Origin of the sequence: Georgenia sp. EYE_87 (assembly GCF_023148685.1) — a bacterium.
Taxonomy (GTDB): Bacteria; Actinomycetota; Actinomycetes; order Actinomycetales; family Actinomycetaceae; genus Georgenia.
In genome coordinates, this window is sequence record NZ_JAHXNL010000001.1 from 115,122 (window position 1) to 342,902 (window position 227,781).

Consider the following 227,781-nt stretch of genomic DNA (forward strand, 5'->3'; position numbering starts at 1 on the left):
CGCACGCGCCCGCCGAGGTGTGGGCGAGGCAACAGGTGGCACCCGGGACCTGCGGGGGGTGCGCCGGGACCGCCAGGCCCTAGGCTGGGGCCCATGCGTAGAGCGAAGATCGTGTGCACGATTGGCCCAGCCACAGCCTCCGCCGAGAAGGTCCAGGAACTCGTCGACGCCGGCATGGACGTCGCCCGGATCAACCGGTCCCACGGCTCCGTCGAGGAGCACAAGGCGGTGTACGACAACGTCCGCGCCGCGGCGCAGGCCTCGGGCCGCGCCGTCGCCGTGCTCGTGGACCTCCAGGGTCCGAAGATCCGGCTGGGCAACTTCGCCAACGGCCAGGAGAACCTCCGCGAGGGGGACACCTTCACCATCACCACCGAGGACGTGCCCGGCACCGCCGAGCTCGCCTCCACCACCTACCAGGGTCTGCCCGGCGACTGCACGCCCGGCGACCGCATCCTCATCGACGACGGCAAGGTCGCGGTCCGCGTCCTGGAGGTCGACGGCCCGCGCGTGATCACCCGTGTCGAGGTCGCCGGCCCGGTCTCCAACCACAAGGGCCTGAACCTCCCGGGCGTCGCGGTCTCCGTGCCCGCGCTCTCGGACAAGGACAAGGAGGACCTGCGCTGGGGCCTCGAGGTCGGCGCCGACCTCATCGCCCTGAGCTTCGTCCGCTCCGCCGCGGACGTCGACGACGTGCACGCGATCATGGACGAGGTCGGCCGCCGCGTGCCGGTCGTCGCCAAGATCGAGAAGCCGCAAGCCGTGGAGAACCTCGTCGAGATCGTCGACGCCTTCGACGCCATCATGGTCGCCCGCGGCGACCTCGGCGTGGAGCTGCCCCTCGAGCAGGTCCCCCTGGTGCAGAAGCGCGCCATCGAGCTCGCCCGCCGCAGCGCCAAGCCGGTCATCGTCGCCACCCAGATGCTCGAGTCCATGGTGACCAACCCGCGCCCGACCCGGGCGGAGGCCTCCGACGTCGCCAACGCCATCCTCGACGGCGCCGACGCGGTCATGCTCTCCGGCGAGACCTCCGTGGGCGACTTCCCGATCGAGACGGTGCGCACGATGGCCCGGATCGTGGAGAACACCGAGGAGAACGGCGGCGAGCGGATCGCCCCGCTCGGCTCCAGCCCGCACACCCGCGGCGGCGTCATCACCAAGGCCGCCGCCGACATCGGCGAGATGCTCGAGGTCAAGTACCTCGTCACCTTCACCCAGTCGGGCGACTCCGCCCGCCGCATGTCCCGCCTCCGCTCGCCGATCCCGCTGCTGGCGTTCACCCCGGACACGGACACCCGCAACCGGCTCGCGGTGAGCTGGGGCGTCCAGACCTACACGGTGCCCGCCGTCAGCCACACCGACGACATGGTCAACCAGGTGGACCAGATCCTGCAGACCACCGGCCTGGCCGACGAGGGCGACCGCGTCGTCATCGTCGCCGGCATGCCGCCCGGGCAGGTCGGGTCGACCAACTCGATCCGCGTGCACAAGATCGGTGAGACCTACACCAAGGGTCCCAAGGCCTGAGCAGTGCACCCGGCCCCGCCCCGGCACCAGCCGGGGGCGGGGCCGGCGTGCGTCCCGGCCGACCACGGCGACGCGCTAACCTGGGCGCCGCCGTCGTCACGCTCCTGTGGTGGAACTGGCAGACACACCGCACTCAAAATGCGGCGCCGAAAGGTGTGCGGGTTCGAGTCCCGCCAGGAGCACCGGTCCGCGGCACGGCCGTGAAGCGCGTCACGTGGGGGCTGCCGGGTGCTGCTCGGGCGGCGTGGTCGCTATAGGCTTGCGGCCGTGACGACGAACGAGAATGACGCCGCGACCAGCGCCGACGCGGCCGACGAGACCTTGACGGCCGAAGCCCCCCTCGACCTGCCCGGTCCCGAGGCCGGAGAGGCCGAGGAGACCGGCATCCGCCGCCGGGTCGTCGTCGCGGAGGACGAGACCCTCATCCGTCTCGACATCGTCGAGTCGCTCACGGAGGCGGGCTTCGACGTCGTGGGCGAGGCGGCGAACGGCGAGCAGGCCGTCGCCCTGGCCACCGAGCTCGAGCCCGACGTGGTCGTCATGGACGTGAAGATGCCGGTGATGGACGGCATCACCGCCGCCGAGCGCATCATCTCCGCCCGCACCTGCGCCGTCGTCATGCTCACCGCGTTCTCGCAGAGGGAGCTCGTCGAGCGCGCCCGCGACGCCGGGGCCATGGCCTACGTGGTCAAGCCCTTCACGCCCGCCGACCTCCTGCCTGCGGTCGAGATCGCCATCTCCCGCCACCAGGAGATCCTCTCGCTCGAGAGCGAGGTCGCCTCGCTGGCGGAGCAGTTCGAGACCCGCAAGCGCGTCGACCGCGCCAAGGGCCTCCTCATGACCAAGATGGGGCTCAGCGAGCCCGAGGCGTTCCGCTGGATCCAGAAGACGTCGATGGACCGGCGCCTGACGATGCGCGAGGTCGCCGACGCCGTCATCGAGCAGGTCGGCGGCAAGAAGTAGGCAGCCCGTCCACACGGCCCGGCTCCCCACGCAGGGAGCCGGGCCGTCGCCGTCGTGCCCCGGTCCGCCTGGCGCCCGCTGTCCGCCGTTACACAATCGTGACCCTTCTGTAACGCGGTTGACGAAGGTCGTCCAGACACGGCGGAGCGCGGTGAATAGGTTGACGCGCACAGGACCCGCGCGGTCATGGCCGGTCGAGGCGTGACGCACCGAAGGAGCCGACATGAGTCGCATGTTCACCGCTCGTTCCCTGGGCCTCGTCGCCGCGCTGTCGATGACCCTCGCAGCCTGCGACGGAGCCGACGGCGACGACGTCGGCACGGGGGACGGGGCCACCGAGGCCGCCGCCCAGCCGCTGAGGATCGGCACCCTGCTCCCGATGACCGGGTCGCTCTCCCAGCTGGGCCCGCCGACGAGCGCCGGCGTGGACCTGGCGGTGCGGGAGATCAACGAGGCCGGCGGCGTGCTCGGGATGGACGTGGAAGTCTCGCACAAGGACTCCGCGGACGCCGACGACGCCCGGGTGGCCACCGAGTCGGTGGCCGAGCTGATCGACGAGAAGGTCTCGGTGGTCGTCGGAGCCGCCTCCGCGCAGGTGACGCTCGACGTCATGGACGACGTCACGGGTGCGGAGATCGTGCAGATCTCGCCGGCGAGCACCCCGGTGCTCCCCGGCTCCTCCGACTTCTTCTTCCGGACCGCACCCCCGGACGCGGTCCAGGGCGACGTTCTGGGCAGACTGATCATCAGCGACGGTCATGCCAGCGTGGCGCTCCTGGTGCTGGACGAGGACTACGGCACGGGCCTGCGCGACGTCGTCCGACGGGTGGTGGAGCAGGCCGGCGGGATGGTCACCTACGGCATCCCCGGGGAGGAGTTCGACGCCACGGAGCAGAACTTCACCACGATCGTCGACAACGCGCTGGCGACCCGGCCCGACGCCGTCGCGATCATCGCCCTCGCCGCCCAGACCACGCCGATCGTGGCGGAGCTGGTCGCCCAGGGCTTCGACCTGTCGCGAACCTACTTCGTCGACCGCAACCTGCAGGACTTCGGGGACCAGCTCGGCCCCGGGACGCTCGAGGGCGCCCAGGGCACCCGGCCCGGGGTGCCCCCGAGCGAGGAGTTCCGGGCCCGGCTGCTCGAGGTCGACCCGGGGCTGCAGAGCTTCGACCACGCCGCGGAGTCCTACGACGCCACGATGCTCGCGGCGCTGGCCGCCGTCCGGGGCGGGGGCACGGACGGACCGACGATCCAGGCGAACATGGCCGCCGTCTCGGGCACCGGCGGCGGGACCGAGTGCACCGGCTTCGTCGAGTGCGCGGAGCTCCTGGGCAGCGACGAGGGCATCGTCTACCAGGCGGCGTCCGGCGCGGGGCCCTTCGACGCGGCGAACGCCCCCTCGGCCGCGAACATCGGCATCTACCTGTTCGACGGGGCGAACAACCCGTCCTTCCAGCGCGCGGAGGCGGGCGGCGCCTCCTGAGACCGGGTGAGTTGGCCGGCGGGCGGCGGGGGTCCGTGCGTGTCCGGTCAGGGGCCAGGGGTGGCCGGTCCGGCCCCGTCCCGGTCGAGGATCATGCAGCTGAGCCGGGCGGTGCACACCCGTCGTCCGGCGTCGTCGACGACCGCGACGTCGAAGGTGGCGGTGCGCCGGCCGCGGTGCAGCGCCGTCGTCGTGGCGGTGACGTGCCCCTCCCGCGCCGGGCGGTGGTGGGTGGCGCTGAGCTCGGTGCCCACGGCGACGCGGCCGGGCCCGGCGTGGATCGTCGCGGCGAAGGAGCCCACCGTCTCGGCCAGAGCCGCGGTGGCGCCGCCGTGCAGCATGCCGTGCGGCTGGGTGTTCCCGGCCACCGGCATCCGCGCCACCACGTGCTCCGGGCCGGCGGCCAGCAGCTCGATGCCCAGACGCTCGATCAGGGTGCCGGGGAAGGTCGCCCGCAGGGCGGGGACGAGATCGTCCGTGTCAGTCATGACGCCTAGGGTGGCACCCGTGACTGACACCCAGCGCCCGCGTCTCCTGCTCGTCGACGGTCATTCGATGGCCTTCCGTGCCTTCTACGCCCTGCCGGCGGAGAACTTCTCGACCTCCACGGGGCAGCACACCAACGCGGTCTACGGGTTCCTCTCGATGCTCATCAAGCTGCTCGACGAGGAGAAGCCCACCCACCTCGCCGTGGCGTTCGACCTCTCCGACGTGACCTTCCGCACAGAGGAGTACGCCGAGTACAAGGGCAACCGGGACGCGGCCCCCGAACCCTTCAAGGGGCAGGTGCCGCTCATCCGCGAGGTCATGGCGGCCATGAACGTGCCCGTCCTGGAGAAGTCGGGCTTCGAGGCCGACGACGTCCTGGCGACCCTCGCGCGGTCGGGCGAGGGGGCGGGGATGGAGGTGCTGCTCATCTCCGGCGACCGCGACACGTTCCAGCTCGTCAGCGAGGACGTCACCGTCCTGTACCCCGTCCGGGGCGTCTCGACCCTGACGCGGATGACCCCGGACGCGGTGCTGGAGAAGTACGGGGTCGGCCCGGAGCGGTACCCCGACCTCGCCGCGCTGGTGGGGGAGACGAGCGACAACCTGCCCGGGGTGCCGGGGGTGGGGCCGAAGACGGCCGCGAAGTGGGTCAACCTCTACGACGGCCTCGACAACGTCATCGGCCGGGCCGACGAGATCGGCGGCAAGGCCGGCCAGAGCCTGCGCGACCACCTCGACCAGGTGATCCGCAACCGCCGGCTCAACCAGCTGGTGACCGAGGTCGAGCTGCCGCTCGGGGTGGACGACCTCGCGCGCCGGCCCTTCGACCGGGAGGCGGTCCACCAGCTCTTCGACACGCTCGAGTTCGACGTCCTGCGTGACCGGCTCTTCGCCACGCTGCCCGACAAGGACGAGTCGGCACCGGCCGAGACGCTCGACATCGACGTCGTCGCGGTTCAGGACCTCCCCGGCGGGCTGGCGCCATGGCTGGCCGAGCGGCGCGAGCAGCTCCTCGGCCTCGACGTCACGGGCACGTCCGCGCAGGGCGCGGGCGACGCCTGGGCCCTCGCGCTGGCCGACGACAGCGGCCACGCCGTCACGATCGACCTCTCCGAGCTCCCGCCCGAGGAGGAGAGCGTCCTCGCCGCCTGGCTCGCCGCCGCCGCGCGGGCCAAGGCGGTGCACGAGGCCAAGCGTGCCTGGCACGCCCTCGGGGGACGCGGGCTGACGCTCGCCGGCGTCACGTTCGACACCGCGCTGGCCGGCTACCTCACCCACCCCGACCAGCGCCGCTACGCGCTGGCCGACCTGACGGTGCGGTACCTGCGCCGGGAGCTGCGCGAGGACGAGGCCGAGGGCGGGCAGGCGATGCTCGCCCTCGACGGCGGCACGGCGGACCGGCTGGCGGGGCTCCGCGCGGGCGCCGTCGTCGAGCTCGCGGGGGTGCTCGGTAGCGAGCTGGCCGACCGCGGCGCCGCGCAGCTGCTCTCCGACCTCGAGCTGCCCGTCCAGCGGGTGCTGCAGGACATGGAGCGCGTGGGTATCGCGGCGGACGCGGAGAACTTCGAGTCGCTGCGCCGGGACTTCGACCACGAGGTGGAGCGGGCCGCCGCTATGGCGTACGAGGCCATCGGCCACGAGGTCAACCTCTCCAGCCCGAAGCAGCTCCAGGAGGTGCTCTTCACCGAGCTGGAGATGCCGAGGACGAAGAAGACCAAGACCGGCTACACCACCGACGCCGACTCGCTGGCCGACCTGTACGCCAAGACGGAGCACCCGTTCCTCGAGCACCTGCTCGCGCACCGCGACCAGATCCGGCTGCGGCAGACGGCGGAGGGACTGCTGCGCTCGATCTCGCCCGACGGGCGGATCCACACCACCTTCCACCAGACCATCGCCGCGACCGGCCGGCTCAGCTCGACCGACCCGAACCTGCAGAACATCCCGGTGCGCACCGAGGACGGTCTGCGCATCCGGGAGGGCTTCGTGGTGGGGGAGGGCTACGAGGAGCTCCTGACCGCGGACTACTCCCAGATCGAGATGCGGATCATGGCGCACCTGTCGGGCGACGCCGGCCTGATCGACGCGTTCAACTCCGGCGAGGACCTGCACTCCTACGTCGGCAGCCGCGTGTTCGACGTGCCGACCGACGAGGTCACGGCCGCCCAGCGCAGCAAGATCAAGGCGATGAGCTACGGCCTGGCGTACGGGCTGAGCGCGTTCGGGCTCTCCCGCCAACTGCGGATCGAGGTCTCCGAGGCCCGCACCCTCATGGAGGGCTACTTCGAGCGGTTCGGCGGCGTGCGCGACTACCTCACCGGCGTCGTCGACCAGGCCCGCCGGACCGGCTACACCGAGACCATCATGGGGCGGCGCCGGTACCTGCCGGACCTGACCAGCGACAACCGCCAGCGCCGCGACATGGCCGAGCGGATGGCGCTCAACGCGCCCATCCAGGGATCGGCGGCCGACATCATCAAGGTCGCCATGGTGGGCACGCGCAGGGCGCTGGACACCGCCGGGCTGCGCTCGCGGCTCCTGCTCCAGGTCCACGACGAGCTCGTGCTCGAGGTGGCGCCGGGGGAGGCCGAGGAGGTCGAGGCGCTGGTCCGGCGCGAGATGGCCGGGGCGGCGGAGCTGTCCGTGCCGCTCGACGTCTCGGTGGGCACGGGCCGGTCCTGGCGCGACGCCGCACACTGATCCCGAGGCCGCTCCTCGGCCACCCTGACGGCCCTCCCGCCCGTCGTCTCAGCCGAGGAGCAGCTGCGGCCCCGTGGCGAGCAGGAAGCTCGTGCCGTTGAGCCCGATGTGCACGGCGATCCCGACGCGGACGTCGCGCGTCCGCCAGACGGCGTACACCATCGGCGCGAGGATGACGACGAGCGAGAAGAAGTCCCACGGCTTCCACAGGTGGTACAGAGCGAACAGGGCGACGTTGACCAGTGGCGCCCAGGCGCCCAGGCGGGCGAGCCGGGGGAGCAGGTAGCCGCGGAAGTACAGCTCCTCCACCAGCGGGGCCACGAGCACGAGGACGAGGAAGAACCCCACCGCGGTGAGGAAGCGGGCCGGGGCACCGCTGGTCTCGCCGACGTCGGGTGGCACGGGCGCCAGCGCCCACCCGGGCATCCAGGCGAAGGCCGACTCCTTGATCCCGTCCCTGACGCTCGCCATCACGATCGAGGCGGCCAGGCCCCAGACCACGAGGCCGAGGCACAGCAACGTCCGGCGCCAGGTGAACGGGCCGGGACGGAGGGGGAGCACCGCGGAGATGTCCCGGCGGCCGGTGGCGCGGTGCGCCTGGCGCAGCAGGAAGCCCAGCTCCAGCGCCGTGACCCCGACGATCCCGGCGACGATCCCCGCGGCGATCGGCGGGTAGCCCGCACGGACCATCAGCGGCCCGAGCAGGTAGAAGAGCGCCGCGGTGACGATTCCTGGGGCCAGGTGCAGGGCCAGGAGCACGGGCAACGAGTGCTCGTCGGTGCGGGCGGTCGCGGGGCGCGTCATCGGTGGGCGGCGGAGGAGGGGCTGCTCCCGACGGCGGCTCTCCGGCGGTCGGTGGCGGACCAGGCGATCCACCCGCCCGCGACGGCGACGAGCGCGGCGCCGACGAGCACCGTGGGCGGGGTGCTGCCCGTGCTGACCGCGGCCACCACGATGCCCAGCGGGTACATCAGGACCGCTGCGGCGAGCCAGAGGACACCGGCCCACCGGGGCAGCGTCCGGGAGCGCCAGACCGCCGCCCCGAGGAGCACGTTCCCCACGAACGACAGGACGACCGACGTCAGACCGACGAGGGCGAAGGCGTCGCTGGCGTAGCTGTCGGGCAGCTCGTCGTACCCCTCCACGCCGGCCAGGTGGGCCTGGCCCTCCTGCGGCGAGGCGAACGCCGACACCCCGCCGGCGAACAGGAACAGCGACGTGCCGAGGACGGTGGTCGTCATGGCGGTCAGTGCGAGGCTGCCGGCCCGGCCGCCGGCGAGGTAGGCCCCGAGCGCGAAGGTGCCGAAGATCGCCAGGATCAGGCCGAGGCCGCTGCCGAGGACGTGGGTGAGGACGTACTCGGGCGTCGTGACGAAGCGAGCCCACGCGTCGTACTGACTGTCCGGGTCGGGCTGCGGCTCGCGCGCGGACCACAGCGTGAGCAGGCCGTAGAGGGGCAGTCCGAGCAGCCCCGCCCGGATCCACAGCTGACTTCGTCGCCGACCGTCCATGGTCGCCTCCGCCGGGAGAACGCCGTCGGGCCCGTACGAGCCGCCGGGCTCCGGATGTGGTGCCGTTCCGGGAGAGTGTGCGCCCCGCGGGACCCGACGGGCAACGGGCACTCCGGACGATCGACCGGCGGGCCCTCTAGGGCCGGCGGGTGACGAAGATGGCCGTCCCGGGCAGGAGCGCCCCGCGCTCGGGCCCCCACCCGCCCCAGACATTGTCGTTGCCGGTCGGCCACTCGGGCTCCACGAGGTCCTCGAGCACCAGTCCGGCCCCGACGACGTCGCGGACGTGATCGCCCAGCGTGCGGTGGTACTCGGCGTAGAGGGGACGGCCGGCGTCGTCGGTCTCGACGTACGGCGAGCGGTCGAAGTACGACCGGGTTACGCGCAGGCCGCGGGCGGTCGGGTCGTCGGGGAACGCCCATCGGACGGGGTGCGACACGGAGAAGACCCAGCGACCACCGGGGCGGAGCACCCGCACCACCTCGCGGTGCACGCGGTTCGGGTCGGGCACGAACGGCAGGGCGCCGAAGGCGGTGAAGACCGCGTCGAAGCTCGCGTCCGCGAACGGCAGTGCCCGCGCGTCCGCGAGCACCGTGGGCACGGTGATCCCGGTCGCCGCGTCGAGCTCGCGGCCCCGGGCGAGCATGCCGGCCGCGACGTCCGTCGCGACCGCGTCGACGCCCTGGCCGACCAGCCAGCGCGAGCACTGGGCCGCGCCGCACCCGACCTCGAGCACGCGGGCACCCCGCAGGTCCCCGACCGGGCCGAGCAGGTGCGCGTCGGTCTCGCGCAGCCCCTCCGGGCACCAGCAGAAGTCCGCCGGCCCGAGGAACTCCCCGTGCTCGGCCAGGTAGCCGGCGGACTCCTCGCTCCACCAGGCGGCGTTGGCCCGCGCGGCGGCCTCGCCGTCGACGGGTCCGTAGCCGGCGCGGGCCGGGACGTGCTGCGGGGACATGTCACCAGTGTGCACACCCGGCCGGGGGCCGCCTGCCGGCGAGTTGGCGACGTCCGTCGGCAGGTGCCCGGGAGCGGGGAGGCCGACGCCCCGCCGGGCCTGCCCCGGACCCGGGAGACCTGCGGCCCGCCGGGCCCAGCCCGGACCCGGGGGGTGAGGCACGTCACGAGGGGGGCGGCGTGGTTGCCCGGCCGCACCCGGCGTCGGTAGGATCAACCTTTGGTGCAGTTGTGCCTATGCGGCTGCTCCTGCGTCACCTTTCAGAACAATCCTGTCCGCACTACTTCCTGTCCGCATCGGAGTCCACAGCTCAATGACCACCACTACGCCCACGCAGCCGACGTCCCCCCAGGTTGCCGTCAACGACATCGGTTCTGAGGAAGACTTCCTCGCCGCGATTGACGCGACCATCAAGTACTTCAACGACGGGGACATCGTCGAGGGCACCATCGTCAAGGTCGACCGGGACGAGGTACTCCTCGACATCGGTTACAAGACCGAGGGCGTCATCCTCTCCCGCGAGCTGTCCATCAAGCACGACGTGGACCCGGACGAGGTCGTCTCCGTCGGGGACAAGATCGAGGCGCTCGTCCTCCAGAAGGAGGACAAGGAGGGCCGGCTGCTCCTGTCGAAGAAGCGCGCCCAGTACGAGCGCGCCTGGAGCACGATCGAGAAGATCAAGGAGGAGGACGGCGTCGTCACCGGCACCGTCATCGAGGTCGTCAAGGGCGGCCTGATCCTCGACATCGGCCTGCGCGGCTTCCTCCCGGCCTCCCTCGTCGAGATGCGCCGCGTCCGCGACCTCCAGCCCTACGTGGGCAAGGAGCTCGAGGCGAAGATCATCGAGCTGGACAAGAACCGCAACAACGTGGTGCTCTCCCGTCGCGCCTGGCTCGAGCAGACGCAGTCCGAGGTGCGCTCGCACTTCCTGCAGACCCTGCAGAAGGGCCAGGTCCGCCCCGGTGTGGTCTCCTCCATCGTCAACTTCGGCGCCTTCGTCGACCTCGGTGGTGTGGACGGTCTCGTGCACGTCTCCGAGCTGTCCTGGAAGCACATCGACCACCCGAACGAGATCGTCGAGGTCGGCCAGGAGGTCACCGTCGAGGTTCTCGACGTCGACATGGACCGCGAGCGGGTCTCCCTGTCGCTCAAGGCGACGCAGGAGGACCCGTGGCAGGCCTTCGCCCGCACGCACGCCATCGGCCAGGTCGTGCCCGGCAAGGTCACCAAGCTCGTCCCGTTCGGCGCGTTCGTGCGCGTCGAGGACGGCATCGAGGGCCTCGTCCACATCTCCGAGCTGGCGCAGCGCCACGTCGAGGTGCCGGAGCAGGTCGCCAAGGTCGGTGACGACGTCTTCGTCAAGGTCATCGACATCGACCTCGACCGCCGTCGCATCTCGCTGTCCCTGAAGCAGGCCAACGAGGGCGTCGACCCGACCAGCGACGACTTCGACCCGTCGATGTACGGCATGGCCGCCGAGTACGACGAGCAGGGCAACTACAAGTACCCCGAGGGCTTCGACCCGGAGACGAACGAGTGGCTCGAGGGTTACGAGGCCCAGCGCGAGGCGTGGGAGAACGAGTACGCCCAGGCGCAGGCTCGCTGGGAGGCCCATAAGAAGCAGGTCGCGGCCGCTCAGGAGGCTGACACCGAGGCCGTCGAGACCGGGACGCCGGGTGCCGGCGCCGCCGGCCCGACCTCCTACAGCTCGGCCCCGGCCGAGGCGGCGGGCACCCTGGCGTCCGACGAGGCCCTGGCCGCCCTGCGCGAGAAGCTCACCGGTCACTGACCGCCTCCCGCCGCAGGCGGGGGAGAGCAGACGACGAGGCCCGTCGCCCCTCGGGGGCGACGGGCCTCGTCGTGTCAGTGGGCCTCAGGCAGTCAGCGGGGCCTCGGACCAGCGAGCCTGCGGCCGGCGAGCCTCAGGTCGCCGAGCCTCAGGTCGCCGAGCCTCAGACCAGCGAGGCCGTCATGGTGATCTCGGTCCCGGCCAGCGCCTTGCTGACCGGGCAGCCCTCCTTGGAGGCCTGGGCGATGCGCTGGAAGTCCTCCTCCGAGATGCCTTCGACCTGGGCCCTGACGGTGAGGTGGACGCCCGAGATGTGAGCGCCCCCGTCGGTGGAGAAGGTGACCTCGGCGGTGGTGTCGAGCTGGGTCGGCGGCGTCCCGTTCTGGTCGAGGTCGTTGGAGAACGCCATGGAGAAGCAGCTCGCGTGCGCGGCAGCGATGAGCTCCTCGGGGTTGGTCCGCGAACGGTCCTCCTCCGTGCGGGCCTTCCACGTCACGTCGAAGGTGCCGAGCCCCGAGCTGTCCATCGTCGTCGTTCCCGAGCCCTGGAACAGGTTGCCCTTCCAGCTGGTGCTGGCTTTGCTGCTGAGTGCCATGCGACTTCCTCCTCTGCTCGCCCGGGAACCGGGCGTCGTGGGTTTCCCGCCATCCTGCCAGCGGTCACCAGCCCGCGCGAGGCCCGCGCCACCGCGCCTGCCGCCGCTAGGGTTCCGGGTATGAGCCAGCCCGACGGGTCGCCGGCCCACTTCCTCGGCGGCGGGGACGTGCCCGCGCTGCCCGTCCCGCTGCTCGGTCGGACGGGGTCCGGCTGATGCTCACCGTCGGCCTCACCGGGGGGATCGGCTCGGGAAAGTCGACCGCGTCGGCCGAGCTGGCCCGGCTCGGCGCCGTCGTCATCGACGCGGACCGGATCGCGCGCGCCGTCGTCGAGCCGGGCACGCCGGGCCTCGCCGCGGTGGTGGACGAGTTCGGCGACGGTGTCCTGGCGCCCGACGGCTCCCTGGACCGTGCCGCGCTCGCCGCGCGCGTGTTCGGCGACCCGGCGGCGCTGGCGCGGCTCGGTGCCATCACCCACCCGCTCGTCGCCGAGGAGAGCCGCCGCCTGCAGGCTGCCGCGCCCGGCGACGCCGTCGTGGTCCACGACGTCCCGCTCATCGTGGAGAACGGCCTGGCCGACCGGTACGACCTCGTGGTGGTCGTCGGCGCGGACGAGGACACCCGGGTCCGACGGCTGACGGCGCACCGCGGCATGTCGGAGGAGGACGCCCGCGCCAGGATCCGGTCCCAGGCCGACGACGCCGCCCGTCGCGCCGTCGCGGACGTCTGGCTCGACAATTCTGGGACCCCCGAGGAGCTCCGCGACGCCGTCGGTCGGCTGTGGCGGGAGCGGCTGGTGCCCGAGCGCGACCGGCGCGCGCGCACCGCCGGGTCGGGCCCCCGTCGTCGCAGCCGCGGAGGTCGACCGAGCCGGTAGGGCGGCATGCGTCCTCAGGAGTCCCGGTGCCCGGGAGAGCCCGCGGGAGCACCCACGAGGTGCGGGTCGGCCGGCCGGCGCTCGATGCCGGCGGCGGCGTAGGCGTCGGCCTCGTCGAGGGTCTCGTGCTCCATCAGGGCGGCGACGATGGCCTCGTGCCGGTCGCGGTTCTCGCGGAGGAGACGACGCGCCTCCGCGTAGCAGTCGTCGACCAGGGCGCGGACCTCGGCGTCGACGGCCTCGAGGAGAGCCTCCGAGGCGCCGTTCTGGCGGGCGTCGCCGTCGCTCGGGTAGACCTGGACCGGTCCGATCTTCTCCGACATGCCCCACCGGCCCACCATCTGGCGGGCGATGGCGGTGACGGTCTGCAGGTCGGACTCGGCGCCGGTGGTGATGACGCCGAAGACCTCCTGCTCGGCGGCCATGCCGCCGAGGGCGCCGATGATGCGGCCGCGCAGGTAGTCGACGTCGTAGCCGTACCGGTCGGTCTCGGGGGTGGACAGGGTCACGCCCAGGGCGCGGCCGCGGGGGATTTCGAGATCTTCCGGACGGGGTCGGCGCCGGGGCGGAGCATGCCGAGGAGGGCGTGACCGGCCTCGTGGTAGGCGGTGCGCAGGCGTTCCTCCTCGGGCATGACGACGGCGCGCTCGGAGCCCAGCTGGACCTTCTCGAGGGCGTCCGCGAAGTCCTTGGCGAAGATCTGGTCCTGGCCCCGCTTGGCGGCGAGCAGCGCGGCCTCGTTGGCCAGGTTCGCGAGGTCCGCACCGGTCATGCCGGGGGTGGACCGCGCCGCGGCGGCGAGGTCGACGTCGGCCGCGAGCGGCTTGCCCCGGGTGTGCACCGCGAGGATCTGCTCCCGGCCGGCCTGGTCGGGCGGGGAGACGGTGATCTTGCGGTCGAAGCGGCCCGGCCGGGTCAGGGCGTCGTCCAGGACGTCCGCGCGGTTGGTCGCCGCGAGGACGACGACGCCCTCCGTGCCGTCGAAGCCGTCCATCTCCGTGAGGATCTGGTTGAGGGTCTGCTCGCGCTCGTCGTTGCCGCCCACCGAGCGGGCGCCGGAGCGGGAGCGGCCGATGGTGTCGATCTCGTCGATGAAGACGATGGCCGGAGCCACCTTGCGGGCCTCGGCGAACAGGTCGCGCACCCGCTGGGCGCCGACGCCGACGATCATCTCGATGAACTCGGACGCGGAGGCGGAGAAGAAGGGCACCTCGGCCTCGCCCGCGGTCGCCCGGGCGAGGAGGGTCTTTCCGGTGCCCGGGCCGCCCTCGAGGAGAACGCCCTTCGGGACCTTGGCGCCGAGCCGGGTGTACTTCTCGGGGTGCTTCAGGAAGTCCACGATCTCGGCTACCTCGGCCTCGACCTCGTCGATGCCCGCCACGTCGTCAAAGTTGACCCGAACCTTCTCCGGGTCCACCGGCTTGGCCCTCTTCTGGCTCATCATGCCGCCGAGCATCCCGCCGCCCGCCCTGCGGGCCCGGCGGAAGAGCCAGACGTAGAACCCCACGAGAAGTGCGAGCGGGAGCAGCGAGATCAGGAGGTTCGGCAGGATCCCGCGCTCCTGCGTGATCGGGGTGGCCCGGACGACGGCGTCGCTCGTCTCGAGCTCGGCGAGCAGGTCGTCCTGGGCGAAGGTGGGCCGTTCGGTGACGAACTGGGTGTACGTGCCGCCGTCCCCGGCCGGGGCCGGGGAGGCACCCTCGGGCAGCTCCGCCGGCTCGGCCAGCGTGCCCTCGATGCTCTGGCCGCGGGAGAAGACCTCCTCGACGTTGCCCTCCTCCACCTGCTGCCGGAACTCGGTGTACGAGATCGTGGCGACCTGGGAGCTGGCGAGGTCCTGGACCGTGGTCAGGCCGAAGAGCACCAGCCAGCCCATGAGGAGCCAGGTGACGATCCGGCCCCACCTCGGCGGCTCCGGGGCGCCGCCCTGCGGCGGCACACCCTCCGTGCGCCAGGGCTGGCCTGTCGGCGCCTGCGTCGGCTGCTCGGCGCGTCGGGCGTCGCGGGAGTCGGGCACGCGTGTCCTCCGGGTCTATTCGTTGGTGGGTGCCAACTAACTGTAGGCGCGGAAGCCCGTGAGTGTCCACAGATTGGTTGGTGTAACCTCACCAATTGTGGTGAAAGACACGGGGAACAGCGACGGGACCTCCGAGAGGGACGACCGCGCCGACGAGGCGGGGGTCGGCCCGCGGGCCGATGGCGGCGCGAGGAGTGACACCGGCACTTCGGCGGCCGACGTCGGCACTTCGGCGGCCGACGCCCGCATTTCGGCGGCCGACGTGGGCGCCCGCCTGCAGCGCGCCTTCTGGCTGCTGCTGCGCTGGGGCAGCCGTGCGAGCGTTCGCGACCAGTTCCTCAGCTCCGAGCTCGGACGGTCGCTCACGCCGACCGACGTCTGGATCGTGGAGGTCCTGGGCGAGCGGGGACCGATGCGGCTGACGGCCCTGGCTGCGTGGCAGGGCGTCGACAAGTCGACCGTGACGCCGCAGGTGCGGCGGCTCGAGCGCGCGGGCCTGGTCGTGCGGACGGCAGACCCGCAGGACGGCCGGGCGGTGCTGCTCTCTCTGTCCGATGAGGGGCTGGCCGTGCGGGACCGGTTCCGCCGGGCCGGCGCAGCCGTCCTGGAGGACCGGCTGTCCTCGTGGGGCGAGGAGGACCGACGGGTGCTGGCCGACCTGCTCGGCCGGTTCGTCGCGGGCCTCGACGTCGGCCAGCCCGTGAGCGGGTCGCCACCGTCGGGGAGGTCCGCGACGTCGGCCGGGTCGGCGCCGTCGGCGCAACCCTCGGCCCCGGAGTCGCCGCAGCCCTGACCCCCCCGGCGTGATGTCGGTGCCCCGACGTACGGTTGACCCATGCGTCCCGTGACCGACCTGCAGCGCACCGTCGCCCCGTTCGAGGTGGTCTCCGACTACACGCCGTCGGGCGACCAGCCGACGGCGATCGCCGAGCTCACCGAGCGCCTCAGGGCCGGCGAGAAGGACATCGTCCTCCTCGGCGCCACCGGCACCGGAAAGTCGGCCACGACCGCGTGGCTCATCGAGCAGGTCCAGCGACCCACCCTGGTGATGGCGCCGAACAAGACGCTCGCCGCCCAGCTGGCCACCGAGTTCCGGGAGCTGCTGCCCAACAACGCCGTCGAGTACTTCGTCTCGTACTACGACTACTACCAGCCCGAGGCGTACGTGCCGCAGACGGACACGTACATCGAGAAGGACTCCTCGATCAACGACGAGGTCGAGCGGCTCCGGCACAGCGCCACCAACTCGCTGCTGACACGGCGCGACGTCATCGTGGTCGCGTCGGTGTCCTGCATCTACGGCCTCGGCACCCCGCAGGAGTACGTCGACCGCATGGTCCAGCTCAAGGTGGGCGACACGGTCGAGCGCGACGACCTGCTGCGCCAGTTCGTGATGATGCAGTACGTGCGCAACGACATGGCGTTCACCCGCGGCACCTTCCGGGTGCGCGGAGACACCATCGAGATCATCCCCGTCTACGAGGAGCTCGCCATCCGCATCGAGCTGTTCGGCGACGAGATCGACGGCCTGAGCACCCTGCACCCGCTCACCGGCGAGGTCGTGCGCTCGGAGGAGGCGGTCCACCTCTTCCCCGCCACCCACTACGTCGCCGGACCTGAGCGGATGGAACGGGCGATCGCCGGCATCGAGGCCGAGCTCGCCGAGCGTCTGGAGGAGCTCGAGCGGCAGAACAAGCTGCTCGAGGCCCAGCGGCTGCGCATGCGCACCACCTACGACATCGAGATGATGCGCCAGATCGGCACCTGCTCGGGCATCGAGAACTACTCCCGGCACATCGACGGGCGCGCCGCCGGGACGGCGCCGAACACCCTCCTCGACTACTTCCCCGAGGACTTCCTGCTCGTCATCGACGAGTCGCACGTGACCGTGCCGCAGATCGGTGCCATGTACGAGGGCGACATGTCCCGCAAGCGCACGCTGGTGGACTTCGGCTTCCGCCTGCCGTCGGCGATGGACAACCGGCCGCTGCGCTGGGAGGAGTTCCTCGAGCGCATCGGCCAGACCGTGTACCTCTCCGCCACCCCCGGGCCCTACGAGCTCAGCCAGTCCGACGGCGTCGTCGAGCAGATCATCCGCCCCACCGGACTGGTCGACCCCGAGGTGGTGGTCAAGCCGACCAAGGGCCAGATCGACGACCTCCTCGGCGAGATCCGCGAGCGGGTCGACAAGGACGAGCGGGTGCTCGTGACCACCTTGACCAAGAAGATGGCCGAGGACCTCACCGAGTACCTCCTCGAGCGCGGCGTCCAGGTGCGCTACCTGCACTCCGACGTCGACACCCTCCGCCGCGTCGAGCTGCTGCGGGAGCTCCGGCTCGGGCAGTTCGACGTCCTGGTCGGCATCAACCTCCTCCGCGAGGGCCTCGACCTGCCGGAGGTCTCCCTCGTCGCCATCCTGGACGCCGACAAGGAGGGCTTCCTGCGCTCGTCGACGTCCCTCATCCAGACCATCGGCCGTGCCGCCCGCAACGTCTCCGGCCAGGTGCACATGTACGCCGACCGGATCACCGACTCCATGGCGCACGCCATCGAGGAGACGACCCGCCGCCGCGAGAAGCAGGTGGCGTACAACGAGGCCAACGGGATCGAGCCGACGGCGCTGCGCAAGCGGATCGCCGACGTCACCGACATGCTGGCGCGCGAGGACCTCGACACGGCCGAGCTCCTCGAGGGCGGCTACCGCGGCGCCGGCAAGGGGCCCGGCGGGAAGGACCGCCGCAAGGCGGGGGAGTCGGTCCGCGAGAAGCTGGCCGGGGCCGCGGCGAGCGACCTCGCCGAGCTCATCCAGGAGCTGTCCGCGCAGATGCACGCGGCGGCGGAGGAGCTCCAGTTCGAGCTCGCCGCCCGCCTGCGGGACGAGATCGCGGACCTGAAGAAGGAGCTGCGGCAGATGACGGCCGCCAACGCCTGACCGCCCGCCGTGCCCGTGCGGCGGGCCCGTACCGCGGCGCTCGTTCCGCGGCACCGGCCCACGGGATCGGGCCCGACATGTCCGGGTCTGTGACGTCGGTCGTCGCCGGCCGCGACGGTCGCGCTCGGGTTTGGCGTGACGTATCGTTGCCGCTGCGGAGGGGAGTATTCCCCGAACAGTGATGCCGTCATCACGGTGGGCGACGTCGTCCGCTCGGTGTCACTGGCCCGGACCACGACGGTCGTCCCAGCCTCGGCAGCATCGGGGCCGGGGACAGCCCGGACCAGGCGGAAGAGACCTCCGGTACCCGTCCCTACGTACCGGAGGCACTGTGGAAGTCCACGCCCTTGGTTGGATCGCGCTCGCTGCGATCATCGTCGTCATGATCGTGGTCGACATCGTCGGCCACGTCCGGAACCCGCACGCGCCCTCCATGAAGGAGGCGGCCTGGTGGTCGGTGGCCTACGTGGCCATGGCCATCATCTTCGGCTTCATCGTCTGGGGCGTCTACGGCACCCAGTACGGCACGGAGTACTTCGCCGGGTACGTCACGGAGAAATCGCTCTCCGTCGACAACCTGTTCGTCTTCGTCATCATCATCGCGGCCTTCAAGATCCCCCGGAAGTACCAGCAGGAGGTCCTGCTGGCCGGCATCATCATCGCGATCGTCCTGCGCGGCGTCTTCATCGCCCTCGGCGTGGCCGTGATCGAGAACTTCTCCTGGGTGTTCTACCTCTTCGGCGCGTTCCTCATCTACACGGCCATCGCGCAGGCGCGTCAGGGTGTCGAGGACCCCGACGAGCACGAGGAGTACCACGAGAACGGGTTCGTCCGCCTCGTCCGGCGCTTCGTGCCGGTGACCCCGGGCTTCGTCGGCGGCAAGCTGGTCCACCGCCACCACGGCAGGACGATGATCACGCCGATGCTGCTCGCCATCATCGCGATCGGCAGCGCGGACATCCTCTTCGCCGTCGACTCCATCCCCGCCATCTTCGGCCTCACCAAGGAGCCGTACCTCGTCTTCGCGGCGAACGCCTTCTCGCTCCTCGGTCTGCGCCAGCTCTACTTCCTGATCGACGGCCTGCTCGACAAGCTCGTCTACCTCCACTACGGCCTCGCGGCGATCCTCGGCTTCATCGGGGTCAAGCTGGTCATCCACGCCCTGCACGAGAACGAGCTCTCGTTCATCAACGGCGGTGAGCACTGGACCGCGATCCCCGAGCCGTCGATCGTGGTGTCCCTGCTCTGGATCGTGGGCGTGCTCGTCATCACCGTCGTGGCCAGCCTGCGCAAGAACAAGAAGGACGCGCGCATCGCTGCCGCCGAGGCGGCGCTGCTCCACGCCGGCGAGCGGGAGGACGAGCGCCGTCCGACCATCCCGCCGGGCGAGCCCGCGAAGCGCAGCTCCGACGACTGACGCCGGCGTCAACGGCCGCGCAGGCCGCGGCCCCGCCGGCACCGCCCGGCCCCGGACGGGGGCCGGGCGGTCGCGCGTCCGGCGGTAGCATGCCCCGATGCGTGCGAGCGACGACGACGGAGGCGCCGCCGTCGGCACCCCCGCCGGCGGCGACGCGGGCGCGGAGACGGACGGGGCGGGTCGCTCGCCGGAGATCATCCGCTCCCTGGCGCGGGGCCTGTCGGTCGTCCGGGCGTTCGACGCGGCGCACCCGCGCCTGACGCTGAGCGAGGTCGCCGTACGCGCCCGCATGCCGCGGGCCGGTGCGCGGCGCGCGCTCCACACCCTGGTCGAGCTGGGTTACGCCACCCGGTCCGGCCGCGAGTTCACGCTGCGGCCCAAGCTGCTCGAGCTCGGGTTCGAGCAGCTCTCCGGCCTCTCGCTCGCCGATGTCGTCACCCCGCACCTGCAGGCGCTCTCCGCGCGGCTCGACGAGTCCGTCTCGGCCTCGGTGCTCGACGCCGGCCAGATCGTCTACGTCGCGCGCGTCGCCACCCGCCGGGTGATGCGCGTCCAGATCCGGGTGGGCGCGCGCTTCCCGGCGGAGTCGACCGCCATGGGCCGCGTGCTCCTCGCGGCCCGTTCGCCCGAGTGGATCGAGGGCTTCGTGGAGTCGGTGCGGGTGGAGCGGCGGTCCCCGTACACCACCACGGACACCGCGCGGCTGCGGGCGATCCTCTCCCGGACCCGGGCGCAGGGCTGGGCGCTGGTCGACCAGGAGCTCGAGGAGGGGCTGCGGTCGGTGGCGGTGCCCGTGCACGACGGCGAGGGCAACGTGATCGCCGCGGTCAACGTCGCCACCACGGTCATCCACGACGAGCCGGCCGCGTTCCTCGAGCGGGTCCTGCCCTCCCTGCGGCGGACGGCCGCCGCGATCGACGCCGACCTCGTCCCCCTCGGGCACGTCGACTCGTGAGAGTCCCGGGTCGGTAGCCTGGCAGGGCCGGGAGGCCGGCACCCCAGCTGAAGGAGAACGATGCACGACGACGCGCGACCGACCCTCGCCCACGCCGTCGACGGCCCCGAGGACGCCCCGGTGGTCGTCCTGGGGTCCTCGCTCGGCACGGACCGCCACATGTGGGACGCCCAGGTGCCGGTGCTGGCCCGGCGGTACCGCGTGGTCCGGTACGAGCTGCGCGGGCACGGCCGCTCCGCGTCGCCGCGCGCCGAGGGCCCGGTCACCATCGCCGACCTCGGCTCCGACGTCCTGCGCCTCATGGACCAGCTCGGCATCGCCTCCGCCCACCACGTCGGGCTCTCGATCGGCGGGATGGTCGCGCTGTGGCTCGCCGAGCGGCACCCCGAGCGCGTCGAGCGCCTCGCCGTCGTGTGCTCCGCGCCGTACCTGCCGCCCGCCGAGGGCTGGCTGACCCGGGCCGCGACCGTACGCCGCGAGGGCATGGGCGCGGTGGTGGACGCCGTCATGTCGCGCTGGTTCACCGAGACGTACGACGACGAGGAGCGCCGCGCCGCCCTGCGCGCCTCGTTCCTCGCCGTCGACCCGGAGGGCTACGCGCAGTGCTGCGAGGCGATCGCGGGCATGGACCTGCGGCCCGAGCTGCCCAACGTCTCCGCCCCCGTGCTGCTCGTGGCGGGCGACCGCGACGCGGCCACGCCGCCGGAGCTGTCCGCCGCGACCGCGGAGACCCTGCGGGCCGCCGGGGCGGAGGTCCGGTTCGAGGTGGTCCCCGACGCCGCGCACATCAGCGCCGTCCAGCAGGCGCCAGCCGTCACCCGGCTGATCCTCGAGCACCTCGACGCCCAGGACCCCGTGCGAGCGGCCGGCACGCGCGTGCGCCGGGACGTGCTGGGCGACGCCCACGTGGACCGGGCGCAGGAGCGCACCACGCCCTTCACCGCCGACTTCCAGGACCTCATCACCCGCTACGCCTGGGGCGACGTCTGGACCCGGCCCGGGATCGACCGGCGCATGCGCAGCGCGATCACCCTGGCGGTGCTCGCCACGCTCGGGCACGACGGCGAGTTCGCCATGCACGTGCGGGCCGCGCTGCGCAACGGCCTGACCGTCGACGAGATCCGCGAGGTGCTGCTGCACATCTCGGTCTACGCGGGGGTGCCGGTCTCCAACCACGCCTTCGCCCTGGCGCAGCAGGTGCTCGACGACGTCGAGCGGGAGCGCCCGTGAGCGACGAGGGTGAGCCGGAGGGCCTGCAGTCCCTCGCCCGGGGGCTCGGCGTCCTGCGGGTCCTCGCGGCCGCGGACGGCCCGCTCACCCTCGCCGAGGTGGCGCACGCCGCGGCGCTGAACCGGGCGGTGGCGCGCCGGGTGCTGCTCACCCTCGTCGACGTCGGCTACGTGCTCGCGCGCGGGCGCGAGTTCAGCCTGCGGCCGCGCGTGCTGGAGCTGGGGGAGGCGTACCGCGCGAGCCTGCGCCTGCCCGCCCTCGCGCTGCCCGCCATGCGACGGCTCTCCGCCGCCACCGGCCAGTCCATCTCGCTCGGCGTCCTCGACGGAGCCGAGGTCGTCTACGTCCAGCGGGTCGTAGGGGCCCGGATCGTGGACGTGGTCCTCGACGTCGGCACCCGGGTGCCCGCGCACGCCACCGCGATCGGCCGGGTGCTGCTCGCGGACCTCGGGCCCGACGAGCGCGCGGCCGTCCTCGGGGCGGGCCCGCTCGGGGCCCTCACGCCGACCACCGTGACCGACCCCGCCCGGCTGGGCGAGGTGCTCGACCGGGTGCGTGCGCAGGGCTACGCCCACATCGACGAGGAGTTCGAGCCCGGGCTGACCACGCTCGCCGCGCCCGTGGTGGACGACGGCGTGGTCGTGGCCGCGGTGAACCTCCCGCTGAGCACGGCGTCCCTCCCGCCCGGGGGCGTGGGACCGGACCTCGTCGGGGCGGTCGTCGCCGCGGGGCGGGAGATCAGCGCCGCCGTCGCCGAGGCGGCCGGCCGGGCTGGTGCACCGCCCGGCCGCGGCTGATCCGCCGGAGGGGCTGTCCCGGAGGGCTGCCTCAGGCCTCCAGCACGACGGCGAGCCCCTGGCCCACCCCGATGCAGATCGCGGCCACGCCGATGCCGCCGCCGCGCGCCCTGAGCGCGTGGGCGAGGTGGCCGACGATGCGGCCGCCGGACGCGCCGAGCGGGTGCCCGATCGCGATCGCGCCGCCGTCGACGTTGACCTTCTCGGGATCGAGGTCGGGCCAGAGCTTGAGGCAGGCGAGCGACTGGGAGGCGAACGCCTCGTTGAGCTCGACGAGGTCGACGTCCTCCCACGTCTTCCCGGCCCGCCTCAGCGCGATGTTGGCCGCCTCGACCGGCCCGACGCCGAAGATCTGCGGCTCGAGGGCGGAGACGCCGCGCGAGACCACCCGGGCGAGCGGCTCGCCGTCGAAGTCCTCGCCCGCCAGGAGGACGGCGGAGGCGCCGTCGGTCAGCGGGGAGGCGTTGCCGGCCGTGACGGAGCCCTTGTCGGGCGACCGGAAGGCCGGCTTGAGCCGGGCCAGGGACTCCAGCGAGCTGTCCCGGCGGATGTTCTCGTCGCGGTCGAGCTCGACGCCGGGGACGGTCACGAGCTCGGCGTCGTAGCGGCCCTCGTCCCAGGCCTGCGTCGCCAGCTGGTGGCTGCGCAGCGCGAACGCGTCCTGCTCCTCGCGGGAGATCTGGTGCTGGTCGGCGAGGATCTCGGCGCCCTCGCCGAGGGCGACGGTCCACTCCTTCGGCATCCTCGGGTTGACCAGGCGCCAGCCGATGGTGGTCGACGCGAGGGTCTGGTCGCCGGCGGGGAACGCGCGCTCGGGCTTGAGCAGCACCAGCGGCGCTCGGGACATCGACTCGGTGCCGCCCGCCAGGATGACGTCCGCGTCGCCGGTCTCGATGGCCCGCGAGCCCTGGATGACCGCCTCGACGCCGGAGCCGCACAGGCGGTTGACGGTGACGCCGGGCACCGTGACGGGCAGCCCGGCCAGGAGCGTGGACATGCGGGCGACGTCGCGGTTCTCCTCGCCGGCGCCGTTGGCGTTGCCGAAGATGACGTCGTCGATGCGGGCGGGGTCCAGCGTGGGGTTGCGCTCGACCACGGCCTTGATGACCGTCGCGCCGAGGTCGTCGGGGCGGACGCCGGCGAGGGCCTTGCCGTAGCGGCCGAAGGGGGTGCGGACGGCGTCGTAGATGAAGGCGGACATGGTTCTCCTCAGCGGGCGGGGACGGTGCCGGGCACGGTGGCGTCGACCAGCGGCAGACCGGTGGTCTCACGAAGCGACCCGACGGTGGCGTCGCCGTAGGTCTCGGTGACGGCCACGCCGTCGTCGGTGATGTCGAAGACCGCGAGGTCGGTGTAGACGCGTGAGACGCAGCCGACGCCCGTCAGGGGGTAGGTGCACGCCTCGACCAGCTTCGAGTGCCCGTCGCGAGTGAGCAGCTCCATCATCACGAAGGTCTGCTTGGCGCCGATCGCCAGGTCCATCGCGCCGCCGACAGCGGGGATGGCGCCCGGCTTGCCCGTGTGCCAGTTGGCCAGGTCGCCGGATGCGGAGACCTGGAACGCGCCGAGCACGCACAGGTCGAGGTGCCCGCCGCGCATCATGGCGAAGGAGTCGGCGTGGTGGAAGTACGAGGCGCCCGGCAGCTCGGTGACGGGGATCTTGCCGGCGTTGATGAGGTCGAGGTCGACCTCGTCACCGCTGGCCTCGGGCCCCATCCCCAGCATGCCGTTCTCGGTGTGCAGGGTGACGTGGCGCTCCGGCTCGAGGTAGTCCGAGACCTTGGTGGGCATGCCGATGCCGAGGTTGACGTAGGCGCCCTCCGGGATGTCCTGCGCCACGCGCGCGGCGATCTGGTCGCGCGTCAGGGGCTCGCTCACTGTCCCTCCTCGGGGTCGGGCCTGACCGGGTCCACGCGGACCACGCGGTCGACGTAGATGCCCGGGGTGACGACCACCTCGGGGTCGATCGCGCCGGTCTCGACGATCTCGTTGACCTGGACGATGGTGGTGCGGGCGGCGGCCGCCATGACGGGACCGAAGTTGCGGGCGGTCTTGCGGTAGACGAGGTTGCCGACGCCGTCCGCGCGCAGGGCCTTGACGAGCGCGAAGTCGGCGCGGATCGGGTACTCGAGGACGTAGTCGCGCCCGTCGATGCGCCGCGTCTCCTTGCCCTCTGCGAGGAGGGTGCCGTAGCCGGTCGGCGTGAAGAACGCGCCGATGCCGGCGCCCGCGGCCCGGATCCGCTCGGCGAGGTTCCCCTGGGGGACCACCTCGAGCTCGATCTCGCCGGCGCGGTACTTCTCGTCGAAGTGCCACGAGTCCTTCTGCCGCGGGAAGGAGCAGATGATCTTCCGCACGCGCCCCAGCGCGACGAGCTGCGCGAGTCCGACGTCGCCGTTGCCGGCGTTGTTGTTGATGACTGTCAGGTCGCTCGCGCCCTGGTCGATGAGAGCGTCGATCAGCTCGACCGGCTGGCCCGCGGGACCGAACCCGCCGATCATGACGGTCGCCCCGTCGCTGATGCCCTCCACCGCCTCGTGGAGATTCTCGGTGATCCGCAGCATCGCCGCCGCTCACACTCCTTGTTGTTCGGTATACGCACAGGTGCGCGCACTTAGAACTATCATCCGCGTCATGGTCGCGCGGGTCAAGGTCGGACACCGCCACAGGCCGAAGTTGCGGCACGCGGGTCCCTCCGCCAACTTATAGGTCTGACGTCTCAATCGGAGCAGTGATTGCTCCTTGTACGGATCAATGTCCGGTCATACGCTGACCGGGCACGGCGACGAGGCTGAGGAGGCGACGGACGGATGGAGCTGCGGCACCTGCGGTACTTCGTGGCCGTGGCCGACCACCGGCACTTCGGCCAGGCGGCCGAGCACCTCCACATCTCCCAGCCGCCGCTGTCCCACCAGATCCGCCAGCTCGAGCGCGAGCTCGGCACCGTGCTGCTGACCCGCACCACGCGGCGCGTGGAGCTGACCGAGGCGGGCCGGGCGTTCTACGACGACGCGGTCAGGATCCTCGCCGACGTCGACGCGGCCGCCGCCCGCGTCCGGACCCTCGCCGAGGGGTGGACCGGCCGGCTGCGGGTGGGCTTCACCGGCTCGGCCTCCTACCGCCAGCTGCCGCAGGTGGCGCGCCTGCAGCGGGTCCACCTGCCCGACATCGAGCTCCAGCTGTTCTCCGAGATGCTCACCCCCGCCCAGGAGCAGGCGCTCGTGGAGCAGCGTCTCGACATCGGCGTGCTCCGCCCGCCGGTGGGGACGCCCGGCCTCGCCACGCGGACGATCGCCGTCGAGCAGCTCACCCTGGCCGTGCCCGCGGGCCACCGCCTCGCCACCGCCCCGGCGCCCCGCCTCGCCGACCTGACCGGCGAGGTCCTCCTGACCTACCCCGGCCGGGCCCGCTCCGTGGTGCGTGCCGCCGTCGAGCAGGAGCTGCGCCGTGCCAGCGCGGTCGTGGCCCGCACGCAGGAGGTGGAGCAGACGTCGTCGATGATGGCGCTCGTCGGCGCCGGCCTCGGCGTGGCCCTCGTCCCCGACTCGGCCCGCGCGCTCCGCCTGGACGGCGTCGTCCACCGCGAGATCGCCGGCGCCCCCAGCGTCGAGCTCGCGCTGGCCTGGCGGGAGGACGACACGTCGGCCGCCACCCGCCGCTTCGTCCGCATGCTCGTCGACCACCTCCCGACCGCACCGAGCGAGGCCGCATGAAGATCACCCGTGTCGAGGCCGTCCCGTTCTCGATCCCGTACGTCAAGCCGCTCCACTTCGCCAGCGGCGAGGTCTCCGCGGCGGAGCACGTGCTCGTGCGTGTCCACACGGACGACGGCGTCGTCGGCGCGGCCGAGGCGCCGCCCCGCCCGTTCACCTACGGGGAGACGCAGGCGTCCATCGTGGCCGTCGTGACGTCGATCTTCGCCCCGGCGATCCTCGGGCTGTCCCTCCTCGAGCGCGAGCGGATCCACGCCCGGATGAGCCGCACCGTGGGCAACCCGACCGCCAAGGCGGCCGTGGACATGGCGGTGTGGGACGCGCTCGGCCAGAGCCTCGGCCACAACGTCAGCGACCTGCTGGGCGGCTGGACCGACCACATGCGGGTGTCCCACATGCTCGGCTTCGACACCCCGGAGCGCATGGTCGAGGAGGCCACGCGCATGCGGGAGGAGCACGGCATCACCACGTTCAAGGTGAAGGTGGGCCGCCGGCCCTTCTCCCTCGACGTCGACGTGTGCCGGGCGCTGCGCGCCGAGATGGGTGACGACGTCGAGCTCTACGTGGACGGCAACCGCGGCTGGACCGCCGAGGAGTCGGCGCGCGCGATGCGGGCCATGGCGGACCTCGACCTGCTCTTCGCCGAGGAGCTCAGCCCTGCCGACGACGTGCTCGGGCGTCGCTGGTTCGTGCGCCGGAGCGAGGTGCCCGTGGTGGCCGACGAGTCGGCGACCCGGCCGGGCGAGGTCACCCGGGAGCTGCTCGGGGGCTCCGCCGACGCGATCAGCATCAAGACGGCGCGCAGCGGCTTCACGGAGGCCCGCCGCGTGCTCTTCGAGTGCGAGGGCCTCGGGGTGCCCGTCATCATGGGCAACCAGATCGACGGCCAGCTCGGGTCCGCCTGCTCCGTCGTCTTCGGCAGCGCCTTCGAGGCGACGTCGCGGCGCGCGGGCGAGCTGTCCAACTTCCTCGACATGAGCGACGACCTGCTCACCGAGCCCCTCGTCATCGCCGACGGACGCCTGCGGACCCCGGACGGCCCCGGCCTCGGCGTGCGGGTGGACGAGGACAAGCTCACCCGCTACCGCCAGGACGGCTGACGCCGACACCGACGCCGCACCACCCCGCCGGACCCACCCCCGTACGACCACGGACGACGAAGTACCGACAACGAAGGAGCCCCTGATGGACCAGCAGCAGACCACCGCCCCCGCCGCCGCAGCCTCTGGCAGCAAGGCCACCGACAAGTTCCTCCACAAGGAGGTCAGCGCTGAGACCTCGCCCGAGCGGCTCTCGGCCATCATCAACGACGTGCTCGCCGGCCTCTTCGAGGTCATCCGCAAGCACGAGATCACCTACGCCGAGTACGACGCGCTCAAGGCGTGGCTCATCAAGGTGGGGGAGGACGGCGAGTGGCCGCTGTGGCTCGACGTGTTCGTCGAGCACGAGGTCGAGGCCGTGGTGAACAAGAACCGCCAGGGCACCGCCGGGTCGATCGAGGGCCCGTACTACGTTCCGGGCGCCCCGGAGCTGCCCGCCGAGTGCACGATGCCGATGCGCGAGGACGAGGACGGCACCCGGCTGCTCTTCCAGGGGCAGGTGCGCGCCGTGGACGGCACCCCGCTGGGCGGGGCGAGGATCGAGCTCTGGCACGCCGACGAGGACGGCTACTACTCGCAGTTCGCGGAGGGCCTCGACATCCCGGAGTGGAACCTGCGCGGGACGATCATCACCGACGACGAGGGCCGGTTCCGCATCTCCACCGTCCAGCCCGCGCCGTACGCGATCCCGACCGACGGCGCCACGGGGCAGATGACCCTCGCCGCCGGCTGGAGCCCGTTCCGGCCCGCGCACCTGCACCTGAAGGTCTCGCACCCGGGCTACCAGCTCATCACCAGCCAGCTCTACTTCGAGGGCGGGGAGTACACGGACAACGACATCGCCCAGGCCACCAAGCCCGAGCTCATGCTCCGGCCGACGCCCCGCACCGACGGGGGCGAGGGCAACGAGGTCACCTACGACTTCGTGCTCGACCCCGCCTGAGCGACCCTCGACGCACGCACGGCGCCGCGCCCCACGGGGGCGGCGCCGTCGTCGTACCCGTCGGGTCGTCGGGCCGGGCCGTCGTCGCGCCGCCCGGATCGTCGTCGCGGCCGGGTCCTACGCCGCGCGCCGGGCGAGGTGGCGGGCGAGGACCGCGCAGACGACGAGCTGCAGCTGGTGGAAGACGATCACCGGCACGGCCACCGTCGCGGCGGTCGCCGCAGGGAAGAGCACCGCCGCCATCGGCAGCCCGGTGGCCAGCGACTTCTTCGAGCCGCACATGAGCAGGGCGACGCGGTCGGGCAGGTCCATGCCGAGGGCGCGGCCGCCCCACCACGTGGCCGCGAGCATGATCGCCAGCAGGACGGCGCACAGGCCGAGCAGCGCCACCACCATCGTCCAGGAGACCGCGTCCCACACGCCCGAGGCGGTCGCGGCGGTGATCGCCCCGAGGACGACGATCAGGATGGTGCCGCGGTCCACGCCCAGCGTCAGCCAGCGGCGTGCGCGCACCCAGCCTCCGGCGAACGGCTGGAGGAGCTGGCCGACGACGAACGGCAGCAGCAGCTGTAGCAGCACGTCGCGCACGCCGCCCAGCCCGACGACGCCGGAGCGGTCCATCAGGACGAGCACCAGCAGCGGCGTGAGCACCATGCCGAGGACGTTCGAGACCGTCGCCGCGCAGATGGCCCCGGCGACGTTCCCCCGGGCGATCGAGGTGAACGAGACCGAGGACTGCACCGTCGACGGCAGCAGCGTGACGTAGAGCAGCCCGGTGGCGAGCGCCGACCCGACGAGCGAGCCGGTGAGGGCGTGCAGGGCCAGCCCGAGGAGCGGGAAGAGCACGTAGGTGGACGCGAGGATCGCCCCCTGCAGGCGCACGTTGCGCAGGCCGGCGAGGACCTCGCGCGTGGACAGCCGCATGCCGTAGACGAGGAAGAGCACCGTGACCGCGACGTCGCCCGCCACCGAGATCGCGTGCCGCAGCGGCGCGGGCACGGGAACCACCAGGCCGACCACCATCGTGATGATCAGCGCGACGACGAACGGGTCGACCCAGGTGCGAAGCACCCGGCCCATCAGCCGAGCGAACCGACGACCGGGCTCCAGGCGCGGGCGGTGCGCCGCACGATGAGGTGGGCGCGGTGGAACGGGTCGGAGTCGAGCAGGTGGATCGCGGCGTCGTGGTTGTCCGCCCGCACCAGCAGGAGCGCACCGGGGGCGGCGGCGTCCTGCCACGGCCCGGACGCGAGGAGGGAGCCCGCCTCGTGCAGCCCACCGAGGAACGCACGGTGCTGCGGTCGGAGCGTCTCCAGGTCCTTCGTCCGGTTCTGGTCGTAGACGTACTCGACGGCGAAGAGGGTCATGCCCGTCAGAGTAGCGATAGTCGGGGGGCCCGCGGGCCGGTGCGTCGCACCGGCCCGCGGGGGTGGTTCAGCTGAGGAACCCGAGCACCGCGGCGGTGACCTCCGCCGTCGCCTCCAGGTTGGAGATGTGGGCGGCGTCGACCTCGACGTACCGCGCGCCCGGCACGCCCTCGGCGATCGCCCGCGTGGCGGCGGGCGGGGTGGGCAGGTCGCCGCTGGCGCCGATGACGAGTGTCGGCGCCGCGATCGCGCCGATCCGCCCGCGCAGGTCCGTCTCCGCCAGCACGTGGCAGGTGGCTGCGTAGCCGGCGTCGTCGGTGGCGAGCAGCATCGCCTTGAGCCGGTCCGCGAGCTCGGGGTGCTCCTCGGCGTAGCCCGGGGTCAGCCACTTCTCCACGACGGTGTCCGCGATGGCGCCCAGCCCGGCGGACTCCACGAGGGCCGCCCGGTCGAGCCACGCCTGCGGCTCGCCGATCTTGGCGGCGGTGTTGGCGACGACGAGGCGGTCGACGCGCTCGGGGTGCTCGACGGCGAGGTACTGGCCGGTCAGGCCGCCGACGGAGATGCCCACGACGTGCGCCCGGCCGACCTCCAGGTGGTCGAGGAGGGCGACGACGTCGCCGGCCAGGTCGCTCATCGTGTACGGGCCGGCGGGGGCGGAGGACCGTCCGTGGCCGCGACTGTCGTAGCGCACGACGTGGAAGCGCTCGGCCAGTGCGCCGACCTGCGGCTCCCACAGGTCGAGGTTGGTGCCGAGGGAGTTGGACAGCACGATCGTCGGGTTGGCGGCGTCGCCGTCGACCTCGTACCGGATCGTGACGCCGGGGGTGGTTGCGGTGGGCATGGGACTCCTACAGGTAGTTCTGGCCGGCCAGGTAGGCCTTGCGCCACCTGGTCACGACCACGCGGTCGAAGAGGTCGGCCCGGGTGAACGGGTCCTGCGCGATCAGCTGCTCGGCCTCCTCGCGGCTGTCGACGTCGAGAAGGTAGATCCCGCCCGAGGCGGTCCCGCCGTCGTCGGAGAGCTTCGCCCCGCAGGCGAGGAGCAGCTCGGCGTTCTCGGCGAGGAACTGCAGGTGCTCGTCGCGCACCTGCAGGCGGAGGTCGTGGTGGTCCGGCTTGTCGTAGGTCTCGACGAGGTACGGCACGGCGCTACCGGATGGACGAGCCGTGCTTGGCCAGGGGGGTGACCTTGATGGTCATCCACCTGTACAGCGGCAGGCCGGAGAGGATCTCGTGGAGCCGGTCGTGGTTCTCGACGTCGAAGATCGAGTAGTTCGCGTACTCGCCGACGACGCGCCAGATCTCCGCCCACTCGCCCGAGCGCTGGAGCTCCTGGGAGTAGGCCTTCTCGCGGGCGATCGTCTCCTGCGCGACGTCGGCGGGGACGGTGTCCGGGATGTCGACGACCATGTGGACGAGGTACAGCATGTTGCCTCCTTGGGCGGTGGGGGATCGGTGGGGCGGCGGTCAGCCGAGGAAGCCCCAGAGCAGCGTCGCGCCGCAGTACAGGACGCCGACGTAGAACATCATGATGACCGTGTAGCCCATGATGTCCTTGAGCTTCAGCCCGGACAGCGCCAGGGCCGGCAGGATCCAGAACGGCTGCACGAGGTCGTTCCAGGCGTTGCCGAGCTGGACGGACATGGCGGTCTGGGCGTAGGACGCGTCGAGGGCGGTCGCCGCCTCCATCATGAACGGCCCCTGGATGATCCAGTGCCCGCCGGCGGACGGCGCGAAGAAGTTGATGACGAAGCTGGAGACGATGCCCCAGAACGGCAGGGTCTCGGCGTCGGAGACGTTGACGAAGAGCTCGGAGATGGTCACCACGAGGCCCGAGGCCGCCATGATCCCGAGGATCCCCGCGTAGAACGGGAACTGCAGGACGATCCCGGAGGCCGTCTTGATGCCCTCGCCGAACTTCGCGACGTACCTCGCCGGCGTCCCCATGAGGATGATGCCGAGGAACAGCACGATGAAGTTGATGATGTTGATGTTCAGCGCGCGGCCGTCCGCGAAGTAGAGGACGACGAAGACAATGCCCAGGACGCCGATCGCGAGCGCGAGGATCCTCGAGTTGTTCAGCTTCGCGGCGACCGTGTTCTCCAGGTCCACGTCCGTCCGCACGGCGGCGGCGACGCCGGAGGCGACCCGCTCGCGGTCGATCTCCTTGACGGGCTGGCCGGGCCGGGGGTGCAGCCACGCGTTCAGCAGGGGCAGCGTGGTGACCGTGACGAGGGCGAGGATGAGCATCGGCGCGGAGAAGATGGTCTCCGACAGCGGGACGACGCCCATCTGGTCCACCAGCGGGTGCTCCTCGGCGGCGATGGTCACCGGGATGGTCGCCGAGAGGCCCAGGCCGTACAGGGTGAACCCGGAGTAGGCAGACGCGATGATCAGCGGGTGGTGCACGCCGGGCACGCCCAGCGCGAGCTTCTTGGCGACAACACCGCCGATCATGAGGCCGAAGCCCCAGTTGATGTAGGAGCCGACGGCGCCGACGAGGGTGGCGACGATGATCGCCTGCCGCGGGGTCCTCACCCTCGCCACGATGCGGTCGAGCATCCGGTCGGTGACGGGCGCCGAGGCCAGCACGTACCCGGCGACGAGGATGACGGCCATCTGCGTGGTGAAGGCCAGGAGGTCCCAGAACCCCGTGCCCCACGCGTCGGCCATGTCGAGGAAGCTCTGCCCCTCGATCGTCACGGCCATGAGAAGCGTGAGGAGGGTCAGCCCGATCGCGAAGACGAACGGGTCGGGCAGGTACTTGCGCATGAGCTCCGTGAAGAAGCCCGTGACGGACGACATGACGGTGCGGCGTTGCCGGTCCTGCGTGACGGGGGCACCTTCGGTGGCGACCTTCGACATCGTGGTAGGTCCTCTCGGGGGCGCGCCGAGCTCTGCGGGCGCGATGACGGGTCCGCGACGACGTTCGGCCATCGAACGTTCATCGACTAGGCGAACGAATATCGCCTGCGTGAGTCGTCCGCGTCACACCGTCTCAGCATGCGGGCGGGCGGCGGTCCGGGCCCGCTACCAGCCGCGCGACCGCCACTCGGCGAGGTGAGGTCGCTCTCGCCCGAGCGTGGTGTCGTCGCCGTGCCCGGGGTAGACCCGTGCGTCGTCGGGGAACCGGGCGAAGACGCGCGCCTCGACGTCGTCCAGCAGCGTGGTGAAGTCCCCGGGCGCCCACGTCCTGCCGACGCCGCCCGGGAAGAGGGAGTCCCCGGTGAACAGGTGGACCCGCCCGGGCCGGGGCGCGTCCTCTTCCTCGCGCAGGACGAGCGCGACGGAGCCGGGGGTGTGGCCGCGCAGTCCGATCACCTCGAGCCGCACGCCGCCGGCGGTGACGACGTCCCCGTGGGCGAGCGGGCGCGTGACGGGCACCGGCAGCTCGGCCGCGTCCTCGGCGCCGGCCAGGACGGCGGCGCCGGTCGCCTCGACGACGGCGGGCAGGGCCCGGTGGTGGTCCCAGTGGCGGTGGGTGGTGACGACGGCGTCGAGCCGGCCGGAGCCCTCGGCGACCAGGGCGAGGAGCCGGGTGGCGTCGTCGGCGGCGTCGACGAGTACCTGGCCCCCGTCGTCGGCCGTGAGCAGGTAGGCGTTGTTGTCCTGCTCCGACACCGAGGCCTTCCGCACGGTCACCCGCCCCAGGCGGTGGACCGCGGCGGGCCCGCCGGGCTCCACGTGGGCGTGGCGGAGGTCGTCGCCCTCACGGGCGTCCGCGGGGGAGGGGTGCTCAGGCATGGGGCTCTCCGTGGGGCAGGTTCGACCGGTGGGCGCTCGGGGTCCGCTCGTGGTGGCGCGTGACGTGGGCGTGCTCGCCGGCCCGGCGGGGGGCGTGCTCGTGCAGCGGCGCCTGCGCCCCGAGCGGGGTGGGGCTCGCGGCAGCGACGTGCAGGGAGTGGGCCGCCCGCACGAGCGCGAGGTGGGAGAACGCCTGCGGGAAGTTGCCGGTGAACCGGCGGTTCACCGGGTCGTACTCCTCGGCGAGCAGGCCGACGTCGTTCATCGCTCCCACGAGCTCGTCCATGTGGCGGCGGGCCGTCGCGACGTCGCCCGTGCGCGCGAGGGCGTCGACGAGCCAGAAGCAGCAGGCGAGGAACGGGTGCTCGTCCCCGGCCAGGCCGTCCACGCCGGTCTCGGTGCGGTACCGGCGGACCCACGGCCCGTCCGCCAGCTCCTCGCGGACGCGCGCGACGGTGCCCAGGATCCGCGGGTCGTCGGGCGGGAGGAAGCCCACCTGGACGAGCTGGAGCAGCGAGGCGTCGGTGGTCCTCGCGCCGTAGTACTGGACGAACGAGTTCAGCTCGGCGTCGAACCCGTGCTCGAGGACGTCGGCCCGGATCTGCCGGCGCGCCTCGCGCCACCGCTGCACCGGTCCGCCGAGGCCCTGGTGCTCCGCGGCCCGGACCGCGCAGTCCAGCGCCGCCCAGCACATGACCTTCGAGTGCGTGAAGTGGCGCAGCGGGCCGCGGATCTCCCAGATGCCGTGGTCGGGCGTCCGCCAGCGGTCGAGCATCCCGTTGACCAGGACCCGCTGCAGGGCCCACGCGTCGTGGTCGACCCGCATGCCGGAGCGGCGGGCCAGGTCGAGGGCGAGCATGACCTCGCCCAGCACGTCGTTCTGGTGCTGGTCGACGGCACCGTTGCCGATGCGGACCGGTGCCGAGCCGGCATACCCGGCGAGGTGGTCGAGGGTGCGCTCGGGCAGGTCCCGGGAGCCGTCGAGCCGGTACATGATCTGCAGGTTCTCGGGATCTCCGGCGGCCGCCCGGAGCAGCCACTGGCGCCACTCCTCGGCCTCCTCGCGGTAGCCGACCTCGATCATGGACTCCAGCGTGAGCGCGGCGTCGCGCAGCCACGAGTACCGGTAGTCCCAGTTGCGCCCGCCGCCGATCTCCTCGGGCAGCGACGTGGTCGCCGCCGCGGCGATGCCGCCGGTCGGCTCCTGGGTGAGCAGGCGGAGCACGAGGAGCGAGCGGACCACCTGCTCGCGGTACCGCCCCTGGTAGGTGGTCAGGCGGGCCCAGTCCGCCCAGATCGTCTCGGTCTCCGCCAGCATGGCCGCCGTGTCCGGCATGAGGGCGACCGGCTCCCACGACTTCTGCCAGGTCATCACCAGCGTGACGGCCTCGCCGGCGGCCACTGTGAACCGGTCGACGTGCCTGCCGCGGTGCCCGCGGGGGAGCCGGTCTCCGGAGAGCGTGAGCGAGTCCGGACCCGCGACGGCATGGATGACCTCGCGCCCGTCGGCCGCACGCTCGCGATGGATCCACGGCTTCGTGCGGCCGTAGCCGAACCGGACGACCCACTCGTGCTCGAAGGTCACCGTCCCGGTCACGCCCTCGACGCGGCGGATGAGGTCGGACCGGCCGTCCGCGAGCGGCATGGCGTCGACCACCCGCGCCGTGCCGGTGGGCGTGGTCCAGGTGGTCTCGAGGACGAAGCTGTCCCCGCGGTACCTGCGGCTGACCGTGACCTCGCCCGCGCCGTCGGCCGCGCCGCCCCGGCGGCCCTCGCGCTCGTCGTCGCCGTCGCCGTCGCCATCGTCGTCGTCGACGACGGCGGCCAGGAGCCACCGGCCGTTCTCCGGAGTGCCGAGGAGAGCGGCGAAGAAGGCGGGGGAGTCCAGCCACGGGAGGCAGAGCCAGTCGACCGAGCCGTGGCGGGAGACGAGCGCGACGGAGTGCGCGTCACCCAGCGCCGCGTAATCGCCGATCGGGGTGGGCCCGGGTCGCGGGGGCGTCGCCTGGGGGCTGGGGCTGGTCACCGTCCCGATGCTTCCAGGGCGGCGCGGGCGGGGCCAGAGGAGGCGGCGGCTTCTTCCGGCCTGCGGTGCGGGAGGCGCCCACGCTCCGTCGGTGCTTGACGGCGGCGAGACCTGACCGACGCCGTGCATCCGCACCGAGCAGCCTGCTGGTGGCAACTAATGTTGACGGAGGGTGATCGTCAACTTATGCTGACGTGATGAGCGAGGAGAGCGAGCTTGTCGACAGCGGCACGAGCAAGGACCCGGCGACGGGGCTGCGAGCCGTCGCCGCTCTCCGCCGGCTCGTCGAGCAGCTGGAGGACCTGCAGGTGCGCAACGCGCGCCAGCACGGCTGGTCCTGGGCGGACATCGCCGCGGTCCTCGGGGTCTCGAAACAGGCCGTCCACAAGAAGCACGCCGGGCGCGTCGGGTCCGGCGAGAGCCGGAGGCAGTGATGTTCGAGCGATTCACCGACGCGGCGCGCACCGCCGTCGTCCAGGCCCAGGAGGAGGCTCGACGGCTGGGCCACGACCGGATCACCCCCGACCACCTCCTGCTCGGCGTGCTCGCCGACCCGGAGGGACTCGGAGGGCGCGTGCTGCGCCAGCTCGGGCTGGCGCACGACGCGCTCGCCCGCGAGACCCAGGCACTCGGTTCGGGAGACGCTGAGGCGCTGCGCGACATCGGTATCGACCTCGACGCCGTTCGCCGGCACGCCGAGGAGGCCTTCGGTCCCGGAGCTCTGGACCAGCAGCCCCGCCGTCGCCGCGGCTTCTTCCGCAGGACGGTCGGCCACATCCCCTTCACGGCAGCCGCGAAGAAGGCGCTGGAGCAGTCGCTGCGCCAGGCGCTCGCGCTGGACCACCACTACATCGGCACCGAGCACCTCGTCCTGGGTCTCGTCGCCGATGACACCGCACCCGCAGCCCGCACGCTTGACCGGCTCGGCATCGCCCCTGGCCGCGTCCGCGATCGGCTGCGCGAGGAGCTCGGCAAGGCCGCCTAGCCGCGAGCACTGCAAGAGCTGCCTGGTTGCAGACACAACCCGGGTATGCACCAGAACACCCCGGATCCGAGACGCAGCAGGCTCGTCGCCGCCGCGGTTGCGCTCGCGCCCGTCCTCGTCGCCTGTGGCGGGGTCGGTGCCCGGCCCGGCGGCGCGGGGGACAGCCTGGACGCCGAGCTCGCGGGCAGCCTGTCGGCCGAGGACGCTGCGGCGGCGGCCGACGGCGTCAACGACTTCGGCTTCGTCCTGCACACCGCCGTCGCGCAGGACGGCGACAACACGGTCACCTCGCCGCTGTCGGCCTCGGTGCTGCTCGCGATGGTGGCCGCCGGCGCCGACGGGGAGAACGCCGAGGAGATGATCGAGCTGCTGCGCCTCGACGGCCCGCGGGACACACGGAACGCGGCCCTGCTCGCCGATCTGGTCGACACCGATGACGTCACCCTGTCGATCGCGAACTCGCTGTGGGCTGCGGAGGGCTATCCGTTCGAGGACGACTACGTCGCGTTCGTGCAGGACACCTACGGGGCGACGCTCGACGAGGTCGACCTCGGCTCGCAGGACGCCGCCGACGCGATCGACGCTTGGGTCGGCGAACGCACCGAGGGGCTGATCGACGAGATCGCCAAGGACCTCGAGCTGCCCGACCCGCAGGCGGTGCTGGTGCTGCTCAACACGGTGTACTTCCTCGGCACCTGGACCACCACGTTCGACGAGGACGACACCCGCGAGGCGCCGTTCACCCTGGTCGGCGGCGACGAGGTGGACGTGCCCACCATGCACCGCACGGCCGCCGCGGTGGAGACCTCCTTCGGTGACGGCTTCCAGATGCTCCGCCTGCCCTACGGCGAGGAGGAGCGCTTCGGCATGGAGGTGCTGCTCCCCGACGAGGACGTGGCCCTCGACGAGCTTCTCGACGACCTCGACGCCGACGCCTGGCGCGACGCGGTCGACCGCCTCGAGACGGTCACCCTCTCCGAGATCGCGCTGCCGCGCTTCGAGCTCGAGTGGGACGCCAACCTCAACAAGGTTCTGCAGTCGCTCGGCATGGTCTCAGCTTTCGACGGAGGCGACTTCACCCCGATGTCGGCGAGCAACCCGTTCCTCGACACCGTCGTGCAGAAGACCTACATCCGGGTCGACGAGCAGGGCACCGAGGCCGCGGCAGTCACGGGCGGAGTCATGGCCGAATCCGCAGGACCGCCGCCGTTCCGGGTCGACCGGCCCTTCGCGTTCACCGTCAGTGACCGCGAGACCGGCGTCGTGCTCTTCCTCGGCAGCGTTCACGACCCCCGCGGCTGACCCGCCCGCAGGCTCGGTTGTGCGTCGCAAAGAACGATGCGCGGCGAGCATGGGTCCGAATCTGCACCGCGACAAGGAGCCGAGGTGATGACGGAGTACACCTCATCTCGTTCCCGAGTGGCGCCATGGTCCTGCCCGAGGGGGATCTGCAGGCAGTGTCGGACGCGGCGCACGGAGCTGCCCACTCACGAGGCGGCGTAGGTTCGGGGCGCGAAGTCGCGGCCGCCTGCCGCTGGGCGCAGGCGGTGCGTGCGTTCCAGCACGACCCGGCCAGCTGACGGGCGCAGGACCGCGGTTTGCGGAGCTGAGCATCACTCGGCGGGTCGGGACGTCGGGGCATCGTCGACACCGTGCGGCCGGGGCCGCCCGATCTCCGCGTGCCACGACCTTCTGACATTGCGCGGCATCAGCGGGTGTCGGCAGGCGCGACGCTGATAACTTCCCGGGCATGAGGGCACCGAGGTGGCTGCCGCAGACAATCGGCATCACCGTGCTCGCCGCCTCCCTGGCCGTGGCCTTCCTGCCGGGCAAGCAGGTGTCCGCGGCCGGCGATCACGGACCGGCCAGCCTCCCGGCCCGACTGGCCGACTACTCCTACCTCACCGGTGACGTGTCGGCCTCGCCGCCCGGCCGCGCGGTGGTTCTCTTCCAGCACGGCTTCGGCGTAGAGCTCATGGACTTCCCTCAGGCGGTCATGCTCGGCGCCGACGGCGACGTCTACCGTCGAGTGGGCGTGGCGGAGGACCGGGCCGGTCCCGAGACCCAGGGCGACCCGGCGCCCATGGCGCTGGCCCCGGACGGGACGCGGATCGCCGTCGGCGACTACGACACGACCGCCCCCGACGTGGCCGTGCTGGACCTGAGCACCGGACGGGTCGAGGTGCATCCGGTGCCCGGCGGGCACAGTGCCATCCCCCTTGCCTGGTCGCCGGACTCGACGCTCCTCGCCTACCTGAGCACCGCGGAGCCGACCAACCCTCACTCCGGTACAGCGACCACCGGCGACATCGGCGTGCTGGACGTGCGGACCGGCACTGCCGACATCCTGCCCGGCCGTCCGAACGTGCGGGAAGCCGCGTTCTCCCCGGACGGCACAGAGATGGCGATCCACCGCATCGAGTCCGACGGCGCCTCCCTGGAGATGCTCGGGTACCCACAGCTGGGAGGCGGCGCGGTCGACATTGTGGGGCTGGACGGCACGGTCCGCCGGCAGATCGTCCTCCCCTCCGACCAGTACCTCTCGGGACCGAACGCCTGGTCGCCCGACGGAGCTCTGCTGGCGACCCGTAGGCCGGCGACGGAGTGCATGCTCGCGACCGGCAGGTGGGACGAGGCCGAGTGGCGGAGCTGTCTGGAGGAGCACGAGGGCACCTTCTTCGTCGACGCCTCGGGACGCGGGGACGCGGTGCCGCCACCTCTCCCGACCGGGCTGGTCGGCGGGCACGGGGTGGTGGGCTGGACCGACGCCGACGAGGTGCTTGTCCTCGACGACTATCCGGCTCCCGGTGCCTCGGACGACGACACCGAGCTGTACTGGCTGACCGCGGTGCCCCTGGACGGCGGCGAGCCGCGCCGGCTGAGCGCGGTGCCGGGCGGCGGGAACTTCGGGGTGGGCAGCTTCGAGCTCGCGGCAGCGCTGCTGCCGGACCTGGAGGTCCGCGAGGCGGGCGAGGCGGATCGGGGCCGGTGGCCGGCGTGGTTGCGCCTCGGGGCCGCTGTGCTGTGCGCCGGTGCCGCGCTGCTCGGGACCCATGTCGTCGTCCGACGGGTCAACCGGCCGGGCACGAGCTGAGGACCGGGCTGACCGCTCCGGGTCCAGGACTGCCTCACGCCCCAGCGGTCACCGTGTGGCCTTGGGCTGCCCGCTCCCCGGCGTGCGTCCGGGCTGGTGGTGCGCTGTGCTTGTCCGATGAGCGAGTCGCTCGTCTTCGGCGCGATCGCCTCCAGCGCGCTCGTCCTCGGATCTCTCCTCGGCGTGCGGTTCGAGCTGCCCAAGAGGGTCCTGGCGGTGCTCCTGTCGTTCGCGGCCGGCTCGCTGATCACCGCCCTGACCTTCGAGCTCTTCGAGGACGCGCACGAGCGTGGCGGCATCTGGCGGGCGGCGGTCGGCCTGTTCGTCGGCGCGGTCGTCTTCACGCTCCTCAGCGCCCTGCTCGACCGCTGGGCGCAGGCGCGTCCCGCCGCCGAGGCTGCACCGGCGGACGAGTACCGCGGCAGCGCGAAGCTCGACACCGACGCCGCCGCAACCGAGAAGGCGCCGGCCGCCGCCTCAGCCCGTGGCGCGGCCGGTCTCGCTCTGCTCGCCGCGGTCACCCTGGACGGCGTGCCGGAGAACCTGGCGCTCGGGGTCTCTCTCGGCGAGGGCACGGGCGGCCTGGCGCTGCTGGCCGCGATCTTCGTCTCCAACTTCCCGGAGTCGCTGGTCGGCGCGGCGTCCATGCGTTCGCAGGGCATGCCGCCCTGGCGGGTGGTGGCCCTGTGGCTCGTGTGCGCCGTGCTGCTCGTCGCCGCCGTCGTGGTGGGCGCCGGCCCGCTGTCCGGCAGCGCCGAGGAGACCATCTCGCTGCCGCTCGCGTTCGCCGCCGGGGCGGTCATCGCCTCGCTGGCGGACACGCTGATGCCCGAGGCCTACGAGCACGGCGGACCGGCGGTGGCGCTGAGCACCGCGGCGGGCTTCGTGCTCGCGTACGTCCTCTCGCTCCAGTAGGTCCTCACACCTTCGACAGGGGACCGTCCTGCCTCGTCGGGCGGGACCACCAGGTGACGTCGAACACACGTGCGGCGCGGATGTCAGCGCGGGCGCTTATCATCGCCGGGTGAGTGATCAGCTTCTTGTGCGCGGCGCGCGCGAGCACAACCTCCGCAACGTCAGTCTCGAGCTCCCGCGCGACCGGCTGATCGTCTTCACCGGTCTGTCCGGGTCCGGAAAGTCCTCGCTGGCCTTCGACACCATCTTCGCGGAGGGGCAGCGGCGTTACGTGGAGTCGCTGAGCTCCTACGCCCGGCAGTTCCTCGGTCAGATGGACAAGCCGGACGTCGACTTCATCGAGGGCCTCTCGCCGGCCGTCTCGATCGACCAGAAGTCCACCAACCGCAACCCGCGCTCCACCGTCGGCACCATCACCGAGGTCCACGACTACCTCCGCCTGCTCTTCGCCCGCGCCGGCACGCAGTTCTGCCCGGTCTGCGGCGAGCGGGTGACCGCGCAGACCCCGCAGCAGATCGTCGACCGGCTCCGCGAGCTGCCCGAGGGCACCCGGTTCCAGGTGCTCGCGCCGATGATCCGGGGGCGCAAGGGGGAGTACTCCGAGCTCTTCCGCGACCTGCAGTCCCAGGGCTTCGCCCGCGCCCGGGTGGACGGGGCCGTCGTGCCGCTGGCCGAGCCTCCCGTGCTCGACAAGAAGCTCAAGCACGACGTCGACGTGGTGGTCGACCGCCTCGTCATCCGCGACAACGTCCGCCAGCGGCTGACCGACTCCGTCGAGACGGCCCTGCGGCTCGCCGACGGCCTCGTGGTCGTCGAGCTGGTGGACCTCGACAAGGACGACCCGGCCCGCGAGCAGCGGTTCTCCGAGAAGCGGGCGTGCCCCAACGACCACGCCCTGACGCTCGAGGAGATCGAGCCGCGGACGTTCTCCTTCAACGCCCCCTACGGCGCGTGCCCGGAGTGCACCGGGATCGGCTCGCGCCTCGAGGTCGACCCCGAGCTCGTGGTGCCGGACGAGGAGCTCAGCCTCGCCGACGGAGCGGTCGCGCCGTGGGCGGCGCAGGGCGAGTACTTCCTGCGCCAGCTGCGCGCCCTGGGCGAGCAGCTCGAGTTCTCCGTCGACGTGCCGTGGCGGCAGCTGCCGAAGCGCGCGAAGCAGGCGGTGCTCCACGGCAACGACTACGAGGTCAAGGTGCGGTACCGCAACCGGTGGGGCCGGGAGCGCGCCTACACCACCGGCTTCGAGGGGGCCGTCGACTTCATCAAGCGCAAGCACGACGAGACCGAGTCCGAGTGGTCGCGCGAGCGGTACGAGGGCTACATGCGGGAGACCCCGTGCCCGGTCTGCCAGGGCGCGCGCCTCAAGCCCGAGGTCCTCTCCGTGCGGCTCGGCGACCTCAACATCGCCCAGCTCAGCGACCTGTCCATCGCCGACGCCAAGGTCTACCTCGACGGGCTCACGCTCGGGACGCGCGAGGCGGCGATCGCGGGCCAGGTGCTCCGGGAGATCCACGTCCGCCTGCAGTTCCTGCTCGACGTGGGCCTGAGCTACCTCAGCCTCGCCCGTCCCGCGGCCACGCTCTCCGGCGGCGAGGCCCAGCGGATCCGGCTGGCCACGCAGATCGGCTCCGGGCTGGTAGGTGTGCTGTACGTGCTCGACGAGCCGAGCATCGGGCTGCACCAGCGGGACAACCGCCGGCTCATCGAGACCCTGACCCGGCTGCGCGACCTGGGCAACACCCTCATCGTCGTCGAGCACGACGAGGACACGATCCGCGTGGCCGACTGGATCGTCGACATCGGCCCCGGCGCCGGCGAGCACGGCGGCCACGTGGTCCACTCGGGCGACCTGGAGGGGCTCCTCGCCACCGAGGAATCCGTCACCGGCGCGTACCTCTCCGGGCGACGCTCCATCTCGATGCCCGCCAAGCGGCGGAAGGTCGACAAGAAGCGCCAGATCACTGTGGTCGGGGCGCGGGAGAACAACCTGCAGAACGTCAGCGTCTCCTTCCCCCTCGGCACGTTCGTGGCGGTCACCGGCGTTTCCGGCTCCGGGAAGTCGACCCTCGTCAACTCGATCCTCTACCGCGTGCTGGCGGCCGAGCTCAACCGCGCCCGCAACGTGCCCGGCCGGCACACCCGCGTCACCGGGCTGGACGACCTCGACAAGGTCGTGCACGTCGACCAGTCGCCCATCGGGCGCACGCCGCGGTCGAACCCTGCCACCTACACCGGCGTCTGGGACAACATCCGCAAGCTCTTCGCGGAGACCACCGAGTCGAAGGTGCGCGGGTACGGCCCGGGCCGCTTCTCGTTCAACGTCAAGGGCGGGCGCTGCGAGTCCTGCAAGGGCGACGGCACCATCAAGATCGAGATGAACTTCCTGCCGGACGTCTACGTCCCGTGCGAGGTGTGCCAGGGCGCGCGGTACAACCGCGAGACGCTCGAGGTCCACTACAAGGGCAAGACGGTCGCCGAGGTGCTGGACATGCCGATCGCGGAGGCGGTCGAGTTCTTCGGCGCGGTCCAGAAGATCAGGCGCTACCTCCAGACCCTGGTGGACGTGGGCCTCGGCTACGTCCGGCTCGGACAGCCCGCCACCACCCTCTCCGGGGGCGAGGCCCAGCGTGTGAAGCTCGCGGCCGAGCTGCAGAAGCGCTCGAGCGGGCGCACCGTCTACGTGCTCGACGAGCCGACCACCGGCCTGCACTTCGAGGACATCCGCAAGCTGCTCCTCGTCCTGCAGGGACTCGTGGACAAGGGCAACACCGTCATCGTCATCGAGCACAACCTCGACGTCATCAAGAACGCCGACTGGGTCATCGACATGGGGCCCGAGGGCGGCTCCGGGGGTGGCACGGTGGTGGCCGCGGGCACTCCGGAGCAGGTCGCCGAGGTCGAGGCGTCCCACACCGGCCAGTTCCTGCGGGAGGCGCTCCACGGAGGCCTGGTCCGCGCCTCCTCCTGACCCCGGGCCCGGCCGCTCCTGACCCCCGGCGCGGCCGCTCCTGAGCCACACGGCCCGGCTCCGCCGTCGTCCCCACGTCTCGTCGTTCCGGGACGACGGCGGACCGTCCCGGGGTGGGGCGTCGGCGAGTCTGCCCACGCCGCACCTGTTGTCGCTAACGTGGGGACATGGGAGCACTCCAGACGTACAACGTCACCGTCGACTGGACCGGGGCCGACGAGCGTGGCACGGCGAGCTACGCCAGCTACTCGCGTGACCACGAGGTGCGGGTGGAGGGCAAGCCCACGCTGCTGGCGACGTCGGACCTCAAGGTCCGCACCGACGTCAGCCGGTACCGGGCGGAGGAGCTGTTCGTCGGCTCGCTGTCCCAGGCCCAGATGCTCTGGTTCCTGCGCACCGCGGCCAAGCACGACGTCGTCGTCCTCGGCTACGCGGACAAGGCCACCGGCACCCAGCGCGTCGAGGGCGCCGGGTCCGGCCCGTTCGTCGAGGTCGTGCTCCGGCCGAACGTCACCTACGCCGACCCGATGAGCGAGGAGGCGGCGGCGCGCCTGCACCACGAGGCCCGCGAGTACAACCACCTTGCCCGCTCGGTGGGGTTCCCGGTGCTCGTGGAGCCGGTCGCGGTGCCGGTGCCCACGGCCTGATCCCCGCGCGTCCCGCGGGCGCGGGCCGTCGCGCATCGGTGTCCCCGCGCTGACGTAGGCTCGAACGCATGGCCGACCCGTCCACGTACCGCCCCCGACCCGGGGAGGTGCCCGACCAGCCGGGCGTGTACCGCTTCAAGGATCCCTACGGGCGCGTCATCTACGTCGGCAAGGCCAAGAGCCTGCGCAGCCGGCTGAGCAGCTACTTCCAGGACCTCTCCGCGCTGCACCCGCGCACCCAGCAGATGGTCACCACGGCGGCGTCGGTGGAGTGGACGGTCGTCGGCACCGAGGTCGAGTCCCTGGCGCTCGAGTACGCCTGGATCAAGGAGTTCGACCCGCGGTTCAACGTCAAGTACCGCGACGACAAGTCCTACCCGTTCCTCGCCGTCACCATGGGCGAGGAGGTCCCACGCGTGCAGGTCATGCGCGGCGCCAAGCGCGCGGGCACCCGGTACTTCGGGCCTTACACGCACGCCTGGGCCATCCGGGACACCGTCGACCAGCTCCTACGCGTCTTCCCCGTCCGCACCTGCTCGGCGGGCGTGTACCGGCGCGCGCAGTCCTCGGGCCGCCCGTGCCTGCTGGGGTACATCGACAAGTGCTCCGCGCCGTGCGTCGGGCGGATCTCCGTGGAGGACCACCGCGAGCTGGCCGAGGAGTTCTGCCGGTTCATGGAGGGCGAGACCGGGCCCCACCTGCGGCGGATCGAGCGGGAGATGAGGGAGGCGTCCGCCGAGCTGGACTTCGAGCGCGCCGCCCGCCTGCGCGATGACGCGGGCGCCCTGCGCCGCGTCGTCGAGAAGAACGCCGTCGTCCTGCCCGACGGCACCGACGCCGACATCTTCGGCCTGGCCGCCGACGAGCTGGAGGCCAGCATCCAGGTCTTCCACGTCCGCGGCGGGCGCATCCGCGGCCAGCGGGGCTGGGTCGTGGAGCGGGTCGAGGACGTCGACGACGCCGGCCTGGTCGAGCACCTGCTGCAGCAGGTCTACGGCGACGCCCGCCCGGAGGTCGCGCCCCACGACGAGCGCTCCGTGGGCAAGGCGCGCAAGCGCCGCACCGACGGGCAGGCGACCAGCCCCGACGACGTCCGGCACACCCCGACCACGGCGGTCCCCCGCGAGATCCTCGTGCCCGTCCTGCCGACCGACGTCGAGGGCATGACCGCCTGGCTCTCCGGTCTGCGCGGCGCGAAGGTGCGGGTGCGCGTGCCCCAGCGCGGTGACAAGAAGAACCTCGCGGAGACCGTCCGCACCAACGCGGAGCAGGCGCTGAACCTGCACAAGAGCCGCCGGGCCGGTGACCTCACCAGCCGGTCGAAGGCGCTGTCCGAGCTGCAGGACGCGCTCGGGCTGGCCCAGCCGCCGCTGCGCATCGAGTGCTACGACATCTCGCACACCCAGGGCGCCCACCAGGTCGGCTCGATGGTCGTCTTCGAGGACGGGCTCGCCAAGAAGTCTGAGTACCGCCACTTCATCGTGCGCGGGGAGGACGGCCAGGGCGCCCGGGACGACACCGCCGCCATGGACGAGGTGCTCCGCCGCCGGTTCCGCCGGTACGTCGCCGAGCGTGACGCTGAGGAGCAGGCCCGCGACGGCGGACCCGCCGACCCCGCCGCGCTCGCCGTGGGCGCGGCCCTGGCCGGGGACGACCCCGACCGGCCCGAGACCGTCGACCTCGACAACCTCGACGACGACGGCGTCCCGCTCCGCTCCGGTCCGGTGGACCCCACCACCGGCCGCGCCCGGAAGTTCGCGTACCCGCCGAACCTCGTCGTCGTCGACGGCGGGCCGCCCCAGGTCGCGGCCGCCCAGCGGGTGCTCGACGAGCTCGGCGTGGACGAGGTGGCACTGGTCGGCCTGGCCAAGCGTCTCGAGGAGGTCTGGCTGCCGGGCGACGACTTCCCGGTGGTGCTGCCGCGTACCTCGCCGGCGCTGTACCTGCTGCAGCACCTGCGCGACGAGTCGCACCGCTTCGCCATCACCCACCACCGCTCGCGGCGGGCGAAGGCGATGACCAGGTCCGTCCTCGACGACGTCCCGGGCCTCGGGCCCACCCGTCAGCGTGCGCTGCTGAAGGCCTTCGGCTCGGTGAAGAACATCCGCGCGGCCACCGTCGAGGAGGTGGCGGCCGTGAAGGGCATCGGCCCGCACACCGCGAGGGCGGTCCTCACGGCCCTCGGCGCCCCGCCCGGCAGCCCCGCGTCGCCCGCGGGGGAGGTGCCCGCCGACGCCACCTCGCCCGCCGAGGTCACCGCGGGGGACGGCGCACCGGCGGACCGTCGACACCTGGCATCCTGAGGGCATGGAGACACCGGGGAACGAGGAGCGCAGGCCGCCGACGGTGCCGGAGGGGATCCCCCTCCTCGACGAGGAGGCCAGGCTCCCGCAGAACGAGCGGCCCGAGCTCCTGATCATCACGGGGATGTCCGGCGCGGGCCGCTCCCGCACGGCGGCGGCCCTGGAGGACCTCGACTGGTACGTCGTCGACAACCTGCCGCCGCGGATGCTCGCCGCGCTCGCCCGGATGATGACGCCGGCGGAGGGCGGCGTGCACCGCCTCGCCGCGGTGGTCGACGTCCGCTCGCGCGAGTTCTTCGCCGAGCTGGTGACCGTCCTGGACCAGCTGCGCCTGCAGGGGACCGACTACCGGATCGTCTTCCTCGACGCCGACGACGACGTCCTCGTGCGCCGCTACGAGTCCGTGCGCCGCCCCCACCCGCTGCAGGGCGACGGGCGCCTGCTCGACGGCATCACGGAGGAGCGGCAGCTGCTCGCGCACCTCCGCCGCCGCGCCGACGTCCTCATCGACACCACCGACCTCTCGGTCCACGACCTCGCGCGCAAGGTCCGTGAGGTCGTGGCGGGGGAGTCGGACCGGCCGCTCCGCCTGACCGTGGTCTCCTTCGGCTTCAAGTACGGCCTGCCTCTGGACGCCGACCACGTGGTCGACGTCCGGTTCCTGACCAACCCGTACTGGGTCTCGGAGCTGCGCCACCTCACCGGGACCGACGAGCCGGTGCGCGACTACGTCCTCGGCCAGGACGGCGCCACCGAGTTCGCGGACCGGTACGTCGACGCGCTGGCCCCGGTCCTCGACGGCTACATCGACGAGCTGAAGCCGTTCGTCACCATCGCCGTGGGCTGCACGGGCGGGAAGCACCGCTCCGTCGCCATGGCCGAGGCGATCGCACAGCGGCTGCGCGAGCGGGGGCAGTCGGTCCGGACCCTGCACCGGGATCTGGGGCGGGAATGAGCCTCATCCCCGACGGCGGCACCCCGCCGCCCAGCCTGCAGCCCGGCGCGCGCGGGCCCGCCGTCGTCGCCCTCGGCGGCGGCCACGGCCTCGCCGCGACCCTCGGCGCGCTGCGTCACCTCTCGCAGAACCTCACCGCCGTCGTCACCGTGGCGGACGACGGCGGATCCTCCGGCCGCCTGCGCCACGAGCTCGGCGTCCTCCCGCCCGGCGACCTGCGCATGGCGCTCTCGGCGCTGTGCGACGACGGGGAGTGGGGCCTGACCTGGCGCGACGTCCTGCAGCACAGGTTCGTCTCCGACGGCCCGCTCAACAACCACGCCGTCGGCAACCTGCTCATCGTCGCGCTGTGGGAGCTTCTCGGGAACGAGGTCGCCGGCCTGGACCTGGTCGGGCGCCTTCTCGGCGTGCACGGCCGGGTGGTGCCGATGGCCGCCGTCCCGCTCGAGATCGAGGCCGAGGTGAAGTCGGGCGAGGGCACGCGGACCGTCTGCGGCCAGTACAACGTGGCCGTGACGCCCGGCCGGGTCGAGCGCATCCGGCTGGTGCCCGACGCCCCGCCGGCGTGCCCCGAGGCGGTCGCGGCGGTGCGGGCCGCCGACTGGGTGGTCCTGGGGCCGGGGTCCTGGTACACCTCGGTCATCCCGCACCTGCTCGTGCCCGAGCTCGCCGAGGCGCTGCACACCACCCCGGCCCGGCGCGCGCTGACGGTGAACCTGTCCGCGCAGGTGGGGGAGACCGACGGCATGTCCGCGGCAGACCACGTCCGCAGCCTCCACGAGCTCACGCCCGGGCTGCGCCTCGACGTCGTCCTGGCGGACCCCACCGCCGTCGAGGACCTGGACGACCTCACCGACGCGGCCCGCGCCTGCGGGGCCGAGGTGCTGCTCCGGCAGATCGGTGTGGGGGACGGCACAGCACGTCACGATCCGCTCCGGCTGGCCGCGGCGTACCGTGACGCGTTCGAAGGAGTGCTGGGGGACGTCCACCGCTCCCGGCAGGAAAGCGCGGGGGAATGAGTGCGAAGATGGCCGGCATGTCGTTGACCTCTGCCGTGAAGGACGAGCTTGCCCGGGTACGGGTGGACAAGATGTCGGCCCGCAAGGCCGAGGTGGCCGCGACCCTGCGTTTCGCGGGCGGGCTGCACATCATCTCCGGGCGCATCGTGGTCGAGGCCGAGCTGGACGCCGGGATCGCCGCCCGCCGCCTCCGCCAGACGATGCAGGAGGTCTACGGGCACCACTCCGACATCATCGTCGTCTCGGGCGGCGGCCTGCGCCGGGGCAACCGGTACGTGGTGCGCGTGGTCCGCGACGGCGAGTCCCTCGCCCGGCAGACCGGTCTGCTGGACAACCGTGGCCGGCCCGTCCGCGGGCTGCCGCCGCAGGTCGTCTCCGCCGGCGTCGCCGAGGCGACGGCGGCCTGGCGCGGCGCGTTCCTCGCGCACGGCTCGCTCACCGAGCCGGGCCGGTCCAGCTCGCTCGAGATCACCTGCCCCGGCCCGGAGGCCGCGCTCGCCCTGGTCGGCGCCGCCCGCCGCATGAACGTCGCGGCCAAGGCCCGCGAGGTCCGCGGGATCGACCGCGTCGTGATCCGCGACGGCGACGCCATCTCCGCGATGCTCACCCGAATGGGCGCCCACGACGCGGTGCTGGTCTGGGAGGAGCGGCGCATGCGCCGGGAGGTGCGGGGGACCGCGAACCGGCTCGCGAACTTCGACGACGCCAACCTGCGGCGCTCCGCCCGCGCCGCCGTCGCCGCCGGGGCCCGGGTGGAGCGAGCCTTCGAGATTCTCGGCGACGACATCCCCGAGCACCTCGTCGAGGCGGGGCGGCTGCGCCTGGCGCACAAGCAGGCGAGCCTGGAGGAGCTGGGCCAGCTCTCGGACCCGCCGCTGACGAAGGACGCCGTGGCCGGCCGGATCCGGCGCCTGCTCGCGATGGCCGACAAGCGCGCGCACGAGCAGGGCATCCCCGACACCGAGGCCACGCTGACCCCGGAGATGCTCGACCTCTGACGGTCGCGCGAGGCGTCCGGCCGTCCCAGGTTCCGTCGTCGTCCGGTATGCACCCGACGCCGGCCTCGCCCGGTGTGAGTGCCCTCACAGGGTCCCGGCGGACCATGGTCCCCGGGCGTTTTGTCCCTCCGTGGGTAGACTCGACGGTGCTGGTCGAGGTGCTCACCGCGCTTCTCGCGTGGAGGCGGCGCCCCGGCCGGGAGCACCCTCAGCGGTGCTGAACGAATCCGGACAATGCGTGCGCCGAGCGGCGCACTCCAGGAGGACACTGTGACCATCCGCGTCGGCATCAACGGCTTCGGCCGTATCGGACGTAACTTCACCCGCGCCGTGCTCGAGTCGGGCGCTGACATCCAGATCGTGGGCGTCAACGACCTGACCGACAACAAGACCCTCGCGCACCTGCTGAAGTACGACTCCGTCTTCGGCGTTCTCAAGGAGAACGTGTCGTACACGGAGGACAGCATCACCGTGGGCAACCAGACCTTCAAGGCGCTGGAGGAGAAGGACCCGGCCGCGCTGCCGTGGGGCGAGCTCGGCGCTGACATCGTCATCGAGTCCACCGGTCGCTTCACCGACGCCACCAAGGCGAAGGCCCACATCGACGCCGGCGCCAAGAAGGTCATCATCTCCGCGCCCGGCAAGAACGAGGACGCCACCTTCGTCATCGGCGTGAACCACACCGACTACGACCCGGCGAACCACCACGTCATCTCGAACGCGTCCTGCACCACGAACTGCCTGGCTCCGATGGCCAAGGTGCTCGACGAGCAGTTCGGCATCGTGCGCGGCCTCATGACCACGGTCCACGCCTACACGGCCGACCAGAACCTGCAGGACGGCCCGCACAAGGACCTGCGCCGCGCCCGCGCCGCCGCCCTGAGCATCATCCCGACCTCGACCGGTGCGGCCAAGGCCGTCTCCCTGGTGCTCCCGCAGCTCAAGGGCAAGCTGGACGGCTACGCCCTGCGCGTGCCGACCCCGACCGGCTCGGCCACCGACCTCACCTTCACCGCTGGCCGCGAGGTCACGGTCGACGAGGTCAACAACGCCATCAAGAAGGCCTCCGAGAACGAGCTGAAGGGTGTCCTCGAGTACACCGAGGACCCGATCGTCTCCAGCGACATCGTCGGCAACCCGCACACGAGCATCTTCGACGCCGGTCTGACCAAGGTCATCGGCGACCAGGTGAAGGTCGTCTCCTGGTACGACAACGAGTACGGCTACTCCAACTCCCTGGTGAAGCTGGCCGAGTACGTGGGCGCGCGTCTCTGACCCCGTAGCTCAGCAGCAGTGACGGACGTCCGCGTGCGCAGCATCCGCTCGCGCACGCGGACGTCCGCGCGTCGGGGCACGTACGGCCCCACCGCGCCCACGACGACGTAGACGACGTAAGGAGCATCTTCGTGAAGACCATCGAGGACCTCGGGGAGCTGCGCGGCAAGCGCGTGCTCGTCCGTTCCGACTTCAACGTCCCGCTGGACGGGACGACCATCACCGACGACGGGCGCATCCGGGCGGCGCTGCCGACGCTGCAGGCGCTGCTGGCACAGGGCGCTCGCGTGGTCATCACCGCGCACCTGGGCCGCCCCAAGGGCGCGCCGGACCCCAAGTACTCCCTCGCCCCCGTCGCCGAGCGCCTCGGCGAGCTGCTGGACGCGAAGGTGACCCTCGCGAAGGACACCGTCGGCGAGGACGCCAGGTCCGTCGTCGCCGGCCTGGCCGACGGCGAGGTCGCCCTGCTGGAGAACGTGCGCTTCGACGCCCGCGAGACCTCCAAGGACGACGCCGAGCGCGGCGCGTTCGCCGACGAGCTCGCAGCGCTGGCCGACGCGTTCGTCTCCGACGGCTTCGGCGTGGTGCACCGCAAGCAGGCGTCCGTCTACGACGTCGCGCAGCGCCTCCCGCACGCCGCCGGCAAGCTCGTCTTCAAGGAGATCGAGTCCCTCAGCCGCGCGACCGAGAACCCCGAGCGGCCCTACGTCGTCGTCCTGGGCGGATCCAAGGTCTCCGACAAGCTCGGCGTCATCGCGAACCTGCTCGGCAAGGCCGACCGCCTGCTGATCGGCGGCGGCATGGTCTTCACGTTCCTGGCCGCCAAGGGCCACGGCGTCGGCTCGTCCCTCCTCGAGGAGGACCAGATCGACACCGTCAGGGGCTACCTCGCCGAGGCGGAGGAGAAGGGCGTCGAGATCGTCCTGCCCACCGACATCGTCGTCGCGCCCGAGTTCAAGGCGGACTCGCCCGCGACCACCGTGGCCGCCGACGCCATCCCCGCCGACCAGATGGGCCTGGACATCGGCCCCGAGTCGCAGCAGGCGTTCGCCGCGAAGATCGCGGACGCGAGGACGATCGTGTGGAACGGCCCGATGGGCGTCTTCGAGTTCGAGGCGTTCGCGGCCGGCACGAAGGCCGTGGCGCAGGCCATGTCCGACGCGGAGGGCTTCACCATCGTCGGCGGCGGCGACTCCGCCGCGGCCGTGCGCACGCTCGGCTTCGACGAGGCCACCTTCTCCCACATCTCCACGGGCGGCGGCGCGTCCCTGGAGTACCTCGAGGGCAAGACCCTCCCCGGCATCGCCGTACTGGAGGACTGAATGGCCAACGCACGCACCCCGCTGATGGCGGGCAACTGGAAGATGAACCTCGACCACCACGAGGCCATCTCCCTGGTCCAGAAGCTCGCCTGGACGCTCAAGGACGCCAAGCACGACTACGCCTCGGTCGAGGTCGTCGTGGTCCCGCCGTTCACGGACCTGCGGTCCGTGCAGACCCTGGTCGACGGCGACAAGCTCGACATCCGTTACGGCGCCCAGGACATCTCGGCCCACGAGTCCGGCGCGTACACCGGTGAGATCTCCGCCGCCATGCTCGCCAAGCTCGGCGTGAGCTACGCCGTCGTCGGGCACTCCGAGCGCCGGCAGTACCACGCGGAGGACGACGCGCTCGTCGGCGCCAAGGCGAAGGCGGCGCTCGGCGCCTCGATCACCCCGATCATCTGCGTCGGGGAGGGGCTCGAGGTCCGCAAGGCCGGCGAGCACGTGCGCTACACGCTGGCGCAGGTCGACGGCGCCTACGACGGGATCACCGCCGAGCAGGCCGCGAGGACCGTCATCGCGTACGAGCCCGTCTGGGCGATCGGGACCGGCGAGGTCGCGACCCCGGAGGACGCGCAGGAGGTGTGCGGCGCCATCCGCGGCCGCCTGGCCGAGCTGTACGACGACTCCGTCGCGCAGAGCGTCCGGGTGCTGTACGGCGGTTCCGTGAAGTCCTCGAACGTCGCGTCGATCATGGCCAAGGAGGACGTCGACGGCGCCCTCGTGGGCGGCGCGAGCCTGAAGGCCGAGGAGTTCGCGGCCATCGTCCGCTACCAGGACCACCAGGTCGGCCTGTAGGAACTGCACCCGACCGCCGACGTGGCCGCGCGCCAGCACTGCTGGCGCGTGGCCGCTGTCCGCACACGACAAGCACCGCTGACGCCCGGCCCCTGTCCGCACACGGAGGGCACCGCTGACGCCCGGCCCCTGTCCGCACACGGAGGGCACCGGCATGCGCAGCCACGTCCGCGCGCGGGACGGCCCCTCGGACGTTCTCGATCGCTTATCCTTGACGCGGCGCCGAGGCGCTCACCGCACGACACGACGAACGGACAAACACCTTGGACGCACTGCGGATCGCCCTGCAGGTGATGCTGGTCATCACCAGCATCTTCCTGATTCTGACCGTCCTCATGCACAAGGGAAAGGGCGGCGGTCTCTCCGACATGTTCGGCGGCGGCCTCTCGAGCTCTGTGGGCTCCTCCGGGGTCGCCGAGCGGAACCTGAACCGGATCACGGTCGGCGTCGCGGTGGTCTGGGGGATCACGGTCATGGTGATCGGTTTGATCCAGAAGTTCGAGTTCTGAGGAGATCGTCGTGGCTGGTGGAAGTGCTATCCGCGGCTCGCGCGTCGGTGCGGGCCCCATGGGGGAGACCGAACGCGGCGAGGCCGCGCCCCGCGTCTGGGTGAGCTACTGGTGCTCGAACGGCCATGAGGTGCGGCCGAGCTTCGCCAAGGAGCCCGACATCGTCATCCCGGAGACGTGGGACTGCCCTCGCTGCGGTCTGCCCGCGGGGCAGGACAAGGAGAACCCGCCGCTGCCGCCCAAGAACGAGCCGTACAAGACGCACCTCGCCTACGTGAAGGAGCGGCGGTCCGACGAGGACGGCGCCGCCCTCCTGGACGAGGCCCTCGCCGCCCTCCGCGAGCGTCGCGGCGGCTGAGCCCGCCCGAGGACCGACACGAACAACGCCCCTTCGACCCGTCAGGGTCGGAGGGGCGTTGTTCGTCGCGAGGGGTCGGGATGGTGGCGGCAGCAGCTGTGGGCCGTGTCGCCGATCGGTGCCGGGAGGTGTCGCGGCGCTTCGCGTGGGGGATCGGCGACGTGTCAGAAGGGTGGGTCGTCGTCGGGGCCGGCGCGCGGCGCGCTCGTGGTCCCGTTGCCTGTGGTGGTCCAGGGGGCGGGGGGTGCGGGGTAGGCGCCGGCTGGGGGATCGGGGGCGCGGCGGTAGCGGTGGCCGGTGCGGGCGGCGGTCCAGGTGACGGTGCCGTCGGGGTGGAGACGGACGTGCCAGTGCTTGGTGGTCTTGAGGTTGTGGTGGCGCCGGCACAAGGGGTGGAGGTTGCACTTGCGGGTCTGGACGATCAGGTGCGCGACGGCCGGGTCGTAGGCGATGGCGTGGTCGAGGTCGCAGACGGTGGCCGGGCGGGCGCAGCCGGGGAAGGTGCAGGTGATGTGGCGGGCCTGGACGGTGCGGGTCAGGTCGGCGCCGGGGCGGTAGCGGGTGGTGCCGAGGTCGGCGAAGGCGCCGTGGGCGTCGGTGAGCAGGGCGCGCCAGGTTCCGTCCTGGGCGAGCTGGCGGGCGAGGTCGGCGGGGATGGGGCCGTAGCCGCCGAGGTGGGCGGGGCGCTGGTCCAGGCCCAGGAGGGTGCCGGCGCCGACGGTGACCTGCACGGCGGCGTGGCGGGCGCGGTTGCCCAGGGGGTGGCCGGCGAGGTCGACGCCGCGGTCCAGGACGGTGGAGAAGAGGTCGACGAAGGCGTCGGCGCGGACCTGGTCCATGGTGCGGGGGTCCGCGGCGCGGTCGTCGAGGTCGGCCAGGGTGGCGTGGGCGAGGGCGTCGAGGGCGTGCTTGACGTGCTGGGCGTGGTCGGCGCGCAGGTAAGCGGTGACCCAGGTCATCGCGTCCGGGGCCGGGGTGATGGTGACGTGCCGGGCGGCGTGCTCCTTGGCGTGGCGCTGGGCGGCGGCGGCGGGGTTGAGGGTCAGGGCGGCTTTGCGCAGCCGGGTGCGCAGTTGGGGGCCGGTGAGGCGGTGGGCGTCGGGGAGCAGGGCGGTGACCACGCGGCGGTGCTCGGCGGTGCTCAGGCCGGGCTCGGTGGTGGTCAGGATGGTGGCCTTGCGGGTGTCGAGACGCCCGGTGCTCAGGGCGTCGGCGACCTCGGGGTAGGTGTCCAGGGCGGCGGCGAGGCCGACCTTGATCGCCCCGACGGTGGGGGTGGAGCCGAGCCGGGCGCCGATCTCCGCGGCGGCGGTGGTGGCGGCGCGGTCGCTGAGGCCGCGCCGGTCGGTCAGCTCGCGGACGAACCGGGCCTGGGCCGCGGCGGCCCAGGAGGTGATCCGCTCGAGTCCGGCGATCGCCTCGACCACGGCGGCCTCGCCCAGGGCGCCGGGGGACAGGCCGGCGAGCACGGCGGCCAGGGCGGGCCCGCCGGGGAGGGCCTCCAGGGCCGAGGCGGCCGCGGCGTCGACCTCGTGGCCGCCGGCGCGGACGTCCTGCCCCGCGGTGAGCGCGGCCAGCACCGTCGCGCCGTCCACCGCCCCGCCCTCGGGGGTCGGCGCCGCCCCCACCGGCACCGCCGCGTGCGCGGGCACCCCCGCGGGCGTCGGCCTCGCGGGCCCGTCCGACGCGGCCGGAGCGGGGACGTCGGCGGAGGGGTCGGGGCGGGGACCGGACCTCGCGGCGGAGTCGGAGGCGTCGGGGCGATGGTCGGACGTGGCGGCGGCGTCGCGGCGGTGCCCCGACGCCGTGGCGGAGGGGCGGCGCCGGCGTGGGTGCCTGCCGGTGGCGGCGTCACGCCCGGCGTGGGGCCGGCGCAGCGTGGCCTGCAGCCGGGGCGTGAGCAGGACGGTGACCCCGTCCTGGCCCGTGCCCGTGCGCAGCGAGGACCCCGGGGCGGTCGCGGACCGCGCCGCCCGGGTCGCGACCCTGAGCAGCGTCTCCAACGCGGACACGCCCGGGCCGGCGGCCGCCACGCCGCCGTCCCGGTCACGCCCGTCCTCGAACATGTGTACCACCATAAGGCAGGCCACCGACATCGGCCCGGAGCGAACCCGCACCTGTGGACGAGGAGGCAGGAGCGAGGCTCGCTCGGCTCCGCTCAGAGCCCACGAGTGAGCGAGCGAGACGGGCGCTAGGCCGTCGCCAGCTCCTTGAGCCCCTTGGTGAGCACGCGCCCGTACGTGAGGTCCGGGTCCAGGCGCCGGAGCTCCTCGATGAGGGTGTTCTCGGTGTCGCGCTTGGGCAGGTTGACGTGCTGGTCCGGCCGGCCCGGGCGGCTCAGCACGGCCACCGTCGACCCCTGCGGCCGGACGATGCTGATGGCCCCGGAGGCCCGCTCGAGCACCACCGACTCGATGGCGTCGTGCGCCTCGGGGACCACGGTCACCGGGCAGCCGAGCGAGACGCGCAGCCACGCCGCGAGCAGCTCGACCGACGGATGGTCTGCCGCCCCGGACACCCGGGCGCTGAGCACCGGCTCGGCCGGCGGCTCGTCCAGCGCCGCCGCGAGCAGCGCGCGCCACAGGGTCAGCCCGCCCCAGGCAAGGTCGGTGTCGCCCGGCGCGTACCCCTCGGCGAGGGAACGGATCGTCTCCACCGGCTGCGAGCACCGCACGGACTCGGTGATCCGGCGCTGCGCCATCGCGCCGATCGGGTCGCCGGACGGGTTCGCGGGCGGCGTCGAGGGCCACCACGCCACGATGGGCGCGTCCGGCAGCAGCAGGGGCATGACCAGGGTGTCCCGCGTCTTGCCCGCCCCGCCGCGCGGACGCAGCACCACGACCTCGGACGCGCCGGCGTGGCCGCCCACCCGGATCTCGGCGTCGAGCCCGGCCGGCTTGTCGAGGTCGTCGGGCAGCAGGACGATCACCCGCATCGGGTGCTCGTGGGACGCCCCGTTGGCCGTGCGGATCGCCCGCTCGGAGGAGGCCTCGTCGTCGGGCAGGATCACCAGGGTCAGGACCCGCCCGAGGGCGACGGCGCCGCCCTCGTCCCGCAGGGAGACGAGGCGGGAACCGACCTCGGCGGCGCTGGTGTTGCGCAGGGTGACGATCATCGCTTGCTCCTTGTCAGGGCCGGCTCAGGGCCGGCGCCAGGTGCGTCCGTCGCGCGCCAGCATGGCGTCGGCGGAGGAGGGGCCCCACGAGCCCGGCGCGTACGGCTCCGGCTGACCGCGCCGCGACCAGTGCTCCAGGATCGGGTCGAGGATCTGCCAGGACAGCTCGACCTCCTTCTGGCGCGGGAAGAGCGGCGGGTCGCCGAGCAGGACGTCGAGGATGAGGCGCTCGTACGCCTCGGGGGAGTCCTGCGTGAACGCGTGCCCGTAACCGAAGTCCATCGTGACGTCGCGGACCTCCATGGCGGTCCCCGGCACCTTCGCTCCGAACCGGATCGTCACGCCCTCGTCGGGCTGGACCCGGATGACCAGCGCGTTGGCGCCGAGCTCCTGGGTGGAGGTGAGGTCGAACGGCAGGTGCGGAGCCCGCTTGAAGACGACGGCGATCTCCGTCACCCGCCGGCCCAGACGCTTGCCGGCGCGCAGGTAGAACGGGACCCCCGCCCACCGGCGCGTGTCGATGTCGAGCCGCACCGCCGCGTAGGACTCGGTCTCCGAGGTCGGCGGGATGCCGTCCTCCTCGAGGTAGCCGCGCACCTCCTCGCCGCCCTGCCACCCGCCGGCGTACTGCCCGCGGGCGGTGTGGGAGTCGAGGTCCTCGGGGATCTGCACCGCCGAGAGGATCTTCTCCTTCTCCGCGCGCAGCGCGTCCGCCTCGAAGGAGACCGGCTCCTCCATGGCGGTGAGGGCGAGGAGCTGCAGCAGGTGGTTCTGGATGACGTCGCGGGCCGCGCCGATGCCGTCGTAGTACCCGGCGCGGGAGCCGATGCCGATCGACTCGGCCATCGTGATCTGCACGTGGTCGACGTAGTTGGCGTTCCAGATCGGCTCGAAGAGCTGGTTGGCGAAGCGCAGCGCCAGGATGTTCTGGACCGTCTCCTTGCCGAGGTAGTGGTCGATCCGGAACACCGAGTCCGGCGGGAAGACCTCGGAGACGACGGCGTCGAGCTCGCGCGCCGAGGTCAGGTCATGCCCGAACGGCTTCTCGATGACGACGCGGCGCCAGCTGTCCGGCTCCGACCCCGACAGCCCGGACCGGGCCAGCTGGCGCAGCACCAGCGGGAAGGCGTTGGGCGGCACCGACAGGTAGAACGCGTGGTTGCCGCCGGTGCCCTGCTCGGTGTCCAGGGCGGTGACGGTCCGCGCCAGCTCGTCGAACGCGGCGTCGTCGTCGAACTCACCCTGCACGAACCGGAAGCCCGTGGAGAGCTGCTTCCAGGTGCGCTCGTCGAAGGGGGTGCGGGCGTGCTCGCGCACGGCGTCGTGCACAACCTGGGCGAAGTCCTCGTCGCTCCAGGACCGCCGGCCGAAACCGGTCAGCGCGAACGACGGCGGAAGCAGGCCGCGGTTGGCGAGGTCGTAGACCGCGGGCATGAGCTTCTTCTTCGCCAGGTCACCGGTGACGCCGAAGATGACCAGGCCCGACGGTCCGGCGATACGGGGCAGCCGCCGGTCGAGCGGGTCGCGGAGCGGGTTGGTCATGACACAGGGCCCGCGAGCACACCGGCCAGCCAGGCCAGCGCGTCGCGGTTGGTCACGTGCAGGCGCAGCACGGGCCGGCCCGTCTCGGCCAGCACACGTGCGTCCCCCGCCGCCTGCGCGGAGATGAGCGTGGCGAAGTCGAAGTCCCGCCCCGGGATCTGCACGGCGGCCGTCGGGGTCCCGGTGATCTGCAGGAAGACCCCGTTGGCCGGGCCGCCCTTGTGGTACTGCCCCGTCGAGTGGAGGAACCGCGGTCCCCACCCGAAGGTGACCGGGCGGCCGGTGCGCCGGGCGAGGCCGTCGCGCACGCCGTCGAGGATCTGGCCGGCACGGCCCTCGCGGTCGAGGTACGCCATCACGGCGAGATACCCGTCCTCCCCGAGCTGGGACAGAAGGCGCTCCACCGCCTCGTCGACGGAGGTGACGCCGTCGAGCAGGCCGGCGGAGGCGCGCACCTCGATGCCGGAGTCGGCGAACACGGGCGGCTGCGGCGCTGGGGTGGAGTCGAGCAGGCCGCGCGCGGCGTTCTTCGCGGACTCGACGTTGGGCTGGTCGAAGGGGTTGATCCCCAGCAGCCGGCCGGCCACGGCGACGGCGTGCTCCCACAGGAGCATGGTGCCGCCGAGCGTGCCGGAGACGGTCACCTCGGTGCGGGAGGCGTCCTCCTCCGAGGTGTCCTCGCCGTCGTCCGTCAGCGGGGTGAGGATGACGGGCAGGACGTCGCCCGCGACGTCGGTGAGCTCGGGGGCCCGCGGCCCGACGACGACCGGCAGCAGGCCGGTGCCCTCCTTGCCCGTGGACTCCGCGACCAGCTGCTCCGCCCAGTCGCCGAAGTGGAAGAGCCCGGACCCGGCGTCGCGGATGACGATCTTGTCGCGCAGCGGCTCGGTGCCCGCCAGCGCGGCGCCCAGCACCAGGGCGGGGTTCGCCTCGGAGTCCTCGGCGAAGAACTCCGCCACGGCATCGGCCTCGTCGAGGAGCTCCTCGACGTCGACCCCCGCCAGCGCGGCCGGCACCAGGCCGAAGGCGGTCAGCGCGGAGAAGCGCCCGCCGACGGTCGGGTCAGCCTCGAAGACGGCGCGGTAGCCGGCCTTCGTCGCGGCGTCCTGCAGCGGGGAGCCCGGGTCGGTGACGACGACGATGCGGCTGGCCGCGTCGATGCCGGCGGAGGTGAACGCCGCCTCGAAGGTGCGGCGCTGCGAGTCGGTCTCCACGGTCGAGCCGGACTTCGAGGAGACGACGACGACGGTCGACCGCAGATCGCCCTCGAGCGCCCGGTGGACCTGGTCGGGGTGGGTCGAGTCCAGCACCACGAGCTGCTCGCCGGACGTGCCGGCGATGACCTCGGGGGCCAGGGAGGACCCGCCCATGCCGCAGAGGACCACGCGGTCGACGCCCTCCGCCACCAGCTCCTCACGGAGCTTGCGCAGCGGCTCGAGCAGCGGCCGGGACGTCTCGTGCAGCCGGGTCCACCCCAGGCGGACCGACGCCTCGGGCTCCGCGGCCTCGCCCCACAGCGTGGGGTCCTGGGCGGAGAGCCGGCTGGCGACCTTGTCCTCGACCAGCCTGGGGAGGTGGGCGCTGACGGCGCGCGCGGCGTCGCCCGTCGCGCTCACCTCGATGAGCGCACCCTCCTCGGGGCCGGCCCAGGCGATCGTGGCGGCCGACGCGCTCACTTGGCGGCCTCCTGCGTGGCGGTGCGGCCCTGGAGCGCGGCCTCGACGGTCTCGAGGAGCTCCGTCCAGCTCGTCTCGAACTTCTCCACGCCCTCGGCCTCGAGCACCTCGGTGACGTCGGTGTAGGACACGCCGACGCGCTCGAGCTCGTCGAGGATCTGCCGCGACTCGGCGTAGGTGCCGTGCACGGTGTCCCCGCGCAGGTCGGCGTGGTCGGCCGCGGCCCGCATGGTCTTCTCGGGCATGGTGTTGACGACGCCGCCGACGACGAGCTCGTCCACGTACATCGTGTCCGGGTAGGTGGGGTCCTTCACGCCGGTGGACGCCCACAGCGGTCGCTGCGGGTGCGCACCCGCCGCCGCGAGCTCCTCCCAGCGCGGCGTGGAGAAGATCTCCTCGTACGCCTCGAAGGCGAGCCGGGCGTTGGCGATGCCGGCCTTGCCCTTCAGGGCCTTCGCCTCGTCGGTGCCGATGGCGTCGAGGCGCTTGTCAAACTCCGAGTCCACGCGGGAGACGAAGAACGAGGCCACCGACCGGATCGTGCTCAGGTCGATGCCGGCGGCGTGGGCGCGCTCGAGGCCGTCGAGGTACGCGGCGGCCACCGCGCGGTAGCGGTCGAGGGAGAAGATCAGCGTCACGTTCACACTGATGCCCTCGCTGATCGCCTGCGTGATGGCAGGCAGGCCCTCCATGGTGGCCGGGATCTTCACGAAGAGGTTCGGACGGTCCACGGTCTGCCACAGCACCCGGGCCTGCTCGATCGTCCTGTCGGTGTCCTTGGCCAGGCGCGGGTCCACCTCGATGGACACGCGCCCGTCCTCCCCGCCGGTGGCGTCGTAGACGTCACGCAGCAGGTCGCAGGCATGGCGCACGTCGTCGGTCGTGACGGCGATGACCGCCTCGTCCACGCTGATCCCCTGCTCGGAGAGGGTGGCCATCTGCTCGTCGTAGGCCGAGCCCTGGGAGAGGGCGCCGGCGAAGATCGTGGGGTTGGTGGTCACGCCCACCACGTGCTGCTCGTCGACCAGGGTCCGCAGACCCCCGCCGGTCAGACGCTCGCGCGAGAGGTCGTCGAGCCAGACGGAGACGCCGAGCTCGCTGAGCTTGCCGAGCCGGTCGGTGCTGCTGTCACTCATTGCTGCTCCTCGTTCGTGGAAGGTGCGGTGGGCGTGACCGGCGGTCACTTGGGAAGGTCGCCGGTGCCCGCCTGCGTCGGGACCTGCTCCGCCTGCGGCGCGGCGTCGCCCTGCGCGGCGGCGATGGACTCCTTCGCCGCGGCTGCGACGGCCTCGGCCGTGATGCCGAACTTCTCGTAGATGACCTTGTAGTCGGCGGACGCGCCGTAGTGCTCGAGCGAGACGGCCCGGCCGGCGTCGCCGAGGAGGTGGTGCCAGCTCATCGCGATCCCGGCCTCGACGGAGACCCGGGCGCGCACCGAGGAGGGGAGCACCTGCTCACGGTAGGCCTCGTCCTGCTCGGCGAACCACTCCTGGCTCGGCACGGAGACCACCCGCGCGGCGATGCCCTCGGCGGCGAGCTGCTCGCGGGCCGCCAGGGCCAGCTGCACCTCGGAGCCGGTGCCCATGAGGATGACGTCCGGCTCGCCGCCGGTCGCCTCGGCCAGGACGTAGGCGCCGCGGAGGGTGCCCTCGGCGCTGGCGAGCTGCTCGCCGTCGGCCGCGCCGTCGCCACGCTCGGGGTTCGGCACGTCCTGACGGGTCAGGATGATGCCGGCGGGGCGGTCGGTGCGCTCGAGGATGCCGCGCCAGGCGTAGACCGTCTCGGCGCCGTCGGCCGGGCGGACGACGTCGAGACCGGGGATGGCGCGCAGGGCGCTGAGGTGCTCCACGGGCTGGTGCGTCGGGCCGTCCTCGCCGAGACCGATGGAGTCGTGCGTCCACACGAAGGTCGCCGGGGCGCCCATGAGTGCCGCGAGCCGCACCGCGGGGCGCATGTAGTCGGAGAAGGTGAGGAAGGTGCCGCCGTACGGGCGGGTGAGGCCGTGGAGCGTGATGCCGTTGAGGATCGCGCCCATGGCGTGCTCGCGGATGCCGAAGTGGAGCGTGCGGCCGTACTCGTGGCCGGGGAACATCTTGGTGGAGCGCTCCACTGGGTGGAAGGACGGCTCGCCCTTCATGGTGGTGTTGTTCGACCCGGCGAGGTCGGCGGAGCCGCCCCACAGCTCGGGCAGGGCGCCGGCCAGGCCGGAGAGCACCTCGCCGGAGGCCTTGCGGGTGGAGACCGCCTTGCCGCCCTCGAAGACGGGCAGGGCGTCGGCCCAGCCCTCGGGCAGCTCGCGGTTGCGCAGCCGGTCCAGCAGCGCGGCGGCCTCGGGGCTGGCGGTGCGCCAGGCCTGGTAGGCGCCGTCCCACTGCTCGTGCGCGGCGGCCGCGCGGGAGGCGGCGTTGGAGCGGGTGTGCTCCAGGACCTCCGGGGCCACCTCGAAGTCCTTCTCCGCGTCGAACCCGAGGACGCCCTTGAGTGCCTTGACCTCGTCGGCGCCGAGGGCCGAGCCGTGGATTGCGCCGGTGTTCTGCTTGGTGGGGGAGGGCCAGCCGATGATGGTCCGCAGGGAGATGATCGACGGGCGCCTGGTCTCCGCCGTCGCCGCCTGGATCGCGGAGTAGAGGGCGTCGACGTCCTCCTGGTACTCCGTGCCGCCCTGGGTCCAGTCGACCCGCTGCGTGTGCCAGCCGTAGGCCTCGTAGCGGGCGAGGACGTCCTCGGTGAAGGCGATGTTGGTGTCGTCCTCGATCGAGATGTGGTTGTCGTCGTAGATGACCACGAGGTTGCCGAGCTGCTGGGTGCCGGCGAGCGAGGAGGCCTCGGACGTCACGCCCTCCTGCAGGTCGCCGTCGGAGGCGATGACGAAGACGTGGTGGTCGAACGGGCTCGCGCCGGGGGCGGCGTCGGGGTCGAGCAGGCCGCGCTCCTTGCGGGTGGCGTACGCCATGCCGACGGCGGAGGCGAGGCCCTGGCCGAGCGGGCCGGTGGTGATCTCGACACCCTTGGTGTGGCGGTACTCCGGGTGGCCCGGCGTCTTCGAGCCCCAGGTGCGCAGCGCCTGGAGATCCTCGATCTCGAGGCCCATGCCGGCCAGGTACAGCTGGATGTACTGGGTCAGCGAGGAGTGACCGGCCGAGAGCACGAACCGGTCACGGCCGAGCCACTGGTCGTCCGCGGGGTCGAGCCGCATGACCTTCTGGAACAGCAGGTACGCGGCCGGGGCCAGCGACATCGCCGTGCCGGGGTGCCCGTTGCCGACCTTCTGGACGGCGTCGGCGGCGAGCACGCGGGCGGTGTCGACCGCCCGCTGGTCGAGCTCGGACCACTCGAGCGCGGTGGCGTCTGTCGTTACGTTCACGAATCCTCGTTTCCGTCCCGGTGGGACCCGGGACCTCGTCGGACGGTGGCTCCGCTCGTCCGGCAGACGGCAGGCATCACGATCTGTACCCCGGCGACTTTACCGGGGTGCGGGGCGTGAGGCCCTGGGTGGCCATCCGTTGCCCCGCGCGCGGACAGGCGCGTGAGATACGCCACCCGTCGGCGCACTCCGCCGTCGCCGGCGTGACCGCCCAGACATGCCAGGATGGCCGGTTTCCGGACCGGTCCACGTACCATGGGGGCCGGAGGACGGGCGGCACACGCCCGCCGTCAGGAGCCGGTGCGCCCACCGGCGGAGCAGGAGCGAGAGATCCGCGTGCACAGTGCCCAGCCAGCCGCGAGCGACCCCGTGGCCCCCGCCACCCCCGCCGGGGCCGGTTCGCCGGCGGGCCCGCTGCACCCGGCGGCCGGGCGGCGGTCGCGCTGGCGGGCGTACCTCGCCCTGACGAAGCCCCGGATCATCGAGCTGCTGCTGGTCACCACGGTGCCGACGATGATCCTCGCCGCCGACGGCTGGCCGGGCACGTGGCTGCTGGTCGCGACGCTCGTCGGGGGCTCCTTCGCGGCCGGCTCGGCCAACGCGTTCAACATGTTCCTCGACCGCGACATCGACCGGCTGATGAACCGCACCAAGCAGCGGCCCCTGGTGACCGGGGAGCTCAGCGACCGCCAGGCCCTCGTCTTCGCGACCGCCCTCGGCGCGATCTCGATCGCGTGGTTCGCCGCGCTGGTCAACTGGGCGTCCGCGTGGCTGGCGCTGGCCGCGATCCTCCTCTACGTGGTCTTCTACACGATCCTGCTCAAGCGCCGGACCTCCCAGAACATCGTCTGGGGCGGGGTGGCCGGCTGCATGCCGGTGCTCATCGGCTGGGCCGCCGTGACCGGCACCGTGGCGTGGGCGCCGGTGGTGCTCTTCCTCGTCATCTTCTTCTGGACACCCCCGCACTACTGGCCACTGTCCATGAAGTTCCGCAAGGACTACGCGCGGGCCGGGGTCCCGATGCTGCCCGTGGTCGCCGACGACGTGCGCGTGGCCCGCCAGATCCTGATCTACACGGTCGCGATGATCGCCTGCACGCTCGCCCTGATCCCCGTGGGGGGGATGGGCTGGCTGTACACCGTGACGGCGCTGGCCGCCGGGGCGTGGTTCCTCGCCTCGTGCGTCAGGCTCTACCGCCGTGCGCTGCACCCCGAGCGGGGCAAGCTCGCCGCGATGAAGGTGTTCCACGGCTCCATCACCTACCTGTCCGTGGTGTTCCTCGCCGTGGCGGTCGACCCGTTCCTGCCGTTCTGACGCCGCGGCGATGACGTCGGGGCTCGAACGCGCGCGGGCGGAGTACCTCGCCCATCTTGCGGTCGAGCGCGGCGTCAGCGACCACACCCTCACCGCCTACACCCGGGACCTCGAGCGGTACTGCGAGTTCCTCGCCACGCGCGGCCGGGAGGGCCTGGACGAGGTGGGCGAGGGCGACGTCGTCGCCTACCTCGAGGCCATCCGCACCGGGGAGGACGGCGGATCCGTGCTCGCGCCGTCGTCGGCCGCCCGGGCGGTCACCGCCGTGCGGGGGTGGCACCGCTTCGCCCACGCCGAGGGGACGACGGCGCAGGACCCGAGCGCCGCCGTGCGGCCGCCGTCGAGCTCGCGCCGCCTGCCGAAGGCGATCCCGGTGGACCGGGTCGAGGCGCTGCTGGAGGCGGCGTCGCTGGGGGAGGGGCCGGTCCCGCTGCGGGACCGGGCGCTGCTCGAGGTGCTCTACGGCACCGGCGCGCGGATCAGCGAGGCCGTCGGCCTCGCGGTCGACGACCTGGACCTCGACGGCGACGTCGCCGCCGTGCGCCTGTTCGGCAAGGGCCGCCGGGAGCGCGTGGTGCCGGTGGGCAGCTACGCGGTGGAGGCGCTGGAGGCCTACCTGGTGCGCGGGCGGCCGGAGCTCGCGCGGGCGGGCCGCGGCAACGCCGCCGTGTTCCTCAACACCCGGGGCAACCCGCTGAGCCGCCAGAGCGCGTGGGCCGTGCTGCAGACCGCCGCGGGTCGCGCGGGGCTCACCGAGCACATCTCGCCGCACACGCTGCGGCACTCCTTCGCCACCCACCTGCTCGCCGGCGGTGCGGACGTGCGCGTGGTGCAGGAGCTGCTCGGCCACGCGTCCGTGACCACGACGCAGATCTACACGCAGGTCACCGCGCAGACCATGCGCGAGGTGTACGCCGCCGCGCACCCCCGCGCGCTGGGCTGACACGCGGCCCTGCGGCGGGCTCACCGCCCGGCGCGCGCCGGCTGCCCCCGCGCTCCGTGCGCCGTGCTACTGCCGGGCCGTCCCTTCGGTGTCCTCCAGTCCGGGCGCGATCGGCGACTCGTCGTGCTCGTAGACGTCGGGGATGCCGTCGGCGTCGGCGTCGAGGCGCTCCTCGGCCTCGAGGGCGCGATAACGCTTGTTGCGGGCGACCAGGATGACGGAGGCGAGCAGGGCGGCCAGGACCGAGGCCGCCAGGATGCCGACCTTGGCGTGGTCGTTGCTTTCCCCGCCGACCGTGAAGCTGAGGTCCGCGATGAGCAGGGAGACGGTGAAGCCGATGCCCGCCAGCAGCGCGATGCCGGTCAGGTCCACCCAGCGGAGCGATCTGTCCAGCTCGACGGGCGTGAGCCTGGTGAGCAGCCAGGTTGTGCCGACGATGCCGATCGGCTTGCCGACCACCAGACCGAGCACGATGCCGATGGTCAGCGGGTCCCGGGCCGCCGAGGCGAGGCCCTCGGCGCCCCCGACGGCGACGCCGGCGGAGAAGAACGCGAACACGGGGACCGCGAAGCCGGTGGAGAGCGGGCGGAAGCGGTGCTCGAAAATCTCGGACAGGCCGGGGCCGGCGGTCGGACCGCCGCTCGCCTGGCTCCGGATCACCGGGACGGCGAAGCCGAGCAGCACCCCGGCGATGGTGGCGTGGATGCCGGAGGCGTGCACCAGGGCCCAGGCGACGAACCCGATCGGCAGCAGGATGAACCACGCGGCGGCGGGCCTGAGCCCGAAGAAGCGGCGGTACTTCTGCGCGAGGAACGTGTACGCGGCCAGCGGCACGACCGCCCAGAGCAGGGGCGTGAGCTGGAGATCGTCGGTGTAGAACACCGCGATGATGGTGATCGCGATGAGGTCGTCGATCACGGCCAGCGTGAGCAGGAAGATGCGCAGAGAGCTTGGCAGGTGCGAGCCGACGATCGCGAGCACGGCCACCGCGAACGCGATGTCCGTCGCCGTGGGGATGGCCCACCCTCCGAGGTTGTCGGGGTGGGAGGCGTTGACGCCCGCGTAGATCAGGGCGGGGACGATCACGCCGCCGACGGCGGCGGCGATGGGGACGACGGCGCGTCCGGGGCTGCGCAGGTCGCCGGCCACGATCTCCCGCTTGAGCTCGAGCCCCACGAGGAAGAAGAAGATCCCGAGCAGGCCGTCCGCGGCCCAGGCCCCGAGGCTGAGGTTGAGGTGCCAGGGCTCGTAGCCGAGGCGGACGTCCCGCAGGGCGAAGTAGCTCTCGGCCGCGGGCGAGTTCGCCCACACGATCGCGATCGTCGCGGCGACGACGAGGATGATCCCCCCGACGGTCTCCTTGCGGAGGATCTCGCCGATGCGCAGCGCCTCGCCGTAGCTGCCGTGGCCGACGGCGGGGCGTCTGGGCGTGGGACGGGACGGATCACTCATGGCGGCTCCTGGTTCTGCGGTCGACGACGTGACAATGCCGACCAGGCTTCCCGGCTCACCGAGGTCCCACGCTATCGGTGGTGACCGCGGGCTGCGACCGGGGCCGCCCCGGGCGCTCGTGGCGGTCCTCGGCGCCGGGACGAACGCAGGTGGCAGTGAGATGACGCCACGCCCCGCGTGATGTTGGGGCGCCCGCGCCGCGTCGACTAGCGTGGCGAGGGTGAGTAGCGAGCAGCCAGGCCTGATCCCGGAGGGCGCCGTGGGCACCATGCCCGACGCCGACGCCGACTTCCCGGTCCCCGCCCCGCTCGACGGTCACGGGCCGGCCCGCGTCATCGCCATGTGCAACCAGAAGGGCGGCGTCGGCAAGACCACCACCACGATCAACCTCGGTGCGGCGCTGGCCGAGTACGGCCGCCGTGTGCTCATCGTCGACTTCGACCCCCAGGGCGCCGCCTCGGCCGGCCTCGGCATCAACGCCCACGAGCTCGACCGCACCATCTACAACCTGATGATGGAGCCGCGCGCCGACGTGCGGGAGATCATCGAGCACACCGACGTCGAGGGCCTCGACGTCGTGCCGGCGAACATCGACCTCTCCGCCGCCGAGGTGCAGCTGGTCTCCGAGGTCGCCCGCGAGCAGGCCCTCGCCCGCGTGCTGCGCCCGGTGCTCGACGACTACGACGTCATCCTCATCGACTGCCAGCCCTCGCTCGGCCTGCTCACCGTCAACGCGCTGACCGCGGCCCACGGCGTCCTCATCCCGCTCGAGGCCGAGTTCTTCGCACTGCGCGGCGTCGCACTGCTGGTGGAGAGCATCGAGCGCGTGCAGGACCGCATCAACCCGCGGCTGCGGATCGACGGCATCCTCGCCACCATGGTCGACCTGCGCACGCTGCACTCGCGCGAGGTCATCGACCGCGTCCGCGAGGCGTTCGGGGACAAGGTCTACAACACGATGATCTCCCGCACCGTGAAGTTTCCCGACGCCTCGGTGGCGACCGAGCCCATCACCACCTACGCCCCGACCCACCCCGGGGCGGAGGCGTACCGGCGCCTGGCTCGCGAGCTCGTCGCGCGCGGCGACTCGGCCTGACCGCCACCATGCCGCCCGTCGACCCGGCGGCGCCCGAGGGCACGCCCGTCGACGCGGCGCCCGTCGCCGGGCCGGCCGTGGCCCCGAGCCCCGTCGTCGACGCGGCGCCCGCCGTCACCCGGGCCGGCGCGGGCACGTTCGCGGTCACCCTCGCCAACTTCGAGGGCCCGTTCGACCTGCTGCTCTCCCTGATCGCCAAGCACCGGCTGGACATCACCGAGGTCGCCCTGGCCGAGGTCACGGACGAGTTCATCGCCCACATCTCCGCCCACGCCGACTGGGACCTGGGCCAGGCGAGCGAGTTCCTCGTCATCGCCGCCACCCTCCTGGACCTCAAGGCCGCCCGCCTGCTGCCACGCGGGGCCGTCGAGGACGACGACGACCTCGAGCTCCTCGAGGCCCGGGACCTGCTCTTCGCGCGCCTCCTGCAGTACCGCGCGTTCAAGGAGGTCGCCGCCTACCTCGGCCACGAGTGGGACACCAACGGCCGCTCCTACCCCCGCAGCGTCCCGCTCGAGCCCCAGTTCGCGGCGCTGCTGCCCGAGCTCGTCATCCAGGTCGGCCCGGACGAGCTCGCGCGGCTCGCCGCCGGGGCCCTGGCGCCCCGGCCGGGGGCGCCGACGGTGGAGCTGTCCCACCTGCACAACCCGGTCGTGCCCGTGCGCGAGCAGGCCACGATCATCGTCGACCGGCTGCGGCGGGTGCGCAGCGCCACCTTCCGCGCCCTGACCGAGGACGCCGCGAGCACCGCCGTCGTCGTCTCGCGGTTCCTGGCCCTCCTCGAACTCTTCCGGGAGGGGGCCGTCTCCTTCGAGCAGGCCGAGGCGCTCGGCGAGCTCACCGTGCGCTGGTCCGGCACGGAGGAGGGGGACATCGCCGTCGGGGACGACTTCGACGACCCGCCTGAGGTGCCGGACGACGACGCGGCACGTGAGAAGTCCCACGGCACGGACCCGGACCCGGGCGGACCGCCAGCGAGCGAGGAGAACCAGTGAGCGAGCACGAGCCGGGGGAGACGCGCTACGAGCCGGTCCCCGACGACGCCCTGCCCGAGCAGCACCTCACCGCCCTCGAGGCGGTGCTCATGGTGGTCGACGAGCCGGTCCCGGCCGCCGATCTCGCCAGCGTCATGGGGCTGCCCACCGGCCAGGTCGCCGAGCTGCTCACGGAGCTGGCCGCCGAGTACCGGGGCGAGCGGGGCGGGCGCCGCCGCGGGTTCGACCTGCGCGAGGTCGGCGGCGGCTGGCGGATATTCTCCGCCCCGGCCCACGCCGACGTCGTCGGCCGGTTCGTCCTGGACGGGCAGACCGCCAGGCTGACGCAGGCCTCTCTCGAGACCCTCGCCGTGATCGCGTACCGCCAGCCCGTCACGCGCGGCCGCATCTCCGCCATTCGTGGCGTGAACGTGGACGGCGTGGTGCGTACGCTGCTGGCGAGGGGCCTGGTCGAGGAGGCCGGGCACGACGAGGAGGGCGGTGCCATGCGGTACCGGACCTCCGCATACTTCCTCGAGCGGATGGGGCTGACCTCCCTGGAGGACCTGCCCCCGCTCGCCCCCTACCTGCCCGACATGGGCAGCCTTGACGACGTCGACGGAGAGTTCAGATGACAGACCAGCACGTGCCCGAGGGCGTCCGCCTGCAGAAGGTCCTGGCGGGTGCGGGCCTCGGGTCCCGGCGCGCGTGCGAGGACATCATCGCCGCCGGCCGGGTGACCGTGAACGGTCACCAGGTCCGCGAGCTCGGTACTCGCGTCGACCCGCGCACGGCCGTGATCCACGTCGACGGGCTGCGCGTCCAGCTGGACGACTCCGTCGTCACGCTCGCGCTGAACAAGCCCGAGGGCGTGGTCTCCACGATGGACGACGAGCACGGCCGCCCCTCCCTCGCCCAGTACGTCGCCGACCGGCCCGAGCGGCTCTTCCACGTCGGCCGCCTCGACGCCGAGACCTCCGGCCTGCTCCTGCTGACCAACGACGGCGAGCTCGCCCACCGCCTCACCCACCCCTCCTACGAGGTCCTCAAGACCTACCTGGCCACCGTCGAGGGTCGCGTGTCCCGCGGGCTCGTCAAGCAGCTCCAGGCCGGCGTCGAGCTCGAGGACGGGCCCGTCCGGGTGGACTCCTTCACCGTCAAGGAGGTCCTCCCGGACCAGTCGCTGGTCGAGGTGGTGCTCCACGAGGGGCGCAACCACATCGTCCGGCGGCTCATGGCCGAGGTCGGCCACCCGGTCATCAAGCTGACCCGCACCCGGATCGGGCCCATCGTCCTGGGAAACCTCCGGCCGGGCAGCACGCGGGTGATCGGCGGCGCCGAGCTCGGCTCGCTGATGAAGGCCGTCGACATGTAGGTGCCGCCCTCGGCGGGGCGCACCGATCCGACCGGGCGCACCGATCCGACCGGGCGCACCGATCCGACCGGGCGCACCGATCCGACCGGGCGCACCGCTGTGAGCGGGCGCACCCGCGCCCGGTCCGGGGCGCCGCCCGCGGTGGCGGTACCCTCGCCTGGTGCCTGAGAACGCCCACACCAGCCCCGTCGCGACGACGGGACCGGTGAAGGTCGTCGGCACCGGGCTGCTGGGCGCGAGCCTCGGCCTGGCGCTGCGCGCGGCCGGCGTCCCCGTCCAGCTCGCCGACGCCTCGCCCACCGCGCTCGCCCTTGCCCGCGACGTCGGGGCCGGCACGCCCGCCGCCGACGGCGACCCCGAGCCGACCCTCATCGTCGTCGCGACCCCGCCCGACGTCGCCGCCGAGACGGTCGTCGCGGAGCTGGCCCGCCACCCGCGGGCCGTGGTGACCGACGTCGCCAGCGTCAAGGCCGTCATCGCCGAGGAGGTCGCCCGGGACGCGGGCGCCCACGTCGACCGCTACGTCGGCTCCCACCCCATGGCCGGCCGGGAGCGCTCCGGCGCCGCCGCCGCCGACGCCGACCTCTTCGTCGGCCGCCCGTGGGTGGTCGTCCCCGGCCCGCACGCCTCGCCCGCCGCGGTGCTCGCCGTGCGGTCCCTGGCCACCGACGTCGGCGCCAGCCCGGTCACCCTCGGGGCGCAGGAGCACGACGACGCCGTCGCCCTGGTCTCCCACCTGCCCCAGCTCGCGGCTTCCCTGGTGGCCGCCCGCCTGCGTGAGGCGCCCGAGGCGGCGCTGGGCCTGGCCGGCCAGGGGCTGCGCGACGTCACCCGCATCGCCGCCTCCGACCCGCAGCTCTGGGCCGCCATCCTGGTCGGCAACGCCGGCCCGGTCGCCCGCGCCCTCCGCGAGGTGCGCGAGGACCTCGACTCCGTCGTCGCCGCCCTCGACCGCGCCGCCCAGGACGGCCCCCTCGCCCCCGGCTCGACCGGTCCGCTCGCCCACGTCGTCGCGGCGGGCCGCACCGGTGTCGGGCGGATCCCGGGCAAGCACGGCGGCGCCCCGCGGCGTTACGGCGAGGTCACCGTCCTCATCCCCGACGAGCCGGGCGAGCTCGGCAGGCTGTTCAGCGAGGTCGGCGAGGCCGGGGTCAACATCGAGGACCTCCAGCTCGAGCACTCCGCGGGGCAGGCGGTGGGCCTGGCGATCCTGTCGGTGCTGCCGTCCGCGGTGGAGCCGCTGGAGGAGGAGCTCGACCGGCGCGGCTGGCGCGTGGTGGCCCGGTGAGCACGCGGCAAGGATCCGGAACGACGACGCACGGCGCCGAGGCGCGGCAGGAGGACAGCGTGGAGCAGGGCAGGCAGGACCGCGGGATCGTGGTCGCGATCGACGGGCCGTCGGGCTCCGGGAAGTCCACCGTCTCCCGCCGCCTCGCGCGCGAGCTCGGCCTGGCCTACCTGGACACCGGCGCGATGTACCGGGCCGCCACGTGGTGGTGCGGGCGCAGCGGGGTCGACCTCGACGACGTCCCCGCGGTCGCGGCCGCCGTGCGCGCGATGCCGCTGACGATGGTCACCGACCCCCGCGACCCGCGCGTGGTGTGCGACGGCGTCGACATCACCGACGCCATCCGCGAGGCGGCGCTGACCGCCGTCGTCTCCAAGGTCGCCACGAACCTCGACGTGCGCGCCGAGCTCAAGCGGCTCCAGCGCGCGATCATCGAGGACGCCGCGGCAGGGGCGGAGCACCGGGCGCCGCGGGGGATCGTGGCCGAGGGCCGCGACATCACCACCGTCGTGGCGCCCGACGCGGACGTCCGTATCCTCCTCCTCGCCGACGAGCAGGCCCGCCTCGCCCGGCGCGCGAAGGAGCGCCACGGAACCGCCGACGCTGGGACCATCGAGGCCACCCGTGACGAGGTGCTGCGCCGGGACGCCGACGACTCCACCGTCTCCACGTTCCTGACCGCCGCCGACGGCGTCGTGACCGTGGACTCCTCGGCGTACGGGGTCGACGAGACGTTCGCCGCCGTGCTCGCCGTGGTCACCGAGGCCGAGGAGGCACGCCGGTGACCGGCACGACGGGGCGGCGGAAGACTCCCAGCCGCGGCCAGCGGGTGCGCCCCGAGGACATCTATCGCTGGGGGCCGATCTGGGCCCGCCAGGTGGGCCGGTTCCTCAACCACGTCTGGTGGGACACCACGGTGCACGGTGCCGAGCGCGTGCCCGCCGAGGGCCCGGTCATCATCGCCTCCAACCACGTCGGCATCGTCGACGGCCCCGTGGTGTTCGGGGCGGTGCCGCGCGGCTCGCACTTCCTCGTCAAGCAGGAGTTCTTCGACTCGAGGATCGGCTTCCTCATGACCTGGGCCGGGCAGATCCCGGTGGACCGGGCGTCCGGGCGGGCGGCCCTGGCCGTCGGGAAGTCCATGCTCGAGGAGGGCCGCGTGGTCGGCATCTTCCCCGAGGGCACCCGCGGCACCGGTGACGCCAGCTCCGTGCGCGCCGGCGTGGCCTGGCTCGCCGTCAACACCGGCGCCCCCGTGGTCCCGGCGGCCTGCCTGGGCACCCGTCTGCCCGGCGACAGGCGAGGTCACGTGCCCGGGCCGCGCTCGAAGCTGCACGTGGTGTTCGGCGACCCCCTCACGCTCGACATGCCGGAGGGCACCAGCCGGCGCGACCGGATGAACGGCGCCATGGATCGCATCGGCACGGGCCTGGCGGCCCACGTGCGTGACGCCGTCGCCCTCACCGGCGTCCCGCTGCCCGACTCCGACGCAGACCCGCTCACCGACGGTCCGATCAGCCCGGACGCGCCTGGTCGTGACGCCCGCGACGGCAGGGGAGAATGACCCCATGAGCACCGACCCCGCGCGCGAGTCCGCCGCACGACCGGAGGCAGGCGTCGAGGACCTGCCGACCTCCGGCGCCGACCGCGCCGCCGAGCTCTTTCCCGAGCTCCCCGACCCCGAGGCCTCCTCTCCCGAGGCCCCCACCACGGACAGCGCCGAGGACGAGCGCCGCGCCGAGGCGCTGCGCGCCGGCCTCGCCGACTACGTGCTCGAGGACGAGGACCTCGCGGTCCTGGAGGCCGGCGAGGCCGCCCCCGAGCGGACGCCGCAGGCCGGGCTGCCCGTGCTCGCCATCGTCGGCCGGCCGAACGTCGGCAAGTCGACCCTCGTCAACCGGATCCTGGGCCGCCGCGAGGCCGTCGTCCAGGACACCCCCGGGGTGACGCGCGACCGCGTCAGCTACCCCGCCGAGTGGGCGGGCCGGAACTTCACGCTCGTCGACACCGGCGGGTGGGAGGTCGACGTCGCCGGGATCGACGCCTCGGTGGCGCAGCAGGCCGAGGTCGCCATCGCCATGGCGGACGCGGTGATGTTCGTCGTCGACGCCACCGTCGGCCCCACCGACACCGACGAGCAGGTGGTGCGGCTGCTGCGGCGCTCCGGCAAGCCCGTGGTGCTCGTGGCCAACAAGGTGGACTCGCCGGTGCAGGAGGCCGACGCGGCCACGCTGTGGTCGCTGGGACTGGGGGAGCCGCACCCCGTCTCCGCCCTGCACGGCCGCGGCTCCGGCGACGTCCTCGACGTCGCCATGAAGGTCCTGCCCGAGGTCTCCGCCGTCGCCGGGAAGCTGCCCGTGGGCGGGCCGCGTCGGGTGGCGCTCGTGGGCCGGCCCAACGTCGGGAAGTCCTCGCTGCTGAACACCCTGGCCGGCGCGGAGCGCGTCGTCGTGCACGAGGTGGCCGGCACCACCCGGGACCCGGTCGATGAGCTCATCGAGCTCGACGGCAAGCCGTGGTGGTTCGTCGACACCGCGGGCATCCGCCGGCGCGTCCACCAGACCTCCGGCGCCGACTTCTACGCGTCACTGCGCACCCAGGCGGCGCTGGAGAAGGCGGAGGTCGCCGTCGTGCTGATCGACGCGTCAGTGCCGATGACCGAGCAGGACACGCGCGTCATCCAGCAGGTCATCGACTCCGGGCGCGCCCTGGTCATCGCGTACAACAAGTGGGACCTCATGGACGAGGACCGCCGGCCCTATCTGGAGCGGGAGATCGACCTCGACCTCGTGCAGGTCCAGTGGGCGCCGCGGGTGAACGTCTCGGCGAAGACCGGCTGGCACACCAACCGGCTCTCCAAGGCGCTCGAGACGTCGCTGGCCTCCTGGGACACGCGCATCCCCACGGGGCGGCTCAACGCGTTCCTCGGCGAGCTCACCGCCGGTCATCCGCACCCGGTGCGCGGCGGGAAGCAGCCGCGGATCCTCTTCGCCACCCAGGCGTCGAACCGGCCGCCCCGGTTCGTCATCTTCGCCACCGGGTTCATCGAGGCGGGCTACCGCCGCTTCATCGAGAACCGGCTGCGGGAGCACTTCGGCTTCACCGGGTCCCCGATCGAGATCTCCGTGCGGGTGCGGGAGAAGCGGCGGCGCTGATGGGAGCAGGCTCGGGGGCGGCCCGGTCCGACGAGGCGCGGCCCGCACCGCGTCAGCAGCGGCCGCAACGGCTGCTGCGCTGGGGCCTGCCCCGCGACCCGCGCGCGTCCGAGCACGTGCTCGGCTTCGCCGTCACGACCGTCCTGACCATCGCGGTCACCCGCGGCGTCCTGCAGCTGACCGGCTTCCCCCAGGTGGGCGGCGACTCCCTGCACGTCGCGCATGTGCTGTGGGGCGGGCTGCTCATGGGTGTGGCGGTCGTGCTCGCGCTGTCCTTCGCCGGGCCGGTGGTGCGCCCGCTGGTCGCGTTCGTCGGCGGGATCGGGTTCGGGCTGTTCATCGACGAGGTGGGCAAGTTCCTCACCCACGACAACGACTACTTCTTCACCCCCGCGCCGATGATCATGTACGTGACGCTCGTGCTGGTCATGCTCGCGGCGGACGCCCTGCACGGGCGCCGGGCCCACCACCCGACCGAGTACCTCGCGGCCGCCGCCGACCACGCCGTCGCCGGCCTGGCCGGCGGGCTCAGCGAGGAGCGCCGCGCCGTCGCCGAGGACCTCCTCGCCCAGGGTCGCGAGGCGACCGGGGCGGCGGAGACCGCGGCCCTTCTGCGGGCGGTCCCCGACGACGACGTCGAGGCGCCCGACCCGCTCGACGCCACGGCCCGTCGCCTGCGGACGCTCTTCCGTGCCGTCGTGACCCGGGAGTGGGCGACCCGGACGACGACGGCGCTGCTCGCAGTCGTCGCGGCCGGCACGGTGATCACCGTGGTCGCGACGTGGGGGGAGGACCCGGGGTGGGCGGAGATCGGCGCGGTCGCGTCCGTCGGCCTGTCACTGGTGGCGGTCGTGCGCGGCTGGACGCTCCTCCGCGCCGACCGCTACCGGGCGTTCCAGTGGCTGCGGCGAGCGGTGCTCGTCAACCTGCTGCTCACCCAGGTGGCGCTGTTCCGTATCGAGCCGTGGGCGGCCACGCTGGGGCTGTTCCTCGCGCTGCTGACGCTCGGCGTCATCGCCTCCGAGAAGCACCGTCTCGAGCGGCTGCACCAGGCCGAGGTCTGAGCAGAACAGCTCCGCTCGCCGGCCTCCGGACTCGGGAGTCAGGCCGGGTGTGACGGCAGGTCTGCCGGCGGCGCGAGGGGCCCCCCGCTCTGCGCGAGCCGCTGGAGCTTCGCAGCCTGGGCCTTCGTGGGCGTGCGCCGCAACCCGCAGAACGTGCAGTCGATGACGTGCTTCGTCGAGACCGGGAAGAGCGGGACGAAGAAGAGCGAGAACTTGTTGACGATGCGGTGGAGGCGGTGCGCGGCGGGGTTGTGGCACTGCGGGCACACCAGGGTCATGGTCGCCAGCAGGGTCGTGGAGCCCCTGACGCCGAGGATGATCATGGCGTCAGCCTAGGGCTGCCCGAGCGTCAGCCCCGGGGCGGCCGCATGCCCGGCGGCATGAATCGGGTATGGGCGTCGGGAGCGGTGCCCGGGCCAACGCCGTGCTGGGACCGGCGCGGCTCCAGTATCGCGGGCGGACGAGCTGGTTGGCGAGGGCAGGTATGCCCAGCACGCCGAAGAAATCGATCGTGAGGACGGCGACGAGCCGCTTGCCTTCCGCCGCCATCCAGATGCCGGCGGCAGTGAGGCGAGGCAGCCGAGCAGCCCCCAGAGGTTGTTGGCCAGCTTCGTCCGCAGCCGCACCTGGCCGGAGGTGAAGAGCTCGCGGTCCCCCCGTTCAAAGTCGGATATGGGCTCCCGCACGTCTCGTCCGTCGTCGTGACCCCGGCAGCGTAGCGGGGGGAATGGATGTACCGGACGGTCAGCGTCTGGCGGGGAGCGGAGTGTCGCGAGTCACAACGGCGGGCGGTCCGGCGGATTCGGAACCGGGCTCAGGGCTGGGGTAGCATCGTTCAGTCCCGACCGGCCAGGAGCTGGTGGGAGACGGGCTGTGGCGCAGCTTGGTAGCGCACTTGACTGGGGGTCAAGGGGTCGCAGGTTCAAATCCTGTCAGCCCGACCGAACGGGCCTCTCACCTGCACAGACAGGTGAGAGGCCTTCGTCATTCCCTCCGCTCGGTGGCAACGCCAAGGTGGCGAGCGCGGTGGCTAGGCGCGCTTACGCGCGGCCCGGGTGGGGTCGAGACCATCGGACCTCTCGGTGCTCGGCTGTAGTTCCCGAAGAGCGAGCTTCGTGCCGGAGTGCGTTATGCCCCTCGGTCCTCGGGTTGTCGACCAGTCTTGCCCAGGTTTCCGGCGTGTACCCGATTTTCGAGTTACCGCTCACCGCTCAGGTTCGGCGCCGCATCCTGCCCGCCATCGCTGTCGAGCACGAGGGTGGACGGTGGTTCCTCCATCGGCTGGGACAGATCCACGCCGTGGGCCGCACTGGCGTTCTCCACGAACCACTTGGTGAACTCGTCGTCCTTGCTCAGCAGCTTCCCGAACGAGGTCATGGGATCATCGCCCTCGAGCGTCACGATGACCAGCTCGCCCATGGGAGTCGCCTGCAAGAAGGTGCGCTCATGCACGCCTGCGGCTCGACGGGAGGCAGCGAACTCTGCATGACGCGCACCCCTGAGCTCATCTATCCAAGCACGCCAGCGCGCGCTCTGACCGGGAGCAAGCGGGAAAACCATAGCCATGAGTGCCATGTGAACCTCGATGTTCGTGGGGCGACGTCATTCGGGGGTAGTGCCTGACGACGGATCAAGACTGCGCCGGTGCCGGTGCGAAGTACAGACCCCTCTGATGGAGGAGGGGGCTTGGTCTAACTTCACCGGGACGGAAGGGCCAATCCAGGGCGGTGGCCACCGACTGGACTTCTGGTCATCATGCCGCTGTGGCCAGATCAAGCAGGCCGTAAGCACCTCCGAACCATGGCTTCGCCAAGGGCTCTGGGCAGCGGTCGGGCTGGCGGGAAGACCCAAGACGGCGGCCCGCAAGTCCCCGAGGCGGACGCCCCGAGCGTCGGCTCTCCGGGAACCGTTAACCCTGCTTGCTCCGAGGCGATCGGGCGGCGGAGGAGCCGCTCCTCTCACAGTCGCCGACCCCTGTCGCCTGATCAAGTGAGTCGATAGTGGGCAGCGGGTTTGGCTCCCGGGAGGCAGGGGGCACCGCCGTCAGCGACATGAGCCACGCACCCGCTGCACACTGGGGACGCCTCGCTGCAGGATCGCGTAGTCGTAGGGAGCTCTCATGACTGACGTTGAACGATTGAAGTATCTCAAGGTTGCGCTTCGTGCCGTCGGTGCCTTCTCGATCTTCGGCTTCTACCCGCTCTCCCGCATCTGGCCCTCCGGCTGGGTTTGGCACAGCGGACAGTCTGAGTATCTGCAGATGATCATCGCGATCTACGCGACCATGGGTGTATTCCTCATCATCGCTGCGCGTGATCCCCACCAGCATGTGGGTTTGGTGTCGTTCGGGATCTGGTCGAGCATCGTCCACGGCAGCGTGATGGCGGTTCTGGCCGTGGTCGATCCTCAGCATGTTGGTCACCTGTACGGCGACGTGCTCGCGCTGTTCCTCGCTGCGGCCGTGTTGGCCTTCCTGGCTCCTCGAGCATTTTGGCTGCCCTTTGCGCGAACTGTTGAGGCCGGCGTGCCACCGCCCACGACCTGACCCCAGGGCCAGGCCAAACAAGAGCAGGGCCGTTGGTTTCGACGGGTCATGCCGAAACCCACGGCCGCGACCGGCGGCGGGGCGCCTGTTTCTGGAGATCAAGGGGTCGCGGGTTCAAGTCCCGCTAACCCGAGGTAAAGGCGATGGTCAGAGGCCTGTTTCGAGATATCGGGCGCGCCTCGTGCTCTTGCTAGCCGGTCCCGGTTGCGGTCGCACCATCCAGCAGTTCGGGTCCAGAGAAAACGGCAGGTGCAGGCCCCGAACTGCACGAAGATGCTGATGACGGGTGCAGATGCACTGCTGCGAACCTAGGGTGGCAGGATGCCGCTCGATCACCTCGGCATCAACATCCCTGTCGTGGCGCCCGCCCGCGAGTATTACGACGCGCTCATGCCGCTGGTCGGCTTCACGCCGTTTCTCGCCGGAGAAGACTGGTTCTCCTACGCCCCGGTCAACGGGCAGGGGACCCAGCTGTTCTTCTACACCGCCCAGCAGGAGGGGTCCTACTCCCGGCACCGGCCAGGCCTGCAGCACCTGTGCTTCCTCGTCGAGTCCCGGCGGGAGGTCGAGGCCGCGTACGCGTGGGCGAGCGACCGGGGTGACGAGGTCCTGCACGAACCGCGGACCTTCTCGGAGTACCACCCGGATCATTACGCCACGTACTGGCTCGATCCCCATGGCTTCAAGCTCGAGGTGGTGTCCTTCCAGCACGGCGGCTGACGGCGGAACGGTGCTGCCGGGAGGGCCGACGGGAAGTGACGTCAGCCGCCACCACATCGACTCGCCAGGCGGGCCGGGGCGTCGTCAGGCGGGCTGCCGGCGGCTCAGCCACTCGTGGACGGCTACGGCGGTCTCGGCGGGCTTCAGGAGCGGGAAGTAGTGGCCGACGTCGGCGACGGTGTACGCCGTCGTCCTGGGCAGCTGCTCCTGGAGATAGGCACGGCTCTCGTCGAAGGCCGCTCCGCTGTCCGTGCTTCCGATCCAGACGATCGGCGCGTCGGGTTCGGGCACCGGAACCGGCTCCGCCAGCCAGGCGCCCATCGCTGGCCAGTCCACCTGGAGGAAGGTGGCGAGGTCCGTGACGGCGAGCTCCCGCGCGCCCCTCGGCAGGGCGCGCTCGACCGACTCCCGTGCGTTCTCCACGCGTGACGTGGCCGCGTAGAAGGCCGACACCGCGCCGTACCTGTCGCCGTTCCTGTACCGCTCGACGATGGCGGGCATCGCGACCTCGGCGACCGTCCGCATGATCTCCTGCCCCTCGGTGCTCCGGACCACCTGCCCGAACAACGGCTCGAGCAGGAGGGCCGAGAGAACACGATCGGGTGCCCGGCACGCGAGCTCCAACGCGATGTACCCACCGAGGGAGTGCCCGGCGACATGTGCGTTGTCGACGCCCAGCGCATCGAGGACCGCAAGGACGTCGGGCACCTGCCCGGGGATGTCGGTCGCTTCGGCCGGCAGCCCGCGGCCGCCGTGCCCGCGGCGGCCGTAGTGGATCACCTGGTGGTCGCCGCGGCTCGTCAGCTCGTGCGCGAGGGGCACGAGGAAGTCGCGCATCACCGCGCCGTGGACGAGGACGACCGGTGTGCCCTCGCCGATCACCCACACGTCGAGCTCGTCGCCGTCGGACACCCGGACCCTGGCGGTGGGGTCGGGCATCAGCCGTCCGCCCGCGGTCTGTGTCATGGCACTCATCTCGTCGCTCCCTCGGTCGGTGCGCGCCCGTGCGGTGCGCCCACACCGGGACGCTAGGCGCCGCGCCCGGTTCGGCTCATCGGTGCGACTGACCAACTTGGCGCCTCCCGGCTACGCGGTTGTGCGTAGCTGGTGGGGACGCTCACCTCGAGGCGGTGACGCCGCGGTCGAGCGCGTAGCGGGCGGCCTGGGTGCGGGAGATGACGCCGATCTTGTGGAAGATGTTCGTCAGGTGGCGCGCGACGGTGCGGTCGCTGATGACTAGGGTCTCGGCGATCTCCCGGTTGGAGCGTCCGTCGGCGACCAGCGCGAGCACCTCGCACTCGCGCCGGGTCAGCCCGTCCGGTGAGTCCGGGGCCGGCCGGAACGCGCCGAGCCGGTCGAACACCGCGTGGGCGCGGTCGAGCTCCGCGGCGGCCGACACCTCGTCACCGAGCGCGCGGTAGGCATCGGCGAGCCGCACGCAGGTCCGGGCCGCGTCGTAGGCGGCACCCAGGTCGTGCCAGCGGCGGCAGGCGTCGCGGAGCACCGGCAGCGCCTCGTCGGCGCGGCTCTCGGCCAGCAGGACTGCGCCGCGCGCGGCGCACGCCATCGCCTCCAGTCCCGAGGTGGCGTACGTCGTTGCCGTCGCGGCAAGCTCGGAGGCGGCCGCGGCCGCCTCCTCCGGCCGTCCGGCGCTGAGTGCGATGTCCACGGCCGCCGCGCAGATCGGGGCCCGCCGCAGCGGGTCGTCACCTGCCGCAATCAGGGCGGAGCGCACCGAGGTCGCCGCCCCGGCCGCGTCGCCCTGCTGGATCCGCAGCAGGGCCCGGCCGGGTTGCGGGTCCCGGCCACGGGCGTGCGCCTCGTTGTACGCGTCAGCGGCGCGTGGGTCCCCGCGAAGCCGCCGTACCTCGGCAACGACGTACCAGGCCTCGGCGGCGTAGTCGACCCGGTGCCGGTCGAAGTCCTCCGCGACCCTCAGCGCACCGCCCTCGGCCTCGTCCCACTCGCCGCGCAGCAGACGCAGCTGGGCGCGGTGCACCGCACAGAGCCCCTCGAAGAACACCGCTGCGGGGAGGGTGGCCAGCCACTGCTCGGTCAGCTCGGTCCAGCGGACCATCCGGCGTACGTCCGCGATCCGGTGGCAGGCCGCGACGGTGTGGCAGTAGAGGACCCCCGAGAGGAAGGGGTCGATCCGGCCGTTCTGGACGCCGACCATCGCCGCGTCGAGCAACGGCAGCCCGTCGGCGACGTGGCCGGACTGGATCAGTGCCCGGGCCTCGCTCTGGAGAGCGAGCGCCAGCAGCCCGGCGTCGCCGTACCGGTGCCCCATCTCCTGCCCCCGACGCGCAGCGTCGAGCGCCGCGGCGGGCCGACCGGCCAGAAGATTCCCCTCCACCTCCGTGAACAGCATGAGATGTCCGTGCACCGGACCTTCCGGGAGCCCCGCCACCAGGCGACCGGCCCGACCCAGCCATCCCCTGGCCTGTTCCTCCTCGCCACGAGCCAGGTGGCAGACCCCCAGCGAGAAGGCAGTCATCGCGGCCTCGGCCGGTCGGGCCTCGGCCTCGAAGGCGTCGCACGCGGCGGCGCCGAGCCGCAGCTTGTCCTCGATGCGACCCACCCACCACAGGGCGTCGGCGTAGGCCGCGAGGTCGTCGGCGGTGAAGTGTGCGGGGTGGGCGGCGCCGAAGTGCGTGACCGCGGTGGGCCAGTCGCGCGTGGCGTAGGCCCTCCGCGCGAGCGTCAGGGTGTTCCCACGATCGTCCACCCGCTGCCCTCCGGTGCCCAGGATATCGGTGCGCGCCGGCGAGGCACGAGCGAGAAGGTAACCTGCCCACGAAGTGCTGCCAGCAGTGACAGCCCCCTGCACGTGCCACATTCCGGTCGGCCCGTTCGGCCGGCATGCGATCAGTTGAGGGTGACCGGAGCCCGGTTGCCATCCCGGCAGGGCTATCTCGCGGGGCGGAAGGAGAGGTTCGTGGAAGAGTGGGCCACCCAGGACGAGCTCGGCAAGCAGCTCGGCATCGATGCTCAGTCGGTCGGCGACCTTCTCGTGGCCGCTGGCCTGAAGCTAGGCCGGCAGGCGACGGACGACGCACTGCACCGCGGGCTCGCGTCCCCCGGGACGACGTCCCTCGGACGCCCGTTCGTGCGGTGGCGGGCGGACGAGGTCCTGCCTCTCATCGAGCCGCTCGCGCTGCGAATGGCGGCGGCGCCGGCGAGGAGCGAGCCCACGGCAGGGACGCGACGGCGGGCCGCTCCGAAGCCACGTGTGCGCGTGCCCGGCACGACGTTCGACGTCGTGGTCGCGCTGCACGCCGTCGCCGATCCGAACCCCGGTCCGACGGGGTGGGCGTACGTGAATCAGGAGACCTGGGAAGCGACCTCGGGCGGTCTGCCGAACGGGACGGACAGCGAGGGTGAACTGGTCGCCGCTCTGTACGTGCTGGACCACTCGGCACCTGGTGCCCACCTGCTGGTGCGGTCGGCCTCCGAGTACCTCGTGAAGACGGCAACGGTGTGGGGGCCGAACTGGCAGCGCAACGGCTGGCGAAAGCGCGACGGCGAGCGCCCGGAGAACCTGGAGCTGATCGAGCCGCTCCTGACGAAGATCGGGAAGCGGGTCGGCCGCGTCAGGTTCGGGTTGGCCGATATCGCCGACGAGTTCATCGTCGCGGCTGCCCAGCGGGCCCGGGAGGCTGCCCGCGAGATCACCCCGTAGGAGACGGCGTGGGTCAACCGGCGGCTCATGGAGCGCACCGGCCCCTCGCATGACGTTCTTGGCCGTCGCGCTGGCCGAGTGTCGCACGCCAGACTCTCGCGGCCGCCGACGGCACCACCGAGGCGCAGCGCCTACCCTGCCGCGAAGGCCTGGAAGAAGATCGGGAAGGTCCCGAGAACTCCGAGGGCGATCAGGATCAGAGAGGCGGTCAGCGCCTTGCGTGTCTCGATCGCCTTCCCGCGGTACATCAGGTGCAGCACGGCCCACGCGATGAGCCAGACGATGACGGCGCCGATGGTCTTGCCCGACAGGGGGCCGACCGGGTCGTAGAGGTTGAGCAGATTCTTGAAGCCCTCGCTCGCCTCGGCCAGGGTCGTGAGGACGCCGAGTGCGAACGCGCCGACGCCGCCAGCGAGGATCGCTGCCGAGACGGGCCCCTCGGGCTTCTCGGCGTGCTCGACCTCCGGGCTGACCGATGCTCCGGTGGTCTCCAGGTTCGATGCCATGTCTGTCTCCTACAGGAGGGGGGCGGCCTTGGTGATCAGGGCGCCGAAGAGCCCTGCGATCGCCGCGAAGACGAAGGCCAGCACGAAGAGCAAGATGGTTGTCCTGCGAACCCGGTCATGGCGAATGAGACTGGTTCCGTAGTAGATGACGATGAACGCCACGACGGTGGCCAGGATGGGGCTGATCCAGGCCACGTGCTCCTTCCACTCCATGCCGAAGTGGTGCCACTCCTCTGTCGCCGGGTCCGCCAGCAACGTGGATCGGGGACTTTCGGGGATGTCCTCCCGGTACCACGGGTAGACGATCCAGGTGCCGGTCAGCACCGTTCCCCAGGCGGCGACCGCCATCGCGACGACCCCGATCCTCAGACGACGCGCCCGGTCCCGGATGCCCTCCGGTCGCAGGAGCTGGGGTCGCAGGCTGTAGAGGCCTTCGAGCCCGCCCGCGAATCCCAGCAGGAACAGGGCGCCGAGGAGCATTCCGTGGATCAGGGTCCAGAGCTCACGATCGGTCAGACTCATCGCGCCACCGACCTCGGGAGGCGATTGAGGCGTGGGAGATGCGCCTCTTGCCTCGGACTATAGACCTCGCAGATCGGCGGGCACAGAGGCAGCGGGGGCAACGGGCCGTTGACCGGCTCCTTCGGCGGGGTGAGCATGAGCACGTGGTGGAGGTGCTGGACGCCGACTACCTCGTGGTCGGCGCAGGGGCATCGGGGATGGCGTTCACGGACGCACTGATCGCCCACGCGGACGTCGGCGTGGTCATGGTCGACCGGCGGTACGGCGCCGGCGGGCACTGGCTGGACGCGTACCCCTTCGTGCGCCTCCACCAGGCCTCCTCGTTCTACGGGGTGGCCTCGACGCTGCTCGGCGACGGGCGGCTCCAGCAGGACGGGCCGGAGGCCGGCCTGCACGAGCGGGCCGCGGCACCGGAGATCTGCGCGTACTACGACCGGGTCCTGCGGGAGCGGTTGCTTCGCTCCGGCAAGGTGGCGTTCTACCCGAGCTGCGAGTACCTCGGCGAGGGGAGGTTCGTCTCGCGGCTGTCCGGGAGGCGCTACGAGGTCGGGGGCCGGCGGCGCGTCGTCGACGCCCGCTACCTCTCACCTGAGGTACCGGCGACGACGCCTGCGCCGTTCGGCGCCGCGGACGACGTGCGCGTCGTGCCCGTGGGCGACCTGGTGAAGGTGGCCGGTGCGCCCTCGGAGTACGTGATCGCCGGCTCGGGCAAGACAGCCACCGACGCCTGCGTCTGGCTGCTCGACAACGGCGTCGACCCCGGCGACATCTGCTGGGTGCGTCCGCGCGACCCGTGGATGCTCGACAGGGCGGCGGTCCAGCCGGACCCGGTCGTGTTCTACGGCACGGCGGCCGACATCATGCAGGCGGCTGAGGCCGCGACATCCCCGGACGAGGTGTTCCTCCTGCTCGAGGACGCCGGCGTGATGCTGCGGATCGACCGGTCCGTGGTCCCCACGATGGCGAAGGTCCCCACGCTCGCCCGCTGGGAGCTCGAGAGGCTGCGCACGATCGACCGGGTCGTCAGGCTCGGCCACCTCCGGCACGTCGAGCGCGGCCGCCTGGTGCTCGACGACGGCTACGTCGCCGTCGCCCCGGACGCCCTCGTGGTCCACTGCGCCGCCTCGGGGCTGCGGTACCCGCCGCTGGTGCCGGTCTGGGGCCGCGAGACGATCACCGTGCAACCGATCCAGCTCGGGTTCGCCTGCTTCGGCGCTGCGCTGGCGGGTTACGTCGAAGCGACGCTGGACGACGACGACGTCAAGAACCGGCTGTGCCCACCCTCGCCGTTCTCCGACACGCCGGCCGACTGGGCGCGGCAGCAGGTCCTCGGCGCGCGGGCGTCCTTGACCGCGGAGCCTCGGATCAGGGACTGGGCCGAGGCGGTCCCCCTCAACCCGGCGCGCACGCCGCCGGAGCTGGCCGGCTCCGCCGCCGTCGCCGCCGCCAAGAACCGGTTCCGGCAGCACGTGGGGCCGGGGATGGCCAAGCTGGCGCAGCTCGCCGGAATGTCGTAGCTGCCCCCCAGGGGCGGTTCGAGGCGGGTGAGGAGGTGAGGGGCGGGTGAGGGGCGCATTTCGTCACGGACATATCGGACAGGGCCCTTGACGGCGCCTCACGCGCACGGTTCATTGACGATGCAGGGCGCCGACCGACCCGAGGAAGTGTCACGATGTCCGATGCTCCAAGCAGCGCTGGTGACCGACGCACGTCTCGGCCGGCGACCGACGACGGCCGTGCATCGGCCGTACCGGACCTCGGCACGGCCCTGAGCAGGCGGACCGTCCTGCGCGCGGGGGGCGCCGGCATGGGGCTGTTCCTCCTGGGGTCGGTAGGCGGTCGCGCGGTGGCCGTCCAGGTGCCGGCGACGGCGCTGCCCGGCGGCACCCGCGACCCGGCCGGCATCCCCAAGTTCGTCACCCCGCTCCTCGTCCCACCCGTGATGCCGCGCACCGGGACCGTGACCACCCGGGCCGGGAAGAACCTCGACCACTACGTCATCGCGGTGCGCCAGTTCGACCAGCAGATCCTGCCGGCCGGGCTGCCGGCGACCACGGTGTGGGGGTACGGACCGGTCGACCCCCAGAACAAGGGCCTGGACATCCACAACGCCCCCAGCCTCACCTTCGAGGCCCGGTACGGCGAGCCGCTCCGGGTGACGTGGGTCAACGATCTGGTCGACGAGGCCGGCGGCTACCTCCCGCACCTGCTCCCCGTCGACCCCACCCTGCACTGGGCCAACCCGCCGGGCGGCACCGACGGCCGCGACTCCCGCCCGACCTTCACCGACACCCCCGAGGCGTACGAGGGCCCCGTCCCGATCGTCACGCACGTCCACGGTGCGGTGGGCGTCGGCGACGAGTCCGACGGCTACACCGAGGCCTGGTTCCTGCCCGACGCCGACGACATCGGCCCGGACCTCGCCCGCGAGGGCACCTGGTACGACTTCTTCGCCGCCAAGGCCGAGGCACTCCAGGGCTCCGGCTGGGCCCCGGGCTCAGCCACCTTCGAGTACCCCAACGCCCAGCGCGCGTCGACGCTGTGGTACCACGACCACACCCTGGGCATGACCCGCCTCAACGTGTATGCCGGTCCGGCCGGTTTCTACATCGTCAGGGGCGGCCCGGAGGGCGACGACGCCGTCCTCGACAGCCGCACCGGACGGCGCGCCGAGCTGCCCGGGCCCGCCCCCGAGCGCAACGACCGCTTCCCGGCCACGAAGAGGTACCTCGAGATCCCGCTGGCCATCCAGGACCGCTCGTTCAACGAGGACGGTTCCCTGTTCTATCCCGACACCCGGGAGTTCTTCGACGGCGTGCCGGGCCCCTACCTCCCGGAGACCGACGTCTCGCCCATCTGGAACCCCGAGTTCTTCGGCAACACCCTCATGGTGAACGGCAGCACCTGGCCCTACCTCGACGTCGAGCAGCGCCGGTACCGGTTCCGCCTCCTCAACGGCTGCAACTCCCGCTTCCTCATCCTCGACTTCTCCGGCATCCCCGGGGTGAGCGTGTGGCAGATCGGCTCCGAGGGCGGTTTCCTCGGCGCTCCGGTGGAGATCACGAGCGAGGCGAACCGGTCACGGATCCTCCTGGCCCCGGCCGAGCGGGCCGACGTCGTCGTCGACTTCTCCGCCGTGGCGCCCGGCTCCCACCTGCTGCGCAACCTCGGCCCGGACGAGCCGTTCGGCGGCGGCGAGCCGGTCCTCGAACCGACGGACGACGACGACGGCTTCCCCGCCGCGGACCCGGACACGACCGGCCAGGTCATGCTGTTCAGGGTGACGCCCGCCCAGGGCCCGGACCGGACCACGCCACCCGAGTTCCTCGCCCTGCCGTCGATCGCCCCGCTCGGCGGCGGGAGCGTCCGCCGGCTGGCACTGATCGAGATGATGTCCGAGCACTTCGAGGACGCGCCGTCCGCGGCGCTGCTCGGGCAGGTCCTCGAGGACGGCCGCTGGGTGGCCCACGAGTGGGAGGACGCGGTCACCGAGAACCCCCAGCTCGGCGCGACCGAGACCTGGGAGTTCTACAACACGACCGGGGACGCCCATCCGATCCACGTGCACGAGGTCCACTTCCAGGTGGTCGACCGTGAGCCGATCGTGATCGACGAGGAGGCCGGCACGGTCCACATCGCGGAGGACTCCGAGGCGCGGCCGCCCGACCCGGGCGAGGACGGCTGGAAGGACACGGTGATCGCCTATCCCGGGGAGGTCACCCGGGTGCGGATGCGGTTCGACGGCGCGGGCCAGTTCGTCTGGCACTGCCACATCGTCGAGCACGAGGACAACGAGATGATGCGGCCCTACCGGATCGGTCCGCTCCAGAAGGGGCAGCCGGCCGACGGCGGGGACCGCGGGGGCCACTGAACCCGCGCGGTCCCAGGTGCGTCAGCTCGTGGAGTCCTGGCGGATCTCGACGCGCCGGATCCTCCCGGAGATCGTTCACCAGCGGCCGGCGTACTCGGCCTCGGCGGCCTCGACCTGGTCGACGATGTCGCCCTCATTCGTGCAGACCACGGCGCTCGCCTCCGCCTCCTCCGGGCGGAACACCAGGTCGTGCTTCTTGAGCTGGTTGGTAGCGGGCACCGCCACGGCACCGATCTTGTGCAGCGCCATGATCGCGTACCAGAACTGGTAGTGCCGCTTCATGACGAGCAGCACCACGTCACCGCGGCGGATCACGCGGGAGAGGAAACACGACGCCGCCCGGTCGCTCAGGTCCTTCATCTCCCCGAAGGTCAACGTGCGGAGGCCGCGGTCGTCGTCGCACCAGCGCAGCGCCCGGCGGTCCGGGGTCTCGGTGCCCAGCCGGTCGAGGACGTCGTAGGCGAAGTTGAACTCCCGCGGGCAGTGCAGCTCGAACGTCCGGGGGTGGCCGTCGTCGCCGAGGTCCTCGGTGAGGTAGTCGGTGTGCAGGTCGAGCATAGGGATTCTCCCTCCGGGCGCCGCCGGTCGGCGGCGCACCGGCGGCGCGGCACGGGCTCTCGGGCGGGAGGGCCCGGCCCGAGCGGCGCGTGTCGCGCGGCGGCATGTGAGCGCCGCACGGGGACGTCCCGGAGATTCCTTTCAGGCGCGGGCGGCCACCGCGCGGGACCTACGGTGCAGTCGCACCCTCAGCCGAAGTAGCTCTCACAGGCGACGAGGTCGTTGTCGGCGTCGAGCCGGTGCACGTCCCCGTAGCCGGCCGCCCTCCAGTGGTCGAAGGTTGCCTGCGCCTCTGCCCAGGAAGAGAACTGCGGACAGTCCAGGTCCGGGGTGCGCGGCCGGACGAGCGAGGAGTCCGGTGCCGGTGCGGGCTGCGGCGCGGGCTTCGGTGCAGGCTTCGGTGCGCCCCGGCGCACGCCCAGAGTGTCTGCCGCGTCCCCGTTCCAGTCGCCGACCAGGGTGGTGTCAGTCACCCGGCCGTAGGCGATGGTCCGGTCGGCCTGCCCGCCCGAGAAGTCGTCGGAGACGTAATACGTGCTGCCGCGGCGCACGGTGGGGGTGTCGACGCCGTCCCCGTTCCAGTCACCGATGAACACGGCGTCGGTGGCTCGGCCGTAGACCACGGTCCGGTCCGCGTTGCCGCCGGCAAGGCTGTTCTTGAAGTAGTACGTGCTGCCCCGACGGACCCCGAGGGTGTCCCTGCCGTCGCCGTCCCAGTCGCCGACCACGACCGTGTCGCCGGCCCGTCCGTACACGAGGACCTGGTCGGCTGCACCCCCGGCGAGGCTGTTCTTGATGTGGTAGACGTTGCCGCGGCGCACGGCGGGGGTGTCGACGCCGTCGTCGTCCCAGTCGCCCATCAGCACCGTGTCGCCGGCCCGGCCGTACACGACGACGTTGTCGGCGCTGCCGCCGCTCTGGCGGTTGGTGAAGTAGTAGGTGCTGCCGCGTCGGACGGCGAGAGTGTCGACGTTGTCGGCGTTCCAGTCGCCCACGTACACGCGGTCGTCGGTGCGTCCGTACACGAAGACCCGGTTCGCGCTGCCGCTCCAGGAGTCGTTCAGGTAGTACTCGTTCCCGTATCCGCCGATCTCGGCGCCCTTGGCCGACGCAGGCTGCGCACCCGCCGCAGCGACCGCCGCCACGACGGCACCCGTCACCAAGGCACGCCTGAGGTTCTTCGCTCGCATGTCTTCTCTCCCACGCGCACCCTCGCGCGCCCATGTCTGAGCCAGCATCGACGCCAGCCTCGTTCCAGGAGGCTATGCCCGCACCGCGAGAGTTCGTGCTGGAACGGAGGCCTTTTCGAGCGTGAGAGAGCTCGGGCCCCGGTCGCTGACGGGGACCCCTCCGGACTCACTCGATGTGTACGGACTCCCTCTCCGTCGCGCGGCCAGGGCTCGTGGCCCACCACTCCTTCACCGCTGCCCAGACGACGGCGGTGATGGGCACCGACAGCAGGGCACCGACGATGCCGGAGAGGATCGTCCCTGCGGTGAGGGCGAACAGGATCACCAGCGGGTGCAGCGAGAGGGTCCTGCCGATGACGACCGGGGCCAGGAAGTCGCCCTCGAGCTGGTTCACCGCTACGACCACCGCGACGACGATCAGCGCAGCCACCGGGCCGTTGGCCACCAGCGCGATCAGTGCCGCGAGCACGCCGGCCAGCGTGGCCCCGATGAGCGGGATGAACGCCCCCAGGAAGACGATCGTCGCCAGCGGCAGCACCAGGGGCACACCGATGATCAGCAGCGCGACGCCGATGACGACCGCGTCAACGGTGGCGACGATCGCCGTCCCGCGTACGTAACCGCCCAGGACGTCGACGGAGCGCCGGCCCATGCGCCAGGTGCGCTCCTGGGTGGTGCGGTCGAGCGGCTGGACGAGGAACGAGAAGATCCGGCGCCCGTCCTTCAAGAGGAAGAACAGGACGACGAGGCCGAGCAGCAGGCCCGCCACGACCTCGAACGCGGCGGTCGCGCCGGCCACCGCGCCGCCCTGGACCTGGTCGCTGGTGAGGAAGTCGATCACGGCCTGCCGGGCGGCGCTGATCTGCTCGTCGGTGATGCCGAGGGGCCCCTCGGTCAGGTACGCCTGGAGCTCGTCGAGGCCTTCGGTCGCACCCTGGACGAGCTGGTCCGACTCGTCGCGGATCTCGCGGCCGACCAGCCAGAGCACCACGCTGAGCCCGCCGACGCCGGCGATGAGGGTGGTCCAGGTGGCCAGGGCGTTCGGCCAGCCCTTGCGGCGGAGGAACCGGACGGCCGGGCTGAGCGCCGCGGCCAGGACGATGGCGATCAGGAGCGGGATGACGAGCAGCTTCAGCTGCCGGAGCGCGATGACCGCGCAGGTGAGCACCGCGAGGATCAGCAGCACCTGCGCGCTGCGGATCGCGGCCCGCCCCAGGCTGTCCGTCCACGGGCTGCGCCGGGCACGTTGCCACCCGGCGGGCGGCACGGCGGCGGACCGCGGGAGCGGGGCTCCGGCGTCGTCCGGGCGTGCCCCGCGCGCCGGGTTGCCGCGAGCCGCGGTCCTGTCTCGGTCGCCGCCGATTCGCCATCGCATCTGCACAAGATTGCATGCGGGCCGCGCACGGGCACGCGGTGCGCGGCTTGGCCCTCGCCCGGTGCACGTACGCCGGGGCGCCGCGGCTCACCGCCGCGGCGCCCCGGAGCTTCGTCAGCCGAGCAGGTCGAACAGCGAGATGGAGCCCACCCCGAAGATCGCGACGGCGGAGATCACCAGCAGGACCATGAACCCGGGGCCGTCCTTGACCCGCGGATCCGTCTGCGTGCGGGAGAGGTGCAGGGTGGCCACGGCGACGCCCATGAGGAACAGGGCGTTGAGGATCCCGGCGATGATGACGAGCGCCAACGGGGAGTTGGCGAGAACACCCAGCGTGCCCCACGTGATCGGCAGGACGATCATGATCACGCGCATCCACCGGTCGCGTACGACCATGTCCCTCCAGTCGAAGGCGCCGAAGACCGACAGGGTGTTCGCCACCTGGCGGCCCAGGCTGGGGACGTTGGCGAGGATGGTCTTGAACAGCGCCACCCCGGCGCCGACGAGGAACAGCGTGCCGCCCCACCGGCCGACCGTGGAGGAGAAGATGCCCGAGATGACCTCCATCACCTGGGTGCCCTCGGGCTGGAGACCCTGCGGGTGCAGGACCGCGGCACCGAGCATGTAGAAGGCGGCGGTGGAGAGGGTGTAGACGCCCCACGACACCCACGCGTCGAGCTTCATCACCTTGATCCAGCCGCGCGCGCGGCCGACCCAGCTCTCCGAGCCGTCGTTCGGCCCGGTCCAGGCGGCGTAGCCCTTCTCGACCACCCAGTAGGTGTAGGCGGTGATCTCGCCGGCGCCGACGCCGGTCATGCCGAACATGGACAGCGCGACGCCCATGGCGCCCGCCGCGACCTGGAAGCGCAGACCGTCCGCGAGGTCGGCGCCGCTCCAGGCGAACTCGGTGTACTGGACGAGGAACACCACGGCGACCGCGAACAGCGTGACGAGCATGACCATCCACGTGGAGATGTTCTCGACGATCTCGTAGCGGTTCGCGAGGTGGATGCCGATCGCGACGACCACGAGGATCGCGACCCAGCTGCCGATCGAGACGATCGCGAACGGGTCGCCCCCGATGGGGAGCAGCATGGAGAACGCCAGTGCGGCACCGCTGATGACGCCGGCCTGGCCGATCAGGAACTGCAGGAACATGAGCAGCACGAGCCAGGCCATCCAGCCGCGGCCCAGGAACTTCGGCGGCACGTCGGCGTAGCCGGTGATGGCCGGCTTGCCGGTCGAGATCGACCAGCGGGCCAGCTCGACCTGGACCCACACCTTGACGAACGTGGAGACCAGGATGAGCCAGAACAGCATGAAGCCGACCCTGGCTCCGAGCGCGGTGGCGGTGAGCAGCTCGCCGGAGCCGACGACGGCGGCGCTGGTGATCATGCCGGGGCCGAGGAACTTCAGGCGGCCCCGCAACGTCGTCGGGGGTGCCTGGACGTTGGCCGGATCCAGCACGTAGGGATCCAGGCTCCTGTCCAGGCTCGTCGTGCGTTCGGCGGTCTGTGTGGTCATCGTCGGCCTCTCGGTCGTCGCTCGGCGCGGGAGCGTGTCAGCTGTCCGGGCCGCTCACCATCGCGGGGCGACGGAGCCCCGGGGGAACGGCCCGGTGAGGATAGGCAGTGGCGCGGGTCACCTGACGAAACGTTGCCGCTTGTTGCCGCCCGACCCCGACCGGAACGTGCGGTGAGGCAGGGCGGACCTTCGTCCCGCCCCAGGGCGGCACATATCGGACATCCTTCTTGGGACAGTCCCGCAACCGCCCGACGAAGGGTTCTTTCGATGAGCACCACCAGCGCCCGGCCCCCACGTACCCGGGAGCGCGACGCCGCCCGCGAGAAGGCGCTGGCGCTGCGCGCCGAGCACGAGCGGCAGGCACGCCGCAACCGTCGGCTTCTCGTCGGCGGCGTGCTCGCGTTCATCGTGGTCGTCGCCGTGGCGGTGACCGCGATCGTCGTCCAGGGCAGCAAGAGCCTGCTCGCGAGCGTCGCCGAGCTACCGGCCCACGTCACCGAGGAGGGCGCCGTCACGATCGGCGCCGACCTCGTCGCCGGCGGGACGAACGCCGACGCGCCGGTCGTCGACGTCTACTTCGACTACACCTGCAGCTACTGCGGGCAGTTCGAGGAGATCAACGCCGACGACCTCGAGGAGGCCGCCCGCGCGGGTGACGTGACGCTGGCCCTGCACCCGGTGTCGATCCTCGACCGGTCCGGCGACTTCTCGGCCTTCTCGGGCCGTGCGGCCGAGGCCGCGGTGGTGGTCGCCGACGGCGCCCCCGAGGCTTTCCTGGACTTCCACGACGCGATGTTCGCCCTGTGGGGCGACGCCGTGGCGGCCGGTGCCGCCGAGGGCGGGGACGGCGCCGGCGAGCCGACGGACGACGACATCGCGGCCGCGGCTCTCGCGGCGGGCGTCCCCCAGGACGTGGTCGACCGATTCACCGAGGACCGCTACACCGAGTGGGTCGACGCGAACACGGCTCAGTTCGCCCGCGACGGCTTCACCGGGACCCCGACCGTGCTGGTGGACGGCGAGCCGTTCCAGGGCTGGCAGGAGCCGGACGCCCTGCTGGCCGCGGCCCAGGACTAGCGGCCGCGGCAGGCAGACCCTCCGGACCGGAAGGCGGACCCGGCGGACCCTCGGTCCGTCGGGTCCGCTATGTTCGCCGTCACACCGTGCCGTCACCCGCCGCGCCGAGCGCGCCGACCCGCTGGAGCAACGATGCCCGTGCTGACCGACCTCGTCGCCGCCCTGTCCGCCGGTTCCGTCCGGGTCGTCGACCTGACGGCGCCCCTCGCCGACACCACCCCGGTGCTGGAGCTGCCCGAGAACTTCGGCCAGACCGCCCAATTCCAGCTCGAGGAGATCAGCCGGTACGACGACCGCGGACCGGCCTGGTACTGGAACAACTTCCGCACCGGCGAGCACACCGGCACCCACTTCGACGCGCCCAGCCACTGGGTCACCGGCCAGGGCAAGGACCACGTCGACGCCGTCCCGCCGCGCGCCTTCGTCGCTCCCGCGGTGGTCCTGGACGTCACCGACCGCGTCGCCGAGAACCCTGACTTCCTTATCGAGGTGGCGGACGTCGAGGCCTTCGTCGCCGAGCACGGCCCGCTGCCCGAGGGCGGCTGGCTGCTGTGCCGCACCGGCTGGTCCGCCCGGGTGACGCAGGAGGAGATGATCAACAACACCGAGACCGGTCCGACCAGCCCCGGCCTGTCCGCCGAGTGCGCGCGCTGGGTGGCGGAGGCCTCCCCGCTGCAGGGCATCGGCGTGGAGACCGTCGGGACCGACGCCGGAGCCGCACACTCCTTCGAACCCGCCTTCCCGTGCCACTCCTTCCTGCTCGGCGCCGGCAAGTACGGCCTCGCGCAGCTGCAGAACCTCGACCAGCTCCCGCCCACCGGTGCGGTCGTGGTCGCGACGCCGCTGAGGATCGTGGGCGGGTCCGGCTCGCCGGTGCGGGCGGTCGCGCTGGTCGAGGACTGACGTGCGGGTCAGCGAGGCGGTCGGGCGGGCCCTGGTCGACGTCGGCGTCGACCACGTCTTCGGCGTCGTCGGCTCCGGCAACTTCCACCTCACCAACGCGATGGTGGCCGCGGGCGCCACGTTCGTGCCCGCCCGGCACGAGGGCGGCGCCGCCACCATGGCCGACGCGTTCGCCCGCACCGCCGGCCGCCCCGCCGCCCTGAGCGTGCACCAGGGCTGCGGGCTGACCAACGCGATGACCGGCATCGCCGAGGCCGCCAAGAGCCGCACGCCCCTGGTGGTGCTGGCGCCGGAGGCCACCTCGCCCACCTCGAACTTCGCCGTCGACCAGGACGCCCTGGCCCGCGCCGTCGGCGCGGTCCCGGTCCGGCTCACCGCGGCCGGCTCCGCCGCCGAAGAGACGGCCAGCGCCGTCGCCACGGCCCTGCACGGGCGGCGGACCGTGGTCCTCAATCTGCCGCTGGACCTCCTGGGGGCCGAAGCCCCGGAGCGGACGCCCGTCCGCCTGCCCGCCGCGCCGCCGCCCGTGGAGCCGGCGGCGGACCACGTCGCGCGGCTCGCCGCGCTCCTGCGCGGGGCCGAGCGCCCGGTCTTCGTCGCCGGCCGCGGCGCACGCACGCCGGCCGCGCGCGACGCGCTTGCCGCCCTGGGGCAGAGGTGCGGGGCGCTGCTGGCCACCTCCGCCGTCGCCAAGGGCCTCTTCCACGACGAGGCGTACTCCCTCGACGTCGCCGGGGGCTTCTCCTCGCCGCTCGCCGCGGAGCTGATCCGCGGCGCCGACCTCGTGGTCGGCTGGGGCTGCGCGCTGAACATGTGGACCATGCGCCACGGCGCCCTGATCGGGCCGGGCGCGGCCGTCGTCCAGGTCGACGACACCGCCGAGGCGCTCGGCGCCCACCGCTCGCTGACCCTGGGGGTGCTCGGCGACGTCGCCGGCACCGCGGCGGCGGTGCTGGCCGAGCTGGGCACCGCCGCCCCGGACGGCGCGGCCCCGGCGGGGTATCGCACCGCGGCCGTGCGCGAGGCGCTGACCGACCGGCTGCCCTGGCGCACGGTGCCGTACGAGGACCGCGGCGGCACGGACGCGGCGGGGGAGCGGCGGATCGACCCGCGCACCCTCACCGCGGCGCTGGACGACCTGCTGCCGGCCGAGCGGGTCGTCGCCGTCGACTCGGGGAACTTCATGGGCTACCCGAGCATGTACCTCTCGGTGCCGGACGAGGAGGGCTTCTGCTTCACCCAGGCGTTCCAGTCCGTCGGCCTGGGCCTGGCCTCGGCGGTGGGCGCGGCCCTGGCCCGGCCGGACCGGCTGCCCGTCGCGGCCCTGGGCGACGGCGGGGCGCTCATGGGCGCGGCCGAGCTGGACACGGTGCGCCGGCTCGGGCTGCCCATGGTCGTGGTCGTCTACAACGACGACGCCTACGGCGCGGAGGTGCACCACTTCGGCCCGGACGGCGACGACCTCGGCATCGTCACCTTCCCGCCGACGGACATCGCCGCGGTCGGCCGCGGGTACGGGTTCACGGCCGTGACCGTGCGCGGACCGGAGGATCTCGGGGGCGTCGAGGCCTGGCTGGCGGGCCCGCGGGAGACCCCGCTGCTCGTCGACGCCAAGGTGCGCGCCGACGAGCCGGCCTGGTGGCTGGCGGAGGCCTTCGGGCACTGAGCCGGGACTCCGCCGCGACCGAGCCTCAGATCTCGGGGCCGTTCACCGTGGGCGGGCACGCCTCGAGCATGTGCTCCTCGCGGGTGAAGAACGCGACCTCGGGGTACGCCGCCCTGATCCTGCCGATGTCGACCGGGGCGCCCTCGACCGGCGTGAACCCGTCGACTGGCACGCGGCCGGAGGCTTCGCGGGGAGCGTGCCGGCCGGGCGCCGGCGCGCCGGGGCCTTGCGGGACCTCGGCCTCTCGGGACGCGTTCGCGCCCCGTGCCGTGCCCGGCACCAGGAGCGCGAGGATCCGGGCCTTCTCCGCGCGGAACCCCGCGGTGCCGAGGACCACCCGGCCGTACCCCTCGATCACCCCGGAGATCCGGCGGGACGTCGAGTACGGGTCCTCGCGGTAGTACGCGTAGAACCCGCAGGTGCAGCCCTGGAGGCCGTGCCCGGTGCCGATCTCGCGCCCGGACGCGGCCCGCACGGTGATCCGCCCGTCCGGCAGCCGGACGACGACGCCGCCGTCGTGGAGGCACGACGCGCGGTTCTCGCCCGGGTGCCAGACCTGGCTGTAGTACAGCCCGGTGAGCAGGCCGCCGGCGGTCACGCCGAAGGACCGGCGACCCCGGACCGAGCCCAGCACGAGGGCGGGTCCCCCGAACTCCTCGGGCTCCATCGTCAGGCCGGGACCTCGTCGGGTGCCGGCAGTGGCTCCGGGACCGGGACCTCCTTGGGCAGGGGCTCGAGCTCGATCTCCTCCTCCTCCTCGCCGATGTCGCCCAGCCGCGGGTTCTCAGCCATGACCGCTCTCCTCCCGTCTCCGCCCGGCAGCGTCGTTGCGCCGGGCGCGGCCCCGAGCAGCCGCAGCCGCGGCGGCGCGAGACGCGTGGTGCGCCGATCATGTGGCCGATCTCTGACTTTGACAACCCCGGCGCGCGAGCGGGGAGCGGACGCGCGGGAAGTCGCCGGCCGGGAGAGGGTGGGTACGAGCCGGTACGAGCCGGTACGAGGGAGGGACGGCCGTGGACGACCCCTACGACCTTGAGCGTTTCGTCACCGCCCAGGACGACGGCGGAACCTACGACCGCGCGCTCGCGGAGCTGCGCCGGGGCCGGAAGACGAGCCACTGGATGTGGTTCGTCCTGCCGCAGATCGCCGGCCTCGGGCACAGCCCGATGGCCCGGGCGTACGCCATCTCCTCGCTGGACGAGGCGCGCGCCTACCTGGCCCACCCGGTGCTCGGCCCGCGGCTGCGCGAGTGCGCCGAGGTGGTCGCCGCGTCCGACGCGCCCACCGCGCAGGCGCTCCTCGGGGGCGTCGACGCCGTCAAGCTGCGCTCGTCGATGACGTTGTTCGCCCGCGCCGACCCGGACGAGCCGGCCTTCCGGCGCGTGCTCGAGCGGTACTTCGACGGCCTCGAGGACGAACGCACGCTCGAGCTGCTGTGACGCGGGGCGGTGCCGCCCCGGCGCCTACACTCGAGGCGCTATGCAGTGCTCCTACTTCGACGCGGTCGCGTGCCGCTCGTGCACGCTCATGGGTCAGGCCTACCCCAGCCAGCTGGCGGCCAAGCAGCGGCACTGCGCGCACCTCCTCGAGCCGTACCCGGACCTGGAGTGGCTGCCCACCGTGGCCAGCCGGGAGTCCGGGTACCGCAACAAGGCGAAGATGGTCGTGTCCGGCACGGTCGAGGAGCCGCTGCTCGGCATCCTCGACGCCGCCGGCGAGGGCATCGACCTGACCAGCTGCGGGATCACCGGCGAGGAGCTGCGGGACGCCTTCCCGGTGCTGGCCGCGCTCGTCACCCGGGCCCGGCTCACGCCGTACGACGTGCCCCGGCGCCGCGGCGAGCTCAAGTACGTGCTGCTGACCGTCTCGCCCGACGGTGAGCTGATGCTCCGGCTCGTGCTGCGGTCGACGGAGTCCCTGGTGCGGATCCGCAAGCACCTGCCCTGGCTGCTCGACGTGCTGCCCGCGCTGCGGGTGGTCTCCGTCAACCTCCAGCCCGAGCACAAGGCGGTGCTCGAGGGGGACGAGGAGATCGTCCTGACCGAGCAGGCCACGCTGCGCATGGCGGTCAACGACGTCGTCCTCCACCTGCGGCCGCAGAGCTTCTTCCAGACCAACACCGACATCGCGGCCGCCCTGTACCGGCAGGGGCGGGAGTGGGTGGAGGAGGTGGACCCCGCCTCGGTGTGGGACCTGTACTGCGGGGTCGGCGGCTTCGCCCTGCACAGCGCGGGCGAGGGCCGGGCGGTCACCGGCATCGAGATCAGCCCGGAGGCGATCGCCAGCGCCGAGGCCAGCCGCGACGAGGCCGGGCTGCCCGGCGTCCGGTTCGCCGCCGGGGACGCCACGGCGTTCGCGCTGGCGGCGCCCGCCCCGCCCGAGCTCGTCATCGTCAACCCGCCCCGGCGCGGCATCGGCCCCGACCTGGCCGCGTGGCTGGAGTCCTCGGGCGTGCACCGGGTCGTCTACTCCAGCTGCCGGGCGCAATCCTTGGCGAAGGACCTCGCCGCGATGCCCTCGCTGCGCCCCCGGCGCGCGCGGGTGCTCGACATGTTCCCGCAGACCACCCACTACGAGGTCATGGTCCTCCTCGAGCGGGCCTGACGCTGGACCTCGCCGCGCGACGACGCGCACCATGGGAGGAGCCGCGACGCAGCGGCGAGGGGTGGGGCGATGGCACCCGCACGTCTGGCGGGCGCGGCGGCCGCGGCCGCCGCGGCGGTGCTCGTCGCGTGCTCGGCCACCGTCCCCGGCACGGACCTCGGCGACGGCGACCCACCTGCGCCGTCGCCCCTCCCGGGCGGGGGGCTCGGCCCCACGCTGGTCGACGTGCTCGACCGAGACCCGGCCGGCTACGGGTTCGAGCACGTGCGGGCGTTCCTGGTGGTCCAGGACGGTCGGCCGGTGTTCGAGCGCTACCGGGACAGCACGCCGGAGACCACCCACGACGTCCACTCGGTGACCGCGAGCATCATGTCCGTCCTGGTCGGCATCGCGATCGAGGAGGGGCACCTGGCCGGGGTCCACCCGACCCTCGGCGAGCTGCTCCCGGACCACGCGGCCCAGATGCCCGACGGCGTCAGCTCCGTGACGCTGGAGCACCTCCTGACCATGACCGGCGGTCTGCCGGCCGCCCCGTTCGACGCCGGGGGCCCGGGCGACGTGGTCGGCGGGGTGCTGGCCGACGGGCTGCGGTTCGCGCCGGGGGAGCGGTTCGTCCACTCCGACCGCGGCGCCCACCTCGTCTCCGCCGTCCTGGCCGAGGCCACGGGCACCAGCGTGCTCGCGTTCGCCCGCGAGCGTCTCTTCGACCCCCTCGAGATCGTCACCGAGCCGGCGGCGGAGCCGGTCGCCGTCGCCGGGAACCAGGCCGCGTACGACCGCGCGGCGTTCGCCTGGCCGGTGGACGCGCAGGGGCGCCACCTCGGCGCGTCCCACCTCAAGCTCACCGCGTCGGACCTGGTGCGGATCGGCCGGCTCATGGCCGAGGGAGGCCGCCGGGAAGGCCGCCAGCTCGTCCCGGAGTGGTGGGTCGCCGCGTCGACGAACCTCCAGGCCGAGCCGGCCGGCTCGGTCCGGGTGACCGAGGGGTACGGCTACCTGTGGTGGGTCACGACGGCGGACGGGCGGGACGCCTTCGCCGCCCTCGGGCACGGCGGCCAGCTCGTCGAGGTGGTCCCGGAGCTCGAGCTCGTCGTCGTGGCCCTCAGCGCCGTCCCGGCGCAGACCTCCGAGGTCCTCGACGCCGCCGCCCTCCTGGCTCTCGTGGACGAGGTGGTCGCGCCCGGGCTCGCGCCCTGAGCCGGAACCTCGTCAGACGTGCCGAAACCCCTGACGCGTCGGGCCCGCCGGGCGAAGACTGGGACGATGGACCCCGGCCGCGACGACGCCCTGGATCATGCGCACGAGCACGCCCGCCGCTGGCTGGAGAGCCTGCCGGACCGGCCCGTCGCACCCCGTGCCGGCGCGGACGCGGTGGCCGACGCGCTCGGCCGCGAGCTGCCCGACGGCCCGAGCGACCCGGCGCAGGTGGTGGACCTGCTCGCGCGGGCGTGCGAGCCCGGGCTCACCGCGATGCCGTCCGGGCGGTTCTTCGGCTTCGTCATCGGCGGGACGCACCCGGCGGGGCTGGCCGCGGACTGGCTGGTCAGCGCCTGGGACCAGAACGCCTGCCTGCGCCAGGTGACGCCCGCCGCCGCGGCGGTGGAGGAGGTGGCCGGCAGCTGGCTGCTCGACCTGCTGGGACTGCCCGCCGGCAGCGCGGTCGGCTTCGTCACCGGAGCGACGACGGCGAACGTCACCGGTCTCCTCGCGGCCCGGGACGCGCTGCTGCGCCGGGCCGGCTGGGACAGCGCGCGGGGCCTGCACGGCGGTCCGGCCGTCCGCGTCCTCGGCGGCGCCGAGCGGCACGCCTCGGTCGATCTCGCGCTGCGCTACATCGGCCTGGGCACGCCGGAGGCGGTGGGCGTGGACCGGCAGGGCCGGATGCGGCCTGACCTGCTGCGCCAGGCGCTCGCCGCGCGGCCCGGGCGGGCGGCGATCGTGGTCCTGCAGGCCGGGAACATCCACTCCGGCGACAGCGACCCGTTCGAGGAGTGCATCGCCGTCGCGCACGAGGCCGGCGCGTGGGTGCACGTCGACGGCGCGTTCGGGCTGTGGGCGGCCGCGGCGCCGCGCCGGCGGCACCTCACCGCCGGCGTCGCGGCGGCGGACTCGTGGGCCACCGACGCGCACAAGACCCTGAACGTGCCGTACGACAGCGGGCTGGCCATCGTGCGCGACGCGGACGCGATGCGCGCCGCCATGGCGGGGCACGGCGCCTACCTGGTCGAGGACGTGGCGGGCGACCCCCAGGAGCGGGTGCCCGAGCTGTCCCGGCGGGCCCGCGGCGTGCCCGTGTGGGCCGTGCTGCGCGCGCTCGGACGCGCCGGGGTCGCCGACCTCGTGGAGCGGCTGTGCACCCACGCCCGCACGTTCGCCGACGGCGCCGCCGAGCTCGACGGGGTCGAGGTGCTCAACGATGTGGTCCTCACGCAGGTCTCCCTCGCCGTCGGCGACGAGGAGCGCACCCGCCGGGTGGTCGAGCACCTGCTGCAGGACGGGACCACGTGGATGACCGGTTCGCGCTGGCACGACCGCGCGATCGTCCGCGTCTCGGTCAGCAACTTCTCCACCACCGAGGACGACGTCGCCCGCGGCCTCGACGCCCTCGCCCGCGCGCTGGCCGCGAGCCGGTAGCCCGGGCACCGGCGTCACGGGCCGGGCGGCCGACAGGGCAGACTGCACCCGTGCCCGACCCGATCGCCCGCCTGCTCGCCGACCCGCCCGACCTGCCGGTGCGTGAGGCGCTGCCCGCCGTCGTGACGGCCGTCCGCGACCACGGCACCGCCGTCGTGCAGGCCCCGCCCGGCACCGGCAAGACCACCCTGGTCCCGCCCGCCCTCGCCGCCGCGGTCGAGGGCACCGTCGTCGTCACCCAGCCGCGCCGGCTCGCCGCGCGGGCGGCCGCCCGGCGGCTGGCGTCCCTGATCGGCGAGCCGGTGGGCCGCACCGTCGGCCACACCGTCCGCGGGGACCGGCGCACGAGCGGCGCCACCCGGGTGGAGGTCGTCACCACGGGGGTCCTGCTGCGCCGCCTGCAGCGGGACCCCGAGCTCCCCGGGGTCGGCGCCGTCGTGCTGGACGAGGTGCACGAGCGCCACCTCGACGCCGACCTGACGCTGGCCCTGCTCGTGGACGTGCGCGCCAACCTGCGCGAGGACCTGCCGGTGGTCGCCATGTCCGCGACCGTGGAGGCGGGGCGCACCGCCGGCCTCCTGGGCGGCGGCGCGGCCGCCCCGGTGGTGGAGGTGGCGGGCAGCCTGCACCCGGTTGAGACGATCTGGTGCCCGGCGCCGGCGCGCGCGGCGCGGACGGACGAGCGCGGCGTCACCCCGGCCTTCCTCGACCACGTGGCGGCGACCGTGCGGCGGGCCCTGGCGGAGCGGGCCGGCGACGTGCTCGTCTTCCTGCCCGGCGCCGGCGAGGTCGACGGGGTCGCCCGCCGGCTCGCCGGGGTCGACGCCGACGTGCGCCCCCTGCACGGCCGGCTCCCGCACCGCGAGCAGGACCGGGCGCTGACCGAGGGCTCGCGCCGCCGCGTCGTGGTCTCCACCGCCGTCGCCGAGTCCTCCCTCACCGTGCCCGGCGTGCGCGTCGTCGTCGACGCCGGGCTCTCGCGCGAGCCCCGCACCGACCACCGCCGCGGCCTGGCCGGACTGGTGACGGTGTCCGTGAGCCGCGCCGCCGCCGAGCAGCGGGCCGGGCGCGCGGGCCGGGAGGGCCCGGGCGCCGTGTACCGGTGCTGGACCGAGCACGACCACGCCCGCCTGCGCGCCCACCCCCGCCCCGAGATCACCACGGCGGATCTGACCGCCTTCGCCCTCGAGCTCGCCTGCTGGGGCGCGCCCGGCGGCGAGGGGCTGGCCCTGCTGGACCCGCCGCCGGAGGCGGCCATGGCCGCGGCGCGCGCCACGCTGGAGCAGCTGGGCGCGGTCACGCCCGACGGCGGCGTCACCGGCCGCGGCCGGGCCATCGCGGGGGTCGCCGCGGACCCGCGGCTCGCCCGCGCCCTGATCGACGGCGCGCCCGTGGTCGGGGCGCGCCGTGCCGCGGAGATCGTCGCGCTGCTCGACGAGGACGTCCCAGTCCCCGGCGGGGACCTCGTCGCCGGCCTGCGCGCCGTGCGCCGCGGCGGGGCGCCCGCGTGGGAGGCGCAGGCCCGCCGGCTGCGCGAGTCCGTGCCTACCGGCGGCCCGGCCGCCGGTCGCCCGGCCGGGCGCCCCGGCGCGCAGCTGACCGACGACGTCGCGGTCGGACTGGTCGTCGCCCTGGCCCACCCGGACCGGATCGCGCGCCGCCGCCCGGGCGGGTCCGCCTACCTCATGGCCTCCGGAACCGGGGCGACGCTGCCGCCCGGCTCCGCGCTGGCCGGGATGCCCTGGCTGGCGGTGGCCGACGCCGACCGCGGCGCGGGCCGGCGCGACGCCACGGTCCGCTCCGCCGCGCCGCTGGACGAGGATCTCGCCCTCGAGGCCGCGCCGCCGCTGCTGCGGGAGGAGGAGTCGGTCGTCTGGGAGCAGGGCCAGGTGCTCGCCCGGCGCCGCACGTGGCTCGGCGCGATCGAGGTCTCCTCCGCCGTCGTCCCGGACCCGCCCGCCGCAGCGGTGGTCGCCGCCGTGCGCGACGGCCTGGCCCGCGACGGCCTGGGCGTGCTGGCGTGGTCGGCCGCCGCGACCAGCCTCCGGCGCCGGCTCGCATTCCTCCACGCCGCCCTCGGCGGCCCGTGGCCGGACGTCTCCGACGAGGCCCTGCTCGCCGACGTCGACGCCTGGCTGGGGCCCGACCTGGCGCGGGTGCGGACGGCGCGGGACCTCGGGCGGATCGACGTCCTGACCGCGCTGCGGCGGCTGCTGCCGTGGCCGGACGCCGCCCGCCTCGACGAGCTCGCGCCGGAGAAGGTGCGGGTGCCGTCCGGCTCGGAGATCCGCGTCGACTACGACGGCGACCGCGCCGTGCTCGCGGTACGCGTCCAGGAGGTGTTCGGCTGGCGGGGCGCCCCGCGCCTCGCGGGCGGCCGGGTCCCGCTCGTCCTCGAGCTGCTGTCCCCGGCGCGGCGGCCCGCGGCGGTCACCGCGGACCTGGCGACCTTCTGGGCGCAGGGGTACCCGCAGGTACGGGCCGAGCTGCGCGGGCGTTACCCCAAGCACGCGTGGCCGGAGGACCCGGCCACGGCGGAGCCCGCGCGCGGAGTGCGGCGGCCGGCCCGCTGAGGCGAGGCCGTAGCGGCCGGGCTACTCCGGGGCGACCTCGCGCACCACGTGGCGCGGCGACGGCGCCTCCGGCTCCTTCCCGCAGCTGCTCGGCCGGTGCGCGCCCCGCCCGGGGACCGTCTCGACCTCGGCGCGCCAGGCACGGCCCCCGACGGACCAGCGCGTCGACGTCCGCGTCCCGTCCTCCGCGGCGTCCACCAGCGTCACCGTGGCGGCGCGGTCCTCGCCCGCGGCCCGCCGCACGGCGACCTCGGCGGCCTGGGCGGCAGGGGCCAGCCCGGCCCGTCCGCGCAGCGCGTCGGGAAGCAGCCGCCCGCCGGCGTGGGCGTCCACGAGCTCGCGGCCACGGGTCGCGGGGAGGCGCCCGTAGACCAGCCCCTCGGGCAGCACCAGGGTGTTCGGCGCGAACCGGTGCCCACCGACGTGGCTGACCTCCCACGTCCGCGCGGGCTCGAGGGCGGCCAGCGCGGTGACGAGCGGGCGGCCGAGCTCGCCGCAGCAGGCGTCGCGCCGGGCGTGCGTGCACACGAGGTACTGGGTCTCCAGCGGCTCCCACCCGTCGGGCACGACCCCGGACCGCAGGGTGTCGAGGAGCGCGGGAAGCTTCCACCCGAACAGGCGGGAGACGGCGCCGACGGTGGTGCGGGCGCCGTGCGCGGCGGTGCCGTCGAGGGCGACCAGCATCACCGTCGGCCGGCGTGGGATCCCGTGGCGGGCGCCGGGGCGGCGCACGAGCAGCGTGGTCACCCCGAGCGGGCCGAGGACGGTGGACAGGCGCGCGCCGAGGGGCACGGCGGTGCCGTCCGGGTCGGAGAAGGGGGCGTCGCGCAGCACCTTGGTGCCCCACGGGCCACCGTGCTCGAGGACGAGGTAGCCGGTGACCGTCGACGCGGTGCCGTGGAGGTCCTCGTCGGCCTCGAGGCTCAGCCGGCTGCACGCGAGCGGGCGGGGGCTGGTCACCTCGGCGGTCGTCACAGCGCCGAGTCTAGGGGTGGGCCTCGCGGCCTACGGGCGGGCGACGGGCCGGTCGCCGTCCTCCTCCGGGCCCGGCCCGGCGTCGGCGGGGGCCGCCCGGTCGGGGCGAAGTGTCGCCACCGCCGGTCCCGCGGCCGGGTCCGACCGGTCGCCCCGGGCGGGACGCGCCGGTGTCGCCGCGGGGACCACGCCCTGGGGGCCGCTGTCGGTTGTCGGCGGTGGCGCGCCGTCGTCCGACCCGGCCGCGCCGTCCTGCCGGGCCGCGCCGTCGTCCGACCGGGCCCCGCCGTCGTCCGACCGGGCCCCGCCGTCGTCCGACCGGGCCGCGCCGCCGTCCCGGCGGTCCGACTCGAGAAAGACGTTGAGCCAGCCGGCGCGGGGCTCGGTGGTGATGAGCAGGCTCTGGAAGAACAGCGTCAGCGGCACGGCCAGGATCGCGCCCAGGGGGCCGACCACGAAGGACCAGAACACCAGGGAGAGGAACGTGACGGTCGGGTTCAGCCCCACGGCGTCCCCGACGAACTTGGGCTGGATCAGCGACTGCAGCGTGAAGTTGATGACGGAGTAGACGACGATCACCCAGACCATCGTGGCCACGTCGCCCTCCAGCAGCGCGAGCAGCGCGGGCGGCACCAGGCCGATGACGAAGCCGATGTTCGGGATGTAGTTGGTGACGAAGGCGAGGATGCCCCAGGTGAGGGCGAGCGGGACGCCCAGGAGGGCGAGGGCGACCACGTCGAGGGCGGCCACGACGAGACCGAAGACGGTGGAGACCACCCAGTAGGTCCGCACGCGTCGGGCGAAGTCGGACAGCGCCGCCGCCACTCGTGGGCGGGCGGCCCGCAGCCGGTCGGAGCGGTTGCGCACGGCCGATAGGTCGAGGGACAGGAAGAACATCACCATGACCACGAGCAGCACCTGCGAGGAGGCGGCGCCCAGGTAGTCGAGGAGGTCCCCGGCGAGCGCGACGAGGTCCACACCGGCGAGGACGTCCCCGACGCGGGTCGCGTCGACCCCGAGCGTGGCCAGCCAGGCGAGCGCGCGCTCGTACAGGGCCGGGAAGTCGTCGGCGTAGCGGGGGAGCGCGCCGGAGAGCTGGACGACGGCGAAACCGGTCGCCAGGACGAGCACCAGGAGCAGCGCGTACAGGCCGAGGAGCACGACGCCCGACGCGACGAGCGGGTGCCAGCCGCGGGCCACCAGCCGCCGCTGGAGCGGGTGGGCGGCCAGGACAAGGGTCAGGGCCAGGAAGGCGGGGGCGAAGATGCCCGAGACGGCGTGGAGGCCGGCGGCGGCCACCACCAGCGCGGCGGCGACGACGGCGAGCACCAGTCCCGCACCCGGGCGGACCCCCGCGGCCCGGCCGGGCGGCTCGGTGCTGGTCATCGTGCCCCTTTCCGGACCCTGCTGGCGTGCACATGATCGCACGCGGCGGCCGCCCCACCGTGGGGCGTCCGGGGCGTCGGCGAGCGGTCCGGCCCACCGGCCGGCACCTCGGACGCGCCGGCGTCACACCCGCGGACGGAGGGAGCGTGCCCGCCCCATCGCCCCCAGCCGGTCGCCCCAGGCACGCAGCTGCTCGACGCCGCTGGCCGGCCACAGCACGGCCCCCAGCCGGGCCCGCCAGGACCGCGTCGCGCGCACCCGGCGGGTGACGTCGCGGACGTCGCGGGCCATGGTGCCCGGGTCCGCGCCCCCGGGCGCGTAGCGGGCGCGCTCGAGGCGGGCGGCGGCGCGGGCCAGCGCGTCCGCGGCGTCGCCGGAGAGCCCCGCGGCGCTCCGGTAGTGCTCGGCCGCCTGGCGGGGGGTGGCCCCGACCGGGGCCGGCAGGCCGAGGTCCGAGAGGGTCGCGGCGAGCAGCTGCCACTCGGCCTCGACGTGGGAGGAGTCGTCGCGCGCGCGCCGGCGTCCCGCCTCGCGGCGCCACCGCCCGGCGAGCGGGACGATCAGCACCGCGGCGGCCACGACCGCCAGGATCCCGGTCGCCCGCCCGAGCGCCCGCACGGTCCCTTCCATCCAGTTCGACGCCGGGGCCCCCGGGCCGTCGACGGCGCCGCCGGGGTCCATGACCGGGCGCTCCCCGGTGGGCGGGGTCGCCGGCCCGGCGGTGGGGACCGGGGCGCCGACGTCGGACTGCGTGAGGTAGACCGGGGCGGCGCCGGAACGGCCCGCGGGGGTCGGCTCGAAGCGCGTCCACCCGAGCCCGGCGATGTACAGCTCGGGCCAGGCGTGCGCGTCGGCGGCCACGACGGTGTACGACCCGTCGAGCTCGCGCTCGCCCGGCAGGAAGCCGACCGCCAGCCGGGCGGGGATCCCCGCCTCCCGGGCCAGCAGCACCATCGCGGACGCGAACTGGGTGCAGTACCCGAGCCGGGTGGTGAGGAAGTGGGTGACCGGGTCGAGGGGGCGCCCGTCGGGGCCCTGCACCGGTTCGGCGAGGGTGAGGGAGTAGGTGAAGTCCGGCCCGCGCAGGTAGGACTGGATGGCGCGGGCGATCCGGAGCTGGTTGGTCTCCTCGGCGGCCACGTCGGCCAGGACCTCGCGCAGGGCGGGCGCGGCGGCCGGGTCGACCTGCAGCAGCTCCGGTGCCACCGCCTCGCGCAGCGGCGGGTCGCCCGCACCGGCCGGGAGCGTGCCGGTGATCTGAGGGGAGACGGCCTCGTAGCTGGAGGGCCGCGCGGCGACCGACACGGTCCCGGTGCGCGGGTCCGTCCGGGCGGCGATGTCCCCGAAGTCCGCCGACGCCAGCGGGTAGGGCAGGGCCACCTGCGGGGCGTCGAGGTTGTTGTCGACGACGGTGAGCTCGAGGTCCTCCATCGCCACCACGACGGGCTCCGAGGGGACCAGCGGGGGAGCGGGCGGGCCGCCCTGGCCGGCCACCGGCCACCACCGCCCGTTGGCGTACCGGCTCGTCACCAGCACCCGCAGCGGGGTGGGGCGGGCGCCGTCGGCCCGGTAGCGCAGGACGGGCCGGTCGCTGCGGTCGGCGAGGTCGGCCGAGAGATCCAGGGTGTCGGTGAACGTCACGCCGCCCGCCGCCCGGCCCGGTGCGGTGCCCAGGCCCTGGATCAGCGCCGTCGGCGCCAGGTGGGGGAGCGAGCCCGGGAGCACCACCGCGAGGGCGACCGTGACGGCACCGAGCGAGGCCGCCCAGGCGCGGTGACGGCGCCCGGTGCGGCCGGCGTCGTCCTCCCCGTCGGCCGGCACCGGCACCGTCCGGGACCAGCTGTGGTGGTTGGGCCAGGTGCGCACGGCCGTGATGCTCTGGCGTGCCACGAGCGCCAGCCAGACCGCCGCCGTCGTGAGGAAGTAGCGCGGGGAGAGGGGCTGGCCGGTGCCCGAGGCCGTGACGGCGAGGACCACGAGGAGGGGCAGCCCGGCCAGGGCGGGCGAGCGCAGCGTCACGCCGATCAGGTCGACAGCGAGGCCGACGGCCACCATCGACCCGGCGACCACCAGCAGCAGGCCGGGGCTGCCCGGCGCGGGGACGGACTCGACCCGGATGGCCTCGGATCCCTGCCGGACCAGCGCCGCCGCGTCCGTCAGCGCCGAGCCGAGCGGGAGCCCCGCCCAGTGGTTCCCCGGCACGAAGACCCAGCTCAGGACCGTCCACCCGGCGCCGGCCTGGGCGAGGAGGACCAGCGGGGCCGGGAGCCGGACCGCCCGGCCGGCGACGCCGACGGCGGTGACCGCGAGGAGGCCGAGGATCATCGGCCCCACCCAGGCGCGGCCCTGCACGAGCGGGCCCACCGCCCAGCTGGCCACCAGGGTCGCGAGCAGCGCCAGGAGGGCGTCGGCCCAGCGGCTGCGGGCGATCATCGGACTACCTGCCGGGCCGCCGTGGCCCGCCGCCAGGCCGTGGCGACGTCGGTGCCCGCCGTGACCACGTGGGTCCGCCAGCCCGCCGCCCGTGCGACGTCGGCGACCCGTTCCGCGCCGCCGTCGCCCAGGGCCCCGGCGAACCCCGGCGCGTCGAGGACGAGCATGACCCCGGTGGTGCCGGCCGGGCGGGCACGGGCGTACGGGTGGAAGGCGGCCGGGTCGCCGTCGGAGACGACGGCGACCACCACCCCGGCGGCGAGGGACCGGGCCGTCCGCAGCACCGGCCCGAGGTCCGCGGCCTCGGGGAGGGCCAGCGAGAGGTAGCGCAGCACGGTGCCGAGCGACAGGACCGAGCCCGCCCGGCCCTCGCGGACGGTCTCGGTGGAGACCAGGTGAAGGGCGTAGCCGCGGCCCGCCAGGTGCACGGCGGCGGAGGCGAGGGCGCTGACCGCCCACTCGAAGGAGCTGGCCTCGCCGGCGCCGCGGTGGGCCAGGCGCCGCGAGTCCAGCACCAGCACGGCCCGGCGCCGTGCCGGCTGCTCCTCCTGGCGGACCATGAGCTCGGAGCGGTGGGCGGTGGCGGGCCAGTGGATGCGGCGCAGGTCGTCGCCGTGGTGGTAGGTCCGGGTGCTCACGTCGTCCTCGCCCTGCGTGGCCACCATGTGCGGCACCGGCCAGTCGCCGGCGCCGCCCTGGCGGCGCACCCCGGCCCCGCCGAGCGCGACGATGCGCGGCAGCACGACCACCTCGCCGGACGCGCGCAGCTCCACGCGGCTGCTCGCCATGCCGAACGGGTCGGTCAGCGTGAGCACCAGCGGGCCCGGCCGGAAGATGCCGCGCATCTGCGCGTGCACGCCGTAGGTGACGGTGCGCCGCTCGCCGGGGGCCATCCGCGGCAGCACGAAGCGGGCGGGCTCGCCGAGCGCCGGATCCAGCCGCTCCTGCGCCAGGTGCGGCAGCGTCGCGTGGCGGCCCACGTTGTGCAGCGCCAGCTCGACGTGCCCCTCCTCACCGCGCTGGAGCTGCGCCGGCACCACGGTGCGCCGCAGCTCCAGGCGGGGCGCGCGGCGCCAGATCGACGCGGCCGCCAGCAGGGGCAGGAGCGCGAGCAGGGCGCCGATGCGGGTGACGTCCGGGAAGCCGAGCAGCGTGGCGCCGATGACCACCACGACGCCCGCGGCGAGGAACGCGCGGCCGCGGGTGGTCAGGCGCGGGGGCTTCATCGCGGTGCGGCGGGTACCCGGACGGCCGCGACGATCGAGCTGAGCACGTCCGCGGCGCTGGCCCCGCCCAGCTCGGCCTCGGCGGTGAGGATCACGCGGTGCGCGAGCACCGGCGCGAGGAGGTGCTGGACGTCGTCGGGCAGGACGTGGTCGCGGCCGGCCAACGCGGCGTGCGCGCGGGCGGCACGCAGCAGCTGCAGCCCGGCGCGCGGGGAGGCCCCGAGCCGGAGGTAGCGGCTGGTGCGGGTGGCGGTGACGAGGTCGACCACGTACTGGTGGACGGCGGGCGCGGTGTGCAGGCGCTCGACGGTGCGCACGAGGTCGGCGATCGTCGCGGCGTCGGTGACCGGGCGCAGCGCGGCCAGCGGCGAGCCCGAGCCGTGCGAGGCGAGCATGCGCAGCTCGGCGGCGGGGTCCGGGTAGCCCATCGAGATCCTGGCCATGAACCGGTCCCGCTGCGCCTCGGGCAGCGGATAGGTGCCCTCCATCTCGAAGGGGTTCTGGGTGGCCATGACGATGAAGGGTTCCGGGAGGGGGTAGGTGCGCCCGTCCACGGTGACCTGCCGCTCCTCCATCGCCTCGAGAAGCGCCGACTGGGTCTTGGGGGAGGCACGGTTGATCTCGTCCCCGACCACGACGTTGGCGAAGACGGCCCCGGGCCGGAACTCGAACGCGTGGGTGTCCTGGTTGAACACGCTCACGCCGGTGATGTCGCTCGGCAGCAGGTCCGGGGTGAACTGGATGCGCCGCACCGTGGAGTCGACCGTCCGGGCCAGCGCCTTGGCGAGCATCGTCTTGCCGACCCCGGGCACGTCCTCGATGAGCAGGTGGCCGCCCGCCAGGAGCACGGTCAGGGCGGTGCGCACCACCTCGTCCTTGCCCTCGATCACGCTCGTCATGGCGCGCTGTGCGGCCGCCGTCACGGCGTGCAGGCGCTCGAGGTCGACGTCGACGTCGGCCACCACCGGGTCCATGCACCGATCGTGCCCCATCGCGAGCTCCCGTGGGAACGGTTGGGCCGCCGCAACCGCGCCCCGGAGGGCGGGCCGGGAGCGTACGGTCGCGGCATGGACTTCCGCCTCGAGCTCGTCCAGGTCCCCGTCTCCGACGTCGACCGCGCCCTCGACTTCTACGTCAACCGGGCGGGCTTCGCGCTCGACCACGACCACGACGTCGGCGGCGGGGTCCGCTTCGTCCAGCTCACCCCGCCCGGCTCCCCGGCCTCGATCGCCATCGGCGAGGGCCTGAGCGGCATGCGGCCCGGGTCCGTCGAGGGCCTGCAGCTGGTGGTCACGGACATCGAGGCCGCCCGGGACGAGCTGGCCGGGCGCGGCGTGGCGGTCTCCGAGATCGCGGACTTCCCGTGGGGGCGGTTCGTGTTCTTCTCCGACCCGGACGGCAACGGCTGGGCCGTGCAGCAGATCGTCTGAGCCCGCGTGCCCGGGTACCGTTGACCTGCGCCGAGACGCGCGGATCGCAGGAGCCAGCGATGAGGGTGGAGCAGCTCGACCGGGGACGCCGGGCCTACGCGCGCCGCGAGTGGAGCCAGGCCTACGCCAGCATCGTGGCCGCGGGCACCGAGACGACCCTCCCGGCCGAGGACCTCTTCCGCCTGGCCACCTCCGCGATGCTCCTGGGCCGCGACGACGAGGCCGACGACCTGCTCGCCGCCGCCTTTCGCGTCTTCCTCGACGGCGCCCGGCCCGACCGGGCCGCCCGGTGCGCGTTCTGGGCGGGCATGTCGCTGCTCAACCGCGGCCAGGCGGCACGGGGGGCCGGCTGGCTCGCCCGTGCGCAGCGGCTCGTCGACGCCGGGGCGGGCGAGGTGGAGCGGGCCTACCTCTCGGTGGCCGTCGCCCGGCAGGCCATGCTCACCGCCGGTGCCGGTGCCGGCGCAGGGGATGACGCCGGCGAGCTGGCCGCGGCGGCGCTGGAGACCGGCGAGCGGGCCGGCGACCACGACCTGACCGCGCTCGCGCGCGTCACGCTCGGGACGTGGGACGTGATGTGCGGGCGCACCGCCCGCGGCCTGGCCACCCTGGACGAGGCGATGGTGGACGTGACGACGGGCGGGGTCTCCGCCGTCCCGGCCGGGATCGCGTACTGCGCCGTCATCGAGATCTGCACGGCCAGCATGGACCTGCCCCGGGCGCGGGAGTGGACCACGGCGCTGACACGCTGGTGCGACTCCCAGCCCGATCTCGTCCTCTTCCGGGGCCAGTGCCTCGTGAACCGCGCCCGGCTCATGCGGCTGCGGGGCAGCTGGGACGCAGCCGTGGCCGAGGCCGGGCGCGCCGTGACGCGGCTCAGCGACCCCGCCGGGCAGCCCGGTGCCGGCGAGGCGTGGTACGAGCTCGGCGAGGTGCTCCGGCTGCGCGGCGAGCTGGACGAGGCGGAGACCGCCTACCGCAGCGCGGACGAGCACGGGTTCGAGCCGCAGCCCGGGCTGGCGCTCCTGCGCCTCTCCCAGGGCAGGACGGAGGACGCGGCCGCCGCGGTCCGTCGCGTCCGGGCGGAGGCCGGCTCCCGCGCGGCGGTGCCCCTGCTCGCCGCGGCCGTCGAGGTCCTCCTCGCCGCCGGTGACCTTGACGGTGCCCGCCGCGCCGCGGCCGAGCTCGCCCCGGCCCGTCCCGGCACCGGCGGCGTGCCCACCGCCCTGGCCGACCGGGCCGCCGGCGAGGTCCTGCTCGCCGAGGGGCGTGCGCGCCCCGCCCTGGAGCCGCTCCGGCGCGCCTGGGCCGCCTGGGTCCGCCTCGACGTCCCCTACGAGATCGCCCGTACCCGGGTGCTGCTCGCCCGCGCCGGGTGCGCCGTCGGGGACGAGGACGGGGCCCGGCTCGAGCTGGAGTCCGCGTGCCGGGCCTTCGAGCGTCTCGGCGCGGCGCCGGACCTGGCGGCCGCCCGGGCGGATCTCGGTCGGCTGGCCCCGGGCGTGGCACGGCTGGTGGGCCTGACCGACCGGGAGGTCGAGGTGCTCCGGCTCGTCGCGACCGGCCGGACCAACCGGGCGATCGCCGCGGAGCTGTTCCTGAGCGAGAGGACGGTCGCCCGCCACCTGTCCAACATCTTTGACAAGCTCGACCTGCCCTCCCGGGCCGCGGCCACCGCCTACGCGTACGAGCACGGGCTGGTGAGGGCCTGACGTCGGGCGGAGGCCGCCCGTCCTCGGCGCGGACCGCGACGTCACGAAGGTTGCCCGGCGCCCGCACGCTCCGGTCAGCGGACCCCGCGCCCCACGAACCGGGGCGTGCGTGCGGCGTAGTCGAGGTAGGCGCGCCCGAACCGCTCGGCCAGGGCGCGCTCCTCGAGCCGCGACTTCGCCGCCAGCACCACCGTCAGCGCCGCTGACGCGACCAGCGGCCCGCCGCGGCGGCGCAGCACCGCCACGCCCCACGTCCCGGCGGTCAGGCCCACGTAGATCGGGTTGCGGGTCCACCCGTAGACCCCGGTGGTCACGAGCCGCGCACCGGCCGGCGGGCGCACCCGGGGGGTGAGACGGGTGTGCGGGGCGGCGCCGGCGAGCGCGAGGGCGCCGCCGGAGACGACGAGGGCTCCCGCGGCCGCCGTCGCCGCGGCCGGTAGGCTCCAGCGCCCGTGGCCCGGCCACAGCACGCCGGTCAGCGCGGCCGCCTGGGCGGCGACGAGCAGGTCGGCGCGGTCCATCCCCGGCACCCGCCTCAGGCCTGTACGGAGAGCAGGGTGGCGCCGTCGTCCGTGATGGTCCACCCCGGGTTGTGCGCCACCTCCCACGCGTGGCCGTCCGGGTCGGTGAAGACGCCCGAGTAGCCGCCCCACTCGGTCGGTGCGCCGGGGCGGCGCACCTGCCCGCCGGCCCGCTCCGCCTCCGCGAGCACGGCGTCCACCTCGTCCGGGCTGCGCACGTTGTGGGCGAGGGTGATCCCGCCCCAGCCGCCGGAGTCGCTCACGGCCGTGTCAACGGCCAGCTCGGCCCGGCTCCACAGCGCGACCACCAGCCCTCCCGCCTGGTAGAAGACCACCTCACCCAGGTCCTGCGTCGGCGACCAGCCGACGCCCGAGTAGAAGGCGCGGGACCGGTCGAGGTCGGCGACCCCGAGGGTGACCAGGCTCACTCGCTGCTCCATGCCCGGAGGGTAGCCCAGGGCTCCGGGGCCGGGCGGGCCGGCGTCCCCGCCACGATCACGCGTGCGGGCCCACGTCCACCTTCCCGAGCGTGAGGGTGGCCGTGCCCTCGAGCACGTGGCCGATGCGGTCGACCTGCTCCTCGAGCTGCCGCTCCCGGCTCGGGCCGAGAGGGCGCAGCGGCTCGACGGTGACCGCCAGGCGGCGCCCGGACCGGCGCAGGTGCCAGACGCCGGCGACCACGCCGTCGACGAGGAGGACGGGGTAGTTGCCCGCCTGGCCCCGGTTGAGGGCCCGGTCCGCGGCCGGGCCGGGGAAGAGCAGGTCGCGCGGGTGGGACCCGACGACGTAGGCGTCGAAGTAGGGCAGCAGACGAACGCCGGGTGGCGCCCCGGCGACGGTGCGGCGGGCCGGTGCGACGCGCTCGTCGGCGAGCTGCCAGAGGGGGCCGGCGCCCTCGACCGTGACGGGCTCGAGCTCCGCACGCTGCCTGCTGACGACGTCGGCGGCCCATGCCGGCGGCGCCGCGAGCCAGCGGGCGAGATGGTCGGACGAGGCGGGCCCGTAGGCGTGGAGGTAGGAGCGGACGAGGAACCGGAGCGCCGTCTCCTCGTCCGCGGGCGCGGAGCCGGGCAGCGCCCGCACCGGGTGCGTGTACGTCGCACGCCGCCCCCGGTCGGGCCCGAAGACGACGGTGCCGCGGTGCGCCGCGGCACCCAGCGCCTGTCGCCAGCGCGGCCACCAGCCGCCGAAGGCCGGCAGCACCGGGTCCGCGGCCCACGCCCCGGTCCGTCCCACCACGGCCGCGCCGAGCTCCTCGGCGGTCAGCGGCTCGCCACGCAGCGCGTCGGCGATCGCCGCGAGCACGGCCTCGGCCTGGACGGGGGTGAGGCGCGCCTCGTCGGACGTGCCCGCGCCGGCGCGGGGGACGGCGGACAGGGCCGCGGTCCATAGCGGCAGGTCCTCGGCGGCGAGCAGGTGCACGGTGCCGCGCGGACCGAAGGTCTTGACGAGCGTGCCGTCCTCCCACAGGGCCCGGCGCACGTCCGAGCGGGTCGCCCCGGTCAGCCGCAGCCCCAGCGAGAGCTCCGCGGCGGACATGACCTGGGCGTGGACGCCGCACACCGCCCGTGCCACCGCGGCGGGCCCCTCGGCGGCGGGAGCGACGAGGTGGTGGCGGGCCGTGCGGCGGGCGAGGACCTCAGCGGCCGTGAGGTCGACGGTCACCGGTCCGGTCGGCGGCGCAGCTGCTTGGTGGAGCTGCGCCGCTGCTTGGCCTCGGTACGGCGCCGCACCGCGCCCCGGGACGGGCGCGTGGGTCGGCGGGGACGGGGCGGCGGCGCGAGCGCCTCCTGGAGCTGCTCGACGAGCCGCTCCAGGGCGGCCCTCCGGTTCTGCAGCTGCGAGCGGTGCTCCGCGGCGACGACGGTCAGCACGCCAGCGTTGAGGCGGCCGCCGAGCCGGTCGAGGACGCGGCTCCGTTGGACGTCGGAGAGGGCGGGGGAGCGTGCCACGTCGAACGACAGCTCGACCCTCGAGTCGGTGGTGTTCACGCCCTGACCGCCGGGGCCCGAGGCGCGCGAGAAGCGCCACCGCAGCTCGGCCGGGTCGAGCTGGACGGTGGAGGTGACGCGGACGGGATCGCTCACGCGTCGGCATCCTCCGCCCGGGCAGCGCGGCGCCCGAAGACCAGCGGCGCCACCAGCCACCCGAGGATGATGACCACCAGCACGGCGCCCGCGACCCCGATCGCGGTCGACCGGGCCCCGACGACGTCGAAGATGAGCAGCACGGTGCCGACCACCACCAGGGCGAGCGAGGCGAGCCCGGCGAGCGCGATCGTGTGGCCGGTCCGCACCGTCGTCCTCTTGAGGCGGCGCCCGAAGAGCAGCCGGTGCAGGCTGACCGGGGCGATGACCAGGACGGTGGTGAGGGCCGCGAGCAGGACCAGGGTGAGGTACATGCCGACCTGGACGTCGTCGAGGTCGGCGAAGCGCGGCTGGAACGGCAGGGTGAGCAGGAAGCCCGTGAGCAGCTGGACGCCGGTCTGGGTCACGCGCAGCTCCTGCAGGAGCTCGTTCCAGTTGCGGTCGGCACGTTCGTCGGGCGTCTCGTGGCGGCCCTTGCTCGTCCCGGCCGTCCGATGATCGGCGTCCACCCGTCCCCTCCTCGGTCCTCGACCGCTCCAGCGTAGGACCGGCCGCGTCCGCGAGCGCGGCGGCGTGCCGCGCGGGTCACGCCCGCCCGGCGGCCGGCACCCGCACCACCACGACCGCCGGGGCGCGGTGCAGCACCCCGCGGGCGACCGACCCCAGGCGCACCGCCCGGAGGCCGCGCCTGCCCCGGCTGCCGACCACGACGACGCAGGCCTGGGCCGCGACCGTGACGAGGGCCTCGACCGGGTGCTGACGCGGGAAGAGCGGTTCCACCGGGACGCCGGGGTAGCGTCGCTCCCACGCCGCGAGCTCCGAACGGAAGCGGCCCTGGGTCGTCCTGGTGGCCTCCTGCAGCAGCGTCAGCACGCGGTCGTCGGCGTACGCGGGCGGCACTGACTCGTGCTCGACCGCCAGGACGGCCAGCAGGCCGGTGCCGCGGCGCAGCGCCTCCTCGAAGGCGTACTCCAGCACCTCGGGGGCGTCGCCGGACGGGTCGACGCCGACCGCGACCGGTCCGCCGTCCTCGGGCGCCTGCTCGCGGACCACCAGCACGGGGCCGTGCGCGTGCGCCGCCACCTTCTGCGACACCGACCCGAGCAGCTGGCCGGCGACCCGTCCGAGCCCGCGGGCGCCGATGACCACGATGGCGGCCCGCTCCGAGGCCTCCACCAGGACGACGGCGGGGTCGTCGACGACCACCTGCCCGGTCACGGTCACCCCGCCGTGCTCGGCACGGACCTGGTCGACGGCGTCGGCGACGACCCGTTCGGCCACGGACATGGCCCCGGTCTCCGGGGCGAACTCCCACCCGTGGGCCTGGCTGAGCCATGGGAACGCGTGGACGACGTGCAGCACGGTCCTCCGCCGCCCGGCCTCCCGGGCGGCGAGCTCGAGCGCGCGCGCGGCGCGGGCGGAGCCGTCGACGCCGACCACGACCGCGCCCTCGGGAACGTCCAGTGCGTCCATGGCCCGAGTCTGCCGCCGCCGCCAGGGCGACACGCCGGACTTCGGGCCCCGGCCCCGTGCGCCGGCGGGGCGGCGGCACCGGGGTGGCTAACCTGCCCTGGTGACCACCACCGCGAACCTCACCCGCGCGGAGGCCGCCGAGCGGTCCGACCGCCTCACCGTCCGCGACTACCGCGTCGAGCTCGACCTCGGTGGCGCCCGCGACCTCCGGCGTGCCACCTTCGGCTCCACGACGACCGTCCGGTTCGCGTCGAGCGGGTCCACGACCTTCCTGGACTTCCTCGGCGAAGTGCGCTCCGTCGTCGTCAACGGGCGCGAGCTCGACGCCGCCGCGTGCTACGACGGCGCCCGCATCACGCTGGACGGGCTGGCTGCCGAGAACGAGGTCACGGTCGTCGCGGAGGCGGCGTACTCGCGCTCCGGGGAGGGGCTGCACCGGTTCGTCGACCCCGCCGACGGCGAGACCTACCTCTACACCCAGTACGAGCCGGCGGACTCCCGGCGCGTCATGGCCGTGTTCGAGCAGCCGGACCTCAAGGCGTCCTTCAGCTTCACCGTCGTCGCGCCAACCGGGTGGCGGGTCCTGTCCAACCAGCCCGCGGCCCGGTCGGAGGACCGCGGCGACGGCACCGTGCGCACCTCGTTCGGTCCGACCCCGCCGGTGTCGAGCTACCTCACCGCCGTGGTCGCCGGGCCCTACCACCGGGTGGACGGGCACTGGTCGGGCGTGCTCGCCGACGGCGGCACCCTCGACATCGAGCTCGGGGTGCTGTGCCGGGCCTCGCTGGCCGAGCACCTGGACGCGGAGGAGATCCTGACGGTGACGCGCCAGGGTCTGGACTTCTTCCACCAGCACTTCGGGACCCCGTACCCCTGGGGCAAGTACGACCAGGTCTTCGTCCCCGAGTACAACCTGGGCGCGATGGAGAACCCCGGCTGCGTCACCTTCACCGAGTCCTACGTGTTCCGCTCGGCCGCCACCCGCGCCCAGCACCAGGGCCGCGCCAACACGATCCTGCACGAGATGGCCCACATGTGGTTCGGCGACCTCGTCACCCCGCGGTGGTGGGACGACCTGTGGCTCAAGGAGTCCTTCGCCGACTACATGGGCGCGCACGCCTCCGTCGCCGCCACCGAGTTCACCGGCGCCTGGGTCTCCTTCGCCAACCGGCGCAAGGCCTGGGCCTACACCCAGGACCAGCTGCCCACCACCCACCCCGTGGTCGCGGACATCCCGGACCTGGAGGCGGCGAAGCAGAACTTCGACGGCATCACCTACGCCAAGGGTGCGGCCGTGCTGAAGCAGCTGGTCGCCTACGTGGGCACCGACGCGTTCTTCGCCGGCGCGCGCCGGTACTTCGCCGAGCACGCCTACGGCTCGACGACCCTGCCCGACCTCCTCGCCGCGCTCGAGGCCACCTCGGGCCGCGAGCTGGGGGAGTGGAGCAGGCTCTGGCTGCAGACGGCCGGCACCCCCACCCTGCGCGCGGAGCTCACGACCGGGGGCGAACGGATCGTCTCGCTGGACGTCCACCAGAGCGGCACCGACCCACGAACCGGCCAGGCGGTGCTCCGCCCGCACCGGCTCGCCGTCGGTCTCTACGACCTGACGGAGCCCGACGGCGCGGTCGCCCTGACCCGCACCCACCGGTTCGAGGTCGACCTCACGGGCGAGAGCGCGGGGGTGCCCGGTGCGGCCGGCCTGCCCCGCCCGGCGCTGGTGCTGGTCAACGACGACGACCTCACGTACGGCAAGGTCCGGCTCGACGCCGACTCCCTCGCCACGGTCCGCGAGCACCTCGGGGACCTGCGCGAGCCCCTGGCCCGCTCGCTCGTCTGGGCCGCCCTGTGGAACGCCACCCGCGACGCGCTCCTCCCCGCCGGCGACTACCTCGACCTGGTCCTGCGGCACGGTCCGGCCGAGACCGACAGCGCCGTCCTCGGCGGCCTCACGGTCAACGCCAGCACCGCCGTCGAGCTCTACGCCCCGCCCGCCCTGCGCGACGAGCTCCGGGTACGCCTCGGGCAGGGCTCGTTCGGCCACCTGCGCGACGCCGAGCCGGGTTCCGACGGCCAACTCGTCTGGGCCCGCTCGCTCGCGCGGGTGGCCGCCACCACGCCGGCCGCCGCGCCGCGGCTGCGCGGGCTCCTCAACGGTTCGGAGGCGGTGCCCGGCCTGCCCCTGGACCCCGAGCTGCGCTGGGCGCTGTGGCAGGCGCTCGCCGCCCTCGGCGCGGCCAGCCTCGACGAGCTCGACGAGGAGCTCGCCCACGACCGCACCGCCGACGGCGCCACCCAGCACCTCGCGGCCGTCACCAGCCTGCCCGACGCCGACGTCAAGGCGGCGTCGTGGGAGACGCTGATGACCCCGGGGGCGCTGAGCAACGACCATGTGGACGCCACGCTGACCGGGTTCACCCAGCCGTGGCACCGCGAGCTGACCGCACCCTTCACCGAGCGGTACTTCGACGCCCTCCGCCAGATCTGGGAGCGGCACAGCATCGAGATCGCGAGCCGGCTCGTCCGGCGCCTCTACCCGGGCCACCAGGACGCCGTGGCGGGCCGGGCCCCCCAGGACGACCCGGTCGTGCTGCGCACCACCGCGTGGCTGGAGGAGAACGCCGACGCCCCCGCAGCCCTGCGCCGGCTGGTCGTCGAGGCCCGCGACCAGCTGCTGCGGTCCCTGCGCGCCCAGGAGGCCGCGCGGCCCTGACGCGCCGCCCGACCGAAGGAGAACCCGTGGCCCTCACCCGAACCCTGCTCGTCGTGCTCGCCGGGGACGCCGGCTCGCGGCTCGAGTCGCTGACCGCCCGGCGGGCGAAGCCTGCGCTGCCATACGGCGGGACGCACCGGCTCATCGACTTCACGCTCAGCCACGCCGCCAACAGCGGCATCTCGGACGTCTGGGTGGTCGAGCAGCACCACCCGCTCTCGGTCACCGAGCACCTCGCCGGCGGGCGCCCGTGGGACCTGGACCGCACGCGCGGCGGGCTGCTGGTGCTCGGGCCGGAGCCGGGCGAGCCGGTCGCCGGGACCGCGGACGCGCTGTGGCGGCGGGCCGGCGCGATCCGGGCCCACGAGCCCGAGGTCGTGCTGCTCGCCCCGGCGAGTGCGGTCTACCGCATGGACTTCACCGACGTCGTCGCCCGGCACCTGAGCGCCGGGGCGGCCCTGACGATGGTGACGACCCGCCGCGACGGCGACCTGCCCCTCCGCGGCGTCGTCCAGGTGCAGGAGGGACGGGTCACGGACTACGCGAGCCGGCCGGAGCACCCCCGCGGCGACCTCGTCGCCACCGGGGTGGTCGCGTTCGACCCGGCGGCCCTGCTCGCCGGGCTCGAGGACGTGCGGTCGGCCCGCGGCGCCGACGGCCTCGGCGACCTCGGCGACCACCTGCTCCCTGCGATGGTGGGACGCGGCGCAGCCGTCGAGCAGCGCCACCAGGGCTACTGGGCCGAGGTGGGCACCGTGGAGGAGTACTGGAAGGTCCACATGGATCTGCTCGACCGCCCGCCGTTCGACCTGGACGACCCAGCGTGGCCCGTCACCACCCGCGTCCGCCGTCACGGCGCCGCGCGGGTGCCCGGCGCCGGGCACGTCGAGGACGCGCTGCTCGGGCCCGGCGCCCTCGTCGAGGGCACCGTGCGGCGCAGCGTGCTCGGCGCCGGCGTGCGGGTGGCGGCCGGTGCGGAGGTGGTGGACTCGGTCCTGCTCGACGACGTCCGCGTGGGGCCGGGCGCCGTCGTGCGCCGGTCGGTGGTCGACGAGGGGGCGCGGGTGCGCGGCCGCGCCGAGGTCGGGGGAGCCGCGGAGGGCGACCGTGTCGCGCTGGTCGCGGCCCACGCCGTCGTCCACCCCCGCAAGCGGGTGCCGGCGGGCGGGCGGTACCCGGAGTGACGCGCCCCGCCGGCTGCCGGGCGTGAGCGGCGCCGCGGCGTAGGGTTGACGGTCGCCGGGCACGTGCCCGCCCGCAGGAGGAGAGACGTTTGCCTAAGAAGTGGTCCACCCAGACCGAGCTCGGGAAGCTGTTCGGGCTCACCGCCCGGCAGATCGGCACGCACCTGAGCGAGCTCGGGCTCAAGGACGGCAGCGGCGCCACGGAGAAGGCGCTGGCCGGCGGGCTGGCTGCCGAGCGCACCCTGAAGGACGGCACCCCGTTCTTCGTCTGGCACGGCGAGCAGGTGCCCGTGCTGCTGCGCGAGAAGGGTCTCACCCCGGCCGAGCCGGGCGCGCCGGCGCGCACCGGCAAGACCGCGGTCGCCGTCGACGAGCCGCCGCGCCCCACCGACGGCTACGACAAGGTGATCGCCACCGACGGGTCGGCGCTCGGCAACCCCGGCCCGACCGGCTGGGCGTGGGTGGACCAGACCACGGGCGAGACCGGCTCCGGCGGGCTGCCGCACGGCACCAACAACATCGGCGAGCTCCTCGCGCTGCGCGAGGGGCTGCGCCACGCCGGACCGGACGGGGCCCTGCTGGTCCGGGCGGACTCCCAGTACGTCATCAACATCGCCACCAAGTGGGCCAAGGGCTGGCGCCGGCGCGGGTGGCGCAAGGGGGACGGCAAGGTCCCGGAGAACCTCGAGCTGGTCAAGGAGATCCTCGAGCTGCTCGAGGCGCGCCGGGGCCGCACCGACTTCGAGTGGGTCCGCGGGCACACCGGCGACGTGCACAACGAGCGGGCCGACGAGCTCGCCGTCGCGGCCGCGAAGGCCGCCACGACAGGCGGCGCGCCGGTGGGAGCCTCCTCGACCGCGGCCTCCTCGACCTCGGAGCCCTCGGGTGGCGTCGCCTCCGCCGGCGCGACCGCGGCGGGCGGGCCGGACGCCGTCGTGCCGGACACGGAGGAGCCGGTCACGCTCTGGTGACCGGCCACCCCGGCTGAGCGAAGCAGGACCTCGCTGCCCGGCTGCACCGGCGCGGGCAGGACCTCCCCGCCCGGCTACATCAGCGAGGGCATGACCTCGCGCTCGAAGAGCTCGATGGAGTCGGTGGTGTACGCGGCGTCCGCGAAGTAGAAGATGCCGTAGGACATGCCCTGCGCCTTCAGCGCGGACAACTTCTCGACCACCTGCTCGGGAGTGCCATGGGCGGGCATGCCGCGGAAGCCGCGGAGCTGCTTCTCCACGTGGTCCTCGTCCATGTGCGGGCTCAGCCTCGCCACCAGCTCGTCGGTGCGCTCGCGCACCTCGGCCTCCGTGGAGCCGATCAGGACGTTGTAGTTGGCCGATCGCGTGATCTGGTCGAAGTCCGTCCCGACCGCGGCGCAGTGCTCGCGCAGGATGGCGCTCTTGCGGGCGAAGCCCTCGGGCGTGCCGTCGAAGTTGGTGTAACGGGCGTGCTGCGCGGCGATCCGGAGCGTGACCTTCTCGCCGCCGCCGGCGATCCACAGCGGGACCCCGCCCGGCTGGAGCGGCAGCGGACGGCAGATCGCGCCGTCGACGTCGTAGTGCTCGCCGTGGAACGTCGCGACCCCCTGGCGCCACGCCTGCTCGAAGATCTGCACGCCCTCCTCGAGCATCTTCAGCCGCACGCCAGCCCGGGGGAAGCCGTAGCCGTAGGCGCGCCACTCGTGCTCGTACCAGCCGGCGCCGATGCCCATCTCCAGGCGTCCGCCGCTGATGTGGTCGATCGTCGCCGCCACCTTGGCCAGGTACATCGGGTTGCGGTACGCCATGCACGTGCACATCTGGCCCAGCCGCACGCGGTCGGTGCTCGCCGCGAGCCCCGCCATGAGGGACCACGCCTCGTGGGTCGCCTCCTCGCTCGGGACCGGCGTGGTGTGGAAGTGGTCGTAGACCCACACGGACTCCCACAGCTCGCCCGCGTCCGCGCGGCGGGCCAGCGAGACCATGGTCGGCCAGTGCTGGGAGTCGTCGATGCCCGCCAGGTCGAAGCGCCAGCCCTGCGGGAGGAAGAGTCCGAATCTCATGGGCGACAGCGTATGGCGCGCCCGGCGAGGCGGCGCGCCGCGCCGGCTCGGGCGGGCCGCTGGCCCGGGAGTCCGGGCGGGCGCTTCAGCCCGGCAGCCGCGGCCCGTCACTCGCGTGCCGGAGCGGACCGGCCGTGCGGGCGGCGATCCGGCGCCGCACCGCGAGCACGAGCAGGACCACGACGACGACGACGAGGAGCGCCACCAGCGCGGGCAGCAGCACCGAGACCAGCACCAGGGCAACGGAGGAGACGTCCTCCGCGGCGGAGACGACGGGCGCGCCGGCGCCCGCGGTCACGGTGTTGACCGCCGGACGGGCCACGGCCTTGGTGGTGTGGGTGGTGAGCGCGAGCAGCACGCCCAGCACTATCGGTACCCACTGCCAGTCCTGCAGCAGTGAGCCGGGATCGGCGACCGCGGCGGTCTCCGAGGCGGAACCGGCGGCGAAGACGATGCCGCCGGCGGCGGGCCGCACCGCCGTCTGCAGCACGTCGTTGACCGAGTCGACCACCGGGATCTTGTCCGCGACGACCTCGACGGCCAGCAGGACGCCGAGCACGACCAGGGCCGGGGTGCTCTCCAGCCAGCCCCAGCCCGCCGGGAGGGCCAGCAGGTCGGTGTAGCGGGAGAGCAGGCCCAGCCCGATCAGCGGGACGTACGCGTTGAGGCCGGCGGCCATCGCCATCCCGGACCCCGTGAGCAGCTCCAGCACGCGAGCAGGGTCCCACGGCGGGGTGTGCGGCGCTCGGCGCAACGCGCGCGCCGACAACCGCCCCCGGTGACAGCGGCGCCGCATAGGCTGGGGCGGTGAGCACGAGGACGCCCCAGAGCCAGGCGGGCAGAGAGGTCGCCGACCGGGTCTGGACCGTCCCGAACGTGATCTCCGCAGTGCGCCTGCTGCTCGTGCCCGTGTTCGGGGTCCTCATCCTCAACGAGCAGGACGTCGCCGCGCTCGTCGTGCTGGTGGTCGCCGGCGCGAGCGACTGGTTCGACGGCGTGATCGCCCGGCGGTTCAACCAGACGAGCCGTCTGGGGCAGCTCCTCGACCCCGCCGCCGACCGTCTCTACATCTTCGTGACTCTCGTGGGCCTCGCCTGGCGCGATCTCGTGCCGTGGTGGCTGGTGATCGTCATCGTCGCCCGGGACGTCGTGCTGGCGGGTCTGCTGCCGATCCTCACCCGGCACGGCTACGGTCCGCTGCCCGTCCACCTCGCCGGCAAGGCCGGGACCTTCGCGCTGATGTACGCCTTCCCGCTCCTCCTGCTCGCCGGCGTCCCCGGGACGGTGGGGGTGCTGGCCTGGACCTTCGGGTGGGCCAGCGCCTGGTGGGGCGTCGGGCTGTACTGGTTCGCCGCCCTGCTCTACGTGGAGCAGGTGGTCCGCATCGTGCGCCAGGACCGCGGTCGCACCCGCCCATGAGCCACACCCACCCCCGCGACGACGCCGGCGCGCCGGGCGCGGCCGGGACGGGTACGGCCACCAGGCGACCCGACGAGTCGATGTCGCTCCTCCGCGAGCTGCTCGAGAACCCGCTCGACGCCGGGTACCGCGAGCTCGCCTCCCGGCCCGCCGGGCCGGACCGGAAGGTTCCCGGGTGGCGCCGGGGGGTCGTGCTCGTGCTGTGCGCCGTCATCGGCATGGGCGGCGTCTGGGCCGCGCGCGAGCTGCGGGGGCCGCAGTCGGGGATGCTCCCGGCCCGCGCCCTCCTCGTCGAGCAGATCAACGAGCGGGCGGCGGAGGGGGAGGAGCTGCGCGCGGCCAACGCGGAGCGCAACGCGGAGATCACCGCCCTGCGGGACGCGGCCCTCTCGGGCGCCGACGCGGACCTGCTGGCCAGGGTGACGGCACTGGGTGCGGCGTCCGGGCAGGTGGGCGTGCGCGGGCCCGGGATCGTCGTCGAGCTGGAGGACTCCGACGCGGCGCGCCTCGGCGTCGCCGGCGCGGAGGACGAGCGGGTCACCGACGTCGACCTGCAGGTGCTCGTGAACTCGCTGTGGGCGTCTGGGGCCGAGGCGATCTCCGTCGACGGGCACCGGCTCGGCTCGACCAGCGCGATCCGGACGGCGGGGGAGGCCATCCTCGTGAACCTCGACCCGGTGGTCTCGCCGTACGAGGTGGAGGTGGTCGGCGACCCGACCGAGCTGCAGACCCGGCTCGCCCGCAGCCCCGCGAGCACCCACCTGGGCGTGCTGCGGAGCAGCTACGGCATCCGCGTGGACATCAGGGCCGCCGACGAGCTCGAGCTCGAGGCGCTGCCCCAGCTCACCCCGCGCCTGGCGGAGCCGCTCACGTCCGAGGACGGCGGCGCGGGCGTTTCGAACCCGGCGCAGGATGTGAAACCCTCGGGTGACGGCACGGGGGCCGCCCGGGGACGGGCGTCGGAGGGGGAGGTGGGCTGAGTGCTCGCTCTGCTCGGACTCGCACTGGGGGTCGTCGCCGGCGTCCTGCTCGACCCCACGGTGCCGAGCTTCTTCCAGCCCTATCTGCCGATCGCCGTCATCGCCGCGCTCGATGCGCTCTTCGGGGGCCTGCGCGCCCGCTTCGACGGCGTGTTCAACGAGCGCGTCTTCGTCGTCTCCTTCGTCTTCAACGTGCTCGTCGCCGCGTTCATCGTCTGGCTCGGGGACCAGCTGGGCGTCGGGACGCAGCTGAGCACCGCCGTCGTCGTGGTGCTCGGCATCCGCATCTTCTCCAACGTCGCGGCGATCCGCCGGCACGTCTTCCGCGCATGAGCTCTGCGCGTCCGGACCAGACCTCGGCAGGCGACAGGCAGGCCGAGCGTGACGACCCGCCCACGACCCCCGACGCGGCGGAGCGCCCGACCCACGAGCGGTGGCGGTCCCTGCTGGTGCCCCGTCTCACCCTGGGGCACGTCGCCGTCGCGCTGCTCTGCGCGGGCCTCGGCTTCGCCGTCGTCGCCCAGGTCCGCCAGACGCAGGAGGACGTGCTGTCGGGCATGCGGCAGGACGATCTGGTCAGGCTCCTCGACGAGCTCACCCAGCGCAACGCCGACCTCTCCGAGGAGCAGGAGGAGCTGCGCCGCGACCTCGCCGAGCTCCGCTCGAGCACGACGTCCCGCGAGGCCGCGCAGGAGGCGGCGGAGATCCAGGCCCGCACCCGGGGCGTCCTGGCGGGCACGCTCCCCGTGCACGGGCCCGGCATCCGGGTGGAGATCGAGGACCCGGGCGGCGGTGTGCGCGCGCAGGTGTTCGTGACCATCCTGGAGGAGCTGCGCAACGCCGGCGTCGAGTCGGTCGAGCTGTCCGGTCAGCGCCTGACCGCCAGCAGCTGGATCCTCGACGGGCCGGAGGGCGGGCTCGTGGTGGACGGCGTCGTGGTCGAGAGTCCGTACGAGTGGCTCGCCATCGGCGATCCGGCGACCCTCTCGGTGGCGCTCGACATCCCGGGCGGCGCCCTCGCCTCCGTGCGCAACGCCGGCGGCGAGGTGACCGTGACGGAGGACGAGGACATCGAGATCACGGCGACGAAGCAGCTGACCGAGCCCGAGCACGCCACCCCCGTGCCGCCCGAGGAGGCGGACGGATGAGCGGCTCGTCCGACAACCACCGGCCGTTGACCCCTATTGTTGCTCCTAGGACGGCGGCCGAGAGCCGGACGACGACGATGCAGGAGGTAGCCCTATGACCACCCCGCAGCGACCGGACCGCCCGGGAGAGGGCGGCGAGGGCGAACGCCACGACGTGACCAGCACGGCCCGGTTCGGTGCCATCGGTGCCGAGACCGAGAGCGAGCTGACGTTCCAGGGGCTCAGCAGCGACGACGCGGCGGCCGTCGAGGCGCTCCCGCCCGCCTCCGCGCTCCTCATCGTCCAGCGCGGCCCCAACGCCGGTGCCCGGTTCCTTCTCGACGCCGAACGCACCACCGCCGGCCGTCACCCGAGCTCGGACATCTTCCTCGACGACGTGACCGTGTCGCGCAAGCACGCCGAGTTCCTCACCGAGGACGGCGGCTTCTCCGTGCGCGACGTGGGCAGCCTCAACGGGACCTACGTCAACCGTGAGCGCATCGACACCGCGCGCCTGCGGGCGGGCGACGAGGTGCAGATCGGCAAGTACCGCCTGACCTACCACCCCAGCCCCAACCGCGGCGCCGCCCCGGCAGGTGCTGGCCAGCGGTGAGCCCTGCAGCACGACGTCGGCCTGACGCCGCGCACGCGGCCGCGCCACCGGCGAGGTCGAGGAACGAGGCGCCGCTCAGCTGGCCCCAGGAGGTCTCGCACGAGCCGTCGATGAGCATCGGCGCCGTCCTTGCCGTGCTCAAGCCGGAGTTCCCGGCCGTGACCATCTCGAAGCTGCGGTTCCTCGAGGAGCAGGGCCTCGTGACCCCGCGCCGGACCGGGTCCGGCTACCGGATGTACTCTCGGGCCGACGCCGAGCGGATCCGGTTCGCCCTCACGGCGCAGCGCGACAGCTACCTGCCGCTGCGGGTGATCCGGGAGCAGCTGGCCGACCTGGACGCCGGGCGCGAGGTCGAGCAGTCCGCGCACGCCCGGGTCGTCACGCGCGACGGCGAGCTCGTGCGTCCCGCCACGGGCGCGCGGGTGAGCGCCAAGGAGATCTGCGAGCTCACCGGTGCGACCGAGGCCGAGCTCGACGAGATGGCACAGGCCGGGCTGGTCCTGGCCGACACGCGAGGGCGGTTCCCGGGCCGCTCCGTCCAGGTGGTCCAGGCCGTCCTGGCGCTCGGGCGCCACGGCATCAGCGCCCGTCACCTGCGCACGGTCCGCACGAGCGCGGAGCGGGAGGCCGACGTCATCGACCAGGTCGTCGCCCCGACGCGCGCGCAGCGCTCGGGCGCGGCGCGGGAGCGCAGCGCGGCCCAGGCGGGCGAGCTCGCCGAGCTGTACGTGACGCTGCACGCGGAGCTCCTCCGCTCCGCCGTGGACCGGCTCGGCTGAGACACGCCGGATTGGTCGGACCGGTCGTATTCCGTGAGCGAGGTGCCCCCGCGGGACGTACCGTTGCGGCATGCGCGAGATGGTGGTGCTCGGCGTGAGGGTGAGCGTTCCCGGGAACGAGGTCGTCGTGGTGCTGGGCGAGCCCGGCGGCACCCGCGTGCTGCCCATCGTCATCGGACCGCGCGAGGGCGCGGCGATCGCGTCGGCGCAGGCCGGCCTGGTCCCGCCGCGCCCGCTCACGCACGACCTGCTCGTCTCCATCCTCGACCACCTCGGGGTCGGGGTGAAGGAGGTGCGCGTGACGCAGGTGGTGCACGGGATCTTCCACGCCGAGCTCGTGCTGAGCGGCGGTCAGGTCATCGACGCGCGGCCCTCGGACGGGATCGCGATCGCGCTGCGTGCCCACTGCCCGGTGCTGTGCGACGAGACGCTGCTCACGCTGGCCGGTGTGCCGATGGAGGAGGCCGGTCTCGACGAGGCGGACGAGGAGGCTGTGCACGGGACGGCGCAGGCCACCCCGGAGGTCATGGAGGAGTTCCGGACCTTCCTGGAGGGGGTCGAGCCGGAGGACTTCGCGACCGGCCCGCAGGGCACCAGGAGCGCGGGCTCGCCGGACGAGCCGGACGAGCGCTGAGGCTGCCGCCTCCGCGGTCCCACACCGCCTTCCCTCGGTCCGCACCGCCAGGCGCTCCGGTGCGGCGGCGCCCGGGGAAGCGGTGCCGACCCTCAACCTCCGGTCGAGAGTGAGACACGCGCGGATGACACGCCGCATCCGTTTGCGGTGCGCCTCGTTGACCAGGTACCGGCGCGGCCATAGCGTGGCACCATCATGAGGAACGAGCGGTATCCTCGGACGGAAGCGGCGAGAGCGGCAGTTCGAGGGATCGCGGACGAACGGAGAACCCTGTGAGCGGCACTGATGCGACGGCCGGCGCCGTCCCCGGCGTCCCCCAGCGGGCCCAGGGCATGCTCTTCGGTGACACGCTGCCAGACCTGGACCAGGACACCGGCTACCGCGGTCCGACCGCCTGCCGGGCCGCCGGCATCACGTACCGCCAGCTCGACTACTGGGCGCGCACGGGGCTCGTGGAGCCGAGCATCCGGGGCGCGAAGGGCTCCGGCAGCCAGCGCCTCTACAGCTTCCGCGACATCCTCGTCCTGAAGGTGGTCAAGCGTCTGCTCGACACCGGGGTCTCGCTCCAGCAGATCCGCAGCGCCATTCAGGCCCTGCACGAGCGCGGCGTCGAGGACCTCGCCCAGATCACGCTCATGAGCGACGGCGCCTCGGTCTACGAGTGCACGTCCGCCGACGAGGTGATCGATCTCGTGCAGGGCGGCCAGGGGGTCTTCGGCATCGCCGTCGGCCGGGTCTGGCGCGAGGTCGAGGGCGACCTTGCCCAGCTCCCCACCGAGCGGGCGCACGAGGAGGAGGACCTCACCGTGGAGGACGAGCTCGCCCGGCGGCGAGCCGCCCGCAACGCCGGCTGACCCGCCCGCCCTGGACGCCCCGACCCCGCGGTCGGGGGCGTTGCTGTGCCTGCCGCCGGAGCCTCCGCCGCTCGAGGACGTCGTGGACGACCAGGTTGACCCGCGAGAGCACACTGCGCCCTGGCCCCGCGTGGCCCTGAGCCCCTAGGCGTCCGGGCAGTCCGTCGCCGTGGCGCCGCCGTCCGGCGCGCCCCCTGCCGCCACCCACGTCCTCCACAGAGCGCGCGACCTGCCGCTCTCGTCGTCCCAAGCCTCGGCGCAGTCGGCCGAGTAGAGACCGGCCACGTCGACCAGGCCGTCCGAGCTCTCGAGCCGGAGGTCGAGGAACAGGTCCGCGCCCGCCGGCACGACGCTCCGCGCGGCGTGGTGCCCCACGCTCATGACGACGTCGTCGCCCGCGCGGCTCTCCAGCTCCCCCTCCGGCGTCGACCACAGCGCGTGCGGGGCGACCGTCACGTCGACCGAGATGTACCAGCCGGTGAGGTCGGCGCCGAACCCGCTGACGTTCACGTGGACGTCCGAGCCGCCGGACCAGCCCGCGGGCACCGGCCGGCGGAGGTAGGCGTCGGCCAGGGCGACGAGCTCGGCCGGCGCATCCGCCGGGACCCGGAGCGAGCGGGAGTCGGTCGGCCGGTCCGGGTCGTGGTCGCCGTAGGACCTGACCGCGAGGTCCGTCCGTTGCCGGGTGTCGGGCAGCTGCGTCGCCAGGGCCTCGCGGACCCGGTTCAGGGCCCGGCCGGGCGCACCCGGGCCGAGCGCGACGTCGATCGAGCGGCGGTACCGGGCGTCGACCGCGCTGTCGGAGACGGTGATACTCGCCCCCTCGAACCCGTGCTGCTCGAGGACGGCCATCGCCCGGGTCTCGTCGGACAGGGCGCCGAGCATCGTGGCCGGGCCGTGCGCGTACAGGTCCAGGCGTCGGTCCTCCTCGCCCCAGCCGAGGGAGACGATGAGGTCGGTGTCCCGGTACCCGGAGCCCTCCACCAGCTCCCGGGTGGCGTCGATGACCGGGGCGGTCGCGAGGGCATGGGTACCGGCGTCGAGATAGAGGTCGATGCTCAGGTACTCGTGGTCGCCGGGGCTGTGCCGCACGCGGGACTGGGCGACGCCGGGCACGGCCGCGAGCTGCTCCTGCAGCTCCGCGGTGGTGGCGTCCTCGGTCGGGAGGGCGCTCGGCTCGCACGCCGTCAGCCCGGCGGCCGCGGTGAGCGCGGCGGCGAGCGCGACGGCCGCGCGGGAACCAAGCACGTGGGAAGGGTATCCGGATGACTCTGCACGGAAGGTGACGGCGGGGGCCCGCCGGCGTCGGGCCCGCCCGGGATGGTCGACGGCGGATCCGCCGACGCCGGCGCACTCCGTGATCGCCGAGGGCGGACCCGCCGCCGGCATGCCGGGGGACCCGGCGGTGTTGAACGGACATGACGGATCCGCTCGACGCCTACTCCGAGGTGGTGACCACGGTGGCCGCCGCCCTCCAGCCGAAGGTGCTGACGGTGCTGGTCCGCAGCCGACGGGGGAGCGCCACCGGCTCCGCGGTGGCCTTCACGGACGACGGTCTGCTGCTGACGAGCGCGCACGTCGTCGAGGGCGTCACCGGGGGAGGGGTGGTCGCCGCCGACGGCGAGGAGGCCCCCTTCGACGTCCTCGGCGCGGACCGGCTCTCCGAGCTGGCGGTGCTGCGGACCCGGCCCGGCCTCGCCAGCCCCGCGGAGCTCGGCGACGCCGACACGCTGCGTGTGGGCCAGCTCGTGGTCGCCGTCGGGAACCCGATGGGCTTCGCCGGCTCGGTGACGGCCGGCGTGGTCAGCGCGCTCGGACGCTCGCTCCCGGTGCGCACCCCGCGAGGCGCGCACTCGATCGACGACGTCATCCAGACCGACGCCGCCCTCAACCCGGGCAACAGCGGCGGTGCCCTGGCGGACTCAACCGCCACCGTCGTCGGGGTGAACACGGCCGTGGCAGGCGTCGGGCTGGGCCTGGCCGTGCCCGTGAACTCCACCACGCGGCGGATCCTCGCCGAGCTGATCAGCACGGGCCGGGTGCGGCGCGCCTGGCTCGGCATCGGCGGGATCACCCTCGCGGTGCCACCGGCGCTGGCCGAGCGGCTCGGCCGACGCACCGGCCTGCACGTCACCGAGGTCGTCCCGGGCAGTCCGGCCGCCACGGCCGGCATCTACCTCGGGGACATCGTCATCGCCGCGGGGGAGCACCCGGTGCGGAAGGCCCAGGATCTGCAGCGCCTCATGCTCGGGACCGCCGTGGACCGGCCGTTCCCGGTCACCGTCTACCGGCGCGGGGCGCTCGTCGACGTCGTCGCCACCCTGGGCGAGCTCATCGCGTGAGGCGCCGGCGGACGGCCGCCGGCCCCGGGCGGGACGGTGACCGCCGGTCGGTTCCCGGCCCGGGTGCGGGTGCGGGCTGCGATAGGTTGGCCGGGTGTCCCATCCCCGGAGTCTGCTGACGCTGCTCGACCTCTCGCGTCCCGACCTGGAGTCGCTCTGGCTCGCCTCGGCCGGCTGGAAGAGCCAGCGCGCGCGGCGCCGCCTGCGCTTCGCGGACCGGCGCGTGGCCACGATCTTCGACGCCACCAGCTTCCGGACGAGGCTCGCGTACGACACCGCGATCGACGCCGTCGGCGCCCACCGGGTCGACGTGCCGCTCGTGCTCGGCCAGCGGGAGCCGGTCAGCGACACCGCCGCCATCCTCTCCGGCGCGGTCGACGCGGTCGTGGTGCGCGCGCGTGACCACGCCGCGGTGTGCGAGCTCGCCCAGGTCTGCGAGGTGCCGGTCATCAACGCGATGACCGACGGCGGGCACCCGGTCGAGGTCTTCTCGGAGGCGTACACGATCTTCGAGCGACGCGGCCCGCTCAACGACATCACCCTGACGTTCGTCGGGGAGGACTCGAACGTGCTGCGGTCGTGGTGCGAGCTGACGGTGCCGTTCGCCCTCCAGGTGCGCCAGGTGTGCCCGCCCGGGCACGGGCTGCACGAGGACTTCCTCGCCGAGCTGGCCGGGCACGGGCAGCGGGGGAGCGTGAGCGTCGGTCACGACCTCGCGGAGGCGGTCGCCGGCGCCGACGTCATCTACACCGACGTCTGGCCGACGTCCGCCCGCACCCCCGGGCGACGGCGCACGGCCTTCGAGCCGTACCGCGTCACCACCGACGTGCTGGACGAGGCGGGACCGGACGTGATGCTGATGCACGTGATGCCGGTCCACCGCGGGGACGAGGTCACCGCGGAGGCCTTCGACGACCCGCGCTCGGTCACCTTCGCCGCCAAGCGGAACCTGTCGTCCACGCACGCCGCGATCCTGGAGTGGGTCCTGGGCGGCTGAGGTCCCCGATGTCAGTCCTCCCTGACATGCTCTCGCACAGTCGTTCGAACAGCCGGTTCGGACGTCCGGAGAGCAGGGGAGTGACCCATGTCCGTGGACAACGGTGTGCGCACGCTGGAGATCGAGCTGGCCAGTCTGGCGCAGGACCTGACCGCCCCGGGGCCGCACGAGTGCGTGCTGTGCTACGTCAACCGGATGCTCGTGCAGTTCGGCTGCGACACCTCGCTGCGTTGGACCCGACGGTGGCGAGCCCTGCAGGCGCCCCGTGCGACGCAGCTGGAGCGGCGCATCGGCCGTGACGGCGCGTTCTGCGACTGCGAGCTGTTCACCAACGGGTGGGACGTCACCGTGGCGGTCGAGCACGACCCGAGGACGGGAGAGGACCGCTGGCCGGACGACGTCCGCGGATGCCGCGGGGTGCGCAACGGCACGACGCAGCCGTGCACGCTCTGGGCGCGACGTGCGCCGCAGCGCTGGCCGGTGCGGCGGCGCAGCGACTGGGACTGACACGGGTGCAGTGCCAGCCGTTGTCCGCGGCGAGGTGCTGTCATGCTGCCGCGCGGCCTCCGACGGGCGGTGGGACGGCCCGGCCTGTCGGCGTCACAGTCCCGGTGCAGACCGTCGTGCCCGGTTGGCCTCGCGGTTGACCGCCCAGGCGTCGGCCACCGGGCCGAGGTGGCCGAGCTTGTCGGGGTTGATGACGGCGCGGATCGCCTGGACCTGCCCGTCGAGCACGTCCAGCGTCAGCGTGCTGATCACCTTGCCGTCGCGGTCCCGGAAGATCGCGCCCGGCTGGCCGTTGAGCTGGTGCGGTTCCACCTCTCCACCGATGCTGAACAACCAGGGGAGAGTGGCGGCCAGCACCCGCGCCACCTTCTCGGCGCCGAAGATGCCGGCGCCCCACTGCGGGGCCTTGCCGCCGCTGTCCCCGACCATCTGGACGTCGGCGGCCAACAGCTCCCGCAGGCTCTCGACGTCGCCCTCCCGCAGCGCGTCGAAGAAGCGTGCCGCCAGCTCCTCCCGGTCCCGGCGGTCCGCCTCGAACCGTGGGCGGCCGTCGTCCATGTGGCGGCGCGCCCGCACCGCGAGCTGACGGCACGCAGCCTCGGACCTGCCCACGGCCGCGGCGACCTCGGGGAAGCTGAAGCCGAACACCTCGCGCAGCACGAACACCGCCCGCTCGAGCGGGCTGAGCCGCTCGAGCAGCAGCAGGGCAGCCATCGACACCGAGTCGGCCAGCTCCGCCGACCGCGCGGGGTCCTCGTAGGGGTCGGTGACCAACGGCTCGGGGAACCACTGACCGACGTACTGCTCCCGCCGGGAGCGGGCGGAGCGCAGCACGTCGATCGAGATTCGGGTGACCACGGCCGAGAGGAAGGCCTTGGTCGAGGTGGGCACCGTCGTGGTGGCCTCGTAGCGCAGCCAGGTCTCCTGGACCGCGTCCTCGGCCTCGCTCACGCTGCCGAGGATCCGGTACGCGATCGCGAAGAGCAGCGGACGCAGTCTCTCGAACTCCTCGGCTCGGTTCGCACGGTCTCCCGCTCGACGCCCAGACTCCTCGGCTCGGTTCACACGCGCTCCTTGTCGAGGCCCTGGCTCCTGGGCTCGGCTCCGGCCAGCTCCTCCCTGAAGCCCTGGCGCCAGGAGGGGTAGCGCAGCACCCAGCCGAGCTCCCGCTTGGCCTTGGCGTTGGAGAAGCCGCGGCCCTCGGTCATCATGCCGACCACCATCTCGCCGGCCAGCAGCCGGGCCAGCCACGCGGGAACCCGGCGCGGCGGCTTCGCCCCCGCGCACTCGGCCAGGTAGGGCAGCCACTCGCTCGCCGGGGCGGGCTCGTCGTCGACGATGTTGAACACGCCTCTCGATCTCTGCTCCACAGCCAGGACGGTAGCGCTCGCGGCGTCGTCGACGTGGACCCACGAGAGGTAGCCGGTGCCACCGCCGACGAGCGGGAACAGTCGTCTCCGCACCAGGTCCACCTGGTCGTCGTTGGCGCCCGGGCCGTAGAACCCGCCGTAGCGCAGGACCGCACCGCCCGCCCGGAGCACCGCGTCCTCGAGGTGGGTGATCGCCTTCGTCCCCTCGATCACCTCCAGCGGGTCCTCCTCGGTCTTGACCCATCCGCCGCTGCGGGCGCCGTTCATGCTCGCGTGGCCCTGCGCGACGACGTGGAAGACGCCGGTCGCCTCGGCGGCGGCCAGCAGGTTGTCGGTCCCCGCGCTGCGGAGCTCGTTGGTGACGGCGAAGAAGCGGTCGGCCCGCTTCAGGTCGGGCCGGCCCGCGTGCGCCGTAGACAGGGCCGTCATCTGATTCACGATCACGTCCGGCCGTGCGGCGGCGACGGCCTGGCCCACCGCTGCCGCATCCCGCCCGTCCATCACCACGCCCTCGGCACCGAGCTGCTCGAGCAGCCCGAGCTTGCGTGCGCTCGTCGTCGTCGCCGTCACCTGATGGCCACGGGCCACCAGCTGGGGCACCAGCCGCCTGCCGATGACGCCGGACCCGCCTGCTACGAACACCCGCATGATCGTCCTCCTCGCTTCGCGATGTCTGTCGGGCCCGAACGAGACAGCCCGACGTTTTCTGTCACTCCCGAGACGAGACAGCCGGCCCGTCTGTGACACGAGCTCGCCCGGTTGCGGCCAGCTCCTCCCTGAAGCCCTGGCGCCAGGAGGGGGAGCGCAGCACCCAGGTGAGGTCGGACTTGGCCTTTGTGCGCCGTTCCAGCTGGCGTAGCCCTGCGCGGTGACGTTGGACACGCCGGCCGCCTCGACGGCGGCCAGCAGGTGGTCCGTCGCTCTCGGTGCGCAGGCGGTTGGTGACGGCGAACCACCGGTCCGAGTGCTTGAGGTCGGGCTTGCCGGCAGGGATCCGTGAGATGGCCGTCATCTCGTTCACGATCGCGTCCGGGCGGGCGGCGGCCACCGCCTCGCCGACCGACGCCGGGTCCGGGCCGTCCATGACGACGGCCTCGGCGCCCAGATGCTCGAGCATCCCCAGCCTGGCCGGGGACGTCGTCGCGGCCGTCACCTGGTGGTCCAGCGCCACGAGCTGCAGCACCAGGCGCCTCCCGAGGACCCCGGACCCGCCTGCCACGAACACGCGCATGATCCTCACCTTCCGCTTTCGTCCGGCTCTCGTCCCTGGGAGGAGACAACCGGGCCCGCTGCGACACGTCGCGTGCGGAGTGCCCACGCCCGGAGCTCCGGACACGGTGGACTGCGACGAGGCCGGGGCCGGATGCGGGAGGCGGGTGGAGGTCGCTCAGCGGCGGAGGGAGGCGTTGAGCCGCGCGGCCTGACGGGTGAGGTGCTCGCGCTCGGGCAGGTTCGGCGCCGACCGGGCCGCCTCGGCGTAGAGCCGGGCCGCGGTGGCGGCGTCGCCGTCGCGTTCGTGCAGGTGCGCCGCGACGGCGGCGTAGCGGGGCAGGGACGGGTCGAGCTCCGCCAGCGCGGCGAGACCGGCTCGCCCGCCGTCGGCCTCGCCGACCGCGACGGCCCGGTTGAGCCGGGCGACCGGGCTGCCCGTCAGGCGCACCAGTTCGTCGTACCACTCGACGATCTGCACCCAGTCGGTCTCCGCCGCCGTCCGGGCGTCGGCGTGGAGGGCGGCGACGGCGGCCTGAGCCTGGAACTCGCCGAGGCGGTCGCGCGCGAGCGCCTTCTGGAGCACGTCGACGCCCTCGGCGATCATCCGGGTGTCCCACAGGCTGCGGTCCTGCTCGGCGAGGGGCACCAGGCTGCCGTCCGGGCGGGTGCGGGCCGGGCGGCGGGCGTGGTGGAGCAGCATGAGCGCGAGCAGACCCGCGACCTCCTCGTGCTCGACCCGCGCCGCCAGCTCCCGGGCGAGCCGGATGGCCTCGGCGGCGAGGTCGACGTCGCCCGAATAGCCCTCGTTGAAGACGAGGTAGAGGACCCGCAGCACCGTGGCGACGTCGCCCGGCCGGTCGAGGCGGACGCCGGCCACGGTCCGCTTGGCGCGACTGATGCGCTGCGCCATGGTCGCCTCCGGGACGAGGTAGGCCTGAGCGATCTGCCGCGTGGTGAGGCCCGCGACCGCGCGGAGCGTCAGCGCGACGGCGGAGGCGGGTGTGAGGGAGGGGTGCGCGCACAGGAAGTACAGCCAGAGGGTGTCGTCGACCTCCGCGCCCGGCCCGGGGACCGGCTCGGTCCCGGTGCGCACCTCACGCCGGCGCCGGGAGTTCTCGGCCCGGGCGGCGTCGAGAAACTTCCGCCACGCGACGGCGACCAGCCAGCCCTTGGGATCCCGTGGCGGGGCGTCCGGCCATACCCGCAGCGCCTCGAGCAGGCTGTCCTGCACGGCGTCCTCGGCCGCCGCGAAGCTGGCTCCGCGGCGGACGAGGACGCCGATCACCGCGGGCGTCAGCGTCCGCAGCAGGACCTCGTCCACCAGGTGTCACTCCGTGACGGTCGGCGGGGCCGCAAGGAACGGGCGGACCTCGAGCCACTCGTGGATCGGGCGGCCGCCGGCGCCGGGGGCCGCGGACAGTTCGCCGGCGAGCTGGAGCGCACGCTCGTAGCTCTCCACGTCGATCACCATCCACCCGGCGATGAGGTCCTTGGTCTCCGCGAACGGGCCATCGGTGACCGGCGGCCGGCCCTCGCCGTCGTAGCGGACGAAGGTGCCCTCGGGGGAGAGGGCCTGCCCGTCGACGAACTCGCCGGTCTCCTCGAGCCGGGCGGCGAAGTCGGCCATGTACTGCATGTGGGCTGAGATCTCCTCGGGCGTCCACCGGTCCATCGGCACGTCGTTGACCGCCGCCGGGGCGCCGCGGTAGTGCTTGAGCAGCAGGTACTTGGCCATCGTTCTCGCTCCTTCGTGCGGTACGGCCCATTGTGGCCGTTCTCGATACCAGGACGGAGCCGGGGAGCGGTTCTCGACATCCCCGCGGCCGGGAATCCTCCGCTGCCGCCTCGGTCGCCCGGGTGGCGTCAGAGCTCGGCGACGAGCCTGATCCACTCCGGCGTCACCCGGCCGGCGCGGGCGTCGGCGACGACCCGGCGCCCCGCGGTGGACACCTCGGCGGGGGAGACGTCGATGACGTCGCCGTACGAGGCATCCGCGATGCGCCGCGCGAGCGGTGCGGCCGGGCGGGCGTGGCGCTCGATCCGCACGAGCCACACCTCCATCCGCCGTCCGCCCGTGACGAACCGCAGCACCGCGGTCGCCGGCCGCCTCGATGTCATCGTCGCACTCGCTCCCACCGCGCATCACCTCGACATCGAGTGTGCGGCGAGCGCGAGCCTGCCGCCACCCGGCCGGGCACCATCGTCCGAAATTTTGAAAGGGTCTGGCTGGTCCGGGGGCTCCTGGACCGTTGTTGTCGAAGCCAAGGGCTCTCCGTGTCTTCCGGCGGGTCGACGGGTTCGACCGCATCGCGATCTCGGCGCGGATTCGTCGCCCGGGTCGTGGTTCGAAGAGAACGGGACCTGCGTGAGCTCGACACCGTGCTCACAGATCACGGTCACTCGTACGCACGGAGGATGACGATGGCAGCGGGGGAGCGGCCGGACGGGATGCCGGTGGTCTCGGCCGCAGGGGACTTCGAGGCGTCGATCTACGTTCTCGCGTGACGGCGTGGTTTGCCGACCGTCGGCTGCTGGGAGCTCCCGCGTATACGCCACTCGATGTGTCCGATTGTGTGGAACTTTCTACCCATGTCCTTAGACGTGTACTTCCAACGGTTCCGCGATGGTGACGCAGGGTCAGGCGGTGGCGACCGAATGCGCGAGGTTCTCGAGCTGCTCATCGTGCGTGAGGAGTCGGAGGGTGGCCCTGCCCTGGTGGAGTACGGCGACGGTTCCGCCGATGTCTACCTCCATGATGACGGCATGATGGCCAACCACATCTCTGGCGACCAGCCATGGGAACTGCTGGTTCGAGGAGCACGGGCGGCGGGGTGGGTGATCGTGCCGGTCGGCTGCCCAACATGCCTGACCGACGAGGGGCAGCGCGCGCGCCTGCCGACGGAGCTCGAAGATGCCGTCGTCCTGGTCGGTACGGGAGAAGAACTGCGTCGGGTAATCCTCGCCTCCTGACGAGCTCGAGTGAGCAGCGCACCGGCCTGACGTGACGTCGGCACGACAGCAGCGCTCGAGCTCGACAGTCGGGGAGTGCAGAACCGTGCACGCGGCGGCCTTCTGCGCACTGCAGGTCCGTCGGTGCATCCGCTGGATCGCTCTCGATCTGACATAATGTCCATTATCGGATATCAAGGGACGGGAGTCGAAGCCGCTGCGTTTCCACGGCCATCGGTAGCCTCCATCCATGAACTGCGTGACGCCGTCGACTGAGATGCATGACGCCGCAGGTCGAGCGCCCGAAAGCCGCGCTGGCCGGCGTCCCTCAGCCCTGGGGCTCAGTCACGTGGCGTTCGTGGTTCGAGACCTGGATCGGATGGCGACCATCCTGACCCGAGTGCTGGGTGCTCGTCAGGTGTACGACAGTGGAGACAAGACCTACTCGCTGTCACCGGAACGATTCTTGGTGGTGAAGGCGAAAAGTCCGCATGGGTCGCGATCATGCAAGACGAGCGCGATGTCGCCCGGTCATACGATCACGGAGCGTTTCGGGTCGCCGCGGAGGACCTTGAGGCATACCGGCAGGCGATCGAGTCTCTAGGCCTCGACGTTCGCGAAAGGCGGTCAAGCGTTGAAGGTGAAGGCGAGTCGCTGTACTTCCACGACGAAGATGGGCATCTCTTCGAGCTAGGTGCGAGAGCCTCAAGGCAGTGGGTGCCAGGTTCCCTGGACAATCTCCTCGAGCTGCAAGGCGCTGTCGGGGGCCTGTGCGGTCGAGATAGTCACGAACCAGCCGTCTACGCCCCTGGTTACGGACCTCCAAGCGCCGTCGTCAACGCGGCACCTGATCTCTGCCACCGCCGACCGGCGGATGACTGCGTAGTGGTACCTGGGTCCCCGATGTGAGTGCTCGTAGGCACACCCGACCTCGGTGACCTCCGGGTTGAGGGTGGAAACCAGGGAGGTCAGATTCATATGGCGACGCTTTCCCGCAATTGCGAAGAACAGGTGAGTAACTGCCCACTCCCGACTGGAGGGCACCGCAACCAGGACGAACGACGCGTCGCCATCCGTGGCCTGGGCGAGCACACCGGGCACATCATCGCGGCCGTCGTCGGCCAGCTTTGACCATGCGCGGATGATGTCGGTGCGGGAGGCGACGTCGGCGGCCAGCTCCAGGCCTGCCGGCTCGGGCTGGGCGGCCAGGCGCACGTGAAGGGCGCGCCAGCGCCCATGCGTCCGCGTCGAAACGAGCATGACGTTCCGCGCGATGCCGAACAGCCACGGCCGTACCTCTGGTGGCGCCTCGTCAAGGCGGCGCCAGGCCACGAGGAACGCCTCGGCGACGACGTCCTCCACCTGGGCCGGAGGCAGGCGCCGGCGCACGAACCGCTCAAGGTCGGCGCGGTGGTCGCGATAAAGACGCGTGAACCTGTCAGCGTCAGACATCCACACACCACCTCGTGCTCGGCGAACCAGCCCCTACACCCTTCTACATTGCCGGGAAGCAGCCGTCCGTTACACACATACTGAACGAGTTCCGCGCCTGGCATGGAACCGGCGCAATCCTGGCCGGCCATCGGCTGGTGCTGGGCACCACCTTCGGGAAGGAGGACCTGTTTGCCTACCGCCGCGCCCTCACCTAAGCCTTCGACGGACGCGAACGGGAAAATCGACGATGACATGGGTGATCCACCCACACCGCAATACCGAGCCACCTCAAATCACGACCAAGATCGTGCCGGCCGTCGAGTCTGGCGCCCGGCGAACATTACGACGAGGCCGGAAGGTCCGTGCCTCGGGAGCGATACACCGACCCAGAAGGCGTACGAGTGTTACGAGATTCCCCACGTATGGGGTGAAACCGGACGTGCCGGCACCTCAATCCGCCTAATGTGCAGGGCAAACTGCGCCACTGCCTCATCCCGAGCCCTTGGAGAACATCGATGTTCCGCAACGGCCTGCAGCCGAGCCACATCATCATCCTCTTCCTCGTCGTGCTGCCCCTGATCCTGGTAGTCGTTGGAGTCGTGCTGCTGGTGCGCCGAACCCAGAGACGTCCGCAGGCGACTACGCCTCAGGTCGGCGGACCGCAGTGGCACCCGCCGCCACCCGCCTCGCCCGTCCCTGACCCGATCGACCAAGTCCGTCGGCTCGCGGACCTCAGGGACTCCGGGGTGATAAGCGAGGAGGAGTACCAGGCCCGGAAGAACAAGCTCCTCGGCGACATCTGATGAGGACCGACCAAGGCCGCGCCGCGCGCAAGGCGTCCGTCGTCGAGGCACGCCTGTTCTGGGCAGGGATGCTCGCACTGGCAGTCGGCGTCGTGGCGCTCGTCCTGGCGCTTGGCGTCTCGCTGATCGGCGCGGCCACCGGCGGCGATCGCAGCAGCATGGCCACCGTGTACCTCGTGTTCGGCGTCGTGAGCCTCGCAGTCGCGGGACTCATCGCACTGGCCCGGCATATCCGCGGCTTCATGAACCGCGACCTGTACGCCCGCCGCGCCACTGAAGAGAGGCAGCGGCGCCGGCCGTAGCAGCACGGTGAGGCGGCACCATGGGCATGTGGCACTGACACCCTGCACCGACCTGTCCGCAGCGGACTGGCTCACCACCAGCGATCTGCCGTGGGAGCGGCTCGTCACGCTCGGTCCCTCCGGCTTCACGGCCTACGCACGACTGCGCTTCATCCCCGACCCCGCGTACGACGGCCAATCCGAGAACGACGTCAAGGTTGACGACGATCACCCCTCGGACCTGGCGCAGCTGTGCGCCGTCCTCGAAGTGCTGGCGACCCACACGACCACGCCGGATGACTGGTACGTCGCCTACTGGGACGGCTGGCCGCTGGAGTCATTCCCTGAGTACGTCCTGCAGGCACCACTGCTGCACCTACCGAACCGCGACTACTTCCTACTACGCGGACAGGCGGCAGACCTGACTGAAGCAAGCGAGGTCTGGCCCGGTCACCCGAATCTCAAACTGCCGATCCGCCCCGCCTTCGTCTGGCCGGCGGACCGCGCCTGGTGCGTCACCACAGATGTCGACCCGCACTGGGCGGGCATCGGCGCCGACTACGGCGCGATCAACGAGCTACTAGCGGCCACAAACCTCGACGTGGTCCCCACGGACTTCGGCGCAGAGCAGCCGCACTACCGATAAGTCGGATTCGTGATAACCAACGTATAGCGCACCGGGGGGCTTGCGGCAAGACCCACCCCGTCGCGCAGAATCTCGGGCTCAGGCGGATCCAGACGAGCCCGGAGCTGATGACGTGTCCCGCGTGGTGACCAGTGCCTTCGACCTGCCCGACCACCTTGCCCACAAGGCAGCGGCGGCGCTGATAGCCGACGACGAGCAGCACTTCGCGGCGATCGCGGAGAGCCTCGAACAGTCGGTCACCGACCTGTCCGATCGTCTCGACGCCGCGCGCCGAGCCCCCGGCGGCACCGGCCAGGAGGCGATGGACCGCGACCTGGAGGTCCACCGGCTGACCTCCCGGCTACGCACCCTGCGCCGCTTCGACCTCGACCTGTGCCTGGGCCGCACTGTCGCGTCGGACGGGGCCGAGCCCGTCTACGTCGGCCGACTCGGGCTCACGGACAGGGCGGGGCGCCGGCTGCTGGTCGACTGGCGCTCCCCCGCTGCCGAGCCGTTCTTCGGGGCGACCCACGCCAACCCGATGGGCCTGACCAGCCGCCGACGGTATCGGTGGACCCGAGGCCGGGTCGGCGACTACTGGGACGAGGTCTTCACCCCCGACGGGCTCGAGCAGCACGCCGCGCTCGACGACCAGTCCGCGTTCATCGCCAGCCTGGGCGCCAGCCGGTCCCCCCGGATGCGCGACGTCCTCGGCACCATCCAGGCGGACCAGGACGCCATCATCCGCGCGGGTTCCTGCGGCGCGCTCGTCGTCGACGGCGGTCCCGGCACCGGCAAGACCGTCGTCGCCCTCCACCGCACCGCCTACCTGCTGTACTCCGACCCGCGCCTCGGCCACCGCCGCGGCGGCGTGCTGTTCGTGGGCCCGCACGAGCCGTACCTGGCGTACGTCTCCGACGTGCTGCCCAGCCTGGGCGAGGAGGGCGTGCAGACGGCGACCCTCCGGGACCTCGTGTCCGAGGGGGCGACGGCGACCGCCGAGCCCGACCCGCAGGTCGCCCGCCTCAAGGCGTCGGCGGACCTGGTGCGGGCGGTCGAGCCCGCGGTCCGTCTGTACGAGGAGCCGCCCGCCGAGGGGATGACCGTCGAGACACCCTGGGCCGACCTCTGGCTCAGCCCGCGCGACTGGGCCGAGGCGTTTGCGACGCCGGACCCCGGCACCCCGCACAACGACGCGCGCGACCAGGTCTGGGAGGCGTTGCTCGAGATTCTGGTGGACAAGCTCAGGGACGAGCTCGACGACGTCCTCGGCGGCCCCGGAGAGAACCGGGACGACGGCGATGAGGACAAGTTCGACGCGTACGGGCGGGCCGGCGAGAGAGCCGACGGCGACCTCCGCCGATCCCTGGCCGCCAACCGCGAGCTCGTGCGGGCCTTCGGCCGGGCGTGGCCGCTGCTGGAGGCGGCCGACGTCGTCGGGGACCTCTGGTCAGTGCCCGCCTACCTGCGCATGTGCGCGCCGTGGCTGCGGCCCGGGGAGGTGTCCGCGCTGCAACGCTCGGACGCCCACGCGTGGACGGAATCCGACCTGCCGCTTCTCGACGCGGCGCGGCGGCGGCTCGGCGACCCGCAGGCGTCGCGCCACCGTCGGCGGCGCGAGGCGGCTGCCGCCGCCGAGCGCCAGCGCATGGCCGACGTCGTCGGTGACCTGATCGCGACCGACGACTCGGAGATGGGTGTGATGTCGATGCTGCGCGGCCAGGACCTACGGGCCGCTCTGGCGGGCGGCTCGGCACTGCCCAGCACCGACCCCGACGTCCTCGCCGGCCCGTTCGCGCACGTCGTCGTGGATGAGGCGCAGGAGCTGACCGACGCCGAGTGGCAGATGCTGCTGGCCCGATGCCCGTCCCGGAGCTTCACCGTCGTCGGTGACCGCGCGCAGGCCCGGCACGGGTTCGCGGAGTCCTGGCAGGAGCGGCTGGCGCGGGTCGGGCTCGACCAGGTCCACCTCGCCTCCCTGAGCATCAACTACCGGACGCCGGAGGAGGTGATGGCCGAGGCCGAGCCGGTCATCCGGGCGGTGCTCCCGAACGCGAACGTGCCGACCTCCGTGCGCCGGAGCGGCGTTCCGGTCCGCCACGGGTCGACCGCCGACCTGGATTCCATCCTCGACAGGTGGCTCGACGACCACGCCGACGGCGTCGCGTGCGTCATCGGCGACCCCACGTTCAGGGCGACGTCCCGCGTCCGGGCCCTGGCCCCGGAGCACGCGAAGGGCCTCGAGTTCGACCTGGTCGTCCTCATCGATCCCGAGTCGTTCGGGGTGGGCATCGAGGGCGCCGTCGACCGCTACGTGGCGATGACCAGAGCGACCCAGCAGCTCGTCGTGCTCACGACGCCCTGAGGCTGGCGACCTCGGGCCGTTCGGGGCATCGCGCCGGTCAGCACCGCTGCCCCAGGGGTGACCCGGATCCGCCGCCTCAGCCGACGTAGGCCGCGAGGTGCTCGCCCGTCAGGGTCGAGCGGGAGGCCACGAGGTCGGCGGGCGTGCCCTCGAACACGATCCTGCCGCCGTCGTGACCGGCGCCCGGCCCGAGGTCGATGATCCAGTCGGCGTGCGCCATGACCGCCTGGTGGTGCTCGATGACGATGACCGACTTGCCGGAGTCCACGAGCCGGTCGAGCAGCCCGAGCAGCTGCCGGACGTCGGCGAGGTGGAGTCCGGTGGTCGGCTCGTCGAGGACGTAGATGCCGCCCTTCTCCCCCATGTGGGTGGCGAGCTTGAGCCGCTGCCGCTCGCCGCCGGACAGCGTGGTGAGCGGCTGACCGATGGTGAGGTAGCCGAGCCCGACGTCGGCGAGCCGGTCGAGGATCTTGTGCGCGGCCGGGACGCGGGCCTCGCCGTCGCGGAAGAACTCCTCCGCCTCGGTGACGGGCATCGCCAGCACCTCGGCGATGTTGCGGCCGCCGAGCGTGTACTCCAGCACCGACGCCTGGAATCCCTTTCCCTCGCACTCCTCGCAGGTGGACTCGACGGTGGCCATGACCCCCAGGTCGGTGAAGATGACGCCGGCGCCGTTGCAGGTGGGGCAGGCGCCCTCGGAGTTGGCGCTGAAGAGCGAGGGCTTGACGCCGTTCGCCTTGGCGAACGCCTTGCGGATCGGGTCGAGCAGCCCGGTGTACGTCGCCGGGTTCGAGCGCCGCGAGCCGCGGATCGCTCCTTGGTCGATCATCACCACGCCGTCGCGGCGGGCGACCGAGCCGTCGACCAGCGAGCTCTTGCCCGAGCCCGCGACCCCCGTGAGGACGCACAGCACCCCCAGGGGGATGTCGACGTCGACGTCCCGCAGGTTGTGCGTGCTGGCGCCGCGGATCTCGAGCTTGTCACTCGGTGTCCGCACGGTCTCCTTGAGCGCCGCGCGGTCGTCGAGGTGACGGCCCGTGAGCGTGCCGCTCCCCCGCAGCTGCTCGACGGTGCCCTCGAAGACCACCTCGCCACCGCCGCTGCCGGCCCCCGGGCCCAGGTCGACGACGTGGTCGGCGATCGTGATGGCCTCGGGCTTGTGCTCCACCACCAGCACGGTGTTGCCCTTGTCCCGCAGCCGCAGCAGCAGCTGGTTCATCCGGGCGATGTCGTGGGGGTGCAGCCCGATCGTGGGCTCGTCGAAGACGTACGTGAGGTCGGTGAGCGAGGAGCCGAGGTGGCGGATCATCTTGGTCCGCTGCGCCTCTCCCCCGGACAGGGTGCCCGCCGGCCGGTCGAGCGAGAGGTAGCCCAGGCCGATCTTGGTGAACGAGTCCAGAAGGTGCTGCAGCCCGGTGAGCAGCGGGGCCACCGACGGCTCGTCCAGCCCGCGGACCCACTCGGCGAGGTCGCTGATCTGCATCGCACACAGGTCGGCGATGTTCTTCCCCCGGATCCTCGACGAGCGGGCCTCCGGGCTGAGCCGGGTGCCGTCGCAGTCGGGGCAGGTGGTGAAGGTGATGGCGCGGTCCACGAACGCGCGGATGTGCGGCTGCATCGCCTCGCGGTCCTTGGCGAGCATCGACTTCTGGATCTTGGGGATCAGTCCCTCGTAGGTCAGGTTGATCCCCTCGACCTTGATCTTGGTCGGCTCGCTGTAGAGCAGCTTGTGGAGCTCCTTCTTGGTGAACTGCCCGATCGGCTTGTCCATGGGGAGGCCGGCCCCGTTGAAGATGCGGCCGTACCAGCCGTCCATGCTGTAGCCCGGGACGGTGAGCGCGCCGTCGCTGAGCGACCTCGAGGCGTCGTACAGCGCGGTGAGATCGAAGTCCGTCACCGAGCCCATGCCCTCGCACCGCGGGCACATCCCGCCGAGCTGGGTGAAGGTCGCCTTCTCGGCCTTGGTCCTGTTCCCGCGCTCGACCGTGATGGCGCCGCTGGCCCGCACCGTGGGCATGTTGAACGAGAAGGCGTTGGGCGAGCCGATGTGGGGGTCCCCGAGCCGGCTGAAGAGGATGCGCAGCAGAGCGTTGGCGTCGGTGGCGGTGCCGACGGTGGATCGCGGGTTCGCGCCCATCCGCTCCTGGTCCACGATGATCGCCGTCGTCAACCCGTCCAGGAGGTCCACGTCCGGGCGGGGCAGGTTGGGCATGAAGCCCTGGACGAAGGCGCTGTAGGTCTCGTTGATCAGCCGCCGCGACTCCGCGGCGATCGTGTCGAAGACCAGGGAGCTCTTGCCCGAGCCGGAGACGCCGGTGAACACGGTCAGCCGGCGCTTCGGGATTTCGACGCTGACCTCCTTGAGGTTGTTCTCCCGTGCGCCCTGCACGCGGATGAGGTCGTGGCTGTCGGCGACGTGCGGTTCCGTGGGCGACGACTCGGTGTCCGTCCTCGTGGCCGTGCTCATCGGGTCTCCATCTCTCGGGGCGGGCCGGGCCGCCGTCGGGCGTGGCTGTCGTCAGACCATCTCAGCACCAGGCGGGTCCGGCTCAGCGAATTTCCTGGATCCGGAGGAGGTTGCCGGCCGGGTCGCGCACGGCGCAGTCCCGCACCCCGTAGGGCTGCTCGGTCGGCTCCTGCACGATCTCGGCGTCGCTCGCCGCGAGCCGCTCGAAGGTGCCGTCGAGATCGTTGGTGGCCAGGAGGAGCATGGCGTAGGTGCCCTTGGCCATCATCTCGGCGATGGTACGGCGCTCCTCGTCGGTGATGCCCGGGTTCGCCGCGGGCGGGTCGAGGACGACGGACGTGCCGGGCTGGTCGACGGGGCCGACCGTGATCCAGCGCATCTTGCCCCTGCCCACGTCGTTGCGGACCTCGAAGCCGAGGATGTCGCGGTAGAACGCCAGGGAGGCGTCCGGGTCGTCGTGCGGGAGGAAGCTCGCGTGAATGGTGATGTCCATGGCGATCAGGCTAGGTGCGGCGCCGCGGCGCGTGCTTCTCGATTCCTGACCGGTCTGGTGACCTGTTTGGCGACGCACGGGGCGATCCCCTCCGTCGCGCCCGCCGACTCGCGCCGGTAGGTGCTGGGCGGCACGCCCACCAGCTCGGTGAACCGCGTGCTGAAGGTCCCCAGCGAGGAGCAGCCGACGGCGAAGCAGACCTCCGTCACGCTGAGGTCGCCACGGCGCAGCAGCGCCATCGCCCGCTCGATGCGACGCGTCATCAGGTAGGAGTACGGCGACTCGCCGTAGGCCTGGCGGAACTGTCGGCTGAGGTGCCCGGCGGACATGTGCACGCCACGGGCCAGCGCCTCGACGTCCAGGGGCTGCGCGTACTCGCGGTCGATCCGGTCCCGCACCCGGCGCAACAGCGCGAGGGCGCGCAGGCGCTGAGTGTCGGCCGACCCGCTGATCATGGGCGTGATCGTGCCACGCCGCAGGGCAGTTGCCCAGAGCCAGCCCGCGGTCCCCCGGCGGCGCTGGTCGGCCACGGCGTGCGGTCGAAACGTGTTGCGCGACCTATCGTAGAACGATAGGTTCATGCCGTCTCTCGATCTAAGGAGCCCTCCATGGGAAACCTCGCCCTCCACGCGCTCAGGGTCGTGCTCGCGATCTGTCTCGCCGGCACGCTGTTCGTCCAGGTGGTGATGGTGCCGCTGCTCGCGGTGGACCTGCAGGACGACGAGGGGGTGGTCCTCGGGGGCCTCCGGCTGCCGGTGCTGGCCGTCGTCTTTCTCTGCCTCGTCCTCCTGGGCCTCGTCACGATCCAGGTGACGCTGGCCTGCGTGTGGCGGCTGCTGACGATGGTCCGCCGCGGCACCGTGTTCTCGCACGCGGCGTTCCGGTACGTCGACGTCGTCATCGGCGCGATCGCCGTGGCGTCCGTGCTGATGTTCGGGGTGGCCGTCGTCCTCGCCCCGGGCGAGCTGGCTCCCGGCATCGTCCTGCTGATCTGCGGCGCCGCCCTGATGATCGCCGGCGTGGCGCTGATCGTCTACGTGATGCGCATGCTGCTCGCCCAGGCGGTCGCGCGCGACACCGAGGCGAACAACCTCCGGGCCGAGCTCGACGAGGTGATCTGATGCCGATCGTCGTCGACATCGACGTCATGCTGGCCCGGCGCAAGATGGCGGTCGGCACGCTCGCCGAGCGGGTCGGGATCACGCCGGCAAACCTCGCGGTGCTCAAGAACGGCCGGGCCAAGGCCGTCCGCTTCACGACGCTGGCAGCGCTGTGCGAGGTGCTCGACTGCCAGCCCGGCGACCTGCTGCGCTGGGAGCCCGAGGACCAGGCCGCCGTGGTGACGGCGGCGGACGGTGGGCGCAGCGAGAAGTGACCGCGGCTGGCCCGGCTACGGCAGCCGTGACGCGCGGCGCACCACCGCGGCACCTGCCCGCTGCGGCTGCAGCGACACCGGGCTGACCAGGACCGCCGGCCCCCTGCTGAGCACGCCGTCGGAGAGCACCCGGCAGCGCACTCCCCCGCGTCCGCGCATCGCCGCGTGGGCTCCCGGGGCGAGCACGTGGTCCATCCAGGCGCAGGGGTTCGCCGGCCGCCCGACCAGGAGCCGGACCGAGTCCCCGCGCGACTCGAGCACGATCTCCTCGCCCAGCATCGGGGCCAGCTCCGCACCCCTCAGCACGACGTTGCGCCGGGCGAGGAGGGGGTCGAACGGGCCCACCCCGAGCTCCGTCGCCATGGCCTCGAGGGCCTCGACGGCGATCAGGGTCACGGCGGCGTCCAGGTGGGCAGCCTTGCCGAAGAACCTGTCGCCGACGATGCCCTTGCCGGCCACGAGCTCGACCCGCTCGGCGTCGGCCGTCGGGACGTCCGCCGCGCCGTCGCGCGCCCGCCCGAAGTAGGCATGCTGCGGCGAGACGAGCAGGTGCAGGATCTCGACGTCGTACCGGTGGCCCGCCCTCACGTTCCCGAGTGTTCCACGCCGTCGGCACTGCAGCTGTACGGGGCGCGGTCAGCCGCCCGGACGCAGCAGGATCCAGGTGGCGCCCGCTCGCCCGAGCTCGCGCCCGTCGGCGCCGTAGGCGGTGGTCGCCGTGAAGTACTTGCGGCCGTCCTGCCCGAGCAGCTCCCCCATGACCACGACGTCCTCGCCGGCCTGCGGGGTGGCCGAGACCTGCGCCGTCATCCGCCCGAGCACCATGGGGCGCCCCTCGATCGGCGCCGCCCAGCCGCCGGGGCAGTCCAGCGCCGCCCAGACGAGCTCCGTCCGCCCGGCGAGGTTGGCGGAGACGGACCACACGCACGCGGTGCGTCCGTCCGCGAGCCGTCCCGGCTCCAGTCGCAGGCCGTCGCCCGGGTCCCGGGCCGGGCCGCAGACGAAGCAGTGCGGGAACGGGTGCTGGTGACGGCCGCCGTAGTGCTCCGCCGTCGTCCGTGCGACCTTCACGGGCACCGGTGACACGGCGGGGAGCGCGTCACCGGTGTGCGGCGCTGCCTCGGCCACGAGCACGTCGTCGGAAATCAGCCGCACGCCGTCGTCGGCGCGGGTGAGCCGCAGCGGCCGGTCGAGGGGCGGCGGGACCCGCAGCGTGACCGTGACCGGCCCCGGGCCGAGCGCGGCGGCGACCAGGCCGGCGACGTACCCGCCGTTGCCGGAGTCGTCGGGCCCGCGGAAGCGGCGGTCCACCGTGATCGTCATGGCCAGCACGGTAGCGTCCGGCCCGGCGCCGAGGACCGGGTGCGGGACCTCGAAGCGATGAGGGGGCGGGTCACCCCGCGGTCGTCACGCGGGCTGGATGACGTCCCAGCGGTTGCCGTAGAGGTCCTCGACGATGATCACGCGCCCGTGGGGCTCCTCGCGGATCTCCTCGGTCGGCACGGCGCCGTGCGCGAGGGCCTGGGCGAGGGTCGCGTCCAGGTCGTCCACGTGCAGGAAGAAGCCGACGGAGTCCCCGTTCTGCCGGCCGACGAGGGCCTCCTGCCCGGGCTTGGCGACGGCGAGGCGCAGCCCGGCCCCGCCGTCGGGCGAGCCGACGACGACCCAGCGCCTGCCGGCGCCCTGCGGGCTGTCCTCGAGCAGGTCGAGCCCGAAGGCCCCGGTGTAGAAGGCGATCGCCTCGTCGTAGTCGCGGACGAGGACGTTCACCAGCGCGACGCGTGCCATGCCACTCCCTGTGCTGGTCGGTCTGACGGTGCTGATCGGTCTGACCCTGCTGATCGGTGCTGCGCGGTGAGGCCGGATCCCGGAACTTCGTCTAGGAGCCGGTGACGGCCGCAGCGCGGTCGCCGAGCGGGAGCCAGGCGAGCACGTCCTGGATCGTCGCGTCCCAGAAGGCCCAGTCGTGCGCGCCGGGGCGCACGTCCGTCGTGAGGTCCGCGCCGGCGCGCACCGCCGCCCGGGCGAAGCTCTCCTGCTGCGCCAGGAGCGGGTCGTCGGTGCCGCACGTCGCGTACAGGCGCGGCAGGGCTGAGGGCGCGGTGCGGTCGAGGAGCGCCAGCAGGTCGTGGTCGGTCCCCCGCAGCGCGGCGGTGCCGAAGACCCGCTCGAGGAGCTCGGGCATGTCCCCGTCATCCTGGAGCCACGCCACGTCGAGGGCGCCCGAGAGCGACGCCGCCGCCGCGAACCGGTCCGGCCGGGACAGGGCCCAGCGCATCGCGCCGTACCCGCCCATGGACAGCCCGGCCACGAAGGTGTCCTCGCGGCGGTCGGAGACGCGGAAGAGCTGGCCGACGACGTGCGGCAGCTCGTCCATGAGGAAGGTGCCGTACCGGTTCCCGTGGTGCTCGTCCACGTAGAAGCTGCGGTCCACCTGGGGCATCACGACGGCGAGACCGCGGTCGGCGACGTAGCGCTCGATCGAGGTGCGGCGGGTCCAGATCGTCGCGTCGTCGCTGAGTCCGTGCAGCAGGTAGAGCACCGGCGGCGGGCCCGCGGGCGCCGCCCCGGTCATCCCGATCTGCTGCGTCGTCGCCTGCGGCAGGATCACCGTCATGGACGTGCTGAGCCCCAGCACGTCGGAGAAGAAGTCGCAGCGCAGCAGCGCCATGGGTGCTCCTCGGTCTCTACCGGTGGGTCAGCGGCGCGGGGCCCGGCCGCGCTCGCCGAGCAGCGCCCACGCCCCCGGCAGGACCAGGGCGGCCGCGACGGCCTTGATCACGTCGCCGATCAGGAAGGGCACCACCCCCAGGGCGAGAGCCTCGGGCAGGCCGATGCCGAGGAAGGCCATCAGCCACAGCACGCCCGGGACGTACACGAGCGCGGAGGCGCCGACCGCGGCGAGCGCGGTGCGCCACGGCGAGCGGTCCCCGCCGCGGCGGGCCAGGTGCCCGAGCACCGCCGCCGCGGGGAGGTAGCCCAGGACGTAGCCGAAGGAGGCCATCGCCCAGCCGCTCGCGCCGTCGGCGAAGACGGGCGCGCCGGCCAGCCCGGCGAGCATGTACACGACGACACTCAGCGCGCCCCGGACCGGGCCCAGCGCCGCCCCGACGAAGAGCACCGCGAAGGTGCCCAGCGTGAGCGGGACGGGCGTGAACGGCAGCGGCACGGCGAGCTGACCGATCGCCGCGATCAGCCCCGCTCCGGTGAGCACGAGCGCGGCGTCGCGCACGCGGGCACCGGGGACGACGTCGGCGAGGACGAGCGAACGCGACACTGGGACGGCTGCGGTTGACATGCTTCTCCTTCTGCGGTGGTGCTGGTCCGCGCCCAAGCATGCCGCACATCCGCCGGTCCGGCCCCGTTCGTCCAGGTTCGTCCGGCGCCCGCTCCCCCGCTCGCCGGCCGGGCCGTGGTGTGCCGGATAAGACGGAGGTCACAGAACTCGACGAGCAGAACCGGAACACCTGGAGGACGCTTGACGTTGGACCTGGTGGAAACACAGCGGGTGGTGGGCCCTGCCCGGCCCCCACTATCCGGACGGCGCGCACCTGCCTCCGGACCACTCACGAGCGAGGGAGATGCTCATGGCAGAACGCTCACTACGCGGTATGAAGATCGGCGCCAACAGCATGGAGTCGGAGGAGGGCGTCGAGCTCGCCCCCCGGATGCTGGCGGAGTTCACCTGCCCGGACGGGCACGTGTTCACCCTGCCGTTCTCGGTGGACGCGGAGCTGCCGCCGGTCTGGGAGTGCAAGGTCTGCGGCAAGGAGGCGCTCCTGCGCGACGCCTCCAAGCCGGAGCCGAAGAAGGCGGTGAAGCCGCCCCGCACGCACTGGGACATGCTCCTGGAGCGTCGCAGCATCGCCGAGCTCGAGGTGCTCCTCGAGGAGCGGCTCGCCCTGCTGCGCAGCGGTGAGCTGCGCCGTCGCAGCGCCTGACGTCGCCCGCCACCACGGCCCGCCCGGTCCTCGGACCCGGCGGGCCGTCGTGCGTCCGGGGCCGGCTCACCGGCGCAGGAGCCACCGGCCGAGCCCCGCGAGCTGGCGGCCGCGGTGGGCGAGGCCCCAGGCGGTCGTGCGCCACAGGGCCTCCAGGACGATCGCCCGGCTCATCTTCGACTGGCCCTCCGCGCGCTCGACGAAGGTGATCGGCATCTCCACGATCGTGCCGCCGTCGCGGTGGACCCGCCAGGTCATGTCCACCTGGAAGCAGTAACCCTGGGACTCGATCTGGTCGAGCGGCAGGCGCCGCAGCGTCGCGGCCCGGTAGACGCGGAAGCCGCCCGTGGCGTCCCGCACCGGCACGCCCAGCGCGAGCCGTACCCACAGGTTCCCGCCGCGGGAGAGGACCTCCCGGTGCGCGGGCCAGTTGACCACCGCTCCCCCGGGCACCCAGCGCGAGCCCAGCACGAGGTCCGGCGCGTCCGAGAGCGCGGCGCGCTCCAGGAGCAGCGGCAGCTCCTCCGGCCGGTGGGAGCCGTCGGCGTCCATCTCGACGACGAGGTCGTAGTCGCGCTCCAGCGCCCACCCGAACCCGGCGACGTAGGCTCGGCCGAGCCCGTCCTTGACCGTGCGGTGCAGCACGTGGACCGCCGGGTCCGCGGCCGCGGCGGCGTCGGCGAGGTCGCCGGTGCCGTCCGGGCTGGCGTCGTCGACCACCAGGACGTCCGCCGCCGGCACCGCCTCGCGGGTGCGCCGGATGGCGTGCGGCAGGGCGTCCCGCTCGTTGTAGGTCGGGATGATGACGAGCGTCCTCACCGGCGGGTCCTCCCGCCGCGGGCGGTCGAGCCGGTGCTCGTCCCGGCTCTCGAGCGCGTCCGCGCCCCTGCGGTCGAGCCGCCCCGTGTGGGCGCGGCCGTCGGGCGGCGGCCGCCCCGCGCGCCGGTGCCGGGACGACGTCGCGCGGAGGCCCGCCGGCGGGCGTCCCGGGCACGCCGGGACGACGCCACGACCCCGGCGACCACCGCGGCGGCGGCGAGGAGCCCGGTGACCAGTGCGGGCCACTGGCCGAGCCGGTCGGCGAGGGTCAGCGTGGTGCGCAGCGGCAGGGACTCGACCATCTGCTCCGCGGTGAACAGGCCGGTGGTGTCCTGGAAGACCCCGTTCGGGGTGATGACGCCGCTGACGCCGACGGTGGAGACCTGCACGACGGCGCGGCCGTGCTCGACCGCCCGGAACCGCGACATCGCGAGCTGCTGCGTCGACTCCTGCGTCATCCCGAACGAGGCGTTGTTGGTGGGGATGACGATGACCTCGCCGCCGGCCACGACCGACTCGCGGATGAGCTCGTCGTACGCGACCTCGAAGCAGATCCCGACGGCGATCGGCACGTCCCGCCCGAGGCGCTCCACCGGCACGGGCATGAGGCTCATCCCCGTGCCCGCCGCCATGTCCACGGTGATGAGGTCGACGGCGCTGGTGAACTGCCGGAAGAAGTCGCGGTGCGGCATGTACTCGCCGAACGGCACGGGGTGCTGCTTGGCGTAGACGAGGTCCGTCGGGCCGTCCGGCTCCCACAGGATCAGCTCGTTGTAGCGGGTCCTCGGGCCCTCGCCACCCGGGGCGTCGACGTAGCGCTGCGTGCCGAGCAGGATCGGCGCGCCGACGGTGCGGGCGGCGTCCTGGACGACGGCCGCCACCCCGGCGTCGGTGCGCGGGTCGATGTCCGCGGCGCTCTCCGGCCACAGGACCAGGTCCAGGCCGCCGGGCTCCACCCGCTCGAGAAGGGCCGCTGTGCCGGCGGCGTGGTTCTCGGTGACCGCGCGGGCCTGCGAGCCCGCCTCGGCGCCCTGCTGCGGCACGTTGCCCTGCACGGCCCCCACCCGCAGGGTGCCGGCCTCGGCGCGGGTGCCCAGGGGCACCAGCCACGGGGCGAAGACGAGCACGGTGACGACGAGGAGAAGGGCGCTGGCCGCGCCGACCTGGAAATGGCGCAGGCGGACCAGCGCCCCGGCGAGGACGGCCCCGACCACCACGACGGCGCCGCTGACCAGGACGGTGGAGCCGACGGAGGCCAGGCGCACCAGCGGCGCGTCGGTCTGGGAGAACGCGAGGTTGCCCCACGGGAACCCGCCGAAGGGCCACCGGGCGCGCATCTGCTCGACGGCGACCCACAGGACCGCGACGGCCAGCGGCTGAAGCCAGGTGCGGCGGGCGAGCAGCGGCACGCGCCGGACCAGCACCCAGGCGGCGGCGAAGACGCCGACGAGGGCGGCCTCCGCCACCGACAGGGCGATCCAGCCGATGGGCTCGCCGACCGCCTCGTCGGCCCAGTACAGGTGCGGGAGGAAGAACCCCAGCCCCCAAGTCAGGCCGGTGAGCCACGCCCACGGCACGGAGTCGCGGCGCAGGGCGAGCACGAGCAGCGCGACGCCCACGTACGCCATGGGCCACCACGAGCGGTTGGGGAACGCGGTGTCGGTGGCGAGCCCGCCGGCGACCGCCAGGAGCAACGTCCACCCGCGCGACGGGACGGGGCGGGGCACCAGGTCAGTCTAGGTGCGCCGTCGTGGAGGGAGGCGCACGGCCCGCCGGGCCGGGCCCGGACAGCGACAGACCCGCGTGCCCCTCGGTCCGGATGGGCCCCCCAGGGGGGGACCCAGCCGTTTTCTAACGGGCACGCGGGCCTGGTCACTGTCGATCCCGCGACGGACCGCCCGCAGCGCAGTGCGCTGTGGCGTGCCTCGCGGGGGAACAGGGGACGAACCTAGCGCCAGTCAGGCTGGGGACACAAGCCGCCCGACGCCGCAGGTCGTCGGCGAAAGTGCAGGTCAGCGGGGATTGCCGGAGACACCTTCCGCAAAACATCCCGGCGTGTCGAAGGGCGTGTCGCCGACGGCGGCAGGGTCACACGCTGGACCAGGCCACCACGCCGCGCCGGACGAGGCCCATGGCCTCGTGCGCCCGGACCGCCAGCCGCCCGCTCGGGGCGGCGGTGGCGAGCTGGTCGAGGACGTCGAGCACCTGCTTGCACCAGCGCACGAAGTCGCCGGCCCCCAGGTCCGCCGCGTCCAGGGCGTCCGTCAGGGCCGCCCCGGAGGCCCAGAGGTGGACGGCCGAGACCAGGCCGAGGTCGATCGGGTCGGTCACCGGCACGCCGTGGACACGCTCGAGCTCGGCGAGGTCGTTGCTCAGGCTCACCGTCGCCGTCAGCGCCTGGCCGAGCATGCCGTGCCGGCCGCCCGGCAGGGTGCCGGGCCCCTGCGACTCGGGCGTGCGCGCCTGGTAGACCACCGTGGAGACGACCCCGGCGAGCTCGGCCGCGCTGAGCTGGTCCCAGGCCCCCGAGCGCAGGCACTCGGCGAGCAGGAGGTCCTTCTCGGCGTACAGGCGCGCCAGCCACCGGCCCGCCTCCGTGACCTCGGTGCCGCCGTCGTCGGCCACGAGGTAGCCGAGCTGGGCGAGGACGGCGCACACCTTGTCGAAGTCCTGCGCGATGGAGCCCGTGCGCTTCTGGATCCGGGCGAGCAGCTCCTCGTGCTCGGCGGTGGCCCGCTCCCACCGGTTGGCCCAGCGGGCGTGGTCCTCGCGCTCGGCGCAGCCGTGGCACGGGTGGGCGCGCAGGCGACGGCGGAGCTCGGCGAGCTCCTCGTCGGGCCCCGCTGGGCCCGGACGGCCGGTGCGGGGGTCGGCGAGGTCGATGCGGCCCTCGGCGAGCGCGTTGCGCAGGGACGACGCGAGGTCGCGCCGCTGCGCCGGGTTGCGCGGGTTGAAGTTGCGCGGCACGCGCACGGTGCCGACCCGCTGCACCCCGTGCGGCAGGTCCTGGGCCGTCAGGGTGCGCAGCTGCCGCTCGTCGGTCAGCACGTGCAGCTGGGGCCCGTCGAAGCCGGCGTCGTCGGTCTCCAGCACGACCGCGTGGGCGGTGCGGCGTCCCCGCGGGTACGCGACCACCTCCCCGCGGCGCAGGCCGGTGAGCGAGCCGCGCACGGCGCGCCGCCGGTCCGCCGACCGCTCCCGCGAGACGTCCCCCTCGCGCCGGCTGATCTGGCGGCGCAGCTCGGCGTACTCGGTGAAGTCGCCCAGGTGGCACCGCATGGCCTCGGCGTAGCCGGCCACCGCCTCGGCGTGCTTGCGGGCCTGGCGCGCGAGCCCCACCACGCCGCGGTCGGCCTGGAACTGGGCGAAGGAGGTCTCCAGCACCTCCCGGGCCTGCGCCTGGCTCATGGTGGTGAGCAGGTTGACCGCCATGTTGTACGTCGGGTGGAACGCCGAGCGCAGCGGGTAGGTGCGCCGGGAGGCGAGCCCGGCCACGCCGACCGGGTCGATCTCGTCGGAGTAGAGCACCACCGCGTGGCCCTCGACGTCGATGCCGCGCCGCCCGGCCCGCCCGGTGAGCTGGGTGTACTCCCCCGGCGTGAGCTGGACGTGGGCGCTGCCGTTCCACTTCACCAGGGACTCGAGCACCACGGAGCGCGCGGGCATGTTGATGCCGAGCGACAGGGTCTCGGTGGCGTAGACGACCTTGACCAGCCCGGCGGTGAAGAGCCGCTCCACCGTCTCCTTGAACACCGGCAGCAGGCCGGCGTGGTGCGCGGCGACGCCGCGCTCGAGCGCCACCGCCCACGTGTCGTAGCCCAGGACCGCGAGGTCCTCGGGCGGGATCCCGGCCCCGGCGTCCTCCACGACGTCACGGATCTGGGCCGCCTCGGCGGCCGTCGTCAGCCGGAGCCCGGAGGCCACCACCTGGTGCACGGCCGCCTCGCACCCGGCCCGGGAGAAGACGAAGACGATCGCGGGCAGCAGCCCCTCGCGGTCGAGCCGCTCGACGACGACGGGGCGCGGCGCGGGCCGCACCCGGGCCGGGAAGCGCAGCCCGCCTCGCCCGCCGCCGCCCTGGTGGCGCGAGCTCCCGCCGTGCCCGCCGCGGCCGCCGCCGCGGCGGCCCGACCCGCGGCCGGTGCCGGCGTACCCGCGACCGCGCCCGGGCGTGTCCCGCGCCGACCCGGTGCGCTGGGCCCGGCGGATCGCCTCGAGCAGGTCCGGGTTCAGCGGCGGGTCCGCCCCGACGTCGGTGGGGTCGACGTGCGCGGAGTACAGGTCCAGCAGGTGCTTCTCGACCATCATGTGCTGCCACAGCGGCACCGGCCGGCGCTCCGTGACGACGACCTCGGTGTTGCCGCGCACCATCGTCAGCCACTCGCCGAACTCCTCGGCGTTGGAGACCGTCGCCGACAGGGAGACCACCTGGACCGACTGGTCGAGGTGGATGATGACCTCCTCCCAGACGGGCCCGCGGAACCGGTCGGCGAGGTAGTGCACCTCGTCCATGACGACGAACCCCAGGCCGTCGAGGGTGTCCGAGCCCGCGTAGAGCATGTTCCGCAGCACCTCGGTGGTCATCACCACCACCGGGGCGGAGCCGTTGATCGAGGTGTCCCCGGTGAGCAGGCCCACGTTCTCCTTGCCGTGGACCGCGGAGAGGTCGAGGTACTTCTGGTTGCTCAGCGCCTTGATGGGCGTGGTGTAGAAGGCCTTGCGCCCGGTGGCCAGGCCGAGGTGGACGGCGAACTCCCCCACGACGGTCTTCCCGGCGCCCGTGGGCGCTGCCACCAGGACCCCGTGGCCGGACTCGAGCGCCTCGCACGCGCGCACCTGAAAGTCGTCCAGCTCGAAGCTCAGCCGACGCCGGAACGTGCCGAGCCGGCTGCGTTCTGCCTGCTGACGGCGTCGGGAGGCGGCGTAGCGTTCAGCCGGGGAGCTCATGCCCCGAGGGTACGTGCCAGCACCCCCACCGCACGCGGATGGAGGTCGCACTGGAGCGGCAGCGCGTCCAGGCGCTCGCCGTCGCCGAACGCGACGGGCGGGGCGGCCCCCCGGGCGAGGAGCGGCTCGATGAGCACCGAGCGCGCCCGGTGCACGTGCACGGCCGGGTCGGTGACGTGCGTCCCGCGGTACAGCCGGGGGAACAGCCGCAGCAGCCGGGAGCGGCTCAGCCCGTCGGCGATGACGACGTCGAGCATGCCGTCGTCCGGCTCCGCGCCCGGGGCGATGAGCAGGCCCCCGCCGAAGCTGCGCGTGTTGGCGACGGCGACGAGCGTGCCGTCCCCCTCCCAGACCCGGCCGTCCATCGTGACGCGGTACCCGTACGGGACGTAGCCGCCCAGCTCGGCGAGCAGGGCGCGCACGTAGCGTCCGCCGTCGGCGGGCCAGGTCATGCGGTTGGCGCGGTCGTTCACGGCGGCGTCGAGCCCGCACGAGAGGACCGCCATGAACCAGTGCTCGGTGGGACCGCCTGGTCGTGACACGGCGACGGCGTCGACCAGCCGCACGCCGGCGCGGTCGCGCGCGCCGTCCCCCGCGCCGTCCCCCCCACCGTCCGTTCCATCGTGCGCCGCGAGGGCGTCGGGGACGAGCGCGAGCGATGCGGCGACGTCGTGCACGGGCAGTCCCAGGTCCCGGGCGACGTCGTTGCCGGTCCCGACCGCGACGATGCCCAGCGGCACCCCGGTGCCCGCCACGACGTTGGCGCCGAGGTGGACCATGCCGTCGCCGCCGACGACGACGAGGGCGTCGATCCCCTGCGCGAGCCCGGCCCGGGCGCGGGCGGTGGCGGTGTCGAGGTCCGGCCCGGAGAGGTCGACGGGGTCCAGCCCGGCCGCCCTGAGCCCGTCCAGCACCCGCGCGCGCACCTTCGCGCCGCGCCCCTTGCCCGAGGTGGGGTTGAGCACGAGGCCCACGCGGCCCGTCGGCTCCCGCCGGCGCGCCGCCGTCTCAGCCACGCTCAGATCCCGAGCGCGGCGTCGTGGGCCGCGCGCCGCTTGTCGGCCCGGCGGTCGTGGAGGAAGCAGACGCCGACGGCGAGGAAGAAGAGCAGGCTGATCGCGCCGCCCATGATGATCATCGACCAGGCGTCAGGGAGCGGGTTGGCGACCGCCGTGAACGCGAAGGCGAGGAGCACGGCCCAGCGCCAGCCCTGGAGGTAGGTCTTCGCACGCACGACGCCGAGGAAGTTCAGGCCGACCATGGCCAGCGGCAGCAGGAAGGCCACGCCGAAGACGAGGATGACTCGCATGAAGAAGGCGAAGTAGGTCCGCGCGTCGAGCAGGTTGAGCGCCTGGGTCGGCGTGAAGGAGGTGAGGATCTGGACGGCGTGAGGCAGGATCCACCAGGCGAGCGCCCCGCCCCCGACGAACAGCAGCGCGCCGGCGCCGATGAAGGACAGCGAGTACACCCGCTCCTTCTTGGTCAGACCCGGCGTGACGAACATCCACAGCTGCCCGATCCACCAGGGGCTGGTGAGGAACAGGCCGAGGAAGAGCGCCACCTGGATGCGCAGGTCGAACGCCTGGCCGACGGTGGTGAAGTTGAGGTTCCCGATCGCGTCGAGCGGGGCCACCATCGAGGAGAACAGCGGCGGGTAGAGGAACCAGCCGCCGACCGCCCCCACGAGGATGCCCGCCGCGGCGAGCATGAGCCGCTTGCGCAGCTCGCGGAGGTGGTCGCCGAGGGGCATGCGCCCCTCGGGATTCTTCTGTCGCGAGCGCGCGCTGACCGCGCTCACCCGTCAGGGCTGGTGCGGCGGCTGCGCGGTGGGCTGCCCGCCCGCGGGTGGCTGCTCGGGCGGCGTCGGGCCGGCGGCCGGGGCTCCGGGGTACTGGGGCCGGGTGCCCTGCGGGGGCTGTCCGCCGGTGGCGGTGTAGGAGGAGGTGTCCGCCTGGGTGCCGTCGTCGTCGTCCCGCAGCTCCTTGACCTCCTTCTTGAAGACCTTCAGCGACTTGCCGATGTTGGAAGCGATGTCGGGGAGCTTGGAGGCCCCGAAGATCAGGATGATCACCAGGAGCAGGATGATGATGTGCGAGGGCTGCAAGCCGTTGCGGAACATCGGGGCACCTTCGTTCGAGGGAGGTCTTGCCACCGAGAATAGCGCCCGGGCGGGCGGGCTCGGTCGTTCGGTCCGCCGTCGCCCGGGAGGCACCGGATGTTCACCTGGGGCGGCCGGGGTGTTCATCCCGAGGGGGCACAGTTGAGCCTTCGCACCAGCCGGCGGATCGAGGAGGACTGAGATGGATGCACCGCGCACGACGACGTCGACGGGAACGCCCGCGAGCCCGGCCGGGCTCGCGGCGCCAGCCTCGGTCGCGGGCGGTGCGGTCCCGCGAGGGCCCTGGCGTCCGGGGTTCTTCGACCTCGAGGGGCACCGGGGCGCGCGCGGTCTGGTCGTGGAGAACACCGTGCCCAGCTTCCTGCGAGCGGTCGCCCTCGGTGCGAGCACGCTGGAGCTGGACGTCCAGCTCACCGCGGACGGCGCGCTCGTCGTGTGGCACGACCCGGTGGTCGGCGCGGACAAGGCGGTCGACACCGGCCCCGCCGTGCCCGCGGACACCGCGTTCCCCTACGTCGGCACCCCGGTGGTGGACCTGACGCTGGGGCAGCTCTCCTGCCTCGACGTCGGCCGGCGGACGCTGCCCGCCTTCCCGGGCCAGCAGGCACGGCCGGGCGCACGCATCCCCCTCCTGGCGGAGGTGCTCCAGGCCGTCGGCGAGGTGGACCCCGACGTGTGGTTCCTCGTCGAGATCAAGTGCGACCCCACCCGCCCGGAGCTGAGCAGCACCCCGGAGGACCTGGTCGGCGCCGTCCTCGACGTGGTGGACGCGGCCGGGGCCGGCGGCCGCGTGGTGCTGGAGTCCTTCGACTGGCGCGTCCTCGAGCGCGCCCGGCGCGTTGCGCCCCAGCTGCCGCTGGCCGCCCTCGCGAGCGGACGCACCTTCGCTCCGGGCAGCCCGTGGACGGGGTCGCTGCGCTACGAGGACCACGACGGCGACCTCGTCTCGGCCGCCGTGGCGCTCGGGGCGGTCGCCGTCGCCCCGGCGTACGCCGAGCCCCACGGGACGACGGCGGCGGATCCGCGGTTCCGTCTCGTGACCGACCGGGAGTTCGTCGACCGGGCCCACGCGGCGGGGCTGGCCGTCGTGCCGTGGACGGTCAACACCGAGCGGGACCTCGCCCTGGTCATCGAGGCCGGGGTGGACGGGCTCATCACGGACTACCCGGACCGCGCCGCCCGGCTGCTGCGTTAGTCGCCGGGGGTCCGCACGACCGAGGGCGCCGGGGTGGCGTCGAGGAGCCCGTGCCGGCGCCAGCGCGCCGCGGACCGCTCGAGCCGTCCCTGCCGCTGCCGGGACCGCGCGACCTTGACCCGCTCGCGGGTGGCGCGGGCACGGTCGAGGGTGGACTCCTCGCCCACCACCCCGGGGACGTGCCGCGGCCGGGCGGGGGCGGCGTCGTCGCCCGCGCCCTCGAGCCGCTCGGCGGCCGCCGAGAGCGCGCTCGCCTCGCGCCCGAGCGCCTGGAGCTGGCGCCACAGGCGCAGCGCGAGCAGGACGCCGGCGCCGAGCGCCGCGAGGACGAGGACCACCCAGATCAGCCACCACACGCGCCCCAGGATAGGGGGCGCAGGTCAGGACAGGTGACCGTACTCCTCCAGGGCGCGGCGGGCGCGGGCGGCGACCTCCTGCGCCAGGGCCGGCGGGGAGACCGCCAGGACGGCGTCGCCGAGCGAGAGCAGCAGGTTGCTGACCCACGCCGGGTCGCCGGCGCGCAGGGTGATCCGCAGGTTGCCGTCGGGCAGGTCGGTAACCTCCTCGACCGGCGTGTGCTCGGCGACCCACCGGGCGGCGGAGGCCAGGTCGAGGGTGACGAGGCGGCCCTCGCCCTCCCAGGGGCGGTCGTCGCCCGAAAGGAGGTCGGGGTGCGCGGAGGCCGGGACGTCGAGCTCCTCGACGGCGAGGATGCGGTCGAGGCGGAAGGTGCGGGCCCCCTGCGCGCGGTGGCACCAGGCGCGCAGGGACCAGGTCACCCCGTCCGAGCGGACCTCCACCGGGTCGACGTCACGCTCGGTGACGACGTCGGCCGCCGAGACGTAGCGCAGGTGCAGGCGCCGGCCCCGGGCGATGGCGCCCTGCACGCTCTCGAGGGTGGCGGCCGGCGCGTCCGTGCGGACCTCCACCTGCACCGAGGCTGCCTGCTCGGCGGCCCGGCCGGTGGCGGCGGAGAGCTTCTCGATGGCGGACTCCAGCGCGCCCGGCTCGCGCCGGAGGCCCGGGTGGGTCTCGACCACCTCGCGCAGCGACCGCAGCGCGAGCAGCAGCGCGATCGCCTCGGAGCTGGCGAGGCGGAGCGGGCGGTCCATGCCGCGCGCCTCGGTCAGGGTGAGCTCGCCGTGGTCCAGCGCGTCGGCGGAGAAGTCGATGAGGTCGTCCGGGAAGTAGCCGGGGGTGCCCGTCACCCACAGGAGGTTCACGTCCGCGAGCACCTGCGCCTCGGTGGTCCGGAAGTGGGCGGCGACCTCCGCGACCGGCGCACCGCGGTGCTCGCCGAGGTAGGTCACCAGGGCGAGCAGACGGGTGACGCGCTCGGCGGTCGTCTCAGCCACGGGGCACCTCCTCCGGTGCGCGGTCTCCGGGATCGAGCGCGGAGTCCAGCGCGGCGACGGCGCGCAGCCGCCGGAGCACGGCCTCGCGCAGATCGGGCGGGTCGAGCACGAGGACGGCCTCCGCGTAGGCGGCGAGCTCCTCGGCGAGCAGCTCGGCGTCGGTGTAGGGCAGCTCGACCAGGTCGCGGTCGGCGAGCGGTCCGGTGCTCGCGGCGGGGTCGGCGCCGGGAACCTTGCGGCCCCGGGCCCGGAGCGCGGCGGCCCTGCCGGGCAGCAGCGCCAGCCGGGCGGTGCCCGCCCGGGGGCGTGCCCGCTCGACCAGGGCGCCGACGTCGACGGCCGCCGGCGCCTCGAACGCCGCCGGGGCGCCCGTGGCACGGACGCGGCCCTGGATGCGGGAGAGCCGGAACGCGCGGGGCGCGTCGCGGTCGACGTCGTGGCCGACCAGGTACCAGCCGCGGTCGCGGCTGAGCAGGCGCCACGGCTGCACGGTGCGGCGGGCCACCTGGCCGGTGCTCGCGGCGCGGTAGGTGAACGTGACGACGCGGCGGGCGTCGATGGCCTCCAGCAGGGGGGCGAAGGCGGCCTCCGGCCCACGCACCCGCAGCGCCAGCCCGGCGTGCGCGTCCGGCTCGGCCGCCGGACCCACGGCCCGCAGCTTCGTCACACCCCGCCGCGCGGAGGAGCGCAGCGCGGCGTCCTGCCACAGCTCGGCGGCGAGAGAGAGCACGCCGACCTCGGCCGGGGTGAACGTGACCTCCGGGAGCGTGTAGCCCGCGGCGTCGATCCGGTAGCCGACGTCGTCCTCGTGCACCGGGTCGTGCTCGACGACGAGCGGGACGCCCATCTCCCGCAGGAGGTCCTTGTCCCGCTCGAACATCCGCTCGAAGGCGGCGTCGCTGGCGGCGTCGGCGTAGCCGTTGACCCGCGTGCGGATCTCCTGCTTGGTCATCCACCGCCTGGTGTGCGTCAGCGCGATCACCAGGTCGAGCAGCCGTTCCGCCGCCTCCACTCGCTGAGCCACTCCCCCACGTTACCGGGCCGCGTTCGCGGCTCCCGCCGCCAAGCGGGGCGCACGGTCCGTATCGTCCCCGGCCGCGCTGACCCTGCCGCGCAGGCGCCGCAGGGTCAGCGCGGTCGCCACCGCCGCCTCGGCGGCCTCGGCGCCCTTGTCCTCCCGGGATCCTGGCAGCCCGGCCCGGTCGAGCGCCTGGGCCTCGTTGTCGGTGGTGAGCAGGCCGAAGCCGACCGGGACGCCCGTGCGGACGGCGACGTCGGTGAGGCCGGTGGTCGCCGCCTGGCAGACGTAGTCGAAGTGCGGCGTCCCGCCCCGGATGACCACGCCGAGCGCCACCACGGCGTCCGCGCCTCCGCGGGCCGCCTCCGCGGCCACCACCGGCAGCTCGAACGAGCCCGGGACGCGCACCACCTCGTGCTCGACGTGCGCCGCCGCCAGCGTGCTGACGGCCCCGGCGAGCAGGCCGTCCATCACCTCGGTGTGCCACTGCGCGGCGATGACGACGACGCGCAGCCCCGTCCCGTCGTTCGTCAGCCTCGGTGCTCCTGCGCCGCTCATCGCGTCGCCTCCTCGTGCTCGGGCCGGACCGGCGCGCCCACGGCGTCCAGGCCCGGCAGGTGGTGGCCCATCGCGGACCGTTTGGTGCTCAGGTACTTGTGGTTGTGCTCCGTGACGGTGGTCTCGAGACCGACGATCTCCCGGACGTCGATCCCGCCGTCCCGCAGGCCGGCGGCCTTGTCGGGGTTGTTCGTCAGCAGCCGCACGCGGCGCAGGCCGAGGTCGGCGAGGATCGCCGCGCCGGCGGCGTACTCCCGGGCGTCGGCGGGCAGCCCAAGGTCCAGGTTGGCCTCGAGGGTGTCGCGGCCGGAGTCCTGCAGGCCGTAGGCCCGGATCTTCTGCAGCAGCCCGATGCCTCGGCCCTCGTGGCCACGCAGGTAGATCACGGCGCCGCCCTCCCTGCCCGCCGCCTCCAGGGCCGCCCGCAGCTGGGGCCCGCAGTCGCAGCGCAGGGAGTCCAGGGCGTCCCCGGTGAGGCACTCGGAGTGCAGGCGGACGAGCGGCGCACGCCCGGTCGCCGGCGCACGGTCGGCCACGAGCGCCGTGTGCTCGGCCCCGGTGGTCAGGTCCTGGTAGCCGTGCATCGTGAAGGTGCCGTGCCCGGTCGGCAGCGACGCGCTGCCGGTCCGGCGCACGCGGGCCGGCGCCGGCGGGTCCGCCGGGTCGTGCGCCCGCCGCCAGGCGGCCAGCTCGGCGATGGTCAGGAGGACGAGGTCCTCGCGGGAGGCGAGCTCGGTGGCCGCAGGGAGCCGGAGCATGGTGCCGTCGTCGTGGACGAGCTCGGCGATCGCCGCGACCTCGCCGGCGCCGGCGAGGCGACACAGGTCCACCGCCGCCTCGGTGTGCCCGCCCCGCTCGAGCACCCCCCCGGGCACGGCGCGCAGCGGCACCACGTGGCCGGGGCGGACCAGGTCGGCGGGGGTGGTGGCGGGGTCGGCGAGGGTGCGCAGGGTCAGGGCGCGGTCGGCGGCCGAGATGCCCGTCGTCACGCCGCGGGCCGCGTCCACGGTGACCGTGTACGCCGTGCGGCGGGGGTCCTGGGTGGCGGCCACCATGAGCGGCAGGTCCAGGGCGTCCGCCCGGGCGGCGGGCATGGGCGCGCAGACGTACCCCGAGGAGTGACGGATCGTCCAGGCGAGCCACCGCGGCGAGGCGGTCGCGGCGGCGAGGACGACGTCCACCTCGTCCTCCCGGTCCCTGTCGTCGGCGACGAGCACGGGCCGGCCCGCGCGGAGCGCGGCGAGTGCGTCCTCGACGGTGTGCCGGGCGGTGGTCACCGCGGTCACCGGTCCGCCCCCGTGAGCCGCTCGACGTACTTGGCGACGACGTCGACCTCGAGGTTCACCGCCGCGCCGACGGCGAGGGTGCCCAGGGTGGTCGCGGCGAGCGTGGTCGGGATCAGGGCGATCCCGAAGCTCGCGTCGCTCACGTGGGTGACCGTCAGGGACACCCCCTCGACGGCGACGGACCCCTTCTCGGCCACGTACCGGGCCAGGCTCGTGGGCAGCGCGATCTCCACCTCGTCCCAGCGCGGACCGGGCGTGCGGCTGACGACGGTGCCCACCCCGTCGACGTGGCCCTGCACGATGTGCCCGCCCAGGCGTGCGTCGGCGCGGACCGCGCGCTCGAGGTTGACGGGCGCACCGGCGGCGAGCCTGCCCAGCGTGGTGCGGGCCAGCGACTCGGGCATGACGTCGGCGCTGAAGCCGCCTGCGTCGTGGTCGGTGACGGTCAGGCAGACGCCGGCGACGGCGACGGAGTCGCCGACGGCGAGGTCCTCCGTGACCGTGGTGGCGGCGAGGTGGAGGCGGGCGGCGCCGTCGACGTCCTCGCGGTCGCGGACGGTGCCCACCTCCTCGACGAGTCCGGTGAACATCAGCTCTCTCCTTCCTGCGGGTGGGATCCGGCGTCCTGCCGGGGGGTTTCGGGCCGGGCGGCGAGGAACAGGTCCTCCCCCAGCCGCCGGGTCGTGACGGTCCGCCAGCGCAGCGCGTCGGCGATGGTACGCACGCCCAGGTCTCCGACGGCGCCGGCCCCGGTGCCCAGCAGCACGGGCGCGACGTAGGCGTGGAGCTCGTCGACGAGGCCGGCGCGCAGGGCAGCGGTGAGCAGGGTGGGGCCGCCCTCGAGGAGGGCCTGCCGCACACCGCGACGGTGGAGCTCCTCGAGCACCACGCCGAGGTCGCGGGTGGGCAGGTGGAGCCACTCCCCCGGGCCGCGGCGCACCCGGGCGTCGTCGGGCACAGGGCGCTCGCCGACGACCACCCGCAGCGGTTGCCGTAGGGACGCCGCCGGGGCTTCGGCCCCCTGCAGTCCCGGGGCCTCCGCCGCGCGCCCGGGCGGGCGGGCAGTCAGAGCGGGGTCGTCGGCGAGGACGGTCCCGGTGCCGACGAGGATGGCGTCGACGTCGGCGCGCACCGTGTGGGCGTGCTCGCGCGCCTGCTCGGAGGTGATCCAGCGGCTCGTGCCGTCGCCGGCGGCGACGCGCCCGTCGAGGGTGGTCGCGGTCTTCGCCACGAGCCACGGCCGGCCGCGGCGCACCGCGGTGCGCCAGCTGTGGGTGAGTTCCTCGGCCCGCGCGGCCACCGCCGGGTCCACGCCGGCGGCGCGGGCGGTGAGCACGTCCACACCGTGCCCGCGCAGCCACGCCGCCCCGCCGGCCGCGCGCGGGTCCGGGTCGGTCGTCGCGTGGACCACCCGGGCGATCCCGGCGGCGTGGAGGGCGCGCGAGCACGGCGGCGTGCGGCCGGCGTGGTGGCACGGCTCGAGGGTGACGACGGCGGTGCCGCCGACGAGCTCGTCGCGCCGGGCCGGGTCCACCCCGGCCAGCGCGTCGGCCTCGGCGTGCGCGGTGCCCGCGCCGCGGTGATGGCCCTCGGCGAGCACGTCGCCGTGCACGCCGAGCAGCACGCACCCCACTCGGGGGTTGCCCCCGGCGAGGGGGCCACGCGCGGCCAGCGCGGTCGCACGGTCCAGCGCGGCGGTCACGGTCACCGCGCGCGTCGTGGTGGTCGTCGCCACTGCTCCTCCTGCCTCTCGGCACGGGCGGCCGGGCAGGGAGGTGCGACGACGAGTGGCGCCGGACGGACGGATCCGTCACGGCGCCACGTGCTGCCTCCCATCCGGACTTTCACCGTCGGTCCTGGAGTTCCACCAGGTCAGCCGGTACCGATGCTGCTGGTACCGGGTCGCGGACTGTCACCGCCGGCTCGGAATTTCACCGACCCCGGAGCACGTGCTTGCTCTACCGCCGATGGTGCCACACGACCCTCGGCACCGGGGAAAGGTGTCCGGACCGTGGGCCACGGGCGCACCGCCGGTACCGTGGCGGCCGTGATGATCTGGCGCGACGGTGTGGTGCGGGGCGTGCGCGCCTCCTGGGACGGGGCGGTGGAGCTCGACGTCGAGATCGCGGGCGGCGGCGCGGAGCCGCCCCTGCCCGCGGGCGCGACCGTCCGGGCGCTGGCCTACGTCCACCTGGTCGGCGAGCCGGCCGTGGGCGACCGCGTCACTCTCTCCGCCGCCGCGCTCGCCCGGGGCCTGGGCACCGGCGGCTACGCCATGGTGGTCGCCCTGCCCGACCGTCTGCCGGCCGACCCGCCCCCCGGCCCGGGCCACCTCGTCAAAGCGCGCTACACCCCGCTGCAGACGATGGTGCTCGGGGTCGACGAGCAGGAGTCCGAGCACCACGAGATCCTCCGCGAGGCCGACGACCTCGGCGGCACGCCCGTCGTCGTCGCCGACCTCCACTCCGCGCTGCCCGCGGTGCTCGCGGGGCTGCGCACGGTGGATCCCGCCCTGCGCGTGGCGTACGTGATGACTGACGGCGGAGCCCTGCCGGCCTGGTTCTCCCGCACGCTCGCCGGGCTCCGGGCGGGGGGCTGGCTGGCCGGCTCGGTGACGGTCGGGCAGGCGTTCGGGGGCGACCTGGAGGCGGTCACCCTCCACACCGGGCTGCTGGCGGCCCGGCTCGTGCTCGGGGCGGACGTCGCCGTCGTCGCCCAGGGCCCGGGCAACCTCGGCACGGGCACCCGGTGGGGGTTCTCCGGGACCGCGTGCGGCGAGGCCGTCAACGCGGCCGTCACGCTCGGCGGCGCCCCGGTGGCGTCGCTGCGGGTCTCCGGCGCCGACCCCCGCGAGCGGCACCGCGGGATCTCGCACCACTCGCTGACCGCGTACGGGCGCGTGGCGCTGGCGCCTGCAGACGTGGTCGTGCCGCGCTTCGACGCCGGCTCGGCACTCGAGGACGCGGTCCCGGCCGGGCTCGGCGACCGCGTGCGGGAGCAGGCCGCGACCCTGGCGGCGCCGACGGGGATCCACCGGCTGGTGGAGCTCTCCACGGCGGGTCTCGCCGAGGCGCTCGCGGCCTCGCCGGTGCGGCTCTCGACGATGGGGCGCGGGCTCGAGCAGGACCCGGCCGCGTTCCTCGCGGCCGCCGTCGCCGGCGTGCACGCGGGCCGGCTCGCCCGGGTCTGAGCTGCCGCCGTCGCCGGCGTGCACGCGGGCCGGCTCGCCCGGGTCCGAGCTGCCGCCGTCGCCGCCATCCTCTGGCCGGTCTGTGCCACTGGTGCGCGGCACGAAATGCGCCGGAGTGTCACGGACCGTGCAGCAGTTGCCGGCAGCGTGACCCGTCGAGCGCGACGCTCAGGCGTCCGGCGAGGAGGCCGCGCCTTCCTCGTGGAGGGCGACGAGGGTCGCGAGGCGACGGGCCTCCGCCCGCCCGCGATCGCCGTCGGCCCGCTGGATGGCCATGACGGCGAGGGTGCTGCCGTCGGAGAGGTCGAGCTGGACCCAGGGTGCGCCGTCGCCGAAGTTCACGGAGAGGATCTCGGCCCACTCGATCTCGCGGGTGTGGATGATGTTGCGCACCACCATGCCGCGCTCGCCCGGACGGGCGGCGACCGCCCCCTGGCGGTAGAGGAACCAGCAGATGCCCAGGGCCAGCACCGCGGTGCCCACCTGGTCGGCCGGGCCGAACACGACGCCCTCCATGCGGGGCAGCGTGACGATGATCCCGGCCGCGCCGGCCACCGTGAGCAGGCCCAGGAACACGGTCATCAGGCGCGCCGCCCGCGGTCTGAACGGCGCGTGGAGCTCCTGGTACCGGTCCACGGCTCCGTCAGATCCGGCAGGCGTGGATCGAGGTCACCAGGATGGCCCGGGCGCCGACGTCGTAGAGCTCGTCCATGACCCGGTTCGTCGCCTCCTTGCGCACCATGGAGCGCACCGCGACCCACTCGCCGTTGTGCAGCGGGGAGACGGTCGGCGACTCCAGACCGGGCGTGATCGCCACCGCCTCCTCGACGTGCTCGACCGGGACGTCGTAGTCCATGAGGACGTACTGGCGGGCGACGAGCACGCCCTGCAGCCTGCGGTCGAGCACGGTGAGCCCGTTCGTGACCTCGTGCCCGCGGGGGTGGATGAGCACGGCCTCGGACTTCAGGATCGGCTCGCCGAACGTGGACAGGCCGGCGGCGCGCAGCGTCGTGCCGGTCTCGACGACGTCCGCGACGACGTCGGCGATGCCCAGCTGGACGGCCGACTCCACGGCACCGTCGAGGTGGACGACCGTCGCGTCCACGCCGTGCTCGGCGAGGTAGTTGCCCACGAGGACGTCGTAGCTGGTGGCCACCCGCTTCCCGGCGACCTGCTCCAGGGACGTGACCTCCCCCGCCGGGGCCGCGAAACGGAAGGTCGAGCGGGCGAAGCCGAGCGACCGGTGCTCGACGGCCTCGACGCCGGAGTCCAGCAGCAGGTCGCGGCCGGTGATCCCGACGTCCACGGTGCCGGAGCCGACGTAGACCGCGATGTCGCGGGGGCGCAGGAAGAAGAACTCGACGTCGTTGTCCGGGTCGGGCAGGACGAGCTCGCGCCGGTCACGGCGCTCGCGGTAGCCCGCCTCGACGAGCATCTCGCAGGCGGGGTCGGACAACGAGCCTTTGTTGGGCACGGCGATACGCAGCACGGCTGGCTCCTGTGGTGCGGTCAGGGGCGGACGGGTGGGTGGGGCGGTCGGGACGGGTCAGAGATGGCGGTAGACGTCCTCGAGCGTCAGCCCGCGAGCGATCATCATCACCTGGAGGTGGTAGAGCAGCTGGGAGATCTCCTCCGCCGCTGCGGCGTCGCTCTCGTGCTCGGCGGCCATCCAGACCTCGGCCGCCTCCTCGACGATCTTCTTGCCGATCGCATGGATCCCCGAGTCGAGCTCCGCGACGGTTCCCGACCCTTCGGGTCGGGCGGCGGCCTTGTGCTCCAGCTCGGCGAAGAGCTCCTCGAACGACTTCACGCCGACCACCCTAGTTGCTCGGCACGGGCAGGAACTCGTCGGTCCAGGCCTCGGCCGGGTCGACGGCCGCGTCGAGCAGGCCGTTGTCCTGCATGAGCGTCACCATCGCCTCCCACGTCCCCGCGGACTGGGCGCCGATCGCGTCGCCCTCGCCGTAGAGCGGGATGGTCGCCTCGAGGGTGGCGAGCGCCTCCTCCTGCCGGTCCTGCCGGCCGAGGTCCGGGACGTACTCCGCCGAGAGCTCGACGGCCTCCTGGGGGTCGGCGACGGTGTCGCGGACGCCCCGCAGGGTGGCCTCGACCACGGCGGCGACGTCCTCCGGCCGGTCCTCCGCCGTCGCGTCGAGGACGCCCAGGCCGATGCCGACCAGCGGGACGTCCCCCTCGGTCACCGGGATGGTGCGGACCTCCTGCCCTGCCAGCGCGAACCGGACGGCGTCGTTGTTGACGTACCCCATGACGGCGTCCACGTGGCCCGCCGTGAGCGCGGCCTGCTGGGTGAACCCGATGTGCTCGACGGCGACGTCCTCCTCGGTCAGGCCGGCGCCGTGCAGCAGCGCCACCAGACCGAAGTAGGTCTCGCCGAACGGGCCCGGGATCCCGACCTTGTGGCCCTTCAGGTCCGCGGCCGTCTCGATCGGCGAGTCCGCCGGGACGATCAGCGCGACGGGGTACTCCTGGTAGAGCGTCGCGACGTCCAGCAGCGGCACCTCCTGGGAGCGGGCCTGAAGCATCTCGTCCCCGCCCGCGACCACGACGTCCTCCTGGCCGCCCGCGACGGCGGTGAACAGCCCCTCGTTCGCGCCGTGGTGGCGCAGCGTCACGTCGAGCCCGGCGTCCTCGTAGTACCCCTTCTCGGCGGCCACGTAGAACGGCGCGAACTGGATGTCCGGCGTGTACGTGAGCCCCACGGTCAGCTCGGCGGCGGCGCCCGCGGTCCCCGGGGCGGACGCCGACGGCTGGTCCTGAGCAGCCGGCGGCGTGGTGCAGGCCGCCAGCGCGAGGACGGCGGGGGCGAGGACCGCGACGGCGAGACGGCGGGGGTGGCTGGGGTGGCGGGACAACGGTGCTCCAGTTTTTCGGTGGTCGGTGGTCGGTGGTCGGTGGTCGGTGAGAATGGCGCGGGGCGTGCGCCGCCGGGAATCGGCGGCGCCGGGCGTGGTGCGGACGGGGTGCGGGGCGGTCGGGCTGCGGCGCCGCCGGTCAGTTCTCGAGGCGGCGCTCGAGGGCGCTCAGCAGGCCGTAGACGGACATCGCGAGCGCGCACAGGACGACGAGGGCGGCGAAGATCCCCACGGTGTCGGCCGAGTCGCCCCGGGCGGCGACGAGCATGCCGAGCCCCTGGCCGCCCATGACGAACTCCCCCACCACCGCGCCGGTGACCGAGAGGGTGAACCCGTTGCGCAGGCCGGTCAGCAGGGCGGGCAGGGCGAGCGGCAGCTCGATGAGCCGCAGCAGCTGCCAGCTGCCGGCGCCGTCGAGGCGGGCCGCGGCGACGACGTCGGGGTCGAGGGTCCGCAGGCCGAGCACCGTGGCGAGGAGGATGGGGAAGAAGACCGTGAGCGCGCACAGCACGACGATGGGCACGAGCCCGTAGCCCAGCCAGAGCATCAGCAGGGGCGCGAGGGCCACCGCGGGGACGGCCTGCGAGGCGGCGATGTAGGGCTCGAGGGCAGCGGCGGCGCGGGCGCTGCGGAAGACGAGGTACCCGAGGGGCAGAGCGACGACGGCGCCCACGAGGCAGCCGAGGGCCGCCTCGACCAGCGTGGGGCCGACGTAGCCGAGAAGGCCGCCGGTGGTGAGGTCCTCCACGAGGCGCACGCCGATCGCCGAGGGGGCGGGGAGGAAGAAGGACGGGACGACGCCGGAGCGCGAGACGGCCTCCCAGACGAGGAGGACGAAGCCGCCCAGGATCAGCGGGGCGACCATGCGCCGCTGGGCCGCGCGCTCGGGGCGGCTCCGCCGGAGGCCCGCGGCGTCGGGCGCTGCAGGGGCCGAGAGCGAGGACTCAGCCGCCGGGAGTGACGGCTCAGCTGGCGGCGACGTCTCAGCCGGTGCACCAGCGGCCGACGCGCCGGAACGTACGGGAGCCGGGCGTGCGGACAGAGGCGGCGCGTTCCGGAGCGGTGCGGTCGCGACGGGCGCGACCTGGCGCGGGTCGGCGCGCTCGACCGCCGAGCGCTGGCTCTGCTGGGTACTCACGTCTCGTCCCTCCGGTCCGGGCACGTGGACCGGGGACGGTAGACGCGGAAGAACCCGCGCCCGCGTCGGCACGCACCGTAGGGTGCGCGCCGCGTGCTTCCTCCCATCCGGACTTTAACCGTCGGTCCTGGAGTTCCACCAGGTCAACCGGCACCGAGGTGCCGGCTCGCGGACTGTCACCGCCGGTTCGGACTCTCACCGACCCCGGAGCACGTGCTTGCTACGTGGGTGATGATACCGCCAAGCGCCGGCGCTGCGCCGTATCTCTCGTCACAGGGCCCGGCGGTCCTCGTCACAGGGCCCGGGCTGCCCTCGTCACGGGGCCGGCCCGCGGTCGTCACACCGCTCGGCCGCCGCGGGACGGCACCTCGGGCCTCGTCCCCGCCGCCACCTCGTGCAGCGCCCGGTCGACGATTCCGCCGCACGCCGCCGTGGTGCCGCGCGGGTCGAGCGCGCTGCGGATCTCCGCCTCGGACAGGCCTGCGCCGGACCGCACGAGGTGGGCGACGACGTCGTCCTCCTCGCCAGCCGCCAGGGCCGCGGCGACCAGGCGCTGGGCCTCACCGCGCCCAACCCTCGGTTTGAGCACCGTGCTGAGCTGCTCGGCCATCACCGCCGGGCGGGCGGCGTCGAGCGTCGCCGACATGCGGGCGGCGTCCACGTGCAGCCCGGCGAGGATCTCGGCGGTCCGGGACGCCGCCCCGCCCGCGAGCGAGAGGAGGTCGAGGAGCGGCTGCCACTCGGCGTGCCACCCGCCCGCGGCGCGCTGGTGCTCCTGCAGGCTGGCGGCGTAGAGGGTGCCGACGAGCCCGGGCGCCCGCAGCGCCGCGGCGCGCACCAGGACCGACGTGACGGGGTTGCGCTTGTGGGGCATCGCGGACGAGCCCCCGTGGCCCTCCCCGCCGCCCTCCGCCACCTCGCCCACCTCCGTGGCCGAGAGCGCGGCGACGTCGGTGGCGACCTTCCCCGCGGCGGCGACGACGGAGCCGAGGGCGGCGGCCAGGTCCCGCACGCGGGAGCGTTCCGTGTGCCACGGCGCGGCCGGGGCGGCGAGCCCCAGCTCCTCGGCCAGGCCGGCGACGACGGCGGGGCCGGCAGCCCCGTAGACGCCGAGCGTGCCCGCCGCTCCCCCGAGCTGGACGGCGAGGGTCTCGTCCCGGACCCGCGCCAGCGACCGCCGGGCCGCGTGCAGTCCGAGCGCCCACCCCGCGGCCGTGACCCCGAAGGTCGTCGGCACCGCGTGCTGCCCGAGGGTGCGCCCCACCTGCAGCGTCTCCCGGTGCCGGTCGGCCAGGTCGGCGGCCGCCGCGCACGCGGCGTCGAGGTTGCCCAGGGCGGTGTCGCACGCGCGCGCCGCCAGCAGCATCAGCGCGGTGTCGAGGACGTCCTGGCTGGTGGCCCCGTGGTGGACCCACGGGCGGACCGGCTCCGGCACGACGGCGAGGAGCGCGTTGACGAGCGGCGGGACGGGGTTCCCGGCCGCCGTCGTCCCGGCCGCCAGCGTCGCCGGGTCCACCGGGTTCGCCCGGGCGGCACCCGCGAGGGCGTCGCCGCAGCCGGGCGGGACGAGCGCCGCCCGCTCGGCCGCGCGCAGGAGGGCGACCTCCGTGGCGACCATCGCCTCGAGCAGCGCGGCGTCGCCCAGGAGGGCGTCGACCTCCGTGGCCGTGCCGAGCAAGAAGCTCACACCCGCCCCCTTCCGGCGCGCCAGCGCCGCTCTCGTCCGGACGTCCGGACTCACACCTCGAAGAAGACGGTCTCCCCCGGGCCCTGCACCCGGATGTCGAAGGTGTAGCCGTCCCCGTCGGACCGCGCGATCAGCGTCTCACGGCGCTCGGCGGGCACCTCGGAGAGCACCGGGTCCGTCTCGTTCAGCGGCTCGTCGGGGAAGTAGATGCGGGTGACGACACGGTCGAGCATGCCGCGCGCGAAGACGCTGACGTCGATGTGCGGCGCCTCGAGCGGGCCGTCCGGGTCGTCGACGTCGCCCGCCGGCAGCGGTCCGGGCCGGACCGTGTACACCTGCCAGCGCAGGTCGTCCTTCCACGTGGCGCTGCGGGCGAACCCCGTGAAGCCCGGGATCCGGCTCGGGCGGGCGCCGCGCGGGTCGGCGGGGTGGTCGAACCGACCGTCCGGGTCCGCCTGCCAGGTCTCGACCATCGCGTCGCGGATCGGCTCGCCGTGGCCGTCGAGCACGTGCCCGCGGATCCAGAACGCGCCGGCGGTCCCTTCGGGGACGGCGAGCTGTCCCGCACCGCCCCAGTCGAGCCCGATCGCCAGGTAGGGCCCGACCGTCTGGGACGGGGTCAGGCCGAGTCGCTCACTCATCGTCGTCGTCCTCCTCGAAGACGCTCGCCTGGGGGCCTCGAAGGACGATGTCGAACTCGAAGGCCAGCGCCCAGTGGTCCTGGGTCTGCTCGTAGTCGAAGCGGGAGATCATCCGCCTGCGGGCGCTCTCGTCGCGGACCGAGTTGTAGATCGGGTCCTGGAAGAAGAGCGGGTCGTCCGGGAAGTACATCTGCGTGACGAGCCGCTGGGTGAACGCGCGTCCGAACAGGGAGAAGTGGATGTGCGCCGGCCGCCACGCGTTGGGGTGGTTCCGCCACGGGTACGCCCCGGGCTTGATGGAGGTGAAGCGGTACCGCCCGTCGGCGTCGGTCATCATGCGCCCGACGCCGGTGAAGTTCGGGTCCAGCGGTGCGGGCCACTGGTCCCACTGGTGGGCGTAGCGTCCGGCGGCGTTGGCCTGCCAGACCTCCACGAGCGTGTTGGGCACGGGCCGGCCGTCCTCCTCGAGCACCCGGCCGTGCACGATGATCCGCTGCCCGACCGGCTCGGCCTCGCCGCCATGGTTCCGGGTGAGGTCGTTGTCGACCGCGCGCACGAGGTCCTCCCCCAGCGCCGGCCCGGTGAGCTCGTTCAGGCGCTGGGGCATCGCCCGGAGCGGCTCCTTGGGGTGGCGCAGCTCGGTCGAGAGATACTCGGGGCTGTTCAGCGGCGGGTGCACCCCCCCGGGGACCGGGTAGGTCGGCATCACCAGGCCTCCGCGGGTGATGGCACCCGGCAGGAAGAGATCGTCCAGTCCGCTCATGGCTCCACTTCCGTCACGTCGTCGTGCACGCGGTCGCGACGGCTCCGTCTGCCTCCGCGCGGAACGGAGGTTCGCAGCGCGTACATCCGTTCTCGTCCTGCCGAGGATGGCGTGCCGAGGTCGGCGCGTCAACCACCTGCCGGGTGGCGGGACCGGCGACCCCCCGGTCCTTCCCGGCCGGAGACGTCGGTTTCCGCCTCGGTCTACCGGGTCTTCAGCAGGGGCACGGTGTCGGTGCCGACCCGGCGTGACGGGCGTCACGATTCGCGCTTGACGGGACAATTGCACGCCAGTAAGTTCTCGATGCGAACGACCGTTCATCATTTTCCGTGCGTGACGACCCCATGGCAGTGCCGCCGTGGACCTCCGCCGTGAGACCCGCGGCCAGTGCCACATCCCGAGGACCCGAGCCGCCCCGCCCGGTCCCAGCCCCCGACGAAGGAACTGACGATGCGACGAATGACGATCTCCCTGGCCGCTGCCGGCTCCCTCGTGCTCCTGGCCGCCTGCTCCGGCGGCGGCGACACGGGCGGCGGCGGCGACGGCGGCACCGCCGGTGCCGGCGGGAACGCGAACGGAGGCTCCGGAGAGCTCACCCCGGTGACCGTCGGCGTCCTGCCGATCGTCGACACCGCCGCGATCTGGCTCGGCGTCGAGGAGGGGATCTTCGAGGACCACGGGCTCGACGTCGAGCTCGAGCTCGCCCAGGGCGGCGCCGCCGTCGTCCCCGCCGTCGTCAGCGGGGACTACCAGTTCGGGTTCTCCAACGTCGCCTCGCTGCTCGTGGCGAACTCCCAGGGTCTGCCGCTGAAGATCGTGGCGCCCGGCAACTTCACGACCGGTGACCCCGAGTCCGACATCGGCGCCGTCCTGGCCATGCCCGACTCCGGCATCGAGTCGCCCGCAGACCTGGCCGGCAAGAGCGTCGCGGTGAACACGCTGAACAACATCGGCGACGTCACCGTCTCCGAGGTGGTGGAGCAGGCCGGCGGCGACCCGGAGCAGATCTCCTTCGTCGAGATGGGCTTCCCGGACATGCCCGCCGCGCTGGCGGGCGGGCAGGTCGACGCCGCCTGGATCCTCGAGCCCTTCCGCACCATCGCGATGGACCAGGGCGCCGAGGTCGTCACCCACAATTTCGCCGACGTCGATCCCGAGATGATGATCGCGGCCTACTTCACCACCGCCACGTACGCCGAGAGCGACCCGGAGATCGTCGAGTCCTTCACCGCGGCGATGGAGGAGTCGCTCACCTTCGCCGAGGAGAACCCCGACGCCGCCCGCGCGATCCTCTCGACCTACACCGAGATCGACCCGGCCGTCCAGGAGAAGATGGTCATGCCGCGCTTCTCGCCCGACGTCAACGCCGACTCCGTCCAGACGCTCGCCGACCTCGCTCTCAAGTACGGGCTCGTGAGCGAGGACGTCGACGTCGACGCTCTGCTGCCGTGACCGCGGCGACCACGGCCCCGGCGCCGAGGTCGACGCGTGCCGTGGGCGCGCGCCGGTCCCGGCGTAGGTCGGGGTCGGGCGGGCGGGGCGCGCTGCTCGGGCTCGCGGGTGTGCTGTGCGTGCTGGTGCTGCTGGAGGCGCTGCCCCGGCTGGGGGTGGTGGACCGGCGGTTCATGCCGCCGTTCTCGGAGATGTTCACGGCGCTGGTGACGCGGTTGCAGACGCCGGAGTTCTGGACGGCGCTGGGCGACACGCTGACCACCTGGGCGATCGGGCTCACGATCGCGATGGTCGCCGGCATCGTCATCGGCATCGTGGTCGGCTCGGTCCGGGTGCTGCGGGAGGCGACGTCCTCGACGATCGAGTTCCTGCGGCCCATCCCGTCAGTCGCGCTGATCCCCCTGGCGGTGCTGCTGTACGGCACGGGCCGGGAGGCCACGCTCCTGCTGGTCATCTACGCCTCGTTCTGGCAGGTGCTGGTCCAGGTGCTCTACGGCGTCCAGGACGTCGACCCGGTCGCGCGGGACACCGCGCGGTCCTACCGGTTCTCGGCGCTGACGCAGGCCCGGACGGTGATCTGGCCGACCGCCCTGCCCTACATCGTCACCGGCTTCCGGCTGGCCGCGACCGTGGCGCTGATCCTGACGGTGACGGGCGAGCTGATCATCGGCACCCCGGGGCTGGGCAAGCTGCTCGCGGTGGCCCAGTCCTCCGGTGCCACGGCGTCGATGTACGCCCTGGTGATCGTGACCGGGCTGCTGGGCGTCGGCGTGAACCTTCTGGCCCGTGCCCTGGAGCGCAGGATCCTGCGCTGGCACCCCTCGATCCGGCGGGAGAAAGCAGCATGAGCACCACCCCCGATCTCACCGCCCCGGCCCCGGCGGCCCCGGCCGCCCCGGCGCCCGCGCGCCGCAGGCGGCGGGGCTCGCTGGCCCGGCAGGTGGTCGTCGCCGTCGCCCTGCCCGTGCTCCTGATCGCCGGCTGGTGGCTCTGGTCGGCGGACAGCGAGTCCTTCTTCGCCCCGCCGCTGGCGGACATCGTGGCCGCGTTCCCCTCCACCTGGCTGGAGGGCCGGCTGACCTCCGACGTCCTGCCGTCGGTGATCCGGCTGCTCATCGGCTACGCCATCGCGCTGGTGGTGGGGATCGCCCTGGGCATGGCGATCGGCCTGTCGCCGACGCTGCGGGCGTTCACCGAGCCCGCGCTGGAGTTCTTCCGGGCCATCCCGCCGCCGGTGATGATCCCGATCCTCATGCTGTTCCTGGGCATCTTCACCACCATGAAGGTCTTCGTCATCGCGACCGGCTGCCTGTGGCCGATCCTGCTGAACACCATCGAGGGCGTGCGCAGCATCGACGACGTGCTGCGCGACACCTCCCAGGTCTACCGGCTGCGCAAGAGCACCCAGCTGCACACCCTGGTGCTGCGCGGGGCGTCCCCGCAGATCATGACCGGCGCCCGCCAGGCCCTCTCGATCGGGATCATCCTGATGGTGATCTCGGAGATGTTCGCCGCGACCAACGGCCTGGGCTTCACCATCGTGCAGTTCCAGCGGTCCTTCGCGATCCCGCAGATGTGGACCGGCATCATCCTGCTCGGCCTCGTCGGGGTCGTGCTCTCGATCATCTTCCGCGCCGTCGAGCGCCCCGTGCTGGCCTGGTACCGCGGCCTGCGCCAGTCCCAACGAGGAGGCAACTAAGCCATGAGCTCCACCCAGACCGAGGACCGCCGCCCCGCCGCCGGGACCGACATGCTCGACGTGACCGGGCTGAACAAGGTCTACCACTCCGACGCCGGGGACACCGAGGCCATCCGCGACCTCACCTTCACGGTGAAGGCCGGGGAGATGGTCTGCATCGTCGGCCCCTCCGGCGCCGGCAAGACCACCCTCCTGCGCTGCCTGTCCGGGCTGCTGGCCCCCACCCACGGGACCGTCTCCCTGGAGGGCCAGGTCGTCAAGGGCCCGCCCAAGGGCATGGCCATGGTCTTCCAGGAGTACGCCCGCTCGCTGTTCCCCTGGCTGACCGTGGCGCAGAACGTCGAGCTGCCCCTGAAGGAGAAGGGCGTGCCGAAGTCCCAGCGCGGCCCCAAGGTCGCCGCCGCCCTGGAGGCCGTGGGCCTGGCCGACGTGCCGCGCTCCTACCCCTGGCAGCTCTCCGGCGGCATGCAGCAGCGCGTCGCGATCGCCCGCGCCGTGGCCTACGAGCCGCACATCCTGCTCATGGACGAGCCCTTCGCCGCCGTCGACGCCCAGACCCGCGCCGACCTCGAGGACCTCGTCCGCGACCTGTGGCACCGCCTCGGCCTGACCCTGCTCTTCGTCACCCACGACATCGACGAGTCCATCTACCTCGGCCAGCGCGTCCTCGTCCTGTCCGGCCGCCCCACCGTGATCATGGAGGACGTCACCGTCAACCTCCCCGACGAGCGCGACCAGCTCACCACCCGCAACGACCCCGAGTTCGCCCGCCTGCGCGCCCACGTCTACGACCTCGTCCAGAAGGCCAAGCGCGGCCACCGCCCCGACGAGGACGTCCTCGTGCCGTCGGCCGAGGAGCGCACCGGCGACCAGCGGCCGCCGACGGCCGGGGACGGACCGTACGCGGGCGCGGTCGGCGGCCTGTGATGGCGACCGAGCGCACGCCGGTCGCCATCCTCGGCGCGGGCCCGGCAGGACTGCTGCTCTCGCACCTGCTGCACCTCAACGGCATCGAGTCGATCCTCGTGGAGGCGCGCGACCGCGAGTACGTCCAGGCCCGCGTGCGGGCGGGGGTGGTCGAGCACGGTGCGGCGGACATCCTGCGCCAGGCCGGCGTGGGCGAGCGCATGGACCGGGAGGGGCTGCGCCACGGCGGCATCGAGCTGCGCTTCGACGGTGCCGGCCACCGGATCGCCATGAGCGACCTGACAGGCCGGCACATCACCGTCTACGGGCAGCAGGAGATCGTCCACGACCTTGCGGAGCGGCGGATCGCCGACGGCGGGGACGTGCGGTTCGCGTGCGGCCCGGCCGCGATCCACGGGGTCGACTCCGCCGAGCCGTCGGTGACCTACGCCGTCGACGGCGTGGAGCACCGGATCGTCGCCGACTTCGTGGTGGCCTGCGACGGCGCTCACGGTGCCGGCCGGCCCGCCATGGGCGAGTCCCTGACGACGTTCGAGAAGGTCTACCCGTTCGCCTGGCTGGGCATCCTCGCGCACGCCGCGCCGCGGGTGGACGAGCTGGTCTACGCCAACCACGAGCGCGGGTTCGCCCTCTACTCGATGCGCTCGCCGAGCGTGACCCGCCTCTACCTCCAGGTCCCGTCGACCGACCGGCTCGAGGACTGGTCCGACGAGCGGATCTGGGACGAGCTCGCCGTGCGGTTCAGCCTCGACGGCGAGCCCTGGGAGCCCACGCGCGGGGAGATCTTCGAGCGCTCGCTCGCACCGCTGCGCAGCTACGTCGGTGAGCCGATGCAGCGCGGCAGGCTCTTCCTCGCGGGCGACGCCGCCCACACGGTGCCGCCGACCGGCGCCAAGGGGATGAACCTGGCGATCCGGGACGTCGACCTGCTCGCCCGCGCGCTGACGGAGCAGATCCGCAGCGGGGCCGAGGAGGGTCTGCGCACGTACACCGACCGGGCGCTGCGCGCGGTGTGGCGCGCGGAGTACTTCTCCTGGTGGATGACCACCATGCTGCACCGCTTCGACGACGACTCCGGCTTCGACCGCCGCGTCCAGACGGCGCAGCTGCGCAGCGTCGTCGGCTCCGAGGCGCACGCCACGGCGCTGTCCGAGAACTACGTGGGTTAGGGGGCTCCCGTGAGCAACGTGGAGGGCGCGGTCGTGCCCGACGAGGAGCCGGAGCGATCCTCCGGCTACGTGCAGTCGCTGGACCGGGGGCTCGCGGTCATCCGGGCGTTCGACGCCGAGCACCCGCGTCTGACGCTCAGCGACGTCGCGCGCCGCACCGGGCTCACCCGCGCGGCGGCACGCCGGTTCCTGCACACGCTCGTGGACCTGGGGTACGTCCACGCTGACGGCCGGCTGTTCATGCTCCGCCCGCGGGTGATGGAGCTGGGGTACGCGTACCTCTCCTCCCTCGGGCTGCCCGAGATCGCACGGCCCCACCTCGAACGGCTCGCCACCGCCGTCGGGGAGTCCGCCTCGGCGTCCGTGCTGGACGGCAGCGAGATCACCTACATCGCCCGCGTGGCGAGCCGCCGCATCATGAGCGTCGACCTCGGCGTGGGCACCAGGCTGCCCGCCTACGCGACGTCGATGGGCAGGGTGCTGCTCGCCGGGCTGCCGGAGGACGAGGTCGGTGACCACCTCGGCGACCTCGTCGCGCTCACCCGGTACACCATCACCGACCGCGCGCAGCTGATGGCCGAGATCGCGCGGGTCCGCGAGCAGGGCTGGTCGATCGTCGACGAGGAGCTCGAGGAGGGGCTGCGGTCGCTGGCCGCCCCGGTGCGCGACAGGGACGGCCGCGTCGTCGCCGCCGTCAACGTCTCGACGGCGGCGCGGCGCGGGTCGGCGACGACGATGCTCGCCGAGACCCTCCCCCACCTGCTGGCCACCGCCGACGCGATCACGAACGACCTCGTCGCGCACCGGTGAGGTCCGACGGCTCAGCGGGTGGTCCCGCGGCCGGTGGTCCCGCGGCGGGCGGCGCCGCCGCGCGTTGGACGGCGCCCCGGGTCGGCCTGCTGGTCGTCGCGGTCGTCCTCGTCGGCCTGAACCTGCGGGCCCCGATCGTGGGGGTGCCGCCCCTCATCCCCGCCCTCTCGGAGGAGCTGTCCCTGACAGGTTCCGCCGCGGGGCTGCTGACCTCCCTGCCGCTGCTGTGCTTCGCCGTCGTCTCCCCGCTCGTCGTCCTGCTCGTGCGCGCCGTCGGCGTGGACCGGTCGCTCCTCCTGTCCCTGCTGCTGCTCTGCCTGGCGACGGCGCTGCGCCCGTGGGGCTCCTTCGGCCTCCTGCTCGCCGGGACGGCGCTGGTCGGCGTCGCCATCACGGTCGGCAACGTGCTCGTCCCGATCGCGGTGCGGCGCGGCGCCGGCCTGCGCACGGCAGCCGTGATGGCCGCCTCGACGAGCTCCTACGGTGTCGGCCAGGGGGTCGCGGCGATGCTCGCCGTGCCCGTCGCGAACCAGGTCGGGTGGCGCTCGGCCATGGCGCTCCTCGCCGTGCCCGCGGCGGTCGCGGCGGTGGGGTGGACGCTGTACTCGCGCCGTCGTCGAGGCGTCACGCCATCACGGTCCACGGCCCCGCCGTCGACGGCGCGGTCCACGCCGACGCCCGCCACGCCACCGCCCGCCGCGCCACCGCCCGCCGCGCCACCGCCCGCCGCGGCAGGTCGCCGCCACACCGGCCGGCCGCCCGTGTGGCGCGTCGGCGACGCCTGGTGGCTGGCGCTCTTCTTCGGCCTGCAGGCTGCGCTCTTCTACAGCGCCAGCACGTGGCTGCCGGCGCTGCTCACCGACGAGACGGGCACGACCGACGAGCTGGCCGGGACCGCGCTGTCGCTGTTCCACCTCATCGGCATCGCCGGGACGCTCGTGGTCCCTCTGCTTCTGCGCGCCCTCGGGGGCGCAGTGCGCACGGGGGTCGTCGTCGCCGTGGCGTGGTGCGCCTTCTTCGTGGGGGTCGCGGTCGTCCCGGGCGCGTGGCCGGTGCTGGTCGTCCTCGGCGGGCTGGCCCAGGGAGCCGGCATCGGCCTGGGGATGACGCTCATCGCGCTGCGGCCCGTCGACGCGGACTACGGGCGCGGGCTGTCGGCCCTCGTGCAGTCCGCCGGCTATGCCGTGGCCGCCGTGGGTCCGGTGGCTCTCGGCTGGGTCCATGGGACGTCCGGCAGCTGGGCCCTGGTCATGTGGCTCTGCGCCGCCGGTGCGGTCGTCATGATGGGGGCCGCGCTGCGGGCCGGTGCCGAGCGGCCGATCGGTGCGTCGTCCTGACTTTCTGCCGGGGCGACGACGCGGCCCGTGCCACCGGAGCTCGGTGGCACGGGCCGCGCCGTGCGGGCGCCTGCGCGTCGGTCGCGCCGGCGCCGAGGTGCTCAGGCGGTGGTGGTGGGAGCGGTCTCCTCCTGGGCGGAACCGCCGGCGTCGATCACACGCATGGTGCGGTCGAACTCGTCGGTGACCTCGTGGTGGTGGCGGTGCGTGAGGTTGCTGACCACGACCGCGAGGACGAGGTTGAGGAGGAACCCGGGGACGATCTCGTAGAGGTCGAAGATCCCGCCCTCGATGTTGCCCCACACGCCCACCGTGACGGCGCCCGCGACCATTCCGGCCAGGGCTCCGGCCGTGCTGAGCCGGCGCCAGTACAGGGACAGCAGGATCGTCGGGCCGAAGGCCGCACCGAAGCCGGCCCAGGCGAAGGCGACGAGCCCGAGGATCGTGTCGTTCTGCGTCCAGGCCATCGCGGCGGCGACGAGGGAGATCACGAGCACGGCGAGCCGGCTGATCATGACCTGCGCGCGGTCGCTCACCTCCCGCTTGAGCCCGACCTTGAACAGGTCCTCCACCAGCGCGGAGGCGCTGACGATGAGCTGGGAGGAGATCGTGCTCATGATCGCGGCCAGCACGGCCGCGAGGATCAGCCCGGCGATGAGCGGGTGGAACAGGATCTGCCCCATCAGCAGGAACACCGTCTCCGGGTCCTCGAGGGAGAGGCCGGGGTTCTGCTGGTAGTAGGCGACGCCCACCAGGGCGGTGGCGAGGGCGCCGAGCACGGCGAGGATCATCCAGGACATGCCGATGCGGCGTCCGGTCCGGATCTCGCCGAGCGTCCGCATGGCCATGAAGCGGACGATGATGTGCGGCTGGCCGAAGTAGCCCAGGCCCCAGGCCAGCGCGGAGACGATGCCCAGCAGGCTGGCCCCGCCGCCCACCATGCTCAGCAGCGCGGGGTCGACCTCGCGGACGCTCGAGACGACGCCGGACGGGCCGCCCGCCGCGAACAGGCCGACGATGGGAACGGCGATCAGGGCGAGGAACATCATCAGGCCCTGGACGAAGTCGGTGTAGCTCGCGGCGAGGAAGCCGCCACCGAGGGTGTAGAGCACGGTCACGCCGGCGATCAGCAGCATCCCCGTGCGGTAGTCCATGCCGAACGAGCTGGCGAAGAACACGCCGCCGGACACCATGCCGGCGGAGACGTAGAACGTGAAGAACACGAGGATGATGAGGCCGGCCGCGATGCGCAGGGAGCGCGAGGTGTCCCGGAGCCGGTTCTCGAGGAAGCTCGGGATGGTGATGGAGTTCTCCGAGACCTGGGTGTAGACCCGGAGCCGCGGCGCGACGAACTTCCAGTTGAGCCAGGCGCCGATGGTCAGCCCGATCGCGATCCAGGCCTCGACGAGGCCGGCGGCGTAGATGGCACCCGGCAGGCCCATCAGCAGCCACCCGGACATGTCCGAGGCACCCGCGCTGAGGGCGGCGACCGCGGGTGGCAGACCACGTCCTCCGAGCATGTACTCGTCAAGGCTGTTGTTCTTCCGCATGAAGTACAGGCCGATTGCGAGCATGGCCGCGAAGTACACGACCAGCGCGGCGATATGGAATGCCTGGTCACTCATAGAGCTTCCGTCCTGTCAGGGGTTTGGGCCCGGTGACCCTACAACGGGCAGGCGGACGTCGCTGTCACTCGGGTCACATCGTGAGAGGGCTTATAGGCCCCGACGGCGTCCGAACGGGTTGCTCACCCGAGGCCCGGCCCGGTCCTGGTCGGGCCACCCGGGCACTCAGTGCGCGTGCGCTGCAGCAGCGAGATCCCGCAGGGTCTGCACCTCGGCCGCGGCGTCCTCAGCATTGTAGACGGCCGAGCCGGCGACGAACACGTTCGCTCCGGCGTCGGCGGCCCGCTCGATGGTCGACCGGGACACCCCGCCGTCGACCTGCACCCACACGTCGAGCCCTGCGTCCTCGATGGCGCGGCGCGTGCGGGCGATCTTCGGGAGGGTCCCGTCGATGAACGACTGCCCGCCGAAGCCCGGCTCCACCGTCATCACGAGGATCATGTCGAACTCGGGCAGGAGGTCGAGGTAGGGCTCGATGGCCGTCGCCGGGCGCAGGCCGAGCCCGGCGCGCGCGCCCTGCGCACGCAGCTCGCGGGCCAGCTTCACCGGTGCCGTGGCGGCCTCGGCGTGGAAGGTCACGGACTTGCAGCCCGCCTCCGCGTAGGCGGGCGCCCACCGGTCGGGGTCCTCGATCATCAGGTGGGCGTCCACCGGGACCGGCGTCACGCGCAGGATCGCCTCCACGACGGGCAGGCCGAGCGTGAGGTTGGGGACGAAGTGGTTGTCCATCACGTCGACGTGGGCGTAGTCCGCCCCCGCGATCTTGGCCAGCTCCCCGCGCATGTCGGAGAAGTCGGAGTTGAGGATGCTCGGGGAGATGACGATGCTCACGGACCCAACCCTAGCCAGCACCTCCGGGCCGCGCCGCCGCGGGGCCCGGGCACGACGGGGACGGCCCGCCGGGCGCGGGGCCCGCCGTTCCGGTCGGTGCGGACCGTCAGGCGGTGCGGCGGAGCAGCGCGAGGAACATCGCGTCCGTGCCGTGCACGTGGGGCCAGAGCTGCACGAACGGCCCGTCCCCCAGCCCTGGCGGCTCGGTGACGGCGACCGAACGGACGACGGCGGCGGCGTCGAGCAGCTCGACGTCGCCCCGGCGGCGGACGACGTCCTCCACCACCGTGCGAGTCTCCGCCACATGCGGGGAGCAGGTGACGTACGCCACCACGCCGCCCACCCGCGCGGCGTCGATCGCCGAGTCGAGCAGCGACCGCTGCAGCGCGCCCAGCTGGGTCAGGTCGCCCGGCGAGCGCCGCCACCGCGACTCCGGACGACGGCGGAGCGCCCCCAGGCCGGTGCAGGGGGCGTCGACAAGGACTCGGTCGAAGGCACCGGGCATCTCCTCGCCGAGGTCACGCCCGTCACCCACCCGCACCTCCACCGTTCCTTCCGGCACGGCCGAGACCGAGCCCCGGACGAGACCGGCCCGGTGGGGGGCCACCTCGTTGGCGAGCAGCGTGGCGCCCCGCTCGTGGGCGAGGGCGCCGAGAAGGGCCGCCTTCCCGCCGGGACCCGCGCACAGGTCGAGCCAGGCGCGGTCGCCCGTCTGAGTGAGGTGCTGCTGGCCGGCGTCGCCTTGAGCCGTCCCGGCACGCTGCTGCCCGCCGTCGGGAGAAGCGAGCGGTGCGGCGGCCAGCGCGAGGGCGACCAGCTGCGAGCCCTCGTCCTGGACGCCGGCCCTCGCCCGGCGCACGGACGGCAGCCGTGCAGGGTCCCCGCCCGACGCCACGAGCGCGAACGGCGACCACCGCCCTGGCACGGGCGCCTGCCCGGAGCCGTGGGTGATCTCCGCCGCGAGGTGCTCGGTGTCCACGAGCCCGGGCCGGGCCACCAGCGTCACGCGGGGCGACTCGTTGTCGGCGTCCAGCAGGGCGTCGAGCTCGTCGGCCGTGTGACCGTTCGCGAGCAGGCTCTGGCGCAGAGCCCGCGTGATCCACTCCGGGTGTGAGGCCGTGACGGCGAGGCGTGCGACCGGGTCGGTGCCGTCCGGGTCTGCCAGGTCCCCGATGCGCTCGAGCCACCCCGCCAGGTCCGTCCGGGCGACGGCGCGCAGCACGGCGTTGACCAGACCGGCCGGTGCAGGCCCGACGACCGCGCGGGTCAGGGCGACGGTCTCGGAGACCGCGGCGTGGGCCGGCACGCGCATCCCGAGGATCTGGTGGGCGCCGAGTCGGAGCAGGTCGAGCACCTCTGGGTCGAGTGCGGAGAGCGGGCGGCCGTTGGTGCACTGGGAGAGGACGGCGTCGTACCGGCCCTGCAGGCGAAGTGTGCCGTAGGCGAGCTCGGTGGCGAAGCCCGCGTCCCTTCCGGTGATCTCGCGCTCGCGCAGCAGCTTGGGCAGGACGAGGTTGGCGTAGGCGTCGGAGCCGGCTACCTGGCGCAGCACCTCGAAGGCGGCGAGACGTGGTGCGTCGACCCTCGGGCGGCGCGCGGGCGGGCGTCCCTGGTCGGCCCCTCGTCCGGGCTGCTGCTGGCGTTGGCCCGAACCGGCACCCCGGCCTCCGCGGTCGGGTCGGCCAGCTCGTCCGCGTCCGCCGTCGGGTCGGCCGGCTGCCCCGGGTCCGCCGTCGGGTCGGCCGGCTGCCCCGGGTCCGCCGTCGGGTCGACCGGCTCCCCCGGGTCCGCCGTCGGCCGGGCTCATGCCGCACCGCCGGGCGCTCCGAGGACGAACCCGTCCAGCCGGGCGCCACGCGCCCACGCCTCCGCCGTCATCCAGCTCCGACCCGCTGGGGCCACCTCGCCGAGCGCGACGGCGGACGAACCGGTCCCCACCAGCACCTCGTGCTTGCCTGCGCGGACCTGGCCGGGTCGGAGATCGTCGACGTCGGGGCGCACGGTGACGGGGCCCAGCTTGAGCCGGGTGCCGTCGGGCAGCGACGTCCATGCGCCCGGGGCGGGCGTGCAGCCGCGGACGAGACGATCCACCGCCATCGCGGGATCTGCCCAGCGGACGGCGGCGTCGGCCACCTCCAGCTTGGGGGCGAGGCTCACGCCCTCGGCGGGCTGGGGGTGCGGGCGCGCCGTGCCCGCGGCGATGGCGTCGAGCACCGCGACGAGGAGACCCGCCCCGGACTCGGCGAGGCGGGTGAGCAGGTCGCCCGCGGTGTCGCGGGGGCGGACGGTCTCGGTGAGCGTGCCGTACACCGGCCCGGTGTCCAGCCCGGCCTCGAGCTGGAACACGCAGGCACCGGTGACCTCGTCGCCGGCGATGATGGCGCGCTGCACGGGCGCGGCTCCGCGCCAGGCCGGCAGCAGGGAGAAGTGGAGGTTGACCCAGCCGTGCGCCGGCACGTCGAGCAGCTGAGCGGGCACGAGGCCGCCGTAGGCGACCACCGCGGCGGCGTCGAGTTGCATGGCGGCCAGGCGCTCCGCCACGCCCTCCTCGCGGAGGCTACGTGGGGTGAGGACCTCGATCCCGACCTCGCGGGCAAGCTCGGCGACCGGGCTAGGACGGAGCGTCCTGCCCCGCCCACGGCGCGCGTCCGGGCGGGTCAGGACGGCGACGACGTCGTGATCGGACGCGATGAGGGCCCGCAGGCTCGGGAGAGCCACCTCCGGGGTGCCGGCAAAGAGGAGACGCATGGTGCCCGAGTCTAGGTGCCTCCGCCCGTGCGGACGGCGGCCCTCGGGTGGACCGGCGAGCGAAGGCCGCCCCGGCGCGGTGCGGCCATCCACAGGTGGCCCAGGGTGGCCGCCACTCCACAGACCGTCGTGGGACTCGCACCGATGTCGGACGGGGCAGGTACTGTTTCATACAGCCGTTCGATCCAGGTGAGGGTGACGATGTCCACGCTTTCGACCGCGAGTGCAGGGCCCGGGACCAGCAGCCCCGTGGCACCTCTCGCGGCCGTGCGGGGCGCTGTCGGGGCGCTGCGGGCGCAGGCCGACCCCGCCCAGGCGCGAGCCTGGGAGGCGGCGGAGCGCGAGAGCGCCATCGCCACCCTCGATGCCGTCATCCAGGAGCTCACGGTCTACCGAGGACGCCTGCTCGTCGCCCACAAGGAGGACGGCCGATGGGGCTCGTCCCGGGATCGTGACTACGTCGACTGGCGGGCCCGCATGACCGGCTCCGGGCGTGGGACCGCCGCCGGCGAGCTCACGGTGGCTGAGGGGCTCGACGCGATGCCGGAGGTTGCGCGTGCCGTCGACAGCGGTGCCTTGAGCATCGAGCACGCCAAGGCGCTGGCGCGGCTGCGGGCGGACGCCTCGGAAGAGGTGAAGCAGGCGCTGGACGACGGCGTCACCGCCGAACTGGTCGAGCACGCGAAGCGCAAGAAGCTCTCCGCCCCCGAGCTGGCGAAGGAGGCTCGTCGCCAGGCGGCGAGCATCGACGCGCAAGCAGCCCAGGAAAGCTACGACGCGACGTGGCGCCGGCGGTCCGTGACCTTCGGCAAGGCCGCCGGAGGAGGTCGGTCCGGGCAGTGGGTCCTGGACGACGTCGGCGGCACGCTGGTCGAGACCGCCCTCGACGCCGTTGTGGGCCCGATCGCCGCGGACGACGACCGCAGTCGTGCGCAGCGGCACGCGGACGCACTCGTCACCCTGGCGTCCCGCACCCTCCAGGTCGGCTCCGACCTCAACGGCGCGCAGGTGCGGCCGCACCTGGCGCTGGTGGTCAGCGAGGACACCTGGGCAGCGGCGCGGGCGCACCAGGACGCCGTCGACGCGTCCACGGGGAGCGCCGCCGACCGGGTTCAGGGCGATGGCGCGGCGTTCGGGCTACGCCCCGACGGCACCGCCGCGAGTGTCGACTCGGTTGAGTCCGCTGCGCGGAGCTGCACGGTGCTGGCGCGGCCCGCGAGCGTCCCGGCGCTCCCCGACGTCCCACCGGCCGAGCTGGAGGACGGCACTCTCGTGCCTCTGCGAGAGCTGCAGCGCCTGATGTGCGACTGTGAGGTGACGCGGATGGTGATGACCGCCGACTCCGTGCCGCTCGACGTGGGCATGACCCAGCGCACCTATACCCGCGAGCTTCGGCGTGCGGTGACGACGCGGGACAGGACTTGCCAGTGGCCCGGCTGCACGATCCGTGCAGCCTGGTCGGAGATCCACCACATCGTCTGGTTCTCCAGAGGCGGCCCGACGTCGGTGGGCAACGCGGCGACGCTGTGCAGCTACCACCACCACGTCGTGCACAACGAGAGCGTCAGGATCGTGCCGCTGGCAGACGGCTTCGGGTTCCACCGAGCCGACGGGTCGCTGATCGGCACCCGGCGACGGCCACCAGGTCGGCGCCGCGGGGCGCCGCCGGGCGCAGGTGATCGGTCACCGCAGGCGCCGCCGGGTGCGGGGGAACTTCTGGATGCCTGGAACGCGGCGCGAGCAAGTGATGGCCGTGCACGCCCTCAGCTTCCCGACGCGCTGAAGCGGCCCTCGTCAGCACGGCAAGCAGCCGACGCAGCAGCCGGGATGCCGGGTACGACAGGGGGTGCGCCAGGGAAGACCGAACCGGAGCCATGCCGTGGGCGCACGCTCTGGGAAGACGACGCCGATCTGCCCGACCAACCCAGCGACCCACCCTTCTGAGCTTTCTGGGCCTCGTGTGTGGCCGTGGGGATCCGGCCCGCCGACGTAGGGCTCTGGGGAGCCCGCCGGCCGAGTGGGCGGCGGCGCCAGAGGGACTCAGCCCCCGCTGCGACAGCACCGCTGCCGCCGCCGCACCGAAGAACTACCGCCGAGGCGGCTACTGCGCTCCGCCGTTGCCGCCCGGCAGGAGCCCCAGTGCCCGAAGGTCCGCACGGAGCTGGGCGGCAGTGGTGAAGTGCAGCGCTCGCAGTCCGACCGCCTCGGCGGCGGCGACGTTGGCGCGGGAGTCGTCGACGAACACTGTCGCCTCCGGCTGGAGGCCGTAGCGCTCGATCAGGAGGTGAAAGATCGCCGGGTCCGGTTTGACGAGGCCCTCCCGCCCGGAGACGAGCACGTCCTCGAGGCGATCGATGACCGGAGCCGCAACCGCGGCATGATGGAAGGTCTCCGCCGACCAGTTCGTCAGACCGAGGAGGCGAATCCCGTGAGCCGCGAGCTCGTCGACGATGGCGGTCGTGCCGGCGACCGGACCGGTCAGCGCGGCGGCGAAGTTGCGGCAGTACCGGGCGAGAGTGTGCTCGTGCTCCGGGTGACTCCCGCGGATCTGAGCGAGCGCGGCGGCGTGGGAGAGCCCTCTGTCCATCGCGAGGTTGACCTCCGTGAAGTCGATCGCCTCGGCGAAGGCTCGCCACTCCTCCTCGCCCATGCGGTCGGCGACCGCGAGGTATGGCTCCCATCCGACGATCACCCGCCCGAGGTCGAAGACGACGGTGCCGTACCCGGCCGACGGGGTGTCATACCCCGTCGATCTGACGCCGTACCCCGTCAGTGGGGTGTCGTACCCCGTCGGTGGGGTGTCGTACCCCGTCGGTGGGGTGTCGTACCCCGTCGGTGGGGTGTCGTCGGCATTCCGGGCGTCATCCCCTGCGGGGTCGCCATCCGTTCGTCGCTGAGAGCTGGCCGGCGTTCTGCCGTCGGGGCGTGAGGGCTTCTCCACTCCCTCATCCTGCACCTTGCGAGCACACCCATCCGCGGTGCCACGCGTCTGCCCCAGGACGCGCGGCACCTGTCACCGGCAGTACGGGGCGCCCGGACCGGGAAAGAGCGCGTACGGCGCATTCACCACAGATCGGGCGGGTCGGCCTGGACCCGCACCACGCCGTCCTCCTTCCGGGCACTGCGCACCGCCGAAGCCTGGGCCACCCGCCGGGCGAGCTCGGCGCCGAGTCGTCGCGGGACGCGCAGCAGCGCCCGCACCTCTCCGTCCTCGACCTCGACCGGCCCCAGGACGTCGAGCCCCTCGAGCCGGTCCAGGTGGTCGACCATCGACCGCACCGCCGCCGCCGTGCCCTGCAGCGAGACCATGCGGACGGCCGGTGGGAACGACAGCTCGGTCCGTTCGGCGAGCTCCCGGGCCGCGAATCCCGCCGGGTCCCACCGAACGAGGGCCTGCGCCGGAACGGGCGCGGGCTGGCCGAGCAGCATGACGATGCCGCCCTCGGCCGCTCCGCGCACCAGGGCTGCGGCCCCCAGCCACCGACGTAGGGCCTCTGCGGAGGCCCAGAGCTCGGGCCGCGAGGTCGCGGCGGCCGCGTCCAGGATGAGAGCGCCGGCGAACCCACCCTGTGCCGTGGGTTCCGCCCCGGGCGTCGCGACGACGAGACGGGGCTTGTCGTCGACCGTCTCGACGACGCCGTGGCTCGCCGACGCGCCGGAGACGACCACCGGCACCGACGGGAAGGCGCGGCCCAGCTCCTCCGCGGTGCGGGACGAACCCACCCGGACAGCGCGCAGGGCGGTGTGCCCGCAGGTCACGCATCGCCAGTCCACCGCGTGTCGACCGCACCACGCGCAGGTGGGCGTCGTTCCCGGCCGGTCGAGGCGCAGCGGGCCGTGACATGCGGAGCAGCGCGCCGGTTCGCGGCAGCGCGCGCACGCGACGACGGGGAGGTATCCCCCGCGGGCGACCTGCACGAGGACGGGCCCGCGCTCGAGGGCGGAGCGCGCCAGCTCCCACGCCGGGTGCGGGATGCGTGCCACGGCGGCCGGTCCCTCCCGCGCGAGGTCGACGTCGGTGGGCGCGACGACGCGCGGGGCGGCCGCCCGCACGACCGCGCGCGGGGCCTGCACCGGGTGCGCCCAGCCCTGCTCGACCAGGAGCTGCGCCTCGACGGTGCGCGTGAACCCGCCGATCAGCAGGCCGGCCCCCTCGAGCTCCGCGCGCAGCGCAAGCACCTGTCGGGTGTGGGGGTACGGGGATCGAGGCTCGGCGAGCCGGTCGTCCCCGTCGTCGAAGACGGCGACCAGGCCGAGATCGGCCACCGGGGCGAACGCAGCCGCCCGGGTGCCGACGACCACGCGGACGTCGCCCAGGAGAACGCGGAGGAAGGCGCGGTACCGGCGAGCCGGGCCGTCGTCGGCCACCAGGCGGGCGACCGGCTCGTCCGGGAGCACGTCCTTGAGCGCGGCGACCACGTCGTCGACCTGGCGGTTCGTGGGGAGCACGACGAGCACGCCACGACCCGAGGCGAGCGCGGCCTGGGCGGCCTCGGCGAGCGTCGTCGACCACGGGGAAGGGCGGGCGGGCGCGTCGTCCGGGACGAGCTCGGAGGTCGCATCCCCCAGTCGGTGAGCCGGCAGCGCCGTCCAGACCGCGCGCGGGCTCTCCCCCGCAGCAAGGTGGCGCAGGAAGGCAGGCCCGCCGGTGTAGCACGCCCATCTCTCGCCTCCGGGGGCGGTGACGGGTGGGAGGACGGCAGTCTGGGTGCCGCGTCCGTCGAGGACCGACTTCTCGGTGGTGGCGTGGCGGGGAGGCACAGCGAGCCGCACGACGTCCATGAGGGTCCCGGCGTACCTGTCAGCCACCGCCCGGCACAGCCGGAGCACCGAGGGCGACAGCACGGGGACCGGCGAGGCCGCCCGCCGCAGCGGCGCGAGAGCGCCCCGATGGTCGGTGTCGGCGCGCCGCTCGACGACGAAAGCGGGCCGGTCCTGGCCGGCGAACCGGACCTGGACGCGCGCACCCGGAACCGCGTTCTCGGCCATCTCGGGAGGAACGCGGTAGTCGAAGGGGTGGTCGAGGTGAGGCAGCGGGACGTCGACGACCACGCGGGCCACCGGGTTCTCGACGCCCTGGCTGTCGACAGGTGCGGCCGCAGCGGGCGGCAGGTCCAGGAGCGCGCCCTGCTCGGGGCGTGGACGGCTCGAGGAGGTCATGAGCCCGATTCCATCACGGACGGCGGACACCGCGCCGCGCCCGTCCCAGCTGTCGCGGACGGCGCGAAGGTCAGGCGACCGCGGTGCGGAGGTCGTCGACGCGGTCGGTGCGCTCCCAGGTGAACTCGGGCAGCTCCCGGCCGAAGTGGCCGTAGGCCGAGGTGTGCCGGTAGATCGGGCGGAGCAGGTCCAGGTCCCGCACGATCGCCGCCGGCCGCAGGTCGAAGACCTCCCGCACCGCGGTCACGATCCGCTCCACCGGCACCGTCTCGGTGCCGAACGTCTCCACGAACAGCCCCACCGGGTGCGCCCGCCCGATCGCGTACGCCACCTGCACCTCGCACCGGCGCGCCAGCCCCGCCGCCACGACGTTCTTCGCCACCCACCGCATCGCGTACGAGGCCGACCGGTCCACCTTCGAGGGGTCCTTCCCCGAGAACGCCCCACCCCCGTGGCGCGACATCCCCCCGTAGGTGTCCACGATGATCTTCCGCCCCGTCAGCCCCGCGTCCCCCATCGGCCCGCCGATGACGAACTGCCCCGTCGGGTTGACCAGCAGGTCGTACCCCGACGTCGCCAGCTCCACGCCCGCCGCCGCGAGCACCGGCTCGACGACCTCCTTCTCCACCGCCACCGCCAGCAGGTCCTGCCGCACCCACTCGTCGTGCTGTGAGGAGACCACCACCGTGTCCAACGACACCGCCCGGTCACCCTCGTAGCCGATCGTGACCTGCGTCTTGCCGTCCGGGCGCAGCCCCGGCACCACGCCCGCCTTGCGCACCAGCGCGAGCCGCTCCGCCAGCCGGTGGGCGAGGAAGATCGGCAGCGGCATCAGCGCCGCCGTGTCGTCGCACGCGTACCCGAACATGAGCCCCTGGTCCCCGGCGCCCTGGACGTCCAGCTCGTCGAAGGCCCCTGCCCCCGAGCGGCCCTCCAGCGACTTCGACACCCCCGCGGAGATGTCCGCCGACTGCTGCCCGATCGAGACCGACACCCCGCACGAGGACCCGTCGAACCCGATCGCCGAGGACGTGTAGCCGATCCGGCGCACGACCTCGCGCACGAGCTGCGGGATCTCCACGTACGCGTCGGTGGTCACCTCCCCCACCACGTGCACCAGCCCGGTGGTCACCACCGTCTCCACCGCCACGCGCGCCACCGGGTCCTGCTCCAGGATCGCGTCCAGGATGGTGTCCGAGATCCGGTCGCACACCTTGTCCGGATGCCCCTCGGTCACCGACTCGGACGTGAACTGACGCAATACCGAAGAAGTCACCGCTCGATCGTAGTGGCAGCGCGCAGACGGGCCGCGACGGCGTCCCACACCGCGTCCGCAACCTGGGCCTTGGTCCCGCTCCCCCGCCCGACGACGGAGCCCTCGCCGTCGAGGATGGTCACCTCGTTCGGGACGTCGCCGAACCCGCGGTCGGCGCCGACCTCGTTGACGGCAAGCAGGTCGGCCCCCTTGCGGCGGGCCTTCTCCCGCCCGTGGGCGAGGACGTCGCCGGTCGCGTCGCCGGTCTCGGCCGCGAAGCCGACGACAACCTGCCCCTCGCGCAGCCGCTCGGCAGCCAGCTCGGCAAGGATGTCCGGGTTCGTCTCGAGCTCGATCGGCGCGGGACCGGCCGAGGTCTTCTTGATCTTGTGCGTCGTCGTCGTGGCAGGGCGGAAGTCGGCGACGGCGGCCGCCATGACGACGACGTCCGCGCCGGAGCCGGCGTCCCGGACCGCGTCCCGCAGCTCCAGGGTGGTCTCCACACGCCGCACCGCGATGGCCGGGTGGTCCGGCACGAGCGCGTCGTCGACGTTGGCGGCCACCAGGGTGACCGTGGCGCCGCGGCGGGCGGCCGCGACGGCGAGGGCGACGCCCTGGCGGCCCGAGGACCGGTTGCCGAGGAAGCGCACAGGGTCGATCGGCTCGCGCGTGCCGCCGGCGGAGACGACGACGGAGCGTCCGGCAAGGTCATCGATGGCGGGCGAGACCAGGGCGAGCGCGGCGGCCACGATCGCGGCCGGCTCCGGGAGGCGGCCCGGGCCGGTGTCGGCCCCGGTGAGGCGCCCGGAGTCCGGGTCGAGCACGTGCACGCCGCGGCCCCGCAGCGTCGCGACGTTCGCCTGCGTGGCGGCGTGAAGCCACATCTCCGTGTGCATCGCCGGGGCGAGCAGGACCGGGCAGGTGACGGTGAGCAGCGTCGTCGAAAGCAGGTCGTCGGCCAGCCCGGCCGCCGCCTTGGCAAGGAGGTTCGCCGTCGCGGGGGCGACGATCACCAGGTCCGCGCCGCGGCCGAGGGCTACGTGGTCGACGTGCTCGGCGTCGTCGAAGACATCGGTGCGTACCGGCTCTCCCGACAGCGCCTCCCACGTGGGGCGCCCGACCATGCGCAGCGCCGCCTCCGTCGGGACGACCCGGACGCGGTGCCCCGCCTCGCGGAGGAGCCGGAGCACGAGGGCCGCCTTGTAGGCGGCGATGCCGCCCGTGACCCCCAGGACGATGCGCAACGCGCCGCCCGACGGTGTCGTGGCGGCGCGTTCCTGTGTGCTGGTCATGCCGGCGATTCTGCCTCAGTGGGCGAGGTGGGTGCTCACTCCTCGATGCGGGTGAGGGTCAGCATGCCCTCGTTGACCTCGCGCATCGCGATGGACAGCGGCTTGTCCTCCTGGGCGGCCGGCACGAGCGGACCGACGAACTCGAGGAGGCCCTCCTGCAGCTGGGCGTTGTACGTGTTGATCTGGCGCGCCCGCTTGGCCGCGTAGATCACCAGGGCGTACTTGGAGTCGACCTTCTCGAGCAGCTCGTCGATCGGCGGGTCGGTGATGCCCTCGGGGGCGGCGACGGTTCCGTACATGGGTGACCTTCTCCAGGCTCGGTTTCGCGGGGCCGCGGGCGGGCCGGGAGGGCCCGCGCGGGGCGTCCCGCACGCATACAGCGACCTAGTCTACCCGCTCGGTGACGCCCATGAGCGTGAGCAGCTCGTCCGTGGCGCGTTCCACGTCGTCGTTGACGACGACGTGGTCGAACTCGTCGACCGCGGCGAGCTCCTCCCGGGCGGTGGAGAGGCGGCGTTCGCGCTCCTCCGGGGTCTCGGTGCCACGCCCGACGAGACGGCGCACGAGCTCCTCCCAGCTGGGCGGTGCGAGGAAGACGAAGCGGGCGTCCGGCATCGCCTCACGCACCTGTCGGGCCCCCTGGAGGTCGAGCTCGAGGAAGACCGGCCGCCCCGCGGCGAGCTCGCGCTCGACCGGCTCCCGGGGCGTGCCGTAGCGGTTGCTGCCGTGGACGAGCGCCCACTCGAGCATCTGCCCGGCGCGGATGAGCTCGTCGAAGCGCTCCGGCGTGAGGAAGTAGTAGTGCACACCGTCCAGCTCGCCCGGGCGCGGGGCGCGGGTGGTGGCCGAGACGGAGATCCAGACGTCCGGCGCGCGACGGCGCATCTCCGCCATGATCGTCCCCTTGCCCACGGCCGTCGGCCCGGACAGGACGGTGAGGCGAGCGTGCGGGGAGTCCAGCGAAGGGACGACGTCGGTCATCCCGCCATCCTGCCAGGTGCGGACGGGCGGTCCGATGCGCGCACGGCTTCTCCGGTGGTGAGGGCTCTCACGCCGTTTCTCCGGTGGTGGGGGCTCTCACGCCGTTTCTCCGGTGGTGGGGGCTCTCACGCCGCTTCTCCGGTGGAGAGTGGTCTCACGCCGCTTCTCCGGTGGAGAGTGGTCTCACGCCGTTTCTCCGGTGGTGGGGCTCTCACGCCGTCGACGGCGGCTGGCGAGGGCGGGCTCGGGTGGTCGCCGGACGAGGTGGCCGGCGCGGTCAGGCGGACGCCCGGTGCCTGGGACGGTGCCTGGGAGGGTGAGGGCGCGGGGGCTGTCAGCCGAAGCGCTCGACCAGGGCGGCGCTCTGGTGGGGACCCAGACCCCGTACGCGCCGGGCCTCGGAGATCCCGATCTCGGCCATCAGCGACCGGGCCGTCGCCTTGCCGATACCGGGCAGCGACTCCAGCAGCGAGACGACCTTCAGCTTGCCGAGCGCCTCGTCCTTCTTGGCGGCCTCGAGAACCTCCGAGAGGGTGACCTGCGAGTACTTGAGCTTGTTCTTCACCTCCGCGCGCGTGGCACGGGCGGCGGCGGCCTTGGCCAGGGCGTCAGCGCGCTGCTCAGGGGTCAGGGGCGGCAGTGCCACGATCGGTCACCTCGTCAGTCCACGGATGGTGCGATGTCTGGACGTTAGCGGTCGACCGATGGGTGGGCAACGGCGGAGCGGGACGACGGCGGACTCTCCGCCCCGCGCCACCGTCATCCCGCGACGCGCCGTCGGCATCTCCGGGACGTCGGCATCCCCGGGACGCGTCGCTGTCGTCCCCGGGACCTGCCGCCGTCATTCCCCGGGACCTGCCGCCGTCATACCGGGGACGCGCCGCGGTCATACCCGGGACGCGAGCCCTCGGTCAGCGACCGAGCGCCTCGCGCGCCTCGTCCACGGCGCGGGCGAGCGCGTCGACCAGACCGTCCGGCCCGGCGCCGAGCACGCCCCGGGAGGTGCTCGCGAGCACCTGGTGCCGGGCGGCGCCGAAGACCTCGGCGAGCTCCGCGGCGCCGGCGCCCTGCGCGCCCACCCCGGGCGCGAGCAGCGGGCCGCGCACGGAGGCGAGGTCGAGGCCCAGGTCCGCGACCGCGGACCCGACCGTCGCCCCCACCACGAGCCCGACCGAGCCGAGACGCTCACCGGGCGCGGCGGCGTTCTCGGTGCGTGCGCCGTCGACCATCTCCCCCGCGACAGAGCCGGCCGGCGTACGAGCGTGCTGCACGCCCGGCCCCTCGGGGTTCGACGTCAGCGCGAGCACGAACACCCCGCGCCCCGTCCGCCGGGCGAGGTCGAGCGCGGGCCGCAGCGAGCCGAAGCCGAGGTAGGGCGAGAGGGTCACCGCGTCGGCGGCCAGGGGAGAGCCGTCGCCGAGGTACGCCTCCGCGTAGCCGGCCATCGTCGAGCCGATGTCGCCGCGCTTGACGTCCAGGACGGTCAGCGTCCCGGCGGCCCGGGCCGCCGCGAGCACGTCCTCGAGCGCCGCCACGCCGGCGGACCCGTGCCGCTCGAAGAACGCCGACTGCGGCTTGAGCGCCGCGACCCGCCCGGCGAGCGCCTCCACCACCCGCAGCCCGAACGAGCGCAGCCCCGCTGCGTCGTCGGAGAGCCCCCAGGCCTCCAGCAGACCGGGGTGGGGGTCGATGCCCACGCACACCGGGCCGCGGACGTCCATGGCGGCCGCGAGCCGGTCCCCGAACGGGACGACGGCGGCGCCGTCGGCGGTCATCGGGCGGCCCCGGTCGGGCGCCGCCACGACCGCCTGCGACAGCTCCGGTCCCCCGCCGACCACGACCTCATCCCACGGCCCCGACCACACGGGCGGAGCCGGCCACGCGGGCCACCACGGGCTGACGGCGCGCGGCCCGGTCGGCGTCGTGCGCCTGGAGGCTGCGGACCGCGAACGGGCCCGCGGTGACCGCCTCGATCGCCTGCACGGCGGCGCCGAACTCCTGGACGGTGGTGATGATCGGCTTGTCCGCGGCCGTGGTCGCCGCCCGGATCTCGTAGCCGTCGGCGCGGGCGCCCTGCCCGCTGGGCGTGTTGATGACCATGTCGATCTCGCCCTCGGTGATGAGGTCGATGATCGTCGGCTCGCCCTGCGGCCCCCGCCCCTGGGAGGCCTTGCGCACCACCGTGGCGCGCACGCCGTAGCGGCGCAGCACCCCCGCGGTGCCCTCGGTGGCCAGGACCTCGAAGCCGAGCTCGACGAGGCGGGTCACCGGGAAGATGATCGAGCGCTTGTCACGGTCGGCGACCGAGACGAACACCCGCCCGGTGGTGGGCAGGCCCCCGTAGGCGGCGGACTGCGACTTGGCGAAGGCCGTCGGGAAGTCGACGTCGAAGCCCATCACCTCGCCCGTCGAGCGCATCTCCGGGCCGAGCAGCGTGTCCACGATGGACCCGGCGCCGGTGGCGAACCGCTTGAACGGCAGCACCGCCTCCTTGACCGCCATGGGGGCGTCGAGGTCCAGCACGCCGCCGTCCTGCTCGGGCAGGAAGCCCCGGGCGCGCAGGTCCGTGATCGACTCCCCCGCCATGATCAGGGCCGCCGCCTTGGCGAGCGGCACGCCGGTGGCCTTGGCGACGAACGGCACGGTGCGCGAGGCGCGCGGGTTGGCCTCGATGACGTACAGCACGTCCGAGACCAGCGCGAACTGGATGTTGAGCAGGCCGCGCACGCCCACGCCCTCGGCGATGGCCAGCGTCGAGCGGCGGATCCGGTCGAGCTCGGCCGCCGAGAGGGTGACCGGCGGCAGCACGCACGCGGAGTCGCCGGAGTGGATGCCGGCCTCCTCGATGTGCTCCATCACGCCCCCCAGGAACAGGTCGGTGCCGTCGTAGAGGGCGTCGACGTCGATCTCGATCGCGTCGTCGAGGAAGCGGTCGATGAGCAGCGGGGCCGCCCGGCGCGACGCCTCGGCGCCCCTGCCGTCCGAGGTGCGCGCGAGGTAGTCCCGCAGGCCGGGCTCGTCGTAGACGATCTCCATGCCGCGCCCGCCGAGCACGTAGCTGGGACGCACGAGCACGGGGTAGCCGATGCGGCCGGCGACCTCGAGGGCCTGGTCGGAGGAGGTGGCCGTCCCGAACGCCGGCGCCGGGAGGCCGGCGCGGCCCAGCACCGCCCCGAACGCGCCGCGGTCCTCGGCCAGGTCGATGGACTCGGGCGACGTGCCGAGGATCGGCACGCCCGCGTCCGCGAGGCGCTGGGCCAGCGACAGCGGGGTCTGCCCGCCCAGCTGGACCACCATGCCCGCGACCGGGCCGGCGGCCAGCTCCGCGTGGTAGACCTCCAGGACGTCCTCGAACGTCAGCGGCTCGAAGTAGAGCCGGTCCGAGATGTCGTAGTCCGTCGAGACGGTCTCGGGGTTGCAGTTGACCATGACGGTCTCGTACCTCTCCGCCAGCGCGAGGGTGGCGTGCACGCACGAGTAGTCGAACTCGATGCCCTGGCCGATCCGGTTGGGGCCCGAGCCCAGGATGATCACCGCCTCCCGCTCGCGCGGGGAGACCTCTGTCTCGAGGTCGTAGGCGGAGTAGTGGTACGGCGTCCGGGCGGCGAACTCGGCGGCGCAGGTGTCGACGGTCTTGTACACCGGGCGCAGCCCGTAGGCGTGCCGCACCTCGCGCACCGCCTCCTCCCCCAGGCCGCGCAGGCGCCCGATCTGGAGGTCGGAGAAGCCGTGCCGCTTGGCCAGGCGCAGCACGTCCTCCGTGAGCGCCGGGGCGGTGCGGACCTGGCCGGCGACCTCCTCGATGAGCATGAGCTGGTCGAGGAACCACGGGTCGATCGCCGTCGCCTCGTACAGCTGCTCCACGGTCGCGCCGCCGCGGACGGCCTGCTGGACGTCGACCAGGCGGTGCTCGGTCGGCGTGCGCACCGACTCGAGCAGCGCCGCGGTCTGCGCCGCGTCGGGGACGGGGCCGTCCCAGTGGAACGACGTGCCCTTCTTGTCGATGGACCGCAGCGCCTTCTGCAGGGCCTCGGTGAAGTTCCGGCCCAGCGCCATGGCCTCGCCGACGGACTTCATCGTGGTGGTCAGGGTCGGGTCGGCGGCCGGGAACTTCTCGAACGCGAACCGGGGCACCTTGACGACGACGTAGTCGAGCGTGGGCTCGAAGCTCGCCGGGGTGGAGCCGGTGATGTCGTTCGGGATCTCGTCGAGCGTGTACCCGACGGCGAGGCGGGCGGCGATCTTCGCGATCGGGAAGCCCGTGGCCTTGGAGGCCAGGGCCGAGGAGCGCGAGACGCGCGGGTTCATCTCGATGACGACCACGCGCCCGGTCGTGGGCTCGACGGCGAACTGCACGTTGCAGCCGCCGGTGTCCACGCCGACCTCGCGGATGATCGCGATGCCGACGTCCCGGAGCTTCTGGAACTCGCGGTCGGTCAGGGTCAGGGCGGGCGCGACGGTGATGGAGTCGCCGGTGTGCACGCCGACGGGGTCCACGTTCTCGATCGAGCAGACCACGACGACGTTGTCCGCCTTGTCGCGCATGAGCTCGAGCTCGTACTCCTTCCACCCCAGGATCGACTCCTCCAGGAGCACCTCGGTGGTGGGCGAGTAGTGCAGGCCCGCGCCGGCGATGCGGTCGAGGTCCTCGGGCGTGTGCGCGAACCCGGAGCCCAGGCCGCCCATGGTGAAGGACGGGCGCACGACGAGCGGGTAGCCCAGCTCGGCGGCGATCTCGTGGCACTCCTCGAGGGTGTGCGCGATGGCGGAACGGGCGCTCTCGGCGCCGCAGCGCTCGACGACGCCCTTGAACTTCTCGCGGTCCTCGGCGAGGTTGATCGCCTCGATGGAGGCGCCGATGAGCTCGACGCCGTACTCCTCGAGCACGCCGTTCTCGGCCAACGCGATCGCGGTGTTGAGCGCGGTCTGCCCGCCCAGGGTGGGCAGCAGGGCGTCGGGGCGCTCCTTGGCGATGATCGTGGCGACGACCTCGGGGGTGATCGGCTCGACGTAGGTCGCGTCGGCCAGCTCCGGGTCCGTCATGATCGTGGCCGGGTTGGAGTTGACGAGGATGACCCGCAGGCCCTCCTCGCGCAGCACGCGCACGGCCTGGGTGCCGGAGTAGTCGAACTCGGCCGCCTGGCCGATGACGATCGGCCCGGAGCCGATGACCATGACGGACGAGATGTCGGTGCGCCGGGGCATCAGCGGGCCTCGCCTTCGGTGGTGGTGGAGCGTTCGCGCATGAGGGCGACGAACCGGTCGAAGAGGTGCTCGGCGTCGTGCGGTCCGGCGGCCGCCTCGGGGTGGTACTGCACCGAGAACGCCGGGATGTCGAGGGCGCGCAGGCCCTCGACCACGTTGTCGTTGAGACCGACGTGGGAGACCTCGACACGGCCGTAGCGGCCGCCGTCGAACGGGGCGACCGAGGTCTCCTCGATCGGGGCGTCGACGGCGAAGCCGTGGTTGTGGGCGGTGATCTCCACCCGGCCCGTGGCCCGGTCGAGGACCGGCTGGTTGACGCCGCGGTGACCGTACTCGAGCTTGTACGTGCCGTAGCCGAGGGCACGGCCGAGGAGCTGGTTGCCGAAGCAGATCCCGAAGAAGGGCAGCTTCGCGTCGAGGACGCCGCGGAGCAGCTCCACCTCGTGGGTGGCCGCGCCGGGGTCGCCCGGCCCGTTGGAGAAGAAGACGCCGTCCGGCTCCAGCGCGAGGACGTTGGAGAGCGACGTCGACTGCGGGACCACGTGGACGCGCACGCCCCGGGCGGCGAGCTGCTCGGGGGTGCGGGACTTGATCCCCAGGTCGACGGCGACGACCGTCGCCACCGGCTCCTTGCCGGCGTACTCCCCCGTCGGCTCGACGACGTAGGCCTGCTCGGTGGAGACCTCGCGCGCGAGGTCGGCGCCGGCCATGTGCGGGGACTCGCGGACGACGTCGAGGAGCACCTCGACGGCCTGCTCGCCCAGGCTCGCGGCGCCGGCGGGCAGGGCGTCGCCGGAGAAGATGCCGGCCCGCATGACCCCGCGCTCGCGCAGGTGGCGGGTCAGGGCGCGGGTGTCGACGTCGCAGATGCCGACGACGCCCTGGTCGGCCAGCTCGTCCTCGAGCTCGCGCACGGAGCGCCAGCTGGACGCGCGGCGGGCCGCGTCGCGCACGACGTAGCCGGCCACCCAGATGCGGGACGACTCCGGGTCCTCGTCGTTGACCCCGGTGTTGCCGACGTGCGGGGCGGTCATGACGACGATCTGGCGGTGGTAGGAGGGGTCGGTGAGGGTCTCCTGGTAACCGGTCATCCCGGTGGAGAAGACGATCTCGCCGACCGTGCGGCCCGTCGCGGCGTAGGCGCTGCCGCGCAGGACCAGGCCGTCCTCGAGGACGATCAGCGCGGGCTCGCGCAGGGCGCCGCGGGGCGCGCGGGCGGGCTTGGTCTCGGCCGGGTTGGTGGGGGCGCTCATGCGCCGACCTCCTCTCGCGCCACCGGGGCGCCGTCGAGCACGGTGGCGCGTCCCCGCAGGAACGTCGCCATGATCTGGCCGGGCAGCTCGGTGCCGGCGAACGGGCTGTTGATGCTGCGGGTGGCCTGTGCCGCGGGGTCGACCACCCGCCGGACCGCGGGGTCCACCAGGGTGAGGTTGGCGGGCTCGCCGACGGCGATGGGCCGGCCGTGGTCCTCGACGCGGCCGATGCGGGCGGGCGTCACCGAGAGCACCCGGGCGACGTCGGCCCAGGTCAGGCGGCCGGTCTCGACCATCGTCTTGACGACCACGGGCAGCGCGGTCTCCAGACCCGTCATGCCGAAGGCGCCGGCGGGCCACTCGCAGTCCTTGTCCTCGACCGCGTGCGGGGCGTGGTCGGTGGCCACGATGTCGATGGTCCCGTCCTCGAGCCCGGCACGCACGGCCTCGACGTCCTCGGCGGTCCGCAGCGGCGGGTTGACCTTGTAGCGCGGGTCGTAGGACCGCGCCAGCTCGTCGGTGAGGAGGAGGTGGTGCGGGGTGACCTCCGCCGTCACGTCGATCCCACGGGCCTTGGCCCAGCGCACGATGTCGACGCTGCCGGCCGTGGACAGGTGGCACACGTGCAGCCGCGAGCCGACGTGCTCGGCGAGCAGCACGTCGCGCGCGATGATCGACTCCTCCGCGACCGCCGGCCAGCCGGTCAGACCGAGCTCGGCGGAGACCGCGCCCTCGTGCATCTGTGCGCCCTCGGTCAGGCGCGGCTCCTGGGCGTGCTGGGCGATGACGCCGTCGAACGCCTTGACGTACTCCAGCGCGCGGCGCATGAGGACCGGGTCCGCGACGCACCTGCCGTCGTCGGAGAAGACCCGGACGCGGGCGGCAGAGGTGGCCATCGCCCCGAGCTCGGCGAGCATCTCGCCCTGAAGTCCCACGGAGACGGCGCCGACGGGGTGGACGTCCACCCAGCCGGCCTCGCGCCCGAGGTTCCAGACCTGCTCCACGACGCCGGCGGTGTCCGCGACCGGCGTCGTGTTCGCCATCGCGTGGACGGCGGTGAAGCCGCCCGCCGCGGCGGCGCGGGTGCCGGTGAAGACGGTCTCGGTGTCCTCGCGGCCCGGCTCGCGCAGGTGGGTGTGAAGGTCGACCAGGCCGGGCAGGGCGACCAGCCCGTCGGCGTCGACCGTGACCGCGTCCCGGCCGGCCTCGCGGGCGGCGTCGGCACCGGTCGCGGCGATCACGCCGTCGCGCAGGAGGAGGTCGGTGGGGTCACCGCCCAGGGGTCGGGCGGAGCGGAGCAGGTAGTCGGTCATGAGATCCCTCCGGTGGTCTTCTCGCCGCCGGCGAGGAGCAGATAGAGCACGGCCATGCGCACGGAGACGCCGTTGGCGACCTGCTGGACGATGGTGGAGCGCGGGGAGTCCGCGGCGTCGGCGCTGATCTCCAGGCCGCGGTTCATCGGCCCGGGGTGCATCACGATCGCGTGCGCCGGCAGCCGGCGCAGGCGTGCGCCGTCGAGGCCGTAGCGGCGGTGGTACTCCTGCGGGGACGGGAAGAACCCGCCGCCCGCGGAGGACATCCGCTCGCGCTGCACGCGCAGCATCATCACCGCGTCGGGCCGCGCCTCGGCGAGGGCGGCGTCGAGGTCGTAGCTGACCCGGCACGGCCAGGACTCCATGCCGACCGGGAGCAGCGTCGGCGGGGCGACGATCGTGACCGTCGCTCCCAGGGTGTGCAGGAGCTGGACGTTCGAGCGGGCGACGCGCGAGTGCAGCACGTCCCCCACGATCACCACGGAGGCGCCACCGAGGGACGACCCGTCCGGCGCCGGTGCGTCCTGGCCGGTGGTCAGGTGGCGGCGCATGGTGAACGCGTCCAGCAGGGCCTGGGTCGGGTGCTGGTGCGTGCCGTCGCCCGCGTTGAGCACGGGGACGTCGATCCAGCCCGCGTGGGCGAGCCGGTGCGGTGCGCCCGAGTCGTGGTGGCGGATCACGACGCCGTCGATGCCCATCGCCTGGAGCGTGAGCGCGGTGTCCTTGAGCGACTCACCCTTGGAGACGGAGGAGCCCTTCGCGGAGAAGTTGATGACGTCCGCGCTCAGGCGCTTGGCCGCGGCCTCGAAGGAGATTCGCGTACGGGTGGAGTCTTCGAAGAAGAGGTTGACGACCGTCTGGCCGCGCAGGGTGGGCAGCTTCTTGATGGCCCGACCCTGCGTGGCGGCCATCGCCTCGGCGGTGTCCAGGATGAGCACGGCCTCGTCCAGGCTGAGGTCGGCGGCCGAGAGCAGGTGCCTCATCGGGCCACCTCCGCCGGGGTGGAGATCGTCACGGCGTCGGGCACGCCGTCGGTCTCCGCGAGCTGGACCCGCACGCGCTCGGCGCGGGAGGTGGGCAGGTTCTTGCCGACGAAGTCGGCCCGGATCGGCAGCTGCCGGTGCCCCCGGTCCACGAGGACTGCGAGCTGGACCGCGGCGGGCCGACCGAGGTCGTTGAGGGCGTCCAGGGCCGCGCGGATCGTGCGTCCGGAGTACAGGACGTCGTCCACGAGAACCACGACCTGGTCGTCGATGCCGGCAGCCGGGACGGTCGTGCGACCGAGGGTCCGGGTCGGCTGACCGCGCAGGTCGTCGCGGTACATGGTGATGTCGAGGGCGCCGACGGGGACGGAGGCGTCCTCCGTCTCGTTGATCCGGTGCGCGATCCGCTCGGCGAGCGGCACCCCCCGGGTCGGGATCCCCAGCAGGACGACGCCGTCGCTGCCGTGGTTGCGCTCGAGGATCTCGTGCGCGATGCGGACGAGGGAACGCGAGATGTCGGATTCGGTGAGCACCGTGCGCTCTGCGCCGGCGCTCGTGGGCGTGGTGGCCACGAGGACCTCCTTCCCCGCCTCACGGGACGGGCCTTAAAGGATGTCGGACGCGGCGATGCTACCCCGTGCGGAGCGGGGTCCCGCCGCCTGGACGCCTGGTGGGACGGAGGTGTGACGCGTCCCTCAGCCGCCCCGGCACGGGGTCCGCGCTCAGCCGGCGCGCACGAGGTCGTCGCTCAGCCGGCCCGCACGAGGTCGACGAGCATCCGCAGGGCGTGGAGCGTCGCCGCCTCCACCACCTCGGTCGGTCCACCCTCCAGATGCAGCTCCGTCGTGAGGCTCCGGGCACCGGACCGGCCGCCGAGGAAGACGGTGCCGGCCTCCCTGCCCTCCTGCGGGCCTGGTCCGCCGACGCCGGTCACGGCGACGGCGACGTCGGCAGCAAGCAGGCCCGCCACGCCGTCGGCCATCTGCCCCGCGCACGCAGACGTGACGACCGGGCCGCGGTCGACGTTGAGCACGGAGTACTTCGTCTCGTTCGTGTAGGCGACCACGCCGCCCGCGAACCACGTGGAGGCGCCCGGCGCGGCTCCGAGGTGGGAGGCGATCTTCCCGGCCGTGAGTGACTCGGCGACCGCCACGGTCCGGCCGTCGCCGTCGAGCCGGGAGGCGATCTCGTCCAGGAGGGGCTGCGCGCCGTCGATGATCCCGTCAGTCATGGCGTCGATCCTGACGTGCGCCGCGCCTGACGGCACTCTGGGGGTGGGGTCCTCCGGTCAGGAGCGGTTGCTTCAGGCGCGGCAGCCGAAGCGCCGCACGTCCAGGCGCGGCAGCGGGAGCGCTGAGCCCTGCTCCACAGGCGCGGAGCCGAAGCGCCGCACGTCCAGGCGCGGCAGCGGGAGCCCTGAGTGCTGCTCCACGGGCGCGGAGCCGAAGCGCTGCACCGTCGAGCGATCTAGAGCGTGGGCTTGAGCTCGAGCAGACGGCCGAGCAGGCCGTTGACGAAGGTCGGCGAGTCGTCGGTGGAGAGCTCGGCCGCGAGATGGACCGCCTCGTCGATGGCGACGGCGTCGGGAACGTCCTCGTTGAAGAGCAGCTCCCACGCGCCCAGGCGCAGGATGCAGCGGTCCACCGTGGGCATCCGGTCCAGCGTCCAGCCCTGGGAGTAGGTGCTCAGGAGCTCGTCGATCTCAGCGCGATGGGCGACGACCCCCTCGACGATCTCGACGGCGTACTGCGGGAACGCGCCCTGGGCGACAGTGACGTGCATCCGCTGCTCGAGCAGCGCGAGCAGCTCGTCACCGGCCACGATGCCCTTCTGGTCGGCCTCGAACAGGACGTCCAGCGCCCGGCGGCGGGCCTTGGTGCGTGCGGCCACGAGGGTCCTCTTCTCTGTCCAGCGGTGTCAGGCACGTTCGATGTCAGGCACGCCGGGCGGCCGGTCCCGCAGCGCGGGACCGGCCGACTCCGGCTTCAGCGGTCGTCAGTCGGTGACGCGGCCGAGGTAGTCCCCGGAGCGCGTGTCGACCTTGACCTTCGTGCCGGTCTCGAGGAACAGCGGCACCTGGATCTCGTAGCCGGTCTCGATGGTCGCGGGCTTGGTGCCCGCGGAGGAGCGGTCGCCCTGCAGGCCCGGCTCGGTGTAGGTGATCTCCATGACGACGGAGGCCGGCAGCTCGACGAAGAGGACCTGCCCGTCGTGCATCGCGACGATCGCGTCCTGGTTCTCCTTGAGGAACCTGGCGGTGTCGCCGACGGTCTCCTCCGAGATCGGGATCTGCTCGTAGGTGGCAGAGTCCATGAAGACGAAGTCGGTGCCGTCCTTGTACAGGTACTGCATGTCGCGGCGGTCGACCGTGGCGGTCTCGACCTTGACGCCGGCGTTGAACGTCTTGTCGATGGTCTTGCCGGACAGGACGTTCTTGAGCTTGGTGCGGACGAAGGCCGGCCCCTTGCCGGGCTTGACGTGCTGGAACTCGACGACGGACCACAGCTGTCCGTCGATGTTGAGCACCAGACCGTTCTTCAGGTCGTTGGTCGAAGCCATGCGGGGGCCGTCCTCGTATGTCGGGTTCTGTCGGGAGCGGCGGACCGGGGGCGGGTGGCTCCGCCGGGCCGCGCAGCGCCCGTCAGGATACCTTGCCGAGCACCAGGATGCCGACGACGCCGCACAGCCCCGCCCACGAGTAGCTCGCCAGCGTGCCGATGATGAAGCGCTCGGCGGCCGGGCTCCGCCGGTCGGGGTGGGCCTCCCGGAGCTCGGGGTAACGGCCGAGGCCCTTGACGGCCAGGACGACGGCGACGCCCTCGGGGAACCCCGCGAGGACGGATCCGGTGATCGCGAGTCGCTCCAGCATGCCGATCCATGCCCCTCCGCGCAGCACGCCGGGCACGGCCGGCCCGGGCTCGACCCGGGTCAGCACGGCCCAGACGAGCACCCGTCCGACCAGCACCGAGACCACGAGGGCGGCGAGCACGGCCACGACCGTCGCGGTGGTGGAACTCACGCCTCCCCCTTCTCCCCCGCTGCGCGGCGCAGCAGCCTGGCTGCCAGCGGACGGACGCGGCGTTCCTCCTCCAGCAGTGCTGACCGTACCCGTTGGCTGACGGCCTGCTCGGATATGCCGAGCGTGGCGGCGACGTCCTTCTGCCGGACGCCCGGAGCCAGGAGGTCGGCCACCTCCCAGCCGGCCGCGGAGCGGCGTTGCACGACGGCGGCGAGCAGCTGGACCAGGGCGGACGCGTCGCCGGCGGCCTCCGGGTCGTCGCCTGCCACGACAACGGGCACCGGTTCTCCCCGTCCGCGGGCACGCTCGACGGCGGTGCGTGCGTGGACGAACGCCGGGCCGGAGCTGGCACGCGAGGTCGCCGCCAGCGGCTCGTGCACCGCACCCGCACCGACGCCCACCGCCCAGTCCCCCAGGCGGATGAGATGGAGCGCGAGGTCCAGGGCCGTCTCGGCGCTGGTGAGCACCGTCTGGACCTCGTCCCCGACCGTGCGCTCGAGCGGCAGGGCGACGTCCTTCCGGTGACTGGCCTGCCAGGAAGCCAGGTCGGCGAGCAGGTTCTCGACCATGTCACCGCGGCGTTTGCTCGCGTGCTGATCAGCAGTCACGACCATCATGCATCTAGGCTAACGACTTGATTAAGCAGGATCAAGGTGATGGCCTTGATATACAAGGATCAAGGCATTTCCTGCGACCGCGCGCGACGGGACGCCCATGTCGACCGCGCGCGACGGGACGGCCATGTCCACCGCGCGCGACACAACGATCCAGCGGACGCCGATGTCGGCGCGGGCACTCGGCGCAGACCGACCGATCAGCCGATCGCGGCGAGCACCCGCTCGGCCACGTCAGCCACCGTCAGCGTCGACGTGTCGACGACCGTGCGCGCCACGCGTTCGTACACGGGGCGGCGTGCGGCGGCCATGGCGGCGAACTGCGCCCTGGCGCTGCCGAGCGCGACCGAGCGTGGGGCGTTCAGGCCGACGCGAGGGACGCCTGCCGACATCGACACGTCCAGGAGCACGACCGTGCCCCCGGCGTCGACGTAGCGCTCCAGGAGCGGCACGGCCTCCTCGACCGCCCCGCTCCCGAGAGCCAGGACGCCCGTGGACCCGAGGGCGTCGACGACGACCTCGCGCTCGAGCGTCCGGAACCCGTCCTCACCAAGATCGATCATGAGGTCGCCGACAGGGGCGCCGCCACGCTCTGCCACGAGGGCGTCGGTGTCGACGAACGGCACGCCGAGCCGCTTCGCCACCAGGGCGCCGACCGTCGACTTCCCGGCTCCAGGTGGGCCCACCAGCACGACGCGGGGCGCACCCGCCGGAGGCTCGCGGCGAGGTGCGGCGGGCGATGACGCCGAGCGCTCAGCGCCAGCACCACCCGTCGAAGAAGGCACGAGGCCGGTGGACGAGGCGTCGCCTGGGGCGTCGGGTGTGGAGGAGCGGCTCACCGGACCACCGTATCCGTTCGCCGACGCCCGCCCGATCGACGTGCGCACGACCGCCCCTCGCATGACTGCGCTCGCACGACCGGCGCTCACCCGACTCACGCGCGCCCATCGGCGCATCCGCGACAGAGGCCCGGAAACCACCGCCCCGGTGCAGACAATCCGTCCTTCCCGGTCAGCCCAGGACCGCGGCGTAGGCAGCCTCCAGGTGCTCCGCGGCGGGGGCCCGCAGCACGGTGGTCCGGGCCACGTCCTCGAGGACGACGAACCGCAGGGCGTTGCCGCGGACCTTCTTGTCGTGGGTCATCGCCTCGTAGAGCTCGGCCCACCGGCCGCCTGCGTACGTCGTCGGCAGCTCGAGCAGCCCGAGGACCGCGCGGTGCCTGGCGACCACGCTGTCGGCGAGGATGCCTGCGGCCCGGGCGAGCTCGGCGGCGAAGACCATGCCCACGGCGACCGCGTCGCCGTGCCGCCAGCTGTAGCCCTCGGTGCGCTCGATCGCGTGCCCGAAGGTGTGGCCGTAGTTGAGGATCTCCCGCAGCCCGGCCTCTCGCAGGTCGTCGCCCACCACGCGAGCCTTGACGGCCACGGCACGCTCGACGAGCTCGCGAAGCACGTCCGACCGTGGGTCCTGCGCGCCCAGACCGCCGTCGGCCTCCACGAGACGCAGGATCCGCTCGTCGGCGATGAAGCCGCACTTGACGACCTCGGCGAGCCCGGCCCGCAGGTCGGCTGCAGGCAGCGTGGACAGCGCGTCGAGGTCGCACACCACGCCGACCGGCAGGTGGAAGGACCCGACGAGGTTCTTGCCGTGAACGGTGTTGATGCCCGTCTTCCCGCCGAGGGCGGCGTCGACCATGCCCAGCAGGGTGGTCGGCACGTTGACCAGGCGAACCCCGCGCAGCCAGGTGGCCGCGACGAAACCCGCCACGTCCGTCGTCGCCCCTCCCCCGACCGCGACGACGACGTCCTCACGGCCGAAGCGCTGCTCGCCGAGCAGCTCCCAGCAGTCGGCGACGACGTCGAGGGTCTTGGCTTCCTCGGCGTCCGGGAGGTGGCGGAGCACCGACTCGACGCCGTTGGCGCGGAGCGTGTCGGCCAGCCGTCGCGCGAGCTGCTCGGTGGCCCGTGCGTGGAGGACGAGCGCGCGGGCCGCGCCGTCGGTGAGGCGTACCACCTCCTCGTCCAGGCCGCGCCCGACGACGACGTCGTAGCTCGAGGGACCGGCGACCGGGATGCGAGTGGGCCCGGCGGTCCCGGACGGGCTAGCCGGCTCCGTGCCCAGGCGCTGGAGGGCGTCCTCGGGGACCGCAGAACTGTCGGACCGGGCGACCGCGCGCAGGACCTCGGCGGCGACGTCCTCAGGCCGGCGGTCGCTGGTGCTCACGGTCACGGTGGCGACCCGCTCGTAGATCGGCAGGCGGTCACGACGGAGGGCGGCGAACCGGCCGGCCGGGTCGCCGGCGAGAAGAGGGCGGTCGCCGGAGAGCGCGACACGTGCGAGCGCGGGCTCCGGGAGGACGTCGAGGAGGACGACCGTGTGACCGCGCAGGGCCTCCTGCGTGCCCGGGTGGAGAACCGCTCCGCCGCCCAGGGCGAGGACGCCGTCGTGCTCAGCCAGGGCGCGCACGACGGTCTCGTGCTCGAGCTCGCGGAACCGCGCCTCGCCCTCGGTGCGGAACATCTCGGGGACTGTGGTGCCTGCGGCGCGCTCGACGAGCTGGTCGGAGTCGACGAAGTCCACACCCAGGGCTTCGGCGAGGAGGCCGCCGACGGTGGTCTTGCCTGCTCCGGGCAGCCCGACGAGGACGAGACGGGGACGGGAGGTGCTCACCCGGCCACGCTACCGCCGGGGCGTCGCCGCAGATGATCAGGTCTCATCGTCCAGACGCGGGGCCGAGGCGCGCACGGCCGGCGGCACGACGGTTCGGGTGTACCGCGGGTCAGCGCGGGGCGATCGGTCTGCGTGCCCATGGGTCAGCGCGGGGCGATCGGTCTGCGTGCCCATGGGTCAGCGCGGGGCGATCGGTCCGCGTGCCCGCGGGTCAGCGCAGGTGCTCCGGGATGGCTTCGAGGTAGCCGCGCAGGTTGCGGGCGGACTCGGTGACGGAGTCCCCTCCCACCTTCTCCAGCAGCGCCTGCGCCAGGACGAGGGCCACCATCGCCTCGGCGACGACGGCGGCCGGGGGCACTGCGCAGACGTCGGACCGCTGGTGGATGGCCTTCGCCGGCTCGCCGGTGGTGATGTCGACCGTGGCGAGCGCCCGGGGCACCGTGGAGATGGGCTTCATGGCCGCGCGCACCCGCACGACCTCGCCGTTGCTCATGCCGCCCTCGGTCCCGCCGGCGCGGTTGGTGGCGCGGCGGAGGCGGTCGTCGGGGCCCGGCACGATCTCGTCGTGGGCGGCGGACCCCCGGCGTGCGGCGGTGCGGAACCCGTCGCCGATCTCGACCCCCTTCACGGCCTGGATACCCATGACCGCGCCGGCCAGGCGGGAGTCGAGGCGCCGGTCGCCAGACACGTACGAGCCCAGACCCGGCGGGACACCGTACGCGAGGACCTCGACGACGCCGCCCAAGGTGTCGCCGTCCTTCTGGCACTGGTCGATCTCGGCAACCATGGCGGCCGACGATGTTGGGTCGAAGCAGCGGACGGGGTCGGCGTCGAGGGCCGCGACGTCGTCCGGGCCTGGCACGGCTGCGTCGTCGGGAACGGCCACGGGACCGATGGCGACGACGTGGGAGACGAGCCGGACGCCGGCGACCTGCTCGAGCACGGCGGCGGCGAGCGTGCCGAGCGCGACCCGGGCCGCGGTCTCCCGCGCGCTGGCGCGCTCGAGAACCGGGCGGGCGTCCCGCAGGTCGTACTTCTGCATCCCGACGAGATCGGCGTGACCGGGGCGGGGCCGCGTGAGCGGCCGGTTGCGGGCGACCTCCCGCTCGTCGCCGGTGCCCGCATCCACCAGGAGCGACTCCGGCGGGACCGGGTCCGCCGACATGACCGTCTCCCACTTGGGCCACTCGCTGTTGCCGATCTCGACCGCGACAGGGCCGCCCATGCTCACGCCGTGCCGGACGCCGCCGAGGATGCGCACCTCGTCCTGCTCGAACTTCATGCGTGCACCGCGTCCGTGCCCGAGACGCCGGCGGGTGAGGGCCTGCCGGATGTCCTCGGTGGTCACCTCCACACCCGCGGGCAGTCCCTCGAGCACGCCGACCAGCGCCGGACCGTGCGACTCTCCTGCCGTCAACCATCTGAGCATGGGGCGATCCTGCCACGGCGGGTCGACCGCGCCGCCGCGGCGTCCAAACCTGCGGCCGGCTCGCCCCGACGCGACGCCCGGCCCCGACGGCCCGACGCAACGCCCGGCCCCGACGGCCCGACGTAGCGTGTGACCCCGGCGGCCCGACGGTGCGCCCGACCCCGACGGTCCGACGCAAGGCTTGAGCAGACGGGACGACGCAGCGCCCGACGCGCGCCGGCCGCTGCTGCCGCGACGGGGCGGTCAGTACGGCAGGGCGCCGGCGAGCGAGCCCGCGGTGGCCGCAGCAGCGCCCACCAGCATCCAGGGACCGAAGGCGAAGGCGGACTTCCGCCCGGCCCTGCCCACGACCAGCAGCACCGACGCGAACAGCCCGCCCAGGACGAAGGCGGCCACGGGACCGGCGACGACGGCGGACCAGCCGAACCACCCGAGCCACAGTCCGAGGAGCCCGCCCAGCTTGACGTCACCCAGCCCGAGCCCACCGGCACGGGCGAGTCCGAGCAGCAGGTAGCCGGTGGCCGACGCCAGTCCGCCGAGGACGGCCCGGCCCAGCGAGCCGGCCTGCCCGGTGACGACGGCCGCAAGCGTGAGCGTCACGAGCAGCCAGCAGACGCCGGGCCCGACGAGCCGGTCCGGGAGGCGGTGGGTCCGCACGTCGATCACCGTGAGCACCACACCCAGCGCGGCGAGGCCCGCACCGCCGACGACGACCGCCCACGGCTGACCGGCCAGCCCGACCGCGGCGCCGGCGGCGACCGCACCGGCGGCAGTCAGCGTCGGCACCCGGACACCGGGGGGCAGACCAGGTCGGGAGTCGTCGGGCTCAGGAAGCGGCGGGGACGTCGGTTCCGGGGAACCCGGTTCCCGCGCCCGTGCGGTCGGCAAGCCCGGGGCCTGCGGGGTCGCGACCCCCGAGGCTGGCGGGGTCGCGACCCCCGAGGCTGGCGGGGTCGGGGAGCCCGGGGCCGGCGGGGTCACGGACCGCGGCGCCGCCGACGTCGTCTCGCGGCCGTCGGCGTCCGCGGTCGCCCCGTCCTCAGGCACGGGCGGGGAGGTCGAAGACGGCCGGCGAGTCGGGCACCAGGTGGCCGGCGTGGCGACGGTCGAGCTCGGCCAGCAGCGACGCCCGCATGACCGCGACGTCCGGCGTGCGGCCGGTGAACAGACGGACCTGCGCCTCCGCCTGGTGCAGGAGCATCGCCCACCCGGGCGCCACGGCGCCACCGGCCGCACGCCACGCGGCGGCGAGCGGCGTGGGCCACGGGTCGTACACCACGTCGAGGAGGACGGTCCCGGCGAGGGCGTCCGTGCTGCCGTCCAGCTTCCGGGCGAGGGCCGCGGCCACGTCGTCGGCCACCCCGGAGGGTACCGAGGAGACCACCACGTCTGCGGCGAGCAGAGCCTCTGCGGCGACGTCGGCCGAGCTCCAGCTCCGGTGCGTCGTGCCGACCCCCATGCGGTGGGCGGCGGCCGCCGCGGACCCCGGACCCGCGACGGAACGGGCCACCAGCGTGGTGCTGGTGACGCCGAGCTCGCCGAACGCCGCCAGCGCGGACGAGGCCGTCGCCCGGGCGCCGAGGACGACCGGCCGCTGGGGGCGCCAGCCCGGCGGAGCCACCTCACGCAGCGCCTCGACGATGCCCTGGACGTCGGTGTTGAAGCCGACGAACGGGCCCGCCTCCCCGTGCCGGCCGGGCTGCACCACCAGCGTGTTCACCGCCCCGGTGACCTCGGCGAGCGGGTCGACCACGTCGAGCAGCGGGATGACCGCTTGCTTGAGGGGCATGGTCAGCGAGAGCCCGCCCCAGGTCCCGTCGAGCTGCTCCAGGACCGCGGGGAGCTCGGCGGCCGTGACGTCCTGCAGGCCGTAGGCCCACCCGGACAGGCCGAGCTGGGCGTAGGCGGCGCGGTGCAGCGTCGGCGACAGCGAGTGCCGGACCGGGTGCCCCAGCACGGCGGCGCGCCGCTCGACCTCTTCAGCCTGCAGATCCTGCCCGACCACGGACATGTGCGTCCCTCCTCGCGACTGCTGACAGCACAGGTCTACCAGCAGCCCGAGCGGCGGGGTCGGTGCGGTCCACAGCCGTGGGCGGGGCGATCCGCGCGGCCCTGGCCGTCAGCCGTCGGACTGCGGGTTCTCCTGCATCCACCTGCGCAGCTCGGCAACGTTCGCGTTGTGCTCCTCGAGCGTGGCGGCGAACTTCGTCTCCCCCGTGTCGAGGTTGACCGTGGCGAAGTAGAGCCAGTCGCCGGCCGGCGGCTCGAGCACCGCGTCGATCGCGGCGGCCCCGGGGGCGCCGATCGCGGTCGGCGGCAGCCCCGGGTGGAGGTAGGTGTTGTACGGCGTGTCCTGGTCGAGGTCGGCCTGCGTCGGCACGCCGCCGACCTTGCCGAGGCCGTAGAGCACCGTGGAGTCCATCTGCAGACGCCCGTTGACCTCCCCGTCGTCGGTCAGCCGGTTCTCGATGACCCGGGCGACGTGGCCGTAGTACTCGGGCAGGTTGACCTCGCGCTCGACGATGGAGGCCTTGGTCAGGACGGCCTGGCGCTGGTCGGCGGGCACGCCCCGCTCGTCCAGCCGGGAGACGGTCTGCTCGATCATGGTCGACAGGATCGACACCGCGTCGTCGCTGGGCTGGAAGGAGTAGGTCGCCGCGGCGAGCCACCCCTCCGGCTCGCCGCCCGCCTCCGGGGGCAGCCCGATGGCGGCTGGGTCGGCCGCGGCCGCCTGGACCTCCTCGATGGGGATCTGGGCGACGTTGGCGATGCGTTCGTAGACCTGGTCGGCGTGGAAGCCCTCGGGCACGGTGATGGTCACCTCGGCCTTGTTGGCCGGGTCCAGGAGGGCGACGACGGCGTCGGCCGCCGCCATCTCCTTGAGGAGGGTGTACGTGCCCGGCTGGATCCGCGAGGCGTTGACGTTCTCGCCGAACGCGCCGGTGAAGGCGCGCTGGGACGCCACGACGCCGGCCTCCTGGAGGATCGAGCCGATCTCCGCGCCCGAGGCGCCCGAGGGGATCACGACCTCGACCTCGCCCTGCCCGGGTCCGGGGAAGTCCTCGGCAGCCGTGGTCGGCCGGTCGGCGATCGCGTCCCGCACCTTCGGGAACGCCCAGAGCGAGAGGGCGGCGACCAGCACGACGGCGATCGACAGGACGATCAGCGAACGACGCCGACGCTGGCGACGGCGGGCCTCGCGGGCGCGGCGGTGCTCCCGCCGCTCGCGGCGGGGCTCGACGTGCTCCTCCTGCATCTGCGCGCCCTGGAAGAGGTCGTTCACCCGTGCTCTCCGTCCTTCGCCGGTGCCTGCGGCCGGACAACCTCGCCGGCAGGCGTCCCGGAGCGTCGTTCGATCTCGAGGGCCTGTTCCACGATCATCACCGCCGCGACCTGGTCGACCACCTCACGGTGCCGCCGGCCGGGCCGGCCGGCGGCGTGCAGCGCCTGGTGGGCGCTGACGGTGGTCAGCCGTTCGTCGACCAGCCGTACCGGGACGGGGGCCACGGCCTCCGCGACCCGCACAGCGTACCCGCGAGCCGCATGGGCCGACCTCCCCTCGGCGCCGGAGAGGCTCCGCGGCAGACCCACGAGAACCTCCATCGCCTCGAGCTCGCGCGCGAGCTCGGCGATCTCGCCGACGTCGCCGCCGTCCTTGCGGCGGGCGACGGTGCGCACCGGGCTCGCGAGGATGCCGGCCGCGTCGCACCGGGCGACCCCGACGCGCACCGTGCCGACGTCGATCCCCAGACGCACACCGCGGCGCAGGGCCGGGGTGGCAGCCCCGGCCGGGTCGAACCCGTCCGGCGCGGCCGTCCCGCCCTTCGTCGGCCCGTCGGTCATGCGCCCACCAGGGTCGCGACCTCGCCCCGGACCGCGTCCAGGGCCTTCCCGAGAGCCGCGGCGTCGGTCCCGCCGCCCTGGGCGACGTCGTCCTTGCCGCCTCCGCCGCCGCCGAGGGTGGTGGCGGCGACCTTCACGAGGGCGCCGGCCCGCACGCCGGCCGCGCGGGCGGCGGGGTTGGTGGCGACGACGACGGCGGGCCTGCCCTTCGCCACCCCGCCGACCGCGACGACGGCGGGGGCGGAGTCGCCCAGCCGTGCCCGCACGTCGAGGGCGAGGGAGCGCAGGTCGTCGGCGGAGGCGATCTCACCGGCGTCGTGCGTGACTACGCGGGTGGGACCGACGGCCTCCGCGCCGTCGGCGATCCGGCCCGCCGCGGCGAGGAGCTGGCCCTGGCGGAGGGCGGCGAGCTCCTTCTCGGCGGCCTTGAGGCGGTTCATGAGGGCGTCGACCCGTTCGGGCAGCTCCTCCGGGCGTCCGCCCACGATCCCCGTGACCTGGCTGACGAGCGCGTGCTCCTTGGCCTGGAAGCCGTACGCACCGGCACCGACGAGGGCGTCCACGCGTCGCACGCCCGAGCCGATGGACGCCTCGCCCAGCAGGGTGACGAGGCCGAGCGCGCCGGTGGCAGAGACGTGCGTGCCACCGCAGAGCTCCTTGGACCAGTCGCCGCCGATCGAGACGACGCGCACGCGCCGGCCGTACTTCTCGCCGAAGAGCGCCATCGCGCCGGCGGCGCGGGCCTCGTCGATGTCCATGATGTCGTCGGTGACCTCGAGGTTCTCCGCCAGCTGGGTGTTGACCCGCTCCTCGATCTCGTTCAGCACGTCGCCGGGCACGGCCGAGCCGTGCCGGAAGTCGAACCGCAGCCGGGAGGGCGCGTTCTCCGAGCCCGCCTGGGTGGCCTGGTCGCCGAGGTGCTCGTGCAGCGCCTTGTGCACCATGTGGGTCGCGGTGTGGGCGCGTGCGATGGCCTTGCGCCGGGCGGTGTCGATGGCCGCCACACCCTTCTCGTCAAGGGTCAGGGTGCCCTCGGTGAGGCGGCCCCGGTGGACGGAGAGGCCCCTGATGGGTGCCTGGACGTCCGCGACGTCGACGATCGCCCCGCCCTCGAACGCGACGGTGCCCTGGTCGGCCAGCTGTCCGCCCGCCTCGGCGTAGAACGGGGTGCGGTCGAGGACGATCTCGACGTCCGCCGGCGCCGTGGCGGTCGGGGCGGGCCGGCCGTCGACGAGCAGGCCGACGAGGCGGGCCTCGGCCGTCGCGTCCGTGTAGCCGAGGAACTGCACCGGGCCGCCGAGACGCTCCTGCAGGTCGGCGTACAGCGAGGTGTCCACGTGGCCGGTCTTCTTGGCCAGCGCGTCGGCGCGGGCGCGCTGGCGCTGCTCGTCCATGAGCTGGCGGAAGCCGGCCTCGTCGACGCTGACGCCGTGCTCGGCCGCCATCTCGAGGGTGAGGTCGATCGGGAAGCCGTACGTGTCGTGGAGTGTGAACGCCTCCTTGCCGCCCAGCACCGGCGCCCTGGTCGAGGCCTGCTTCGCCTTCGCGACGGCGGTGTCCAGGATCGTGGTGCCGGAGACGAGGGTGCGGCGGAACGCCTCCTCCTCCTCGTAGGCGACCTGGGAGATGCGGTCGAAGTCGGTCTCGACGTTGGGGTACGAGGCCTTTATCGCGTCCTTGGAGACCGGCAGCAGGACGGGCAGGCTCGGCTCGTCGACGCCGAGCAGCCGCATGGAGCGCACCGCGCGGCGGATGAGGCGGCGCAGGACGTAGCCGCGACCGTCGTTGGCGGGGCGGACACCGTCGCCGATGAGCATGAGCGCGGAGCGCACGTGGTCGGCCACCACGCGCAGGCGCACGTCGTCCGGGGCCTGGCTGTTCGTCCCGAGGGTGTAGGTCCTGCCGGAGAGCTGCTCGGCGGCGGAGATGACGGGGAAGACCTCGTCGATCTCGTACATGTTCTCCTTGCCCTGGAGCAGGTAGGCCACGCGCTCCAGGCCGAGGCCGGTGTCGATCGCCTTGTTCTCGAGCTCACCGAGGAGCGGGTAGTCCTTGCCCCGGCCCTCCCCGCGCAGGTACTGGTCGAAGACGAGGTTCCACACCTCGAGGTACCGGTCGCCGCCCGGGTCCACGGTGCCGCCCTCGGCGTCGGGACCGTACTTGGGGCCGCGGTCGTAGTGGAACTCCGCGCACGGGCCCGCGGGGCCGGGCTGGCCGGTGTCCCAGAAGTTCTCCTCGCGCGGGAGGCGCACGATGTGGGCCGGGTTGACGCCGACCTTGGTCAGGGCGTCGGCCGCCTCGGCGTCCTGGTCCCAGATCGTCACCCAGAGGCGGTCGCCGTCGAGGCCGTAGCCGCCGTCGGCCTGCGGGCCGGTCAGCAGCTCCCAGGCGTAGTCGATGGCCCCCTGCTTGAAGTAGTCGCCGAAGGAGAAGTTGCCGCACATCTGGAAGAACGTGCCGTGGCGGGTGGTCTTGCCGACGTTCTCGATGTCGTTGGTGCGGATGCACTTCTGAACGCTGGCGGCCCGCGGCCACGGCGCCTTCTCGGTGCCGACGATGTACGGGATGAACGGCACCATGCCGGCGATCGTGAACAGGATCGAGGGGTCCGGCGAGACCAGCGACGCGCTAGGCACGACCTGGTGGTCGTTCTTGGCGAAGTAGTCCAGCCAGCGGGTGCGGATCTCGGCGGTGCGCATGTTTCCTCGGGTCAGTGGGGCGGGGGCTGGATGTTACCCGCGGGTGGCGGGATGTTACCGGCGGGTGGCGGGGTGCTACCGACGGGTAGCAGGTGGTCGGGGGCGGGTCGCGAGCCGGTGCCGGTGCCGGCCCGGACTCACCGGCGCGGGCGGCGGCTCGCCGAGAGGCCGGGGCGACGACGTCCGCTCAGAAGGCGTAGGGGACGTCGTCGCCGGCCTCGGCCGGGCTGACGGCGCCCGTCGGGCCGGCGTGCGCACCGGTCGGGGCAGCATCAGCGCCGTCCCGGGCGGCGTGGGCGCCCACCGGGACCGCGCCGAAGCCACGGCCGGAGGACCGGCGGGCAGCGACGTCGGCGCGGGCGGCCGCGACGGCGTCGTCGTCCGGGATGAGCGCGGCGCGCAGCTCGGCCTCGCGCTGGCGGTACGCGGCGGCGAAGTCCTCGGGCAGCGCACGCAGGCGGTCGAGGACGGACGGCGCACGACCGGCGGCGAGCAGGATCGCGGTGCCGGCGAGTGTGACGCCGAGCAGGCCGACGCCGAGAAGCACCTTGGGGTTCATCGCTCCCGTCCCTTCCCGCCCAGGACGCTGCGGACTGCGTAGGAGAACGCGGACAGCTTGATGAGCGGCCCGCCGACGGTGGCCGAGACCAGCGTGGTGAGCGCGGAGACGTCCTCGGTGACCTGCGCGGCCGACGTGGTGATGGTGTCGACCTTCTCGAGCTGGCCGTTGGTCGCCCGGATGGTCTGCGCGGCCTCGTCGATGGCCGGCAGGGTGTGCTCGGTGAGCTGCCGGACGGTGCCGCGCGCCTCGTCGAGGACCTTGCCGAGCTTGAGCAGGGGCACGGCGAGGAAGATCACCAGCGCCACGAACGCGATCGCGGCGATCAGACCGGCGATGTCACCGACGGACATAAGGGCTCCTTGGGAACGAGGGTCAGGCCCGGCGTACCGCCCCATCTGGGCAGACGCCGCCGGGAGGAATCTACCCTCTTCACGGCGACGCCCCGGGAACCGGCGTGGTGAGCCGGCTGCCCGGGGCGCAGCGTGGGACGAGATCAGGTCAGCGCGAGTAGTACTCGACGACCAGCTGCTCGTTGCAGGTCACGGGGACCTCGACGCGCTTCGGGCGGCGGACCAGCTCGGCGCGCAGCTTCGCGACGTCGACCTCGAGGTAGGCCGGGACGTTGGGCAGCACGTCGCGGTGGGCGCCGGCCGCGGCGACCTGGAACGGCACGGTGGCCTGCGACTTCGGCTTGACCTGGATGACCTGGCCGGGCTTGACGCGGAAGGACGGGCGGTCGACGAGCTTGCCGTCCACGAGGATGTGGCGGTGCACGACGGCCTGGCGGGCCTGGGCGATGGTGCGGGCGAACCCGGAGCGCAGGACGAGCGCGTCCAGGCGCATCTCGAGGAGCTCGACGAGCGACTCACCAGTCAGGAACTGCTCGCGGCGGGCCTCCTCGAAGACGCGCTGCATCTGCGCCTCGCGGATGCCGTACTGCGCGCGGAGACGCTGCTTCTCCTTGAGGCGGACGGCGTAGTCGGACTCGGTGCGGCGACGGGCGCGGCCGTGCTCACCGGGGCCGTACGGGCGCTTCTCGAAGTACTTGACGGCCTTGGGGGTCAGGGCGATGCCCAGGGCGCGGGAAAGGCGCACCTGACGGCGCGTGCGGCTCACTGCCATGTCTTGTTGACTTCCTGTCGTTGTGACGTCACACCGGCGACGGCGGGTGCCGCCCGGCGCGGGGTCGACCCGATGGCCATGACCCCAGGGGAGCGCCCGCGCACGCGGCGCGGGCAACCGGGAAAGCCTAGCACCTACTGCCCGAGCAGCTGTCTGATGCGCTCCAGGCGGGATGTGATCTCCCGCTCGTGACCATGACCGGTCGGACGGTAGTACCGGGCCTCGACGAGATCGTCCGGGGCGTACTGCTGGGCGGCGATGCCGTGCGGCTGGTCGTGCGAGTAGACGTAGCCGAGCCCGTGCCCGTGGCCCTCGGCGCCGGCGTAGTGGGCGTCGCGCAGGTGCGCCGGGACGGGCCCGACCTTGCCCGCGCGCACGTCGGCGATGGCGGCGTCGACCGCCTTGTACGCGGCGTTGGACTTGGGCGCGGTCGCCACGTGCACGACCGCCTCGGCCAGGATGATCCGCGCCTCCGGCATCCCGATGAGCGAGACGGCCTGGGCCGCGGCCACCGCCGTCTGCAGCGCGGACGGGTCCGCCATCCCGACGTCCTCGGCCGCGGCGATGACGATGCGCCGGGCGATGAACCGGGGGTCCTCCCCCGCCACGACCATCCGGGCCAGGTAGTGCAGGGCCGCGTCGACGTCGGAGCCGCGCATGGACTTGATGAAGGCGGAGATGACGTCGTAGTGCTGGTCCCCGGCCCGGTCGTAACGCACGGCGGCGACGTCGATGGCCCGCTCGACCGACTCCAGCGTGATCGCGTCCTCGCCGGCGGCCTCCGCGGACCCGGCGGCGGCCTCGAGGATCGTCAGCGCCTTGCGGGCGTCCGCGCCGGCGAGGCGGACCAGGTGGTCGGCGGCGGTGTCGTCGAGGGTGAGGGCGCCGCCGAGTCCGCGCTCGTCGGTCAGCGCCCGTGCGACCAGGGCGCGCACGTGCTTTTCGGCGAGCGGGCGCAGCGTGAGCAGGAGCGAGCGCGACAGCAGCGGGGAGATGACCGAGAAGCTCGGGTTCTCGGTCGTGGCGGCCACCAGGGTGACCCACCGGTTCTCCACCGACGGCAGCAGGGCGTCCTGCTGCGTCTTGGAGAAGCGGTGCACCTCGTCGATGAAGAGGACCGTCTCCTCCCCCGAGGTGACGAGGCGGCGGCGGGCGTCCTCCACGACGCCCCGGACGTCCTTCACGCCCGCCGTGACGGCGGACAGCTCGGTGAACCGCCGGCCGGAGCCGTGCGCGACGAGGTAGGCCAAGGTGGTCTTGCCGGTGCCGGGCGGCCCCCACAGCACCACGGACGACGGCGCGATCCGCCGTCGTCCCTCCGGGGCCGGCTCCACCAGGCGGCGCAGCGGCGAACCCGGCTCGAGCAGATGCTCCTGCCCGAGCACCTCGTCGAGGGTGGCCGGGCGCATGCGTACGGCGAGCGGCGCGCCCTGCCGGACGGCCGGCACCCCCGCGTCGTCGGCGCCCGCCGCCTCGAAGAGATCCACCGCTCCAGGCTAGTCGGGCCTCTGGCGTGCTCGCCGCCGCGGCCCCCGGCACGGGCGAGCGGACCGGCCGGTCGCGCGCCGCGCGTGACGTGGCGGGAGAGCCAGGCCGGGGATGGGAAACTGACCGGTGTGTTCGCCCTGATCGGCCGGCTCGTGACCCGGCACCCGCGCACCGTCATCGTCGGCTGGGTCCTGCTGGCCCTCTTCTCCGGCGTCGCCGCGCTGACCGGGTTCGCCGGCCAGGGCCTCTTCGAACGGCTCCAGACCGGGGCACCCGTCGTCCCGGGCTCGGAGAGCGAGCGGGCCCAGGAGATCCTCGACGAGGAGGGCGAGGGCGGCCCGCAGATCTCGCTCGTCGTCCGGGGCACGGACCTCACGGACGCGGCGGCGGTCCCGGAGCTGACCGCCGCGCTCGACCCGGCGCGCGCGGACCTGGCCGAGGTCGACGGCGTCGCGTCCGTCGTCGACCCCTTCGTCCTGCCCCAGGGGCTGGCGAACCCGGCCGCGGCCGGGCTGGTCTCGGCCGACCAGGACGGCTTCCTGATGGCTGTGGTGCTCGAGGACGCGCTCGACGACGACGCCGAGGAGAGTGCGCACGACGCCGTCGTCGAGCGGCTCCGCCAGGTGCCGGACGACCTGGCGGACGTCTCGCCCGGCGCGGAGGGCATCGTCAGCTCCACGCCTCTGATCGCCGACGCGATCGTCGAGCAGGTCCAGGAGGACCTCGTCAGCGGCGAGGCGTTCGCCATCCCGCTGGCCCTGCTGATCATGGTGGTCGTGTTCGGCGGGTTCCTCGCCGCCGGGCTGCCGATCGTCGGTGCCGTCGTCTCCATCGTCGGCGGGCTCGGCATCCTGCTGGCGCTGACCTACTCGGTGGACGTCGACTCCTTCGTGGTGAACGTCATCACCGTGATGAGCATGGCGCTGTCGATCGACTACGGCCTGCTCGTCGTCTCCCGCTACCGCGAGGAGCTGCACCGGCTCGGCTCCTTCGACCGGGCGGCCACCGCGACCGCGGCCAGGCCGAGGCGCCGCAGGCGGCCGGGCCACGACCCCGTCCTCATCGAGGCGGTCCGCACGACCGTGGCGACCGCCGGCCGGACGGTCGTCTTCTCCGCCCTGACGGTCGCCTTCTCGATCGCCGGCCTGCTGCTGATGCGCCCCGAGGTGCTCAAGGCGATCGCCGTCGCCGGGATCGCGTCGGTGCTGCTCGCCGTCGCGTGCGCGGTCACGCTCGTCCCCGCCATCCTGCTCCTGCTCGGCGACCGGATGCGCAAGCCGTCCCTCCTCTCGCGCGTCCCCGGCCTCCGGGTCCTCGTGCGCGGGCTGGGCGACGTCGCGCCCCGTGACGGCATGTTCTCCCGGCTGGCCCGGCGCGTGCACGCTCACCCCTGGGTCTTCATGCTGGGCTCGCTCGCGGTCCTGGTGCTGCTCGCCTCCCCCGTCCTCGGGCTGTCGATGCGCAGCGCGACCACCGAGCTGCTGCCGAACGAGTCCGACCAGCGCGACTACATCGCCGCCCTCGCGGAGGACTACCCCGGCTCGCGCACGCCCGAGATCGTCGTGGTCGCCGACGCGGCGCCGGGCGCGGTTGCCCAGCTGGGCGAGGACCTCTCCGCCGTGTCCGCCGTCGAGGCCGTGGGCGAGCCCGCCGCCTCCGGCGACCGCACCGTCCTGCCGGTCTTCCTCGACGTCGACGACGCCGCCGGCGACGAGGCGACCGCCACCGTGAAGGAGGTCCGGGCCCTGGACCCCGGCTACGACACCTTCGTGACCGGTCAGGCCGCGACGCAGCTGGACTTCAACGACTCCCTGGTCGAGGGGCTGCCGGTGGCCGGCGCCGTCGTCGTCCTCGCCATCTTCGTCCTGCTCTTCCTCATGACCGGCTCGGTGCTCGTCCCGCTCAAGGCGCTGGTGGTCAACCTGCTCTCGCTGGCCGCCTCCCTCGGCGTGACCGTGTGGATCTTCCAGGGCGGGCACCTCACCGGGCTGCTCGACTTCGCCCCCGTGGAGGGCCTGGAGTCCTACGTGGTGGCGATCGCGGTGGCGTTCGGCTTCGGCCTGGCGATGGACTACGAGGTCTTCCTGCTGTCCCGCATCAAGGAGTACTGGGACGCGGGATCCACCAACGACGAGGCCGTCGAGCGCGGCCTGCAGCGCTCGGGCCGCATCATCACCTCCGCCGCGCTGATCATGGTTGCCGTCTTCGGCGGGTTCATCACCGGCGAGCTCATCGTCATCAAGCAGGCCGGCGTCGCGCTGGCCGTCACGGTGCTCGTCGACGCCACGCTCGTGCGGATGCTGCTCGTGCCCGCCACCATGACGCTCCTGGGCAGGTGGAACTGGTGGGCGCCGGCGCCGATGCGGCGGGTCTACGAGAAGTTCCGGATCGTCCACTGACGTGCCCGTCCTGCTCGACCTGACGCCGCTGCGGGTCAACGCCCCCTACCGGCGCCTGTGGACCGGGTTCACGCTCTCGGGCATCGGCACCCAGCTCGCGACCAGGCGATCGCCCTGCAGGTGTATCAGCTCACCGGGTCGTCCTTCTCGGTCGGCCTCGTCGGGGTCTTCGCCCTGGTGCCGATCGTCGTGCTGAGCCTGTACGGCGGAGCGCTCGTGGACACGCACGACCGGCGCAGCGTAGCTCGATCAACGCGGCCCTCACCGTCGGGCCGCTGCTCGCCGGGCTGCTCATCGAGTGGCGCGGGTACACCATCACCTACGCGCTCGACGCCGCCCTGTTCACGGCCGCCGTCTGGGGCCTCGTCCGCCTCGGACCCGTCCCGCCCACCACGGACGACACGCGTGGCCGCCGGCGGCCGCCGGGCCTCTCCAGCGTCGTCGAGGGGCTGCGGTTCCTCACCACCAGGCCGAACGTGCGCATGACCTTCCTCGCCGACCTGGCCGCCATGGTGCTCGCGCACCCCCGCGCGCTGTTCCCGGCCGTGGCGCTGGTCGCGTTCGACTCCGGAGCGGCCACGGTCGGGCTGCTGAGCGCCGCGATCGCCGTCAACGCCATGGCCGCGATGCTCTCCTCCGGGCCGCTCGGTGCGGTGATCCACCACGGCCGGGCGGTGGTGGTGGCCGTCGTGGGCTGGGGCGCCTCCGTCGTCGGCTTCGGACTCGCGGTGCTCGGTGCCGGCGAGCTGCTCGACTCCCGGCACGCGCTGTGGTTGGCGGCCTCCTGCCTCGCGTGCGCGGGCGCCGCGGACTCCGTCTCCTCGGTGTTCCGCAGCACCATCCTTTAGCCGGCCACCCCCGACCACCTGCGTGGGCGTCTCCAGGGCGTCTTCATCGTCGTGGTGGCCGACGGCCCCAGGGTCGGCGACGTCGTCTCCGGCACCCTGGCGGCCGCGTGGGGCGAGGGCGTCGCCGTCGTCTCGGGCGGGGCCGCGTGCGTGCTCGTCGTCGTCGCCCTCGCCCGGTGGCAGCGGGCCTTCCTCGCCTACGACGCCCGCCGTCCCGTGCCCTGACGCGAGGGGCGCCAGCTCTCCCCCGGTGCCGCCACGTCGGACGGGCTCGCGGCTCGGCCCGAGAGCCGCGGCTGCGGACGTGCGCTGTCCTCGTGATGAGATTCGCCCCGAGGGGCGTTGTCCGGGCCGTGCGCAGCCCCGAGAGTGGGCGGGCCGGGCGTCGCCGGCACCCCCTTTCCGAGCGGAGCAGTGATGAGCCTGAGCACCCACCTCCCCGGGACTCCCGGCGCCGGAGCGGTTGCGGGCGACGGCGGGGTGACAGGTGCGGTTGCGGGCGACGGCGGGGCGACCGGAGCGGTTGCCGGTGACGACGGAGCGGACGGGGGCGTGCACGACGTCGTCGTGGTCGGCGGCGGGCCGCGCGGCGTCGCGCTCGTCGAGCGGCTCACGGCCCGTCACGAGGGCCCGCACCCGCTGAGCGTCGCCCTGGTGGACGCCGTCGAGGTCGGCGCGGGCGCGACGTGGCGCACCGACCAGACCCCGCACTTCCTCAACAACACCTACGCCGCGCACACCACCGTCTACCCGGACGACTCGACCCCCATGGACGGTCCGGTCACGCCCGGCCCGGATCTCGTCGCCTGGGCGGCGTCGCGGGAGGTGCCCCCGGACCGGCCCGCCTGGGTGGCCGAGGAGCTGCGCGGGCTGCGGCCGTGGTCCTTCCCCTCCCGTCGCCTCCAGGGCGTGTACTTCCGCGAGCAGCTGGCCGCGGTCGTCGCCCGCGGCCGGGTGGAGCTCAGCGAGGTCGTCGGCACGGTCGTCGACGTCGCCGCCGACGGGTTGGTCCGAGTGGTGCGCCTGGCCGACGGTCGGACCCTGCGGGCCCGTGTCGTGGTGCTGGCGCAGGGCATGGTCCAGGGCCGCCGGTCCGGCCGGACGCGGGCCTTCGTCGGCGCCGCGG

General features: G+C 73.5%; 213 protein-coding genes, 2 tRNA genes, 1 pseudogene and 2 riboswitches (1 of these 218 cut by a window edge). Of the genes and pseudogenes, 94 read left to right on the forward strand and 122 right to left on the reverse strand.

Annotated features, from left to right (window positions below; genetic code table 11):
- Positions 1-93 precede the first annotated feature (93 nt).
- The 4 genes from pyk (at position 94) to KZX45_RS00500 (ending at position 3,976) form a co-directional block, all read left to right on the forward strand.
- A complete protein-coding gene (gene pyk / locus KZX45_RS00485; protein WP_248255759.1) occupies positions 94-1,527 on the forward strand; it encodes a pyruvate kinase in 1,434 nt (477 codons plus the stop codon).
- Positions 1,528-1,627: 100 nt separating this feature from the next.
- A tRNA-Leu gene (locus KZX45_RS00490) sits at positions 1,628-1,709 on the forward strand.
- 163 nt (positions 1,710-1,872) lie between these two features.
- The gene (locus KZX45_RS00495) at positions 1,873-2,490 is read left to right on the forward strand and encodes an ANTAR domain-containing response regulator (protein WP_248256275.1); all 618 of its coding nucleotides are present in this window, start codon (positions 1,873-1,875) and stop codon (positions 2,488-2,490) included.
- A 223-nt stretch (positions 2,491-2,713) separates the two neighbouring features.
- On the forward strand, positions 2,714-3,976 hold the full coding sequence (locus tag KZX45_RS00500; protein ID WP_248255760.1) for an ABC transporter substrate-binding protein: 1,263 nt from the start codon (positions 2,714-2,716) through the stop codon (positions 3,974-3,976).
- Between the two features lie 47 nt (positions 3,977-4,023).
- Here the strand turns inward: KZX45_RS00500 and KZX45_RS00505 are convergent, their stop codons facing one another.
- Positions 4,024-4,464, reverse strand: a complete 441-nt coding sequence (locus KZX45_RS00505; protein WP_248255761.1) for a PaaI family thioesterase — start codon at positions 4,462-4,464, stop codon at positions 4,024-4,026.
- On the opposite strand from KZX45_RS00505, the gene polA reads away from it, so the two are divergent.
- Positions 4,463-7,165 carry a DNA polymerase I gene (polA, locus tag KZX45_RS00510; protein WP_248255762.1) on the forward strand — a complete coding sequence of 901 codons (2,703 nt, stop codon included), beginning with the start codon at positions 4,463-4,465 and terminating at the stop codon, positions 7,163-7,165. The genes KZX45_RS00505 and polA overlap by 2 nt on opposite strands.
- Positions 7,166-7,213: 48 nt before the next feature.
- Here polA and KZX45_RS00515 read toward each other — a convergent pair whose 3' ends face one another.
- The 3 genes from KZX45_RS00515 to KZX45_RS00525 form a co-directional block, all read right to left on the reverse strand.
- Positions 7,214-7,969, reverse strand: coding sequence for a CPBP family intramembrane glutamic endopeptidase (locus KZX45_RS00515; protein WP_248255763.1), 756 nt, complete (start codon positions 7,967-7,969; stop codon positions 7,214-7,216).
- Positions 7,966-8,676: a hypothetical protein gene (locus tag KZX45_RS00520; protein WP_248255764.1), complete on the reverse strand. Its 711-nt coding sequence runs from the start codon at positions 8,674-8,676 to the stop codon at positions 7,966-7,968. The genes KZX45_RS00515 and KZX45_RS00520 overlap by 4 nt, the downstream gene beginning before the upstream one ends.
- A gap of 136 nt (positions 8,677-8,812) precedes the next feature.
- The gene (locus KZX45_RS00525) at positions 8,813-9,631 is read right to left on the reverse strand and encodes a class I SAM-dependent methyltransferase (RefSeq protein WP_248255765.1); all 819 of its coding nucleotides are present in this window, start codon (positions 9,629-9,631) and stop codon (positions 8,813-8,815) included.
- Positions 9,632-9,944: 313 nt separating this feature from the next.
- On the opposite strand from KZX45_RS00525, the gene rpsA reads away from it, so the two are divergent.
- On the forward strand, positions 9,945-11,420 hold the full coding sequence (gene rpsA / locus KZX45_RS00530) for a 30S ribosomal protein S1 (RefSeq protein ID WP_248255766.1): 1,476 nt from the start codon (positions 9,945-9,947) through the stop codon (positions 11,418-11,420).
- A 163-nt stretch (positions 11,421-11,583) separates the two neighbouring features.
- Here the strand turns inward: rpsA and KZX45_RS00535 are convergent, their stop codons facing one another.
- Entirely contained in the window at positions 11,584-12,015 is a 432-nt protein-coding gene (locus KZX45_RS00535; protein ID WP_248255767.1) for an OsmC family protein, read from the reverse strand.
- 215 nt (positions 12,016-12,230) lie between these two features.
- Between KZX45_RS00535 and coaE the strand changes: the two genes are divergently transcribed.
- Positions 12,231-12,893, forward strand: a complete 663-nt coding sequence (coaE, locus tag KZX45_RS00540; RefSeq protein ID WP_248255768.1) for a dephospho-CoA kinase — start codon at positions 12,231-12,233, stop codon at positions 12,891-12,893.
- Between the two features lie 14 nt (positions 12,894-12,907).
- On the opposite strand, the gene KZX45_RS19790 is transcribed toward coaE, so the two are convergent.
- Positions 12,908-13,402, reverse strand: a complete 495-nt coding sequence (locus tag KZX45_RS19790) for a hypothetical protein (protein WP_308221679.1) — start codon at positions 13,400-13,402, stop codon at positions 12,908-12,910.
- Positions 13,399-14,910 (reverse strand): ATP-dependent metallopeptidase FtsH/Yme1/Tma family protein, encoded by a 1,512-nt coding sequence (locus KZX45_RS00545; RefSeq protein WP_308221680.1) that lies wholly within the window; start codon positions 14,908-14,910, stop codon positions 13,399-13,401. Before KZX45_RS00545 ends, KZX45_RS19790 begins: the two co-directional genes overlap by 4 nt.
- A gap of 97 nt (positions 14,911-15,007) precedes the next feature.
- On the opposite strand from KZX45_RS00545, the gene KZX45_RS00550 reads away from it, so the two are divergent.
- From KZX45_RS00550 to KZX45_RS00580, 6 genes are all read left to right on the forward strand, one after another.
- Positions 15,008-15,703 carry a MarR family transcriptional regulator gene (locus tag KZX45_RS00550; protein WP_248255769.1) on the forward strand — a complete coding sequence of 232 codons (696 nt, stop codon included), beginning with the start codon at positions 15,008-15,010 and terminating at the stop codon, positions 15,701-15,703.
- A 42-nt stretch (positions 15,704-15,745) separates the two neighbouring features.
- Entirely contained in the window at positions 15,746-17,842 is a 2,097-nt protein-coding gene (gene uvrB / locus KZX45_RS00555; protein ID WP_248255770.1) for an excinuclease ABC subunit UvrB, read from the forward strand.
- 331 nt (positions 17,843-18,173) lie between these two features.
- Positions 18,174-19,259: a TerC family protein gene (locus KZX45_RS00560; RefSeq protein ID WP_308221681.1), complete on the forward strand. Its 1,086-nt coding sequence runs from the start codon at positions 18,174-18,176 to the stop codon at positions 19,257-19,259.
- A 97-nt stretch (positions 19,260-19,356) separates the two neighbouring features.
- Positions 19,357-20,214, forward strand: coding sequence for an IclR family transcriptional regulator C-terminal domain-containing protein (locus tag KZX45_RS00565; RefSeq protein ID WP_248255771.1), 858 nt, complete (start codon positions 19,357-19,359; stop codon positions 20,212-20,214).
- Positions 20,215-20,274: 60 nt separating this feature from the next.
- Positions 20,275-21,444, forward strand: coding sequence for a 3-oxoadipate enol-lactonase (pcaD, locus tag KZX45_RS00570; protein ID WP_308221682.1), 1,170 nt, complete (start codon positions 20,275-20,277; stop codon positions 21,442-21,444).
- On the forward strand, positions 21,441-22,241 hold the full coding sequence (locus KZX45_RS00580; protein WP_248255772.1) for an IclR family transcriptional regulator C-terminal domain-containing protein: 801 nt from the start codon (positions 21,441-21,443) through the stop codon (positions 22,239-22,241). The genes pcaD (KZX45_RS00570) and KZX45_RS00580 overlap by 4 nt, the downstream gene beginning before the upstream one ends.
- Before the next feature lie 31 nt (positions 22,242-22,272).
- Here KZX45_RS00580 and KZX45_RS00585 read toward each other — a convergent pair whose 3' ends face one another.
- Genes KZX45_RS00585 through KZX45_RS00595 form a run of 3 tightly spaced genes read right to left on the reverse strand, consistent with a single transcriptional unit; the run spans position 22,273 to position 24,805 of the window.
- Positions 22,273-23,442, reverse strand: a complete 1,170-nt coding sequence (locus KZX45_RS00585; RefSeq protein WP_248255773.1) for a thiolase family protein — start codon at positions 23,440-23,442, stop codon at positions 22,273-22,275.
- 8 nt (positions 23,443-23,450) lie between these two features.
- On the reverse strand, positions 23,451-24,119 hold the full coding sequence (locus tag KZX45_RS00590) for a 3-oxoacid CoA-transferase subunit B (protein WP_248255774.1): 669 nt from the start codon (positions 24,117-24,119) through the stop codon (positions 23,451-23,453).
- Positions 24,116-24,805, reverse strand: a complete 690-nt coding sequence (locus KZX45_RS00595) for a 3-oxoacid CoA-transferase subunit A (protein ID WP_248255775.1) — start codon at positions 24,803-24,805, stop codon at positions 24,116-24,118. Before KZX45_RS00595 ends, KZX45_RS00590 begins: the two co-directional genes overlap by 4 nt.
- 246 nt (positions 24,806-25,051) lie before the next feature.
- On the opposite strand from KZX45_RS00595, the gene KZX45_RS00600 reads away from it, so the two are divergent.
- The 3 genes from KZX45_RS00600 to catA all read left to right on the forward strand — a co-directional run bounded on the left by KZX45_RS00600 (position 25,052) and on the right by catA (position 27,997).
- Positions 25,052-25,954 carry a LysR family transcriptional regulator gene (locus KZX45_RS00600; RefSeq protein ID WP_248255776.1) on the forward strand — a complete coding sequence of 301 codons (903 nt, stop codon included), beginning with the start codon at positions 25,052-25,054 and terminating at the stop codon, positions 25,952-25,954.
- Positions 25,951-27,054 (forward strand): mandelate racemase/muconate lactonizing enzyme family protein, encoded by a 1,104-nt coding sequence (locus KZX45_RS00605; RefSeq protein WP_248255777.1) that lies wholly within the window; start codon positions 25,951-25,953, stop codon positions 27,052-27,054. Before KZX45_RS00600 ends, KZX45_RS00605 begins: the two co-directional genes overlap by 4 nt.
- Positions 27,055-27,139: 85 nt before the next feature.
- On the forward strand, positions 27,140-27,997 hold the full coding sequence (gene catA, locus KZX45_RS00610) for a catechol 1,2-dioxygenase (protein ID WP_248255778.1): 858 nt from the start codon (positions 27,140-27,142) through the stop codon (positions 27,995-27,997).
- 117 nt (positions 27,998-28,114) lie between these two features.
- On the opposite strand, the gene KZX45_RS00615 is transcribed toward catA, so the two are convergent.
- The 8 genes from KZX45_RS00615 to KZX45_RS00650 form a co-directional block, all read right to left on the reverse strand.
- The gene (locus KZX45_RS00615; RefSeq protein ID WP_248255779.1) at positions 28,115-29,077 is read right to left on the reverse strand and encodes a bile acid:sodium symporter family protein; all 963 of its coding nucleotides are present in this window, start codon (positions 29,075-29,077) and stop codon (positions 28,115-28,117) included.
- The gene (locus tag KZX45_RS00620) at positions 29,077-29,364 is read right to left on the reverse strand and encodes a YciI family protein (protein WP_248255780.1); all 288 of its coding nucleotides are present in this window, start codon (positions 29,362-29,364) and stop codon (positions 29,077-29,079) included. Before KZX45_RS00620 ends, KZX45_RS00615 begins: the two co-directional genes overlap by 1 nt.
- Positions 29,365-29,431: 67 nt before the next feature.
- Positions 29,432-30,208 carry a 3-oxoadipate enol-lactonase gene (gene pcaD / locus KZX45_RS00625; protein ID WP_248255781.1) on the reverse strand — a complete coding sequence of 259 codons (777 nt, stop codon included), beginning with the start codon at positions 30,206-30,208 and terminating at the stop codon, positions 29,432-29,434.
- Between the two features lie 7 nt (positions 30,209-30,215).
- Complete coding sequence (locus KZX45_RS00630) at positions 30,216-30,512, reverse strand: YciI family protein (RefSeq protein WP_248255782.1); 297 nt, start codon at positions 30,510-30,512, stop codon at positions 30,216-30,218.
- 4 nt (positions 30,513-30,516) lie between these two features.
- Positions 30,517-30,795: a muconolactone Delta-isomerase gene (gene catC, locus KZX45_RS00635; protein WP_248255783.1), complete on the reverse strand. Its 279-nt coding sequence runs from the start codon at positions 30,793-30,795 to the stop codon at positions 30,517-30,519.
- A gap of 39 nt (positions 30,796-30,834) precedes the next feature.
- The gene (locus tag KZX45_RS00640; protein WP_248255784.1) at positions 30,835-32,232 is read right to left on the reverse strand and encodes a short-chain fatty acid transporter; all 1,398 of its coding nucleotides are present in this window, start codon (positions 32,230-32,232) and stop codon (positions 30,835-30,837) included.
- A 165-nt stretch (positions 32,233-32,397) separates the two neighbouring features.
- Positions 32,398-33,111 (reverse strand): MBL fold metallo-hydrolase, encoded by a 714-nt coding sequence (locus KZX45_RS00645; protein WP_248255785.1) that lies wholly within the window; start codon positions 33,109-33,111, stop codon positions 32,398-32,400.
- Complete coding sequence (locus KZX45_RS00650; protein WP_248255786.1) at positions 33,104-35,137, reverse strand: glycoside hydrolase family 15 protein; 2,034 nt, start codon at positions 35,135-35,137, stop codon at positions 33,104-33,106. The genes KZX45_RS00645 and KZX45_RS00650 overlap by 8 nt, the downstream gene beginning before the upstream one ends.
- Positions 35,138-35,334: 197 nt before the next feature.
- On the opposite strand from KZX45_RS00650, the gene KZX45_RS00655 reads away from it, so the two are divergent.
- The 16 genes from KZX45_RS00655 to KZX45_RS00730 all read left to right on the forward strand — a co-directional run bounded on the left by KZX45_RS00655 (position 35,335) and on the right by KZX45_RS00730 (position 53,283).
- Entirely contained in the window at positions 35,335-35,571 is a 237-nt protein-coding gene (locus KZX45_RS00655; RefSeq protein WP_248255787.1) for a helix-turn-helix domain-containing protein, read from the forward strand.
- Positions 35,571-36,122: a Clp protease N-terminal domain-containing protein gene (locus KZX45_RS00660; protein WP_248255788.1), complete on the forward strand. Its 552-nt coding sequence runs from the start codon at positions 35,571-35,573 to the stop codon at positions 36,120-36,122. Before KZX45_RS00655 ends, KZX45_RS00660 begins: the two co-directional genes overlap by 1 nt.
- A gap of 45 nt (positions 36,123-36,167) precedes the next feature.
- Positions 36,168-37,424, forward strand: a complete 1,257-nt coding sequence (locus tag KZX45_RS00665; protein WP_248255789.1) for a serpin family protein — start codon at positions 36,168-36,170, stop codon at positions 37,422-37,424.
- Between the two features lie 448 nt (positions 37,425-37,872).
- Entirely contained in the window at positions 37,873-39,216 is a 1,344-nt protein-coding gene (locus tag KZX45_RS00670) for a hypothetical protein (RefSeq protein WP_248255790.1), read from the forward strand.
- A gap of 117 nt (positions 39,217-39,333) precedes the next feature.
- Entirely contained in the window at positions 39,334-40,131 is a 798-nt protein-coding gene (locus KZX45_RS00675; RefSeq protein WP_248255791.1) for a ZIP family metal transporter, read from the forward strand.
- Between the two features lie 109 nt (positions 40,132-40,240).
- Entirely contained in the window at positions 40,241-43,099 is a 2,859-nt protein-coding gene (gene uvrA / locus KZX45_RS00680) for an excinuclease ABC subunit UvrA (protein WP_248255792.1), read from the forward strand.
- Positions 43,100-43,266: 167 nt separating this feature from the next.
- Positions 43,267-43,746: an OsmC family protein gene (locus tag KZX45_RS00685; RefSeq protein ID WP_248255793.1), complete on the forward strand. Its 480-nt coding sequence runs from the start codon at positions 43,267-43,269 to the stop codon at positions 43,744-43,746.
- A 68-nt stretch (positions 43,747-43,814) separates the two neighbouring features.
- The gene (uvrC, locus tag KZX45_RS00690) at positions 43,815-46,049 is read left to right on the forward strand and encodes an excinuclease ABC subunit UvrC (protein ID WP_248255794.1); all 2,235 of its coding nucleotides are present in this window, start codon (positions 43,815-43,817) and stop codon (positions 46,047-46,049) included.
- A 4-nt stretch (positions 46,050-46,053) separates the two neighbouring features.
- Complete coding sequence (gene rapZ / locus KZX45_RS00695) at positions 46,054-47,004, forward strand: RNase adapter RapZ (RefSeq protein ID WP_248255795.1); 951 nt, start codon at positions 46,054-46,056, stop codon at positions 47,002-47,004.
- Positions 47,001-48,023, forward strand: coding sequence for a uridine diphosphate-N-acetylglucosamine-binding protein YvcK (gene yvcK / locus KZX45_RS00700; RefSeq protein WP_248255796.1), 1,023 nt, complete (start codon positions 47,001-47,003; stop codon positions 48,021-48,023). The genes rapZ and yvcK overlap by 4 nt, the downstream gene beginning before the upstream one ends.
- Before the next feature lie 17 nt (positions 48,024-48,040).
- Complete coding sequence (gene whiA / locus KZX45_RS00705; protein ID WP_248255797.1) at positions 48,041-49,021, forward strand: DNA-binding protein WhiA; 981 nt, start codon at positions 48,041-48,043, stop codon at positions 49,019-49,021.
- A 270-nt stretch (positions 49,022-49,291) separates the two neighbouring features.
- On the forward strand, positions 49,292-50,296 hold the full coding sequence (gene gap, locus KZX45_RS00710) for a type I glyceraldehyde-3-phosphate dehydrogenase (RefSeq protein WP_248255798.1): 1,005 nt from the start codon (positions 49,292-49,294) through the stop codon (positions 50,294-50,296).
- A gap of 131 nt (positions 50,297-50,427) precedes the next feature.
- Complete coding sequence (gene pgk, locus KZX45_RS00715; protein ID WP_308221683.1) at positions 50,428-51,618, forward strand: phosphoglycerate kinase; 1,191 nt, start codon at positions 50,428-50,430, stop codon at positions 51,616-51,618.
- Positions 51,619-52,416 (forward strand): triose-phosphate isomerase, encoded by a 798-nt coding sequence (tpiA, locus tag KZX45_RS00720; protein ID WP_248255799.1) that lies wholly within the window; start codon positions 51,619-51,621, stop codon positions 52,414-52,416. It begins immediately after the preceding gene.
- Between the two features lie 263 nt (positions 52,417-52,679).
- Positions 52,680-52,925: a preprotein translocase subunit SecG gene (secG, locus tag KZX45_RS00725; RefSeq protein ID WP_248255800.1), complete on the forward strand. Its 246-nt coding sequence runs from the start codon at positions 52,680-52,682 to the stop codon at positions 52,923-52,925.
- Positions 52,926-52,935: 10 nt separating this feature from the next.
- Positions 52,936-53,283: an RNA polymerase-binding protein RbpA gene (locus tag KZX45_RS00730; protein ID WP_308221684.1), complete on the forward strand. Its 348-nt coding sequence runs from the start codon at positions 52,936-52,938 to the stop codon at positions 53,281-53,283.
- A 164-nt stretch (positions 53,284-53,447) separates the two neighbouring features.
- Here KZX45_RS00730 and KZX45_RS00735 read toward each other — a convergent pair whose 3' ends face one another.
- The 6 genes from KZX45_RS00735 to tkt all read right to left on the reverse strand — a co-directional run bounded on the left by KZX45_RS00735 (position 53,448) and on the right by tkt (position 62,980).
- Positions 53,448-55,349: an HNH endonuclease signature motif containing protein gene (locus tag KZX45_RS00735; RefSeq protein ID WP_248255802.1), complete on the reverse strand. Its 1,902-nt coding sequence runs from the start codon at positions 55,347-55,349 to the stop codon at positions 53,448-53,450.
- A 125-nt stretch (positions 55,350-55,474) separates the two neighbouring features.
- Entirely contained in the window at positions 55,475-56,398 is a 924-nt protein-coding gene (locus KZX45_RS00740) for a glucose-6-phosphate dehydrogenase assembly protein OpcA (RefSeq protein WP_248255803.1), read from the reverse strand.
- Positions 56,399-56,422: 24 nt separating this feature from the next.
- Positions 56,423-57,940 carry a glucose-6-phosphate dehydrogenase gene (gene zwf, locus KZX45_RS00745; protein WP_248255804.1) on the reverse strand — a complete coding sequence of 506 codons (1,518 nt, stop codon included), beginning with the start codon at positions 57,938-57,940 and terminating at the stop codon, positions 56,423-56,425.
- On the reverse strand, positions 57,937-59,616 hold the full coding sequence (locus tag KZX45_RS00750; protein WP_374112505.1) for a glucose-6-phosphate isomerase: 1,680 nt from the start codon (positions 59,614-59,616) through the stop codon (positions 57,937-57,939). The genes zwf and KZX45_RS00750 overlap by 4 nt, the downstream gene beginning before the upstream one ends.
- On the reverse strand, positions 59,613-60,752 hold the full coding sequence (gene tal / locus KZX45_RS00755) for a transaldolase (protein WP_248255805.1): 1,140 nt from the start codon (positions 60,750-60,752) through the stop codon (positions 59,613-59,615). The genes KZX45_RS00750 and tal overlap by 4 nt, the downstream gene beginning before the upstream one ends.
- Before the next feature lie 44 nt (positions 60,753-60,796).
- Complete coding sequence (tkt, locus tag KZX45_RS00760) at positions 60,797-62,980, reverse strand: transketolase (protein ID WP_248255806.1); 2,184 nt, start codon at positions 62,978-62,980, stop codon at positions 60,797-60,799.
- Positions 62,981-63,394: 414 nt separating this feature from the next.
- Between tkt and KZX45_RS00765 the strand changes: the two genes are divergently transcribed.
- Positions 63,395-64,294, forward strand: coding sequence for a heme o synthase (locus tag KZX45_RS00765; RefSeq protein WP_248256280.1), 900 nt, complete (start codon positions 63,395-63,397; stop codon positions 64,292-64,294).
- A 10-nt stretch (positions 64,295-64,304) separates the two neighbouring features.
- Complete coding sequence (gene xerD, locus KZX45_RS00770; RefSeq protein WP_248255807.1) at positions 64,305-65,237, forward strand: site-specific tyrosine recombinase XerD; 933 nt, start codon at positions 64,305-64,307, stop codon at positions 65,235-65,237.
- A gap of 66 nt (positions 65,238-65,303) precedes the next feature.
- Here xerD and nhaA read toward each other — a convergent pair whose 3' ends face one another.
- Entirely contained in the window at positions 65,304-66,689 is a 1,386-nt protein-coding gene (gene nhaA, locus KZX45_RS00775; RefSeq protein ID WP_248255808.1) for a Na+/H+ antiporter NhaA, read from the reverse strand.
- Between the two features lie 268 nt (positions 66,690-66,957).
- Here nhaA and KZX45_RS00780 point away from each other — a divergent pair, with 268 nt between their 5' ends.
- From KZX45_RS00780 to KZX45_RS00820, 9 genes are all read left to right on the forward strand, one after another.
- A complete protein-coding gene (locus tag KZX45_RS00780; protein WP_248256281.1) occupies positions 66,958-67,785 on the forward strand; it encodes a ParA family protein in 828 nt (275 codons plus the stop codon).
- An 8-nt stretch (positions 67,786-67,793) separates the two neighbouring features.
- The gene (locus KZX45_RS00785) at positions 67,794-68,780 is read left to right on the forward strand and encodes a ScpA family protein (RefSeq protein WP_248255809.1); all 987 of its coding nucleotides are present in this window, start codon (positions 67,794-67,796) and stop codon (positions 68,778-68,780) included.
- A complete protein-coding gene (gene scpB / locus KZX45_RS00790) occupies positions 68,777-69,394 on the forward strand; it encodes an SMC-Scp complex subunit ScpB (RefSeq protein WP_374112507.1) in 618 nt (205 codons plus the stop codon). The genes KZX45_RS00785 and scpB overlap by 4 nt, the downstream gene beginning before the upstream one ends.
- The gene (locus KZX45_RS00795; protein ID WP_248255810.1) at positions 69,391-70,134 is read left to right on the forward strand and encodes a pseudouridine synthase; all 744 of its coding nucleotides are present in this window, start codon (positions 69,391-69,393) and stop codon (positions 70,132-70,134) included. Before scpB ends, KZX45_RS00795 begins: the two co-directional genes overlap by 4 nt.
- A gap of 160 nt (positions 70,135-70,294) precedes the next feature.
- A complete protein-coding gene (locus tag KZX45_RS00800) occupies positions 70,295-71,422 on the forward strand; it encodes a prephenate dehydrogenase (RefSeq protein ID WP_248255811.1) in 1,128 nt (375 codons plus the stop codon).
- A gap of 59 nt (positions 71,423-71,481) precedes the next feature.
- Positions 71,482-72,207: a (d)CMP kinase gene (cmk, locus tag KZX45_RS00805; protein WP_374112524.1), complete on the forward strand. Its 726-nt coding sequence runs from the start codon at positions 71,482-71,484 to the stop codon at positions 72,205-72,207.
- On the forward strand, positions 72,204-72,986 hold the full coding sequence (locus KZX45_RS00810) for a lysophospholipid acyltransferase family protein (protein WP_248255812.1): 783 nt from the start codon (positions 72,204-72,206) through the stop codon (positions 72,984-72,986). The genes cmk and KZX45_RS00810 overlap by 4 nt, the downstream gene beginning before the upstream one ends.
- Before the next feature lie 4 nt (positions 72,987-72,990).
- A complete protein-coding gene (gene der, locus KZX45_RS00815; protein ID WP_248255813.1) occupies positions 72,991-74,577 on the forward strand; it encodes a ribosome biogenesis GTPase Der in 1,587 nt (528 codons plus the stop codon).
- Positions 74,577-75,641, forward strand: a complete 1,065-nt coding sequence (locus tag KZX45_RS00820) for a hypothetical protein (RefSeq protein ID WP_248255814.1) — start codon at positions 74,577-74,579, stop codon at positions 75,639-75,641. Before der ends, KZX45_RS00820 begins: the two co-directional genes overlap by 1 nt.
- A 38-nt stretch (positions 75,642-75,679) precedes the next feature.
- On the opposite strand, the gene KZX45_RS00825 is transcribed toward KZX45_RS00820, so the two are convergent.
- Positions 75,680-75,964, reverse strand: a complete 285-nt coding sequence (locus KZX45_RS00825; RefSeq protein ID WP_248255815.1) for a zinc-ribbon domain-containing protein — start codon at positions 75,962-75,964, stop codon at positions 75,680-75,682.
- A 544-nt stretch (positions 75,965-76,508) separates the two neighbouring features.
- Here KZX45_RS00825 and KZX45_RS00830 point away from each other — a divergent pair.
- Positions 76,509-76,582: transfer RNA gene (locus KZX45_RS00830), tRNA-Pro, on the forward strand.
- Between the two features lie 256 nt (positions 76,583-76,838).
- Here the strand turns inward: KZX45_RS00830 and KZX45_RS00835 are convergent.
- Positions 76,839-77,060: a hypothetical protein gene (locus KZX45_RS00835; RefSeq protein WP_248255816.1), complete on the reverse strand. Its 222-nt coding sequence runs from the start codon at positions 77,058-77,060 to the stop codon at positions 76,839-76,841.
- Between the two features lie 700 nt (positions 77,061-77,760).
- On the opposite strand from KZX45_RS00835, the gene KZX45_RS00840 reads away from it, so the two are divergent.
- Positions 77,761-78,186, forward strand: a complete 426-nt coding sequence (locus tag KZX45_RS00840; RefSeq protein ID WP_248255817.1) for a DUF6632 domain-containing protein — start codon at positions 77,761-77,763, stop codon at positions 78,184-78,186.
- 321 nt (positions 78,187-78,507) lie between these two features.
- Positions 78,508-78,906 carry a VOC family protein gene (locus tag KZX45_RS00845; protein WP_248255818.1) on the forward strand — a complete coding sequence of 133 codons (399 nt, stop codon included), beginning with the start codon at positions 78,508-78,510 and terminating at the stop codon, positions 78,904-78,906.
- A gap of 84 nt (positions 78,907-78,990) precedes the next feature.
- Here KZX45_RS00845 and KZX45_RS00850 read toward each other — a convergent pair whose 3' ends face one another.
- Together KZX45_RS00850 and KZX45_RS20145 are read right to left on the reverse strand one after the other, a co-directional pair.
- The gene (locus KZX45_RS00850; protein WP_248255819.1) at positions 78,991-79,881 is read right to left on the reverse strand and encodes an alpha/beta fold hydrolase; all 891 of its coding nucleotides are present in this window, start codon (positions 79,879-79,881) and stop codon (positions 78,991-78,993) included.
- 142 nt (positions 79,882-80,023) lie between these two features.
- Positions 80,024-81,634: a LuxR C-terminal-related transcriptional regulator gene (locus KZX45_RS20145; RefSeq protein ID WP_308221685.1), complete on the reverse strand. Its 1,611-nt coding sequence runs from the start codon at positions 81,632-81,634 to the stop codon at positions 80,024-80,026.
- Between the two features lie 210 nt (positions 81,635-81,844).
- Here KZX45_RS20145 and KZX45_RS00860 point away from each other — a divergent pair, with 210 nt between their 5' ends.
- The gene (locus KZX45_RS00860) at positions 81,845-82,588 is read left to right on the forward strand and encodes an RNase H family protein (protein ID WP_248255820.1); all 744 of its coding nucleotides are present in this window, start codon (positions 81,845-81,847) and stop codon (positions 82,586-82,588) included.
- A gap of 131 nt (positions 82,589-82,719) precedes the next feature.
- Here KZX45_RS00860 and KZX45_RS00865 read toward each other — a convergent pair whose 3' ends face one another.
- Positions 82,720-83,094: a hypothetical protein gene (locus KZX45_RS00865; protein ID WP_248255821.1), complete on the reverse strand. Its 375-nt coding sequence runs from the start codon at positions 83,092-83,094 to the stop codon at positions 82,720-82,722.
- Positions 83,095-83,103: 9 nt separating this feature from the next.
- Positions 83,104-83,616, reverse strand: coding sequence for a hypothetical protein (locus tag KZX45_RS00870; protein ID WP_248255822.1), 513 nt, complete (start codon positions 83,614-83,616; stop codon positions 83,104-83,106).
- 143 nt (positions 83,617-83,759) lie between these two features.
- Between KZX45_RS00870 and KZX45_RS00875 the strand changes: the two genes are divergently transcribed.
- A complete protein-coding gene (locus KZX45_RS00875; RefSeq protein ID WP_248255823.1) occupies positions 83,760-85,133 on the forward strand; it encodes a pyridine nucleotide-disulfide oxidoreductase in 1,374 nt (457 codons plus the stop codon).
- A 290-nt stretch (positions 85,134-85,423) separates the two neighbouring features.
- Positions 85,424-87,487: a multicopper oxidase family protein gene (locus KZX45_RS00880; RefSeq protein ID WP_248255824.1), complete on the forward strand. Its 2,064-nt coding sequence runs from the start codon at positions 85,424-85,426 to the stop codon at positions 87,485-87,487.
- 75 nt (positions 87,488-87,562) lie between these two features.
- Here KZX45_RS00880 and KZX45_RS00885 read toward each other — a convergent pair whose 3' ends face one another.
- From KZX45_RS00885 to KZX45_RS00900, 4 genes are all read right to left on the reverse strand, one after another.
- Positions 87,563-88,045, reverse strand: coding sequence for an AMP-binding protein (locus KZX45_RS00885; protein ID WP_248255825.1), 483 nt, complete (start codon positions 88,043-88,045; stop codon positions 87,563-87,565).
- Positions 88,046-88,233: 188 nt separating this feature from the next.
- Positions 88,234-89,235: a hypothetical protein gene (locus KZX45_RS00890; protein ID WP_248255826.1), complete on the reverse strand. Its 1,002-nt coding sequence runs from the start codon at positions 89,233-89,235 to the stop codon at positions 88,234-88,236.
- Positions 89,236-89,401: 166 nt separating this feature from the next.
- Positions 89,402-90,610 carry an AI-2E family transporter gene (locus tag KZX45_RS00895; RefSeq protein ID WP_248255827.1) on the reverse strand — a complete coding sequence of 403 codons (1,209 nt, stop codon included), beginning with the start codon at positions 90,608-90,610 and terminating at the stop codon, positions 89,402-89,404.
- A 114-nt stretch (positions 90,611-90,724) separates the two neighbouring features.
- Positions 90,725-92,134, reverse strand: coding sequence for an Nramp family divalent metal transporter (locus KZX45_RS00900; RefSeq protein WP_248255828.1), 1,410 nt, complete (start codon positions 92,132-92,134; stop codon positions 90,725-90,727).
- Between the two features lie 267 nt (positions 92,135-92,401).
- On the opposite strand from KZX45_RS00900, the gene KZX45_RS00905 reads away from it, so the two are divergent.
- The 3 genes from KZX45_RS00905 to KZX45_RS00915 all read left to right on the forward strand — a co-directional run bounded on the left by KZX45_RS00905 (position 92,402) and on the right by KZX45_RS00915 (position 95,780).
- On the forward strand, positions 92,402-93,211 hold the full coding sequence (locus KZX45_RS00905) for a thioredoxin domain-containing protein (RefSeq protein WP_248255829.1): 810 nt from the start codon (positions 92,402-92,404) through the stop codon (positions 93,209-93,211).
- Positions 93,212-93,343: 132 nt separating this feature from the next.
- Positions 93,344-94,114: a cyclase family protein gene (locus KZX45_RS00910; RefSeq protein WP_248255830.1), complete on the forward strand. Its 771-nt coding sequence runs from the start codon at positions 93,344-93,346 to the stop codon at positions 94,112-94,114.
- Position 94,115: 1 nt separating this feature from the next.
- Positions 94,116-95,780: a thiamine pyrophosphate-binding protein gene (locus KZX45_RS00915; protein ID WP_248255831.1), complete on the forward strand. Its 1,665-nt coding sequence runs from the start codon at positions 94,116-94,118 to the stop codon at positions 95,778-95,780.
- Positions 95,781-95,805: 25 nt separating this feature from the next.
- Here KZX45_RS00915 and KZX45_RS00920 read toward each other — a convergent pair whose 3' ends face one another.
- Together KZX45_RS00920 and KZX45_RS19800 are read right to left on the reverse strand one after the other, a co-directional pair.
- Positions 95,806-96,447: a hypothetical protein gene (locus tag KZX45_RS00920; protein ID WP_248255832.1), complete on the reverse strand. Its 642-nt coding sequence runs from the start codon at positions 96,445-96,447 to the stop codon at positions 95,806-95,808.
- Positions 96,448-96,449: 2 nt separating this feature from the next.
- The gene (locus KZX45_RS19800) at positions 96,450-96,572 is read right to left on the reverse strand and encodes a hypothetical protein (protein ID WP_282453108.1); all 123 of its coding nucleotides are present in this window, start codon (positions 96,570-96,572) and stop codon (positions 96,450-96,452) included.
- 221 nt (positions 96,573-96,793) lie between these two features.
- Here KZX45_RS19800 and KZX45_RS00925 point away from each other — a divergent pair, with 221 nt between their 5' ends.
- From KZX45_RS00925 to hrpB, 5 genes are all read left to right on the forward strand, one after another.
- Entirely contained in the window at positions 96,794-97,219 is a 426-nt protein-coding gene (locus KZX45_RS00925; protein WP_248255833.1) for a DUF1810 domain-containing protein, read from the forward strand.
- A gap of 40 nt (positions 97,220-97,259) precedes the next feature.
- Positions 97,260-98,384 carry a 23S rRNA (uracil(747)-C(5))-methyltransferase RlmC gene (gene rlmC / locus KZX45_RS00930; protein ID WP_248255834.1) on the forward strand — a complete coding sequence of 375 codons (1,125 nt, stop codon included), beginning with the start codon at positions 97,260-97,262 and terminating at the stop codon, positions 98,382-98,384.
- A 69-nt stretch (positions 98,385-98,453) separates the two neighbouring features.
- A complete protein-coding gene (locus tag KZX45_RS00935; protein ID WP_248255835.1) occupies positions 98,454-99,581 on the forward strand; it encodes a serine hydrolase in 1,128 nt (375 codons plus the stop codon).
- A 66-nt stretch (positions 99,582-99,647) separates the two neighbouring features.
- Entirely contained in the window at positions 99,648-101,018 is a 1,371-nt protein-coding gene (locus tag KZX45_RS00940) for an aminotransferase class V-fold PLP-dependent enzyme (RefSeq protein WP_248255836.1), read from the forward strand.
- 50 nt (positions 101,019-101,068) lie between these two features.
- Positions 101,069-103,591 (forward strand): ATP-dependent helicase HrpB, encoded by a 2,523-nt coding sequence (gene hrpB / locus KZX45_RS00945; RefSeq protein ID WP_248255837.1) that lies wholly within the window; start codon positions 101,069-101,071, stop codon positions 103,589-103,591.
- 21 nt (positions 103,592-103,612) lie between these two features.
- On the opposite strand, the gene KZX45_RS00950 is transcribed toward hrpB, so the two are convergent.
- The 5 genes from KZX45_RS00950 to KZX45_RS00970 all read right to left on the reverse strand — a co-directional run bounded on the left by KZX45_RS00950 (position 103,613) and on the right by KZX45_RS00970 (position 110,585).
- Positions 103,613-104,566, reverse strand: a complete 954-nt coding sequence (locus KZX45_RS00950) for a sucrase ferredoxin (protein WP_248255838.1) — start codon at positions 104,564-104,566, stop codon at positions 103,613-103,615.
- 30 nt (positions 104,567-104,596) lie between these two features.
- Positions 104,597-105,952: an AI-2E family transporter gene (locus tag KZX45_RS00955; protein ID WP_248255839.1), complete on the reverse strand. Its 1,356-nt coding sequence runs from the start codon at positions 105,950-105,952 to the stop codon at positions 104,597-104,599.
- Positions 105,953-106,075: 123 nt separating this feature from the next.
- On the reverse strand, positions 106,076-108,385 hold the full coding sequence (locus KZX45_RS00960; RefSeq protein WP_248255840.1) for a DUF3488 and transglutaminase-like domain-containing protein: 2,310 nt from the start codon (positions 108,383-108,385) through the stop codon (positions 106,076-106,078).
- Positions 108,382-109,611 (reverse strand): DUF58 domain-containing protein, encoded by a 1,230-nt coding sequence (locus KZX45_RS00965; protein WP_248255841.1) that lies wholly within the window; start codon positions 109,609-109,611, stop codon positions 108,382-108,384. The genes KZX45_RS00960 and KZX45_RS00965 overlap by 4 nt, the downstream gene beginning before the upstream one ends.
- Positions 109,608-110,585: a MoxR family ATPase gene (locus KZX45_RS00970; protein ID WP_248255842.1), complete on the reverse strand. Its 978-nt coding sequence runs from the start codon at positions 110,583-110,585 to the stop codon at positions 109,608-109,610. Before KZX45_RS00970 ends, KZX45_RS00965 begins: the two co-directional genes overlap by 4 nt.
- A gap of 93 nt (positions 110,586-110,678) precedes the next feature.
- Between KZX45_RS00970 and KZX45_RS00975 the strand changes: the two genes are divergently transcribed.
- A complete protein-coding gene (locus KZX45_RS00975) occupies positions 110,679-111,041 on the forward strand; it encodes a VOC family protein (RefSeq protein ID WP_248255843.1) in 363 nt (120 codons plus the stop codon).
- 59 nt (positions 111,042-111,100) lie between these two features.
- Positions 111,101-112,753, forward strand: a complete 1,653-nt coding sequence (locus KZX45_RS00980; RefSeq protein ID WP_248255844.1) for a response regulator transcription factor — start codon at positions 111,101-111,103, stop codon at positions 112,751-112,753.
- Positions 112,754-112,827: 74 nt separating this feature from the next.
- Here the strand turns inward: KZX45_RS00980 and KZX45_RS00985 are convergent, their stop codons facing one another.
- From KZX45_RS00985 to KZX45_RS01010, 6 genes are all read right to left on the reverse strand, one after another.
- Positions 112,828-113,274, reverse strand: a complete 447-nt coding sequence (locus KZX45_RS00985; RefSeq protein ID WP_248255845.1) for an isoprenylcysteine carboxylmethyltransferase family protein — start codon at positions 113,272-113,274, stop codon at positions 112,828-112,830.
- A gap of 14 nt (positions 113,275-113,288) precedes the next feature.
- Positions 113,289-113,714 (reverse strand): VOC family protein, encoded by a 426-nt coding sequence (locus KZX45_RS00990; protein WP_248255846.1) that lies wholly within the window; start codon positions 113,712-113,714, stop codon positions 113,289-113,291.
- Positions 113,715-113,769: 55 nt separating this feature from the next.
- Complete coding sequence (locus KZX45_RS00995; protein ID WP_248255847.1) at positions 113,770-114,939, reverse strand: winged helix DNA-binding domain-containing protein; 1,170 nt, start codon at positions 114,937-114,939, stop codon at positions 113,770-113,772.
- Positions 114,936-115,361, reverse strand: a complete 426-nt coding sequence (gene arfB / locus KZX45_RS01000) for an alternative ribosome rescue aminoacyl-tRNA hydrolase ArfB (RefSeq protein WP_248255848.1) — start codon at positions 115,359-115,361, stop codon at positions 114,936-114,938. Before arfB ends, KZX45_RS00995 begins: the two co-directional genes overlap by 4 nt.
- Positions 115,358-115,870 carry a DUF6328 family protein gene (locus tag KZX45_RS01005; protein WP_248255849.1) on the reverse strand — a complete coding sequence of 171 codons (513 nt, stop codon included), beginning with the start codon at positions 115,868-115,870 and terminating at the stop codon, positions 115,358-115,360. Before KZX45_RS01005 ends, arfB begins: the two co-directional genes overlap by 4 nt.
- Positions 115,871-115,946: 76 nt before the next feature.
- Complete coding sequence (locus KZX45_RS01010) at positions 115,947-116,834, reverse strand: universal stress protein (RefSeq protein ID WP_248255850.1); 888 nt, start codon at positions 116,832-116,834, stop codon at positions 115,947-115,949.
- 100 nt (positions 116,835-116,934) lie between these two features.
- Here KZX45_RS01010 and pepN point away from each other — a divergent pair, with 100 nt between their 5' ends.
- From pepN to KZX45_RS01025, 3 genes are all read left to right on the forward strand, one after another.
- A complete protein-coding gene (gene pepN / locus KZX45_RS01015; protein ID WP_248255851.1) occupies positions 116,935-119,547 on the forward strand; it encodes an aminopeptidase N in 2,613 nt (870 codons plus the stop codon).
- Positions 119,548-119,573: 26 nt separating this feature from the next.
- A complete protein-coding gene (locus KZX45_RS01020; protein ID WP_248255852.1) occupies positions 119,574-120,731 on the forward strand; it encodes a sugar phosphate nucleotidyltransferase in 1,158 nt (385 codons plus the stop codon).
- 89 nt (positions 120,732-120,820) lie between these two features.
- Positions 120,821-121,702: a ribonuclease H gene (locus tag KZX45_RS01025; protein ID WP_248255853.1), complete on the forward strand. Its 882-nt coding sequence runs from the start codon at positions 120,821-120,823 to the stop codon at positions 121,700-121,702.
- Positions 121,703-121,776: 74 nt separating this feature from the next.
- Here the strand turns inward: KZX45_RS01025 and KZX45_RS01030 are convergent, their stop codons facing one another.
- Together KZX45_RS01030 and KZX45_RS01035 are read right to left on the reverse strand one after the other, a co-directional pair.
- A complete protein-coding gene (locus KZX45_RS01030) occupies positions 121,777-122,766 on the reverse strand; it encodes an LLM class F420-dependent oxidoreductase (RefSeq protein ID WP_248255854.1) in 990 nt (329 codons plus the stop codon).
- A gap of 85 nt (positions 122,767-122,851) precedes the next feature.
- The gene (locus KZX45_RS01035) at positions 122,852-123,478 is read right to left on the reverse strand and encodes a DUF4126 domain-containing protein (protein WP_248255855.1); all 627 of its coding nucleotides are present in this window, start codon (positions 123,476-123,478) and stop codon (positions 122,852-122,854) included.
- A 95-nt stretch (positions 123,479-123,573) separates the two neighbouring features.
- Here KZX45_RS01035 and KZX45_RS01040 point away from each other — a divergent pair, with 95 nt between their 5' ends.
- The 8 genes from KZX45_RS01040 (at position 123,574) to KZX45_RS01075 (ending at position 129,172) form a co-directional block, all read left to right on the forward strand.
- Complete coding sequence (locus KZX45_RS01040; RefSeq protein ID WP_248255856.1) at positions 123,574-124,185, forward strand: CDP-alcohol phosphatidyltransferase family protein; 612 nt, start codon at positions 123,574-123,576, stop codon at positions 124,183-124,185.
- Positions 124,182-125,165 carry a DUF881 domain-containing protein gene (locus tag KZX45_RS01045; protein WP_248255857.1) on the forward strand — a complete coding sequence of 328 codons (984 nt, stop codon included), beginning with the start codon at positions 124,182-124,184 and terminating at the stop codon, positions 125,163-125,165. Before KZX45_RS01040 ends, KZX45_RS01045 begins: the two co-directional genes overlap by 4 nt.
- Positions 125,166-125,498: a small basic family protein gene (locus tag KZX45_RS01050; protein ID WP_248255858.1), complete on the forward strand. Its 333-nt coding sequence runs from the start codon at positions 125,166-125,168 to the stop codon at positions 125,496-125,498.
- The gene (locus tag KZX45_RS01055; protein WP_248255859.1) at positions 125,495-126,313 is read left to right on the forward strand and encodes a DUF881 domain-containing protein; all 819 of its coding nucleotides are present in this window, start codon (positions 125,495-125,497) and stop codon (positions 126,311-126,313) included. Before KZX45_RS01050 ends, KZX45_RS01055 begins: the two co-directional genes overlap by 4 nt.
- Positions 126,314-126,407: 94 nt before the next feature.
- Positions 126,408-126,905 carry an FHA domain-containing protein gene (locus tag KZX45_RS01060; RefSeq protein ID WP_282453109.1) on the forward strand — a complete coding sequence of 166 codons (498 nt, stop codon included), beginning with the start codon at positions 126,408-126,410 and terminating at the stop codon, positions 126,903-126,905.
- Between the two features lie 110 nt (positions 126,906-127,015).
- Complete coding sequence (locus KZX45_RS01065) at positions 127,016-127,684, forward strand: MerR family transcriptional regulator (RefSeq protein ID WP_248255860.1); 669 nt, start codon at positions 127,016-127,018, stop codon at positions 127,682-127,684.
- Positions 127,685-127,754: 70 nt separating this feature from the next.
- On the forward strand, positions 127,755-128,318 hold the full coding sequence (locus KZX45_RS01070; protein WP_248255861.1) for a bifunctional nuclease family protein: 564 nt from the start codon (positions 127,755-127,757) through the stop codon (positions 128,316-128,318).
- 332 nt (positions 128,319-128,650) lie between these two features.
- Positions 128,651-129,172, forward strand: coding sequence for a MerR family transcriptional regulator (locus KZX45_RS01075; RefSeq protein WP_248256285.1), 522 nt, complete (start codon positions 128,651-128,653; stop codon positions 129,170-129,172).
- Positions 129,173-129,316: 144 nt separating this feature from the next.
- Here KZX45_RS01075 and KZX45_RS01080 read toward each other — a convergent pair whose 3' ends face one another.
- Complete coding sequence (locus KZX45_RS01080; protein ID WP_248255862.1) at positions 129,317-130,420, reverse strand: hypothetical protein; 1,104 nt, start codon at positions 130,418-130,420, stop codon at positions 129,317-129,319.
- A 170-nt stretch (positions 130,421-130,590) separates the two neighbouring features.
- Here KZX45_RS01080 and KZX45_RS01085 point away from each other — a divergent pair, with 170 nt between their 5' ends.
- The 3 genes from KZX45_RS01085 to KZX45_RS01095 all read left to right on the forward strand — a co-directional run bounded on the left by KZX45_RS01085 (position 130,591) and on the right by KZX45_RS01095 (position 133,018).
- On the forward strand, positions 130,591-131,514 hold the full coding sequence (locus KZX45_RS01085) for a S1C family serine protease (RefSeq protein WP_248255863.1): 924 nt from the start codon (positions 130,591-130,593) through the stop codon (positions 131,512-131,514).
- 94 nt (positions 131,515-131,608) lie between these two features.
- On the forward strand, positions 131,609-132,511 hold the full coding sequence (locus KZX45_RS01090; RefSeq protein ID WP_248255864.1) for a hypothetical protein: 903 nt from the start codon (positions 131,609-131,611) through the stop codon (positions 132,509-132,511).
- 87 nt (positions 132,512-132,598) lie between these two features.
- On the forward strand, positions 132,599-133,018 hold the full coding sequence (locus tag KZX45_RS01095; protein WP_248255865.1) for a DUF2695 domain-containing protein: 420 nt from the start codon (positions 132,599-132,601) through the stop codon (positions 133,016-133,018).
- Between the two features lie 93 nt (positions 133,019-133,111).
- Here the strand turns inward: KZX45_RS01095 and KZX45_RS01100 are convergent, their stop codons facing one another.
- The 6 genes from KZX45_RS01100 to KZX45_RS01125 form a co-directional block, all read right to left on the reverse strand.
- Positions 133,112-134,083: an RNA polymerase sigma-70 factor gene (locus KZX45_RS01100; RefSeq protein ID WP_248255866.1), complete on the reverse strand. Its 972-nt coding sequence runs from the start codon at positions 134,081-134,083 to the stop codon at positions 133,112-133,114.
- Positions 134,080-135,036: an NAD(P)-dependent oxidoreductase gene (locus tag KZX45_RS01105; RefSeq protein ID WP_248255867.1), complete on the reverse strand. Its 957-nt coding sequence runs from the start codon at positions 135,034-135,036 to the stop codon at positions 134,080-134,082. Before KZX45_RS01105 ends, KZX45_RS01100 begins: the two co-directional genes overlap by 4 nt.
- A 61-nt stretch (positions 135,037-135,097) precedes the next feature.
- On the reverse strand, positions 135,098-135,619 hold the full coding sequence (locus KZX45_RS01110; protein WP_248255868.1) for an NAD(P)H-binding protein: 522 nt from the start codon (positions 135,617-135,619) through the stop codon (positions 135,098-135,100).
- Between the two features lie 156 nt (positions 135,620-135,775).
- Positions 135,776-136,921 carry an RNA polymerase sigma factor gene (locus KZX45_RS01115; RefSeq protein WP_248255869.1) on the reverse strand — a complete coding sequence of 382 codons (1,146 nt, stop codon included), beginning with the start codon at positions 136,919-136,921 and terminating at the stop codon, positions 135,776-135,778.
- Between the two features lie 6 nt (positions 136,922-136,927).
- Positions 136,928-137,335 (reverse strand): YciI family protein, encoded by a 408-nt coding sequence (locus KZX45_RS01120; protein ID WP_248255870.1) that lies wholly within the window; start codon positions 137,333-137,335, stop codon positions 136,928-136,930.
- A gap of 128 nt (positions 137,336-137,463) precedes the next feature.
- Complete coding sequence (locus tag KZX45_RS01125) at positions 137,464-137,718, reverse strand: hypothetical protein (RefSeq protein WP_248255871.1); 255 nt, start codon at positions 137,716-137,718, stop codon at positions 137,464-137,466.
- Between the two features lie 537 nt (positions 137,719-138,255).
- On the opposite strand from KZX45_RS01125, the gene KZX45_RS01130 reads away from it, so the two are divergent.
- Positions 138,256-138,570 carry a hypothetical protein gene (locus tag KZX45_RS01130; protein ID WP_248255872.1) on the forward strand — a complete coding sequence of 105 codons (315 nt, stop codon included), beginning with the start codon at positions 138,256-138,258 and terminating at the stop codon, positions 138,568-138,570.
- Positions 138,571-139,254: 684 nt separating this feature from the next.
- On the opposite strand, the gene KZX45_RS01140 is transcribed toward KZX45_RS01130, so the two are convergent.
- Positions 139,255-140,001 (reverse strand): RNA polymerase sigma factor, encoded by a 747-nt coding sequence (locus KZX45_RS01140; protein ID WP_248255873.1) that lies wholly within the window; start codon positions 139,999-140,001, stop codon positions 139,255-139,257.
- 497 nt (positions 140,002-140,498) lie between these two features.
- Here KZX45_RS01140 and KZX45_RS01145 point away from each other — a divergent pair, with 497 nt between their 5' ends.
- The 4 genes from KZX45_RS01145 (at position 140,499) to helR (ending at position 144,057) form a co-directional block, all read left to right on the forward strand.
- The gene (locus KZX45_RS01145) at positions 140,499-140,786 is read left to right on the forward strand and encodes an SHOCT domain-containing protein (protein WP_248255874.1); all 288 of its coding nucleotides are present in this window, start codon (positions 140,499-140,501) and stop codon (positions 140,784-140,786) included.
- On the forward strand, positions 140,786-141,088 hold the full coding sequence (locus KZX45_RS01150) for a hypothetical protein (RefSeq protein ID WP_248255875.1): 303 nt from the start codon (positions 140,786-140,788) through the stop codon (positions 141,086-141,088). The genes KZX45_RS01145 and KZX45_RS01150 overlap by 1 nt, the downstream gene beginning before the upstream one ends.
- 28 nt (positions 141,089-141,116) lie before the next feature.
- Positions 141,117-141,713 (forward strand): hypothetical protein, encoded by a 597-nt coding sequence (locus KZX45_RS01155; protein WP_248255876.1) that lies wholly within the window; start codon positions 141,117-141,119, stop codon positions 141,711-141,713.
- A gap of 112 nt (positions 141,714-141,825) precedes the next feature.
- The gene (gene helR, locus KZX45_RS01160; protein WP_248255877.1) at positions 141,826-144,057 is read left to right on the forward strand and encodes an RNA polymerase recycling motor ATPase HelR; all 2,232 of its coding nucleotides are present in this window, start codon (positions 141,826-141,828) and stop codon (positions 144,055-144,057) included.
- A gap of 76 nt (positions 144,058-144,133) precedes the next feature.
- On the opposite strand, the gene KZX45_RS01165 is transcribed toward helR, so the two are convergent.
- The 3 genes from KZX45_RS01165 to KZX45_RS01175 form a co-directional block, all read right to left on the reverse strand.
- Positions 144,134-146,524, reverse strand: a complete 2,391-nt coding sequence (locus KZX45_RS01165) for an excinuclease ABC subunit UvrA (RefSeq protein WP_248255878.1) — start codon at positions 146,522-146,524, stop codon at positions 144,134-144,136.
- Between the two features lie 82 nt (positions 146,525-146,606).
- Positions 146,607-147,017 carry a VOC family protein gene (locus KZX45_RS01170; RefSeq protein WP_248255879.1) on the reverse strand — a complete coding sequence of 137 codons (411 nt, stop codon included), beginning with the start codon at positions 147,015-147,017 and terminating at the stop codon, positions 146,607-146,609.
- A gap of 5 nt (positions 147,018-147,022) precedes the next feature.
- Positions 147,023-147,472, reverse strand: a complete 450-nt coding sequence (locus KZX45_RS01175; protein WP_248255880.1) for a helix-turn-helix transcriptional regulator — start codon at positions 147,470-147,472, stop codon at positions 147,023-147,025.
- Between the two features lie 153 nt (positions 147,473-147,625).
- Between KZX45_RS01175 and KZX45_RS01180 the strand changes: the two genes are divergently transcribed.
- Positions 147,626-148,138: a DUF2975 domain-containing protein gene (locus tag KZX45_RS01180; protein WP_248255881.1), complete on the forward strand. Its 513-nt coding sequence runs from the start codon at positions 147,626-147,628 to the stop codon at positions 148,136-148,138.
- On the forward strand, positions 148,138-148,392 hold the full coding sequence (locus KZX45_RS01185; RefSeq protein ID WP_248255882.1) for a helix-turn-helix transcriptional regulator: 255 nt from the start codon (positions 148,138-148,140) through the stop codon (positions 148,390-148,392). The genes KZX45_RS01180 and KZX45_RS01185 overlap by 1 nt, the downstream gene beginning before the upstream one ends.
- A 15-nt stretch (positions 148,393-148,407) precedes the next feature.
- Here KZX45_RS01185 and KZX45_RS01190 read toward each other — a convergent pair whose 3' ends face one another.
- From KZX45_RS01190 to KZX45_RS01210, 5 genes are all read right to left on the reverse strand, one after another.
- Positions 148,408-148,980: an MOSC domain-containing protein gene (locus KZX45_RS01190; protein ID WP_248255883.1), complete on the reverse strand. Its 573-nt coding sequence runs from the start codon at positions 148,978-148,980 to the stop codon at positions 148,408-148,410.
- A gap of 48 nt (positions 148,981-149,028) precedes the next feature.
- Positions 149,029-149,715, reverse strand: a complete 687-nt coding sequence (locus tag KZX45_RS01195; protein ID WP_248255884.1) for a hypothetical protein — start codon at positions 149,713-149,715, stop codon at positions 149,029-149,031.
- Between the two features lie 84 nt (positions 149,716-149,799).
- Positions 149,800-150,180: a VOC family protein gene (locus KZX45_RS01200; RefSeq protein ID WP_248255885.1), complete on the reverse strand. Its 381-nt coding sequence runs from the start codon at positions 150,178-150,180 to the stop codon at positions 149,800-149,802.
- Positions 150,181-150,271: 91 nt separating this feature from the next.
- Positions 150,272-151,063 carry an alpha/beta hydrolase family protein gene (locus tag KZX45_RS01205; protein WP_248255886.1) on the reverse strand — a complete coding sequence of 264 codons (792 nt, stop codon included), beginning with the start codon at positions 151,061-151,063 and terminating at the stop codon, positions 150,272-150,274.
- Between the two features lie 27 nt (positions 151,064-151,090).
- Positions 151,091-151,690: a biotin transporter BioY gene (locus KZX45_RS01210; RefSeq protein WP_248255887.1), complete on the reverse strand. Its 600-nt coding sequence runs from the start codon at positions 151,688-151,690 to the stop codon at positions 151,091-151,093.
- Between the two features lie 289 nt (positions 151,691-151,979).
- Between KZX45_RS01210 and KZX45_RS01215 the strand changes: the two genes are divergently transcribed.
- Entirely contained in the window at positions 151,980-152,333 is a 354-nt protein-coding gene (locus KZX45_RS01215; RefSeq protein WP_248255888.1) for an RNA polymerase-binding protein RbpA, read from the forward strand.
- 66 nt (positions 152,334-152,399) lie between these two features.
- Here the strand turns inward: KZX45_RS01215 and KZX45_RS01220 are convergent, their stop codons facing one another.
- The 6 genes from KZX45_RS01220 to tatA all read right to left on the reverse strand — a co-directional run bounded on the left by KZX45_RS01220 (position 152,400) and on the right by tatA (position 160,218).
- Positions 152,400-153,152, reverse strand: coding sequence for a polyprenol monophosphomannose synthase (locus KZX45_RS01220; RefSeq protein ID WP_248255889.1), 753 nt, complete (start codon positions 153,150-153,152; stop codon positions 152,400-152,402).
- Positions 153,149-154,879 carry an apolipoprotein N-acyltransferase gene (gene lnt, locus KZX45_RS01225; RefSeq protein WP_248255890.1) on the reverse strand — a complete coding sequence of 577 codons (1,731 nt, stop codon included), beginning with the start codon at positions 154,877-154,879 and terminating at the stop codon, positions 153,149-153,151. Before lnt ends, KZX45_RS01220 begins: the two co-directional genes overlap by 4 nt.
- A gap of 361 nt (positions 154,880-155,240) precedes the next feature.
- Positions 155,241-158,099 carry an RNA helicase gene (locus KZX45_RS01230; RefSeq protein WP_248255891.1) on the reverse strand — a complete coding sequence of 953 codons (2,859 nt, stop codon included), beginning with the start codon at positions 158,097-158,099 and terminating at the stop codon, positions 155,241-155,243.
- A complete protein-coding gene (locus KZX45_RS01235; RefSeq protein WP_248255892.1) occupies positions 158,096-159,115 on the reverse strand; it encodes a diacylglycerol kinase family protein in 1,020 nt (339 codons plus the stop codon). The genes KZX45_RS01230 and KZX45_RS01235 overlap by 4 nt, the downstream gene beginning before the upstream one ends.
- Before the next feature lie 2 nt (positions 159,116-159,117).
- Positions 159,118-159,849: a twin-arginine translocase subunit TatC gene (gene tatC / locus KZX45_RS01240; protein WP_248255893.1), complete on the reverse strand. Its 732-nt coding sequence runs from the start codon at positions 159,847-159,849 to the stop codon at positions 159,118-159,120.
- 51 nt (positions 159,850-159,900) lie between these two features.
- Positions 159,901-160,218 (reverse strand): Sec-independent protein translocase subunit TatA, encoded by a 318-nt coding sequence (tatA, locus tag KZX45_RS01245; RefSeq protein ID WP_248255894.1) that lies wholly within the window; start codon positions 160,216-160,218, stop codon positions 159,901-159,903.
- Positions 160,219-160,399: 181 nt separating this feature from the next.
- On the opposite strand from tatA, the gene KZX45_RS01250 reads away from it, so the two are divergent.
- On the forward strand, positions 160,400-161,413 hold the full coding sequence (locus tag KZX45_RS01250) for a glycerophosphodiester phosphodiesterase family protein (RefSeq protein WP_248255895.1): 1,014 nt from the start codon (positions 160,400-160,402) through the stop codon (positions 161,411-161,413).
- Here the strand turns inward: KZX45_RS01250 and KZX45_RS01255 are convergent.
- From KZX45_RS01255 to ribD, 7 genes are read right to left on the reverse strand one after another with little or no spacing between them, the layout of a single operon-like run.
- Positions 161,410-161,769, reverse strand: coding sequence for a hypothetical protein (locus KZX45_RS01255; protein ID WP_248255896.1), 360 nt, complete (start codon positions 161,767-161,769; stop codon positions 161,410-161,412). The two genes, KZX45_RS01250 and KZX45_RS01255, sit on opposite strands and share 4 nt — an antisense overlap.
- Before the next feature lie 24 nt (positions 161,770-161,793).
- Entirely contained in the window at positions 161,794-162,768 is a 975-nt protein-coding gene (locus KZX45_RS20150; protein WP_248255897.1) for a WYL domain-containing protein, read from the reverse strand.
- On the reverse strand, positions 162,761-163,792 hold the full coding sequence (locus tag KZX45_RS01265; protein ID WP_248255898.1) for a WYL domain-containing protein: 1,032 nt from the start codon (positions 163,790-163,792) through the stop codon (positions 162,761-162,763). The genes KZX45_RS20150 and KZX45_RS01265 overlap by 8 nt, the downstream gene beginning before the upstream one ends.
- Positions 163,793-163,801: 9 nt before the next feature.
- Entirely contained in the window at positions 163,802-164,344 is a 543-nt protein-coding gene (gene ribH, locus KZX45_RS01270) for a 6,7-dimethyl-8-ribityllumazine synthase (protein WP_248255899.1), read from the reverse strand.
- Positions 164,341-165,630, reverse strand: coding sequence for a 3,4-dihydroxy-2-butanone-4-phosphate synthase (ribB, locus tag KZX45_RS01275; RefSeq protein ID WP_248255900.1), 1,290 nt, complete (start codon positions 165,628-165,630; stop codon positions 164,341-164,343). Before ribB ends, ribH begins: the two co-directional genes overlap by 4 nt.
- Entirely contained in the window at positions 165,627-166,220 is a 594-nt protein-coding gene (locus KZX45_RS01280; RefSeq protein ID WP_248255901.1) for a riboflavin synthase, read from the reverse strand. The genes ribB and KZX45_RS01280 overlap by 4 nt, the downstream gene beginning before the upstream one ends.
- On the reverse strand, positions 166,220-167,365 hold the full coding sequence (ribD, locus tag KZX45_RS01285) for a bifunctional diaminohydroxyphosphoribosylaminopyrimidine deaminase/5-amino-6-(5-phosphoribosylamino)uracil reductase RibD (RefSeq protein WP_248255902.1): 1,146 nt from the start codon (positions 167,363-167,365) through the stop codon (positions 166,220-166,222). The genes KZX45_RS01280 and ribD overlap by 1 nt, the downstream gene beginning before the upstream one ends.
- Positions 167,366-167,448: 83 nt before the next feature.
- A riboswitch (FMN riboswitch) is annotated at positions 167,449-167,583 on the reverse strand.
- Between the two features lie 94 nt (positions 167,584-167,677).
- Here ribD and KZX45_RS01290 point away from each other — a divergent pair.
- The gene (locus KZX45_RS01290; RefSeq protein ID WP_248255903.1) at positions 167,678-168,820 is read left to right on the forward strand and encodes a DUF3866 family protein; all 1,143 of its coding nucleotides are present in this window, start codon (positions 167,678-167,680) and stop codon (positions 168,818-168,820) included.
- A 168-nt stretch (positions 168,821-168,988) separates the two neighbouring features.
- Here KZX45_RS01290 and KZX45_RS01295 read toward each other — a convergent pair whose 3' ends face one another.
- The 8 genes from KZX45_RS01295 to pcaH all read right to left on the reverse strand — a co-directional run bounded on the left by KZX45_RS01295 (position 168,989) and on the right by pcaH (position 175,922).
- Complete coding sequence (locus KZX45_RS01295) at positions 168,989-169,456, reverse strand: PH domain-containing protein (protein WP_248255904.1); 468 nt, start codon at positions 169,454-169,456, stop codon at positions 168,989-168,991.
- A gap of 7 nt (positions 169,457-169,463) precedes the next feature.
- Positions 169,464-170,309, reverse strand: a complete 846-nt coding sequence (gene hisG, locus KZX45_RS01300; protein WP_248255905.1) for an ATP phosphoribosyltransferase — start codon at positions 170,307-170,309, stop codon at positions 169,464-169,466.
- Between the two features lie 57 nt (positions 170,310-170,366).
- Positions 170,367-170,630 (reverse strand): phosphoribosyl-ATP diphosphatase, encoded by a 264-nt coding sequence (locus KZX45_RS01305; protein ID WP_248255906.1) that lies wholly within the window; start codon positions 170,628-170,630, stop codon positions 170,367-170,369.
- 10 nt (positions 170,631-170,640) lie between these two features.
- A complete protein-coding gene (locus tag KZX45_RS01310; protein WP_248255907.1) occupies positions 170,641-171,693 on the reverse strand; it encodes an ABC transporter substrate-binding protein in 1,053 nt (350 codons plus the stop codon).
- A gap of 139 nt (positions 171,694-171,832) precedes the next feature.
- Positions 171,833-172,558 carry an ABC transporter permease gene (locus KZX45_RS01315; RefSeq protein WP_282453110.1) on the reverse strand — a complete coding sequence of 242 codons (726 nt, stop codon included), beginning with the start codon at positions 172,556-172,558 and terminating at the stop codon, positions 171,833-171,835.
- A 364-nt stretch (positions 172,559-172,922) separates the two neighbouring features.
- Positions 172,923-173,046, reverse strand: a riboswitch (FMN riboswitch).
- A 122-nt stretch (positions 173,047-173,168) separates the two neighbouring features.
- Positions 173,169-174,518, reverse strand: coding sequence for a lyase family protein (locus KZX45_RS01320; RefSeq protein ID WP_248255908.1), 1,350 nt, complete (start codon positions 174,516-174,518; stop codon positions 173,169-173,171).
- A 50-nt stretch (positions 174,519-174,568) separates the two neighbouring features.
- Positions 174,569-175,159 (reverse strand): protocatechuate 3,4-dioxygenase subunit alpha, encoded by a 591-nt coding sequence (gene pcaG / locus KZX45_RS01325; RefSeq protein ID WP_248255909.1) that lies wholly within the window; start codon positions 175,157-175,159, stop codon positions 174,569-174,571.
- Entirely contained in the window at positions 175,152-175,922 is a 771-nt protein-coding gene (gene pcaH, locus KZX45_RS01330; protein WP_248255910.1) for a protocatechuate 3,4-dioxygenase subunit beta, read from the reverse strand. The genes pcaG and pcaH overlap by 8 nt, the downstream gene beginning before the upstream one ends.
- Positions 175,923-176,372: 450 nt before the next feature.
- Here pcaH and KZX45_RS01335 point away from each other — a divergent pair, with 450 nt between their 5' ends.
- Genes KZX45_RS01335 through KZX45_RS01365 form a run of 7 tightly spaced genes read left to right on the forward strand, consistent with a single transcriptional unit; the run spans position 176,373 to position 183,316 of the window.
- Positions 176,373-177,374, forward strand: coding sequence for an ABC transporter substrate-binding protein (locus KZX45_RS01335; protein WP_248255911.1), 1,002 nt, complete (start codon positions 176,373-176,375; stop codon positions 177,372-177,374).
- Positions 177,371-178,222 carry an ABC transporter permease gene (locus tag KZX45_RS01340; protein WP_248255912.1) on the forward strand — a complete coding sequence of 284 codons (852 nt, stop codon included), beginning with the start codon at positions 177,371-177,373 and terminating at the stop codon, positions 178,220-178,222. The genes KZX45_RS01335 and KZX45_RS01340 overlap by 4 nt, the downstream gene beginning before the upstream one ends.
- Positions 178,219-179,073, forward strand: a complete 855-nt coding sequence (locus KZX45_RS01345; protein WP_248255913.1) for an ABC transporter permease — start codon at positions 178,219-178,221, stop codon at positions 179,071-179,073. Before KZX45_RS01340 ends, KZX45_RS01345 begins: the two co-directional genes overlap by 4 nt.
- A gap of 3 nt (positions 179,074-179,076) precedes the next feature.
- Complete coding sequence (locus KZX45_RS01350; RefSeq protein WP_248255914.1) at positions 179,077-180,000, forward strand: ABC transporter ATP-binding protein; 924 nt, start codon at positions 179,077-179,079, stop codon at positions 179,998-180,000.
- The gene (locus KZX45_RS01355) at positions 180,000-181,169 is read left to right on the forward strand and encodes a 4-hydroxybenzoate 3-monooxygenase (protein WP_248255915.1); all 1,170 of its coding nucleotides are present in this window, start codon (positions 180,000-180,002) and stop codon (positions 181,167-181,169) included. The genes KZX45_RS01350 and KZX45_RS01355 overlap by 1 nt, the downstream gene beginning before the upstream one ends.
- 9 nt (positions 181,170-181,178) lie before the next feature.
- Positions 181,179-181,979 (forward strand): IclR family transcriptional regulator C-terminal domain-containing protein, encoded by an 801-nt coding sequence (locus tag KZX45_RS01360; protein ID WP_248255916.1) that lies wholly within the window; start codon positions 181,179-181,181, stop codon positions 181,977-181,979.
- Positions 181,976-183,316 (forward strand): MFS transporter, encoded by a 1,341-nt coding sequence (locus tag KZX45_RS01365; RefSeq protein ID WP_248255917.1) that lies wholly within the window; start codon positions 181,976-181,978, stop codon positions 183,314-183,316. Before KZX45_RS01360 ends, KZX45_RS01365 begins: the two co-directional genes overlap by 4 nt.
- Before the next feature lie 101 nt (positions 183,317-183,417).
- Here KZX45_RS01365 and putP read toward each other — a convergent pair whose 3' ends face one another.
- From putP to fmt, 4 genes are all read right to left on the reverse strand, one after another.
- A complete protein-coding gene (putP, locus tag KZX45_RS01370; RefSeq protein ID WP_248255918.1) occupies positions 183,418-184,941 on the reverse strand; it encodes a sodium/proline symporter PutP in 1,524 nt (507 codons plus the stop codon).
- A 165-nt stretch (positions 184,942-185,106) separates the two neighbouring features.
- The gene (gene rpe, locus KZX45_RS01375; RefSeq protein ID WP_248255919.1) at positions 185,107-185,772 is read right to left on the reverse strand and encodes a ribulose-phosphate 3-epimerase; all 666 of its coding nucleotides are present in this window, start codon (positions 185,770-185,772) and stop codon (positions 185,107-185,109) included.
- 106 nt (positions 185,773-185,878) lie between these two features.
- A complete protein-coding gene (locus KZX45_RS01380) occupies positions 185,879-187,579 on the reverse strand; it encodes an RsmB/NOP family class I SAM-dependent RNA methyltransferase (protein ID WP_248255920.1) in 1,701 nt (566 codons plus the stop codon).
- Positions 187,576-188,520 carry a methionyl-tRNA formyltransferase gene (gene fmt, locus KZX45_RS01385; protein ID WP_248255921.1) on the reverse strand — a complete coding sequence of 315 codons (945 nt, stop codon included), beginning with the start codon at positions 188,518-188,520 and terminating at the stop codon, positions 187,576-187,578. Before fmt ends, KZX45_RS01380 begins: the two co-directional genes overlap by 4 nt.
- Before the next feature lie 201 nt (positions 188,521-188,721).
- Between fmt and KZX45_RS01390 the strand changes: the two genes are divergently transcribed.
- Positions 188,722-190,464, forward strand: a complete 1,743-nt coding sequence (locus KZX45_RS01390; RefSeq protein ID WP_248255922.1) for an HNH endonuclease signature motif containing protein — start codon at positions 188,722-188,724, stop codon at positions 190,462-190,464.
- Positions 190,465-190,621: 157 nt separating this feature from the next.
- On the opposite strand, the gene KZX45_RS01395 is transcribed toward KZX45_RS01390, so the two are convergent.
- The 31 genes from KZX45_RS01395 to KZX45_RS01545 all read right to left on the reverse strand — a co-directional run bounded on the left by KZX45_RS01395 (position 190,622) and on the right by KZX45_RS01545 (position 223,407).
- Positions 190,622-191,212, reverse strand: coding sequence for an HAD-IA family hydrolase (locus tag KZX45_RS01395; protein WP_248255923.1), 591 nt, complete (start codon positions 191,210-191,212; stop codon positions 190,622-190,624).
- A gap of 371 nt (positions 191,213-191,583) precedes the next feature.
- The gene (locus tag KZX45_RS01400; RefSeq protein ID WP_248255924.1) at positions 191,584-193,680 is read right to left on the reverse strand and encodes a primosomal protein N'; all 2,097 of its coding nucleotides are present in this window, start codon (positions 193,678-193,680) and stop codon (positions 191,584-191,586) included.
- Between the two features lie 70 nt (positions 193,681-193,750).
- A complete protein-coding gene (metK, locus tag KZX45_RS01405) occupies positions 193,751-194,956 on the reverse strand; it encodes a methionine adenosyltransferase (RefSeq protein ID WP_248255925.1) in 1,206 nt (401 codons plus the stop codon).
- Positions 194,953-196,179, reverse strand: a complete 1,227-nt coding sequence (gene coaBC / locus KZX45_RS01410; RefSeq protein ID WP_248256287.1) for a bifunctional phosphopantothenoylcysteine decarboxylase/phosphopantothenate--cysteine ligase CoaBC — start codon at positions 196,177-196,179, stop codon at positions 194,953-194,955. The genes metK and coaBC overlap by 4 nt, the downstream gene beginning before the upstream one ends.
- Positions 196,180-196,262: 83 nt before the next feature.
- Complete coding sequence (gene rpoZ, locus KZX45_RS01415; RefSeq protein ID WP_248255926.1) at positions 196,263-196,526, reverse strand: DNA-directed RNA polymerase subunit omega; 264 nt, start codon at positions 196,524-196,526, stop codon at positions 196,263-196,265.
- An 85-nt stretch (positions 196,527-196,611) separates the two neighbouring features.
- Entirely contained in the window at positions 196,612-197,208 is a 597-nt protein-coding gene (gmk, locus tag KZX45_RS01420; RefSeq protein WP_248255927.1) for a guanylate kinase, read from the reverse strand.
- A 334-nt stretch (positions 197,209-197,542) separates the two neighbouring features.
- On the reverse strand, positions 197,543-197,854 hold the full coding sequence (gene mihF / locus KZX45_RS01425) for an integration host factor, actinobacterial type (RefSeq protein ID WP_248255928.1): 312 nt from the start codon (positions 197,852-197,854) through the stop codon (positions 197,543-197,545).
- 265 nt (positions 197,855-198,119) lie between these two features.
- Entirely contained in the window at positions 198,120-198,983 is an 864-nt protein-coding gene (gene pyrF, locus KZX45_RS01430; RefSeq protein WP_248256288.1) for an orotidine-5'-phosphate decarboxylase, read from the reverse strand.
- Between the two features lie 67 nt (positions 198,984-199,050).
- The gene (carB, locus tag KZX45_RS01435) at positions 199,051-202,413 is read right to left on the reverse strand and encodes a carbamoyl-phosphate synthase large subunit (protein ID WP_248255929.1); all 3,363 of its coding nucleotides are present in this window, start codon (positions 202,411-202,413) and stop codon (positions 199,051-199,053) included.
- Positions 202,413-203,666 (reverse strand): glutamine-hydrolyzing carbamoyl-phosphate synthase small subunit, encoded by a 1,254-nt coding sequence (carA, locus tag KZX45_RS01440; RefSeq protein ID WP_248255930.1) that lies wholly within the window; start codon positions 203,664-203,666, stop codon positions 202,413-202,415. The genes carB and carA overlap by 1 nt, the downstream gene beginning before the upstream one ends.
- Complete coding sequence (locus KZX45_RS01445; RefSeq protein ID WP_248255931.1) at positions 203,663-204,979, reverse strand: dihydroorotase; 1,317 nt, start codon at positions 204,977-204,979, stop codon at positions 203,663-203,665. Before KZX45_RS01445 ends, carA begins: the two co-directional genes overlap by 4 nt.
- The gene (locus tag KZX45_RS01450; RefSeq protein WP_248255932.1) at positions 204,976-205,962 is read right to left on the reverse strand and encodes an aspartate carbamoyltransferase catalytic subunit; all 987 of its coding nucleotides are present in this window, start codon (positions 205,960-205,962) and stop codon (positions 204,976-204,978) included. Before KZX45_RS01450 ends, KZX45_RS01445 begins: the two co-directional genes overlap by 4 nt.
- Positions 205,959-206,534, reverse strand: a complete 576-nt coding sequence (gene pyrR, locus KZX45_RS01455; protein ID WP_248255933.1) for a bifunctional pyr operon transcriptional regulator/uracil phosphoribosyltransferase PyrR — start codon at positions 206,532-206,534, stop codon at positions 205,959-205,961. The genes KZX45_RS01450 and pyrR overlap by 4 nt, the downstream gene beginning before the upstream one ends.
- Before the next feature lie 176 nt (positions 206,535-206,710).
- Entirely contained in the window at positions 206,711-207,193 is a 483-nt protein-coding gene (locus tag KZX45_RS01460) for a CinA family protein (protein WP_248255934.1), read from the reverse strand.
- A 72-nt stretch (positions 207,194-207,265) separates the two neighbouring features.
- Complete coding sequence (locus KZX45_RS19815) at positions 207,266-207,394, reverse strand: hypothetical protein (protein WP_282453111.1); 129 nt, start codon at positions 207,392-207,394, stop codon at positions 207,266-207,268.
- 35 nt (positions 207,395-207,429) lie between these two features.
- Positions 207,430-207,852: a transcription antitermination factor NusB gene (nusB, locus tag KZX45_RS01465; RefSeq protein WP_248255935.1), complete on the reverse strand. Its 423-nt coding sequence runs from the start codon at positions 207,850-207,852 to the stop codon at positions 207,430-207,432.
- 105 nt (positions 207,853-207,957) lie between these two features.
- Positions 207,958-208,521, reverse strand: a complete 564-nt coding sequence (gene efp, locus KZX45_RS01470; protein ID WP_248255936.1) for an elongation factor P — start codon at positions 208,519-208,521, stop codon at positions 207,958-207,960.
- Positions 208,522-208,603: 82 nt separating this feature from the next.
- Entirely contained in the window at positions 208,604-208,981 is a 378-nt protein-coding gene (locus KZX45_RS01475; protein ID WP_248255937.1) for a hypothetical protein, read from the reverse strand.
- Positions 208,978-209,598 carry a SatD family protein gene (locus tag KZX45_RS01480; protein WP_248255938.1) on the reverse strand — a complete coding sequence of 207 codons (621 nt, stop codon included), beginning with the start codon at positions 209,596-209,598 and terminating at the stop codon, positions 208,978-208,980. Before KZX45_RS01480 ends, KZX45_RS01475 begins: the two co-directional genes overlap by 4 nt.
- Before the next feature lie 197 nt (positions 209,599-209,795).
- Positions 209,796-210,281, reverse strand: a complete 486-nt coding sequence (locus tag KZX45_RS01485) for a shikimate kinase (RefSeq protein WP_248255939.1) — start codon at positions 210,279-210,281, stop codon at positions 209,796-209,798.
- A gap of 325 nt (positions 210,282-210,606) precedes the next feature.
- A complete protein-coding gene (gene aroB / locus KZX45_RS01490) occupies positions 210,607-212,265 on the reverse strand; it encodes a 3-dehydroquinate synthase (protein ID WP_308221687.1) in 1,659 nt (552 codons plus the stop codon).
- Between the two features lie 211 nt (positions 212,266-212,476).
- Positions 212,477-213,694 (reverse strand): chorismate synthase, encoded by a 1,218-nt coding sequence (aroC, locus tag KZX45_RS01500; protein WP_248255940.1) that lies wholly within the window; start codon positions 213,692-213,694, stop codon positions 212,477-212,479.
- A gap of 243 nt (positions 213,695-213,937) precedes the next feature.
- Positions 213,938-214,480: a prepilin peptidase gene (locus KZX45_RS01505; protein WP_248255941.1), complete on the reverse strand. Its 543-nt coding sequence runs from the start codon at positions 214,478-214,480 to the stop codon at positions 213,938-213,940.
- A gap of 253 nt (positions 214,481-214,733) precedes the next feature.
- Positions 214,734-215,705 (reverse strand): shikimate dehydrogenase, encoded by a 972-nt coding sequence (locus KZX45_RS01510; RefSeq protein WP_248255942.1) that lies wholly within the window; start codon positions 215,703-215,705, stop codon positions 214,734-214,736.
- A 108-nt stretch (positions 215,706-215,813) separates the two neighbouring features.
- Complete coding sequence (gene mltG / locus KZX45_RS01515; protein WP_248255943.1) at positions 215,814-216,977, reverse strand: endolytic transglycosylase MltG; 1,164 nt, start codon at positions 216,975-216,977, stop codon at positions 215,814-215,816.
- Complete coding sequence (ruvX, locus tag KZX45_RS01520) at positions 216,974-217,537, reverse strand: Holliday junction resolvase RuvX (protein WP_248255944.1); 564 nt, start codon at positions 217,535-217,537, stop codon at positions 216,974-216,976. The genes mltG and ruvX overlap by 4 nt, the downstream gene beginning before the upstream one ends.
- Positions 217,534-220,236: an alanine--tRNA ligase gene (gene alaS, locus KZX45_RS01525; protein ID WP_248255945.1), complete on the reverse strand. Its 2,703-nt coding sequence runs from the start codon at positions 220,234-220,236 to the stop codon at positions 217,534-217,536. The genes ruvX and alaS overlap by 4 nt, the downstream gene beginning before the upstream one ends.
- 187 nt (positions 220,237-220,423) lie before the next feature.
- Positions 220,424-220,795, reverse strand: a complete 372-nt coding sequence (locus KZX45_RS01530) for a hypothetical protein (RefSeq protein WP_248255946.1) — start codon at positions 220,793-220,795, stop codon at positions 220,424-220,426.
- Entirely contained in the window at positions 220,792-221,148 is a 357-nt protein-coding gene (locus KZX45_RS01535) for a DUF948 domain-containing protein (RefSeq protein ID WP_248255947.1), read from the reverse strand. The genes KZX45_RS01530 and KZX45_RS01535 overlap by 4 nt, the downstream gene beginning before the upstream one ends.
- Before the next feature lie 148 nt (positions 221,149-221,296).
- A complete protein-coding gene (rpsD, locus tag KZX45_RS01540) occupies positions 221,297-221,920 on the reverse strand; it encodes a 30S ribosomal protein S4 (protein WP_248255948.1) in 624 nt (207 codons plus the stop codon).
- 134 nt (positions 221,921-222,054) lie between these two features.
- A complete protein-coding gene (locus tag KZX45_RS01545; RefSeq protein ID WP_248255949.1) occupies positions 222,055-223,407 on the reverse strand; it encodes a replication-associated recombination protein A in 1,353 nt (450 codons plus the stop codon).
- 129 nt (positions 223,408-223,536) lie between these two features.
- On the opposite strand from KZX45_RS01545, the gene KZX45_RS01550 reads away from it, so the two are divergent.
- From KZX45_RS01550 to KZX45_RS01560, 3 genes and pseudogenes are all read left to right on the forward strand, one after another.
- A complete protein-coding gene (locus KZX45_RS01550) occupies positions 223,537-225,807 on the forward strand; it encodes an MMPL family transporter (RefSeq protein WP_248255950.1) in 2,271 nt (756 codons plus the stop codon).
- Position 225,808: 1 nt separating this feature from the next.
- Positions 225,809-226,880: pseudogene (locus tag KZX45_RS20425) on the forward strand (MFS transporter).
- Between the two features lie 192 nt (positions 226,881-227,072).
- Positions 227,073-227,781, forward strand: the start of a protein-coding gene (locus tag KZX45_RS01560; RefSeq protein WP_248255951.1) for an FAD/NAD(P)-binding protein. Its footprint extends 1,283 nt past the window's final position; only the first 709 of its 1,992 coding nucleotides appear in the window; the start codon lies at positions 227,073-227,075; its stop codon lies off the right edge, out of view.

Excerpts from the sequence above, each read along its gene's own strand:
- pyk (WP_248255759.1), top strand. The coding sequence starts at position 94 with ATGCGTAGAGCGAAGATCGTGTGCACGATTGGCCCAGCCACAGCCTCC.
- KZX45_RS00500 (WP_248255760.1), top strand. The coding sequence starts at position 2,714 with ATGAGTCGCATGTTCACCGCTCGTTCCCTGGGCCTCGTCGCCGCGCTG.
- polA (WP_248255762.1), top strand. The coding sequence starts at position 4,463 with ATGACGCCTAGGGTGGCACCCGTGACTGACACCCAGCGCCCGCGTCTC.
- KZX45_RS00505 (WP_248255761.1), bottom strand. The coding sequence starts at position 4,464 with ATGACTGACACGGACGATCTCGTCCCCGCCCTGCGGGCGACCTTCCCC.
- KZX45_RS00515 (WP_248255763.1), bottom strand. The coding sequence starts at position 7,969 with ATGACGCGCCCCGCGACCGCCCGCACCGACGAGCACTCGTTGCCCGTG.
- KZX45_RS00520 (WP_248255764.1), bottom strand. The coding sequence starts at position 8,676 with ATGGACGGTCGGCGACGAAGTCAGCTGTGGATCCGGGCGGGGCTGCTC.
- KZX45_RS00525 (WP_248255765.1), bottom strand. The coding sequence starts at position 9,631 with ATGTCCCCGCAGCACGTCCCGGCCCGCGCCGGCTACGGACCCGTCGAC.
- rpsA (WP_248255766.1), top strand. The coding sequence starts at position 9,945 with ATGACCACCACTACGCCCACGCAGCCGACGTCCCCCCAGGTTGCCGTC.
- KZX45_RS00535 (WP_248255767.1), bottom strand. The coding sequence starts at position 12,015 with ATGGCACTCAGCAGCAAAGCCAGCACCAGCTGGAAGGGCAACCTGTTC.
- coaE (WP_248255768.1), top strand. The coding sequence starts at position 12,231 with ATGCTCACCGTCGGCCTCACCGGGGGGATCGGCTCGGGAAAGTCGACC.
- uvrB (WP_248255770.1), top strand. The coding sequence starts at position 15,746 with ATGCGTCCCGTGACCGACCTGCAGCGCACCGTCGCCCCGTTCGAGGTG.
- KZX45_RS00565 (WP_248255771.1), top strand. The coding sequence starts at position 19,357 with ATGCGTGCGAGCGACGACGACGGAGGCGCCGCCGTCGGCACCCCCGCC.
- pcaD (WP_308221682.1), top strand. The coding sequence starts at position 20,275 with ATGCACGACGACGCGCGACCGACCCTCGCCCACGCCGTCGACGGCCCC.
- KZX45_RS00585 (WP_248255773.1), bottom strand. The coding sequence starts at position 23,442 with ATGTCCGCCTTCATCTACGACGCCGTCCGCACCCCCTTCGGCCGCTAC.
- KZX45_RS00595 (WP_248255775.1), bottom strand. The coding sequence starts at position 24,805 with ATGCTGCGGATCACCGAGAATCTCCACGAGGCGGTGGAGGGCATCAGC.
- KZX45_RS00600 (WP_248255776.1), top strand. The coding sequence starts at position 25,052 with ATGGAGCTGCGGCACCTGCGGTACTTCGTGGCCGTGGCCGACCACCGG.
- KZX45_RS00605 (WP_248255777.1), top strand. The coding sequence starts at position 25,951 with ATGAAGATCACCCGTGTCGAGGCCGTCCCGTTCTCGATCCCGTACGTC.
- catA (WP_248255778.1), top strand. The coding sequence starts at position 27,140 with ATGGACCAGCAGCAGACCACCGCCCCCGCCGCCGCAGCCTCTGGCAGC.
- KZX45_RS00615 (WP_248255779.1), bottom strand. The coding sequence starts at position 29,077 with ATGGGCCGGGTGCTTCGCACCTGGGTCGACCCGTTCGTCGTCGCGCTG.
- KZX45_RS00620 (WP_248255780.1), bottom strand. The coding sequence starts at position 29,364 with ATGACCCTCTTCGCCGTCGAGTACGTCTACGACCAGAACCGGACGAAG.
- pcaD (WP_248255781.1), bottom strand. The coding sequence starts at position 30,208 with ATGCCCACCGCAACCACCCCCGGCGTCACGATCCGGTACGAGGTCGAC.
- catC (WP_248255783.1), bottom strand. The coding sequence starts at position 30,795 with ATGCTGTACCTCGTCCACATGGTCGTCGACATCCCGGACACCGTCCCC.
- KZX45_RS00640 (WP_248255784.1), bottom strand. The coding sequence starts at position 32,232 with ATGTCGAAGGTCGCCACCGAAGGTGCCCCCGTCACGCAGGACCGGCAA.
- KZX45_RS00645 (WP_248255785.1), bottom strand. The coding sequence starts at position 33,111 with ATGCCTGAGCACCCCTCCCCCGCGGACGCCCGTGAGGGCGACGACCTC.
- KZX45_RS00655 (WP_248255787.1), top strand. The coding sequence starts at position 35,335 with ATGAGCGAGGAGAGCGAGCTTGTCGACAGCGGCACGAGCAAGGACCCG.
- KZX45_RS00660 (WP_248255788.1), top strand. The coding sequence starts at position 35,571 with ATGTTCGAGCGATTCACCGACGCGGCGCGCACCGCCGTCGTCCAGGCC.
- KZX45_RS00665 (WP_248255789.1), top strand. The coding sequence starts at position 36,168 with ATGCACCAGAACACCCCGGATCCGAGACGCAGCAGGCTCGTCGCCGCC.
- KZX45_RS00670 (WP_248255790.1), top strand. The coding sequence starts at position 37,873 with ATGAGGGCACCGAGGTGGCTGCCGCAGACAATCGGCATCACCGTGCTC.
- KZX45_RS00675 (WP_248255791.1), top strand. The coding sequence starts at position 39,334 with ATGAGCGAGTCGCTCGTCTTCGGCGCGATCGCCTCCAGCGCGCTCGTC.
- KZX45_RS00685 (WP_248255793.1), top strand. The coding sequence starts at position 43,267 with ATGGGAGCACTCCAGACGTACAACGTCACCGTCGACTGGACCGGGGCC.
- uvrC (WP_248255794.1), top strand. The coding sequence starts at position 43,815 with ATGGCCGACCCGTCCACGTACCGCCCCCGACCCGGGGAGGTGCCCGAC.
- rapZ (WP_248255795.1), top strand. The coding sequence starts at position 46,054 with ATGGAGACACCGGGGAACGAGGAGCGCAGGCCGCCGACGGTGCCGGAG.
- yvcK (WP_248255796.1), top strand. The coding sequence starts at position 47,001 with ATGAGCCTCATCCCCGACGGCGGCACCCCGCCGCCCAGCCTGCAGCCC.
- whiA (WP_248255797.1), top strand. The coding sequence starts at position 48,041 with ATGTCGTTGACCTCTGCCGTGAAGGACGAGCTTGCCCGGGTACGGGTG.
- tpiA (WP_248255799.1), top strand. The coding sequence starts at position 51,619 with ATGGCCAACGCACGCACCCCGCTGATGGCGGGCAACTGGAAGATGAAC.
- KZX45_RS00735 (WP_248255802.1), bottom strand. The coding sequence starts at position 55,349 with ATGTTCGAGGACGGGCGTGACCGGGACGGCGGCGTGGCGGCCGCCGGC.
- KZX45_RS00740 (WP_248255803.1), bottom strand. The coding sequence starts at position 56,398 with ATGATCGTCACCCTGCGCAACACCAGCGCCGCCGAGGTCGGTTCCCGC.
- zwf (WP_248255804.1), bottom strand. The coding sequence starts at position 57,940 with ATGACCAACCCGCTCCGCGACCCGCTCGACCGGCGGCTGCCCCGTATC.
- tal (WP_248255805.1), bottom strand. The coding sequence starts at position 60,752 with ATGAGTGACAGCAGCACCGACCGGCTCGGCAAGCTCAGCGAGCTCGGC.
- xerD (WP_248255807.1), top strand. The coding sequence starts at position 64,305 with ATGACGTCGGGGCTCGAACGCGCGCGGGCGGAGTACCTCGCCCATCTT.
- nhaA (WP_248255808.1), bottom strand. The coding sequence starts at position 66,689 with ATGAGTGATCCGTCCCGTCCCACGCCCAGACGCCCCGCCGTCGGCCAC.
- KZX45_RS00780 (WP_248256281.1), top strand. The coding sequence starts at position 66,958 with ATGCCCGACGCCGACGCCGACTTCCCGGTCCCCGCCCCGCTCGACGGT.
- KZX45_RS00785 (WP_248255809.1), top strand. The coding sequence starts at position 67,794 with ATGCCGCCCGTCGACCCGGCGGCGCCCGAGGGCACGCCCGTCGACGCG.
- KZX45_RS00795 (WP_248255810.1), top strand. The coding sequence starts at position 69,391 with ATGACAGACCAGCACGTGCCCGAGGGCGTCCGCCTGCAGAAGGTCCTG.
- der (WP_248255813.1), top strand. The coding sequence starts at position 72,991 with ATGAGCACCGACCCCGCGCGCGAGTCCGCCGCACGACCGGAGGCAGGC.
- KZX45_RS00820 (WP_248255814.1), top strand. The coding sequence starts at position 74,577 with ATGGGAGCAGGCTCGGGGGCGGCCCGGTCCGACGAGGCGCGGCCCGCA.
- KZX45_RS00825 (WP_248255815.1), bottom strand. The coding sequence starts at position 75,964 with ATGATCATCCTCGGCGTCAGGGGCTCCACGACCCTGCTGGCGACCATG.
- KZX45_RS00835 (WP_248255816.1), bottom strand. The coding sequence starts at position 77,060 with ATGGGCGAGCTGGTCATCGTGACGCTCGAGGGCGATGATCCCATGACC.
- KZX45_RS00840 (WP_248255817.1), top strand. The coding sequence starts at position 77,761 with ATGACTGACGTTGAACGATTGAAGTATCTCAAGGTTGCGCTTCGTGCC.
- KZX45_RS00845 (WP_248255818.1), top strand. The coding sequence starts at position 78,508 with ATGCCGCTCGATCACCTCGGCATCAACATCCCTGTCGTGGCGCCCGCC.
- KZX45_RS00850 (WP_248255819.1), bottom strand. The coding sequence starts at position 79,881 with ATGAGTGCCATGACACAGACCGCGGGCGGACGGCTGATGCCCGACCCC.
- KZX45_RS00865 (WP_248255821.1), bottom strand. The coding sequence starts at position 83,094 with ATGGCATCGAACCTGGAGACCACCGGAGCATCGGTCAGCCCGGAGGTC.
- KZX45_RS00870 (WP_248255822.1), bottom strand. The coding sequence starts at position 83,616 with ATGAGTCTGACCGATCGTGAGCTCTGGACCCTGATCCACGGAATGCTC.
- KZX45_RS00880 (WP_248255824.1), top strand. The coding sequence starts at position 85,424 with ATGGGGCTGTTCCTCCTGGGGTCGGTAGGCGGTCGCGCGGTGGCCGTC.
- KZX45_RS00885 (WP_248255825.1), bottom strand. The coding sequence starts at position 88,045 with ATGCTCGACCTGCACACCGACTACCTCACCGAGGACCTCGGCGACGAC.
- KZX45_RS00890 (WP_248255826.1), bottom strand. The coding sequence starts at position 89,235 with ATGCGAGCGAAGAACCTCAGGCGTGCCTTGGTGACGGGTGCCGTCGTG.
- KZX45_RS00895 (WP_248255827.1), bottom strand. The coding sequence starts at position 90,610 with ATGCGATGGCGAATCGGCGGCGACCGAGACAGGACCGCGGCTCGCGGC.
- KZX45_RS00900 (WP_248255828.1), bottom strand. The coding sequence starts at position 92,134 with ATGACCACACAGACCGCCGAACGCACGACGAGCCTGGACAGGAGCCTG.
- KZX45_RS00905 (WP_248255829.1), top strand. The coding sequence starts at position 92,402 with ATGAGCACCACCAGCGCCCGGCCCCCACGTACCCGGGAGCGCGACGCC.
- KZX45_RS00910 (WP_248255830.1), top strand. The coding sequence starts at position 93,344 with ATGCCCGTGCTGACCGACCTCGTCGCCGCCCTGTCCGCCGGTTCCGTC.
- KZX45_RS00920 (WP_248255832.1), bottom strand. The coding sequence starts at position 96,447 with ATGGAGCCCGAGGAGTTCGGGGGACCCGCCCTCGTGCTGGGCTCGGTC.
- KZX45_RS19800 (WP_282453108.1), bottom strand. The coding sequence starts at position 96,572 with ATGGCTGAGAACCCGCGGCTGGGCGACATCGGCGAGGAGGAGGAGGAG.
- rlmC (WP_248255834.1), top strand. The coding sequence starts at position 97,260 with ATGCAGTGCTCCTACTTCGACGCGGTCGCGTGCCGCTCGTGCACGCTC.
- KZX45_RS00935 (WP_248255835.1), top strand. The coding sequence starts at position 98,454 with ATGGCACCCGCACGTCTGGCGGGCGCGGCGGCCGCGGCCGCCGCGGCG.
- KZX45_RS00940 (WP_248255836.1), top strand. The coding sequence starts at position 99,648 with ATGGACCCCGGCCGCGACGACGCCCTGGATCATGCGCACGAGCACGCC.
- KZX45_RS00955 (WP_248255839.1), bottom strand. The coding sequence starts at position 105,952 with ATGACCAGCACCGAGCCGCCCGGCCGGGCCGCGGGGGTCCGCCCGGGT.
- KZX45_RS00960 (WP_248255840.1), bottom strand. The coding sequence starts at position 108,385 with ATGATCGCCCGCAGCCGCTGGGCCGACGCCCTCCTGGCGCTGCTCGCG.
- KZX45_RS00965 (WP_248255841.1), bottom strand. The coding sequence starts at position 109,611 with ATGAAGCCCCCGCGCCTGACCACCCGCGGCCGCGCGTTCCTCGCCGCG.
- KZX45_RS00970 (WP_248255842.1), bottom strand. The coding sequence starts at position 110,585 with ATGGACCCGGTGGTGGCCGACGTCGACGTCGACCTCGAGCGCCTGCAC.
- KZX45_RS00975 (WP_248255843.1), top strand. The coding sequence starts at position 110,679 with ATGGACTTCCGCCTCGAGCTCGTCCAGGTCCCCGTCTCCGACGTCGAC.
- KZX45_RS00980 (WP_248255844.1), top strand. The coding sequence starts at position 111,101 with ATGAGGGTGGAGCAGCTCGACCGGGGACGCCGGGCCTACGCGCGCCGC.
- KZX45_RS00985 (WP_248255845.1), bottom strand. The coding sequence starts at position 113,274 with ATGGACCGCGCCGACCTGCTCGTCGCCGCCCAGGCGGCCGCGCTGACC.
- KZX45_RS00990 (WP_248255846.1), bottom strand. The coding sequence starts at position 113,714 with ATGGAGCAGCGAGTGAGCCTGGTCACCCTCGGGGTCGCCGACCTCGAC.
- KZX45_RS01010 (WP_248255850.1), bottom strand. The coding sequence starts at position 116,834 with ATGGACGCACTGGACGTTCCCGAGGGCGCGGTCGTGGTCGGCGTCGAC.
- KZX45_RS01030 (WP_248255854.1), bottom strand. The coding sequence starts at position 122,766 with ATGAGATTCGGACTCTTCCTCCCGCAGGGCTGGCGCTTCGACCTGGCG.
- KZX45_RS01045 (WP_248255857.1), top strand. The coding sequence starts at position 124,182 with ATGAGCCACACCCACCCCCGCGACGACGCCGGCGCGCCGGGCGCGGCC.
- KZX45_RS01055 (WP_248255859.1), top strand. The coding sequence starts at position 125,495 with ATGAGCTCTGCGCGTCCGGACCAGACCTCGGCAGGCGACAGGCAGGCC.
- KZX45_RS01060 (WP_282453109.1), top strand. The coding sequence starts at position 126,408 with ATGACCACCCCGCAGCGACCGGACCGCCCGGGAGAGGGCGGCGAGGGC.
- KZX45_RS01065 (WP_248255860.1), top strand. The coding sequence starts at position 127,016 with ATGAGCATCGGCGCCGTCCTTGCCGTGCTCAAGCCGGAGTTCCCGGCC.
- KZX45_RS01070 (WP_248255861.1), top strand. The coding sequence starts at position 127,755 with ATGCGCGAGATGGTGGTGCTCGGCGTGAGGGTGAGCGTTCCCGGGAAC.
- KZX45_RS01075 (WP_248256285.1), top strand. The coding sequence starts at position 128,651 with ATGCTCTTCGGTGACACGCTGCCAGACCTGGACCAGGACACCGGCTAC.
- KZX45_RS01085 (WP_248255863.1), top strand. The coding sequence starts at position 130,591 with ATGACGGATCCGCTCGACGCCTACTCCGAGGTGGTGACCACGGTGGCC.
- KZX45_RS01095 (WP_248255865.1), top strand. The coding sequence starts at position 132,599 with ATGTCCGTGGACAACGGTGTGCGCACGCTGGAGATCGAGCTGGCCAGT.
- KZX45_RS01105 (WP_248255867.1), bottom strand. The coding sequence starts at position 135,036 with ATGCGGGTGTTCGTAGCAGGCGGGTCCGGCGTCATCGGCAGGCGGCTG.
- KZX45_RS01110 (WP_248255868.1), bottom strand. The coding sequence starts at position 135,619 with ATGCGCGTGTTCGTGGCAGGCGGGTCCGGGGTCCTCGGGAGGCGCCTG.
- KZX45_RS01120 (WP_248255870.1), bottom strand. The coding sequence starts at position 137,335 with ATGGCCAAGTACCTGCTGCTCAAGCACTACCGCGGCGCCCCGGCGGCG.
- KZX45_RS01125 (WP_248255871.1), bottom strand. The coding sequence starts at position 137,718 with ATGACATCGAGGCGGCCGGCGACCGCGGTGCTGCGGTTCGTCACGGGC.
- KZX45_RS01130 (WP_248255872.1), top strand. The coding sequence starts at position 138,256 with ATGCGCGAGGTTCTCGAGCTGCTCATCGTGCGTGAGGAGTCGGAGGGT.
- KZX45_RS01140 (WP_248255873.1), bottom strand. The coding sequence starts at position 140,001 with ATGTCTGACGCTGACAGGTTCACGCGTCTTTATCGCGACCACCGCGCC.
- KZX45_RS01145 (WP_248255874.1), top strand. The coding sequence starts at position 140,499 with ATGTTCCGCAACGGCCTGCAGCCGAGCCACATCATCATCCTCTTCCTC.
- KZX45_RS01150 (WP_248255875.1), top strand. The coding sequence starts at position 140,786 with ATGAGGACCGACCAAGGCCGCGCCGCGCGCAAGGCGTCCGTCGTCGAG.
- KZX45_RS01165 (WP_248255878.1), bottom strand. The coding sequence starts at position 146,524 with ATGAGCACGGCCACGAGGACGGACACCGAGTCGTCGCCCACGGAACCG.
- KZX45_RS01170 (WP_248255879.1), bottom strand. The coding sequence starts at position 147,017 with ATGGACATCACCATTCACGCGAGCTTCCTCCCGCACGACGACCCGGAC.
- KZX45_RS01175 (WP_248255880.1), bottom strand. The coding sequence starts at position 147,472 with ATGATCAGCGGGTCGGCCGACACTCAGCGCCTGCGCGCCCTCGCGCTG.
- KZX45_RS01180 (WP_248255881.1), top strand. The coding sequence starts at position 147,626 with ATGGGAAACCTCGCCCTCCACGCGCTCAGGGTCGTGCTCGCGATCTGT.
- KZX45_RS01185 (WP_248255882.1), top strand. The coding sequence starts at position 148,138 with ATGCCGATCGTCGTCGACATCGACGTCATGCTGGCCCGGCGCAAGATG.
- KZX45_RS01195 (WP_248255884.1), bottom strand. The coding sequence starts at position 149,715 with ATGACGATCACGGTGGACCGCCGCTTCCGCGGGCCCGACGACTCCGGC.
- KZX45_RS01200 (WP_248255885.1), bottom strand. The coding sequence starts at position 150,180 with ATGGCACGCGTCGCGCTGGTGAACGTCCTCGTCCGCGACTACGACGAG.
- KZX45_RS01205 (WP_248255886.1), bottom strand. The coding sequence starts at position 151,063 with ATGGCGCTGCTGCGCTGCGACTTCTTCTCCGACGTGCTGGGGCTCAGC.
- KZX45_RS01210 (WP_248255887.1), bottom strand. The coding sequence starts at position 151,690 with ATGTCAACCGCAGCCGTCCCAGTGTCGCGTTCGCTCGTCCTCGCCGAC.
- KZX45_RS01215 (WP_248255888.1), top strand. The coding sequence starts at position 151,980 with ATGGCAGAACGCTCACTACGCGGTATGAAGATCGGCGCCAACAGCATG.
- KZX45_RS01230 (WP_248255891.1), bottom strand. The coding sequence starts at position 158,099 with ATGAGCTCCCCGGCTGAACGCTACGCCGCCTCCCGACGCCGTCAGCAG.
- tatC (WP_248255893.1), bottom strand. The coding sequence starts at position 159,849 with ATGCCCCTCGGCGACCACCTCCGCGAGCTGCGCAAGCGGCTCATGCTC.
- tatA (WP_248255894.1), bottom strand. The coding sequence starts at position 160,218 with ATGTTCCGCAACGGCTTGCAGCCCTCGCACATCATCATCCTGCTCCTG.
- KZX45_RS01250 (WP_248255895.1), top strand. The coding sequence starts at position 160,400 with ATGGATGCACCGCGCACGACGACGTCGACGGGAACGCCCGCGAGCCCG.
- ribH (WP_248255899.1), bottom strand. The coding sequence starts at position 164,344 with ATGAGCGGCGCAGGAGCACCGAGGCTGACGAACGACGGGACGGGGCTG.
- KZX45_RS01280 (WP_248255901.1), bottom strand. The coding sequence starts at position 166,220 with ATGTTCACCGGACTCGTCGAGGAGGTGGGCACCGTCCGCGACCGCGAG.
- KZX45_RS01315 (WP_282453110.1), bottom strand. The coding sequence starts at position 172,558 with ATGGTCGCCCCGCTGATCCTGGGCGGCTTCGTCCTCCTCGTCTGGGAG.
- pcaG (WP_248255909.1), bottom strand. The coding sequence starts at position 175,159 with ATGAGTGAGCGACTCGGCCTGACCCCGTCCCAGACGGTCGGGCCCTAC.
- pcaH (WP_248255910.1), bottom strand. The coding sequence starts at position 175,922 with ATGAGCGGACTGGACGATCTCTTCCTGCCGGGTGCCATCACCCGCGGA.
- KZX45_RS01335 (WP_248255911.1), top strand. The coding sequence starts at position 176,373 with ATGCGACGAATGACGATCTCCCTGGCCGCTGCCGGCTCCCTCGTGCTC.
- KZX45_RS01345 (WP_248255913.1), top strand. The coding sequence starts at position 178,219 with ATGAGCACCACCCCCGATCTCACCGCCCCGGCCCCGGCGGCCCCGGCC.
- KZX45_RS01350 (WP_248255914.1), top strand. The coding sequence starts at position 179,077 with ATGAGCTCCACCCAGACCGAGGACCGCCGCCCCGCCGCCGGGACCGAC.
- KZX45_RS01355 (WP_248255915.1), top strand. The coding sequence starts at position 180,000 with ATGGCGACCGAGCGCACGCCGGTCGCCATCCTCGGCGCGGGCCCGGCA.
- putP (WP_248255918.1), bottom strand. The coding sequence starts at position 184,941 with ATGAGTGACCAGGCATTCCATATCGCCGCGCTGGTCGTGTACTTCGCG.
- KZX45_RS01380 (WP_248255920.1), bottom strand. The coding sequence starts at position 187,579 with ATGAGCCCGGCCGACGGCGGACCCGGGGGAGCCGGTCGACCCGACGGC.
- fmt (WP_248255921.1), bottom strand. The coding sequence starts at position 188,520 with ATGCGTCTCCTCTTTGCCGGCACCCCGGAGGTGGCTCTCCCGAGCCTG.
- KZX45_RS01390 (WP_248255922.1), top strand. The coding sequence starts at position 188,722 with ATGTCCACGCTTTCGACCGCGAGTGCAGGGCCCGGGACCAGCAGCCCC.
- KZX45_RS01400 (WP_248255924.1), bottom strand. The coding sequence starts at position 193,680 with ATGACCTCCTCGAGCCGTCCACGCCCCGAGCAGGGCGCGCTCCTGGAC.
- rpoZ (WP_248255926.1), bottom strand. The coding sequence starts at position 196,526 with ATGTACGGAACCGTCGCCGCCCCCGAGGGCATCACCGACCCGCCGATC.
- gmk (WP_248255927.1), bottom strand. The coding sequence starts at position 197,208 with ATGACCGACGTCGTCCCTTCGCTGGACTCCCCGCACGCTCGCCTCACC.
- pyrF (WP_248256288.1), bottom strand. The coding sequence starts at position 198,983 with ATGACCGCCGACGGCGCCGCCGTCGTCCCGTTCGGGGACCGGCTCGCG.
- carB (WP_248255929.1), bottom strand. The coding sequence starts at position 202,413 with ATGCCCCGGCGCACCGACATCTCGTCCGTCATGGTCATCGGCTCCGGG.
- carA (WP_248255930.1), bottom strand. The coding sequence starts at position 203,666 with ATGAGCGCCCCCACCAACCCGGCCGAGACCAAGCCCGCCCGCGCGCCC.
- KZX45_RS01445 (WP_248255931.1), bottom strand. The coding sequence starts at position 204,979 with ATGACCGACTACCTGCTCCGCTCCGCCCGACCCCTGGGCGGTGACCCC.
- KZX45_RS01450 (WP_248255932.1), bottom strand. The coding sequence starts at position 205,962 with ATGAGGCACCTGCTCTCGGCCGCCGACCTCAGCCTGGACGAGGCCGTG.
- KZX45_RS01460 (WP_248255934.1), bottom strand. The coding sequence starts at position 207,193 with ATGACTGACGGGATCATCGACGGCGCGCAGCCCCTCCTGGACGAGATC.
- efp (WP_248255936.1), bottom strand. The coding sequence starts at position 208,521 with ATGGCTTCGACCAACGACCTGAAGAACGGTCTGGTGCTCAACATCGAC.
- KZX45_RS01480 (WP_248255938.1), bottom strand. The coding sequence starts at position 209,598 with ATGATGGTCGTGACTGCTGATCAGCACGCGAGCAAACGCCGCGGTGAC.
- aroC (WP_248255940.1), bottom strand. The coding sequence starts at position 213,694 with ATGCTCAGATGGTTGACGGCAGGAGAGTCGCACGGTCCGGCGCTGGTC.
- KZX45_RS01510 (WP_248255942.1), bottom strand. The coding sequence starts at position 215,705 with ATGTCCGTGGTCGGGCAGGATCTGCAGGCTGAAGAGGTCGAGCGGCGC.
- ruvX (WP_248255944.1), bottom strand. The coding sequence starts at position 217,537 with ATGACCGACGGGCCGACGAAGGGCGGGACGGCCGCGCCGGACGGGTTC.
- alaS (WP_248255945.1), bottom strand. The coding sequence starts at position 220,236 with ATGCGCACCGCCGAGATCCGCACCCGCTGGCTGGACTACTTCGCCAAG.
- KZX45_RS01530 (WP_248255946.1), bottom strand. The coding sequence starts at position 220,795 with ATGAACCCCAAGGTGCTTCTCGGCGTCGGCCTGCTCGGCGTCACACTC.
- KZX45_RS01535 (WP_248255947.1), bottom strand. The coding sequence starts at position 221,148 with ATGTCCGTCGGTGACATCGCCGGTCTGATCGCCGCGATCGCGTTCGTG.
- rpsD (WP_248255948.1), bottom strand. The coding sequence starts at position 221,920 with ATGGCAGTGAGCCGCACGCGCCGTCAGGTGCGCCTTTCCCGCGCCCTG.